This is a genomic window from Streptomyces celluloflavus (assembly GCA_000720995.1).
GTDB classification, from domain to species: Bacteria; Actinomycetota; Actinomycetes; order Streptomycetales; family Streptomycetaceae; genus Streptomyces; species Streptomyces celluloflavus.
In genome coordinates, this window is record JOEL01000005.1 from 1 (window position 1) to 230686 (window position 230686).

At 71.4% G+C, this 230686-nt stretch carries 186 protein-coding genes and 1 tRNA gene; 90 read left to right on the plus strand and 97 right to left on the minus strand.

What is annotated here, in order from left to right; all coding sequences use genetic code 11:
• Positions 1–10 precede the first annotated feature (10 nt).
• Positions 11–4591: an AMP-binding protein gene (locus tag IH09_RS06755; RefSeq protein ID WP_052855131.1), complete on the minus strand. Its 4581-nt coding sequence runs from the start codon at positions 4589–4591 to the stop codon at positions 11–13.
• Positions 4592–5397: 806 nt separating this feature from the next.
• On the opposite strand from IH09_RS06755, the gene IH09_RS06760 reads away from it, so the two are divergent.
• A complete protein-coding gene (locus tag IH09_RS06760) occupies positions 5398–8256 on the plus strand; it encodes a BREX system ATP-binding domain-containing protein (protein WP_052855134.1) in 2859 nt (952 codons plus the stop codon).
• 772 nt (positions 8257–9028) lie between these two features.
• On the plus strand, positions 9029–9901 hold the full coding sequence (locus IH09_RS06765) for a metallophosphoesterase (RefSeq protein ID WP_110952110.1): 873 nt from the start codon (positions 9029–9031) through the stop codon (positions 9899–9901).
• Between the two features lie 203 nt (positions 9902–10104).
• Here the strand turns inward: IH09_RS06765 and IH09_RS06770 are convergent, their stop codons facing one another.
• Positions 10105–10689, minus strand: a complete 585-nt coding sequence (locus IH09_RS06770) for a flavoprotein (RefSeq protein WP_052855136.1) — start codon at positions 10687–10689, stop codon at positions 10105–10107.
• 934 nt (positions 10690–11623) lie between these two features.
• Between IH09_RS06770 and IH09_RS06775 the strand changes: the two genes are divergently transcribed.
• The 4 genes from IH09_RS06775 (at position 11624) to IH09_RS06790 (ending at position 18567) form a co-directional block, all read left to right on the plus strand.
• The gene (locus IH09_RS06775; protein ID WP_110952111.1) at positions 11624–15013 is read left to right on the plus strand and encodes a non-ribosomal peptide synthetase; all 3390 of its coding nucleotides are present in this window, start codon (positions 11624–11626) and stop codon (positions 15011–15013) included.
• A complete protein-coding gene (locus tag IH09_RS06780) occupies positions 15010–16626 on the plus strand; it encodes a GMC family oxidoreductase (RefSeq protein WP_052855141.1) in 1617 nt (538 codons plus the stop codon). Before IH09_RS06775 ends, IH09_RS06780 begins: the two co-directional genes overlap by 4 nt.
• Before the next feature lie 2 nt (positions 16627–16628).
• Positions 16629–17363: a thioesterase II family protein gene (locus IH09_RS06785; protein WP_052855144.1), complete on the plus strand. Its 735-nt coding sequence runs from the start codon at positions 16629–16631 to the stop codon at positions 17361–17363.
• A gap of 61 nt (positions 17364–17424) precedes the next feature.
• The gene (locus IH09_RS06790) at positions 17425–18567 is read left to right on the plus strand and encodes an acyl-CoA dehydrogenase family protein (protein WP_052855147.1); all 1143 of its coding nucleotides are present in this window, start codon (positions 17425–17427) and stop codon (positions 18565–18567) included.
• A gap of 118 nt (positions 18568–18685) precedes the next feature.
• Here the strand turns inward: IH09_RS06790 and pdxR are convergent, their stop codons facing one another.
• Positions 18686–20074 (minus strand): MocR-like pyridoxine biosynthesis transcription factor PdxR, encoded by a 1389-nt coding sequence (pdxR, locus tag IH09_RS06795; RefSeq protein WP_318279396.1) that lies wholly within the window; start codon positions 20072–20074, stop codon positions 18686–18688.
• 91 nt (positions 20075–20165) lie between these two features.
• On the opposite strand from pdxR, the gene IH09_RS06800 reads away from it, so the two are divergent.
• Both IH09_RS06800 and IH09_RS06805 read left to right on the plus strand, forming a co-directional pair.
• A complete protein-coding gene (locus IH09_RS06800; protein ID WP_110952112.1) occupies positions 20166–21476 on the plus strand; it encodes an MFS transporter in 1311 nt (436 codons plus the stop codon).
• A 157-nt stretch (positions 21477–21633) separates the two neighbouring features.
• Complete coding sequence (locus IH09_RS06805) at positions 21634–22512, plus strand: NAD-dependent epimerase/dehydratase family protein (protein ID WP_240151045.1); 879 nt, start codon at positions 21634–21636, stop codon at positions 22510–22512.
• An 88-nt stretch (positions 22513–22600) separates the two neighbouring features.
• Here the strand turns inward: IH09_RS06805 and IH09_RS06810 are convergent, their stop codons facing one another.
• From IH09_RS06810 to IH09_RS06830, 5 genes are all read right to left on the minus strand, one after another.
• Complete coding sequence (locus IH09_RS06810; protein ID WP_052855152.1) at positions 22601–24139, minus strand: lyase family protein; 1539 nt, start codon at positions 24137–24139, stop codon at positions 22601–22603.
• Positions 24136–26103: an FAD/NAD(P)-binding protein gene (locus tag IH09_RS06815; RefSeq protein WP_052855327.1), complete on the minus strand. Its 1968-nt coding sequence runs from the start codon at positions 26101–26103 to the stop codon at positions 24136–24138. The genes IH09_RS06810 and IH09_RS06815 overlap by 4 nt, the downstream gene beginning before the upstream one ends.
• A gap of 164 nt (positions 26104–26267) precedes the next feature.
• Positions 26268–27818 carry an FAD-binding oxidoreductase gene (locus IH09_RS06820; protein WP_052855154.1) on the minus strand — a complete coding sequence of 517 codons (1551 nt, stop codon included), beginning with the start codon at positions 27816–27818 and terminating at the stop codon, positions 26268–26270.
• Positions 27815–29509 (minus strand): AMP-binding protein, encoded by a 1695-nt coding sequence (locus IH09_RS06825; protein ID WP_052855156.1) that lies wholly within the window; start codon positions 29507–29509, stop codon positions 27815–27817. Before IH09_RS06825 ends, IH09_RS06820 begins: the two co-directional genes overlap by 4 nt.
• Before the next feature lie 282 nt (positions 29510–29791).
• The gene (locus IH09_RS06830) at positions 29792–31345 is read right to left on the minus strand and encodes a class I adenylate-forming enzyme family protein (RefSeq protein ID WP_242641122.1); all 1554 of its coding nucleotides are present in this window, start codon (positions 31343–31345) and stop codon (positions 29792–29794) included.
• A gap of 444 nt (positions 31346–31789) precedes the next feature.
• Between IH09_RS06830 and paaA the strand changes: the two genes are divergently transcribed.
• From paaA to IH09_RS06855, 5 genes are read left to right on the plus strand one after another with little or no spacing between them, the layout of a single operon-like run.
• Complete coding sequence (gene paaA / locus IH09_RS39655; RefSeq protein WP_207309742.1) at positions 31790–32875, plus strand: 1,2-phenylacetyl-CoA epoxidase subunit PaaA; 1086 nt, start codon at positions 31790–31792, stop codon at positions 32873–32875.
• Positions 32872–33180 carry a 1,2-phenylacetyl-CoA epoxidase subunit PaaB gene (paaB, locus tag IH09_RS06840; RefSeq protein WP_052855159.1) on the plus strand — a complete coding sequence of 103 codons (309 nt, stop codon included), beginning with the start codon at positions 32872–32874 and terminating at the stop codon, positions 33178–33180. The genes paaA and paaB overlap by 4 nt, the downstream gene beginning before the upstream one ends.
• On the plus strand, positions 33177–33947 hold the full coding sequence (gene paaC / locus IH09_RS06845) for a 1,2-phenylacetyl-CoA epoxidase subunit PaaC (protein WP_052855161.1): 771 nt from the start codon (positions 33177–33179) through the stop codon (positions 33945–33947). Before paaB ends, paaC begins: the two co-directional genes overlap by 4 nt.
• Positions 33944–34477: a 1,2-phenylacetyl-CoA epoxidase subunit PaaD gene (gene paaD / locus IH09_RS06850; RefSeq protein WP_318279397.1), complete on the plus strand. Its 534-nt coding sequence runs from the start codon at positions 33944–33946 to the stop codon at positions 34475–34477. The genes paaC and paaD overlap by 4 nt, the downstream gene beginning before the upstream one ends.
• Positions 34477–35601, plus strand: a complete 1125-nt coding sequence (locus IH09_RS06855) for a 2Fe-2S iron-sulfur cluster-binding protein (RefSeq protein WP_052855163.1) — start codon at positions 34477–34479, stop codon at positions 35599–35601. Before paaD ends, IH09_RS06855 begins: the two co-directional genes overlap by 1 nt.
• 33 nt (positions 35602–35634) lie before the next feature.
• On the opposite strand, the gene IH09_RS06860 is transcribed toward IH09_RS06855, so the two are convergent.
• Together IH09_RS06860 and IH09_RS06865 are read right to left on the minus strand one after the other, a co-directional pair.
• Positions 35635–36459: a helix-turn-helix transcriptional regulator gene (locus IH09_RS06860; protein WP_052855165.1), complete on the minus strand. Its 825-nt coding sequence runs from the start codon at positions 36457–36459 to the stop codon at positions 35635–35637.
• Positions 36460–37423: 964 nt separating this feature from the next.
• Positions 37424–38734 carry a TolB family protein gene (locus IH09_RS06865; RefSeq protein WP_052855167.1) on the minus strand — a complete coding sequence of 437 codons (1311 nt, stop codon included), beginning with the start codon at positions 38732–38734 and terminating at the stop codon, positions 37424–37426.
• Positions 38735–39473: 739 nt separating this feature from the next.
• Between IH09_RS06865 and IH09_RS06870 the strand changes: the two genes are divergently transcribed.
• Positions 39474–40394 carry a GNAT family N-acetyltransferase gene (locus tag IH09_RS06870; protein WP_110952134.1) on the plus strand — a complete coding sequence of 307 codons (921 nt, stop codon included), beginning with the start codon at positions 39474–39476 and terminating at the stop codon, positions 40392–40394.
• A 221-nt stretch (positions 40395–40615) separates the two neighbouring features.
• Here the strand turns inward: IH09_RS06870 and IH09_RS06875 are convergent, their stop codons facing one another.
• Together IH09_RS06875 and IH09_RS39660 are read right to left on the minus strand one after the other, a co-directional pair.
• The gene (locus tag IH09_RS06875; protein WP_094790753.1) at positions 40616–42088 is read right to left on the minus strand and encodes an MFS transporter; all 1473 of its coding nucleotides are present in this window, start codon (positions 42086–42088) and stop codon (positions 40616–40618) included.
• A gap of 175 nt (positions 42089–42263) precedes the next feature.
• The gene (locus IH09_RS39660) at positions 42264–42395 is read right to left on the minus strand and encodes a hypothetical protein (protein ID WP_275126364.1); all 132 of its coding nucleotides are present in this window, start codon (positions 42393–42395) and stop codon (positions 42264–42266) included.
• A gap of 90 nt (positions 42396–42485) precedes the next feature.
• Here IH09_RS39660 and IH09_RS06880 point away from each other — a divergent pair, with 90 nt between their 5' ends.
• Together IH09_RS06880 and IH09_RS06885 are read left to right on the plus strand one after the other, a co-directional pair.
• Positions 42486–43085, plus strand: coding sequence for a helix-turn-helix domain-containing protein (locus IH09_RS06880; protein WP_052855170.1), 600 nt, complete (start codon positions 42486–42488; stop codon positions 43083–43085).
• A gap of 486 nt (positions 43086–43571) precedes the next feature.
• The gene (locus IH09_RS06885; protein WP_052855172.1) at positions 43572–45047 is read left to right on the plus strand and encodes an NAD(P)/FAD-dependent oxidoreductase; all 1476 of its coding nucleotides are present in this window, start codon (positions 43572–43574) and stop codon (positions 45045–45047) included.
• Positions 45048–45883: 836 nt separating this feature from the next.
• On the opposite strand, the gene IH09_RS38815 is transcribed toward IH09_RS06885, so the two are convergent.
• Together IH09_RS38815 and IH09_RS06890 are read right to left on the minus strand one after the other, a co-directional pair.
• Complete coding sequence (locus IH09_RS38815) at positions 45884–46387, minus strand: hypothetical protein (protein WP_190233222.1); 504 nt, start codon at positions 46385–46387, stop codon at positions 45884–45886.
• Positions 46388–46683: 296 nt separating this feature from the next.
• The gene (locus IH09_RS06890) at positions 46684–47553 is read right to left on the minus strand and encodes a DoxX family protein (RefSeq protein ID WP_052855174.1); all 870 of its coding nucleotides are present in this window, start codon (positions 47551–47553) and stop codon (positions 46684–46686) included.
• A gap of 529 nt (positions 47554–48082) precedes the next feature.
• On the opposite strand from IH09_RS06890, the gene IH09_RS06895 reads away from it, so the two are divergent.
• Together IH09_RS06895 and IH09_RS06900 are read left to right on the plus strand one after the other, a co-directional pair.
• Complete coding sequence (locus IH09_RS06895) at positions 48083–48919, plus strand: alpha/beta fold hydrolase (protein WP_052855175.1); 837 nt, start codon at positions 48083–48085, stop codon at positions 48917–48919.
• Positions 48912–49487, plus strand: a complete 576-nt coding sequence (locus IH09_RS06900; protein WP_052855177.1) for a TetR/AcrR family transcriptional regulator — start codon at positions 48912–48914, stop codon at positions 49485–49487. The genes IH09_RS06895 and IH09_RS06900 overlap by 8 nt, the downstream gene beginning before the upstream one ends.
• A gap of 99 nt (positions 49488–49586) precedes the next feature.
• Here the strand turns inward: IH09_RS06900 and IH09_RS06905 are convergent, their stop codons facing one another.
• Positions 49587–50015: a hypothetical protein gene (locus tag IH09_RS06905; protein WP_052855178.1), complete on the minus strand. Its 429-nt coding sequence runs from the start codon at positions 50013–50015 to the stop codon at positions 49587–49589.
• 123 nt (positions 50016–50138) lie between these two features.
• On the opposite strand from IH09_RS06905, the gene IH09_RS06910 reads away from it, so the two are divergent.
• Positions 50139–50735, plus strand: coding sequence for an AAA family ATPase (locus tag IH09_RS06910; protein WP_205380210.1), 597 nt, complete (start codon positions 50139–50141; stop codon positions 50733–50735).
• 162 nt (positions 50736–50897) lie between these two features.
• Here IH09_RS06910 and IH09_RS06915 read toward each other — a convergent pair whose 3' ends face one another.
• From IH09_RS06915 to IH09_RS06950, 8 genes are all read right to left on the minus strand, one after another.
• Positions 50898–52142, minus strand: coding sequence for an MFS transporter (locus IH09_RS06915; protein ID WP_052855183.1), 1245 nt, complete (start codon positions 52140–52142; stop codon positions 50898–50900).
• 91 nt (positions 52143–52233) lie between these two features.
• A complete protein-coding gene (locus tag IH09_RS06920; RefSeq protein WP_052855184.1) occupies positions 52234–53565 on the minus strand; it encodes an ATP-grasp domain-containing protein in 1332 nt (443 codons plus the stop codon).
• 497 nt (positions 53566–54062) lie between these two features.
• Positions 54063–55532 (minus strand): adenosylhomocysteinase, encoded by a 1470-nt coding sequence (ahcY, locus tag IH09_RS06925; protein ID WP_052855186.1) that lies wholly within the window; start codon positions 55530–55532, stop codon positions 54063–54065.
• Positions 55533–55860: 328 nt separating this feature from the next.
• The gene (locus IH09_RS06930) at positions 55861–56559 is read right to left on the minus strand and encodes an RraA family protein (protein ID WP_110952116.1); all 699 of its coding nucleotides are present in this window, start codon (positions 56557–56559) and stop codon (positions 55861–55863) included.
• A 10-nt stretch (positions 56560–56569) separates the two neighbouring features.
• Positions 56570–57796, minus strand: coding sequence for an aminotransferase-like domain-containing protein (locus IH09_RS06935; RefSeq protein ID WP_052855188.1), 1227 nt, complete (start codon positions 57794–57796; stop codon positions 56570–56572).
• The gene (locus IH09_RS06940) at positions 57786–58385 is read right to left on the minus strand and encodes a flavin reductase family protein (protein ID WP_165484808.1); all 600 of its coding nucleotides are present in this window, start codon (positions 58383–58385) and stop codon (positions 57786–57788) included. The genes IH09_RS06935 and IH09_RS06940 overlap by 11 nt, the downstream gene beginning before the upstream one ends.
• A 66-nt stretch (positions 58386–58451) precedes the next feature.
• Positions 58452–60017: a 4-hydroxyphenylacetate 3-hydroxylase N-terminal domain-containing protein gene (locus IH09_RS06945; protein WP_052855190.1), complete on the minus strand. Its 1566-nt coding sequence runs from the start codon at positions 60015–60017 to the stop codon at positions 58452–58454.
• A 75-nt stretch (positions 60018–60092) separates the two neighbouring features.
• Positions 60093–61640, minus strand: coding sequence for an FAD/NAD(P)-binding protein (locus IH09_RS06950; RefSeq protein ID WP_190233223.1), 1548 nt, complete (start codon positions 61638–61640; stop codon positions 60093–60095).
• Positions 61641–62548: 908 nt separating this feature from the next.
• Between IH09_RS06950 and IH09_RS06955 the strand changes: the two genes are divergently transcribed.
• The 6 genes from IH09_RS06955 to IH09_RS06980 all read left to right on the plus strand — a co-directional run bounded on the left by IH09_RS06955 (position 62549) and on the right by IH09_RS06980 (position 68563).
• Entirely contained in the window at positions 62549–64027 is a 1479-nt protein-coding gene (locus IH09_RS06955; RefSeq protein ID WP_052855194.1) for an aldehyde dehydrogenase, read from the plus strand.
• Between the two features lie 48 nt (positions 64028–64075).
• Complete coding sequence (locus IH09_RS06960; RefSeq protein WP_052855196.1) at positions 64076–64870, plus strand: 2-keto-4-pentenoate hydratase; 795 nt, start codon at positions 64076–64078, stop codon at positions 64868–64870.
• Positions 64871–64949: 79 nt separating this feature from the next.
• Positions 64950–65771, plus strand: coding sequence for a 2-keto-4-pentenoate hydratase (locus IH09_RS06965; RefSeq protein ID WP_110952118.1), 822 nt, complete (start codon positions 64950–64952; stop codon positions 65769–65771).
• Positions 65753–65962 carry a 2-hydroxymuconate tautomerase gene (locus IH09_RS06970; RefSeq protein WP_052855198.1) on the plus strand — a complete coding sequence of 70 codons (210 nt, stop codon included), beginning with the start codon at positions 65753–65755 and terminating at the stop codon, positions 65960–65962. Before IH09_RS06965 ends, IH09_RS06970 begins: the two co-directional genes overlap by 19 nt.
• Before the next feature lie 157 nt (positions 65963–66119).
• Positions 66120–67103, plus strand: coding sequence for a VOC family protein (locus IH09_RS06975; RefSeq protein ID WP_052855200.1), 984 nt, complete (start codon positions 66120–66122; stop codon positions 67101–67103).
• Between the two features lie 209 nt (positions 67104–67312).
• Entirely contained in the window at positions 67313–68563 is a 1251-nt protein-coding gene (locus IH09_RS06980) for an Nramp family divalent metal transporter (RefSeq protein WP_052855201.1), read from the plus strand.
• Between the two features lie 305 nt (positions 68564–68868).
• Here the strand turns inward: IH09_RS06980 and IH09_RS06990 are convergent, their stop codons facing one another.
• Positions 68869–69564 (minus strand): HAD family hydrolase, encoded by a 696-nt coding sequence (locus IH09_RS06990; RefSeq protein WP_318279398.1) that lies wholly within the window; start codon positions 69562–69564, stop codon positions 68869–68871.
• Positions 69561–71633: a transketolase gene (tkt, locus tag IH09_RS06995; RefSeq protein WP_240151046.1), complete on the minus strand. Its 2073-nt coding sequence runs from the start codon at positions 71631–71633 to the stop codon at positions 69561–69563. The genes IH09_RS06990 and tkt overlap by 4 nt, the downstream gene beginning before the upstream one ends.
• A 355-nt stretch (positions 71634–71988) precedes the next feature.
• On the opposite strand from tkt, the gene IH09_RS07000 reads away from it, so the two are divergent.
• From IH09_RS07000 to IH09_RS07030, 7 genes are all read left to right on the plus strand, one after another.
• Complete coding sequence (locus tag IH09_RS07000) at positions 71989–72717, plus strand: GntR family transcriptional regulator (RefSeq protein ID WP_052855205.1); 729 nt, start codon at positions 71989–71991, stop codon at positions 72715–72717.
• 67 nt (positions 72718–72784) lie between these two features.
• Positions 72785–73243 carry a PTS sugar transporter subunit IIA gene (locus IH09_RS07005; protein ID WP_052855206.1) on the plus strand — a complete coding sequence of 153 codons (459 nt, stop codon included), beginning with the start codon at positions 72785–72787 and terminating at the stop codon, positions 73241–73243.
• The gene (locus IH09_RS07010; protein ID WP_052855208.1) at positions 73240–73521 is read left to right on the plus strand and encodes a PTS sugar transporter subunit IIB; all 282 of its coding nucleotides are present in this window, start codon (positions 73240–73242) and stop codon (positions 73519–73521) included. The genes IH09_RS07005 and IH09_RS07010 overlap by 4 nt, the downstream gene beginning before the upstream one ends.
• Before the next feature lie 74 nt (positions 73522–73595).
• Entirely contained in the window at positions 73596–75020 is a 1425-nt protein-coding gene (locus tag IH09_RS07015; protein WP_052855211.1) for a PTS ascorbate transporter subunit IIC, read from the plus strand.
• 275 nt (positions 75021–75295) lie between these two features.
• A complete protein-coding gene (locus tag IH09_RS07020) occupies positions 75296–76156 on the plus strand; it encodes an endo alpha-1,4 polygalactosaminidase (RefSeq protein ID WP_052855213.1) in 861 nt (286 codons plus the stop codon).
• Between the two features lie 209 nt (positions 76157–76365).
• Entirely contained in the window at positions 76366–77919 is a 1554-nt protein-coding gene (locus IH09_RS07025; protein WP_052855216.1) for an MFS transporter, read from the plus strand.
• Between the two features lie 370 nt (positions 77920–78289).
• Positions 78290–79480 carry a serine hydrolase domain-containing protein gene (locus tag IH09_RS07030; RefSeq protein ID WP_094790732.1) on the plus strand — a complete coding sequence of 397 codons (1191 nt, stop codon included), beginning with the start codon at positions 78290–78292 and terminating at the stop codon, positions 79478–79480.
• 176 nt (positions 79481–79656) lie between these two features.
• Here IH09_RS07030 and IH09_RS07035 read toward each other — a convergent pair whose 3' ends face one another.
• Positions 79657–80616 carry a GNAT family N-acetyltransferase gene (locus IH09_RS07035; RefSeq protein WP_052855220.1) on the minus strand — a complete coding sequence of 320 codons (960 nt, stop codon included), beginning with the start codon at positions 80614–80616 and terminating at the stop codon, positions 79657–79659.
• A gap of 1326 nt (positions 80617–81942) precedes the next feature.
• Here IH09_RS07035 and IH09_RS07045 point away from each other — a divergent pair.
• Together IH09_RS07045 and IH09_RS07050 are read left to right on the plus strand one after the other, a co-directional pair.
• Positions 81943–82779 (plus strand): helix-turn-helix domain-containing protein, encoded by an 837-nt coding sequence (locus IH09_RS07045; RefSeq protein WP_172450388.1) that lies wholly within the window; start codon positions 81943–81945, stop codon positions 82777–82779.
• Positions 82776–82988, plus strand: a complete 213-nt coding sequence (locus IH09_RS07050; RefSeq protein WP_052855223.1) for a DUF397 domain-containing protein — start codon at positions 82776–82778, stop codon at positions 82986–82988. Before IH09_RS07045 ends, IH09_RS07050 begins: the two co-directional genes overlap by 4 nt.
• Positions 82989–83958: 970 nt before the next feature.
• Here IH09_RS07050 and IH09_RS07055 read toward each other — a convergent pair.
• A complete protein-coding gene (locus IH09_RS07055) occupies positions 83959–84549 on the minus strand; it encodes a DNA-binding protein (RefSeq protein WP_052855335.1) in 591 nt (196 codons plus the stop codon).
• 488 nt (positions 84550–85037) lie between these two features.
• On the opposite strand from IH09_RS07055, the gene IH09_RS07060 reads away from it, so the two are divergent.
• The 3 genes from IH09_RS07060 to IH09_RS07070 all read left to right on the plus strand — a co-directional run bounded on the left by IH09_RS07060 (position 85038) and on the right by IH09_RS07070 (position 86474).
• Entirely contained in the window at positions 85038–85283 is a 246-nt protein-coding gene (locus IH09_RS07060) for a hypothetical protein (RefSeq protein ID WP_052855224.1), read from the plus strand.
• Positions 85284–85723: 440 nt separating this feature from the next.
• Positions 85724–85966, plus strand: a complete 243-nt coding sequence (locus IH09_RS36690) for a transposase (RefSeq protein WP_446750522.1) — start codon at positions 85724–85726, stop codon at positions 85964–85966.
• Positions 85967–85976: 10 nt separating this feature from the next.
• Complete coding sequence (locus IH09_RS07070; RefSeq protein ID WP_110952120.1) at positions 85977–86474, plus strand: DinB family protein; 498 nt, start codon at positions 85977–85979, stop codon at positions 86472–86474.
• A gap of 255 nt (positions 86475–86729) precedes the next feature.
• On the opposite strand, the gene IH09_RS07075 is transcribed toward IH09_RS07070, so the two are convergent.
• Positions 86730–87602 carry a class I SAM-dependent methyltransferase gene (locus tag IH09_RS07075; protein ID WP_052855227.1) on the minus strand — a complete coding sequence of 291 codons (873 nt, stop codon included), beginning with the start codon at positions 87600–87602 and terminating at the stop codon, positions 86730–86732.
• 47 nt (positions 87603–87649) lie between these two features.
• Here IH09_RS07075 and IH09_RS07080 point away from each other — a divergent pair, with 47 nt between their 5' ends.
• From IH09_RS07080 to IH09_RS07095, 4 genes are all read left to right on the plus strand, one after another.
• Entirely contained in the window at positions 87650–88219 is a 570-nt protein-coding gene (locus IH09_RS07080; RefSeq protein WP_052855228.1) for a helix-turn-helix domain-containing protein, read from the plus strand.
• A 252-nt stretch (positions 88220–88471) separates the two neighbouring features.
• Positions 88472–89251, plus strand: a complete 780-nt coding sequence (locus IH09_RS07085) for a S1 family peptidase (RefSeq protein WP_052855229.1) — start codon at positions 88472–88474, stop codon at positions 89249–89251.
• A 1077-nt stretch (positions 89252–90328) separates the two neighbouring features.
• Positions 90329–92089 (plus strand): oleate hydratase, encoded by a 1761-nt coding sequence (locus IH09_RS07090; protein WP_052855230.1) that lies wholly within the window; start codon positions 90329–90331, stop codon positions 92087–92089.
• A gap of 181 nt (positions 92090–92270) precedes the next feature.
• Positions 92271–92957: a ribonuclease H family protein gene (locus IH09_RS07095; RefSeq protein WP_052855231.1), complete on the plus strand. Its 687-nt coding sequence runs from the start codon at positions 92271–92273 to the stop codon at positions 92955–92957.
• 99 nt (positions 92958–93056) lie between these two features.
• Here the strand turns inward: IH09_RS07095 and IH09_RS07100 are convergent, their stop codons facing one another.
• From IH09_RS07100 to IH09_RS07120, 5 genes are all read right to left on the minus strand, one after another.
• Entirely contained in the window at positions 93057–94745 is a 1689-nt protein-coding gene (locus IH09_RS07100) for a glycoside hydrolase family 13 protein (protein ID WP_110952121.1), read from the minus strand.
• 94 nt (positions 94746–94839) lie between these two features.
• Positions 94840–95745 carry a carbohydrate ABC transporter permease gene (locus IH09_RS07105; RefSeq protein ID WP_052855232.1) on the minus strand — a complete coding sequence of 302 codons (906 nt, stop codon included), beginning with the start codon at positions 95743–95745 and terminating at the stop codon, positions 94840–94842.
• Positions 95742–96914 (minus strand): carbohydrate ABC transporter permease, encoded by a 1173-nt coding sequence (locus IH09_RS07110; protein ID WP_240151047.1) that lies wholly within the window; start codon positions 96912–96914, stop codon positions 95742–95744. Before IH09_RS07110 ends, IH09_RS07105 begins: the two co-directional genes overlap by 4 nt.
• Positions 96911–98158 (minus strand): sugar ABC transporter substrate-binding protein, encoded by a 1248-nt coding sequence (locus IH09_RS07115; protein ID WP_110952122.1) that lies wholly within the window; start codon positions 98156–98158, stop codon positions 96911–96913. Before IH09_RS07115 ends, IH09_RS07110 begins: the two co-directional genes overlap by 4 nt.
• 227 nt (positions 98159–98385) lie before the next feature.
• Positions 98386–99399, minus strand: coding sequence for a LacI family DNA-binding transcriptional regulator (locus IH09_RS07120; RefSeq protein ID WP_240151048.1), 1014 nt, complete (start codon positions 99397–99399; stop codon positions 98386–98388).
• 203 nt (positions 99400–99602) lie between these two features.
• Between IH09_RS07120 and IH09_RS07125 the strand changes: the two genes are divergently transcribed.
• The gene (locus tag IH09_RS07125; protein WP_110952123.1) at positions 99603–101867 is read left to right on the plus strand and encodes an amylo-alpha-1,6-glucosidase; all 2265 of its coding nucleotides are present in this window, start codon (positions 99603–99605) and stop codon (positions 101865–101867) included.
• A 350-nt stretch (positions 101868–102217) separates the two neighbouring features.
• Positions 102218–103093 carry a S1 family peptidase gene (locus tag IH09_RS07130; RefSeq protein ID WP_052855234.1) on the plus strand — a complete coding sequence of 292 codons (876 nt, stop codon included), beginning with the start codon at positions 102218–102220 and terminating at the stop codon, positions 103091–103093.
• A 389-nt stretch (positions 103094–103482) separates the two neighbouring features.
• Here IH09_RS07130 and IH09_RS07135 read toward each other — a convergent pair whose 3' ends face one another.
• From IH09_RS07135 to IH09_RS07185, 11 genes are all read right to left on the minus strand, one after another.
• The gene (locus IH09_RS07135) at positions 103483–104586 is read right to left on the minus strand and encodes a radical SAM protein (RefSeq protein WP_052855235.1); all 1104 of its coding nucleotides are present in this window, start codon (positions 104584–104586) and stop codon (positions 103483–103485) included.
• A 60-nt stretch (positions 104587–104646) separates the two neighbouring features.
• Positions 104647–105186, minus strand: coding sequence for a CYTH domain-containing protein (locus tag IH09_RS07140; protein WP_052855236.1), 540 nt, complete (start codon positions 105184–105186; stop codon positions 104647–104649).
• Positions 105187–105313: 127 nt separating this feature from the next.
• Positions 105314–105829, minus strand: coding sequence for a hypothetical protein (locus tag IH09_RS38820; protein ID WP_190233224.1), 516 nt, complete (start codon positions 105827–105829; stop codon positions 105314–105316).
• The gene (locus IH09_RS38825; protein WP_190233235.1) at positions 105826–106191 is read right to left on the minus strand and encodes a hypothetical protein; all 366 of its coding nucleotides are present in this window, start codon (positions 106189–106191) and stop codon (positions 105826–105828) included. Before IH09_RS38825 ends, IH09_RS38820 begins: the two co-directional genes overlap by 4 nt.
• A gap of 131 nt (positions 106192–106322) precedes the next feature.
• Positions 106323–107552, minus strand: coding sequence for a helix-turn-helix domain-containing protein (locus IH09_RS07155; protein WP_052855239.1), 1230 nt, complete (start codon positions 107550–107552; stop codon positions 106323–106325).
• 869 nt (positions 107553–108421) lie between these two features.
• Positions 108422–109531 carry a methyltransferase domain-containing protein gene (locus IH09_RS07160; protein ID WP_052855240.1) on the minus strand — a complete coding sequence of 370 codons (1110 nt, stop codon included), beginning with the start codon at positions 109529–109531 and terminating at the stop codon, positions 108422–108424.
• On the minus strand, positions 109528–110529 hold the full coding sequence (locus IH09_RS07165) for an MvdC/MvdD family ATP grasp protein (protein ID WP_052855241.1): 1002 nt from the start codon (positions 110527–110529) through the stop codon (positions 109528–109530). Before IH09_RS07165 ends, IH09_RS07160 begins: the two co-directional genes overlap by 4 nt.
• A 6-nt stretch (positions 110530–110535) precedes the next feature.
• Positions 110536–110820 (minus strand): putative ATP-grasp-modified RiPP, encoded by a 285-nt coding sequence (tgmA, locus tag IH09_RS07170; RefSeq protein WP_052855242.1) that lies wholly within the window; start codon positions 110818–110820, stop codon positions 110536–110538.
• A gap of 268 nt (positions 110821–111088) precedes the next feature.
• Complete coding sequence (locus tag IH09_RS07175; protein WP_052855243.1) at positions 111089–111655, minus strand: hypothetical protein; 567 nt, start codon at positions 111653–111655, stop codon at positions 111089–111091.
• 80 nt (positions 111656–111735) lie between these two features.
• Entirely contained in the window at positions 111736–112119 is a 384-nt protein-coding gene (locus IH09_RS38830; protein WP_190233225.1) for a DUF6415 family natural product biosynthesis protein, read from the minus strand.
• A gap of 110 nt (positions 112120–112229) precedes the next feature.
• A complete protein-coding gene (locus tag IH09_RS07185; protein ID WP_052855245.1) occupies positions 112230–113411 on the minus strand; it encodes a helix-turn-helix domain-containing protein in 1182 nt (393 codons plus the stop codon).
• A 379-nt stretch (positions 113412–113790) separates the two neighbouring features.
• Here IH09_RS07185 and IH09_RS07190 point away from each other — a divergent pair, with 379 nt between their 5' ends.
• The 3 genes from IH09_RS07190 to IH09_RS07200 all read left to right on the plus strand — a co-directional run bounded on the left by IH09_RS07190 (position 113791) and on the right by IH09_RS07200 (position 115594).
• Positions 113791–114267, plus strand: coding sequence for a hypothetical protein (locus IH09_RS07190; protein WP_172450825.1), 477 nt, complete (start codon positions 113791–113793; stop codon positions 114265–114267).
• Between the two features lie 344 nt (positions 114268–114611).
• On the plus strand, positions 114612–114911 hold the full coding sequence (locus IH09_RS07195) for a hypothetical protein (RefSeq protein WP_190233226.1): 300 nt from the start codon (positions 114612–114614) through the stop codon (positions 114909–114911).
• Between the two features lie 86 nt (positions 114912–114997).
• Entirely contained in the window at positions 114998–115594 is a 597-nt protein-coding gene (locus tag IH09_RS07200; RefSeq protein ID WP_052855247.1) for an HD domain-containing protein, read from the plus strand.
• 211 nt (positions 115595–115805) lie between these two features.
• Here IH09_RS07200 and IH09_RS07205 read toward each other — a convergent pair whose 3' ends face one another.
• The 4 genes from IH09_RS07205 to IH09_RS38835 all read right to left on the minus strand — a co-directional run bounded on the left by IH09_RS07205 (position 115806) and on the right by IH09_RS38835 (position 118974).
• Positions 115806–116945, minus strand: coding sequence for a methyltransferase domain-containing protein (locus IH09_RS07205; protein WP_052855248.1), 1140 nt, complete (start codon positions 116943–116945; stop codon positions 115806–115808).
• Positions 116942–117844 carry a radical SAM protein gene (locus tag IH09_RS07210; RefSeq protein WP_052855249.1) on the minus strand — a complete coding sequence of 301 codons (903 nt, stop codon included), beginning with the start codon at positions 117842–117844 and terminating at the stop codon, positions 116942–116944. The genes IH09_RS07205 and IH09_RS07210 overlap by 4 nt, the downstream gene beginning before the upstream one ends.
• Positions 117845–118433: 589 nt before the next feature.
• Positions 118434–118703 (minus strand): hypothetical protein, encoded by a 270-nt coding sequence (locus IH09_RS07220; protein WP_052855251.1) that lies wholly within the window; start codon positions 118701–118703, stop codon positions 118434–118436.
• A 130-nt stretch (positions 118704–118833) separates the two neighbouring features.
• The gene (locus IH09_RS38835) at positions 118834–118974 is read right to left on the minus strand and encodes a hypothetical protein (RefSeq protein WP_190233227.1); all 141 of its coding nucleotides are present in this window, start codon (positions 118972–118974) and stop codon (positions 118834–118836) included.
• A 239-nt stretch (positions 118975–119213) separates the two neighbouring features.
• On the opposite strand from IH09_RS38835, the gene IH09_RS07225 reads away from it, so the two are divergent.
• Positions 119214–120101, plus strand: coding sequence for a helix-turn-helix domain-containing protein (locus tag IH09_RS07225; protein WP_052855252.1), 888 nt, complete (start codon positions 119214–119216; stop codon positions 120099–120101).
• Positions 120088–120297, plus strand: coding sequence for a DUF397 domain-containing protein (locus IH09_RS36700; RefSeq protein WP_110952125.1), 210 nt, complete (start codon positions 120088–120090; stop codon positions 120295–120297). Before IH09_RS07225 ends, IH09_RS36700 begins: the two co-directional genes overlap by 14 nt.
• Positions 120298–120656: 359 nt before the next feature.
• Here IH09_RS36700 and IH09_RS07230 read toward each other — a convergent pair whose 3' ends face one another.
• Positions 120657–120848, minus strand: a complete 192-nt coding sequence (locus IH09_RS07230; protein ID WP_052855253.1) for a hypothetical protein — start codon at positions 120846–120848, stop codon at positions 120657–120659.
• A 67-nt stretch (positions 120849–120915) separates the two neighbouring features.
• Between IH09_RS07230 and IH09_RS07235 the strand changes: the two genes are divergently transcribed.
• Positions 120916–121464, plus strand: coding sequence for an HFCD family protein (locus tag IH09_RS07235; RefSeq protein WP_052855254.1), 549 nt, complete (start codon positions 120916–120918; stop codon positions 121462–121464).
• A 364-nt stretch (positions 121465–121828) separates the two neighbouring features.
• Here the strand turns inward: IH09_RS07235 and IH09_RS36710 are convergent, their stop codons facing one another.
• A complete protein-coding gene (locus IH09_RS36710; RefSeq protein ID WP_094790709.1) occupies positions 121829–122035 on the minus strand; it encodes a DUF5988 family protein in 207 nt (68 codons plus the stop codon).
• Positions 122036–122508: 473 nt separating this feature from the next.
• Here IH09_RS36710 and IH09_RS07240 point away from each other — a divergent pair, with 473 nt between their 5' ends.
• The 4 genes from IH09_RS07240 to IH09_RS07255 all read left to right on the plus strand — a co-directional run bounded on the left by IH09_RS07240 (position 122509) and on the right by IH09_RS07255 (position 126144).
• Complete coding sequence (locus IH09_RS07240) at positions 122509–123657, plus strand: serine hydrolase (protein ID WP_110952126.1); 1149 nt, start codon at positions 122509–122511, stop codon at positions 123655–123657.
• Between the two features lie 104 nt (positions 123658–123761).
• On the plus strand, positions 123762–124145 hold the full coding sequence (locus IH09_RS07245) for a hypothetical protein (RefSeq protein ID WP_052855256.1): 384 nt from the start codon (positions 123762–123764) through the stop codon (positions 124143–124145).
• Between the two features lie 373 nt (positions 124146–124518).
• The gene (locus tag IH09_RS07250) at positions 124519–124950 is read left to right on the plus strand and encodes a hypothetical protein (RefSeq protein ID WP_052855257.1); all 432 of its coding nucleotides are present in this window, start codon (positions 124519–124521) and stop codon (positions 124948–124950) included.
• 453 nt (positions 124951–125403) lie between these two features.
• A complete protein-coding gene (locus IH09_RS07255; protein ID WP_052855258.1) occupies positions 125404–126144 on the plus strand; it encodes a GNAT family N-acetyltransferase in 741 nt (246 codons plus the stop codon).
• A 133-nt stretch (positions 126145–126277) separates the two neighbouring features.
• On the opposite strand, the gene IH09_RS07260 is transcribed toward IH09_RS07255, so the two are convergent.
• Both IH09_RS07260 and IH09_RS07265 read right to left on the minus strand, forming a co-directional pair.
• Positions 126278–127354: a GNAT family N-acetyltransferase gene (locus tag IH09_RS07260; protein WP_052855259.1), complete on the minus strand. Its 1077-nt coding sequence runs from the start codon at positions 127352–127354 to the stop codon at positions 126278–126280.
• A gap of 450 nt (positions 127355–127804) precedes the next feature.
• A tRNA-OTHER gene (locus IH09_RS07265) sits at positions 127805–127876 on the minus strand.
• A gap of 422 nt (positions 127877–128298) precedes the next feature.
• On the opposite strand from IH09_RS07265, the gene IH09_RS07270 reads away from it, so the two are divergent.
• The 3 genes from IH09_RS07270 to IH09_RS07280 all read left to right on the plus strand — a co-directional run bounded on the left by IH09_RS07270 (position 128299) and on the right by IH09_RS07280 (position 132873).
• Positions 128299–130602 carry a M20/M25/M40 family metallo-hydrolase gene (locus tag IH09_RS07270; protein WP_052855260.1) on the plus strand — a complete coding sequence of 768 codons (2304 nt, stop codon included), beginning with the start codon at positions 128299–128301 and terminating at the stop codon, positions 130600–130602.
• 515 nt (positions 130603–131117) lie between these two features.
• Complete coding sequence (locus tag IH09_RS07275) at positions 131118–132032, plus strand: VOC family protein (RefSeq protein ID WP_052855261.1); 915 nt, start codon at positions 131118–131120, stop codon at positions 132030–132032.
• 16 nt (positions 132033–132048) lie between these two features.
• Positions 132049–132873 (plus strand): SDR family oxidoreductase, encoded by an 825-nt coding sequence (locus IH09_RS07280; RefSeq protein ID WP_318279400.1) that lies wholly within the window; start codon positions 132049–132051, stop codon positions 132871–132873.
• An 8-nt stretch (positions 132874–132881) separates the two neighbouring features.
• Here the strand turns inward: IH09_RS07280 and mdlC are convergent, their stop codons facing one another.
• From mdlC to IH09_RS07315, 7 genes are read right to left on the minus strand one after another with little or no spacing between them, the layout of a single operon-like run.
• Positions 132882–134465, minus strand: coding sequence for a benzoylformate decarboxylase (mdlC, locus tag IH09_RS07285; RefSeq protein ID WP_052855263.1), 1584 nt, complete (start codon positions 134463–134465; stop codon positions 132882–132884).
• On the minus strand, positions 134462–136849 hold the full coding sequence (locus IH09_RS07290) for a molybdopterin cofactor-binding domain-containing protein (RefSeq protein WP_052855264.1): 2388 nt from the start codon (positions 136847–136849) through the stop codon (positions 134462–134464). Before IH09_RS07290 ends, mdlC begins: the two co-directional genes overlap by 4 nt.
• A complete protein-coding gene (locus IH09_RS07295; protein ID WP_052855265.1) occupies positions 136846–137310 on the minus strand; it encodes a (2Fe-2S)-binding protein in 465 nt (154 codons plus the stop codon). The genes IH09_RS07290 and IH09_RS07295 overlap by 4 nt, the downstream gene beginning before the upstream one ends.
• Positions 137307–138173, minus strand: a complete 867-nt coding sequence (locus IH09_RS07300) for an FAD binding domain-containing protein (RefSeq protein WP_052855266.1) — start codon at positions 138171–138173, stop codon at positions 137307–137309. The genes IH09_RS07295 and IH09_RS07300 overlap by 4 nt, the downstream gene beginning before the upstream one ends.
• A complete protein-coding gene (locus IH09_RS07305; protein WP_190233228.1) occupies positions 138170–138424 on the minus strand; it encodes a hypothetical protein in 255 nt (84 codons plus the stop codon). Before IH09_RS07305 ends, IH09_RS07300 begins: the two co-directional genes overlap by 4 nt.
• Positions 138399–138986, minus strand: a complete 588-nt coding sequence (locus IH09_RS07310) for an aromatic-ring-hydroxylating dioxygenase subunit beta (RefSeq protein ID WP_052855268.1) — start codon at positions 138984–138986, stop codon at positions 138399–138401. Before IH09_RS07310 ends, IH09_RS07305 begins: the two co-directional genes overlap by 26 nt.
• Positions 138983–140305, minus strand: coding sequence for a Rieske 2Fe-2S domain-containing protein (locus IH09_RS07315; RefSeq protein WP_190233229.1), 1323 nt, complete (start codon positions 140303–140305; stop codon positions 138983–138985). The genes IH09_RS07310 and IH09_RS07315 overlap by 4 nt, the downstream gene beginning before the upstream one ends.
• Before the next feature lie 867 nt (positions 140306–141172).
• Here IH09_RS07315 and IH09_RS07320 point away from each other — a divergent pair.
• The 4 genes from IH09_RS07320 to IH09_RS07335 all read left to right on the plus strand — a co-directional run bounded on the left by IH09_RS07320 (position 141173) and on the right by IH09_RS07335 (position 146696).
• Positions 141173–142423 (plus strand): cytochrome P450, encoded by a 1251-nt coding sequence (locus IH09_RS07320; protein WP_052855270.1) that lies wholly within the window; start codon positions 141173–141175, stop codon positions 142421–142423.
• A 32-nt stretch (positions 142424–142455) separates the two neighbouring features.
• The gene (locus IH09_RS07325; RefSeq protein ID WP_052855271.1) at positions 142456–143877 is read left to right on the plus strand and encodes an aldehyde dehydrogenase family protein; all 1422 of its coding nucleotides are present in this window, start codon (positions 142456–142458) and stop codon (positions 143875–143877) included.
• A gap of 102 nt (positions 143878–143979) precedes the next feature.
• Positions 143980–145356, plus strand: a complete 1377-nt coding sequence (locus tag IH09_RS07330; RefSeq protein ID WP_131124578.1) for an MFS transporter — start codon at positions 143980–143982, stop codon at positions 145354–145356.
• 557 nt (positions 145357–145913) lie between these two features.
• Complete coding sequence (locus IH09_RS07335) at positions 145914–146696, plus strand: SDR family NAD(P)-dependent oxidoreductase (protein WP_052855273.1); 783 nt, start codon at positions 145914–145916, stop codon at positions 146694–146696.
• 40 nt (positions 146697–146736) lie between these two features.
• Here the strand turns inward: IH09_RS07335 and IH09_RS07340 are convergent, their stop codons facing one another.
• Entirely contained in the window at positions 146737–147954 is a 1218-nt protein-coding gene (locus tag IH09_RS07340) for an FAD-dependent monooxygenase (protein WP_110952128.1), read from the minus strand.
• 283 nt (positions 147955–148237) lie between these two features.
• Between IH09_RS07340 and IH09_RS07345 the strand changes: the two genes are divergently transcribed.
• The 5 genes from IH09_RS07345 (at position 148238) to IH09_RS07365 (ending at position 158899) form a co-directional block, all read left to right on the plus strand.
• Positions 148238–149119: an SCO6745 family protein gene (locus IH09_RS07345; RefSeq protein WP_052855275.1), complete on the plus strand. Its 882-nt coding sequence runs from the start codon at positions 148238–148240 to the stop codon at positions 149117–149119.
• Positions 149120–149605: 486 nt separating this feature from the next.
• On the plus strand, positions 149606–150205 hold the full coding sequence (locus IH09_RS07350) for a cysteine dioxygenase (protein ID WP_052855276.1): 600 nt from the start codon (positions 149606–149608) through the stop codon (positions 150203–150205).
• Positions 150206–150279: 74 nt separating this feature from the next.
• Positions 150280–151986 carry a non-ribosomal peptide synthetase gene (locus IH09_RS07355; RefSeq protein ID WP_052855277.1) on the plus strand — a complete coding sequence of 569 codons (1707 nt, stop codon included), beginning with the start codon at positions 150280–150282 and terminating at the stop codon, positions 151984–151986.
• Positions 151983–158165, plus strand: a complete 6183-nt coding sequence (locus IH09_RS07360; RefSeq protein ID WP_052855278.1) for a condensation domain-containing protein — start codon at positions 151983–151985, stop codon at positions 158163–158165. Before IH09_RS07355 ends, IH09_RS07360 begins: the two co-directional genes overlap by 4 nt.
• Positions 158162–158899 carry a thioesterase II family protein gene (locus IH09_RS07365; RefSeq protein WP_052855279.1) on the plus strand — a complete coding sequence of 246 codons (738 nt, stop codon included), beginning with the start codon at positions 158162–158164 and terminating at the stop codon, positions 158897–158899. Before IH09_RS07360 ends, IH09_RS07365 begins: the two co-directional genes overlap by 4 nt.
• 21 nt (positions 158900–158920) lie before the next feature.
• Here IH09_RS07365 and IH09_RS07370 read toward each other — a convergent pair whose 3' ends face one another.
• Positions 158921–159463 (minus strand): class I SAM-dependent DNA methyltransferase, encoded by a 543-nt coding sequence (locus IH09_RS07370; RefSeq protein ID WP_052855280.1) that lies wholly within the window; start codon positions 159461–159463, stop codon positions 158921–158923.
• Between the two features lie 278 nt (positions 159464–159741).
• Between IH09_RS07370 and IH09_RS07375 the strand changes: the two genes are divergently transcribed.
• Together IH09_RS07375 and IH09_RS07380 are read left to right on the plus strand one after the other, a co-directional pair.
• Positions 159742–160491 carry a dienelactone hydrolase family protein gene (locus IH09_RS07375; protein ID WP_052855281.1) on the plus strand — a complete coding sequence of 250 codons (750 nt, stop codon included), beginning with the start codon at positions 159742–159744 and terminating at the stop codon, positions 160489–160491.
• A gap of 271 nt (positions 160492–160762) precedes the next feature.
• Complete coding sequence (locus tag IH09_RS07380; RefSeq protein WP_052855282.1) at positions 160763–161269, plus strand: NUDIX hydrolase; 507 nt, start codon at positions 160763–160765, stop codon at positions 161267–161269.
• A 131-nt stretch (positions 161270–161400) separates the two neighbouring features.
• Here IH09_RS07380 and IH09_RS07385 read toward each other — a convergent pair whose 3' ends face one another.
• From IH09_RS07385 to IH09_RS07395, 3 genes are all read right to left on the minus strand, one after another.
• Entirely contained in the window at positions 161401–161727 is a 327-nt protein-coding gene (locus tag IH09_RS07385) for a hypothetical protein (protein WP_240151049.1), read from the minus strand.
• Between the two features lie 398 nt (positions 161728–162125).
• Positions 162126–162788 carry an HAD family hydrolase gene (locus IH09_RS07390; RefSeq protein ID WP_052855283.1) on the minus strand — a complete coding sequence of 221 codons (663 nt, stop codon included), beginning with the start codon at positions 162786–162788 and terminating at the stop codon, positions 162126–162128.
• A 236-nt stretch (positions 162789–163024) separates the two neighbouring features.
• Complete coding sequence (locus IH09_RS07395; protein ID WP_052855284.1) at positions 163025–163957, minus strand: NADP-dependent oxidoreductase; 933 nt, start codon at positions 163955–163957, stop codon at positions 163025–163027.
• Between the two features lie 88 nt (positions 163958–164045).
• On the opposite strand from IH09_RS07395, the gene IH09_RS07400 reads away from it, so the two are divergent.
• Positions 164046–164426 (plus strand): winged helix-turn-helix transcriptional regulator, encoded by a 381-nt coding sequence (locus IH09_RS07400; RefSeq protein WP_052855285.1) that lies wholly within the window; start codon positions 164046–164048, stop codon positions 164424–164426.
• A 76-nt stretch (positions 164427–164502) separates the two neighbouring features.
• Here IH09_RS07400 and IH09_RS07405 read toward each other — a convergent pair whose 3' ends face one another.
• Both IH09_RS07405 and IH09_RS07410 read right to left on the minus strand, forming a co-directional pair.
• Positions 164503–165717, minus strand: a complete 1215-nt coding sequence (locus IH09_RS07405; protein WP_052855286.1) for an MFS transporter — start codon at positions 165715–165717, stop codon at positions 164503–164505.
• Between the two features lie 180 nt (positions 165718–165897).
• A complete protein-coding gene (locus tag IH09_RS07410) occupies positions 165898–166584 on the minus strand; it encodes a TetR/AcrR family transcriptional regulator (RefSeq protein ID WP_318279401.1) in 687 nt (228 codons plus the stop codon).
• 176 nt (positions 166585–166760) lie between these two features.
• On the opposite strand from IH09_RS07410, the gene IH09_RS07415 reads away from it, so the two are divergent.
• A complete protein-coding gene (locus tag IH09_RS07415; RefSeq protein WP_052855287.1) occupies positions 166761–168044 on the plus strand; it encodes an MFS transporter in 1284 nt (427 codons plus the stop codon).
• 343 nt (positions 168045–168387) lie between these two features.
• Here the strand turns inward: IH09_RS07415 and IH09_RS07420 are convergent, their stop codons facing one another.
• The gene (locus IH09_RS07420; protein WP_190233231.1) at positions 168388–169413 is read right to left on the minus strand and encodes a Gfo/Idh/MocA family protein; all 1026 of its coding nucleotides are present in this window, start codon (positions 169411–169413) and stop codon (positions 168388–168390) included.
• A 75-nt stretch (positions 169414–169488) separates the two neighbouring features.
• Here IH09_RS07420 and IH09_RS07425 point away from each other — a divergent pair, with 75 nt between their 5' ends.
• A complete protein-coding gene (locus IH09_RS07425; protein WP_052855289.1) occupies positions 169489–169743 on the plus strand; it encodes a hypothetical protein in 255 nt (84 codons plus the stop codon).
• Positions 169744–169764: 21 nt separating this feature from the next.
• Here the strand turns inward: IH09_RS07425 and IH09_RS07430 are convergent, their stop codons facing one another.
• The 14 genes from IH09_RS07430 to IH09_RS07490 all read right to left on the minus strand — a co-directional run bounded on the left by IH09_RS07430 (position 169765) and on the right by IH09_RS07490 (position 184886).
• Positions 169765–170703: an LLM class flavin-dependent oxidoreductase gene (locus IH09_RS07430; protein ID WP_318279402.1), complete on the minus strand. Its 939-nt coding sequence runs from the start codon at positions 170701–170703 to the stop codon at positions 169765–169767.
• 5 nt (positions 170704–170708) lie between these two features.
• Positions 170709–172292, minus strand: a complete 1584-nt coding sequence (locus IH09_RS07435; RefSeq protein ID WP_052855290.1) for an FAD-dependent monooxygenase — start codon at positions 172290–172292, stop codon at positions 170709–170711.
• An 85-nt stretch (positions 172293–172377) separates the two neighbouring features.
• The gene (locus IH09_RS07440; RefSeq protein WP_052855291.1) at positions 172378–173175 is read right to left on the minus strand and encodes an arylamine N-acetyltransferase family protein; all 798 of its coding nucleotides are present in this window, start codon (positions 173173–173175) and stop codon (positions 172378–172380) included.
• A 144-nt stretch (positions 173176–173319) separates the two neighbouring features.
• Entirely contained in the window at positions 173320–174336 is a 1017-nt protein-coding gene (locus IH09_RS07445) for a 3-oxoacyl-ACP synthase III family protein (RefSeq protein ID WP_052855292.1), read from the minus strand.
• A gap of 197 nt (positions 174337–174533) precedes the next feature.
• Positions 174534–174812, minus strand: coding sequence for a hypothetical protein (locus IH09_RS07450; protein WP_052855293.1), 279 nt, complete (start codon positions 174810–174812; stop codon positions 174534–174536).
• Between the two features lie 50 nt (positions 174813–174862).
• On the minus strand, positions 174863–175417 hold the full coding sequence (locus IH09_RS39670) for an NADPH-dependent FMN reductase (RefSeq protein WP_318279403.1): 555 nt from the start codon (positions 175415–175417) through the stop codon (positions 174863–174865).
• 38 nt (positions 175418–175455) lie between these two features.
• Positions 175456–176679 (minus strand): FAD-dependent oxidoreductase, encoded by a 1224-nt coding sequence (locus tag IH09_RS07455; protein WP_240151051.1) that lies wholly within the window; start codon positions 176677–176679, stop codon positions 175456–175458.
• Positions 176680–176759: 80 nt separating this feature from the next.
• On the minus strand, positions 176760–178148 hold the full coding sequence (locus IH09_RS07460) for a dihydroorotase (RefSeq protein WP_052855294.1): 1389 nt from the start codon (positions 178146–178148) through the stop codon (positions 176760–176762).
• Entirely contained in the window at positions 178136–179266 is a 1131-nt protein-coding gene (locus IH09_RS07465; RefSeq protein ID WP_172450379.1) for an acyl-CoA dehydrogenase family protein, read from the minus strand. Before IH09_RS07465 ends, IH09_RS07460 begins: the two co-directional genes overlap by 13 nt.
• Entirely contained in the window at positions 179236–180291 is a 1056-nt protein-coding gene (locus IH09_RS07470; protein ID WP_052855343.1) for a PrpF domain-containing protein, read from the minus strand. Before IH09_RS07470 ends, IH09_RS07465 begins: the two co-directional genes overlap by 31 nt.
• Positions 180288–182102 (minus strand): asparagine synthase (glutamine-hydrolyzing), encoded by a 1815-nt coding sequence (gene asnB, locus IH09_RS07475; protein ID WP_052855295.1) that lies wholly within the window; start codon positions 182100–182102, stop codon positions 180288–180290. The genes IH09_RS07470 and asnB overlap by 4 nt, the downstream gene beginning before the upstream one ends.
• A 33-nt stretch (positions 182103–182135) precedes the next feature.
• Positions 182136–183089, minus strand: a complete 954-nt coding sequence (locus IH09_RS07480; protein ID WP_240151052.1) for a PLP-dependent cysteine synthase family protein — start codon at positions 183087–183089, stop codon at positions 182136–182138.
• 124 nt (positions 183090–183213) lie between these two features.
• A complete protein-coding gene (locus IH09_RS07485) occupies positions 183214–184029 on the minus strand; it encodes an HpcH/HpaI aldolase family protein (RefSeq protein WP_318279404.1) in 816 nt (271 codons plus the stop codon).
• A complete protein-coding gene (locus tag IH09_RS07490) occupies positions 184026–184886 on the minus strand; it encodes a TauD/TfdA dioxygenase family protein (protein ID WP_052855297.1) in 861 nt (286 codons plus the stop codon). Before IH09_RS07490 ends, IH09_RS07485 begins: the two co-directional genes overlap by 4 nt.
• 349 nt (positions 184887–185235) lie before the next feature.
• On the opposite strand from IH09_RS07490, the gene IH09_RS07495 reads away from it, so the two are divergent.
• The 5 genes from IH09_RS07495 (at position 185236) to IH09_RS07515 (ending at position 189576) form a co-directional block, all read left to right on the plus strand.
• A complete protein-coding gene (locus IH09_RS07495; RefSeq protein ID WP_052855298.1) occupies positions 185236–185787 on the plus strand; it encodes an NADPH-dependent FMN reductase in 552 nt (183 codons plus the stop codon).
• Positions 185788–186165: 378 nt separating this feature from the next.
• Entirely contained in the window at positions 186166–186774 is a 609-nt protein-coding gene (epsC, locus tag IH09_RS07500; protein WP_052855299.1) for a serine O-acetyltransferase EpsC, read from the plus strand.
• A 128-nt stretch (positions 186775–186902) separates the two neighbouring features.
• A complete protein-coding gene (locus IH09_RS07505; RefSeq protein WP_052855300.1) occupies positions 186903–187853 on the plus strand; it encodes a PLP-dependent cysteine synthase family protein in 951 nt (316 codons plus the stop codon).
• Between the two features lie 140 nt (positions 187854–187993).
• Positions 187994–188617 carry a ScbR family autoregulator-binding transcription factor gene (locus IH09_RS07510; protein WP_052855301.1) on the plus strand — a complete coding sequence of 208 codons (624 nt, stop codon included), beginning with the start codon at positions 187994–187996 and terminating at the stop codon, positions 188615–188617.
• Entirely contained in the window at positions 188614–189576 is a 963-nt protein-coding gene (locus IH09_RS07515) for an NAD-dependent epimerase/dehydratase family protein (RefSeq protein ID WP_052855302.1), read from the plus strand. Before IH09_RS07510 ends, IH09_RS07515 begins: the two co-directional genes overlap by 4 nt.
• A 275-nt stretch (positions 189577–189851) precedes the next feature.
• On the opposite strand, the gene IH09_RS07520 is transcribed toward IH09_RS07515, so the two are convergent.
• Both IH09_RS07520 and IH09_RS07525 read right to left on the minus strand, forming a co-directional pair.
• The gene (locus IH09_RS07520; RefSeq protein ID WP_052855303.1) at positions 189852–190793 is read right to left on the minus strand and encodes a ScbA/BarX family gamma-butyrolactone biosynthesis protein; all 942 of its coding nucleotides are present in this window, start codon (positions 190791–190793) and stop codon (positions 189852–189854) included.
• 698 nt (positions 190794–191491) lie between these two features.
• The gene (locus IH09_RS07525) at positions 191492–192718 is read right to left on the minus strand and encodes an IS701 family transposase (RefSeq protein ID WP_052855304.1); all 1227 of its coding nucleotides are present in this window, start codon (positions 192716–192718) and stop codon (positions 191492–191494) included.
• A 377-nt stretch (positions 192719–193095) separates the two neighbouring features.
• Between IH09_RS07525 and IH09_RS07530 the strand changes: the two genes are divergently transcribed.
• The 5 genes from IH09_RS07530 (at position 193096) to IH09_RS07550 (ending at position 198570) form a co-directional block, all read left to right on the plus strand.
• On the plus strand, positions 193096–193719 hold the full coding sequence (locus IH09_RS07530; protein WP_052855305.1) for a ScbR family autoregulator-binding transcription factor: 624 nt from the start codon (positions 193096–193098) through the stop codon (positions 193717–193719).
• 279 nt (positions 193720–193998) lie between these two features.
• Complete coding sequence (locus IH09_RS07535) at positions 193999–194748, plus strand: (5-formylfuran-3-yl)methyl phosphate synthase (RefSeq protein WP_052855345.1); 750 nt, start codon at positions 193999–194001, stop codon at positions 194746–194748.
• 8 nt (positions 194749–194756) lie between these two features.
• Positions 194757–196154, plus strand: coding sequence for an aldehyde dehydrogenase family protein (locus IH09_RS07540; RefSeq protein WP_052855306.1), 1398 nt, complete (start codon positions 194757–194759; stop codon positions 196152–196154).
• A gap of 2 nt (positions 196155–196156) precedes the next feature.
• A complete protein-coding gene (locus tag IH09_RS07545) occupies positions 196157–197257 on the plus strand; it encodes an NAD(P)-dependent alcohol dehydrogenase (RefSeq protein ID WP_052855307.1) in 1101 nt (366 codons plus the stop codon).
• Positions 197258–197661: 404 nt separating this feature from the next.
• Complete coding sequence (locus IH09_RS07550) at positions 197662–198570, plus strand: class I SAM-dependent methyltransferase (RefSeq protein WP_052855308.1); 909 nt, start codon at positions 197662–197664, stop codon at positions 198568–198570.
• A 78-nt stretch (positions 198571–198648) separates the two neighbouring features.
• Here the strand turns inward: IH09_RS07550 and IH09_RS07555 are convergent, their stop codons facing one another.
• Complete coding sequence (locus IH09_RS07555) at positions 198649–199374, minus strand: DUF4328 domain-containing protein (RefSeq protein WP_240151053.1); 726 nt, start codon at positions 199372–199374, stop codon at positions 198649–198651.
• 1049 nt (positions 199375–200423) lie between these two features.
• Between IH09_RS07555 and IH09_RS07560 the strand changes: the two genes are divergently transcribed.
• Positions 200424–200624, plus strand: a complete 201-nt coding sequence (locus tag IH09_RS07560) for a hypothetical protein (RefSeq protein WP_052855309.1) — start codon at positions 200424–200426, stop codon at positions 200622–200624.
• A 619-nt stretch (positions 200625–201243) separates the two neighbouring features.
• On the opposite strand, the gene IH09_RS07565 is transcribed toward IH09_RS07560, so the two are convergent.
• Complete coding sequence (locus IH09_RS07565) at positions 201244–202164, minus strand: phosphotransferase family protein (RefSeq protein WP_190233232.1); 921 nt, start codon at positions 202162–202164, stop codon at positions 201244–201246.
• A gap of 883 nt (positions 202165–203047) precedes the next feature.
• Between IH09_RS07565 and IH09_RS07570 the strand changes: the two genes are divergently transcribed.
• The 5 genes from IH09_RS07570 to tpg all read left to right on the plus strand — a co-directional run bounded on the left by IH09_RS07570 (position 203048) and on the right by tpg (position 208823).
• Positions 203048–203923, plus strand: a complete 876-nt coding sequence (locus IH09_RS07570) for a dihydroorotate dehydrogenase electron transfer subunit (RefSeq protein ID WP_052855311.1) — start codon at positions 203048–203050, stop codon at positions 203921–203923.
• Positions 203920–204945 (plus strand): dihydroorotate dehydrogenase, encoded by a 1026-nt coding sequence (locus IH09_RS07575; RefSeq protein ID WP_110952131.1) that lies wholly within the window; start codon positions 203920–203922, stop codon positions 204943–204945. The genes IH09_RS07570 and IH09_RS07575 overlap by 4 nt, the downstream gene beginning before the upstream one ends.
• Before the next feature lie 713 nt (positions 204946–205658).
• Entirely contained in the window at positions 205659–207797 is a 2139-nt protein-coding gene (gene tap, locus IH09_RS07580; protein WP_052855312.1) for a telomere-associated protein Tap, read from the plus strand.
• Between the two features lie 3 nt (positions 207798–207800).
• Positions 207801–208262, plus strand: coding sequence for a hypothetical protein (locus tag IH09_RS07585; RefSeq protein ID WP_240151054.1), 462 nt, complete (start codon positions 207801–207803; stop codon positions 208260–208262).
• A 3-nt stretch (positions 208263–208265) separates the two neighbouring features.
• Positions 208266–208823: a telomere-protecting terminal protein Tpg gene (gene tpg / locus IH09_RS07590; RefSeq protein WP_052855313.1), complete on the plus strand. Its 558-nt coding sequence runs from the start codon at positions 208266–208268 to the stop codon at positions 208821–208823.
• Positions 208824–209325: 502 nt separating this feature from the next.
• On the opposite strand, the gene hemA is transcribed toward tpg, so the two are convergent.
• Entirely contained in the window at positions 209326–210537 is a 1212-nt protein-coding gene (hemA, locus tag IH09_RS07595) for a 5-aminolevulinate synthase (RefSeq protein WP_052855349.1), read from the minus strand.
• 384 nt (positions 210538–210921) lie between these two features.
• Here hemA and IH09_RS07600 point away from each other — a divergent pair, with 384 nt between their 5' ends.
• A complete protein-coding gene (locus tag IH09_RS07600; RefSeq protein ID WP_052855314.1) occupies positions 210922–212496 on the plus strand; it encodes a class I adenylate-forming enzyme family protein in 1575 nt (524 codons plus the stop codon).
• A complete protein-coding gene (locus IH09_RS07605; protein ID WP_052855315.1) occupies positions 212493–214031 on the plus strand; it encodes a long-chain-fatty-acid--CoA ligase in 1539 nt (512 codons plus the stop codon). Before IH09_RS07600 ends, IH09_RS07605 begins: the two co-directional genes overlap by 4 nt.
• A gap of 179 nt (positions 214032–214210) precedes the next feature.
• On the opposite strand, the gene pabB is transcribed toward IH09_RS07605, so the two are convergent.
• The 7 genes from pabB to IH09_RS38845 form a co-directional block, all read right to left on the minus strand.
• Complete coding sequence (gene pabB, locus IH09_RS07610; protein ID WP_052855316.1) at positions 214211–216289, minus strand: aminodeoxychorismate synthase component I; 2079 nt, start codon at positions 216287–216289, stop codon at positions 214211–214213.
• A gap of 27 nt (positions 216290–216316) precedes the next feature.
• On the minus strand, positions 216317–217339 hold the full coding sequence (locus IH09_RS07615; protein WP_052855317.1) for an AurF N-oxygenase family protein: 1023 nt from the start codon (positions 217337–217339) through the stop codon (positions 216317–216319).
• Between the two features lie 17 nt (positions 217340–217356).
• On the minus strand, positions 217357–217533 hold the full coding sequence (locus IH09_RS38840; RefSeq protein ID WP_172450376.1) for a hypothetical protein: 177 nt from the start codon (positions 217531–217533) through the stop codon (positions 217357–217359).
• 77 nt (positions 217534–217610) lie between these two features.
• Positions 217611–218441 carry an arylamine N-acetyltransferase family protein gene (locus tag IH09_RS07620; protein WP_052855318.1) on the minus strand — a complete coding sequence of 277 codons (831 nt, stop codon included), beginning with the start codon at positions 218439–218441 and terminating at the stop codon, positions 217611–217613.
• A 14-nt stretch (positions 218442–218455) separates the two neighbouring features.
• A complete protein-coding gene (locus tag IH09_RS07625; RefSeq protein ID WP_318279405.1) occupies positions 218456–219328 on the minus strand; it encodes a 4-hydroxybenzoate octaprenyltransferase in 873 nt (290 codons plus the stop codon).
• A gap of 34 nt (positions 219329–219362) precedes the next feature.
• Positions 219363–220535 (minus strand): cytochrome P450, encoded by a 1173-nt coding sequence (locus IH09_RS07630; protein WP_052855320.1) that lies wholly within the window; start codon positions 220533–220535, stop codon positions 219363–219365.
• Positions 220532–220762 (minus strand): hypothetical protein, encoded by a 231-nt coding sequence (locus tag IH09_RS38845; RefSeq protein WP_190233233.1) that lies wholly within the window; start codon positions 220760–220762, stop codon positions 220532–220534. The genes IH09_RS07630 and IH09_RS38845 overlap by 4 nt, the downstream gene beginning before the upstream one ends.
• A gap of 515 nt (positions 220763–221277) precedes the next feature.
• Between IH09_RS38845 and IH09_RS07635 the strand changes: the two genes are divergently transcribed.
• Positions 221278–222522 carry a cytochrome P450 gene (locus IH09_RS07635; RefSeq protein WP_205380214.1) on the plus strand — a complete coding sequence of 415 codons (1245 nt, stop codon included), beginning with the start codon at positions 221278–221280 and terminating at the stop codon, positions 222520–222522.
• 449 nt (positions 222523–222971) lie between these two features.
• Here the strand turns inward: IH09_RS07635 and IH09_RS07640 are convergent, their stop codons facing one another.
• Positions 222972–223802, minus strand: a complete 831-nt coding sequence (locus IH09_RS07640) for a methyltransferase domain-containing protein (protein ID WP_052855322.1) — start codon at positions 223800–223802, stop codon at positions 222972–222974.
• A gap of 189 nt (positions 223803–223991) precedes the next feature.
• Positions 223992–224903: an SAM-dependent methyltransferase gene (locus tag IH09_RS07645; protein WP_052855323.1), complete on the minus strand. Its 912-nt coding sequence runs from the start codon at positions 224901–224903 to the stop codon at positions 223992–223994.
• Between the two features lie 862 nt (positions 224904–225765).
• Here IH09_RS07645 and IH09_RS38850 point away from each other — a divergent pair.
• A complete protein-coding gene (locus IH09_RS38850; protein ID WP_190233234.1) occupies positions 225766–225957 on the plus strand; it encodes a hypothetical protein in 192 nt (63 codons plus the stop codon).
• Here IH09_RS38850 and IH09_RS07655 read toward each other — a convergent pair.
• Both IH09_RS07655 and IH09_RS07660 read right to left on the minus strand, forming a co-directional pair.
• Entirely contained in the window at positions 225954–226238 is a 285-nt protein-coding gene (locus IH09_RS07655) for a LuxR C-terminal-related transcriptional regulator (protein WP_052855350.1), read from the minus strand. The two genes, IH09_RS38850 and IH09_RS07655, sit on opposite strands and share 4 nt — an antisense overlap.
• 2026 nt (positions 226239–228264) lie before the next feature.
• Complete coding sequence (locus IH09_RS07660) at positions 228265–230664, minus strand: DEAD/DEAH box helicase (protein ID WP_052855325.1); 2400 nt, start codon at positions 230662–230664, stop codon at positions 228265–228267.
• Positions 230665–230686 lie beyond the last annotated feature (22 nt).

The following is a 230686-nucleotide window of genomic DNA, read 5'->3' on the forward strand; positions in this document are numbered from 1 at the left end:
GTGGTGATCGTCAGCCCCTGGCCGGCCAGCGCCGCGGCGAGCGCGCGGGCGTTGGCGGTGACCTGGTGGGCTCTCGTGGGGTGGGGGTGGTGTCGAGGGGGTGTTCGGGCCGGGTGTTCGGGTGCGGGGTGTGCTGGGGGTGCAGGCCGGGGGCTGGGTCTGTCGGCTGGTGGGGGTCGATCTGTCCGGTCTCCAGGAGTTGTTCCAGGTAGGCGGTGATCTGTTGCTCGGTCGGTGTGTGCGGTGCTTTCCCTGGGGGTGGGCGCCGTCGGCCGGCTGGGGGGAGGCCGGCCGGTGTGGTGTGCTGTGGCGTGGTGCTGCGGGGTGGTGGGGGTACCGGGTTCGGGGTGGCCGGTGGTGTGTGCGCGGGAGGCTGGTTGGTGCTCCGGGGCCGGTGGGGCTGGTGGGGGTCGGTGGGGGCTTTGCGGGCGCGGGGCGTCGGGTACGCGGTCGGCTGCGGGATGCCGCCACCTTCGCCGCTGCCGTCGTCGCTGGTGGTGCGGCCACGGCCACGGCCACGGTTGTCACCGGTGGTGCCGCCTTTGCGGCCACGGTCACGTTTACGGTCGTCATCGCTGGCGTTGTCGCCTTGAGGGGCGCTGTCGTTGTCGATGGCGTTGATGCCCTCGCGGCCCTGGCCCTGGCCCTGGCCCTGGCCACGGCCGCTGCCGCCGTTGTTGCGGTCGCTGCCGCCCTTGCTGCTGTTACTGCTCCTGCTGCTGTTGGTGCCGGTGCTGCCACCGTTACCGCTGCTGCCCCCACGGCCGTTGTCGCCGGTGCTGTCGCTGCTGTTGTCGCGGGTGGTGTCGTGGCGGATGTCGTGGGCGGTGGTGTCGGTGGTGTGGGCGGTGGTGTTGGTGGGGGTGTGTTCGTGTGGGTGGCGGGGGTGGGGGATTGGGGTGTTGTCGGGGTCGGTGTGCGGGGTGTCGGGATGGGGGTGTGGGTCGAGGCGGCCGAGGAGTTCCAGTGCGCCGTCGTCGCGTAGGCGTACCAGGTCGCCTGTGCGGCATATCGGCAGGTCCGGGGGGAAGGCGGTGGCCTGGGAGCAGCCGGTGGTCGGGTGCGGGTGGCCTGGGTGGCCGGCGGCGATTGCTGGGCCGGCGAGGTGTAGTTCGCCGGCGACTCCGGCCGGTACGGGGCGTTGCATGTGGTCCAGGACGCGGGCGGTCTGGTTCGCCAGTGGTTTTCCGATGGGGAGGGGGCCGGTGCGGGGGGTGTTTGCCGCGGTGATGCGGTGGTGGGTGGAGACGGCTGTGGCTTCGGCCAGCCCGTACAGGTGGTGGAGGGTGGGCCGGGTGTCGCCGTGGTGCTCGATCCAGTGGTGTACGGCTGCCGGGTCGAGGTGGCCGCCGCCGAGGAAGATGTGCCTGAGGTCGGGCAGGGGCGGTGCCGTCGCGTCCTGGGGGAGATCTTGTGCCAGTTGGGCGAAGGTTGCCGGGGTCAGGGACAGTACGGTGACGTGCCTGGCGGCGGTGAAGCGGCGCAGGGCGTGCGCGGTGCGTGCCGCCTGGGGCGGTACGACGGTCAGTGAGGCGCCGTTGGACAGGGCGTTCCAGATTTCCCACACGCCCGCCCCGAATGCGGGGGAGGGGGTGAGGGCCCAGGTCTCCTGCGGGCCGAAGCCGAACTCGCGGCGGGCCGCGGCGACCATGCTCTGCACGTTGGCATGGGTGAGGACCACGGCCTTGGCGGGGCCGGTGGAGCCCGACGCGTACAGGACGCAGGCCGCATCCGCCGCATCCGCCGCATCCGTCGTAACCGTGGTGTCTGCCGGATCCGCTGTAACCGTGGCGTTTGCTGCATCTGCTGTAACCATGGTGTTGGCCGGATCCGCTGTACGCGTGGTGTCCGTCGTGTCCGTGGTGCCCGCCGTACCTGCGACGCCCTCAGTACCCCCGGCGCCTGCCGCACCCGCACTGCCCGCCGAACCCTCCGTACCTGCCGTACCTGTGGCACCCGCGGTACCCGCCATACCCGCCGTACCTGGTGTACCTGTGGCGCCCGCTGTATCCGCCGCATCCACCGGTCCCGCGGCGCCCGCTGTACTTTTCGTCCCCGTGGCGTCTGTCGCACTCTCGGTTCCCCCGGCGCTTGCCGTATTCGTGGTTCCTGCGATGCGCGTGGCATGTTCGGTACCGGCAGTGCGCTCCGTATCCGCTGTCCCTGCGATGCTCGTGGCGCGCTTCGAACCTGCAGTGCTTCTGGTGCCTGCTGAACGCTCCGCGTCTGCCGTATCTGTGTAGTCCGCCGCGTCCTGCGTGCTTTCGGAGCTCGCGGCATGCTCGGTACCCGCAGCGCTCTTCGTATCCGCCGTCCTCGTGACGCGCTCCGAACCTGCAGTACTCCTGGCACCAGCCGAACCTCCCGCGCCTTCCGTACCTGCGATGCGCGCGGCATGCTCGGTACCCGCAATGCGCTCCGTATCCGCCGTCCCCGTGACCCCCGCGGCGCCCGCCGGACCCGGCTTACCCCTGGCGTCCGCCGCACCCGCGGCACCTGTTGCACCTTCCGTATCCCCGGCGCCCGCTGCATCCTCAGTGCCTTCGGAGCTCGCGGCACGCTCGGTACCCGCAGTGCCCTCCGTATCCGCCGTCCCCGCGACGTCCGCGACGTCCGCGGCGCCCTCCGAACCCGCCGCGCCCGCCGCGCCCGCAGCGCCGCCCACACCCCCGGCGCCCTCCGTCCCCGTAGCCCTCTCCGCCCCCACCGGCACAGGCACTGCCCCCGCCCCCACCGTCCCCACCGGCAGGTCCCCTGCCCCCACCCCCGGCAGGGACGCGGAAGCCAATACGTCAGCCGCCGCCGGCCGATTCGGCAACGGCGCCCCGCTCTCCTCCAGGTGCGGTAAGGGCGCGCCGGTGTGATCGAGGAGCAGTAAGGCCGGGGCCCAGGTAGGGGGGAGGTGGGGGCGGGTGTGGGGGGTGGTGACGATGGTGGTGGCCTGGGAGTGGGTCAGGAGGGTGGTGAGGTGGGCCGGGGGGTGGCCGGGGTCCAGGGGGATGTAGGCCGCGCCGGTTTTGAGGATGCCGATCAGGGCGGCGATGCGGTGGGCCGAGGGGGGCAGGAGGAGGGCGACGCGGCTGCCCGGTCCCACGCCCCGCTCGTGCAGTGCGGTGGCGGTGCGGGTGGCCAGTTCGTCGAGCTGGGCGTAGGTCAGGCGGGTGTGTTCGTCGGTGACCGCGGTGGCCTGGGGGGTGCGGGCCACCCAGCGTGCGAAGCCGGCGGTGAGGGGCTGCGCCGCGCCGCGGATCACGGGGGGCGGCACGGGCACCGCCGGGCCTGCGCTCAACGGGAGGTGGTCCAGGGGGAGTTCGGGGTGGGTGGTGAGGTGTGCCCACACTTCGCGCAGCTGGTGGGCGATGCGGGTGGCCGCGGCGGGGGAGACCGTGGTGCGGTCGTGGACGATGCGCAGCGCCGGGGCCTCGCCGGGCATGATCAGCACGGTCAGGGGGTGGCGGGGGTGGGTGTCGCAGGCCGCCGCGGTCTGCCGCAGCCCGGCCTCCACCAGGTCGGTCGGCGGCAGCGGGGCGCCGGGGAAGCAGACACTGCTCTCCAGCAGCGGTCCGGGGCCCGCGGCCCGGTGCACCCGCGCCCACGGCACACCGGGGTGTTCGGCGGCGGCCGCCACACGGGCCTGGACCTCGCACAGCCAGGACACCGCGGTGCGCGCCCCCTCCACTCGCCCGCGGACCGGCAGGGTCAGGGTCATCGGCCCCAGCACCGCCCGCGCACCGGGCAGCTGCGCGGGGCGGTGCGCGAGCGTCGCACCGCACAGGACATCCGCACGTCCGTGGTAGCGGCTCAGCAGCACCAGCCAGGCGCCCAGGACGAGCGTCTCGCGGGTGAGGCGGTGGGCGCGCAGCACCCGCGCCGCCCGCCCGCCGGGCCGCTCCAGCGGGCAGGCCACCACACCGTGGCCGCCCCCGTGGCCGGGCGGCGCCGGAGCACCGCCCCACGACAGCGGCGCGGGCGCGGTGAAACCGCCGAGCTCACCGGCCCAGAAAGCGGCGTCCTTGCGGGGGCTGTGCGCCGCCCACCAGGTGAGGTAGTCGCGGTAGGGGGGCGCCGGCGCCAGGCGCGGGGTGCGGCCGCACAGCAGCGCCCGGTAGGACTCGGCGAACTCCCCCAGCGCCACCGCGCACGACCAGCCGTCCGCGACCAGGTGCGAGAGCCGCCAGGCGAACGTCCACTGCCGCGCACCGCGCCGGATGAGCGTGGCACGCATCAACGGCGCCCGGCCCAGCGGGAATCCCTCAGGCCGCTCCCGGTCCAGCCGCTCTCGCAGCCGCGCGTCCTGCACCGTCTCACCGGTCGCCCGCCAGTCCAGGACCTCCAGCGGAAACCGGGCGCCGCGGTGGACCACCTGCCGCGCCCGGCCGTCCGCCCCCCGCGCAAAGGCGGTGCGCAGGGCCGGATGCCGGTCCGCGACGTACTGCCACGCCTGGGCGAACACATGCGGGTTGAGGGCGCCGGTGAAGGAGACCAGCACCTGCTCGGCCCCCACACCGGCCTGCGGCCGCCGCCCGTGCGCCGCCAGCAACGCCTGCTGGACGGGCGTGAGCGGATAACTGTCCTCGATGATCTCGGCCACGCCTGCTGCCGCCCCTTCCTGGCGTTCCTGCCCGGAGCGCGGAGATGCCCCGCCGCACAGGCCGACGACACCCGCCCCGCCGACGGCACCGGACCCGCCCCACCCCGCGCCGGGCCGGGTCGTGTCGTGCCGGTCCGGGCCGGGCTGTGCCGGGCCAACGGCGGGGCCCCGCCCACCGCTGTGCGGCCGGGCGGCTGTGCGGCCGGGCCGCCCGGTGCCCCGGCCGCCGCCAGGCCTTCGGGCCGGTCCGCGCATTCGTGACGGTGGCGCCCGGCTCATCCCGGCCTTCCGCCGAAGTTCGATCAGGCAACCACCGCAAGGTGCCGCCGACCGTACCTATGCGGGATTAGGAGGACTCAATACGGTGCCCCCGAAGAATCGACCGAAGCAACACTTCCAGGCCCCGGCCGAGCAGCGCATGCGGCGTGTTTCCCACCGGCCGCTTGTCTATGTGAAGCCTTCAGCTGCGCAGGTTTGGCGTGCTAGCGTCTGCGCGGTACGTGTACACCGTTCACCCATGCCTAGGGGTCGAATTGGATCTCAAGCACGTGACTCCCGCGCAGGAGCCGACCGACCCCCTAGTCGCGCACGGCACGCCGCCCGGCGCCGCACCGCTCGAAAAGACCGGGAACCCGCAGAAGCCCGGCGGCCGCGAAATCACCCGCCGGATACCGCAGCAGCGCACACCACCGATGGCGTGCCCCGCCACGACGGCACCCATCCTGCACGCAGGCGCGCCCGGCCAGGGGCGCGGACCGGTGACAACGCCTTGTCACCCAGTACCGGAACAGGGGGATACGAGAACGGTGCCCAAGGAACTGTACGGCCGCAGCGAAGAATCCCGCATCATTACCGAATTACTCGACTCCGCAACAGCCGGAGCAGGCGCCCCCGCGCTGGTGGAAGGCATTATCGGAACAGGCAAAACCTCCCTTCTGCGCTGGGCGGAAGAAGCCGCCAGACAACGCGGAATGCAGGTCCTGACCGCCACCGCGACCTCCACCGAACAGCACTTCCCGATGGGCGTCGTCCACCAGCTCCTCGACTGCCTCGACACCGCCGGACACCAACCCGGTCCAGCGCTCAAAGAGTTACCCGGGCAGGCTGGCCGGGAACACCCCGACTACCTGCAACTCACCGAATTGTTCAAGACCCTGAGCCGGGCAGCACAAAAAACCCCGCTCCTGCTGACCGTCGACTGCATTCAATGCGCGGACCCGCAGTCCCTGCTGTGGCTGGGATTCCTCAGCCGGCGCCTGGACAGCCTCCCCGTGGTCCTGCTCGCCAGCAAACGATGCGGCGAGATGGCCAGCGACCAGCACCTGCTCGTGGAGTTCATGGAAGGCATACGCCCCGACCGCCACCTGCGCATCGACGACCTGTGCCCCAGCGCCGCCCTCGACCTGGCCGCAGCCCTCGCCAGCCAGGACCCCGGCGCCCTGGACCTCCTCATCACCACCAGCGGCGGCAACCCCTACCTGCTGACCGAACAGATCCGCACCGTCCCCGCCCCCCACACCTCGGCCGCCGGCCCCACCGACCACGCCGAACACCCCCCGGCGGAACTGCCCATCCGGCTGCGCGCCGTCAAGGACCGCGTCCTGTGCTTCCTGGGCCGCCTGGACCGCCACGGCCCGCGCGCCGCCCGCGTCGCCCGCGCCGCCAGCGTCGTGGGCAGCGCCGTCAGCGCCGAACTCATCGCCGAACTCTGCTCCCTGCCCGTCGAAGAAGTCTCCGAATCCCTCGACCGGCTCAGCGAATCCGGCATCCTGCGCGGCACCGACCTCACCTTCCGCCACCCCGTCCTGGCCCGCCTGCTCTACCTGGACATCCCCCACGCCCAACGCGCCGAACTGCACCGCCTCACCGCCCGCGCCCTCCACCGCCGCGGCACCTCCCCCCAGGACATCACCCCCCACCTCCTGCACGCCGCACACCTGGACGAACCCTGGATGCCGCGCCTCCTCCTGGACGCCGCCGCCGCCCTCGTCCCCCACCAGGCACCCGCGGCCATGGAACTCCTCGACAAAGCCGCCGCACACGGCCTCCCCGCCCATCTCGCCCCCCGCACCGAAAAACTCCGCATCCAAGCCCTCATGGGCCTGGACCTGCCCGCCTCCGTAGCCGCCCAGTCCGCACGCGTCGAGAGCGCCACGCACCCCGGCGAACGCGCCACCGAAGCACTGCGCCTGGCCGATATCCTCCTGCGCCTGGACGAAGCCCGCCAAGCCCGCCAAGTCCTCGAACACGCCTACGACCAGATCCGATGTAGCGACGCGGCCACCGCCGCACGGCTACGCCGCCAGCTCACCCACATCCGCCTGCACGAAGGCACCTGCACCCTCTTCACACCCCGGCCCGACACCCAGAGCTCACCCGGCCACCCGGCACCGACCGGTGAGGAACGCCTCGAAGCCGCCCTCCTGCTGCGCACCGCCCAAGGCGACAGCGCCCCCGCCGTCACCCGCATCGCCCACACCCTCCTGGCCACCCCCCGCGCCCCCTACGGCTCACCCTCCTGGTACCACGCCCTCCTGGCACTGCTGTGGTCCGGCGGCTTCGACGACGCCCACCGCCACATCGACGCCGAGGTCCAGATCGCCCGCGCCCACGCCGTCCCCACCCGCCTCGCCGACGCCCTGGCCACCCGGAGCCTGATCCAGCTCCACCGCGGCCTGCTCGACGACGCCCGCGACGACGCCCGCCAGGCCCTGGCCCTCCTCCAGCGCATCCACGCCGACCGCCACCACACCGGCGCCCTCGCCCGCAGCGTCCTGATCGAAGTAGCCCTGGAGAAAAACCAGATCGCCGGCCTCGCCGACCTCCTCGCCACCGCCCTGCCCTTCCCCGCCACCACACCCACCTGGTGGCAACTGCACCTCATGCACAGCGCGGCACGCGCCCTGGGACGACTCGGCGAAACCCAGCGGGCCCTTGGCCTGATGGCCCACTGCGAGAAGGAACTGCGCCGCCGCAAGGTCACCAACCCGGCGATCCTCCCCTGGCGCTCGACCACCGCCATGCTGCACGCCGGCGTCGGCAACCTCCCCGACGCCCGCCGCCTCGCCCGCGAGGAAGCCGAACTCGCCCAGCGCTGGGCCGCCCCCTTCGCCCGGGGCCGCGCCCTGCTCGCACTGGCCTCGATCACCTCCCACAGCGACGCCCTGCGGCTCTCCACCAAAGCCGCCGAACTCCTCGACGCCCAGCAAGAACCCCTGCTCTACGCCCACTGCCTGCACATCGCCGGCCAGGCCCACCAGCAGGGCGGCAACACCATCCGAGCCCGCGAACTCCTGCACCGCGCCACCGAAGTGGGCGTCTCCCTGGGAGCCGACGGACTCGTCGAAGTCGTCCAGCGCGCACTGCGCAGCGCCGGCGGCCGCCCCGACCCCCGCAAGGACTCCACCGAAGCACTGCTGACCCCCACCGAGCGCCAGGTCGCCGAACTCGCCTCCCGCGGCATGAGCAACCGCAGCATCGCCCGGCTGCTCCAAGTCAGCCTGCGCAACGTCGAATCACACCTGACCCACTCCTACCGCAAACTGCGGATCAGCGGCCGCCACGGACTCACCAAATACTTCCCGGCCCAGGACAACACCCCCGCCCCCCTCATCCTGCACGGACACCAGGCCGTCTCCTACCTGCGCCAGCCCCAGAGCGCCTGACCACCCACACACCCACACCCACACCCGCACGCCACGGCAGCCGAACACCGCGACAGCGACGACCCGCCACCGGCAGACCCGAAGGAGAAAGACGGGAGGCGAAAGGCAGAAGGGTAAAGGTACGAAGGAGAGAGACGCGAAAGCGTAAGAGCAGCCGGCCGCACTACGTAAGCCGGCGAATCACCGAAGGCCGGAGGCGGGCAGTCACCCCGGATTTCCGTACGGGGGAGTACGTATCACCGCCGGGCCGTGCGGACCGGAACCTGTCCTCTGTCACCGGTGCGCCGTACCGCCCGCCGGAAAGAAGCGCGCTCCGTACGTACATCCCGGGGAAAGCGGCTCCATCGGCGCGCCCCGGAGAGTTACGCGATGTTCCCTCCCCGCGGGATACGGAGCCGCAGTCGCGGAAACACGAAAAGACGCGAACACAGCAACACAGCCACACAACAAAACGGGAATGGGGGAGCGCAGGAACGCGAGCAGACGGCGATACGGATAAACGGCAACACCGGGGAAGGGCGGCGGCTTTGCCGCCCTCCGCAGACGCCCGTTCGCACCGCCCGCCGAACACCGCCCAGCCCCAGACCAGCACAGAAACCCGGAACAGAATCCCGGAACAGAGACCGGAACAGGAAAGAGCCCGGAACCGAAATCAGGAACGAATTCAGGACCGGAATCAGGACCGGTACCGGGACCGGAATCGAAATCAGGACCAGGACCGGCGACCGGTGCGTTGCGCGCCGGCCGCCCTCGTCATGCCGTGGAGGTACGCGTGTCGTTGCTCGCCATCAGCGATCTGCATGTCCGGCACAGTGAGAACCGCGAGGTCGTCGAGGGACTGCGGCCCGCTTCCGACGACGACTGGCTGCTGATCGCCGGAGACGTCGGTGAACTGTCGTCCGACATCGAATGGGCGCTGAGGGCGCTGCGCGACCGGTTCGCGACCGTCGTGTGGACCCCCGGCAACCACGATCTGTGGACCCTGCCCGAGGACCCCGTCCAAGACCGCGGGGCGCTGCGCTACGCCTATCTGGTCAGCCTCTGCCGGAAGTTGGGTGTGATCACGCCCGAGGATCCGTATCCGATCTGGCACGGCCCCGACGGTCCGGTCGCCGTCGCGCCGCTGTTCGTGCTCTACGACTACACCTTCCGCCCGGAGGGGACCTTCACCGAGGAAGGGGCTCTGGCCGCGGCCCGCCGCGAAGGGGTGGTGTGCACCGACGAGTTCCTGCTGCACCCCGACCCCTACGCCAGCCGCGCCGACTGGTGCCGGGCGCGCCTGAAGTGCACCGAGGCACGGCTGGCCGCTCTCCCCGCCGACCTGCCCACCGTCCTGGTCAGCCACTATCCCCTGGTGCGCGAACCCACACGGGTCCTGCGCCACCCCGAATTCGCCCTGTGGTGCGGTACCGACGCCACCGCCGACTGGCACCGCCGCTTCCGGGCGCAGGCCGTGGTCTATGGGCATCTGCACATCCCGCGCGCCACCTGGCACGACGGGGTGCCGTTTCGGGAGGTGTCCCTGGGCTACCCGCGGGAATGGCGCCCCCGGCCGGGGCAGCAGGACGCCCTGACCATGGTGTGGCCGGACGACCGCGGCCCGGCGGCGCACACGCCCCGCCCCGTCTCCTCCCGCACCGCCTAGCCGCACCGGCCCCGCCACGACACTGCCCACCCCGCCCGGCCGCGCACCGGCCGTCCGCGGTGTGCACCCGCCGTCCGCAGTGTGCGGCGCCGGCCACCGGCCGGCCGCCGTCGGCGTGGCCGGGGGCGGGCCGGGGAGGGCCGGGGCCCGCGTTGCCCACGGCGCCCGGGATCAGGGCCGTGGGCGGGGCGGGACGGGGCCGGTCAGGTGCGCTGCGCGGACAGCAGTTCCCCCACCGTCTTGGCGACCTGCGCCGGGGAGGGCAGCGCCGGGTGGTTGTTGTAGGTGCGCGAGAGAATGTCGTAGCTGTCGTGCCAGACGGGTTCGGCGACATGCTGCCCGTCCGCGCGGATCTGGTCGATATTCCGCTGGACCGCGGGCTTGTTCCACATGTGGGCGCCCATGACCGGGAAGTAGACGACCGGGGAATCGGTGGAAAGTATCACCGTCGCAAGGCGGTTGGGCGCAGCGCCCGTAGCCGCGATGGCGAGCGTGTGCGCGGTGGCGGGGAGTACCACGAGAATGTCGTGGTCCGCCGCGAGACGGGAAGGTTTGTCGGTCGCCCAGTCGGCCGGGGATTCTCCGCTCACCACGCGTTCGGCGGAAAGGCCCACGGTGTGCGGCGGAATGAAGGTGGTCGCGGTGTCCGTCATTAACACCGTATACGTGCCGCCGAGTTGTTCACGCATCGCCGTGAGATACGCGGGCAGCGACGCCACGGCAACCGAACCGGTGGCGCCGACAAGTATGCGCTTGTCGGACACGGGCGGGGGAGTCTTCTCTACCATATGGCAATCATGCACACAGACTTCACCCGGTTCAATACCGGCAGCGTTCCCCTGGCCGCGCCCAACTGTTAGTGCACAGCCGGGAGTTCACGGTGTGCGCTGGTCATCGCCCTGATTCCGGAAAATACCGGGACAGCCCCGCGGCCCCCCCTTTTTTCCTCCCGGCGGCACCCGGCCCGCACCCCTGCCCACCACCGCATATGACGGCCCGTCAGCCGCCTTGTCTCGTCGCCGGTCCCGCCGCCCGCACGGTGCGGTGACAGCGCCCCGCCGCGGTGCGGGAATCCTTCGGTCAGCCCTACGGTGGCACCGTATTGAGGCGGTGGACATGCCCTCATATCTTCCCTTCGGAGGAAGCGAGGAAGCCGGCCCGCCGGCCGGGAGCCGCGGGCAGCCAGGCCCCGCGTGACGGTGAACGCCGGCCGCTGCGCCCCGGGGAGGGCTGCGCGGTGGCGCCGGCGCCCGGTCCCCGTCTCCGTGCGCCGAGCCCGCCGACCTACCAGGAAACGGAGTGGAGTGCTGTGGCGACAGCAGCCGAGCACCGCCCGCCCGCCGGGCGCGATCACCGGCCCCTAGAAGGCCGCGCACCCGCCGTCCCCACGCCACCCACCCCCCGGGCGGCCACCACGGCCCCCGCCCCGCCCCCGGCCCACCACACGGGCACCCGCGGGGGTATCCGTACGGGCATCGGTGGGGGTATCCGCAGGGACCTTGCGCCGCACCCCTGATGCCCCGGGCCGCCGCCCTCCCGCGGCGCCCGGCACGGCGGGCGAACCCCACCGTCCGCCGGCCACCGCGCCATTGTTCGCCCGCGCCACCGTCTGCCCACAGCGCCGACCAAGGCCCACCCTGCCGGGTGCGGCGTCCACGACGTCCGCGGCGATGACCGCAACGGCACGCCACGCCACGCACTGAAGAGAGGCACGGAAGCTTGATGGAAGATCTTCTTACCGAGTTGCGGAATCGTCGTGTCAATCTTCGCCTCGACGGCGAGCACCTCGATGTCCAGGCACCCGACGGCGCCCTCACACCGGAGCTGACCGCGGCCGTCACCGAGCACCACGACCAGCTGGTCGCTCTCCTCAAGGGCCGCCCGCACCCGCGCGATCTGCCGCCGCTGACCCCGCAGCCCGAACTGCGCCACGAGCCGTTCGCGCTCACCGACATCCAGCGCGCCTATCTGATCGGCCGTCACAAGGGCCTCGAACTGGGCGGCGTCTCCAGCCACTACTACCTGGAGTTCGACAGCCCGCACCTGGACATCGACCGGCTGACCGCGGCCCTCCAAAAGGTCGTCGACCGGCACGACATGCTCCGCGCGGTCATCGACTCCGACGGCAGCCAGCGCGTCCTGGACGACGTCCCGCCCTGCCGCATCGCGACCACCGACCTGCGCGGCAAGAGCGCCGACGAGCAGACGGCGGCCCTTGAGGAGATCCGCCGCGAACTCGCCGACCAGGTCCTGCCCACCGACCGCTGGCCCCTGTTCGACATCCGCGCCACCTTGCTGGACGAGGACCGCGTCCGCCTGCACCTGAGCCTGGACCTGCTCTTCGTCGACGTCCCCAGCCTCTTCCTCCTGCTCCACCAGTGGCGCCGCCACTACGACGACCCCGCCTGGTCGCCCGCCCCCCTGGACCTGTCCTTCCGCGACTACGTACTGGCCGAACAGGCCCTGGAGGACGACCCGGCGGCCACCAAGGCCGCCGACTACTGGCTCGCCCGAGTCGAGGACCTCCCGCCCGCCCCCGACCTCCCGCTCGCCACCGCCCCCGAACGGCTGGGCCGCCCCGACTTCACCCGCCACAGCAGGGTCCTGCCCCCGGCGCGCTGGGCCGCACTGCGCGCCGCGGCCGACCGGCGGGGCCTGCGGCCCTCGGCGCTGCTGCTCGCCGCGTACTGCGAGGTGCTGCGCACCTGGTCCAAGCGCCAGGACTTCACCGTGACGCTCACCCTCCTCAACCGGCTGCCGCTGCATCCCCAGGCCGGCCAGATCATGGGCGACTTCCTCGCCCCCAGCCTCTTCGCCGCCACCGGCCGCGCTGACGAAACGTTCGCTCAGCGCGCCGCCGGCGTCCAGCACCAGCTCCTGAGCGACCTGGCCCACTCGGCGTTCAGCGGCATCCGCGTACTGCGCGAACTCACCCGCCGCCAGGGCGACGGCCGCGCGGTGGCGATGCCCGTGGTCTTCTCCAGCACCCTCGAAGCCGACGCCAAAGACGCCAACGGCGACGCTCTGGGCGCCTTCGGCGACCTGGTGCACAGCGCCAGCCAGACCCCCCAGGTGTGGCTGGAGAACCAGATCTTCGAGGACAACGGCAAGCTCATCATCCACTGGAACGCGGTGGCCGGACTCTTCCCCGACGGCACGCTGGAGGCGATGTTCGACGCCTACCAGGTACTGCTGGACCAGCTGGCCGACGACGACACCGTCTGGGACCGCAGCCGCCAGATCGTGCCCCTCCCGGCCGCCCAGGCCGAGGAGCGCCGGCGCGCCAACGCGACCGCCACCGACCTTCCCCCGGCCCGTCTGCACGAACTCGTCGCCGCGGCCGCCGCCCGCCGCCCCGACGCGGTGGCCGTCATCGCGGACGGCACCGAGACCACCTACCGCCAGATCAGCGAGGAAGCCCACCGCCTGGCCCGCCGCCTGCGCGCGGCCTGCGGCGCCGAGCCCAACACCCTCATCGCGGTCTGCCTGCGGCCCGGCGCCGAACAGATCGCCGCCCTGCTGAGCGTCCTGCACGCGGGCGCCGCCTACGTCTCCATCGACCCGGACCTGCCCGAAGCACGACGCCACACCCTCCTGGAGCGCTGCCGGGCCCAGGCCGTGGTCACCGACCGGGAACTGCACGAAGCCCTCACCTGGCCGCCCGGCATCGCCGTCGTCACCGCCGAGCAGGACGCCACCCGCCGGTGCAGCCCCGACCCGCTGGAGAGCCGCCAGGGCCTCGACGACCTCGCCTACGTCATCTTCACCTCGGGCTCCACCGGCGAGCCCAAGGGCGTGATGATCTCCCACCGCAGCGCCGCCAACACCGTCCAGGACATCAACCGCCGCTTCGACGTCGACGACACGGACCGAGTCCTGGCCCTGGCCCCGGCCAACTTCGACCTGTCCGTCTACGACATCTTCGGCGTCCTGGGCGCCGGCGGCACCGTCGTGGTCCCCTCCGCCAAACAGTCCAACGACGTCGCCCACTGGACCGACCTCGTCGAACGCCACCACGTCACCATCTGGAACAGCGTCCCCGCACCCATGCGGATGTGGATCGAATCCCTCGACGAAACCCGCACACCGCACCCCGCAGGACCCCGCCTGGCCCTGCTCAGCGGCGACTGGATCCCCACCGACCTGCCCGGCCAGATCCGCGCCCACTTCCCCGACATGAAGGTCACCAGCCTCGGCGGCGCCACCGAAGGCTCCATCTGGTCGGTGTGCTACCCCATCGACACCGTCCCCGAGCACTGGTCGAGCATCCCCTACGGCAAGGCCCTGGCCAACCAGACCCTCCACGTCTACAACTCCTGGCTGGAGCCCTGCCCCATCGGCGTCACCGGCGAAATCCACATCGGCGGCACCGGCGTCGCCCAGGGCTACTGGGGCGACGAGGCCCGCACCGCGGAACGCTTCATCACCCACCCCGACACCCACGAACGCCTCTACAAGACCGGCGACCTGGGACGCTACCTGCCCGGCGGCGACATCGAAATCCTCGGCCGCGAGGACTTCCAGGTGAAGATCAACGGCTACCGCGTCGAACTCGGCGAGATCGAAGCCGCCCTCATCCGCCAGCCCGGCATCCGCCAGGCCATGGTGACCGCACCCGTCCACCCCCGCACCGGCCAGCGCCAGCTCGCCGCCTACTGCGTCACCGACCAGCCCCCCACCCCCGCCACCGACCCCGCCGCCCTGCGCGAAGCCCTCACCGGCCTGCTCCCCAGCTACATGGTGCCCAGCCACTACGTCCCCCTGACGCAGCTGCCCCTGACACCCAACGGGAAGATCGACCACAAGGCCCTGCCCACCCCCTGGAACGACAGCGCCGAAACCGACCACCGCACAGCACCCCGCAACGAGATCGAGGAGAAACTCCTCGCCCTGTGGTCCGAACGCCTGGGCCACACCGACTTCGGCATCGACGACGGCTTCTTCGACGTCGGCGGCGACTCCCTGCACGCCGTCGGCATCATCGGCCACCTGCGCACCGAATTCGGCATCAGCCCCGAAGCCGAACAAGAAGTCCTCGAAGGGCTCTTCACCAACGCGACCATCGCGACCTTCGCCGAGATCATCGCGTCGATCCAGGAGGCGCAGGCATGAGCGAGACCGCCACCGTATGGGACCACGTCATCGTCGGAGCCGGATCCGCCGGAGCGGTCACCGCCGCCCGCCTCGCCGCCACCGGAGCACACGTCCTGCTCCTGGAAGCCGGCAGCGACCAGCCCACCGACCCCGGCGCCAACCCACTGCGCGACGCGAGCAAACTCATCCTGGAGGGCTACAACTGGGACTACCGCGCCAACCTGCGCACCAGCACCCGCCTCGCGGACCTCCTGCGCACCGGCGCCCCCGACAACAGCCCCGAAACCGAAGCCCGGCGCACCCGCGCCCTGTGGTCCCGCTTCCCCTACCAGCTCGGCAAGGTCGTCGGCGGCTCCTCCGCCGTCAACGGCGCCCTCGCCATGCGCGGCCTGCCCCGCGACTTCGACGACTGGGTGGCACACGGCAACCCCGACTGGTCCTGGGAACAGGTCCTGCCCTTCTACAAAGCCATCGAGAACGACCCCGACTTCCCCGGCAGCCTCCACGGCGACAGCGGCCCCCTGCCCATCCGCCGCCCTGCGCCCGAGCAACTGCACGCACTGGACGCCGCGTTCTGGGCCGAATGCACCCGCCTGGGCGTCACCGACCTGCCCGACCTCAACAGCGGCCACCAAGACGGCGTCGGCACCGTCCCCTCCAACGCCCTGCACGGTGAGCGCGTGGACGCCGCCACCGTCTACCTCACCGGCCCCCGCACCCTGCCCAACCTGCAAATCCGCACCCACACCCGCGTCACCCGCGTCCTGTTCGAAGGCCACCGCGCCGTCGGCGTCGAACTCCTCGAAGACGGCCGCCCCACCACCGTCGCCGCCCGCAACGTCACCCTCAGCGCCGGCGCCATCGGCACCCCCGCCATCCTCCAGCGCTCCGGCGTCGCCAGCGCCGCCCTCTCCACCACGCTGGGCATCACCCCCGTGGCCGACCTGCCCGGCGTCGGCGAAAACCTCGCCGACCACCCCTCCGTCGTCATCTGGTCCCAGCCCAAACCCGGCGTCTGCACCCCCGGCCTGCCCTGGCGCCAGGTCGCCGCCCGCATGTCCAGCGGCTTCGACGACGACACCGACATCCAGATGGGCCTGCTCAACAACGTCGACAGCCAGACCATCCCCGGCTTCATCGACCGCCTGGGCTGGCCCATGGTCGTCGGCATCTCCGTCATGCTGCTGCGCCCCGCCTCCCACGGCCGCGTCTTCCTCGAAGACGCCGGCCCCCACAGCCGGCCCGTCATCGAACTCGGCCTGGGCACCGCCACCGACGACATCGAACGCCTCGCCCACGGCGTCCGCAAAGCCTGGCGCGTCCTGCGCTCCGACGGCATGGGAAGCCGCCTGGACCAGACCCAGTTCTGGACCGACGCCATGGTCGCCAACGACAAAATCCTGCGCAGCGGCGTCCGCAACATCATGAACCCCGGCTGGCACGCCGTCGGCTCCGCCCGCATGGGCCCGGCCACCGACCCCATGGCCGTCGTCGACCAGAACTGCCACGTCCACCACACCGAAAACCTCCGCGTCGTCGACGCCTCCGTCTTCCCCACCATCCCCAGCGCACCCACCAACCTGACCACCCTCATGCTGGCCGAACGCATCGCCAGCAGCACCAAGGAGTAACCGTGCCGCCCACCCCCAGCCCGCCGGTACGGCTCTACTGCTTCCCCCACGCCGGCGCCACCTCCTCCGTCTACCGCCCCTGGAAAACCCTCGCCCCACCCCACCTCCAGATCAAAGGCATCGACCCGCCCGGACGCGGCACCCGCACCCGCGAACCCCACATCGCCGACTACCGCACCCTGGTGGACTCCCTCGCCGACCACCTGGCAGCCGACCTGCGCCAGGCCCGCAAGAACACCCCCCACCTGCGCTACGCCACCTTCGGCCACAGCTTCGGCGCCACCCTGAGCCTGGCCGTCGGCGCCACCTTGGCCCGCACCGCCCGACAGGCCCCCGAACGCGCCATCCTCTCCGCGGCCCTGCCACCACCACTCCAGCCCCCCGACACCACCGCCGCCCTCACCGACGAGGAACTCCTGGCCAAAATCGCCGCCGACGGCGGCACCCCCCGCGAACTGCTCACCGACGGCGCCATGAGCCGCTACCTCGTCCGCCTCATGCGCGAGGACTACGCCGTGCGCCGCCAGTTCCCCCAGGACACCGCCCTGCACACCGACGTCCCCCTCACCCTGATCGCCGCCCGCCAGGACGCCTACGTCACACCCGACCAGATGTGGCAGTGGTCCCACCACAGCAGCGCCCCCAGCCGCCACGCCGAGATCCCCGGCGGACACTTCGCCGCACTCCAGCAACCCAAAGAGATCCTCACGATCGTGGGCGAGGACCTGTCCCGATGACCACCGCCCCGGCCGGCCCGCACACCCCGGCCGGGGCTCTCGCAGGAAAGGCAACGCCCACATGGGGAACACGCCCTACGAGGCATCACACGAAGACTTCCGCACCCTGTGCCGCGAATTCCTGGCCCGCGAAGCCGTCCCCTACCACGACCAGTGGGAGAAGGACGGCATCGTCAGCCGCGAACTGTGGCGCAAAGCCGGCAAGGCCGGCCTGCTGGGCACCGGCGTCCCCCTCGAATACGGCGGCGGCGGCGAAAGTGACTTCCGCTACCACGCCGTCCTCGCCGAAGAACTCATCCGCGCCCGCGTCACCGCACCCGGCTTCATCGCCCACAACGACGTCCTCGCCTCCTACCTCACCACCCGCACCACCCCCGAACAACGCGAACGCTGGCTGCCCGCACTGTGCGCCGGCGAACACATCGCCGCCATCGCCATGAGCGAACCCGACGCCGGCTCCAACGTCGCCGACATCCGCACCACCGCCGTACGCGACGGCGACAGCTACGTCCTCAACGGACAGAAGACCTTCATCACCAACGGCGAGAACTCCGACCTGATCCTCGTCGCGGTCAAAACCCAGCCCCAACGCGGCGCCCAGGGCATCAGCCTGCTGGTCGTCGAGCGCGGAACCCCCGGCTTCAGCCGCGGCAAACGCCTGGAAAAACTGGGCTGGACGGCCAGCGACACCTGCGAACTCTTCTTCGACGACTGCCGCGTACCCGCCGCCAACCTCATCGGCAAAGAGAACGCCGGCATGGCCTACCTGATGTCCGGCATGCCCAGAGAACGCCTCAGCATCGCCACCGTCGCCGTCGCCGCAGCCGAACGCATGCTCGCCGACACCCTCGAATACGCCCGCACCCGCCAGGCGTTCGGCCAGTCCATCGGCAGCTTCCAGCACAACCGCTTCCAACTCGCCACCATGGACACCGAAGTCACCATCGCCCGCGTCTTCCTCAACCACTGCATGAGCGAACTCAACGCCCGGCGCCTGAGCCTGGCCGACGCCGCCAAAGCCAAATGGTGGACCACCGAACTCCAGGTCGACGTCGCCAACCGCTGCCTCCAGCTCCACGGCGGCTACGGCTACCTCAAGGAAAGCCCCATCTCCCGCGAATGGGCCAACAGCCGCGTCCAGACCATCTACGGCGGCACCACCGAAATCATGAAAGAACTCATCGGCCGCACCCTGGGCCTGTAAAAACCGGGCCCGCAAAACCGGACCCACACCACCGCCACACCTCACCGCGGCCGGCAGCCGCCCCTGCCGGCCGCCCCCGCAACCCCGCCGCCTTCGCCGACCCCGCCGCCTTCGCCGCTCACAACGCGCGCAACGTGCCGAGCAGCGCATCCAGAGCGAGCCCATAGGCATGCGCCGGGGGAGTGGCGTAACCGACGACCAGACGCGGCGCATACCCGGCCGGCACAGGGCCCCGCAGATAGCTGCCCAGCGGATGGACACGCACCGACGCCGCCCGCAGCGCCGCGACCGCATCGGCCTCCGAAGGACCGGCGACCGGCAACTCCACGATGGCGTGCAGACCGGCCGCGATCCCCGTCAGACGGGCCCGCGGCAGACACTGCGCCACCCGCGCCGCCAACACATCACGCCGCTGCCGGTACGCCCGCCGCACCGTGCGCAGATGCCGGTCATAGGCACCCGAAGCGAGCATCGAGGCGAACGCCAGCTGATCCAGCGGCCCCGTCGTACGGTCCGCCAGCCGCTTCACCTCCGTCAGCGGCTCCAGCAACCCCGGCGGACACGCGATCCAGCCCAGCCGCACCCCCGGCCCCAACGACTTGCTCACCGACCCCACATAGACCACCCGCCCCGGATGACGGCCCTGAAGCGCACCCACCGGACGCTTGTCATAACGGAACTCACCGTCGTAATCGTCCTCGACGATCCACCCCCCACGCTCCTGCGCCCACCCCAGCAGCCGCGCCCGCCGGGCCGCACTCATACTCACCCCCAGCGGAAACTGATGCGCCGGCGTACACACCGCCGCACCCGCCCCCGAACCCTCCAGCGCCGCCACACTCATCCCCTCCGCATCGACCTCCGCATCCACCACCCCCAACCGCCTGCCCACCACCGTCAGATGATCGGCGAGCGCCGGATTCTCCATCCCCGCCTCCCGCACCCCCACCTGCGCGAACACCTCCGCAAGCAGCCCCAGAGCCTGCGTATAGCCCGAACACACCACCAGATGCCCCGGATCGACCCGCACCCCCCGCACCCGCCCCAGATAGCCCGACAGCGCCGCACGCAACTCGATACGGCCCCGCGGATCGCCATAACCCAACGCCGCCGCCGGCGCCTCCCGCAGCACATGACGCAGCGCCACCAGCCACGCCTGACGCGGAAAAACCGACACATCGGGCCGGCCCGGACCCAGATCATGGAGCGGCGCCGGCACCGCACCACCCACCGCCCGCACCGCACGCAACTCCGGCGAGGGCTGCGCGGCCACCCGCGTACCGGCCCGCCCGGCCGTCGTCAGCCAGCCCTCCGCCACCAGCTGCGCATACGCCTGACTGACCGTGCCCCGCGAAAGCCCCAGCTCCTCCGCCAGACTCCGCGTGGCCGGCAACCGCGAACCCGCCGCCAGCCGGCCCTCGACGATCGCCGCCCGCAGCGCCTCCTCCACCGCCCGCCCCCGCCGCCCCCGCGGAGCCATCTCGATGAAGAGGTCCAGCCCCGCCACTCTCGTCCCCGACATCGCCGTCCCTTTGGCCCAGTCTCGTACGCGGAATATGGCCCAGCCAATCGCACCAGGAAGCTTTTAGCCTGCACACATGACCACCGAGCGATCAAGACGCGGCGGCGCGGCGACAGCCCCTGCAGGGCGCACCGCCACGCCCGGGAGCGGAATACCGCGGTCACTGGTACTGCTGCTGGCGGCCGCCTGCGGGCTGATCGTCGCCAACAACTACTACGCCCAGCCCCTGCTGCCCGACCTCCAGGACACCTTCGGCGTCTCCTCCGCCGTCATCGGCCTGTGCGTGACACTCAACCAACTCGGCTACGCCGCCGGACTAATACTCGTGGTCCCACTGGGCGACCTCGTATCGCGACGCCGGCTGATCGTGCCGATGCTCGTCGCCGACGCGGTGATCCTCGCCGCCGCCGCCGCGGCGCCGGGCGCCTGGGCCCTGATCGCGGCCCTCACCCTCGCCGGCGTCACCGGCTCGGTCATCAACATCCTGATCCCCATGACCGCCACCCTCGCCGACGACACCCAGCGCGGCCGCGTCGTGGGCACCTTGATGACCGGCCTGCTGCTGGGCGTCCTGCTGGCCCGCACCGTCGCCGGCGCCCTGGACGAACTCGCCGGCTGGCGCCTGGTCTACGCCACCGCCGCCGTCCTCATCGCCGCCCTGACCCTCATCCTGTACCGGAAACTGCCCGACCTGCCCGTACCACCCGGCTCCAGCTACCCGCGGCTGCTCGCCTCGGTGGCCTCCCTCGTGCGCACCGAGCCGTTCCTGCGCCGGCGCATGGCCATCGGCGCGGCGGGCTTCGCCGCCTTCCAACTGCTGTGGACCGCCCTGCCGTTCATGCTCGCCAAGGAGCCCTACGGCTACTCCCCGGCCATCATCGGACTCTTCGGGCTGCTGGGAGCGGCCGGGGCACTGTGCGCCCAGCCCGCCGGCCGCCTCCAGGACCGGGGCCTGGCACACACCGCGACCGGCCTGCTGCTCACCGCCATCGTGGCCTCCTGGGCACTGCTGGCCGGCCACGAGATCCTGGCACTGGTCATCGCCGGGATCCTCCTGCTCGACGTGGGCGTACAGGGCGTCCACGTCCTGAACCAGGCCCGCATCTACGGCTACCGCCCGCAGATCCGCTCACGGGTCACCACCGCCTACATGTCCGCCTACTTCCTGGGCGGTTCGGCCGGCGGCGCCCTGGCGGTGACCCTCTACCCGTGGCTGGGCTGGCCGGGCGTCTGCGCCGTCGGCGGGGCGCTCGGCCTGGCGGCCATCGCCCTGTGGGCGACCGAACGCGTACGCACCGCCCCACCGGCCGAAACCGTCCCACCGACGGAACCGGCCGAACCGGCGGGCCGGGACACCCAGGAGGGGCCCGCCCCGCACCCCGGATGACGCCCGCCCCGCCCACCCGGGAGCGGAGAACTCCCGGACCCCCAACCGGAGTTACCGGCCACCCGCACCCCACGGACCGCCTGGATCCGATCACGCCACACGCCACACGCCACACGAACACGCCACACGAACACGCCACACTGAACGCGGAACACTGATGACCACCGATCTCGGGAGTATCGATCTCATGCGAATCTTCGTCGCCGGCGGCAGCGGGGCCATCGGCCGCCAGCTCGTGCCCATGCTGGTAGCGGACGGACACGAGGTGTGGGGCGCGTCCCGCACCACCGAGGGCGTGGCACGGCTGCGCGCCCAGGGGGCGCAGGGCCTGCTCCTCGACGTGTTCGACCGCGCCGCGGTGGCCGACGCGGTGTCCGAGGCCGGCCCGGACGTGATCATGCACCAGCTCACCTCGCTGTCCGGGGGAAGCCCCGCGGACAACGCACGCATCCGCACCGAAGGCACCCGCGCCCTCGTGGACGCCGCCCGGCGGGCCGGAGTGCGCCGGATCATCGCCCAGTCCATCTCCTGGGCGTACGAGAGCGGCACCACACCCGCCGACGAGCGCACCCCCCTCGACACCGGCGCCCCCGAGCCCCGGGCCACCACCATCGGCGGCATCACCGCGCTGGAGGAGGCCGTCGCCGAACTGGAGGAGCATGTCGTCCTGCGCTACGGCACCTTCTACGGACCGGGCACCTGGTACGCGCCCGGCGGCATGATGGCCGACAAGGTCGCCCAGGCGGGGCTGCCCGCCCACGACGGGGTGTCCTCGTTCGTGCACGTCCAGGACGCCGCGCGCGCCGCCCAGCTGGCGCTGCGGTGGCCCGGCGGCGCGGTCAACGTCGTCGACGACGACCCGGCCCCGGCACGCGAATGGGTGCCGGCCCTGGCCAAGGCGCTGGGCGCACCGGCCCCGCAGGCGGCGCCGGGCGGCGCGGGCTGGGAGCGCGGTGCCCGCAACGCGCGGGCACGGGAACTGGGCTGGGAGCCGGTGCACACCTCCTGGCGGACCGGCTTCTTCCAGCAGGACTGACCGGCTCGCGCACCGCGGACACCGGCGCCGGGGTGGCCGGTGTTCGCGGTGTCCGGTCGCACCGGGGCGGGCGCGTGCCCTGCGGCCGTCAGCGCCGCAGGGCGCGGTCGACGAGGTCGCCGGCGGCCCCGGTGTAGGCGGCCGGGTCACAGAGCCCGGCCAGCTCTCCGGCGCCGAGCACCCCCGCCAGTTCGGGCGCCGCGCCCAGGACCTCCTCCAGCGTCCGCTCCTCCTGCGCGGCGCGGGCGCAGGCACGGGCCAGCAGCTCCCGGGCCGCCGCCCTGCCCAGCAGGGGCGTCAGGGCGGCCGCCACCCGCTCCGAGACGATCTGACCGCCGGTCAGGGCGAGATTGGCGCGCATCCGCCGCGGGCGGACCGTCAGTCCCTCGGCAAGCTCGGCGGCGGTGTGCGCGGCGCCGCCCGTCAGCCGCAGGCATTCGCGCAGCGGCAGCCATTCGGCGTGCCAGGCACCGCCCGAGCGCTCGTCCTCGCCGGGCATCGTCTGCGTCAGCACCGAGGCGAGCGCCGGGACCTGGAGGGCGGCGGAGCGGATCATCGTGGCCAGGACCGGGTTGCGCTTGTGCGGCATCGCCGAGGAGGCCCCCCGGCCGCCGGCACCCGGCTCGGCGACCTCCGCCACCTCGGTACGGGTCAGCGACTGCACATCCACCGCCATCTTGCCGAGTGCACCGGCCGTAAAAGCCAGGGCCGCGCCCAGGTCGGCGATGGGGGTGCGCAGGGCGTGCCAGGGCAGGGTGGGCCGGGCCAGCCCGGTCTCGGCGGCGTAGGCGGCGGCGAGCCGGTCGGCATAATCCCCCGCATCCCAGCCACCCCCACCCGACCCATCCGAGTCGCCCGGCCCGCCTGCCCCGTCTGCCCTGCCCGATCCGCCCGGCCCGTCTGCCTCGTCCGATCCGCCTGGCCCGCCCGGTCCGCCGGTGCCGGCGGGGGAGTGTCCGCGGGCGTGGGCGAGATACCCGGCCAGCGTCCCGGCGGCCCCGCCCAGCGCGACGGGCAGCCCGCCCGCCAGCAGCCGCGCCAGCCGCGCGTCCGCGTCCAGCACCAGCGCCCGCCACCCCGCCGCCTTGAGCCCGAACGTGGTGGGCACGGCGTGCAGCGCCAGGGTGCGCCCGGCCATCGGGGTGTCGCGGTGCGCCGCGGCGAGCGCGCCCAACGCCGCCGCCACGCGCCCCAGATCGGCCCGGATCAGCGCCAGGGCACGGGCGGCGACCAGCATCGCACCGGTGTCGAAGATGTCCTGGCTGGTGGACCCGCGATGCACGTACCCGGCGGCGTCCGCATCCTGCCGGGCCACGCACGCGGTGAGCGCCGCCACCAGCGCCACCACGGGGTTGGCGGTCTCCCGCGCCGCGAGCGCCACCGCCCGCAGGTCCACCCGCTCCACCGACGCCGCGGCCGTGATCGCCGCGGCGGCCGCGCCCGGCACCGTGCCGAGCGCGGCCTGCGCACGCGCCAGCGCCGCCTCCGCGTCGAGCATCGCCTGAAGCCAGGCCAGGTCACCGACGGCCGCCTCCACCAAGGTCCCCGCCCGCACCGGGGACAGCAGACCGGCATCCGCCAGCGCACCGGGCACGCCCGCGGCATCACCACCGTGCAGGGCACTCATGAACTCACCTCGCTCAGACCGGTGTCCAGGCGCACACCGCCGGACACGGGGGACAGCGCCAGCACCGCACGGGCGATGGCATCGGAGTCGCCGAGCGTCACCGAGTCCACCCCGGGCCGTATCCCGGCGGCGGTGATCCAGTGGACGGCCTCGGTGGGCACGCCGTACGCGAAACGCCGCCCGCTCGCCCGCCCGTCCGCGTCCAGCAGCCGGTAGGGCCGCGCACCAACCGCCAGACCACCCGTCTCATACCCCGCGCCGTCGGCCGTGGGAATGCGGTACGGGGCACACCCGCCGGCGGCCAGCAGCCGACGCAGCAGCGGGTCGGTGGTACGGCGCACGTCCGGCTCCGGCAGCCGCGCCTCGATCAGCACATCCGCCGCCACCTGCGGGCCCGGCACCGACGAAGCGGCGACGAAGGCACGCCGGGCACGGTCCACCCGCACCCACGTCCCCGGGCCCAGCACCTCCAGGACACCCGCCTCGATCAGCGCGGCCATCTCCTCGATCCGCGAGACCGGCGGCCCGATCGACAAGAAAGCGTTCAACGGCGTGTACCAGCTCTGGAGATGCTCACGGTAGGAACGCCCCTCCAGACCGCCGTGGTCGACGACCAGCCGGATCTCGTTGCGCAGATCGCGCAGCGCGTCCAGCGCCGCCTTCAGCGGGCCGCTGACATTGCCCGCACGGGCGGCGGCGACATCCGCCCGCAGATGCCCCAGCAGCCAAGCCCGGAACGCCCCGCGGTCGGCGAAGCCCCCCGCCGGGCCGGGGCGGGCCAGCCGCTCCCAGTCCCAGCGCTCCCCGGGCGCGATGGCCCAGGCATCCAGCAGCCGGTCGCGCGCGGCGGCATCCGGCGCGTCCAAGAACTCCTCGGCGAACCGCCCGCACCACACGCCGCGCCCGCGGGCGGCCAGCAGCGCCGCGTAGTAGACGCACGACACCTCCGCGTCGATCAGCGGCCACAGATCGGTATCGAAGCGCAGCCGCTCACCCGCCTGGGCGCGCTTGCGCAACTGCGCGATGACCTCCGGGGTCAGCAACCGCGGCAGGTGACGGCCGTGCGCGCCCTTCTCGTTCTCCCCGCGCGCGTGGTACGGGATACCGCGCCGCGACCCGGCCAGCAGCCGCGGCTCACGGCCCGAGGCCCGGTAGACCACCCGCCCGCCACTACGGGTGAAGACGCCGCCGCGGCCGAGCGTGAACAGCGCCAGATGGTCGAAGAAGTTCAGGCCCAGACCGCGCAGCAGCACCGTCCGCTCCGGCCCGATCCACGACAGGTCCACGTCCGCGGGGTTGGCCGGCGGCACATAGCCAAGGCCCAACTCCCGCGCCGCCGAACCCAGTTCGGCCTCACCCGGGGCGAGCACCGCATCCAGATGCCCCTGGGCGAGCACCACCGCGTCCAGAGCGTCGAGCCGCGTCCCGTCGTCGAGGACCAGATGCTGCCCACCGCGCCGGTCCTCATCGAGAGCGACGGCGCGCCGCCGGTGCGCGACCACCCGCACACCACCGGGCGCGCCGGCCACGATCCGCCGGTAGGCGTCCTCCAGATAGTGGCCGTAAAAGGCACGGGTGGGGTAGTCATCGGGGGACAGCCGCCGGGCCTCGGCACGCACCGCCGCAGCCACACCGCCTGCCCCGCCGTCCGTCTCCAGGGCGGCCGCCCACTCGTACAGGCTGGGGCCCGGCTCGACCGGGCCGTCGATGCGGACCCCGGCGTCGGTGTAGACGGTGATCTGCGAGGCGACCGTGTTCATCAGCAGATGCCGGGACTGGGCGGTGCGCCACACCCGTCCGGCGCCGGGCGGGTACGGGTCGATGACATGCACGGTGAGCGGCCGGCCGGCGTGCTCCGCACGGGCGTTGGCACACAGCCGCTCCAGCACGGACAGTCCCCGGGGCCCCGCCCCGACGACGGCGACCCGAAGCCGCCCGCACCCCGCACGGCCACTCCCGGGCACACCGGCCGGGATGCGCCGGGCATCTGTTGACTGCGACAACGGCATGGAAGGTCACCTTCGGTATGTGGACGGGCGGCGGCCGCGCGAGCGGCCGGCCCGGTCCGGCCGGCCGCCGCTGCCGCCGCCCGGCCCGGGGTCGGAGCGGGATGCTGTGCGGACCGGGGTCAGAGCGGGATGCTGTGCGGGGAGCGGAAGAAGCCGTGCGGGTCGTACCGGCGCTTCACCGCGGAGAGCCGGGGAAGATTCTGCCCGTAGTAGGCATCCGCCCAGTCGGGCAGGTCGGGGTCGGGATAGTTGACGTAAGTGCGGCCGTTGGAGAAGGGGTCCATGGCGGCGAAACCGCCGCCGACCCAGCCGAGCGCGGCGGACAGCTCCTCCGGCTCGGGCTGCGGACTGCTCAGACCGACGGTGTAGACGGCGAAGAATTCGGCGTCGCGGTGCACATAGGCGGTGTCCTGCGCGCCGGGCGCGTTCGCGTTCTTGCCCAGGGACAGCAGCCCCAGCCACCGGTACTGGCCCGCCCGGCGCTCGGCGTCGAACGCGCCGAGCATGGCGGCCAGACCCGAGGCGGGCACCGGCCGGCCGAACATGCGGCTGCGGTGGCGCACCCAGGTGGTGCGCGGCAGCAGCGCCTCGGGGTTGCTGCCGGTCAGATGGCACTGCGCGGTGGAGGAGTCCGTGCAGCCGAACAGCCGCATCATGGCGTCCCGGTAGGGGCGTTCCTGGATGACGCGGGTGGTGGGCGGGGTACCGATCGCGGCGGTCAGCTCGGCCACCAGCGCCTCCAGCTCCGACTGCTCGCCGAAGTGGGCGCCGCCGACGATGACGGTCGGCTCGGCGCCGGGCCTGGCATCGTTGAGGAGGATCCCGGCCCGCGGCGCCAGGTCGGCGGGGGCGGCGGCCGCCCACTCCTGCCAGTGCGCAAGGACCCGGTCGGCCAGCGCCCAGGGCCAGGTCAGATCGAGGGTCACCACCCGCCGCTCGCGGGTCGGGGCGATCTCGAAGTCGGTGACCACACCGAAATTACCGCCGCCGCCCCCGCGCAGCGCCCACAGCAGATCACGGTGGTGCTCGCGCGAGGCGGTGACGATACGGCCGTCGGCGAGCACGACCTGGGCTGCGACCAGCCGGTCGCTGGCGGGCCCGTACTTGCGGAAATGCCAGCCCATACCGCCGCCGGTGACGAACCCGCCCGGCGCGACCGTCGGACAGAACCCGCCCGGCACACTCAGCCCCAGCGGCGCGAGCGCGGTGACGACATCGACGGCCTGCGCCGCCGGACCCAGGTGCACCGTGGACGCCGAGGGCCGCACCCGGTCCATCCGCGACAGGTCGATCACCAGCCCCTGGCCGGTCGACCAGCCGGTGAAACTGTGCCCGCCGCTGCGCACGGCGGTGGGCAGATCGTGGTCCTGGGCGAACAGCAGCGCCCCGCGCACATCACGGGCGCTCTCGCAGCGCACGACGGCCTGCGGGCGGACCGTGTCGAACTGGGCACTGGCCAGCTGCTTGGCCCGCTCGTAGCCGGCGTCGCCCGGCAGCACCACCTCACCTCGGACCACGGCCCGCAACTGCTCCCAGGGGATACCACCGGACCGCACCCGGCCCGCGGCCCCGGCAGGCCCGGTGGCGCCCGCGGCCCCGGTGGCCAGCAGGCCCGGCGCGGCCAGACCGGTGGCCGCCGCCGCGGTCAGCAGCGCTCTTCTCTTGATCATCCGTTTCCCCTCGTGTCCACGGCGCGCGCGGTGTGCGCCTGACGCAGCACCCCGCGCTGCACCTTCCCCGTGCTGCTGCACGGGAGTTCGGCGACGAATTCCACGATCCGCGGGTACTTGTACGGCGCGATCTCCGCCTTCACCCGGTCCTGGATCTCCCGCGCCAGCCGGTCGGCGGCCGCCGCCGAGGCGGGCGCGTGCCCTTCGGCGGGGACGACCACCGCCTTGACCACACTGCCGCGCTCGGCATCGGGCACCCCCACCACCGCACAGCCGGCGACCGACGGATGACGCAGCACGGCCTGTTCGACCTCGGGCGCGGCGACGTTGTAGCCCGCGGTCACGATCATGTCGTCGGCGCGGGCCTGATACCAGAAGTAGCCGTCACCGTCGCGGACGTAGATGTCGCCGGTGATGTTCCAGCCGTCCTGGACATAGTCACGCTGCCGGTCATCGGCCAGATAGCGGCAGCCGGTCGGCCCCCGGACGGCCAGCCGCCCCGCCACCCCGTCGGGCACCGGCCGCCCGCCGCCGTCGACGACACGGGCCGCGAACCCCGGCACCGGCCTGCCCGTCGCACCGGGCCGGATCTCCTCATCGGCCGACGCGATGAACACATGCAGCAACTCCGTCGCACCGATGCCGTCGATGACCCGCTGCCCGGTGGCGGCCTCGAAGGCCCGCCAGGTGTCCGCGGGCAGCGTCTCGCCCGCCGAGACACAGCGCCGCAGCGAGGACAGGTCATACCCCCCGATCTCGCGCAGCGCGGCCCGGTAGGCGGTGGGGGCGGTGAACAAGACCGTCGCCCGGTGCCGGCCGACCGCGGCGAACAGCTCACCCGGCGCGGCCTTCTCCAGCAGCAGCGACGCCGCCCCGGCCCGCAGCGGGAAGACCAGCAGCCCGCCCAGACCGAAGGTGAAGGCGAGCGGCGGACTACCGGTGAACAGATCCTCCGGCACCGGACGCAGCACCCGCGCGGCGAACGTGTCCGCGATGGCCAGCACATCCCGGTGGAAATGCATCGTCGCCTTGGGCTCACCACTGGTACCCGAAGTGAACGCGATCAGCGCGACATCATCGGCCGCGGTCGCCACCGCCCCGAAACCACCGGACTTGACGGCCGCCCGCCGCGCCAGCTCCGAGCCCTCACCCCCGTAGCCGACCACCCGCAGCCCGGCCACCTGGGCCCGCAGCAACTCGTCGGTATAGCGCTCCTCGCACAGCGCCAGATCGACACGGGCCTTGCCGGCCACCACCCGCAGCTCACCGGCGCGCAGCAGCGGCATCGTGGTCACCACCACCGCACCGGCCTTCAGCGCCGCCAGCCAACAGGCCGCCAGCCACGGCGCGTTGGGACCGCGCAGCAGCACACGGTTGCCCGGCACCAGCCCGAAATCCTCCACCAGCACCCGCGCGATCCGGTCCACCCGCTCCCGCAGCCCGGCATACGTCCACATCCGCCCCGCCGCGTCATACAGCGCCGGCCGCGCCCCGCCGAACCGGCCGATGGTGGCGTCCAGCAACTCCTCGGCGCAGTTCAGCCGCGCGGGGTAGCGCAGTTCGGGCAGACCGAAGACGAACTCGGGCCACTGGGACACGGGTGGCAGATGGTCCCGGGCGAAGGTGTCCCGGTGCGCGGACGGGGACAGCGGCGCCCCGCCCGCAGGGGTGGCGGCACTCAACGGCTCCATAACTCCTCCACGGCCAGGCGCACACGGACACGGCCCGTCCGGGCACCGCACACCCGGCGGCCCCGCCCGCCCACGAGAACGGTCCCGTACACGGCGCGGGCGCGGCCCGGTCCCACCATGGTGGCGGTGGCGGTGGCGTGGCCCAGGGGGACGGGCCGGCGGCGGGCGGCATCCCGGCCTCCACCAGACTCGCCTGGCGAAACCGCCGACGAAACGGCCGGGGCAGCGGACATGGCCGGGGCCGGGGGAGTGGCGGGCCCGCCCGGCGCCGCCCCGCGCCGCTCAGTCATGTCCGCCGTCCTCGGCCAGCAGCCGCACCAACTCCGCCCGCCGCACCTTCCAGGTGGCGGTACGCGGTACCCGGTCGAAGGGCAGCTGCCGCACCGCCTCCATGGCGGGCAGCCCCGCCACCGCCCGCTGCCACCGCACCGGATCCAGCGGCGCGTCATCGCGGGTGCAGGCCACCGGCACCGGCCGGCCGCCGCCCCACCCCACGATGACGATCTCCCGCAGCTCCGGCAGCCTGGCCATCAGCGTGTCCTCGACACGCAGACTGCTGTCGACGGCCTCGACCTGGTCGACCCCCCGGTCCAGCAGATGCAACCGCCCCAGCGCGTCCTTGAACCCCAGATCGCCCATGGCCCACCAGCCGTCGTGCAACTGCCGGCGAAAACGCTCGTCCTCCCCGAGATAGGTCAGCGCCCGGGTACGGCTCCTGACCTCGATATGACCGACCGTGCCCGACCGCACCGGCCGGCCCCCGTCATCGACGATCCGCATCCGCACGATGCCCGGCAGCGGCCAGCCCACACTGCGCCCGCCCCCCTCGGCCGCACCGCGCGCCGTGACCCAGCCGCCCGCCACCGGCCCGGTCTCCGACTGGCCGTAGAGCTGGAAGAACTTGGGGGACCGGCGCTCGGAGGCACCCAGCAGCGTCCGCACGGTGCGCGGGTGCAGCGCGTCGAAGGTCGCGTTGTAGTAGCGGACATTGGCCAGCGGGCCCCCCGCGGCCCCGGCCAGCACCTCCCAGTCGACGAACGTGTTCGGCTGCGTCTCGACGACACCCGGCCGGTGCCGGGCGAACAGCGGACCGATGACGGCCGGATCCGCGTCCACCGCCACCAGCAGCGGATTGCCGTACGCCAGACCGAGACTGAGCGCACTGTAGAACCGGGCGTGCACAAAGCTCACGCACAGCGCCACCGGCTCCCGCCGCCAGGTCCGCGACGCGACGACCTGCTGAAGACGCAGCCGCTGCCACAGCGCGTCCGGCGTCTGCACCACCAGCTTTGGCACCCCCGTGGTGCCCGAGGTGTGGCTGATGAACGCCGGCTCGTCCGGCCGCGCCCGGTACGTGCCCGCCAGCGACGCCACCGCCTGCGCGCCCAGCACCTGGGCCCCCGCGACCGCGGGACCCGCGCTCAGCAGCACCCGGCGGGCCGCCGAGGTATCGAGACCACGGGCTTCGAGATGCGGGGTGTCGATGAGCAGCCAGGGCCGCTCCAGCCGCTCCAGCAGCCGCGCCGCGGTCTGTCCGTCCAGCGTCGGCGAGAGCAGCGCGGGGACGGCGCCCACCCGCTGCACCGCGGCGGCCAGCAGCGCGATATCGAAGTTGTTCGTCTTGTAGAGCGCCACCCGGTCGCCGTGGCGCACCCCCGCCGACACCAGCCTGCCCGCGAGCTCGCGGACCAGACGCGCCAGCGCGCCGACCGTCCAGTGCGTCCCGCCCTCGGGCGCCACCTGGAGCGGTGTGTCCAGCACGACGGGCGCCGAGGCATGCGTCCGGGCCGCCTTGTCGAACATCACACCGATGTAGAACCCCTTGCCGCCGCTCACGTCGCCAACACCCCTTTCCGGTCAGCACCACTGGGCACCGAGTTTTTTCCGCCGACGGGGGCGGCCGGGGATTTCTGGCAGCTTGCTGACACGCTCCGGCCCCCACCTGACAGGTGGTTGCCAGCAGAGCGCCACCGCGGGAAGCGGCCTGGCTACGTTCGTCACCACACGGCCGAAGACCGCACCCGCAACACCCCGGCCAAGGCCACGCCCCTGGCCGCGGCCGCGGCCGCGGACCGCACCGTGACCGGCGGCCGTGACCCACGGCCGCACCCGGCCACCGCGATCCACGCCCACGGCCGGCGGTCACACCAGGCGGCACGAACCGGGCACCGCGGCACAGCAGCGACAGAACGGAGAGCACCGGTGGACAAGGACGAGCACCCGCTCGCACCGCCCGGCGCGGGCGAGCTGCTGGCCGAGGTGGAGGCGGCACACACCGCACTGCGCACCGCACACCGCACCACACCGCCCACCGCCACCGGCACCGGCGCCGCGGGAACACCCCACGGCCACGGCACCGCACCCGACGAAGCCGGCCTGCGGGCCCACTTCGAGAAGGTCATCGCCGACGACCGGAAAATCGAACCCCGCGACTGGATGCCCGACGCCTACCGACGCACCCTCGTGAGGCAGATCGCCCAGCACGCCCACTCCGAGATCGTCGGCATGCAGCCGGAAGCCAACTGGCTCACCCGCGCCCCCTCCCTGGCCCGCAAAACCATCCTCCTGGCCAAGGTCCAGGACGAGGCCGGCCACGGCCTCTACCTCTACGCGGCCGCCGAAACCCTCGGCGTCCACCGCGCCGACCTCCTCGACGCCCTGCACGAAGGCCGCCAGCGCTACCTCTCCTTCATCAACTACCCGACCCTGACCTGGGCCGACACCGGAGCCCTGGCCTGGCTCACGGACGGCGCCGCCATCGTCAACCAGGTCCCGCTGTGCCGCTCCTCCTACGGCCCCTACGCCCGCGCGATGGTCCGCGTCTGCAAGGAGGAGTCCTTCCACCACCGCCAGGGCTTCGACTCCCTGTGGGCCCTGACCCACGGCACCCCCGCACAGCGGCAGATGGCCCAGGAAGCGGTCGACCGCTGGTGGTACCCGGCCCTGGCCATGTTCGGCCCGCCGCACCACGCCTCCGTCCACTCCGAGCAGTCGATGGCCTGGCGCATCAAACGCTTCACCAACGACGAACTGCGCCAGCGCTTCGTCGACATCTGCGTCCCGCAGGCCGAACTCCTGGGCCTCACCCCGCCCGACGCCCACCTGCGCTGGAACGACGACCGCGGCCACTACGACTTCACCCCGCCCGACTTCGACGAACTCACCCGCGTCATCAAGGGCGACGGCCCCTGCAACCGCCAGCGCCTGGCCCACCGCCGCCGCGCCCACGACGAAGGCGCCTGGGTCCGCGAGGCCGCCGCCGCCCACGCCGCCAAACACCGCACCCCCCACCACGGCCCGCACCCGGCGGCCACCACCGCCCCGGCCACGGTGGACGAGGCCGCGGCGGACGAGGCCGCGGCATGACCGGCCCGCCCGCACCCGACGCACGCCGCGACTGGCCCCTGTGGGAGGTCTTCGTCCGCGCCCGCCGCGGCCTGGCCCACACCCACGCCGGCAGCCTGCACGCCCCCGACGCCCACCTGGCCCTGCACCACGCCCGCGACCTGTACACCCGGCGCGGCGAAGGCGTCTCCCTGTGGGTGGTGCCCGCCGCCGCCATCACCGCCACCAGCCCCGACGAGAAAGACCCCTTCTTCGACCCCGCCGCCGACAAGCCCTACCGCCACCCCGCCTTCTTCGCCCTGCCCGAAGGAGCCGAACACCTGTGACGGCACCCCGCACCACCCCCGCCACCGCACCCGCCTACCCCCTGCGCCTGGGCGACGACGCCCTGATCGCCGCCCAGCGCCTGCTCCAGTGGTGCGCCCGCGCCCCCCAGCTCGAAGAGGACGTGGCCCTCGCCAACATCTGCCTCGACCTGCTCGGCCAGGCCCGCGCCCTGCTCACCCACGCCGGCGAACTGGAGGGCCGGGGCCGCGACGAGGACACCCTGGCCTTCCTGCGCACCGAGCAGGAGTTCACCCACGTCCAGCTCGTCGAACTGGACAACGGCGACTTCGCCGTCTCGATGGCCAAACTCCTCTTCTTCACCACCTACCAGGAGCTGCTGTACGGGCGACTGGCCGCCTCCACCGACCCGGCCCTGGCCGCCCTCGCCGCCAAAGCCGTCAAGGAGAGCGCCTACCACACCGGCCACGCCGCCGCCTGGACGGTCCGCCTCGGCGACGGCACCGAGGAATCCCACCACCGCATGCAGCACGCCGTCGACACCATCTGGCCCTACACCCACGCCCTGTTCACCCCCGACGCCCTCGACCGGGCCGCCGCGGCGAACGGCACCGGCATCGATCCCGCCACCCTGCGCCCCCTGTGGCACGAGCGCATCACCCGCACCCTCAAAGAGGCCACCCTCACCGTCCCCGACGACGGCTGGGCACCCGGCGGCGGCCGCCAGGGCATCCACACCGAGGCATTCGGCTACCTGCTGACCGAAATGCAGGCCCTGCACCGCGCCCACCCCGGAGCCCGCTGGTGACCGCCCCCACCGGCCCCACCGCGCCCACGGGCACCGACGGGCGGGACGCGGCCCGGCTGCGGGAAGCCCTCGCCACCGTCCACGACCCGGAGATCCGCGTCCTGACCATCGAGGAACTGGGCATCCTGCGCCAGGTGGACATCACCCCCGACGGCCGGGCCCACATCACCATCACCCCCACCTACCTGGGCTGCCCCGCCATGGACACCATCCGCGCCGACATCCGCGCCGCGGCGCGGGCGGCCGGCTACCCCCAGGCGACGATCGACACCACCTGGTCACCACCGTGGACCACCCGCTGGATCGGCGCCGCCGCCCGCGACAAGCTCCGCGCGGCGGGCATCGCACCCCCCGCCCCCGCCCCGCCCCCCGGCGCCCGCCTCCTCCCCCTGGCCGCCACCGCACCCCGCTGCCCCCTGTGCGGCGCCGCCGACACCACCGAACTGACCCGCTTCGGCTCCACCGCCTGCAAAGCCCTGTGGCGCTGCGGGACCTGCGGCGAACCCTTCGACCACGTCAAGGAGCACTGATGACCGCCCCCACCGCCACCACCGGGGCGCCCGCCCGCCACGACTTCCACGCCCTGACGGTCACCGCAGCCACCCCGGCCGCCGACGACCACAGCGCGGTCGCCGTCACCTTCCACGTCCCCGCCCCGCTGCGCGCAACCTTCGCCTTCGCCCCCGGCCAGTACGTGACACTGCGCGCGCACCGCGAGGGCGCCGAGGTCCGCCGCGCCTACTCCCTGTGCTCCACCCCCCGCCAGCTCGACGCCGACGGCACCCTGCGGATCGGCGTACGCACCGTCGACGGCGGACGCCTGTCCCCCTACCTGGCCCGCGAACTCGCCCCGGGCGACACCCTGGACGTCCTCGCCCCCCAAGGGCACTTCACCACCCCGCTGGACCCCGGCCACCACCGCCGCCACTACGCGGCACTGGCGGCGGGCTCCGGCATCACCCCCGTACTGTCCCTGGCCGCCACCGCCCTGGCCACCGAACCCACCAGCACCTTCACCGTGGTGTACGCCAACCGCAGCGCGGCCTCGGCCATGTTCACCGAGGAACTCGCCGACCTCAAGGACCGCTACGGCCGGCGCCTGCACCTGCTGCGGCTCTTCTCCCGCGAGACCCACCACATCGGCCTGCCCCACCAGCGCCTCGACGCCCCCACCCTGCGCACCCTCCTGGCCGGACCACTGCCCGCCGCCGTCGTCGACACCTGGTTCCTGTGCGGCCCCCAGGCCATGGTCGGCGGCGCCCGCGACGTCCTGGCCGAACAGGGCGTGGCCGCCGCCACCATCCACGCCGAGCTCTTCCACACCCAGCCCGACACCCCGCCCGCACCCGCCGACGGCACCCGCGCCCCGCACCCGGGCGCCGAGCTGACCCTGCGCCACGGCGGACACACCAGCACCGTCCCCGTCGAGCCGGGCCAGACCCTCCTCGACGCGGGCCTCGCCCACCGCCCCGAGCTGCCGTTCTCCTGCCTGAACGGGGTGTGCGCGACCTGCCGGGCACGCGTGGTCGGCGGCCGCGCCGAGATGGCCAGCAACTGGACCCTGACCGAGGAAGAGATCGCCGACAACTACATCCTCACCTGCCAGGCATCCCCCCTCACCCCGACCGTGGACCTCGACTACGACGTCGTGTGACCCACCCCGCCGGGCCTGTATGAGAGGGCGCGCTCACCGCGCCGCCGCCAGCTGCCACTGCCCGGCCCGCAGCCCGGCCTGGAAACGCGACCGGGCCCGCAACAGCCGCATCACCACCGCCACATGCCGCCGGTAGGTACGCACCGAACAGCCCAGCTCCCGGGCGGCCGCCTCGTCCGTCCAGCCGGCGCCGAGCAGTTCGAGGACCTGGGCGAGCGTGGAGCCGTCCTCCCCGGCCGCCCGCAGCGCCGCGGCGTCCAGCTCCGCCAGGTGCCCGGCGTCGGGGGACTGCACCCACACCGCGTCGAACAACGCCTCCAGGGCCTTGACCACCAGCGGGTCGCCGACCACCGTCGGCGTCCCCCGCGCCCCCGGCTCGCAGAGCATCGCCACCGCCCCGTCGATCACCACCATCTCCGGCAGGCCCACGGACGCCGCCCGCGCGACGGCACCCGTCGCCGTATAGCGGCTCAGCAACTGCCGCTCGTCCTCCTCCAGCAGCAAGGAGCGCGGCACGATCAGCCGCAGCGGACCCCGCCCGCGTAACAGCGCCGCATACAGCGCCTCGACCTCCGGCGGCCGGACACCGCTCAGGTCCGGCGGCAGGCTGATCCGGCTCGCCACCGCCCGCCGCTGGACCTTCTGCACGAGCTGACGCACGGCCGCCTCCCCCTCCCCGGCCGCCGCCCGCCCCGCCACCGGCGCCCCCCACTCCGGTGCGGGAGCGTCCCGGCCGCCCAGCGACCGGGCGATCTCCCGCACCCGCCCCGCGTGGTAGAGCAGGGCCCGGACGGCGTCCTGCCCCTCGGCGGCCGGCGGTATCCGGGTGTGCGTCAGATGGGTGTTGGTCATCGTCATAACGGCTCTCCTCGGGCAGAAGTGGCGCACTGCTGACGGCGTGCCAAGTGAAGCGTGAGAAGACGAACGGGGCGGCGCCGCAACGCCACCCGGCGCCGGCGCCGGGCATCCGTGTCCCGCCCGCACCATGCGCATCCCGGCCGCCCGGTCCCGGACCGGCGGCGCAACACGATCAGCGGGCCCGGCACACCCCGGCCCGCGCCCCCGGGCGCTCCCGCCGCCCGGCGCACCCCGCAACCCGCCCCGGCCCCCGGCTCGGTCCCCGCCCCGGCCCCGGTCCCGGATTGCGTCCCGGCTCCGCCACCGGTCCCGGACCGGGCGTCACCGCCGGTCCGCCCGCGCTCCGCACCCCCGCCGGGCGCACCCGGAGCCCGCGCCCGGCGCCCGCCGGCCGCGCACCCGCGCACCCGCCACCGGAATCTCCGCCACCGATGTGTCTGCCACCGGCTCTGTCACCGACCCACACCATCTCGCCGAATCCCTCCCCCGTACCGCTGCCGCCGTCCACCGGCGCAACGAGAATCCGTACCGTCCCTCGGTGCTGCCGCCCGGCCGCGGGCAACACCCGCAGCCGCACGCCGTGCCGCCGCCGGCCGCGTCCGCGCACCGGTGCCCGCCGGCTGCCCGCGGATCGCCGCGGGCTCATCCGGCACCTGCACTCTGCCCGCTGCCGTGCTGTGACGGCAGTGACTCCTGAGCCAATTCCCGTACGGGCCCGGCACCGGCCGCACCGCCGCCACCGCACCTGCGGCACGCCGCCGGGCGCACCGCGTGCAAGACGCCGCCCCGCACCGGCCGCCAAGTGCCCGGACGGTGTTCTAGGAATGATGTGCCCCTCGCGAGCCGATGGCCAGTCAGGACACCGCAGGCATCGAGCACGGTTATTCACACACCGGCCGCAGCCACCACCGGCCCCCGCACACCAACCCGTCCGCGCACCGCCCCGCGAAAGCCCCGCGCCCGGTCAGTTGCTGCGCCACCCCACCGCCGAAACCGCGTTCTTCCAGGGCCCCTTCAGCTCCGTCGCACCGCCCGATCCCAGGTCGACCACGGCGATCTTCCCGTCGCGCGTCGCGTACGCGATGGTGTGCCCGCCGGGCGCCGCGAGCGCGGTGACATGGCCGCCGGCCGGGCGGGCGAGCGGCGAGCCCGCGCCGACGGCCAGGGGCAGGGTCCGCTGCTGCACGGTCTTGCCGGTCTTGCCGTCGAGGGTCGTCACCAGGTAGTCGTACGTGCCCTCGTCCGCCGACTTGGGCGCCGCGGTGGTCAGCCGGCAGGTGTCCGGCGCGAAGTACCACACGGACCCTTCCGCGGCGATACCGGTGGAGGTGAGGGCCTCGGCAGCTGTCTGCGGACTGTCGGCGTAGGCGCGGTAGTCGAGCGACGAGGCGGCCATCAGCAGCGGTGTGCCGGAGCGCCGGGCGGAGTTCGCCACCGGCGACGGCGTGGCCGCGGGGGACTGCTCGGGGTGGTAGTCCAGCAGGACACGGTCGCCGCAGGTGTCGGACGCGCTCCAGCGGGCCGACAGATTCGTCAGCTGCGGCGCCTTCGCGTCGACGCGCGCCAGGGTGGTGGTGTTCGCCTCGGCGGCCGATCCGATCGACTCCGCCCGGTCCTGCCCGACCCGGTCGAAGACGAGCCGGGTGGCGCCGGCCCAGTGCGCGCACGTCATCTCGGACGTCGCCCGCGCATCGTGGTACGTGGGCGGGGAAGCGAGGTTGCGCAGGTCCCGGCGCCCCTCGCGCCACGCGGAGACCGGACGGCCCGACACCCGGGACCCCGTGCCCGCGGTGTCGAACACGAACACCCCGCGCTGCACCGTGAAGGCCACCCGCTTCCCGTCGGGGGACCACACCGAGCACGGGGAGCCCTGCGGCATACCGGGATCGGCGGCGGCCTCGGGGACGGCATCCGCGGCAAGGCGGCCCGGGAGGGCGGCGCCCGTGCGCAGGTCCTTGACGTACAGGGAGTTGGCCGACACATAGGCCAGATGAGCGCCGTCGGGGGAGAGGGAGACCGAAGTGAGCGGCAGGATCTGCGCGCCCTCGCTGAGCAGGGGCTCGGCCGCGCCCCGCGTCACCTGCCAGACCGTCGAGGAGCCGTCCGCCGCCGTCCCGGCCACATAGACCGTGCCGGTCACCTGCGGGGCGGCCAGGTCGGGCGGTGTGGGACCGGAGGAGCAGGCGCTCACGGCGAGCAGGGCCGCCGCGGCACAGGCGGCTCGTACGGTACGGGCGCTACGTATCACGGTGGTCGGCTCCGATCGGGTCTGCACAAGGTGCGCCTTAAATCCAGCGGGACTATAACCGGGCGCCGCCATCCCCGGACTTCCCGTGCACCGACCGCACTTGAGGCCCGCCGGCCCCTCTCTCGGGCGGTGGCCGGCGGCGTGCTTGTGGCGGCGGGCGCCCCGGTGGGAAGGTCGTCCGGATCCCGGCGCCGGCACCCCCGCGCGCCCGCCCCGCCGTGCGCCGCCGCACAACAACGGACACGTCCGATATCAGGTGCGGCCGCAGACCACCGAGCACGGCGCGAGCCGTGCGGGCGGCCGCCGGCGACGCCCGCGCCGCCCCTCCGCGCGCCGGGCGGAGGAGTTCCCCGGCCCGCGTCATGGGGTCCCCGGACCGGGTCAGCGGCGTCCCTTTTCCCCGGGATACGGCCGCCATCCAGCCATTCGGCAGGCCATTTCGCCGGGCGGGCGCACCGGTGCCGGCCGTGGCCGTCAGGGCGGTGGCGGGGTGCGGCGCGACCGACGGGCCGGGCGAACGGGCCCGGAGCGCCGCAACAGGCAGCGGGTCAACAGCCCGGCGGGGGCCGGTCACTGTGCCACCACACCCTCATAAAGAAACGGAAAGCTACGGAAAGGAACAGAAAGAAATCGGTCAGAGGCTCTCTTGGCGGGTGACCATGGCCGTGATGGAGTTGATCCGCGCAGCCGCAAGAACGCCGGTCGGTATGTCGGCGACCGGCGCATGTCCGGCGACCTGAACCCCACCGAAGGGACGCACCCGCACATGACTCTCCCAGGCGAGACCCCACAGCCGCACACCGCAGCCGGCCCCGGCCCGGCCCCCTCTCCCGGGCCCGGCGGCATCACCGTCGGCGTCGCCACCGCACAGGAATGGCAGCAGATCACGAGCTGGGCCAACCACGAGGGCTGGGACATCGGCCACCACGACTTCGCCGTCTTCCACGCCACCGACCCCGGCGGCTTCTTCGTCGGCCGCCTCGACGGCCGCCCGGTCGCGGCACTCTCGGTCGTCAACTACTCCGACGACTACGCCTTCATGGGCAACTACCTGGTGGACCCCGCCCACCGGGGCAAGGGCTACGGCCTCGCGACCTGGGAGGTGGCCATTCCGCACGCCGGCTCCCGCGTCATCGGCCTGGACGGTATGCCCGTCCAGGAGGCCAACTACAAGAAGTTCGGCTTCGTCTCCCAGTACCGCACCATCCGCTACGCCGGCCCCCTCACCGGCCGCCCGGCCGCCACCGCGCCCCCGGGCACCGAACTCCTCACCCCCCACCACCTCGACGCCGTCGCCGCGTACGACCGCACCTACTTCCCCACCCCCCGCCGCGCCTTCCTGGAGCGCTGGCTGACCGCTCCCGGCCACACCGCCCACGTCCGCTTCCAGGGCGGGCGCCTGACCGGCTACGGCGTCATCCGGCCCTCGCCCGGCGGCCACCGCATCGGCCCGCTCTACGCCGACACCCCCCGGGACGCCGAGGCCCTCTTCGACGCCCTCACCGCCCCGCTGGCCCCCGGCGCCCCGCTCTGCCTCGACGCCCCCGAACCCCAGCAGGCGGCAGCCTCCCTGGCCGCCTCCCGCGGCCTGGCCCACCAGTTCCACACCGTGCGCATGTACCGCGGCCCGGCCCCCGCCGCCGGCCCGGAGCGGGCGTTCGCCCTCACGGAACTGGCCATGGGATAGACGAACCAGCCAGGGGATAGACGGTGTTCACCCACCGTGCCGATGCGCCGTGGCGGCCCGGCGCGGGGTCCGGCGCAGCCCCCGTAACCGAGGAGCGCCGCACCGGGCGCGCCGCGGACGGGCGCCACGTCGACCGCACGCCCCGGTAAACGGCGGGTGGCCCCGCACCCGTCCGGGCGGGGGCCACACCGGCCCGGTCTCAAGCGAACGGCCCGCCGCACTCAGCTCTCTGACGCTACGTCAACTCCACCGGCGGTGGCGGTGTGGCGACGGATGAGCGCCGTCGCCGCCAGTGCGGCGAGGAGGTAGGCGACGCAGGCGGCGCCGTAGGCCCACTGGTAGCCGACGATCACGTCGGCCTGCGTCGCCGCGACCGCCATCAGCGTGGCCAGGCCGACCGTGGGGCCCAGTTCCATCGCGGTGTTCATGACGCCGCCCGCGAGACCGGCCTGGTGCGCGGGCACGTCCGAGGTGGACAGGACGGCCGATCCGGAGAAGACGAGGGACAGGCCGACCGGCAGCAGGATCAGCCCCGGCAGCAGGACCAGCGCGAAGGAGGTGTCGCGGCCGGCGCCGGCCAGCAGCGCGAGTCCGGCGGCGCCGACGACCAGGCCCCCCACCATCGCCCGCAGCGGCCCGAACCGGCCGACCACCGGTGCCGCCGCGCGGTTCGTCGCGATCAGCGCGAGCGTGAACGGGACGAACGCCCCCGTCGTCGCCAGCGTCGACCAGCCCCGCTGCTGCTGGAGGTAGAGCGAGAGCAGGAAGGTCACCAGGCCCACCCCGGACGCCGCGAGCAGCATCCCGAAGAGCCCCGCGAAACGCCGCGGTTCGCGGACGAACCCCGGCGGGAGCAGCGCGTGCCGGACCCGGCGCTCGACCACGAGGAACGCGCCGAGCAGCACCACACCGACGACGAGCGGAACGGACACGGCGGCGGAGGTCCACGGGCGGTCGCCACTGGCGATCAGGCCGTAACTGCCGACCGAGATGCCGAGCGTGGCCAGCACGGCGCCGACGGGATCGAGACCGGGCCGCTCCCGGGACGAGCCGGGAATCCCCCCGGGCATCAGCGACCGGGTCAGCGCCAGCGCGAGGACCGCGACCAGCACGGGCACCGCGAACATCCACCGCCAGGACACCCACGACGTGATCACCCCCGAGATCAGGGTGCCCAGCACCGAGCCGAGCACCGACAGCCCGCCCCAGGTGGCCATCGCCCGGTCGAACGCGGCCGGCGCGGGGAACACCGCCCGCAGCACCGCCAGCGCAGCCGGCGCCGTCAGCGCCGCCCCGGCCCCCTGCGCGAAGCGCATCGCCACCAGCAGGGCGACGTCGGGCGCGAGGGCGGCGGCCGTGGAGGCGACCGCGAAGATCGCCAGCCCCGTCACGAACATCCGCCGCCCGCCGTAGCGGTCCGCGAGCCGCCCGCCGAACAGCAGCAGCCCGCTGTACGGCAGCCCGTACGCCGCGGTGATCAGCAGCAGCCCCGACGGCTCGATGCCGAACTCCCGCCCGATGGCCGGCAGCGGTACCGCGATCAGCGTGACCGTGAAGATCAGCGTCGCCTGGACGACACCGAGCACCGTGAACGCGACACCGGCCCGGGGCCACCCGCCACCACCGGGCTCCCGGCTCCGGCTGCGGGCGGGCGGCGGCTGCTCGGTGACCCTGTCTCCGGGAGATGAGGGCATGGTGAGGATCTCCTTGTCGCCTTGGTCAGGACACATCTGGCCCCGCGCCCGGCCCGACGGCCGGGATACGCCGGAGCGGGCCGCCCGGACGCGGCCGCAGGCCGCCGGAAGAGCCGCTCCGCTCCGCCGCGCTACCGCGCCCGGACCGGTCCCGGGGCGCCCGGGAAGGGTCCCGTCACCTCGCGGCCAGGACCCAACGGCCGCCGGATGCCCGGCCGTTGGCGACCCTCGCGCGGACCGTCCAGGTCGGCGGGGTGTCGCGCGGCACCACAGGGCGCTTGAGCGCCGCGCCGTCCGCGGTGCCCACGGCGATCACCTCCGCCGACAGAGTGCGACGAACGTGCGGAACAGACAATTTTTGTTGCCGTTTCGGCGACGGGATTGTGTACTGGGCGCCGTGGAGCCTCAATCCGCCATCGCCCGAGCACTCACCGAGGTCGGCCCCCGCCTCAGACGCCTGCGCACCGAACGGGGCGTGACCCTGGCGGCGCTGTCCGCGGCCACCGGCATCTCCAAGAGCACCCTCTCCCGCCTGGAGTCCGGCCAGCGCCGCCCCAACCTGGAACTCCTCCTGCCCATCGTCCAGGCCCACCGCGTCCCCCTGGACGAACTGATCGGCGCCCTGGAGGCCGGGGACCCCCGCGCCCGCCTCGCCCCCAAACACGGCCACGGCAAGACCGTGCTGCCCCTGACCCGGCAGCCCGGCCCGCTGCAGACCTTCAAAATGGTCATCTCCGCCTCCCGCAAGACACCGGAGCTCTGCCACCACGAGGGCTACAAGTGGCTCTACGTCCTCTCCGGGCGCCTGCGCCTGGTCCTGGCCGACGACGACCTGGTGCTGAACCCGGGCGAGGCCGCCGAGTTCGAGGCCCGGCTGCCGCACTGGTTCGGCAGCACCGGCGAGGGCCCCGTCGAGCTCCTCAGCGTCTTCGGCCGCCAGGGCGAACGCATGCACGTACGCGCCCAGCCCCGCCCCCGCGTAAAGCCCCGCCCCTGACCCGCCGTCAGCCGCCCGCCGGCCCGGCCGCCCTGCGCCGGGCCGCCGCGCGGCGAGCACCCCGGGCGCCGCCACCGCACCGAACCCGCCCCCGGAGAACCCCCGAAACACCCCGAACACCCCCCGAAGAACCCCCGGAGAACGCCGGAGAACCCCCGGAGAATTCACCCCGCCACCTCACCTTTTACACTCCTGGTAAGGGGCGGATCACGCTCCGGGATAGGCGATGTAGATCATTCTGTCCGCGTTCCCGCCGCCCCCGTTTCCCGCTGTGGACCGGAACTCCCCGCAGGCCGCCGAACGCCCCGGAATCCCTGTTCTCCCAGGCCATACGGGACTTGTTGCTGTTTCAGGGAATCCGTTGCCAGTGAACGCAACCCTATGCAACTCTCTCCACCCTGCTGAACCTTCCAGAAATGTCAGACGTGTGTCGCGAATACCAAGTCGGTGTCGCGCGGTAATGACCTCGGAAGAATGGGATGCAAAATGAATTCCAATGGGGGGCCGGAAGGCCGAAGATTCGATGTCCTCGTCGTCGGAAACGGAGCGTTGGGGCTTTCGCTGGCCCTGACCCTGACACGGCGGGGACAACGCGTGGCACTGCTGGGGGAGTCGCATCGCCCCTGGGCGGGATCGACGGCGGCCGGTGCCATGCTCGGCTGCTTCGGCGAGGTCACCACCTCCCTGGTGGCCAGTGACCACGGCAGGACCAAACTGGAGCTCGGCATCGAGGCCACCCGGATGTGGCCCCAGTGGCTGGCCGAACTCGACGAGGAGACCGGCGGCGGCGACAGCATCAAGACGGCCGACGGCACCACCCTCATCCTCAACACCATCGGCATCCCCGAGATCGACGACGCCAACTTCGCCGCCATCCGCGCCGAACTCGTCCGCTACGCCGAACCGTTCCACGACGTGGACCCGGCCGACCTCGACTGGGTGGACAGCGAACCCCTCTCCCGCCCGCTGAAGGCGTTCCACATCCCCGGCGAGCACGCCGTGAACCCCGTCGCCCTCATGGCGCGGCTGGAATCCGCGTTCACCACGGCAGGCGGCACGGTCATCACCGAACTCGCGACCGCGGTCGTCCACGACCGCGACCGGGTCACCGGCGTCACCCTGGCGAACGGCGACGGCATCAGCGCCGGCCAGGTGGTGCTGGCCGCCGGCGCCCGCACCCAGGTACTGCTGGACACCCTGCCCGTCGGCCCGCGCATCCCCAAACTGGTCAGCGGCTACGGCGTCTCGGCCCTCGTCAAGACCGTGGACGGCACCTCGCCGAGCAGCGTCATCCGCACCCCCAACCGCTCGTTCGCCTGCGGACTGCACGTCCTGCCCAGGAGCCAGGGCGAGGTCTACCTCGGCGCCACCAACGTCATCTCCTCCGAACCGCGCGACATCGCCGAGATGCGGGACCTGGTCTTCCTGCTCCAGTGCGCCCACCGCCAGGTCCGGCGCAACCTCTGGGACAGCCACGTCGCCAAGGTCCAGGTCGGAAACCGGCCGGTCTCCGTGGACGGCTTCCCCCTGCTGGGCGACGGGGGCATGGACGGCCTGTGGATCATGACCGGAACGTACCGGGACGGCCTGCACCTCTCGCCGCTGCTGGCCCAGGAGATGACGGCCCGGATCCTGGGCGAGGCACCCCGCGCCGCACTGGCCCCCTTCACCCCCGTACGGCCGCCCCTCCAGGCGTGGAGCCGCGAACGCATCGTGGAGGACGTCGTCCACCACACGATCGCGATCGGCTACGAACAGGACTGGAAAATCCCCGTCGAGTGGGACGGATGGATCGAGAACGACCTGCGCCCGGCCACCCTGAGCTGGGCCGAGGAGATCGACCCGGAGTTCACGCCCCCGCCGGAGCTGCTCTTCCTCTCCCGGCAGATCCCTGATCTGGCCAAGATCCTCCGGGAGTACTACGCGGCGAGCCGCGAAGGGGCCGGCGCGGCAGCGCGATAGCAAACCGTCCCACCCGGGCGGGCCGTCCCACCGACAGCCCGACGGCCCGCCCCGCAGCCCCCGGCAACCCCACACTCAGCCTCCGCACCAGGCACACCACGCCCCACCGCCTCCCGCCGGGCGACCCTCCCCATCTCACCGCCGCCCCGATACTCCAAAAGCGCCGCACCCTTGCAACCGGAAACCCGCACCCGGGAATTCTCGATATCCCGCACAAGAAAGGCGCCGCCCCACCGGAAAAACCGCACTCATCCACCCACCCACCCGGCCCGCGCGCAACGCCCTTTCCTCCCGCCGACCGAAACCGGCCACCCGCACTCCGCACCACTCACGGACAAGCCGCCCAACGGCACCATCAATCCGCGCAGTTGCCATACGGGAACGTTTTCGAGCCGCTCCTTTCCGTCGGCTGCTCCTCGGCTGTTCCTTTCGCCGGCTGCTCCTGCCGGCAGCCGGTCCCATTGCCACGCCTGGCCAATTCACCACGCGGCCCGGCCGCTTTCACCTGCCCGCTCCCGGCGGCCGATCGCCGCCGGGAACGGCGGCAGCCCGATACGACGACAACCCGATACCGACAGCGGCCCGATACTGACAGCAGCCTGATACGGACGGCAGCGCGGAACGGGACCCGGACACAACCGGCGGCCGGGGCACAACCGGGACCGGGACACAACCGGGACCGGGACACACCGAGCGGCCGGGACCGGGACATAACCAGCGCTCGGGCCCGGCCACTTCGCGCGCCCGCAGCCGCCAACCGCCGCCCGGCCGCCACCAGCCCCGCGCCAGCCGCGACCGGCCCCGTGCCGGCCGCCATCAGCCCCGTGCCGCCCGGCTCAGCCGCCGAACATCCGGCGGCAGGCACGCAGCAACTCCCCGCCGACCCGTCCGGACGCCATCCGGCACACCACCCCGGCCTCCGCCGACGCCCGCAGCCACGGCCGAGCGGGCACACCATGACGGCCCTGCCGCGCCTTACGCACCGGCTCCCGCGACCGGACCGCCACCCGGGCACGGGGTGGCCGCACCCGCCGAGGCGGCCGCTCCCGCCGGTGCGCCGGCGCGGCACGTACCGGCCCGGCCGCCCGCGCCGTGCCCGCCCCCGCGTGCGCCGGCCTCCCCGTCAGACCGCGCACCGTCACCAACTGCTCCCGGGGCTGTTCCTGGCGCTGTTCTCGATGCGGCGCCACCGTGGGGGAGGGCCACACCGGCGCGACCGTACGTCCGTCAGGGGCCAGGACGGGCGCGCGCACCGGTCCGCCGGCCGGTACGGACACACAGCCGGCGGTGGTGATGAGCAGGACCGCCGCGACGGCAGGAAGAAGAAGAGGAGGGCGCACCCGCCTACCGTGCCGCACCCACGGCGGCCGTCCCCGCGACGCGCTGGCGCGCCACGCGGACGAAGGACGGCGGCGAATCCATTGGCGGCATCCCGCCCCGGACCACGCGGCCGCCGCCGACGGGTGACCACCCGCCCTCGGCGGCCGGGGCTCCGGCGGACGGCACCGCCGTCGGCGGCGCCGGTACCCACCCGCCGACGCCGCCCGAACCACGCACCGCCCGCCCACCCGACCCTCGCCCAGGACTGGCAACTCACCGCCACAGCAAGGCAGTTCACCGATTCCCGGCAACCGCGTCAGCCCTCTTCCGCCTCCGCCTCCGCCGGGCTGGGACGCCACCGTGCCTCTCCTGCCCGGTGTGCGCCGGGCAGCCGGCGGCGCCGGGCGGGGGTGGCGGGGGGAGTGCGGCCGGTGCCGGGCATCCGCTGTACGTGGTGGTGTACCGCGAACCGCAGTCCGCATCCGCGGCACCACCAGGCGCCGGCGCCGGCGTCGCCCGCCGGTCCCGCCGGGCGCCGGCGCTCCACAGCCGGTGCGCCGCAGTCCGGGCAGGCCGTGGGCCCGTACGAGCAGTGGGGCTCGGCCAACGGCTCCGGTTCCGCGTGCGGTTGCGGCGCCGGGGACAGGTCCGAGGGGGCCGCCGCCTGCGCGCCGGTGGCCGTGGTGTGGCCCGCGGCCACCGAGACCAGGGCCCCGGCCGAGAGCAGGATCAGGTTCTTGATGACGAACTCGCCCGTGGCGGTCAGTTGCAGCGGATCGGCGTTCTGGAAGGCGAGGTGCGGGGCGAAGACCAGGAGGGAGAAGGTGCCGGCCATATGGGCGGCGAAGAGCGGCAGCAGCTGGGGCAGGTACCGGTTGAGGGCGAACAGCGTGCCGATGAGGATCTCGACACCGCCCAGCGCGGGGACGAACCACCCCGGGGCCGGGAACGGCAGCGCGGCCCTGACCAGAACACCGGCCGGGCTGGTGCCGAGGAGCTTGAGCACCCCGAACCACACATACACCGTCGCCAGGGCGAGCCGGAGCGCCGTCAGCGTGCGCGGGAACGAGGGACGCCACGCCCGGCCGGACCAGATGTCCCCAAGCGCCGGGCGGGCGGGGTGCGGGGCCGTCCCGTCGGTCCGCGTCGTACCGGCGGGACTTCCCGGACGTCGGGAGAGGCTCATGGTCAGTTGCCCTTCTGTCGGAGCACGCCGACAGGGCACGGGTGCCGGCCCGGCGGAAGTACCGGGCAGCACGGCGCCGGCTCCTCGGCGCTGCGCCGTGGGCCGGACGCGGGGCCGCTGATGCGGCGCCGGCGGAGTTGATCGCTGTCACACGGCGCCGACGGGCGGCTGCGGCCGGTGGCTCGACTGCGAGCGACGGTCACCGTGCGGGCCTCGAAGACGAACGGAGGGGGCCCGCCGGCATTCACGCTGGGTGGTGAAGACGGAAACCTTCCGGAAACACCCATATGCCGCTATCGACGTACATTGAGGCAGTAAAACGACCTCCTGTTCATATTGCAGCACCTGGTGCGGATGTCAACTCGACTGCGGGGGTCCGGCGTTCTCGCCCGGCTCCGGCCCCCGTCGCGGTCACCGTGGGTGAACGGACGATGGGGGAGCGGGGAGGGGAAGCGGGCCGCCTTGACGCATCAAGCTAATGGCATTAGCTTCATGGCTACAGACGTTAACTCTTCGGGGACGGGACGGCATGACGCACTTCTTGACGGCCAACGGCGGACAGCTCGCCTACGACGTGACGGGCGAGGGCCCGCTGATCGTGCTGGCCCACGGCATGGGCGACAACCGGTCGGCCTACGACGCGGTGGCCACCCGCCTCGCGGCGGCCGGGTTCCGGGTCGCCGCCATGGACCAGCGGGGACACGGCGAGTCCAGCACCGGCTGGCCCTCCTACACCCGCACCGACGCCGCGGCCGATCTGCTCGCCCTCATCCGGCACTTGGGCGGCCCCGCCGTCCTCGTGGGCCACTCGTTCGCCGGCGGCGCCGCCACCATCGCCGCGGCCCAGGAACCCGAACTCGTCAGCGCCCTCGTCGAGATCAGCCCGTTCACCCGCGCCCAGAAGATCGACCTGGGCGCCCTGGCCTCCCACCCCCGCTACCGCAAGGGCATGGCCCTCCTGATGGGCGCCGGCATGCTGCGCAGCGTCGGACTGTGGCAGCGCTACCTCGACCACGCCCACCCGGGCCCCCGGCCCGCCGGCCACGCCGACCGCATCGCCGCCCTCGACGCCGACCTGCGCCGGCCGGGCCGGATGGCCGTCGTCGCCAAGATGGGCATGTCCGCACCCACCGACGCGGGCGCCAGGCTCGCCGACGTCCGGTGCCCCGCCCTGGTCATCGAAGGCACCCTCGACCCCGACTGGCCCGACCCCCGGGCCGAGGGCGAGGCCATCGTGGCGCAACTGCCCGAAGGACTCGGCCGGCTCCACATGATCGAGGGCGCGGGCCACTACGCACACGCCCAGTTCCCCGCCGACGTCACCACCGCCATCCTCGCCTTCCTCCAGGCCGGCGTCCGTGGCTAGGGCCGCGCTCTCCGCGGACGCCGTGGTCGGCATCGCACTGCAACTCCTCGACGAGAAAGGCCCCGACGCCCTGACCCTGTCGGCGGTGGCCGGCCGGGCGGGCGTGGCCACCCCCTCCCTCTACAAGCACGTACGCAACCTCGCCGAACTGCGCGACCTCATGTCGGCGCGGATCATGAACGACATCGCCGACCAGGTCGGCCAGGCCGTGCTCGGCCACTCCGCCGACGAGGCGATCCGCGCCCTCATGACGGCCTGGCGCCACTACGCCCGCCACCACCCGCACCGCTACGCCGCACTCCTGCACCGCCCCGAACCACGGACGGCCCAGGCCGGCCAGCGGCTGCTCGACATCCTCTTCGCCACCCTGCGGGCCTACGGCATGACGGACTCCGCGGCCATCCACGCGGTCCGCTGCCTGCGCGCGGTCCTCCACGGCTTCGCGGCCCTCGAAGCCCAAGGCGCCTTCCAGCTCCCCGAGGAACTGGACGAGAGCTACGAACTGCTGACGCACATGGTCATCACCGGACTGCACACCCCCACCGGCTCCCCGCCGCCACCGGCCTGAGGCCGGCCGCGGCGGGGGAGCGGCCCGCACGCCGCGACCGACACCGACGCCCCGGCCGGCCCCGACCGCTCAGGGGCGCCGCACCGCGGTGACGGACGCTCACCCACCGCACACCGGCACCGCCGTCAGCCGGCGCACCGCATACGCGACGGGCACGGCCACCAGCGTCAGCACCGCCGGCGCGGCCAGCGCGGTCAGTGCGGGGTTGACCCAGGCCGGGACGATCTCCACGCCGCTGCACACCGTGCTGAGCGGAAAGTGGCCCGACGACCGGGGATGGGCCCTGACACCCATCCGGGCCAGGCAGGTCTTGTCCCCGTACAACCCGGGCGAGTACCACGCGTCCGCATAACCGAAGACCAGAACGGCGGCGCCCAGCGCCGCCACGGACACCAGCCCCAGGGGCCGGGGACTCGCCAGCCGCGGCGCGCACCGCTGCCGGATCCTGCGTACGGCGTGCGCGACCAGCCCGGACACGGCCGCGATCAGCACCAGCGCGCCCGGCGGGCCGAAGAAGACGAGAAACATGAGGCATCGTCGCACGCCCCCGCCCGCCACCACCGCCGCTGCTGGCCGCGCCCGCCAACGCCGTTGCTGCCGGCCGCGACCGGCGCCCCGGGGCCGCCGGCGGCGGTGCGATACGGTCGGGCCGTGACCAGGACAGAGTGGGACGTACTTCTTCTCGGCGGAGCCTCCGGCATAGGAAAGAGCCGGGCGGCCGCACAACTGGCCCGGGAAACAGGGGCGTTCATCGTCGAGTTCGACGACGTGGTCAGCGCCGTCCAGAACATCACCAGCGCCGCACAACACCCCGGCCTGCACCACTTCGACACCGTCCCCGACCCCGGCCGCCTCGACCCCGAGCGGGTGGTGGAGCTGCAGATCGCCACCGCCAACGCCCTGGAACCCGCCCTGCTCGGCGTCGTCCGCAACCGCCTGACCGTCGACGTGGCGGCGGTGGTCGAGGGTGACTACCTCACCCCGGCCGCCGCGCTGCGGGCGAGGAAGGAGGGCGCCGCCGCGGGCCGCACCGTGCGGGCGGTCTTCCTCCACGAGGACGACGCCGCCCAGATCACCGCCAACTACACCGACCGCGAACCGGAGCACGGTACGCAGCGCCGACGAGCGGACATCAGCGCCCGGTACTCCCGCTGGCTCGCCCAGCAGGCCGCGCTCCACGCCCTGCCCGTCGTCGACTGCCGCCCCTGGCACACCCTCACCCACCGGCTACGGCAGGCCGCCCACTGACCGATCCGCCCCCCGGACCGGTACGGCCCTCAGCCGGGCCGCCCGACGCCCGCCGCCCCGCACGGTTCGTACACCCGGATCTCGTGATCTTCGAATCGCGCTGAGGGAAACGGGACGTACGAGAGAGATGACCTCCCTCCGCGGGCGGCGGCAGGACGCGGATCAGCCGACCGGGGCCTCCTCCCGCTGCGGCCGGTGCGGCTGGTGCGGCTCCTCGGGGCACCAGGTCCGGGTGCTGGACCGGGCCCCGAGCAGCAGCCCGAACGCGGCGCCCACGGTCAGACCCGCCACCAGCCACGGGGTGCCGGGCGCGCCCTTGGCGGACAGCGCCACGCCGATCTGCGGTGCGGCGATGAACCCGATGTTGGCGCCGGCCGAGTAGAGGCTGATGTTGCGGCCGGCCACCGCCCGGTCGGACAGATGGCTGACATAGCTGAGCAGCGCGGGAAAGACGATCATCTCGCCCCCGGTCCACAGCAGGGTGACCAGCGCCAGCACGAAACCGTTGGCGGTCAGGCCCATGAGCGTGAAACCGGCGGCGGCCAGACCGAACCCGATCAGCAGCGACCTCGCGTGCGACATCCCCGACATCGCCTTGTTCAGCGGCACTTCGAAGAGCACGATCGCCACCGCGTTGACGACGAACACCGCACTGGCCCAGTACGCGGGCAGCCCCAGCCCCTCGATGACATAGACGCTCAGCAGGATCGGCGGCAGCGCATACGCCACGTGCACCGGCAGGGCCAGGCAGAAGATGGTCCAAAACCGCGTCTCGCCGTGCGCGGTGGACGAGACCAGCCGCACCCGCTCACCGGCCCGGCCCCGCTCGGGCGCGCCCGACGGCTGGCGCGCCCACAGGACGGCCGCCGCGACCAGCACGCACACCGCGTTGACGTAGAACAGCGCCAGCGGGGCCACGGCGAACAGCAGCCCGCCGACGGCCGGCCCCACGCCCATGCCCAGGTTGATCGCCAGCCGGTTGCAGGAGAAGGCGATCTTCCGTTCCTCCGCCGGCGAGCTGGCGACGACCTGCGAGTACGCCGCGGGCGTGTAGATCTCGTACGCCACACCCCACAGCAGGGCCGCGGCCACCAGCGGCACCACCCCCGACAGCAGCGGGACGACGGTCAGGACGGCCGCGTAGACGACCGACCCCGCCACCATCACCAGGGTCGGCCGGATACGGCCGAGGAACACGCTGGCCGAGAGGTCGGCGAGCAGCGCCCCCACGCCGAACGCGCCGACCACCACGCCCACTTCGGCCGCGCCGTAGCGGTGCTGCCCCAGCAGATACGCGGCGAGGAACGGGAAGGCCATCGTGCCCGCCCGGAACACCAGCGTCACCACGAACAGGGTCCGCAGATCGCGGTTGAGGCCGCGGACGGTGCGCAGAGTGCTCAGGAACATGTCCGGCGGCTTCCCGTCGCCGCGCCGTGCGGGGCGTTGCCGGACCGCGCGCGCGAGCGCGGGCCCGGCCGGCGGGTGGCGGGGCGGGCCGTCATGACCCGGCCTCCTCGGGCACCGCCCCGGAGCCCGCCTGGGTCACGGTGAAGAGCTGCTCGGTGCGGGCGGCGGCCAGTTCGTCGACCGCGGCCCGGAAGGCGTGCGGGTCCGGCTGGTCGCCCCCCTGCCCGCCGCGGAAGCACTCCAGCACTCCGTCGCGGGCCAGATAGGAGGTCAGGGGCCGGGACCAGTCGCCGGCCTCGGCCGTTGTGTAGAGGCCCACTTCCTGGTCGCTGAGGTCCTTGACCGGGTGGACCTCGGCGACGGTGCCCTCGGGTGCCTTGAGGAAGGCGGTCGCGCCGATGCCCCGCGCCTGGGTGGGGAACTTTGGCAGCCCCTCCAGGGTGCCCCGGTAGGAGGCGATGTGGACGTCGTAGGGGCTGAAGCCGTAGACCCGGTCGATCAGGTCCATGATCCCGTCGCCGCCGGGGCGGGGGGCGACCTCCACCACGCTCAGCTCGTCCCCGTTGACCAGGACCTCGACATGGGCCAGACCGTGGTCGATGAGCAGCGCGGCACACGCCTCCAGCGCCACCTGGCGCAGCGCCTGGTTGCCGGAGTCGGCGCTGGGGACCAGCTGGCCCTTCTCGGTGAAGTACGGGGCGCCGGCCTTGGACTTGTCCGTCACGGCCACCACTGCGCGCTCGCCCTCGTGGTTGGCGACCTCCACGGAGACCTCATGGGTGGCGGCGAAGAACTCCTCGGCCTGGTAGCGGCCGTCGGCGAAATCGTAGGTGGGGGCTATCTCCAGCAGCGATTCGCGGCAGTAGTCGAAGGCCGCGGGCAGTTCGCCGGGGCCGTTCACCTTGATGGTGCCGACGTTTCCGGCGAAGTCCCGCGGTTTGAGCACCAGCGGGTAGGTCAGCTCGGCGGCCGCGTCCCGCAGTTCGGGCAGGGTGCTGAAGAGCCGGTGCCGGGCGCAGGGCACCCCGGCCTCCTCGAACGCCACCTTCATCGTGTGCTTGTCCCGGGACCGGGCCAGGCACTCGTCGGAGAGTGTCGGCAGGCCGTAGTGGCGGGCGAGGGCGACCGAGACGTGCACCGTCATCTCGATGACGGGGACCACCGCGTCCGGCGTCAGGCCCGTCTCCCGCTCGAACGCCTCGACCGCGGCGAGGGCTTCGGCGGCGTCGTAGTAGTCGGCCCTGAGCACATGGTCGAAGAACCGGTTGGCGCTGTCCGACGCCGGCGCCTGGCTCATCCCGATCACCGGCCCCGGATAGGTGCGCAGCGCCGAGACGATGGCCCGCTCGCGTAAGAGGATGTCGGCGCCGAGCAGGAGCAGATAGCGGTTGCCGTTGGCGTGAGCGCGGGCAAGGTTGAACATGGACGTTCCTTCGGTCAGCTGGTGCGGCCACTGCTGCCGTCGACGACACACGAGGGGTGGGCTGCATATGCCGACAGCTACGGCGTGCGGCAGGGCCGGGGGCAACTCGGTGATACGGGCGCACAGGTGACGCCGTCTAAGGCGGACACCCGCCCGCGCGCCGGAAGTCGGCCACGGCGGGCGACGCCACTGCGGACGGATCCGTGCAGACAGGCCGACGGCAGGGTCTCACCGTGCGAGGTGTGCGCCGGCACGTGAATCGCCGGTCGCACAATTCGATGCGAAAGATCGCCGCTTCGGCGATATCTCCCCGTTGGGCAATTGTCTACAGCTACCTGGAATTCCCCCGTTTCGCCGCTGTGTGCGTTCTTCGTACTTTAACAGAGCAGCCCCCCGTAAGGGGGATGTGTCGAACAATGAATGCCCAATTCCCGGACATGCCGGGAACGGGGCATTCGGTACGGCGTCGGTACCTCACCTACGGTCGGACAAGGGGCTCAGTAACGGTAGTGATCCGGCTTGAACGGCCCCTTCACATCGACACCGATGTAATCGGCCTGCACCTTGGTGAGGGTGGTGAGCGTGGCGTCGAGCGCGGGCAGGTGCAGCCGGGCGACCTTCTCGTCGAGGTGCTTGGGCAGCGTGTAGACCTCGGCCGCGTACTCCCCGGTCTTGGTGTGCAGCTCGATCTGGGCGATCGTCTGGTTGGAGAACGAGCACGACATCACGAAGCTCGGGTGCCCGGTGGCGTTGCCCAGGTTGAGCAGCCGGCCCTCGCTCAGCACGATGAGCGACTTCCCCTCGGGGAACGTCCAGGTGTGCACCTGTGGCTTGATTTCGACCTTCTTGATGCCGGGAATCTTGGCGAGACCGGCCATGTCGATCTCGTTGTCGAAGTGCCCGACGTTGCCGACGACCGCATTGTGCTTCATCTTGGCCATCTGGTCGGCCATGATGATGTCGCGGTTGCCGGTCGTGGTGATGAAGATGTCGCCCGTCGAGAGCACCTCGTCGAGCGCCATCACGCGCAGTCCGTCCATCGCGGCCTGCAGCGCGCAGATCGGGTCGACCTCGGTGACGACCACCCGGGCGCCCTGGCCGCGCAGCGACTCCACGGCCCCCTTGCCGACATCGCCGTACCCGCAGATCACCGCGAGCTTGCCGGCGATCATCACGTCCGTGGCCCGGTTGATGCCGTCGACCAGCGAGTGCCGGATGCCGTACTTGTTGTCGAACTTGCTCTTCGTCACGGAGTCGTTGACATTGATGCCGGTGAAGAGCAGCTCGCCGTCCCGGGCCAGCTGGTAGAGCCGGTTGACGCCGTTGGTGGTCTCCTCGGTGACGCCGACGATCGCCTTGGCCATCTCGGTGTACTTCGAGGGGTTGTCGGCCAGCGAACGGCGCAGCGTGTCCAGGAGGATCCGGTACTCCTCCGCGTCGTCCTCACCGGGGGAGGGCACCGCGCCCGCGGCCTCGTGCTGGACACCCAGGTGCACCAGCAGCGTCGCGTCACCGCCGTCGTCGACGATGGAGTGCGGTCCCGATCCGTCCGGCCAGGTGAGCGTCTGCTCCAGGCACCACCAGTACTCCTCCAGGTTCTCGCCCTTCCAGGCGAACACCGCGCTGCCCTGCGGATTGTCCTGGGTGCCCTCGGGGCCCACGACCACCGCGGCGGCGGCCTGGTCCTGGGTGGAGAAGATGTTGCAGCTGGCCCAGCGGACGTCCGCGCCGAGCGCCGCCAGCGTCTCGATGAGCACGGCGGTCTGCACGGTCATGTGCAGCGAGCCCGCGATCCGCTTGCCGGCCAGCGGCTGCTGCGGACCGAACTCCTTGCGCAGCGCCATCAGTCCGGGCATCTCGTGCTCGGCGAGCGTCATCTCCTTACGGCCGAGCGTGGCGAGCGCGAGATCGGCGACCTTGAAGCCGTCTACCGACCCTGCGCTGTCAGCGGTCAGGCTAACCGTCATGTCATCTCCTCAAGCATGGTTGAAGCGGCAGCGGGCGAGGGGTGCTCCCGATCCGCATACGGCGGCCGGGCGGGCTGCTGCGCGCCGGTGGACGGGCGGATGTGCGGATGCCGGCGGCCGCGACAGAGCGACACCCCGATGTTGCTTGTGCCGTGCATCCGCTCCCCGCCGACATCCCGGTTGACCTGCGGTCAGGTCCCTCCGCCCCGCAGCACGTTACATCCCGGCAAGCGCCAGCGGCACGTGATACCAGCCGACTTGGCCGGATGCCGAGCCCCGCGCGCGGGGCGCCGGCGGACGCGGTGACCGGGGGGTGAACAGCGTGTGATCACAGATATCCGAACTCGGCCAGCAACTGGTTGAGCGTCGCCCCGTCATTGATCTTGTCGCGGATGACGCTCTCCTTCGCCAGGAGCTGCCGCGTCGCCGCCAGCACCTCGTCCGCGAGCGCGGGCGGCACCACACCGACACCGTTCTCCTCGGCCACGATGATGTCGCCCGGCTCGATGACCGCACCGTCGATCACGATGGGCACATTGACCCGCACGGGCCGGCCGGCGGCCGGGGCGGCCGCCGGGCAGCGCCGGGGCATGGTGGTCCGGTACCAGATGGGGAAGTCGAGATCGCGCAGTTCGTCGACATCGCGGACGGCACCGTCGACCACGGCCCCGGCGATCCCCGCCATCTGCGACAGCGTCGCCATCAGCCCGCCCCACATCGCCATCCGGGTGTTCCCGTGGCAGGCCAGCACGATGACGTCACCGGGCTGCGCCGTCGGCAGCACCGGCAGGATGTCGACCAGATCGTCCTCGGGCAGGTCGATGGTCAGCGCCGGACCGATGACCCGGTGCTCCCGCTTGACCGACCGCAGACCGCCGATCGCACCGACGCGCTCCTGGGCGTCGGCGACCAGACAGCTCGGGCTGTACTCCGCCCGCAGCACCTCGTGGAACGCCTCGATCACGTCCCTGGGCGGCCGGACGAGCTCGTTGTAGACGGTTTGCACCTCGTGCACCTCTCGATTCATCGTGCCGTGCCTACCGTGCGCCGCGCAGGCCGGCCGCTTGCGCGAGCACCCCCGCGAGCTTGCGCACCCCTTCGGATATCTTCTCGTCGGGCACGCGGCTGAACGCCAGGCGCAGTTCGTTGCCGCCCCGGGCGTCCGGATAGAACGCCCGCCCCGGTACGTAGGTGACCTTCTCGGCCAGCGCACGGGCCTGGAGCGCCACGGTGTCCACGTGGCCGGGCGCGGTGACCCAGCTGAAGAAGCCGCCGCCGGGCCGGGTGAAGCGCATCTCCTCGGGCAGGTGGGCGCCGAGCGCGGCCGTCATGAGGTCGCGCCGCGCGCGGTAGAACGTCCGCGAGAAGGCGATGCCCTGGTCGAACCGCCCCGAGCGCCCGTAGTCCTCCAGCAGCAACTGCCCCAGCGCGCCGGTGCACTGGTCGGTGTTCTGCTTGGCCCGCACCAGCTGCGCGATCAGCGGGGCCGGCGCCGCGATCCAGCCCATCCGTATCCCGGGGGTGAACGTCTTGGCGAAGGTGCCCACCTGGGCCACCACATCCGGCGCCAGCGCCCACAGGCTCGGCCGCAGCTCACCGTCGAACCCCAGCTCGCGGTAGGCGACGTCCTCGACGATGAGCATCCCGTACCGGCGGGCGAGCGCGACCAGTTCCCGGCGCCGCTCGACGGACAGGCTCAGACCGGTCGGGTTCTGGTGGTCGGGTATGACGTACACCAGCTTGGGCGCCGCTCCGGGGCGCTCGCGCAGCAGCCACTCCAGCGCGGGCACGTCCAGCCCCTCGGAGTCGACCGGTACGGCGTCGACCTGCGCCTGTGCCCGCTGGAACCCGACGAGGGCGCCGAAGAAGGTGGGGCCCTCCACCACGACCCGGTCACCGGCGTCCAGCAGGCACCGGGTGATGAGCCCCAGGCCCTCCATTCCGCCGCTGGTGATCATGAGTTCGCCGTCCCCGGGCCGGACGCCCTCCTGGGCGCCGAGCCGGCCCGCGAACCAGTCCCGCAGTCCGGGCAGCCCCGCGGTGGGGCCGTACTGGAGCGCGGCGGGGTCGCCGATCACCCGCGGGAAACTCTCCGCCAGCGCCGCCCGCGGAAAGGTGTCCGGATGCGGGAACCCGCCGGAGAGGGCGATGGCGTCCGTGCTGCCGGCCTGGTCGAGGATGGCGGTGATCTCGTCACCGGTGTCACCGGCGACGTGCCGGGCGAACAACTGCTCCCACGACCTGGAACCGAGGTCAACGGGCATAGGTAGGCCGTCCCATCTGTCCACCGTTCAAGGCGTCCTCCGCACGGCTCGGAGCGGAAGGCCCGTCCTGGCAAGAAATGTCTAATATGTACATTTTTTTACCGTAGCGCACCAAGGGAGACCCCGAAGCGTTCCAGAGCCCGTCGACCGCCCCGATGTACACGGTGTGGTCACCCGCCAGATGGGACTGACGCACCGTGCACGTCAGCTGCACCAGCGAATCCGCCACCAGCGGAAGCCGGTCACGCCACACGAAACGGACCAGATCGGGCCGTTGCGCACCCCCCGCGAAATGCTCCGAGAGCGACTTCTGGTCCGCGCTGAGAACGGAGATCCCGTAGCGGCCGCTCTCGGCTATCCGCCGGTGCGTGGTCGCCGCGTTGGAGACCGAGATGAGCACCAGCGCAGGGCGCAGCGACACCGAGGTGAACGCGTTCGCGGTCATGCCGTGCGCATCGAGATCGTCCTGCTCGCCCGTCGCGGTGGTCACCACGGTGACCCCGCTGGCGAACTGCCCCATCGCCTCGCGCAGGTGCGTGGGGTCCACGTCGTCGCGGGTATCGGTGTCGGCACCGCCGCTGCTTGCCATCACTGGAATTCCTCCATGCCGTGGCCGGCACCGGGGCCGCGCCCGGCGACCGGTACCGGCCCTAGATCAGCGGCCCCGGACGAACGACAGCTCATCGGGGTTGAACAGGTCCGGCCGCGTCCATCCGTCGAGGTCGTACTCGTCCATGCACTGGTCCACGAACCCCTTGAGCGCATCCGCCTCACCGGAGCTCTGGTACGCCCACAGGGTCTGGAACCGGACGGACTCGTGATCACCGCCGTAGTTGCGCTCGTAGAGCTCGTGCCGCCCGCCGAACTCGGTGCCGACGGCGTCCCACAGCAGCTTCAGCAGCTTGACCCGGTCGATCGCCTGGATCCCGTGCGAACCCCGCAGATACTTGTCCAGATAGGGACGCACATCCGGGTTCTTCCAGTCGTTGGCGTGCGAGTTGAGGTAGATCAGCCCGCTGCCGAGCGTCTGCTGCAGGATCTCCTTGATCCGCGGATAGCCGATACCCATGAACGTGCGGTACGCCATCCCGTAGCGGACGTTGGGCTGCACGGCGTCGCCCACCCAGGCGACCGGCGACTTGGCCATCGCATCCGACAGGCCCCAGAACAGGTCGCGCCAGTTCAGGATCTCGCCGATCTGCGCCTGCACACCACGGAACGTCGACGTGCCCGTCATCTCCACGGCCTTCATGGCGCACCCGGCGATGAAGTCGAGCTTCACCGCGAGGCGGGTGCAGCCGTGGAAGGTGAAGCGGTCCAGGAAACCCGACCCGTTCGCGAAGGAGTTGGCCGCCTCCGCGTCGTACATGAAGACGTTCTCCCACGGGATGAGCACCCGGTCCAGCACCATGATCGCGTCGTTCTCGTCCAGCCTGCTCGACAGCGGATAGTCGAACGGGGTCCCCATGACGGCCGCCGCCATCTCGTAGGACGCCCGGCAGAACAGCTTCAGCCCCGGGGTGTCCATCGGCACGGTGAACACCACACCGAACCGCTTGTCCCGCAGCGGCAGCCCGTAGTGCGCGATGAAGTTGGCGTTGGTCAGCGCGGACCCGGTGGCGACCACCTTCGCACCCGAGACGATGAGACCGGCGTCGGTCTCCTCCTCGACGTGCACACACACATCCGCGGTCTGATCGGCCGGCTGGTCCCGGTCGATCGGCGGGTGGACGATCGCGTGGTTGAAGTACAGCACCCGCTCCTGGGCCCGCTTGTGCCACAGCAGCGCGTTGTCCTTGAACTCCCCGTAGAAGTCCGCGTTGGCGCCCAAAGTTCCCAGGAACGACGCCTTGTAGTCCGGGCTCCGGCCCATCCAGCCGTAGACCAGCCGCTGCCACCCCACGATGGCGTCGCGCGCGGTGATCAGGTCCTCGGCCGAGCGCGCCGTCTTGAAGAAGGGATGGGTGAACCCGCCGTTGCCGGTATCGGTCGGCACCCGCAGCACACCCTCGGCCTCCGGCGCGTGCAGCGCGTCGTAGAGCCGGGCGATGGAGCGGGCGCTGTTGCGGAAACCGGGGTGCGTGGTGACGTCCTCGACGCGCTCGCCGTAGAGATAGATCTCCCGGCCGTCACGCAGCGAGTCCAGATACTCCTCGCCGGTCATCGGACGGACGTCGTTGCGGGTGCTGGGCTGCTCCGGCAACGAGGTCGTTGCGCTCATGGATCTCCTTCGGGAGGTGGACGGGCCCCGCGGCCGCCGGCCGCCAGGTCGCTCCGTCCTCGGTGTCACGAGTGGTCAGGCGTCCTGCAGGGCGTCGTCCTCGAACCGGCACGACGCGGCTTGCACGGCGTCGTCGCGGATCGCGCCGGCGATGTCGTAGGCGCGGTCCACGATGGAGGGCAGGCCGAAGGTGAAGAACAGGCTGCCCGACGCCAGATCGCCGAGCGCGTACAGCCTGCGGTCGGTCATGCCGTTCACCACCAGCCGGCTGGTCGCACGCTCCACCCGCACGCCGCCGCGCGGATGCCGTTCGGCGAGGTGCGCCCCGACCATGGCGGCGACCAGCGGCTCGGCGCTGGGCGACTGGAGGCGGGGCGAGGAGTTCACGGCGTTGACCAGGATGTCGGCCCGGTGGGCGGGCCCGTCGCCGTCGGTGCGGGCGGTGAATCCGCCGCCGGCCGCCGGCTCGATGTGCCGCAGGCCCGGGACGATCTCCAGCTGCCCGCTGTCGATGAGGCCGAGCAGCGCGGCGGCCGAGGCCGGGGGCATCGGGCAGCACAGGCTCATCACCGCGCGGTGGTGCGCGCGCAGCAACTGGTCCTTCTCGTGCTCGGGCAGCCGCGGCCACACATCGGGCCCGGTGGCCGGCACCGCGTGCTGGAGGATGCGCAACGCCTGGCTGGGGGAGTCCACTTCGGCCAGATGCCTGCGCAGCCGCCGCACCGGATCCCCGTCGGTGAACGCCGCGATCTCCGCGGAGACCGAGCCGAGGTCCTCGCCCGCCGCCGCGAACTCCGCGCGCATCGTGGCGACCACCTCCTCCAGCGTCACCGTCTCACCGCGCGCCGCCGCCTCGCGGAACCGCTGGGGGGTGAAGTGCCGCAGCGTGTACGGCAGGGGGCGCTGGCGCACCAGCGGCAGGACACCGGTGCGCGAGAGCAGCAGCATGCGGCCGCGGTGTCCGCGGGCGGCCAGGGAGAGCACCACATCCACTCCGGTCAGCCCGCTGCCGACCACCCCGACCCGCTGCTGGGGGTCGATCCCCGCCAGCGAGTGCATCAGCGGGTAGGGATCCGCGATGAACCCCGCGGAGCCCGTCAGGGAGTAGGGGTCGCCGGGTAACCCGCGACCCACGCATAAGACGGCGTGGTCGACCCGCACCCGCCTGCCGTGCTCGGTCCCCAGCACCACTCCGCCGCCCGCCGGGGTCATCCGGGCCACCCGCTCGCGCACCACCTCGGTGCGCCAGCCGCGCTGCTCCAGCCGGCGCAGCGCCTCGTGCGCCGAATGCTCCAGATAGCTGCCGAAGACGGCGCGCGGCACGAAGCGGGTGCCGATGAACGGATCCGCGAAGTCCCGGCCGGCGCCGGCCGCCGCATCGCGCTCGGCCAGCCACCGCTGGAAGAGGGTGTGGTCGCCGAACCGGACGGACATGCCCTCCGGCGCGATGTTCACCCGCACCGTCTCCAGGTCCGGTTGGTAGGGCCGGCCGCGCCACAAATGGCGCGACGGTTCGAAGACGGTGACGCTGCCCGGCGGGGTGTCGGTCTCGGCGAGCGCGTCGAGCAGACAGACGGCGGACGCCCCGCCCCCCACCACGCCTATATCGACAGTACGGCTCATATCGCTTGAGCCCATGATTGGCACGTCCCCCTAGTTATGAGCCATAGGCCGATCGCAAAGGGAGCAGCGTGATCCGACACCCGAAAGCGGGTGGAAAGTGGTCCGGGGATCAAACGGAAGACGATCGTCCACCGTCCTGGCCGGGCGAGACCGGCCAGACGACTGCATATGAGGTGAGCATCACGCGCACGAAATGCATGCGCAACATTCGAGCAAGACTCAGCACCCCCGCTGTGAAAGCGGCTTGAGACTACCTCTGCGCAAGGGGCCGGTCAACGCGGTGAAGCGGGATATGGCCGCCCCGGAGCCCGCCTGTGCGGGACTATTCGGCCGGTGTGAATGACGATGGACAGTTAGAGGTTGTTTGTGAACTCCACATGACCTGCTGGCGCTACCGGCTGTTCACGGGTCGATACATCGAACGCTTCGACGGTACCCCCTGTCCGCCGCCCGATCAATCGCTTCCCCGGTTGAATGGTGCGCAACCACCGTTATACGAAGCGTAGTTGGGCGATTACCCATGTGGATCTTGACTCGTCGGGTCCCGTATGGGGAGGATTGGCGAGGCCATGCACCTGACGAGCTCCGAATAGACCGACCGGCCACGGCACACGGCAACGAGCCGAAGCCGGCCGGACCGAAGATTCGACCGAAGAGCCGACCGAAGGAATAGACGGACAGCGGTGCGGTGTTACACCGCAAATTCATCCGTCGGCGTATCCGAGAACAGACGAGTCGCTGATCATTGATACGGGCACCGCGCGGCAGCAAGCGGGCACCGAAAATGGGGGGTGCGATGTCATGAACGAGAGTCCGGGCGCATTACCAATACGACGTCGTCATGATGTCGAGCACCTGGGGAACCCCCGCACCGTCGCCGGGTTCCCGCCCCGGGGGGAATCCCCCCGATGACACAAGGTACCGAGACGGCCGGAAAAGACCGCCAGGTCCGCCACCTCATCGGCGGCCGGGCCGCCGACTCCACGGGCGACGAGACCTTCGAGACCAGGAACCCGCACGACAACTCGGTGATCGGCACGGTCACCCGGGGCACCGCCGCCGACGCCGAACGGGCGATCACCTCGGCGCGCAAGGCGTTCGACGAGGGCCCGTGGCCCAAGATGACACCACGCGAGAGGCGCACCGTCCTGCACGACGTGGCCGACGCCGTGGACGCCCACCGCGAGGAACTCGCCCAGCTGGAGACCGCCGACAGCGGCAAACTCCTCCACCAGGCACTGCACGGCGAGATGCCACGGGTGGCCCAGAACCTCCGCTTCTTCGCCGACTACGCCGCCATGGCCGGCAACGAGGCGTACCCGGACGGCGCGACCCTCAGCTACACCCTCTACCCGCCCGCCGGCGTCGTCTCCGCGATCAGCCCGTGGAACGCCCCGCTGATGCTGGCCACCTGGAAGGTCGCCCCGGCGCTGGCGTTCGGCAACACGGTGGTGCTCAAGCCCGCACCGCAGACGCCGCTCACCGCCACCCGGTTCGGCGAACTGGCCACCGCCGCCGGCCTGCCCGACGGCGTCCTCAACATCGTCCACGGCTTCGGCGGTGACGAAGTGGCCGGCCCGCTGACCGGCGACCCGCGCGTGGACCGCATCACCTTCACCGGCTCCAGCGCCACCGGGGCCCGGATCATGGCGTCCGCCGCCGCCCACCTGACCCCGGTCTCCGCCGAGATGGGCGGCAAATCGGCCAACATCGTCTTCGACGACGCCGATCTGGACGTCGCGGTACCCGAATCGATCAGAGCGATCTTCGCCGGCTCCGGCCAGATGTGCTTCGCCGGATCGCGGCTCTTCGTCCAGCGCGGAATCCTCCCCGCATTCCTGGAACGCTTCACCGCGGAAGCCGAACGCATCACCGTCGGCGACCCGAAGAACCAGGAAACCGCCATGGGCCCGCTCATCGAACAGCGGCACCTGGACAAGGTGCACGGCTACGTCGAACTCGCCCGCAGCGAAGGCGGCTCGGTCCTCACCGGCGGCTCGCCCCTGACCACCGGCGGCCTGGAACGCGGTTTCTACTACCCGCCCACCATCATCACCGGGCTGGCCAACGAATCCCGCACCGCCCAGGAAGAGATCTTCGGCCCGGTGGAAACGGTCATTCCCTTCGACACCGAGCAGGAAGCCCTGCACCTGGCGAATTCCAGCCCGTACGGACTGGGCGGAATCCTGTTCACCACCGATCTCGACCGGGCCCACCGGATGGCAGCCGCCTGGCAGGCGGGCACGGTATGGGTGAACTGTTTCTTCGAGCGCGATCTGCGCCTGCCGTTCGGCGGCCAGGGCATCAGCGGAATCGGCCGGGAAGGCGGACAGCACTCCCGCGAGTTCTTCACCGAACCCCGCGCCGTGATGCTCCGCCTTCGCTGACACAGTGCCGAAACCGGTGCCGACGACCGTATTCGTGGAAGAGACCGCATGAACCCAGAAGTCCTGCGAGAAACGGCCACCAACCTGATCGGCGCCTACCGGACCGGAAAAGCAATCCGGTCGATCAGGCAGCACGACACCGAACCGGCACTGCCGGACGCATACGAAATCCAGCGGGAACAACTGAACCGCTGGAGCGCGGACGGCGAAAGCATCCGGGGATTCAAAGTGGGCCTGGCCTCCGTCCCCGCACAGAAAGCCCTGGACGCGACCCAGCCCATTCTCGGCCGGCTGACCGGCCGAATGATCCACCCCGAACACCAGCCCCTCGACACAAAAGAATTCATCCGGCCCCGCATCGAACCGGCACTGGCCTTCGTCCTCCGCGATGCGCTGCGCGGACCGGGCGTCAACGCGGCGGACGCGATCCGCGCGGTGGACTTCGTCCTGCCCGCCCTGGAGATCAGCGATTCACGCATCCAGGACGGGCCCGCCAACGCCGCCGAAATGGCCGCGGACAACGCCGGCTGCGGCGGCGTGGTCCTGGGCGGCCACCCGGTGCACCTGCCGGCGGCCGACCTGCGCCTGTGCGGCTGCGTGCTGTACCGCAACGGGGAGGTCGCCGCGACCGGCGCCGGCGGCATGGCACTGGGCTCGCCCCTCAACGCACTGGTCTGGGCGGCGAACGCCGCACCCGCCCACGGCACACCGGGATCCGCCCTCGAACCCGGACACCTGGTGATCGTCCCCTCCCTCACCACGGCCGTCACCGCGGAGCCCGGCGACACCGTGACCACCACCATCGCGGGAGTGGGCAGCGTGACGGCCGTGCTGTCGCGTTGACCCGCACACCCACCCCGCACCCCGCCCGCCCGGCCCGTTCCCGTCCCTTCCGTCCCTGCCCGAGGAGGCGGCACCACCCATGACCGAGGCACTGGAAATCCGCTCCGGCGACGTCCGGCGCGCCGCCGAGGTCCTCCTGGAGGCCGAACGCTCGGTCACCGCCCGCGGACCCATCACCGCACAGTGGCCCGACCTCGACCTGCACACCGCCTACACCGTGCAGTACGAGGCCCTGCAACAGCGCCTGCACCGCGGCGAAACCCTCATCGGCGTGAAACTCGGCCTCACCTCACGCGCCAAGCAGATCCGGATGGGCATCGACTCGCCCTCACTGGCCTGGCTGACCGACGCCATGGTGCTGCCCGCCGGCGTCCCCCTGCCCCGCGAAAAGCTCATCCACCCCCGGGCCGAACCGGAGATCGTCTTCGTCATGGGGGAGCGGCTGGCCGGCCCCGGCGTCACCGCCGCGACCGCGCTCGCCGCCGTCGAGTGCGTCTACGGCGGCGTCGAAATCATCGACAGCCGCTACCGCGACTTCAAGTTCACCCTCGCCGACGCGGTCGCCGACAACAGCTCCTCCGGACTCTTCGTCCTCGGCCCCGTCGGCCGCTCCCCGGACGGTATGGACCTGTTGCACGAGGCGTGCCTGCTGGAAGTCGACGGGCAGATCACCGACTCCGCCACCGGCGCCGCCGTACAGGGCCACCCCGCCGAGGCACTCGCCCTCGCCGCCAACTCCCTGGGCGCCCGCGGACTGGCCATCGAAGCCGGCGCCGTCGTCCTGACCGGCGGCATGACCGACGCCGTCCACGTCCGGCCGGGCGCACGCGTCGCGGCGCACTTCTCCACCCTCGGCACCGTCACCATCGCGGGAGGCACAGCATGCCGTTCATCGACGTGACCCTCGGCACCGGCCGCACCCCCGAACAGGTCCGCGCCCTGATCCACGAACTCACCCAGGCCGCACACCGCACCGTCGGCGCACCCCTGTCCAGCATCCGGGTCGTCATCCGCGAGGTCGAGCCCGCGCACTGGGCGGCGGGCGACGTGACCACCGAAGAACGCAACGCCCGGCCGGCATCGGAGCACTAGAGACACCGCCGAAGCAGCACCCGCCCGCACCGACCGCGACGCCCCCGGGCGCCGCGGCCGACCGGCCTGCCACGACACACCCGGGGCCCGTCCTGCCGTCGCCGGCCACCGGGCCGGCCCACCCACCGCTCGCATCGCGCGAGGAAGGCACAGACACATGACCGAGGAACGCTACCGCCACGAGATCGCCCACCTCGCCCGCGTGGAGCTGCACACGCCGAACCCGGACGGCACGCTCTGGTTCTTCAAGGACCTGCTGGGCATGTACGAGACCAAGCGCGAGGGCCAGTCGGTCTACCTGCGCGGCTACGAGGACCCGTACCAGTGGAGCCTGAAGGTCACCGAGGGCCCCGAGGCCCGCATGGACCACGCCGCGCTGCGCACCTCCTCCCCGGAGGCCCTGGAGCGCCGCATCGCGTCCCTGCGCGAGGGGAACCTGGACGGCGCGTGGAGCGACGGCGAGTTCGGCTACGGCAAGACGTATGAGTTCGACACCCCCGACGGCCACAAGATGGCCCTGCTGTGGGAGGTCGAGAAGTACCAGGCCCCGCCCCAGCTGCAGAGCAAGATCCTCAGCCGGGCGTCGAAGAAGCCGCTGCAGGGCCTGCCGGTCAAGCGGATCGACCATCTCAACCTGCTGGCCCGCGAGGTGACACCGGTCAAGGAGTCCTTCGAACGGCACCTGGGCATGAAGACCCACGAACGGGTCGTCGACGGCGACATCGAGACCGGCGCCTGGATGAGCAGCTCCCTCCTCAGCCACGACGTCGCGGTCATGCGTGACGCCCGCGGCGCCCGCGGCCGCCTGCACCACGTCGCCTTCTACTACGGCGTCCAGCAGCACACCATCGACGCGGCCGAGATGTTCCGCGATTACGGCATCCCCATCGAGGCGGGACCGGACCGCCACGGCATCACCCAGAGCTCCTTCCTGTACGTCTTCGAACCGGGCGGCAACCGGATCGAGCTCTTCGGCGACCCGGGATTCCTCGTGCTCGAACCCGACTTCGAGACCCGCACCTGGACCATGGACCAGATAGACACCGGAACCGCCATCGGCGGCACCAACCTGCCCGCGGAGACCTACTTCACCTACGGCACACCGCCCATCGAGCCGATCCCGGACATCGTCCGCCGGTAGCGGCCACCACCGCACCCGCCACCCGTACGCGGGGCCGCCGCCCACCGGCCCCGCGACCGGCCGCACCCGGACCGGGCCGCCGCACCACGGCCGGACGCCCGCCCGGCCGCGCACCCGCGCCCGCCCACCCGCCCACCCGCGCAGCACCCCGGCACGCCGTCCCGCACGACCGGGACGGCCGAGCGCCGCCGGCCAGGAAGGCACCGCCCGTGACCACACCCGCCGTTGAGCCCCGCATCGCCCCCCTGGAGGCGAAGCGTGCCCGCCGGGCGTTCTACGGCCCCGCCTTCGTCGCCGCGGTGGCCTACGTGGACCCCGGGAACTTCGCGACGAACTTCCAGGCGGGCGCCAAGTTCGGCTACCTGCTGGTGTGGGTGCTCGTGGCCGCGAACCTGGTCGCGGTGTTCGTCCAGTACCTCTCCGCCAAGATCGGCCTGGCCGCGGGGGAGGACCTGCCGACCCTGTGCCGCCGCACCTTCCCCCGCTCGGTGACCCGGGTCCTCTGGGTCCAGGCCGAACTCGTCGCCATGGCCACCGACCTGGCCGAGTTCGTCGGCGCCGCCGTCGGCCTCAACCTCCTGTTCGGCGTACCGCTCTTCCCCGCCGGACTGGCCACCGCCGCCGTCAGCTTCGCCGTCCTTGCCCTCCAGCGCCGCGGCTACCGCCCCTTCGAACTCGTCACGACCTTCCTGCTGACCCTGGTCGCCTTCGGCTTCCTCTACCAACTGTGCGCCGTCGGCGGGCAGTCGGCCACCGGCCTCGCGGCCGGCATGGTGCCCCGCCTCGCCGGAACCGAATCCCTCACCCTGTCCGTCGGCATCATCGGCGCCACGGTCATGCCCCACGTGATCTACCTGCACTCCGCGCTCACCGCCCAGCGCACCACCCCCAAAAGCCCCACCGCCCAGCGGGCCGCGCTGCGCGGCCTGCGCACCGACTGCGCCACCGGACTCGGCCTGGCCGGCCTGATCAACCTCGCCATGCTCTGCGTCGCCGTCGCCCTCTTCCACCGCTCCGGAAGCGACTACGACGGAACCCTCCAGGCCGCCCACGACGGCCTCGGCCACACCGTCGGCGGCCTGGCCGCCCTGGCCTTCGCCGTCGCACTGCTCGCCGCCGGCCTGTCGTCCTCCGGCGTGGGCACCTACGCCGGGCAGATCGTCATGCAGGGCTTCATCCGCCGCCGCATCCCCCTGCTGCTGCGCCGTGGCCTGACCATGGCGCCCGCCCTCATCGTGCTGGGCACCGGCGTCTCCCCGGACTCCGCCCTGATCCTCTCCCAGGTCGTCCTGTCCTTCGGGATCCCCTTCGCCCTTGTCCCGCTCGTGGTGCTCACCCGCCGCCGCGACGTGATGGGAAACCTCGCCAACAAGCCCCTCACCACCGGGGCCGGCGTGATCGTGGCCATCTTGATCTCCGGCCTCAACCTCTATCTGCTCGGCCAGATCTTCACCGGCTGATCCGGCTGATCCGGCTGATCCGGCTGGTCCGACTGACGTCCCGTTTCCCGGGGAGCGCGCCCGGTGCGCCGCGCGGCCGTCACCCGCGCCTCCCGGCGGCCGGAACGCGGAAGGTCCCCGTACTCACCAAGTACGGGGACCTTCCTTGTGGAGCGCCCGGCAGGCCTTGCACCTGCATCTCCCGCCGGCAGGCGGACATCTTTCCTTGGACCACAGACGCGTGACTCCCGCGACGTGCGCCGGAGTGACGTACATGATCATACAGGGTCCGACGGGCACCGGTGCCCACCCCGGGCCGCGGCCCGTCAGGGGGAGCGGACCAGGTCGTCGAGGGCGCTCACCACACCGCGGTCGGCATCTTGCAGCCAGTGCGCCGGAGTCGGCCCGCCGCAGTAGCCGACCACCGGCATCCGCGCCGCGAGCGCGGCCCGCACACCCGCCGGACTGTCCTCGACCACCAGGCATTCCCCAGGACCGCGGCCACAGCGCTCGGCGGCGTACCGGAAGAGGTCGGGGGCGGGCTTGCCGCGCGGCACGTCGTCCGCGCTGAACACCCGGCCCGCGAACCGCTCCCACAGCCCCACCGCGGTCAGCGAGTGCCGGATACGCGCATGGCTGCCGCTGGACGCCACGCAGTACGCGAGCCCGCGGTCCTCCAAAGCGCCGAGCAGCCGCCGCACGCCGGGCATGGTGCGCGGCGCGGCCGCGAAGGCGTCCCGTACCCGCGTGCGGTACCGCGCCAGCCACTCCTGGCCCACCTCCACCGTGGCGTGCGCGCGCACCTCGGACAGCAGAAAGGACTCCGTGGTGCCGAGGAAACGCTCGCGCACCTCCCCGGCGGTCAGGTGCCAGCCCACCTCGGCCGCCATGGCGGCGACCACCGCGGGCCCGGTCCGCTCCGTGTCGACGAGCACCCCGTCGCAGTCGAGGACGACCAGCGACACGCCCGCCAGCACATCCCGCCCGCACCCCGAACTGGCCTGCCCAGCACCGGAGTTCACTGCCGGGCCGTCGCGGCGAGGGAGTCCTCGGCCGCCCGCAGCACGGCCGCCTCGGTCATGCCCGTCTCCCGCAGCGCGTCACCGGCGGGGGCGGAGAGGCCGAACGTGTCGACGGTGACGGTCCGGCCCGACTCGCCGAGCAGATCGTGCCAGCCGAAGGAGGCGGCGGCCTCGATCACGACCCGGGCCCGCACCGAGGGCGGCAGCACCGCCTCCCGGTAGGAAACGTCCTGCCGCAGGAACCACTCCTTGCAGGGGACGGAGACCACCCGCGCCGTCACCCCCCGCCCGGCCAGCGTCCGCTGCGCGGCCAGCGCCAGCGCGACCTCACTGCCACTGGCCAGCAAGAGCACGTCCGGCCGCCCATCGCATTCCCCCACGACGTAGGCACCGCGCGCCACTCCGGCCCGCACCGCTTCCGCCGCCATGGGCAGTACCGGCAGCGGCTGCCGGGCCAGCGCGAGCCCGACCGGGCCCGTCGCGTCCAGCGCGGCCAGCCACGCCGCCGCCGTCTCCCGGGCGTCCGCGGGCCGCACCACGGCCAGGCCCGGCATCGCCCGCAGCGCGGCCAGCTGCTCGACCGGCTGGTGCGTGGGCCCGTCCGCGCCGAGCGCCACCGAGTCGTGCGACCACACATGCACCACGGGCAGGCCCATCAGCGCGGCCAGGCGCAGCGCGGGCCGCTGGTAGTCGCTGAAGACCAGGAACGTGCCGCCGAACGGACGGTCGTAGCCGACCAGCGCGATGCCGTTCATCGCCGCGGCCATGGCGTGCTCCCGCACCCCCCAGTGGATGTTGCGCCCCAACGGCCCGCCCGGCGCCGCGGGCAGGAAGGAACCACCGCCCTTGATCGTCGTACGGTTGCTGTCCCCGAGGTCGGCCGAGCCGCCCCACAGCTGGGGCAGCCGGGCGGCCAGCGCCTGGATGACCTGTCCGGAGGCATCGCGCGGAGCAATCGACTCGCCCGCCTCGAACACCGGCAGGACATCGGCCACCTCCGCGCCGCGGACCCGGGCGACGGCGTCGGCCCGCTCCTTGACGGCGGCGGGCAGCTCCCGCTCCCAGGCGGCCAGCGCCGCGTCCCACTCCCGGTGCAGCGCCGCCCCCCGCTCCCGGGCGGCCCGGGTGTGGGCGAGGACCTCCGGCGCGACGGCGAACGTCTCGCCCGCGTCGAGGCCGAGCGCCTGCTTGGTGAGCCGGACCTCCGCCGCGCCCAGCGGCGCGCCGTGCGCGGCGGGGGTGTTGACGGCGTGCGGGGCGGGCCACGCCAGCTGGGAGGTGAGGACGATCAGGCTCGGCCGGTCCCGCTCCCGGCGGGCGGCATCCAGCGCGGCGTCCAGCGCGGCCGTGTCGATGTCGCCGTCCGCGCCCAGGCCCACCGTCCGTACCGACCAGCCCTGCGCCGCGAACCGCGCACCGGTCTCCTCACGGGTGGACAGATCGCAGCTCCCCTCGATCTGGATGCCGTTGTCGTCCCAGACGACCACGAGGTTGCCCAGCTCATGGCGGCCGGCCAGGGCCCCCGCCTCGTAGGAGAGGCCCTCCTGGAGGTCGCCGTCCGAGCACAGCACCCACACCGTCCGCGGCGGCAGCGGCAGTTCACCGCCGCCCGCCCGCTGCCGGGCCTCGTCGCGCCGCAGCGCCATGGCCATACCGACAGCGGTGGCCACCCCCTGGCCCAGCGGCCCCGTCGTCATCTCCACGCCCGCGGTGTGCCGGTACTCGGGATGCCCGGGGGTCCGGGAACCCAGGCGCCGGAAGTTCCGCAGATCCTCAAGGGACAGGTCGTAGCCGGTCAGGAAGAGCTGGGTGTACAGCAGGATGCTCGCGTGGCCGCAGGACAGCACGAACCGGTCACGCCCCTCCCAGGACGGATCGGCCGGATCGTGGCGCAGATGGCGCTGGAAGAGCCGGTGCGCCACCGGAGCCAGCGCGAGCGCCGTGCCCGGATGACCGGAACCCGCGGCTTCGACGGCGTCCAGGGCGAGTCCCCGAGCGGTGGCGATGGCCCGCCGGTCGGCCCGGCCCAGGGCGCCGGCCGGGGCGGAGCGGTGCGATGCGGTGGACAAGTCAGACTCCTTGGGAAGTAGAGGTAAGGACGTCATGACGACTCTTGGCAACGTAACCCCACCGGAACCCGCAGACCGCGGACGATGGTCCCGAGATCCGCCCCCACCCGCGATTGACGCCTTTGGTCCCCCGCCCAAGAGGCTGAAGGTCCCGAGAACGAGGGGGCATCCGACTCATCCAAGGCCGCGTTCCGGTGGGCGAAGCTGGAGGCGGAGCACCCGAGGACGTGGCGCCCGGACCATGACAGGAGCCTGTGATGACCCCCGTTCAGCGACGGCCAGAGGTAGCGTCAGCCGGAAATTCATCATGACGTCCTGATGTAGAGCGCGTCAGACACGAACCGGGGAGAACGCGATGGCCGGACACAAGTACGCACAGGTACGCGACCACCTGCTGCGCCGCGTCAGCGACCTGCCGGTGGGCACCCAACTGCCCCCGGAGACCAAACTCTGCGAGGAGTACGAGGTCAGCCGCATCACGGTCCGCCGCGCCGTCGACGAACTCGTCGGAGACGGCCACCTCATCCGCGAACACGGGCGCGGCACCTTCGTCAGCCGCCCCCGCTACGCGATGCGCCACCGCGAACGCTTCGTCAACGAGGTCACCGGCTTCTACACCCAGCTGACCCGCCAGGGCCACACGGTGACCTCCGAAGTCCTCGTACAGGAACGGGTACGCGCCGGAGCACGCATCGCCGCCCGGCTGCACACCAGCCCCGCCGCCGACGTCGTCCACCTCCAGCGGCTGCGCCGCGTCAACGGCGAAGTCCACCACCTCGCCGACTCCTACGTCGCCGTGGAGCGCTTCCCCGACCTGCTCACCGTGGACTTCACCGACCACTCCCTCTACGCGTACCTGCGCGCCCACCACGACATCCTGCTCGCCCGCAACGAGATCGTCGTCAGCCTCCACCAGAGCGACGACCGCGAAGCCGGCCTGCTGGGCGTCGCCGCGGGCACCACCCTGCTCCTGGCGGTCTCGACCGTCTACGACCCGCACCGCAAACCGCTCGTCCACGGCACCTCCACCTTCCCGCCGAGCACGGGCGAACTCTCCTTCGACATCACGGCCGAGGAGGACTGACCCCCAGCAGGACCGGCCCCAACAGGGCCACCCGCCCACCCGCCCCGCACCCCGCAAAGGAGGGATCATGCGACTGAGCACCCTGCTCACGCCCGACCGCATCGCCTTCAGCGACGAGCTCATGGAATGGCCCGACGCGGTACGGCGCGTCGCACAGCCCCTGCTCGACACCGGCGACATCACCGCCGGCTACGTCGAGGCGATGACCGAATCCATCGCCGCCGGCGGCACCTACATCGACCTCGGCTTCGGCATCGCGCTGGCCCACGCCCGGCCGGAGAGCGGAGCCGTCCGGCCGGCCCTGGCCATGCTCCGCCTGACGGAGCCCGCCCCGCTGCTGGGGCAGCCCGAACACTCCGTGGACCTCTACTTCTGTCTCGCGGCGCCGGACGCCCATGTCCACACCGAGGCCATGGGATCGCTGGCCCGCCTCCTGTCCGACCCCGACACCCGCCACGCGCTGCGCGCCGCCGCCTGCGCGGCGGACGTCACCGCACTCATCACCCGATTCGAGGAGAACCGATGAAGATCATGGCCATGTGCAGCACCGGACTCGGCAGCAGCTTCATGCTCCGCATGAACATCGAGGACGTCGTCAAGGAACTCGGCCTCCGAGACGTCCAGGTCGAGCACTCCGACCTCAGCTCCGCCAGCCCCACCAGCGCCGACGCCTTCTTCGTCGCCAAAGACCTGGAAGACGCCGCGCAGGGCCTCGGCGACGTCACCGTGATGGACAGCCTCATCGACAAGGACGAACTGCGCGCCAAGGTCAAGGCGCTGGCCGAGCGCCACGCCCTGGTGTAACCCCCTTCCGCGGCCCGGCCGCACACCTCTACCCGGAGCCGTCCTTGCTCCGCAGCGCCGAGGAGGCGTGATCAGTGAACGGATTTCTCAAGTCGCTGCTCGATGTGTTCAAGGAGCCATCGGTCGTCATCGGGCTGATCGCGCTGCTCGGTCTGCTGCTCCAGCGCAAGTCCCTCTCCGACACGGTGAAGGGCACCGTCAAGGCGTTCGTCGGGTTCCTCGTCCTCGCCGCCGGGGCCGCCGTGGTCTCCGGCGCGCTCACACCGTTCGGCGACATGTTCCAGCACGCCTTCGGGGTGCAGGGCGTGGTGCCGAACAACGAGGCCATCGTCGGCGAGGTCCTGACGGAGTTCGGTTCGCAGGCGGCACTGATCTTCTTCTTCGGCATGGTCGTGAACGTGCTCCTCGCCCGCTTCACCCGGCTGAAGTTCATCTACCTCTCCGGCCATGTCGCCCTCTACCTGGCCGCGATGATCGCCGTCATCCTGATGGCCAACGGCTTCGCCACCTGGGAAGCCGTGCTCTGGGGATCGCTCGCACAAGGACTGATCACCACCCTCTCCCCGGCGCTGGTCCAGCCGTGGGTGCGCCGGGTCACCGGACGCGATGAGGTGGCGCTCGGCCACACCGGCGGAGTCGGCATCTGGTTCGGCGGCCTGGTCGGCAAGGTCCTCGGCGATGCCCGCAAGTCCAAGTCCACCGAGGACCTCAAGATCCCCCAGGGGCTCGGCTTCCTGCGCGACACCACCGTCGTCATCGCCACCTCGATGGGCGTCATCTACCTCCTCGTCACCCTGATCGCGGGCGCCGGCTACGTCGAGAGCCACCTCAGCGGGGGCCAGTGGTACCTGATCTGGGCCGTCATGCAGGCGGGCAAGTTCGCCGCCGGTGTGTTCGTGATCCTCGCCGGTGTCCGGGCCGTACTCGCCGAGATCCTCCCCGCGTTCAAGGGCATATCCGAGAAGCTGGTCCCCGCCGCGAAGCCCGCCCTCGACGTGCCGATCCTGTTCACCTTCGCGCCGAACGCCGTCCTCATCGGCTTCCTCGCCAGCTTCGTCGGCGGCCTGCTCGGCATGGGCCTGCTGGTCGGCCTGGGCACCACCATCATCATCCCGGGCGTGGTCGCGCACTTCATGACCGGTGCCGCGGCCGGTGTGGTGGGCAACGCCACCGGCGGCCGGCGCGGCGCGGTGCTCGGTGCCTTCGCCAACGGACTGCTGATCACCTTCCTCCCGCTCCTGGTGCTGCCCTTCCTGGGCAACGTGGGAATGAAGAACTCCACCTTCTCCGACGCCGACTTCGGTGTGGCGGGCTTCCTCGTCGGCGGCGCCGCCCAATGGGGCAAGTTCGCGGTGATCGGCCTCGTCCTGGTGTCGCTGGCCGCGGTCGTCGCCGGATCCGCCCTCGCCGGCCGGCGCCGGCCGGCCACCGCGTCCGACGCGGGTGACGAGGACGGTGCCGACGCCGGCCAGGACCGGGAGAACACCCTGACGAAGTGAGGTGACCGAGCCCGGGGTTCACACGATCCCGGCAGAAAGGGTCCGGGCCGGCGAGGCCGCCCGGACCCTTCGCACGTCTCCCGAGGCACCGGTACCGCCCGGCGCCCGGCCCGGCGACCCGCCGCGCGGAAAGGCGTGCGCGCGGGCCGGGCCGGACCCCGCGTTCCGGGACGCCGACGGAGAGCCGGGAGAGGGACGGGGGAGGGGCCGGCGCCACCGCGGCGGACGACAAGATGGCAGCCACAAGCCACCCTCCCCGCACGCGAAAGTCCACCATGACCCCCCTGTTCCGCCGCCGCGGAATCCGGCACGCGCTCCTCGCCGCCGTCCTGGCCCTCCTGCTCACCAGCTGCTCGACGAACGCCCCCGCCGGGGACCGCCGCGACGCGGCCCCCGCGCACACCGGTGCGGGCCCCATCCGCCCGCCGGCCGCCCACGCGCCTTTCGACTACCAGTTGGGCGGCGCCTACCCTCCGCCGGACGGCGTCCGGGCCCTCTCCCGTGACCGCTCGGCCGACCCCGCCCCCGGCCTGTACAACATCTGCTACGTCAACGCCTTCCAGACCCAGCCCGGCGACGCCGTCGACTGGTGGCGCGCGCACCACCCCGGCCTGCTGCTGCGCGATGCACGCGGCGGCCTCGTCATCGACGAGGACTGGGACGAACCGCTGCTCGACATCTCCACCCCCGGCACCCGCGAAGCCCTCCTCGACATCGTCGGACCCTGGATCGACGGCTGCGCGAAAGCCGGGTTCGACGCCGTCGAACCCGACAATCTCGACTCCTACGAACGGTCGGACGGCCGGCTCACGGCGGACGACGCGGCGGCCTTCGCCACACTGCTGGCCCGCCGCGCCCACGACCGGGGGCTGGCCATCGCCCAGAAGAACACCACCGCCCTCCTCGACCGGCGCCGCCACATCGGGTTCGACTTCGCCGTCGTCGAGGAGTGCGCCCGCTACCGGGAATGCCCCGCCTTCGCCGACGCCTACGACGGCAAGGTCTTCGACATCGAGTACACGGCGAAGGACTTCGACGGCGCGTGCCGCCGGTGGGGCGAGCGCCTCTCCCTGACCCTGCGCGACCGCGACGTACGCCCCGCCGCCGAGCCCGGACACGTCTCCCGGCGCTGCTGACGAGAAGGCCGGGCACCGCACACCGCCGGGCCCCGCACACCGCCGGGCGCCGCGGACGGGCGGACAGGTGGTGGCGCACCCCCGCTGTCGCGGCGCCCGCCGCCGGGCCTTGCGGGCGGGTCCCCTCAATTCGGGAGGTAGTATGAACTTATTGAGACATGACTGTCTCATTCAAGTCAGCTACGTTTCGAATTCAGATTGGGTGTCTCATGTTTTCGCGCAGTGCCCGGCCGCGCACCGGACAGGCGCAGCAGCGGGATCCGCGCCGCTGGATCGTCCTCGCCATCCTTTCCGGCAGCCTCCTGCTGCTCGCGATGGACACCACGATCCTCAACGTGGCCTTCCCGTCCCTGGTCTCCGACCTGCGGCCCGGATCCGTCGAACAGCTGTGGATCATCGACATCTACGCACTGGTCCTCTCCGGACTGCTGGTGACGGCCGGCGCGCTCGGCGACCGCCTGGGGCGCAAACGCCTGCTCATGATCGGCTTCGTGATCTTCGCGTTCGCCTCGCTCGCGGCCGTCTTCGCCACCCAGGCATGGCACGTCATCGCGGCCCGCGCGCTGCTCGGCGTCGGCGGGGCGACGATCATGCCCTCGACGCTGTCGATCCTGCGGCACACCTTCACCGACGCACGGGAGCGGGCCTTCGCCTACGCCGTCTGGACGGCCGTCTTCGGCGGCGGCCTGGCACTGGGCCCCGTGGTCGGCGGCCTGCTCGTACAGGACTTCGGCTGGCAGTCGGCGTTCTTGCTGAACCTGCCGGTGGCCGCGCTGGCCATCGCGCTCGGCTCGTGGTTCCTGCCCGAGTCCCGCTCGCCGCGCGGCGGACGCTGGGACTGGTGGGGCGTGGGGCAGTCGATCGTCGGCATGCTCGCCCTCGCGGGCGGTATCAAGCAGCTCGGCAAGAGCGGCTTCGCCGACCCGCTGCCGTGGGCACTGCTGCTCCTGTCCGCCGTCGCCCTGACGGTGTTCGTACGCCGCCAGCTCCGGCTGGAGACCCCGCTGCTCCAGGTGCGCCTGTTCACGAACCGCTCCTTCAGCATCGCCGCCGTCGCCATCTTCCTGGGCATGGTCGGCCTGGGCGCGGTGCTGTTCCTGGTCACGCAGTGGTTCCAGTACGCCGAGGGCTACAGCCCCCTCGAAGCGGGCATCCGGGTGCTGCCGGCACCGCTGGGCCTGATGATCACGGCGGTGCTCGCACCCTCGCTGATGCAGCGCTTCCCGATCCGGCACGTCCTCGGCCTGGGCCTGGTCGCGATGGCGGCGGGCCTGGCCCTGCCGTGGACCGTCGAGCGCTTCGGCGAGGTCGGCTACCCGGCCCTGGCCGCCTCGCTCGCCATCCTCGGCCTGGGCGTCGGACTCGCCATGACCGTGGCGTCGGTGACGCTGCTGGCAGCCACCCCGGCCCACGAGACCGGCGGCGCCGCCGCCATCGAGGAGACCTGCTACGAGCTGGGCGCCGCACTCGGCGTCGCCATGCTCGGCAGCCTCGCCGTCGGCCTCTACCGGACGCACCTGCCCGCCCTCGACCTGAACGGACCCGAGCTGAACGCGGTACGCGACTCCGTCGGCGAGGCCGCACACGTGGCACAGACCCTGGGCGGACCGTTCGGCCAGTCCCTCCTGGACACGGTCTCCCGCGCCTACACCACGGCCGTCACCCCGACGTTCGTCGTCGCCGCCGTCCTGGCCCTGACCGCCGCCGCGGTGGTGTGGCGCTGGATCCCGAGAAACCTGCGCCCCACGGAGAACACCCACTGACGGCCAGCCGGACGAGCACCGGCAACCGGACGCCCCCGCCTCCACGACTCGGAGACGGGGGCGTCCGTGCGTCGCAACCCGCGGCCTTCCCCGACCTGCGCCTTGCCGGAACTCCGGCTACCGACCCGCGCGTTCGCACGCGAGGACCATCACCCGGGGCTGTAGGGATGGGCCCGCGGCCGGGCAACTGGCGCACCATCCACGCCCGTTCGGACCCGGCCGCCCCATCGAGAGGCGGCCTCGACCTGGCCGATCCTGACCGTCCTGCCGCTTTCCGCCCAGCAGCGGCACCGGATCAACCCTGCGCCCCTCCCCGCGGTCATCTCCACCGATGACGGATGGCGATCAACGCGACCAAGGGAGCGACCACATGGCAGCACGACGACGGCGGATGCGTCAGGGCGGAGCAGTCCTCGCGACGGCGGCGGTGGCGGCGATGACCGCCACGGCCTTCACCGCCCCGGCGCAGGCGCAGACGCGCGGTGGCGCGCACGACGCCACCCGGCGGGCGATGGACGCGGTCGTGGCGGGCGGCGTCCCCGGCGTCACCGGCCAGGCCAGTGACCGCCGCGGTGTCTGGAAGGGCGCGTCGGGCGTGGGCAACCTGAAGACGGGCGCGCCGCGCGGGGCCGACGACCGCTTCCGTATCGCCAGCATCACCAAGACCTTCGTGGCCACCGTCCTGCTCCAACAGGAGGCCGAGGGCGAACTGAACCTCGACGACACCGTGGAGAAATGGCTCCCCGGCCTCGTACGCGGCAACGGCAACGACGGCCGGAAGATCAGCGTGCGCCAGCTCCTCAACCACACCAGCGGCCTCTTCGACTACACCAACGACCCCGACTACCAAGCCACGTACATGGTCAGCGACGGCTTCCTCAAGCACCGCTTCGAGACGCGCACCCCGCAGACCGCGGTACAGGTCGCCATGAGCCACCGGCCGGACTTCGCACCCGGCGCCAAGCACGCGTACTCCAACACCAACTACGTCCTGGCCGGGCTGATCATCGAGGCGGCCGGCGGCAACTCGTACGCACACGAGGTCCGGCAACGCATCATCAAACCGCTGGGCCTGCGCGCCACCACCGTGCCCGGCAACACCTCCCGCATGCCGCAGCCCAGCAGCCGCGCGTACTCCAAACTGTTCGTGGACACACCCGCCGGAAAGATCTACGACGTCACCCTCCAGAACGCCTCCCAGTCCTGGGCCGACGGCGACATCATCTCCAGCGCGGCCGACCTGAACCGCTTCTTCGGCGCCCTGCTGGGCGGCAAGATACTGCCCCCCGAGCAGCTCAAGGAGATGAAGACGACCGTCCCGGACCCCGACGACCCCGCTGGCGGCGGCTACGGCCTCGGCCTGATCGCCGCCAACACCAGCTGCGGCGTCAGACTCTGGGGCCACAGCGGCGGCTGGCTCGGCTCCATCTCCAACGCCGTGACCACCGAGGACGGCCGCCACTCACTGGCGTACAACGCCAACGGCGACTGGACGGCGGACGGGATGGCACAGGTCACGGAGGCGGAATTCTGCGGCGACGGCAAGCCGGGGAAGGGCTGAGTGCGGGGCCCGGCCGCCCCGGGACCACCGGGGGTTTCCCAGGGCAGCCGGGCCCGCCGGACACCGATCGCGCACCCGCCGAGGGCGAGCCGCGCGAGCGGTACGGGGCGGCGATTCGGGGCGGCGGTTCGAGGCGGCGCGGGAGACGGTGGCGCGACGACCCGAACGACCGGCCCTCAGCCCGCGGTCTCGGTCCCGGTCTTGATGAGCGGCGCGTCCTGTGTGAACTTCCGGAACCCGACGCCGTAGTACAGCCCGCGCGCCTGGGGATGCCCCGGCGCACCCAGGCACGCGACCGTCATATGGGTTGCCCCGGCCGCCCGCGCCAGGTGCATCCCGTGCAGAAGCATCGCCCTCGCCAGCCCGCGGCGCCGGTAGTCCGGATGCGTCCCGACCGGCTCGAACTCGGCGGTCCTGTTCGCTTCGTCGAGCCACATGATCGTCGAGGACGCCATCGTTCCGTTCGGCGCCTCCACCAGGATGTGCAGGTCGCCGCGGTACGGCGCCGTCCGCCGGACGCCTTGGTAGCTCTCGGCCGTGTACGTCGAGGGAGCCCAGGCATCCAGATGGGCCTGAACCGCGGCCTGCGGCCCGGCCTCGTCGGCGGTGCGGAATCGGAATCCGTCCGGCAGTACCGGCTGCTCCACGTCGATGAGGTCCCGCTCGTTGAGCTGGGTCCAGGACCCGGCGCTGCCGAGCGAGGCCGGATCGGTCTCATAGCCGTGCGCCGCCCACCGCTTCAGGGCGAACTCATCGACGCCGCTCGGCACCACCGCACGCTCGACGCCCGCCGCCACACCGTCGTACCAGCCGATCACCTCGTCAACCAGCCCGGCGTGGTCGGGATGGACCTGATACGCCAGATACGCGCCGGTGACGTCCTTCACCGACCCGTCGCTCCGCCTCACCCGGCGCGGAAGAAAGACCCAGCCCCACGCCACCAGCTCCCCACCGGAGAACCACAGCCGGCGCCGCCAGCTCGCGCCCTCACCGGCGTGCCCCTTACCCCAGTTCCAGGCCAGCTCACCGAACGACGCATCGCTGTTCACCAGGTCTGGGCGGACGGCGGTGACACGCTGCGCCAGACCCTGCATCAACTGCACATCCGCGGCGGTCACCAGCTCGAAGTTCGCCATGGTGCGCCACTGTGCCAGACCTCGCCAAGCCGTCCAACCGATATCCGGGGCCGCCGATCGCGGCGGTCACAGCGCAACGGGTGAAGCGCCTCGACGTGGGGACCTCCGCCGCGCTCTCGTCGCCGGTCATCGCCGGTCATCTCGTGGACGGCCGGCCGCCTTGAGGCTGAGCGCCCGCGCTGCGGCCAACGAGCTCTTCCAGGGGGCCCGAAGAGCTCCCTGCGGCAGCACGCCCCCGTTCTTATCGGCAGGGAGACCGGCCGCATGACCGGCCGGGGGTATCCGCCCCTGCCGGGATTCCGAATCAAAGCGGGGGAGCCCCGAATTCGGCGACGTCCGGCAGGGGCGGAGTCTTATCGGCGGCCGGCGAGCACCAGGGCGATCACGCCGAAGCAGCACAGGAGGACCGCGGAAACGAACGCGGCCCATCCGAACCTGCGGCCCCTCCGCACCGGCAACGGCGGCCGTCCCGGCGGCTCGTGCCGACGCGCGCCCTGCGGAATGTGCACCACACCCGACGCCTGATCCAGCGCTCCGCCGTACGGCGTCCACCACCCCTCGGGACTGCCCTCGTACGGAGTGCCCGCGAACGGATCGGCGGAAGGCTCGGGCGGTTCCGCGGCGGGCCCGTGCGCCGTCACAGCGTCCGCCCCAGGGGACCGAGCCGACGCCGGCTCTCGCAGTCCGCCCGGACGCGCTCGCGCAACTCGGCAAGGGTCGCGCTGTCGCGGTCATCCGCCCGATTCGGCGGAGCCTTGAACCAGCAGCTCGGGTCGGGACAGCCCTCTGGACCGAAGTCGGGGGGCAGTTCCACGTGTTCGCGACTCTCGCCATTCCCCTCCGGTCGGGGGGCACGCCTATGCGGATGCTCCCCGATGAGCTCGTCGTACCGCCGAACACCACGGGCATCACCTCGTGCCCACGCGGCGGCCCGGCCCCGTACGGCCGCGTAGCAGATGCGGCAGCCGTGCATGGGGGCAGGACCGACGCCTGGGAGGCGCACTGCCGGGGACCTGTGGTCACTCATCGGCCGGCCGCCTCTGCAGTCCGGTGTCAACTACGGGCAGAGCGCGGCGTGTTGGTGTGGTGTATCCGGTGCGCGGGGCCCATTCCGGAACCAGTCGCCAGAACCCACCGGCGTCTATGAGCGCATTCAATCGGTTGGTCTGGGAGTCGAGTTGTCCGCTGCGTGGTTCGGGGGGAGTGTGCTTCTGGGACAAGGTCCGCTCCTCTCCGTAGCGCTTCCACTACCGGGTGGAGTTAGGGTGGCCCAGAGGCTGAGCTCAATCAACGTGGCTGAGCAGCCAGATAAGTTGGGGGTACCTGTTGAACCGGAAAGAGCTGAACCCGGACAGCTCTCCGCAGGCAGCGTTCGGTGCACGTTTACGCAGGTTGCGGGAGGCGTGCGGCTGGAAGCAAGAAGACCTTTCCAAGCTGATGGGGTTCTCCAGCGGGCACGTTTCGGCGGTCGAAACTGGTCGAAAGATGCCATCTTTGCGTTTCTCGCGCAGTGCTGACGTGGCGTTCGGCCTGACGGGCACGGCAGATACGTTCGAACGTGCGTACCTTGAGATCCGGCATGGTGCGCTGTTGGAGGGCTTCCCGGAGTACGTCGGGTATGAGGCTCGGGCTGAAGAAGTCCGGCTGTTTGAAGTGGGTCTGATTCCCGGCCCGCTTCAGACGCGCGAGTACGCGGCGGCCATCGAGGCGGGTCACGTCCGACGAGGTTCCATCACAGCCGAACAGGCGGCGGAGCGAGTCGAGTTCCTGATAGAGCGGCAAGCCGCGCTCGCGCGGTCACAGCCGCCCCTGGTGTTTGCGGTACTGGACGAGAGCTGCATTCGCCGACCGATCGGGGGCCCCGAAGGCATGGAAAGGCAGTTGTGCCGACTGCTTGAGTTCGCAGAGCAGCCGAACACATCGCTGCAAGTTGCCCCTTACGCCATGGGAGAGCAACGCCCGTTCAACCGGTCGGTGAATCTTCTGACGCTGACGGACCGGGCCGTGATGGCGTACGTCGAGTCGCAGACGCAGGGCTACTTGGAGCGTGAGATCACTTCCGTACGTCCGTTGGTGAGGGCATACCATCAACTACAGACAGAAGCTCTGTCGCAGGCGGAGTCTGTGGCCATGATCAACCAGATTCGAAAGGGCACCCCGTGACGTCCGAATCCCCTTCCCTCCGTTGGGTCAAGTCGAGCTACAGCGGCAGCGGCGGTACCTGTGTCGAGTGGTCACCGATCACCACCGCCGTGACCGGCGCTGTCCCCGTCCGCGACAGCAAGGACCCGCACGGCCCCGTGCTCAGGATCGCCCCGGCCGCCTGGTCCACGTTCGTCGGCAGCGTCAAGACGGGCGAACTGTCTGCGTAGCCGCTACTCGTCCCCTCCGGCTTCCCGACGGACGGGACGAGGGACGAGAAGAGCCCCGCCGCCCACGAACAGGACGACGGGGCTCCGCCTTTGGGCTTCCATGTGTGGTGACGGGACAGACGTGCAGAACGGTTGGTAGAGAGCGTTCGGTGAACAGGGATGGGCGGTGCCCACCGCAGGCCGTGACCGCTGGCAACCCGTGGACTTCGACGGACTGATCCTCTCAGCCCGCCCAAATAGCAACTGAATGAAAACGGCCACCCCACCCGGTAAAGTCCCAGCTCAGGAAGTGTTGTCCCCGCGCCTGCGGGGATGGTCCCGCGAGCGCGTCGCGAACGTCGTCGACCCAATCGTCGGCCCCGCGCCTGCGATCGCTCCAGAGCCACCGTTCCGGAGTGATGAGCCACCGCAGATACAGGCACGGCAGTTTTCAATGCCCAACGCGTGAGCAGCGGGCGGGCCAGAACCATCGCCGTTGCCTGGCTGCGCCGCGCGCCCTACCGGCCAAGGAACCATGCGACGGCGGAGAGCGCGGATACGACGGCGGCGAGGACGGTTCCGGGGAGCGCACCGGGGATGCTTCGCACAGTCAAGTGCAGCCCCCGCTAGCGGAGTTCGAGTTCGGGAGTGCTGGCTTCGTTTCCTTCGCTCTGCATGGGTTCATCGCCCCGTGACGGGAAGGACGACAGCAACGGGGCTCGGCGTGAACTTCGTGAATCTTGCGGGCTCTCCGTGAAAATCCGTGAATCAGGACCTTCTCTGCCCGCTGTGCCCGCATTCCGGCGCATGAGGGCGCGCCGCTTGCTCCCGGGGCGGGAGGTGCCCCCTTCCCGTTCCGCTGCCCGCCCGGGGGCCGACAGCCGCGCCGCCTGGCACCGGCTCGCAGGCACCGGCTCGCAGGCGTCGGCTCGTAGGCGCCGGTTCGCAGCCCTGCGCGGGATACGGCCGTCAGGGGAGAGGCACGGCGGACTCACTCCGTAGCGACGCGCGCCGGCTCCGCCTTTTCCCACAGCTCTTCGATGTGCTCGGCGAAACGGTCGAACATGCCCCCGGATTCGCGGCGGTGGAGATGCAAGAGGGGTGAATCATGGCCGACCAGGCGCGCGAGGTGAGGCGTGACGAGGGCGTCGTCGTCGAAGCGGAAGACGGACAGGCTTACGTGGTTCGCCGCATCCAGCGGAGCGGAAAACCTTGTCTCCAGCCCTTGGAGCGGTCCGAGCCGGTCCAGGTTCTCAAGGGTGATCTTGATCCGGGTGGAGACCGACAACGCCACGTTCTCAATCGTTTCACGCTGGTGAGTGATCTCGCAGCCCGGGTCTCCCAGCAGAAACCGCACGCGGCAGCCGCTCTCGACTTTTCGGCGGAGAGTGTCGGCGAAACGTGGCACCTGGGACCAGAAGAAGTAGTTCGTGTACCCCGCGAGAAAGATGTCCGTGCCGGCCGAATCGATCAATTCGGCCCACACCGGAGACGGGCAGGCGGACCGATAGGGGTAGCTGCGCACCAACTCGCGGTCATTCCCGGTCTTTATGCGTTCCTGCACGGCTTTTGGCCACAACATCTCTTCGTCCACTCCCAGCGCACTCGCGGTCGTCGCGCGGTTCTCTGCGTGCGGTGTCAGGCCGGCGTCCTCAAGCCATCGTTGCACCTGCTTCATGGATATACCCCCACCCGGTGTGCGAGCTGGCGGGGTGAGAGGCGCGCGTCCTTCATTGCAGACCGTAAGGCGGTGTTCAAGCCAACCCCCTGAGCTAGCCCTTTTGGGACTTCTGCGACCTTACCGGCCGACGTCCCAACTGTCCGTTCCCAGGCGGAGATACGTCCGCCAGGGTGCGTCACGATCAGTTGCACGAAACGAGCCAGCGGCGGCAGGAGCGGCGGGTGACCGCCTGACCGGTTCGGTCCTCTCGCTCCGAAAGATCAGAGACAATGTCGGCCGTCGTAGACCTGACGGGGCGCCCGCCGCCCGGCCCGGACCTGTGCAGCGTCTGCCGCGTGAAAGGGCGTCAGCAGTGAGCGGGCGATCCCACCGTATGACGGAGGTAACCCATGCTGACGGAAGAGCCGCAGAACAAAGAGGACTGGCGGCAGATCACCAAGGACGCCCAGGAGGCGCGCGACGTTCTCGCCGCCGCACTCCGGGACGCCGGTATCACCCTGCCGTCCCTCACCACCGACATCGCGACCAGCGCCGGCCGGACGACCGCGCTCGTGGACCTCGGCCGGTGCAGCGTCGAGACGGCGCACCGTCTGGCGAGCGCCCTGCGGGAGGTGTCCCGGCGTGGCGCCCCCTAGAAATCCGGCATCCGACGGGGACAGTGCACGCCCCCCGGCGCGCGGCCCCGCGGCCGCGCCCCGGCGGGCGACCATCTACGCCTCCGTTTTCGGCAAAGCCGACGACGTTCCCGTCCAATCCCTCGTCTACGACCAGGACTTCGGCATACCCGCCGTCGCGGTCGCCGTGCAGGGATCGGACATTCTCCTTGAACGTCCCTCCGGGTGGCGGTGGCGCCGGAAGTACACACGTCTCAGGCTGGCGACCGTCCGCGAAAAGCGGCAGTTCGCCGCGGTACGGAAACTCCACAAGCAGGCAAGCGCGCACGCGAAACCGCGCTGACCCTTTACTGATCGTTTTTTCAGAATGGGTTGAGCCGTATGCATCGCGCTCGGCGATCTTGGTCGGCAGGGCGTCCGGAGTGCGTACTGATCTTGTTCCTGACGACCTGTGGGAGCGGGTGGTTCCGTTGGTACCACCCGCTCCCGAACGGCGCCGCCGCTACCCCGGGCGGCTGCGTGTTCCCGACCGGGCAGCCCTGGCCGGCATCATGTACGCGCTACGGACCGGTGTCGCCTGGCGCGACGTCCCTGCCGAGAGCGTGGACTGCTCCGGAGTTACGGCCTGGCGTCGGCTGCGGGACTGGACGGAGACCGACGACCGGCCTCGCCTGCACGGGCCGGATGTCAGTGGGGCCGCATAGGGTCCGGCCCATGGCTGACACCGAACTGACGACGCTGCTCGGCGTCCTGAACAGCAAGCGCGAGCACGTCCTGGGCATCCTGGAGGGCCTGGACGAGGAGGCGCTGCGGCGCCCGGTTCTACCGTCCGGCTGGACATGCCTCGGACTGGTGCACCATCTCGCTCTGGACGACGAGAAGTTCTGGTTCCGCGCGGTCGCCGCGGGGGAGCAAGCGGTGATCGAAGAGATCCTCAGGTCCGGGGAGAACGCGTGGCAGCCCGCCCCGGAGAAAACAGCCGAGGAGGTCTTCGCTCTCTACCGCAAGGAAGCGGAGCTCGCCGACACCTTCCTTGCCGGCGCCGACCTGGAGGCGGCCCCGAGCTGGTGGCCGGACTTCTTCGGTAACTGGCGCCTCGACAACCTGCGCGAGGTCATCCTGCACGTGATCACCGAGACCGCCACCCACGCCGGCCACTTGGACGCCGTGCGCGAACTCATCGACGGCAGGCAGAGGTTGGTTCTCACTTGACGGGAGAGCCACTCCGCTGCGCCGACCAAGATCGTCGAACGCGAGGTCCAGAACTCAACTCATACTGAAACGATCAGTTACCTAGTCGCCTCACGGCCGACCGGCCGATCGGAATCCCGGCCGCGAGGTCCCTTTCTCCCCGGGGGAGGCAGGGGGAAAGGGGGAGGGGCGTCCGGCTGGTGGTGCGAAAAGCAGCCAGCCGGACGGCACCGAAAAGAGGAAGAGAAGGCCGCTTGTGGCTGACAGTCGAGCCCGTCAGCCCGTCACCGCCGGCCGCCGGGCCAGCCAGACCGTCCGCTCGGTGCGGACGGTGAGATCGCCGCGACGCAGCACGCTCTCCGGTCCGTCGTCGTCGATGAGCAGGTCGAGTACGGAGAGGTCGTCGGTGCTCAGCAGGCCGTCGAGACCGGCGCGCATGCTGCTCAGTACGGTCTGGGCGTAACGGCTGGCGGACCGGGGGAGCGGGGGTTCCAGCGCTATGGTGACCGGCCGTTCGGCCTCGATGGCGAAACCGGCGCGGGACAGGTGCGGTCCCCAGTCGGCGCCCAGATGCGGAAGTGTCCCGGCCTGCCGGTGAGTCAGCGTGGCGCGGCAGCGCGCTTCGAGCCCCGGGCGGCCGATGCCGAGATCGTCGGGCAGGAAACGGGGGAGGCCGTCCAGCTCGGCCACGGCCAGGAGCCCGCCGGGGCGCAGCGCGGTGAACACCTCGCGCAGTGCGCGATCGGGATCGGCCAGGTGGTGCAGGGACGCCGACGCCCACACCACGTCCATACCGTCGATGGCCGGCCACGCCGCGTCCAGATCCGCTTCGACGGTGCGCACCCGGTCCGCCACGCCGAGGTCGCGGGCCCGGTCCCGGAGGTGGTGCAGCAACTGCGGGGAGGCGTCCACGGCGAGCGCCTCGGCTTCCTCGAAGTGCCGGAGCAGGGTGAAGGTGCCGGCGCCGGTGCCGCAGCCCAGGTCGAGGATCCGCCGCACGGGCACATCCCCGGTCAGGTCCGCCAGCCAGGCGGCCGCCTCGGACAGGTGCGCGTGCAGGACTTCCGCGTCGAGGTCGAGCAGCGCGGCCATGTGCGGTTCGCCGGGTTCGGATGCGCTGTGGTGATGCCGGTGTGATTGATGTGCCATGCCTCGACCCTACGAGGCGCTTGCGTCCATCGCATAGCATCTTGCGTATGACGCAAGAAGATGGGGATCTCGACGCACTGGTACGCAAGCGGATCAGGGGACTGCGGACGGCCATGGGCTGGTCACTCGACGAACTGGCCACCCGCTGCCACCTCAGCCCGTCCACCCTGAGCCGCATCGAGACGGGCCACCGGCGGATCGGCCTGGACCAGCTGACCTCGATCGCGCGGGCCCTGGGCGCCACGCTGGACCAGCTGGTGGAGTCCGCCACCGACGACGACGTGGTCATTCGGCCCCGGCACGACGCGGCGCGGGGGCTCACCATATGGCGGCTCGGCCGCGAGCCCGGCGCCACCGTGGCCAAGATACGTGTCACCAAGCCGGCGCCGACCGGGGGCGCGGGGCTGCGGGCCCATCCCGGCAAGGAATGGTTCACCGTCTTGTCCGGAACCCTCGTCCTGCTGCTCGGCGACCGGAGAATTCTCGTCGAGGCCGGCCAGGCCGCGGAGTTCTCCACCATGATCCCGCACGCCATGGGCGCCCACGGCGGCCCGGCGGAGATCCTGGGCATCTTCGACCACGACGGACAGCGCACCCATCTCCGCTCGGCCCACTGAACCGCCCGGCCCGGCCCACTGAACCGCCCGGCCCGGCCCACCGAACCGCCCGCCACCAGTCGCCGGTTACCCGCAGTCCGCCCCGCTCCGCGCTCCGGCCGGAGTGACGGCGGGCAGGACCGGCCAGAAGACCGCACCGGGACGCGGCGGCGGAATCACCAGGTCAGGGAACCCCGCCCCGCATCCCCACGTCATGATCCACAGCAAGGACACGCGGCCACCGGGCCGCGCGCTGCGCCCTGAGGGGATCACATGTTCACGTTCAACCGGCGTACCGCAGCTTCCGCACTGACCGCCTGCGTGCTCGCCACGGCCGGCCTCGCGGCCACCACGGCACCGGCCGCCGCCATCCACCGCGGACAGAACACCACCGTGGCGGACCATCCCTACGCCATGCTCATCGAGACGCCGGAGGGCAAGCAGTACTGCGGCGGCACCCTCGTGGCCCCCACCAAGGTGCTCACCGCCGCGCACTGCATCAAGGACGCCGCCGCGCCCCGCGACCTGCTGGTCATAGGCGGGCGCACCGACACGGGCAGCACCAAGGGGACGGTCCGGCACGTCGCCTCGGTCAAGGTCCACCCGAAGTTCGTCCAGAGCACGCTCACTTACGACGCCGCGGTCATCACCCTCTCCGCGCCGATGCCGTACGCCCCGCTGCCGGTGGCGGGCCCGAAGGACTCGGCCCTCTACACCTTCGGGAAGACCGCGAAGACCGTGGGCTGGGGCATGACCGCCCCGAACACCCCCGGAACGCGGCTGAAGTCGGCCGTGCTCACCCTGGCGCCGCTCAAGAGCTGTGAACCCTTCACCGACCCCGGCGAGTCCGACGCGCAGAAGGTGTGCGGAGTCTCCGCCGCCGGCGCCCACGACAGCACCTGCCCGGGTGACTCCGGCGGCCCCCTGGTCGCCGGCGGAAAGGTGATCGGCGTCGTCTCCACCGGCAACAAGTACTGCGACGACCAGTACCCGGTCTCCGTCTACACCCGGGCCAGCGTGATCGCCGCGGGACTGGGCCTCCCCGTCACGTAGCAGCAGAGGCGGCCGGTCCCCGGCGACCCGCCGGGATTGGCCGCGGCCCGTACGCCGAGGGCTGCCGCCCCCTCGCCGCGGGCATCCGGGCGCGGCCGGCGCCGGTGGACCTGATGAGCACGGCGCCGCTCGCGCCCTCACTGACGCAGCGCTTACCGACGGCCGGCCGGACGAGAACCGGCAGCCCGACGCCCCCGCCTCCACACCACGGAGGCGGGGGCGTCCGCGTCCCGGATCTCCCGCGCCGTCCCTCCTGCCTCACGCGACGTCATACGGACCTGACCACCACCCCCGTGGCCGTCGACCCGCTGCCGTTGCCGCTGCCGCGGCGGTCGGCCCGGCGAAGGCCCGGCATTGCCTCCCAACGGCCGGGCGTTCCTTACCGGCCCGAAACGCCGTGCATATGGCTCGACTTGCGGGCGCTTCGCATCCGAGGTTTTTCGTTGCGTACTCACGCGCCGTGCGGTGAAGCGGGCGCTGAGGACCGTATCGCCTGCTTCCGGGTATTTGAAAGATGCTTTACGGTCGAAGGGGAGTACCATTCGCAAGGAATTAACTCGTTGCCGGGCGGGCATGGCAGGAGGCCAGGCCGCTGCGGGCTTCAGGAGGCCACGATGGCTGATGCCGCGCAGGTAATGGCGCTGGGTATCAAGAAATTCCGGTGCCGGACCGGCCTCTCCCATGGCATTCGGATCCCGCGACTGCGGCGGCGCACCCCGTCTTTAACTGGCCTTTAGCGGACTTCCCGTACCGACCGGAGAGTTCTGCGCGAGCCTGCCGGTAGCCGGCACTGTTCCCACGGGGAGAGCCAATCAACGGGTTCGTGCACAGCGCCGACCGGCGACGCCGGGCGATACCGGGCAATGCCGGGTGACGCCGGAAAATTCACGAGAGTATCCAGGCGGGGTTCCCCACATGTTCCCCACGCCATTGTCCTGCACATAACACGGCAGTTCGGCACCGCCGAGGTGCTGTTCCAGCGGAAATGAAAAGCCGTTCCGTAGCGGTGAGTGGCGCTACGTCCACGAAGAGCGGCGACCGGCCGCGCCAGCCAACCAGGTGAAAGGTCCGAGAACGATGTACTACAGCAGTGGCAACTACGAAGCGTTTGCGCGGCCGCGTAAACCCGAGGGTGTCGACGACAAGACCGCCTGGTTCGTCGGGTCGGGCCTGGCCGCACTGGCCGGCGCCGCTTTCCTGATCCGCGACGGACACATGCCGGGCAACAAGATCACGATCCTGGAGCGGCTGGAGATCTCGGGCGGCGCCCTGGACGGCATCGACGACCCCGACAAGGGCTTCATCATCCGCGGCGGCCGCGAGATGGAGGACCACTTCGAATGCCTGTGGGACCTCTACCGGTCGATTCCCTCGCTGGAGGTCGAGGGCGCGAGCGTACTGGACGAGTTCTACTGGCTGGACAAGGACGACCCGAACTACTCGCTCCAGCGCGCCACCGTCAAACGCGGCGAGGACGCGCACACCGGCGGCCTGTTCGCCCTGAGCGAGAAGGCCCAGAAGGAGATCGTCAAGGTCTTCCTCGCCTCGCGGGAGGAGATGGAGGGCAAGCGCATCTACGAGGTGTTCGGCAAGGACTTCTTCGCGAGCAACTTCTGGATGTACTGGCGCACCATGTTCGCCTTCGAGGAGTGGCACTCCGCCCTGGAGATGAAGCTCTACCTGCACCGCTTCATCCACCACATCGGCGGCCTGCCCGACTTCTCCGCGCTCAAATTCACCAAGTACAACCAGTACGAGTCCCTCGTACTGCCGCTGCGCACCTGGCTGCTCGACCACGGCGTGGTGTTCCAGTTCTCGACCGAGGTCACCGACGTCGACTTCGACATCAGCCCCGGCCGCAAGCAGGCCACCCGCATCCACTGGGAACGGGACGGGGCCAAGGGCGGCGTCGACCTCGGGCCCGACGACCTGCTGTTCATGACCATCGGCTCACTCACCGAGAATTCCCACAGCGGCGACCACCGCACCCCCGCCGTACTGGACGAGGGACCCGCCCCGGCCTGGGACCTGTGGCGCAGCATCGCGGCGAAGGACCCCTCGTTCGGCCACCCCGACGTGTTCGGCTCGCACATCCCCGAGACCAAATGGGAATCGGCCACCGTCACCACACTCGACAAGCGCATTCCGGGATACATCCAGAAGATCTGCAAGCGTGACCCGTTCAGCGGCAAGGTCGTCACCGGCGGCATCGTCACCGTCAAGGACTCCAGCTGGCTGATGAGCTGGACGGTCAACCGGCAGCCGCACTTCAAGCAGCAGCCCAAGGACCAGATCGTCGCCTGGGTCTACGCCCTGTTCGTCGAAAAGCCCGGCGACTACGTGAAGAAGCCGATGCAGGAATGCACCGGCGAGGAGATCACCCAGGAATGGCTCTACCACCTGGGCGTGCCGGTCAAGGAGATTCCCGAAATCGCCGCGACCGGCGCGAAGACGGTGCCGGTGATGATGCCCTACGTCACCTCGTTCTTCATGCCGCGGAAGGCCGGTGACCGTCCCGACGTCGTACCCGCCGGATCGGTGAACTTCGCGTTCATCGGCCAGTTCGCCGAATCGGGCCGCGACTGCATCTTCACCACCGAATACTCGGTACGTACGCCCATGGAGGCCGTCTACACCCTGCTCGGCATCGAACGCGGCGTCCCGGAGGTGTTCAACTCCACCTACGACGTCCGCAAACTCCTCGCCGCGACCAGCCGTCTGCGCGACGGGGAGGAAATCCATCTGCCCGGACCGCCGCTGCTGCGCAAACTGCTGCTGAAGAAGATCGACGACACCGAGATCGACGACCTCTTCAGGGAGTACCAACTCCTCCAGTAGCCCGTTCATAACCCTTCCGTGGCGCACGGCGCCGGGAATTGCGTGCGTGGCCGCGGTCATGGTTCCGCGGCCACGAACGAAGATCCCGGTGCCGTGGCCGACGGGCCGGTACGACGCCCGCCCCGGCGGACGGGCCGTGCGCGGTTCGCCGCCATCCGGCGGGCACTGGCATGATCGGGGGATGTCTGATCGCATCATCGCCGCCTGCGACGGCGCGTCCAAGGGAAACCCGGGCCGAGCCGGCTGGGCCTGGGTCGCCGCCGACGCCGAGGGACGCCCGCAGCGTTGGGAGGCGGGCCCGCTGGGCACGGCGACCAACAACGTCGCCGAGCTGACCGCCCTGGCCGAATTGCTGGCGGCCACCGACCCGGCGGCCCGCCTCGAAGTCCGGATGGACAGCCAGTACGCGATGAACGCGGTGACCAAGTGGATCGCCGGGTGGAAACGCAACGGCTGGCTGACCGCGGCCAAGAAACCCGTCGCCAACCGCGAACTCGTGGTCCGTATCGACGCCCTGCTGGCGGGCCGCGAGGTGGAGTTCCGCTACGTGCCGGCGCACCGCGTCGACGGCGACCCGCTCAACGCGATCGCCGACCGGGCGGCCGGCGACGCCGCCGTGACCCAGCAGCCCGCAGGCACCTCCCACGGCACCCCGGCGATCCCCGAACCGCGCCCCGAGTCGCAGGAGAAGTCCGCCGCCGGGAAGCGGAAACCGGACAGGAAGCCGGGCCGCACACGGCCGGGCGGCGCCACCATCAAGGCCAAGTTCCCCGGCCGGTGCGGTGGCTGCTCCAGCCCCTACGAGGCGGGAGTCCAGGTGGCCAAAGGCACCCAGGGATGGGGCCACCCGGAGTGCCGCGACAACTGACACCGCACCCGCCCCACCGCGGGCCGGCACCCGGAACCCGCCGCCACCCGGCCGGAGGAAGGCCGCCGGTCCGGGTGCCGCGCGCCGGACCACCGGCCGCTAAACGAGCCACCAAGCGGCCGAATCCGTCGGCTGCTTCCCGACGGGCGGCTCCGGGTCGGAGGACAGCAGCAGCACCGCCGCCTCGGGAACCGGGACGGGAGCCGGACCGCAGTTGACCGTGCACAGCAGACGCCCCCGGCGGAAGGACAGCACACCGTCCGCGGCGTCCGGCGCGCCGGTCCAGGTGAGGTCCGAGTCCCGCAGACCGGGCAGCGCCGAACGCAGCGCGAGGGCGGCCCGGTACAGATGCAGCGTGGAATCGCCCCGGTGCTCCTGCCCGGCGGCCCCGTAGGCGGCGAACCAGTCCGGCTGCGGAAGCCAGGGGGCGGCGCCGGTGGTGAAGCCGTACGAGGACTCGGCCCCGCTCCACGGGAGCGGGACGCGGCAGCCGTCCCGGCCCCGCCGGGCACCGCCCGAGCGGTGGAACATGGGGTCCTGCAGGACCTCGGCCGGCAGGTCGACCACCTCCGGCAGACCCAGCTCCTCGCCCTGGTACAGATAGACGGAGCCGGGCAGCGCCAGCATCATCAGCAGCGCCGCACGGGCCCGGCGCTCGCCGAGCGCGGTGTCGCCGGGGCGGCCACCGGGCTCACCACCCGCGTAACGCGTCACCGCGCGCGGCATGTCGTGGTTGTTGAGAACCCAGCTCACCCCGGAGCCGGAGGCCGCGATCGCCGCCAGACCACGGCCGATGACATCGCGGAAGGCCACCGCGTCCCAGTCGGTGCGCAGGAACTCGAAGAAGAAACTCTGATGGAGTTCGTCGGGACGCTGATAGCGGGCGAGCTCGCGCGGATCGAGGACACCGATCTCGCCGACCAGGACCCGGGCACGCCCGTCCCGCCGCTCGTACGCATCGGTCAGCGCACGCCAGCGGCGCCACACGTCGTGGACCTCGGGGCGGTTCCAGGCGGCGGAGTTGACCGGATCGCCGGTGCTCTCGTCGAGGGCCGCGTGCGGGTCGTCGGGCAGGCCGTCCTGCTTGTGCAGACCGTGGGCGACATCGATGCGGAACCCGTCCACGCCCAGGTCCAGCCAGAACCGCAGCACCGAGTCGAAGTAGTCGCCGACGCGCGCATCGGCCCAGTTGAAGTCGGCCTGCTCGGGGGCGAAGGAGTGCAGATACCACTGACCGGGGGTGCCGTCGGCGGCCGTGGTGCGCGCCCAGGAGGAGCCGCCGAAGATGGAGCGCCAGTTGTTGGGGGGCTCCGCGCCGTCGCGGCCGCGGCCGTCGGCGAAGTGGAAGAGGGCACGCTCACGGCTGCCCGGGGCGGCGGCGAGGGCCGCCGCGAACCAGGGGTGCTCGGTGGAGCAGTGGTTGGGGACGATGTCCACGACGATGCGCAGCCCCAGACCGTGGGCGCGGTCGATGACACGGCGCATCAGGTCCAGATCGCCGAAGCGCGGGTCCACGCCGTGGTAGTCGGCGACGTCGTAGCCGTGGTCGTGCTGGGGCGAAGGGTAGAACGGGCTCAGCCAGACGGCGTCCACCCCGAGCCGGCGCAGATAGGGGAGGCGTTCGAGGACACCGCCCAGATCGCCGGTGCCGGTGCCGGTGGAGTCGCGGAAGCTGCGGACGTAGATCTGGTAGACCACCGCCGTACGCCACCAGGGCGCCAGCTCAACAGGCACAGAGGCAGGGGCGGGGGCAGCGACGGCGGCGTCGTCGGCCGCGGTGAGGGTCATACGGTGCGGGTGACCTTCCGGGAAAGGGCGTTGCGGGACATCGGGACAAGGCGGGGTGGCGGGACCGAAAGCCCCGCCACCCGGGCCGGGGTGCTCACTCCTTGAGCGCCCCCGCGTTGCCGCCCCGTACGAAGTGGCGCTGGAAGACGAAGAAGACGACGGCGACCGGAATGGTGGCCAGCAGCGCCGCGGTCAGCTTGAGCGGGTACTGCGTGCCCGCGCCCAGACCGCCGGAGACGAACTGCGCGAGACCGGTGGTCAAGGTGGCGTGCTCGGAGGACTGCGTGGTGACCACGAAATGGGTGAACTCGTTCCACGAACCCTGGAAGGACAGGATCGTCAGGGTGATCAGCGCCGGCTTCGCCATGGGCAGGACCACCGACCAGTAGGTCCGCAGCACCCCGGCCCCGTCGACCCGGGCCGCCTCCTCGATCTCGCGCGGCACCGACTCGAAGAACTGCTTCATGATGAAGATCCCGACCGCGTCCACCAGCAGCGGCACGATCATCGCCGTATAGGTGTCGTAGATACCGAGGTACTGGACCACCAGGAACTTGGGGATCATCAGCACCACACCGGGCACGGACATCACCGAGAGCAGCAGCACGGTCAGCAGCCCGCGCCCGCGAAACCGCAGGCGGGCCAGGGCATAGCCGGCCAGCGAGTCGAAGAAGACGCGCCCCGCCGTGACCACCACCGCGACGAGGACGGAATTGCCCAGCCAGGTCGGGAACGGCACCCCCTCCCCGCCCCCGCCGAACAACTGGCGGTAGGTGGCCAGCGAGAACGGGTTCGGCCACAGCGCGAGCGGCGAGGCGGCCGCCTGCGCGTCGGTCTTGAACGTCGTCACCACCTGGAGGACGAACGGCATCAGATAGACGAGCGCCACCAGCGCCATCACCAGCGTCCCGGCCAGCCGCAGCCTCGCGTACCGCTCCCGCCGTACCGAGCGGGCGGCGGGGCCCGCGTGCACCGGGTTCTTCGCAGCGGGAGAAGTCATCGCGCCGACCTCCCCCGACGCAGCCGCCGCCGGCCGTCACGCTCGCGCAGCGCCAGGCGCTGGACACCGGTCATCAGCAGGATGATCGCCAGCAGCACGAAGGAGATCGCCGCCCCCGTCCCGTACTGCGCGTCCTTGAAACTCAGGCTGTAGGAGAGGAACGCCGGGGTCAGCGTCGTGTTCGCGGGCTGCCCCTGGCTCATCACATACACCTGGTCGAAGACCTGCCAGGTGCCGATCAGACCGAGCGTGAGCACCAGGAACAGAACGGGCCGCAGCGCCGGGAGGATGACATGACGCAGCGTCTGCCAGCGGCCCGCACCATCGATCCGGGCCGACTCCAGCTGCGCCTCCGGGATGTCCTGGAGCGCGGCCAGGAACATCAGCATGAAGGTCCCGGACGTCGTCCACACCACCAGGAAGATGATCGTGCACATCGCCACGGAGGGACCCGAGAGCCACTCCCACCACGAGAGCCCCAGCACACCGTGACCGGCCAGCGCCGCCGGCGGCGAACCCGGATCGACCAGACCGAACCAGCCCAGCACCACCCACACCAGCCCCCGCGCGTCCGTGAACCAGCTGGGCCCCTGCAGACCCACCCACTTCAGCAGGCCGTTGACCGCACCGCTGCTCTGGAAGAGAAAGAGGAAGACGGTGGAGACGGCGATGGAGCTGGTGACGGAAGGAAAGTAGAACGCCGTACGGAAGACGCCCTTGCCCCGCAGCCGGCGCCGGTTGACGGCCAGCGCCAGACCCAGCGCCAGCACCGTCTGGAGGGGGACGACCAGCAGCACGTAGTAGAGGTTGTTGCGCAGCGACGTCATGAAGAGCGTCCGGGTCAGACCGCCGTCGGCGAACAGGTGCCGGTAGTTGTCCAGCCCGACGAAGTCGGCCGCGCCCGAGAACGGGTTCGACTGACCGTCCCAGTTCAGCAGGCTCACCCACAGCGCCATGCCGACGGGCAGCGCCAGGAACAGCCCGAGCACCAGGACCATCGGGCTGACGAAGACCCAGCCCCACAGCCCCTGCTTACCCGCGCGGCGCGCCTCCCGGGCCCGGCCCGGACCGCGCCGCGCGGCGGCACCCCGGCCCGACCCGGAACCGGACTCCGGCTCGGTCCCGGGCCCGGACGTGCTCCCGGGCCCGGACGTGGTCGTGGTGCTCATCGCCCGCTACCGCCCAGGACGCTCTCACCGTTCTTCTGCAGATCGGCCAGCAGCTTCGCCGGGTCGCTGCTCGCGAGCTGCGCCAGGGAGGTGTTGAACTGGGCCATCACCTGCCGCATACCGGGCGCGTTCACCGGCAGCTGGGCGGCCGCGGTGCCGTCCGCCCAGGCCGCCGAGTCCGGGTTCTGCTGCTTGTACGTCTCCAGCAGCGTCTTCTTCGACGGCATCACGCCGACCGTCTTGGCGAACTTCAGCTGGTTGCCGTCACTGGTCAGCTCGCTGACCAGGTCCACCGCGGCGGCCTGGTGCTTGCTCTTGGCGGCGATGCCCCAGCAGTTGGTGAACGCCATCGTGCCCTTGCCGCCGGGGCCCGCGGGCAGCGGGACGACCTTGTACGCGGTGTCGGGGAAGTCCTTGCGCATCGCACCGGCCAGCCAGTTGCCCTCGATGGTCATCGCGGCCTTGCCCTTGCCGAACGCCTCACCGCCCCACCCGGAATCCAGGTCCTTCGGGAACTTGAGCACACCCTCCGTAAGGAGCTTCTTGACGTACGTCAGGGCCGCGACGTTGGCCTTGTCACCGGCGGTCATCTTCTTCTGGTCGGGGCTGGTCAGCCAGGAGCCGGACTGCTTGAAGAAGGCGCCGAGCTGGTTGTAGTCGGCGTTGACGGACAGACCGGTGACCCCGTCCTTGGTGAGCTTCTTGGCCACCGCTTCGAGGTCGTCCCAGGTCTTGGGGTGGTCGGCGTCGGTGAGCCCGGCCTTCTTCCACAGCGCGGTGTTGACGGCCAGCCCCAGCGTCGACTGGTCCTTGGGCGCGCAGTACAGCGTGTCGTCGTAGGTGAAGGCCCGGGTCAGCGCGGGACTGTAGGCGTCGCGGTCCTTGAGCTTGCCGCCGTACGCGTACAGCGAGCCGCCCTTGGCGTACGTCGAGAACTGGTCGGCCGACGTGTAGAACACGTCCGGCGGGTTGCTGCCCGCGAAGGACTGGCCGAGCTGCTGGTCGATGTTCTGCGCGATGTCCACCGTGACGGAGTTGCCCGTGGCCTTCGCCCACGCGGCGGCCGCCGCCTTGACCGCGCTGGTCTCGGCGTTGCCGGAGGTGGCTATGAGCATCTTGAGCTGCTGCTTGCCCGAGCTGTCCTGAGCCGGGCCCTCGCTCTTGTCGAACCCCGACGAGCAGGCCGTGGCCAGCAGGGAGAGCGACAGTCCGCAGACGGCGAGGGGGAGTGTGGTGCGACGCATGATCGTTCCTTTGCGCTGGTGCGAGTGCGGTGGTACGGGTGTGGGGGACCCCGGGGGTACCGGGGCCCGGACGGATCGGGGACGGGGAAGTGCGCTCCAGGGGAGAGGAGACGCGGTGCAGAGGAGAGAAGGTGCGGGAAAGACCGGTGCTGCTGGTGAGTTGGCAGGAGAGATCCCGTGAATGGGGGAGATGTCACGCGGTGCGTGCCGGTCGGGCGGCGCTCACGTCACCCCTGAGCGACGGCTTCCGGCGGCCGTGAGCTGTCCCGGGCCACCAGCCGGGGCGCCAGCAGCCGGTGCCGATAGGGGTGCCGGGGCTCGGTGATCCGGGCAAGGAGCATCCGTACGCACTCCTTGGCGGCCTGCTCCAGGGGCTGTTCCACGGAGGTCAGGGCCGGATCGAGGAGGGCTGCGATGGGCGAGTCGTCGAACCCGGTGACCGCCACATCGGCGCCGGGCCGCAGCCCGCGCTCGCGCAGCACGTCGTAGCAGCCGAGCGCCAGGGTGTCGCTCAGGGCCACGACCGCGGTCACCTCGCGGTCCAGCAGCACCCGGGCGGCCTGCCGCGCCTCCTCGGTGGAGTTCGCGGTGGCGGCGCGCAGCCCGCGCACCGGCAGCCCGTGACGCTCCATCGTGCGGCGCCAGCCCTCGGCCCGGTCCTCGCCGGTGCCGCTCCCGCGGGGCCAGCCGAGCAGACCGATCCGCCGGTGCCCCGCCGCGGCCAGATGCTCCGTCGCCGCCTCGGTACCCGCCGCACCGTCCACGTCCACCCAGTCCCCGTAGCTCTGCTCGCCCCAGGACCGGCCGAAGGCGGCGAACGGCACGGACTTGCCGTGCAGCCAGCGGTGGCGGGGGTCGGCCTCACTGGTGTGGGCCAGGACGAACGCGTCGACGGCCTGCTCCCGCAGCAGCTGGTCGTAGCGCTCGATCTCCTGCTCATGGCTGTCGACGGGGAAGACCAGCAGCCGGTGCCCGGCCGCGTCGGCGGCATCCGCCAGCGCGTGCAGGAACCGGTCGTGCACCGCGTTGGACCGACCGGCCGCGCTGTGCTCCAGGGCATGGCCGATGGTCCGCGACTCCCGGCGCCGCAGCGAGCGGGCGGCGGCGTGCGGCCGGTAGCCGAGCTCCTCGATGGCAGCCGTCACCCGGGCCAGGGTCTCCGGCCGGAGCAGCTCCGGACTGTTGAGCGCGTTGGAGACCGTCTGCCTGCCGACCTGGGCACGACGGGCGACATCAGCCATCGTCGCGGGCCGCGATCCGGGCCGGGAAACCCCGCCGGGGGGGACGTCATCGTCCATTTCAACGCCATCCGATGTGTCGGGTACGGTGTCGATCCAAGGGGATTGGATCGATCCAATCGCCTATTGGATCGATCCAACCGCTCAATCGCCGCCGACTGTACACGCCGTCCCCGGAAACGAAGAAGGCCGAAGGTCCCGCCCAGATGACGCAGCAGACGCAGACCTCTCAGCAGCCGCAGACCTCGCCGCAGCCGCAGAACGTGCGGCAGACACCCGACCGCCCGCACGACTGCCCGCCGTCCGACCCCGCCCCGGAGCCCGCCGGCCAGCCCTACGTCCACGACGCCGTCCTCGCGATGTGGGCACCGTCCTTCGTGGCCTCACGCCCCGACGGCGACCTCGGCGCGGACGTCGACGGCTTCTACCATGGCGACCGGCGCTGCCTGAGCTCCCTGCGGGTCACCGTCGACGGCGTGCACCTCGCCGCGACGAACGCTGCCACCGAGTCCGCGAACCGCGCCGCGTTCGATGCCGTACTGCGTGGCGTGGCACAGCGGACCCCCGACCCGGCGGTGACCCTGCGCCGGGAACGCACGGTCCTCCCCGGCCGTTTCACCGAGACCGTACGTCTGACCAACTACGGTTCCCTGCCCGCCCGGTTGACGGTCCGCATCGAAGCGGAGAGCGACTTCGCCGCCATGGAGGCCGTCAAGGCGGGCGCCGCGGCGGCGCCCGTCGCGCCGGCCGCCGACGCGGGCCGCCTGGTGTGGACCTCGGGCACCGAACGGATGACCCTGTCGGCCCACACCACCGCCACCGATGCGCACACGGCCGTCTCGGTCTCGGGCACCCGCGGCACGTTCGCCTACGACGTCCCGCTCGCCCCCGGCGAGAGCTGGCACTGCGAGCTGACCGGCCGGGCCGACGCCGACTCCGCCACCCCCTTCCTGCCGGTGACCGAGGACGCCCGGCCCTGGCGCGACCTCCAACTCACCTGCGCCGACGCCGACTTCAGCCGCCTGCTGGCCCGCTCCGAGCAGGACCTCGCCCGCCTGCTGCTCGCCGACCCGCAGGCCCCCGGCGACCTCTTCGCCGGCGCGGGCGCCCCCTGGTATCTCACCCTCTTCGGCCGCGACTCCCTGTGGACCGCCCGGATGCTGCTGCCACTGGGCACCGGCCTCGCGGCGGGCACCCTGCGCGCCCTGGCCCGCCGCCAGGGCCGCGCCACGGTACCCGCCACCGAGGAGCAGCCCGGCAAGATCCTGCACGAAGTACGCGCCGAGACCCGTGAGCTGGCGGACGGCAAGCGGCTGCCGGCGCAGTACTACGGCACCATCGACGCCACCCCCCTGTGGATCTCGCTGCTGCACGACGCCTGGCGCTGGGGCATGCCGCGCGAGGAGGTCGCCGCACTGCTGCCGAACCTCGAAGCGGCCCTCAACTGGCTGGTGGAGTACGGCGATCCGGACGGCGACGGCCTCCTGGAGTACGTCGACTCCACCGGCACGGGCCTGGCCAACCAGGGCTGGAAGGACTCCGGCGACTCGGTCCGCTTCCGCGACGGCTCCCTGGCCACCGCCCCGATCGCGCTGTGCGAGGTGCAGGCGTACGCGTACGAGGCGGCGACGGCCGGCGCCGCCCTGCTCGACGCCTTCGGGCGCCCGGGGGCCGACCGCTACCGGACCTGGGCCGCACGGGTGCGCGAGGCGTTCCGGGCCGGCTTCTGGGTGCCCGACGAGCACGGCCCGTACACGGCCATCGCACTCGACGCCGACAAGCGCCCCGTCGACGCCGTCACCTCGGGCATGGGCCATCTGCTGGGCACCGGCCTGCTCGACGCCGAGGAGGAGCGGCTGCTCGCCGACCGGCTGCTCGCCCCCGAGATGGCCGACGCCTACGGGCTGCGCACCTACGCATCCGACAACGGCGGCTACAACCCCGTCGGTTACCACGTCGGCAGCGTGTGGCCGCACGACACGGCCATCGCCGTACACGGCCTGGCCCGCGCCGGATACCCCGAGCACGCCCGCCGCCTCGCCGAGAACCTGATCGCGGCCGGGCCCGCGTTCGACTCCCGCCTCCCCGAACTGTTCGCCGGCACCCCCCGCTCCGCCTCCTCCCGCCCGGCCCCCTACCCCGCCTCGTGCCGCCCGCAGGCATGGGCCGCCGCCGCGTCGGTGACCCTGCTCCAGGCCCTGCTCGGCATCGAGGCGGACGTGCCCGCCGGACGCCTGACGGTCCGCCCGGTCACCGGCGGACTGCTGCCGCTGACCGTCTCGGGCCTGAACGTGGCCGGCCAGCCGCTGTCCCTCTCGGTCGACGCGGACGGTGTGGTGAGCACGCGTACGTCGGCGCCGCTGGAGGTGGTTACGCAGGCCCCGGCACTCGGCGATCAGGGGAACTCTGCCACCGAGGCCACTGCCATCGAGGTTCCTGCCACCGAGGCTCCCGCCCCCGGCGCCGCCTGAGCGACGGCCCCTCAGCAGGCACGAGGCACGCCGTCATTCACACCCCGCCAATCGGCGTGCCTCGTGCCGTATGTCCGCCCGTCCGCCCGTCTGTCCGTCCGTCCGCTCCGCCACAGCACCTCACCCGGCCCGGAGCCGACCGCTCACACCTGTCCCACCAGGGCTGTTACACAACCGACGGGATGCCCGTACGCACCGGGCACGCGACGGGGATCAGCCGGGAGAACGCCGAGCCCAGGATGCGGGACCGGAAGGGGCGGCGGGGTGCCGTCCCCCGCACCAGCCCGCCGGGCCGCGCCCGGCGGCGGACGAAAGCGAGTGCGCTCTTGCGCGAGTCAACAAGCCGACGGATGGTCGCCGCCCTTGCGAGCGCCGGTGCGTTCGGCATCGTGTTCACCACCGCGCCCACCGCCTCGGCGGTAGTGGGCGGAGCACCGGTCGCGGACGGCGAGCGGCCCTTCGTCGTGCAGATCCAAGAGCAGGGTGACGACGGGAAATGGTCGCACTACTGCGGCGCGGCGCTCATCGACAGCCGGGTCGTCGCCACGGCGGCGCACTGCTCCAGGTTCATCCAGCAGGGCAAGGTCAAGGCCCGGCTCGTCATCGGGCGGGCCGACTCGACCACCTCCGGCGGGACGGTGGTGACCAGTGACCACTTCTCCGTCTACAGCCACCCCGACTTCTCGACCCTGACCAACACGGACCTGGGCCTCCTCGTCCTCGACAGCCCCGTCGACCAGCCGAGCGCGGCCCTGCCCCCGTTGCGGACGGCGTTGCAGCCGGGACGTCCGCTGCGCCTCGACGGCTGGGGGCGCACCGACCTCAACGATGAGAAGAAGCCCTCGCGGCTGCAGGAAGCGACGCTTCCGGTCAACGCGTTCGACACCGAAGGCGGCACCTGGGACAAGGAGTTCATCTGCGCGGGCACCGCGGACAAGTACGCCGCGCCCGGCGACAGCGGAGGGCCACTGTTCGACCCGAACACCCCGTCCACTTCGGACAAGGCCGCCAAGGCTGTGGTGTACGGCCTGGTGACCGGCTCGACCAACACCTGCACGGGACTCTTCACGAACCTGGCAGACCCGGCCATCTGGAAGCCGTTCCGCGAGCCACTCGCCTCCCACGGCCTCTCGCACGTCATCCCGTCCGAGCCCCCGGCCCAACCCCCGACCCCGCCGAACCGGCCCGGAACGGCCCACCATGCGCTCGCGGAAGCTTCCGGGTGATCTGGTTCTGGATGGGGTTTGGGTAATAGGCGGGGGTCGGTAGGGGGCGGGTCGTCCGTATCGGCTCTCTCGCGGCCTACGGTGGCCCCGACGCCTCAACTCTGGTGCGTCGGGGCCGCTATGGGGCCATTGCGCCGCGTCGCACATGGCGCCCCCGCCGAAGCCGGGGTCGCTCTGTGTCGAGAGAGCCGCGCCGCTCCCACGGGGGAGCACGAGCGGCGCGGCAGCCAGGGAGCAAGCAGCTCGATCGCGAGGGCGCCGAGTGTCCTCTTCGGGTCAGCAGATGGTGCGGATGTAGGCGAGCTGTTCCTCGCAGGTCAACTTCTCGCCCGCGGTGGCGAGGCCGAAGTATCGGCGGTGCAGGTTCAGGTCACGGATGCGAGCGGCGGTCATCCTGCCGTGGTTCTTACCGCGTACAGCTTCGCGAGCCGAGCTGCTTCGTCGTCCCGGAAGGCGGTCACTTCCCGGCATCGCTGGCTCATGACGAATTCGCCGAGCGTGACGCACAGGTCCATGCGTTGGATGCACACGCCGACCATGAACGGGCCGTCGGTGGCGCGGTACATGCGGATCCCGTAGTACCCCTCTTGGCAGTCGTCGGGGTTGTTGAACCGGCAGTCGGTGCACGTCTCCGGCAGGCGCACGGGGCGGATGCTCTTCGCGTACAGCGTCCGTCCGTCCGGCAGGCGGTAGTGCACCCGCTGATCCGATGCTCCGGCTGTGATGATGCGCCGGACCGGTGTTGCGCCGAGGTGGTTTACGACTTCCTGCATGGCGGCGAGCGACGCGCCGCCGTCCTCCAGCGATACGAGCATCCGCACCACGACGGTCCGGCCGTGCTGCTCGATGATGCGGAGTACGCGTTCAACGTGGTTGTGGTCGGGGATGACGATGTTCGCGGACACTTTGACCCCGTGGGCGGTCGCCGTCTCGATCGTGGCATCGAGGGCGGCGAGCTTGCGTGCTGCGAGCTTGGGGGAGGCGAGGCGTGGGCCCTGGACCGCGGCGAGTTCTTCGGGCGTGGTCCCGAACACCGACAGGTTGATGCGGTCGAGGCCGGCCGTGGCGGCGTCGGGGATGACGGCCGCGCCGTTCTCGCCGTTCGAGGTGAGTCCGACGGTCAGGCCGAGGCGTCGCGCGATGCGGATCAGGCCGGGTAGCTCGGGGTGGAGCGTGGGTTCTCCGCCGGTGAAGTGGACTTCGTTGGTGGGCAGGCTGCCGCGGACCGCGGCGAGTGCCAGGGCGAAATCCGTGTTGGCGGGTATGCGGGCCGGCAGGAAGTTGGTCCCGTTGGTCTTGAGGTAGATCGAGACGCGACCGGACCGGCCGGGAGTGCCGGTGAACTCTCCGGCAGAGCGCCCCGCGTTGTCGGTGGCAACGGGGGTGCCCTCGTTGTGGCAGAACGAGCAGGCGAGCCCGCACGCGTCGATGATCTTGACGCGTAGGGTGCGGTCCGGCCTGACCTCGACAGGTAAGTTCCTGAGATCGTGCATGGTGCCCCCTCTCCGTCCCGGCCGGGGCATGGGCCCCGGCCGGGAGTAACGGACGCCGGCTTACTCGAACCGCAGGTCGGAAATGGAGTCCAGATCGATGCCGTACAGCCCGTAGACCTTCGTGGTGTTGATGGACGTCAGACGCTCGCGGTCGATCCCGAGCGCGGCGGCCGCGTCCCAGACCTGCGCCTCGCTGTCTGCCTCGATCTCCAGATACGGCGGGATACGGGGCCACTCGTCGAGTTCCAGGCGCACGCTGCCGAGCGTGTAGGAGGTGCGTCGGTTCTCCTGGTAGCTGCGCGGCGTCAGGCCGACCAGGCCGAGGAGTGCGTTTGCTTCCTCGAATGAGTCGACGGTGACCTCGGTCTCGTGGGTGCCGTCGATCGCGTCCGTTGAAATCTGCTTGACGCACAGGGTGATGCCGGCGCCGGTGTCGCGCAGTCGTACCCACCGCCCGGGAAGGGCCGGCACGGTGTCGTACACGTACCGGCGCATGAGGCGGGGCTCGCCCTGCTGGGTGCCGCCGGCGTCGGTGATGAGCCGCGCGGTCTTCACGGGGTCGATGTCCAGGGCTTTCGCCTCGTATTCAATGCCTGCCATGAGTCTCCGATCGGTGAGTTTTGCTGTCATGTGAACGACCGCCCGGCGCGTGGGGAGGCGGCGCCCGTGGTTCAGCCCGGATTGATCTCCAAGGGGCCGGACGGGTGATGCACCCTCCCATGACGGATCATCGGACGGCGTGCCGCCCTCGCCGTCTCGGCGGCTGGCGGCCCGCCCCCACCGGGACACAGGGGAAACACCCGGCGGGGGCGGGGGTCTGCGGAGCCCGTTGGACAGGCAGGGGGTAGACGCGGACGGAGTACCGGGCGTCGTAGTCGGTAACGGCGAGTACGTAGGCGTTACCCGCGCACAGGGTGCGCAGCGCGTGGTCGTACTGGTGGTCGTCACCGGCCCATACGAGCAGGTAGTGGTCAGGTCGGGGGGTGCCGGCCGCGGTGGGAACGAGGGGAGCCCCGCGGAGGTAGGGCGCGGGCTCGGGGGCGAGCAGATGTGCGAGGCGTTGTGCCTCCGCGCGCAGCCACCGTGCGGCGAGGCGCGGTGTAGCGGCGCGATAGGTGGCGAGTAACACCTCACGGCGGCCGCTCAGATTGCGGGCGGTCGCCTCGCAGCGGTAGGCAACGCGGTGCCGAGTGGGGGCGTGGACTGAGGGAGACGGCGGGAAGGTCACAACGGCCGCACTCACCGCTGACGCTCCTTGGCCTGCTCCCTGCTCTTGATGAGCTGTTCAAGCTGGATGTGGTACAGCTCGACTTGGCCCGGCGTCAGGACGAGCAGCGACTCGGATGTGCCGCCGTCCTCGTGGTGAATCTGTACGGGCAGGGCGGCCTGCTGTGCTCGGTGGTCGTAGATGAAATCCCGTTTGAGCGGCTGCACATGGGTGACGGGAACGGACGCGGGGCGTAGCGTCGTGCCGTCCTTCGGAGCCGTCCAGTCCTCGCCCCCGCCCGGCGGGCGCAGGTGGTACGACGCCGTGTTGCTGTCGGGGAGGGCGACGACGACTCCAACCCTTCCCCCCCTTGGTGAGGTCGAGGGCGAGGTCGCCAAGGCGGGGATGGAATGGGGCGCTGACGGTGAACGCGTCGCGCTGCTTGGGATGTTGCTTCGCGGTCTGTTCGGCCATGCTCCGAAGCTAGGAGCAAGGCAACAGCTCAATATGAGCCCGAGGAATACGGCCCTTATCCGTCGAGGTGAAAGCGGTCTGACATACGGCGCAACTTCTCGCGTGTGCTAGCCCGTTCTGCGTAGACGATGCTTCGCAGGGTTGACCGTGCGATGGGGTGGTTGCGGATCAGTTGGGGTGCGATGCCCTCGGCGGTTTCCAACTCCTTAAGCGCGTTGTCGCGATTGCCGTCCCAGAGCCACGCGCGGGCAAGGTCCATGTGGTGATGACCTTGGCGTGAGTTGGGGAGGGATCCGACGAGGTCCGGGGAGGTGCGGCGGCTTATGGACAAGGCTTTGGATTGCTCGTGCATTTCAAGGGCAACGCTGATGGCGTGGATCTGGACGTTGCCCGCGGAGAATGTGAGCGAGTGTCGGTCATGCACCGGCGGGCCGGCGAACTCGTCGAGCCGAGCGGCGGCCATCCTTGCGTGATCGATGCGGTCCTCGGCCTCGGTGCTGCGCCCGCCTCGCGCGGCCGACACTGCCGCGCGTAGTTGCAGGGAGCCCCATGCGCGGACTGCTAGTGGTTCTCCCCGTTCGTAATCCTGCTGCACGCCGCGAAGGGCCTTGTCGGAGAGATCGACGGCGTCGGCCCAATCCGCGGTTGCCCACATGTCCCAGACCCGCATCCAGTCGGCCACGGCCGGCATGACAGGGTCGCCGGACAGGCGGGCCGACCATGCGGCACGTTCGCATGACATGGCGACCAGCTCGGGGTGCCCGAGGGCGTGCGCGGCTGTGTGCGCGAACTTGCAGCACACGGCATAGATGGCGTACGCCTCTTCCCGGTCGTGGCCGGTGGATGCCTCGGCGAGTGCTCGGGCTTCCCGAAAGAGGTCAGGCAGGATGTGCACGATTGCTACGTTGGCCGCGGCGTCGCGCAGACGGTGCAGCCGCGTGGTTTCCTGCCAGAGTTGACGGGCGGGCCGGGGAGTGCCGTCGAACACCGGGGCGAGGTCGTAGCGGCGCAGCTCGCGCACGATGGATGACGCGGCAATCTGCCACTGATTCTCGCTCGGTGAGCTGTTGTACGGCCTGCCGATCAAGTCGTTGGGGTGCACGTGGAGCTCGGAAGCGATCAGGTTGAGCAGTCCGACGCGGTCGAGTTCGATGTGTCCGCGTTCCATCTTGGACACCCACCCCTGAGTCTTGCCCAGAGCGGTAGCAAGGTCCGCCTGCGGCATCCCGAGGCGGAGCCGCGCACGCCGGACACGGCGGCCGATCTCTTCGGCTTCTTCCAACATCAGCGGGCCCCCTCGTGGCGAGGCATCTGTGCTCTATCCGTCGGGCTCATACTCCAGACGGTACCCAGAACGAGCGGCGCCTGTGGAGGGCAACCGGCTATCACCACGACGAAAGCGCCTCCGCCGCCGGATCAAGGCCGGAATGCCTGAGTCAGCGAAGTTGCTGAAACCCGTGGTCGGCGGCGGTAAAGTCCCTGGTCACGTAGGCTCCTCCCCGCGCACGCGGGGGTGACCCCGCCGTCAGCGGGGACACCCGCAGCGGGACCGCCTCCTCCCCGCACACGCGGGGGTGATCCCGAGCCGGTGGGCGGCACCGAGTCCGGCCGGCTCTCCTCCCCGCGTGCGCGGGGGAACGACGAAAGCGCCCCCGCCCCGGCATGGAGCCGGGGCGGGGGCGTGATGTTCAGTGTGCTGCGGTGGCCTGCCAAAGTGTGACGGCGAGTGCGGCGAGGCTGACCAGGGCAGCGAGGCTCGGGAGGGGCCAGCGGACCCGTTCGAGGCCGTCGAGGCGTGCGTCGGTCTGGTCGCTGCGCTGTACGAGCGGGGCGAGGTCTCCGTCGGTCTTGGCGAATCCGACCTTGACGGAGCGTCGAAGCGTTTCAGTTCGAGGGCAACGGCGGACGGGTCAGGCTCGGTCACTCGGCGCCCTGGTCGTGGTCGAGGGCACGCAGGTCGTCGTCGGGGCGCGGGCCGTCCGTACCGGTCTTCTCGCGGCCTGCGGGACTGCGGCGGCCCCGACGCTTCAGCTCTGTAGCGTCGGGGCCGCTATGGGGCCACCGTGCCACGTCGCACACGGCGCCCCGCCGGGAGAGATCGGACGCGGCCCCGGCACCCAGCGGAGTACCGGGGCCGTTGCCGTTCTGACCGGTTCAGGGAGTGAGGCTCCAGCCCTGTCCGTCGGGAGCGTCGAGCCAGACGCGCTGCGTGTCCTCGCTGATCGTGACCCCGTAGCGATCGGGACAGGGTTCGTGGGCGCCGAGGAATGTGTCGTATTCGCGTTCGAGCTCTGTCCATAGGGCGCGAGGGCCGGCCTCGGCCACGGTGCCATCGGCCCGAAGGCTTGCGATGGAGCCGTCGGGAGTCCAGACGCGCGCGCCGGTGGGCTTCCTGTTGTCGTCGAGGTCGTACTGCCACGTGAGGTGTGGCACGGCGATGCTCAGAAGAAACCTGAAGTCGTTGTTCGCGATGGCGGCGGCGGGCACGTGCGTGGGGCGGCCGTCGCCGGTCGGAAGAGCGGGTCGCATTGCCGGTTGCCCGTCGCTGAGACCGCGGCGCAGTGGCATGAAGAACGCGCCACCGGGGAGGAAGGCGCCTTCCGCGGTGCGTTCGCCGGTGCGGCGGATACGGGCGAGTGCATTGCCGAGGGGAGCGAGGATGAGCCCGTCCTCGGTGAGTTGCCGTACCAGTGCGAGGGGTACGGCCGGGAGTTGGCATGTGGCGATGATGCGGTCGTACGGGGCCTTGCCGGGCCATCCAAAGCTTCCGTCACCGGTGACGACGAGCGGGTTGTGACCGGTGGCGGCGAGCCGCTCACGGGCGGGCTGGGTGATCTCGGCCGAGACGTCGATGGTCACGATGTTCTCGTCGCCGAGCCGGTGCGCGAGCAGGGCGGCGTTATAGCCGGTGCCGGCGCCCACTTCGAGGACGCGCATTCCGTCGTCGACCTGCAACGCTTCCAGCATGGCCGCCATCATCGAGGGCTGCGAACTGCTCGACGTGGCGGTCCCGTCGGTGCGGTGCGTGACGAGAGGCCGGTTCTCGTGCACGGCGCTGAGCCACTGCTCGCGCGTCTCGGGATCGTCTCCGCTGATCTTCCGGCCGGTGTGGTCGTAGAAGTAGGGCACGCACGTGTGACGGGCGACGTTCTCGAAGGCGTCGCGCCATGCGGGGTCGGTCAGGTCGCCGGCGTCGACGAGGATCTGTACGAGCGTGGCGCGTCGCTGCGCCGCTTCCTGGTCGAGATCGGTCTCGGTGGTCACGTAGTGCTGCCTTTCTCCAAGAGGTTGGCGAGGGCGTGCGTGATGGCGTCACGGGTCTGGTCGATCCATGCCCACTGGCCGCCGGGATTGACGTCGACGAGATAGTGCGTGCCGCGGCTGTCGACGATGAAGTCGAGGGCGGCGAATACGAGGTCGAGGCGCCACATCATCGCCTCGATTCCCTGTTGGACTTCGCGGGGGAGCAGAGCGGCGCTGTAGCGGAGGCTGCTGGAGTCGGTGCGCCAGTCGAGGCGGGCAGCACCGTCCGGGGCGTGGATGGCGACAGGGAACGTCCGCCCGTTGACGACGGCTACCCGGACCTCGTACGCCTTATCGGTGATCTCGCGTTGGAACAGGTGGGCGGTCAGTCCGATACGGGGGTCGTTCCACTGCTCCGGCGGGACGCGGCGGGTGTAGAGCTGTCCGCGGGTATTGGCCTCGGTGTGGACGATGCCGCCGAGAACCTTGGTGATGATGCGCCCGCCGCAGCGTTCGGCGAAGGGAGGCACGTCGGCGGGATTGCTCGTGATCAGTGTCTCGGGGACGTGCAGGCCGGCCTCGGCCGCGGCGGCGAGCTGCCTTGGCTTGGTGCAGTCGGCGTTGCGCTCGGGGCGGTTGACCCACAGGACGCCGGGGAGGGAGCCGAGCACGCCCGAGACTGCGCGTTTGGCCTGCGAGGCAGCGAATGCTTGCTCGGGCCCGCTCATGGTGTCGGGGAAGGCGAACGGTGTGGGCTTCCGCCACCAGACGGCGCGGAGTTCCGAGAGGTTCACCCCCCGCGCGGTGTCGTGCATGGTGCCCCTCCATCGGCCGTCGGCCCCGAGCTCGGCGGACAGCGTGGAGCGGGTGGGGAAGTCGGCGAGGTCGGTGCGCCAGAAGGGTATGCGGCGTGCGTTGAGCTCGCGCAGTACGTAGTCGGCGGTCGGGTCCAAGGCGAAGGTGACGACGAGCACGCGCGGCGCCTGGCCGCGCGTGCTCTCACCGAACGGTGTGGTCATGGGGCGTCAGTCGTCGTTCTGGTCCTCGTCCACGCCGCCGATGGAGTCCCGGCCGTCGGACTCCGTGTTGCAGATGGTGTTCTTCATGTGCGCCGGTGTGTCGAGGCAGACCTCGCCGTCGATGACGGAGAGCTGCGAGGCGGGGTCGACGGTGAACGTCTGAGACGGGATGGCCACGGGTGCCACGTTGGCCAGTGCGTCGAGACCGAACGGCCGGGTCGCGAGCGGGCCGGCCGGTTCGGGGTTGATCGCGCGGCTCCGAGTCGGGAGTCGGTCAGTGAGTACGGACACAGGTTCTCCTCGAACTGGTTGCTTCGGTGCAGGGGCCTTCCCCGCACCGACATGCGGTGGTGCACCCGTCCGGCCGAAACTCCCCAGGACCGTCCGGACGGGCGTTCCTGCCCTACCTCTCCGCCGGGAAGGAGCGTGGGGAGATGACACCGGCGGAACGGTAAGAGCTCTTGGGGGCGGCTGCGCCGGACAAGTGCTGTTCGAGTCGGTCAAGGGCGTCAGCGAAAGCCGTCAAGTCGTCACAGCGGGTCGCGTCGGTGACCACAGGTCACCGGTAACCGTCGGCGTCAGGAGGCCCAAGAAGATAGCGCTCGGCGCATGCCCGATGCGTGCAGCCGAGGTGTCGGCCCTCTCCGCCGGGGCGGGTGGGGATGGCGACCGTGACACCTTCCTCGGGCCAGACCGGGGCCGGGCACACAGCGCAGCGACAGGCCGGCGGGCCGAACTCCAGCGTGATGACTCCCAGTTCGCTGCCCAGGACGATGGCGCGGCTGACGAAGTCGCCGTACCACGGTGCCGGGCACACCCACCGTGGGCCGGGCCCTCGTCTGCGGTCGGCGTGCGGCAGGGGCAGCATCTCCCCGGCCGGGTGCACGGTGATGTATCGGCTGATGCGCGCCCAGTCCCACGCAGTGGCGGCGACATCGACAGGGTCCGTGAGCCAGATGCAGCGGTCGCTGTCCAAGTCGAGGATATGCGCGGCGTGGTTGAGGCCGAGTCGCGTGGCTTCGGCGGACAGCCGCGCGGGGGCCGACACCGCCGCCCACGGCCGGCCGACAGCGACCGCCGTGACGTCGTCGCCGGGCGGCGGCGACCAGGTGATCAGCTCAGGCACGGCCCGCCCCCGCGATGCCGATGGCCAGGACGAAGGTCAATACGGCCAGCCACGTCAGGTAGGTGAGGGCACGGCGCCGGTCACGCGTCACGGCTGATCTCCTGGTGCCGCTCCAGCAGCCATTGACAATCGCGGGCGAGCTGTCGCACCTGAACGTGCGCGGACAGTACTCCATCCCCGAGACCCTGTTGCACCTGACGTTCGATGCCGCGCAGATGGGCCTTCTGCCGGTACCACTCGCCACTTCGGGGACGGAGGTGGTCGGATTCAGCTGCGACATATGGAAGTAGTAGCGCAATGTGTCCGGCCAAAATCGTTTCCAGTTCAGCCAGTTCGCTGAGATCGAGCCTTCCGTCGGCCCTGCTCAGCACCTTGGGCGTAGTGGTGTCGATAGTGGTCAGATCAAGGGGGATCGCTTCTGTGGCCTGTTGCTCTCTCGGTTCGGACCTGGCTGGGGTTGGCATGAGGCGGCTCCTCGGTGGGGGCGGTGTAGCTCGCCCCGCCAGAGTCGCAACATGCGAAAGCCCCGACTATCAAGGGCTTTTGATAGTCGGGGCCTGAACGTGACTGGTCGTCACATGCCGAGCCAGTGGGCGAAGTTCGAGAAGGAATCGGGAACGCTGCGGTAGTGCGAGGTCAGATCCTCCATGGTCTGACGCACCACAGGCGAATACCGGGTCTGCTGCGGCGCCGCCTGGCGAGCCTTCTTCAGCGTGGTGTAAGCAGCTTCCGCCTTGCCCGACCACATTTGAGCGCGAGCCAGGTCGGCATAGTGATGTCCGACGCGGGAGGGCGGCAACGTGTCGAGCCGCACGTCGCGGGCAGCTGCCACCGCTTCCCCGTACTGGTCCATTTCTGTGAATGCCGCTACCCGGTGAAGCTGGACGTTGGCGGGGCCGAAGGAACACCACAGGACCCGTTCAACCGCGCCGGTACGGTCAGCGATCCTCTGAGCTTCTGAGAGGTGACCTTCCACGTCGTTTGCTCGGCTGTCCCGTGCGGCGAGGATGGCCGCACCCAGGTGCAGTTGACCGGTCACCACGTCGCGAGCCAGGCCGGGCTCGGCCTGCTTGACCTCGGTCAACCCCACCTTCAGCAGCCGGTTGCCGGTCTTGTATTGGGCGGCACGCAGGTACGCCAGCCCGCGCAGGTACTGGCGCAACGATCCCAAAACGGCGTCCGAGGCGCGTTCGGCAGCCCACTCGACGCGGTCCAGGGACGTGGTTGCCAGATCGACGTAGCCGAGCTTCGTGGCTACGTCATAGCTCGTGCGGTACAGGCTGGCGAGCGTGCGCCACATGTCGTCGGACGGAGCCAGGTGCGCTGCTGTCGTTGCCTCGTGAATGAGCGCCGGGAGTGCTGCCGCGGCACGCTTCAGGTTGGTCTTCCGGATTGCCGCGCACAAGCCCTCGGCGTCAGCCGCGATGTCCGCCAGTTGCCGCGGACGGATGTCCGGGTCGGCGCCCAGGTCGTACACATCCAGAGCCTCGCGGATGGGTTGAATGAGCGAATCGATCTGGTCGGCTTGTAGTTCGTCTACATACGGCTGCCCAGTGAGATCGGTGGTGGGCACGGACAGGGCGCGCGCCACTGCTCCAATGAACGCGGGCGTTGCTGGGGCTGCCCCCTGCTCAACTTTGCTGATCAAGGAACAGGAAACATGGGCCTTTTCCGCTAGACCCTGTTGCGTCAGGTGGCGTAGTACGCGAAGACGCGCGACACGCGCGCCCGTGTGCTCGGCAGGATGTACGGGCATACTGGGCTCCGTTCTGACTCGACACCAGAACGGTACCCCTCGGCTGGGCTCGGGAGTATGGCGATCGGCCCCCGCTGTTTCCGGCGGGGGCCGTCTTGATGCACATGACGAAACCGTCCCCGTCCGCGGCATATAGCCGCAGGCGGGGGCGCGTTGGTCAGTGGGCGGCAGCGGCCTGCCAGCGTGTGACGACGAGGGCGGCGAGGCTAACAGGGGCGGCGAGGCTCGGAAGGGGCCAATGGGCCCGTTCGAGTCCGTCAAGGCGCTGTTCATGGTCGGCGAGGCGTGCGTCGGCCTGGTCTCTGCGCAGTACAACAGCGCAAGGGAGCCGTCGATCATCTGCACGGCGTGTTTTGTAGCCACAGAGATGGAGCGGGTTGTGCGACTGGGAATCACCGGACACCGTGGGCTTTCTGCCGCTGTCGAACGGCTGATCCGCGATGCCCTCGAAGCCGAGTTGCAGAAGTGCGACATGGCGGAGTTGTGCGGGGTGTCCTGCATTGCCGATGGTCCCGATGCCTGGTTCGCCGAGGCCGTCCTCGCCCGTGGCGGCAGGATCGAGGTAGTGGTACCGGCCGAGCAGTATCGTGACGGTTTGCCCACGTCCCATCATGCTGCATATGACACGCTGCTCGAACGGGCAGCCGAGACACATCACACGGGAATCTGTGAGTCGACCTCGCAGGCGCATATGGCGGGTAGCGAAATCCTTGTCGGCCTTATCGACTCGCTCGTCGCGGTCTGGGACGGTGAACCGGCGCGTGGGTACGGAGGTACAGCCGACGTTGTGGGGTACGCGCGTCGGATGGGTGTTCCTGTGCGTGTGGTGTGGCCGGAGGGTGCCACACGGTCATAGGCATCGTGCGTTGAACCGGTGGAGCTTGCCGAAGGCCGCGTCTGGCGGCGGTAAAGTGCCTGGTCACGTAGTCTCCTCCCCGCGTATGCGGGGGTGGCCCCCACACCGACGCCAAGGGCTACGTGATCGCGTCCTCCTCCCCGCGTATGCGGGGGTGGCCCCGACCCACGTGTTGTCCTTGACCCTCTCCTTGGCTCCTCCCCGCGTATGCGGGGGTGACCCGAAAGTTCTGGCCCGTTCCCCGCGACCACGGGGGATACGGCAGAAGCCCCCGCCCAACGGCTCATAGCGGGAGCGGAGGCTTGGGTGTTCAGCGGGCGGCAGTGGCCTGCCAGAGCGTGACGATGAGGGGCGAGGCTGACCAGGGCGCGGAGGCCGCGAACCTCAACTACTGGGCCTACTGGCTGGGCGCCCTTCAAGAGCCACAGGCAGATGACGGCTTCATGACCGACCGCGCGCTGACCGGCTGGGATCCGGTGACGCTCCTGCGGGGCCTGGCCCGGGGATTCCACCAATCGCCCGGCTACGTCGACCTGTACACATATTCCCTGTGGGCGCTCCTGACAGCGCACCCGTGGCTGCCGCAGGCGGCACCCACAATTGCGCAGACGCTCGCCGACCGGGCCGCCCGTATCCGTCGATGACGGCCTGATCTCCCCACGGTCCCGGCGCGAACTGGGCGCCGTGCACTACGTTCTACGCGATCACCAGCACTGAAGCCGGAGGCACCATGGCGGACGAGACGATCAACGCGCGGGGCACGGCGGGATACCTGCTGGAGATGGGGATGCTCAAGCGGGCCAAGCGCTCCGGCTGGTGGATCGCCGGGGTCAAGGACCCGGAAAGCATTGCGGAGCACTCTTTCCGGGTGGGTGTCGTAGGCGCGGTGCTGGCCATGATGGAGGGCGCAGACCCGGCAAAGGTTGCGCTGATGTGCCTGTTCCACGACACGCAGGAAACCCGCGTCAGCGACATTCCGCACGTTGGGCGGCGCTACCTCGACGCGGCGTCGAACGAGAAGGTCACCGCCGATCAGGTTTCTGCCGCCCACCCTGCTGTTGCCTCCGGAGTTCAGCGCGTCGTCGACGAGTACGAGAACGGCACCAGCTTGGAGGTCGTTGTCGCCCACGATGCCGACAAACTCGAATGCCTGGTGCAAGCGGTCGAGTACCGCGAGCAGGGATACACGAACGTACAGAACTGGATCGACACCAGCATGAACAGCCTCAAGACGGCGTCAGCACAGACGCTCGCGCAGGCGGCGCTGAACATGTCGTCGCTGGAGTGGCAGCAGACGTACCTCTCCTCCCCGCGTATGCGGGGGTGACCCGGAAGTACCGGCCCGTTCCCCGCGACCCGCGCAGGCGGTGGAGATCGGACTGCGGTACAAGTCGGGGCGGATTGTTGAGCGCGCACGAGCCGTTCGCCGAGAATACGTCTCAGCCACCCCACCGAAAGTGCCGTGAGGGGCGAGGCCGGGCCGAGGAGCATGCGGCGCCCTCGCGGGAGATCCCCGCGGGGGCGCCGCTGCGTGTCGGTCAGATCAGTTCCGCGTGCCATTTTCCGCGGGCGAGGACGGTGCGGCCGTCGGGCGTGATGAAGACGCGGGCGCCTCGTACGGGTAGTTCGCCGTGGGTGAGCCAGTACGTGCGTACCTCGTCGAGTACGTCCCACAGGCGTCGTGGGCCACCCTGGTGCACGGTGGGCCGGTCATTGCCGACCGCGGTGGCGCGGGCCCATGAGCCGTCGGCGTGGACCATGATCGCAGTGCGCTGGTCCCCGTCTTCGTCGTAGCGGTGGACGATGCCGGGAGCGGTGACGCCGAGCATGGAATCGAGGTCCCATGCCTGCTCGACGTCCACGACCGGGAACGGCCCCGTGGTGACGTCCTCGCCGTCCTGGTGCGCTGCCGCGGCGAGCAGGGCGTCGAGGCCGGGCGGGTAGTCCTCGCTCTGCCGGACGGCCATGAACCCGGCCCGGTCCCACTGCACACGGCCCGTCGCGCCGCCGTCCGTGTCCTTCTCCGCGGTGACGAGCAGGGACGTGCCGGCGAGGGTTGTCACCAGTCGGCCACCGTGGCACAGGGCGTCGAGCCAACTCGGCGGGATGGTGCGGACGGAGACCATGGACACGATGCGGTCAACGGACCCCGGTTCGACGGGCAGGGGGCCGGTCGCGTCGACGGTCTCGACTCGGGGGTGCAGGCCGATCCCGCCGAGGCGGTCCCGTGCGGCCTCCACCAGGTAGGGGTCAACGTCCAGACTGGTCACCTGCTTCGGGTGGGCCAGATAGCGGGCGGCGAGGGCGGTTCCGTACCCCGACCCCGTGCCGATGTACAGCAAGGTGCCGGCGGGGTCGAGGTAGGCGTGCCGGTGCATGCTGACGACGAGGCTCGGCAGGGTGGCCGAGGATGTCGGCCGGCCCCGCGGGCGGTCGTCGGCTTCGGCGTGGTCGGCGTGCAGGGGGCCGACGCGGGTCACGAGGGACTTGTCGGCGTAGGCGGCCGGCAGCCACTCGTCGTCGTTCCGCGGGGCGCGCAGGGTGTAGGCGTCGCCGTCGCGTTCCCACCACCGGGGGATGAAGAGGTGCCGGGGCGTCTCGGCGATGAGGGGGTGCCACCGTGACGAGCGGTGTGCGACCGCGTGGGCGAGTGCTTCGGCGTGGTGCTGCCAGTTCACGCGGTGGCCTCCAGGGTGGTGGAGACGGGGTAGGAGGGGAGGCAGGCCGGCGTCGAGGCGGGGTCACAGTCGCTGGAGTCGTCCGGCGTGCATGCGGCGCGCGGCATGGGAATGCCGGCGGTCATCTCGTCCCATCGGTCACTGTTCAGAATGTCGGTGAGCCGTTGCTGCCGGACGTTACCGGCGATCAGGAAGCGCGACAGGATGCAGCCCGACACGTTCCCGTCCGGATCGACGGATACGCGGTGGCGGAAGCAGTGGCCGCACAGGTCGGCGGTGGTGGGCCCACCGGCGGCGGGGTCCGCGGCGCGTCCGATGGGCCGGGCCCTGTCGATGCTGATCACGCGGACGCCGAGGGCGCGCAGTTCGGCTTCGGCTTCCTTGACGCGCTGCCCTTCGTGTACCTCGACGATGCCGACGCGGAGGGGGATGCCGCGGTCGAGGGCGGCGATGATGTTTGCGCGGGTGCGGGCGTGGCTGCCCTTGTTCTTGGTGACCTTCTCGTGGTCCTCGGCCTGGTCGGAGTAGTAGGAGGTGGCCAGGGTGACGCCGGGGCGGGAGAGGGCGGCCCAGACGGCGGGGCGGATGTGCGTCAGGTTGCTGTAGACCTCGACGCGCAGGCCAAGGCCGAGGGCGTGCGCGATGTAGTGCGGAAGGTGGGGCGACAGGGTCGGCTCGCCGCCGATCATTTGCACGGCGGGGATGGCGAGGGCTGCCACGTCGACGATGACCTGCTGCCAGTCCTTGCGGGTCATGTCGCCAGGGCCCGCCTTTGGGCCCGAGTTGGTGCAGCAGTGGTTGCAGGTGAGCTGGCAGGTTCCGGTGATCTCCAGCTCGATGGAGCGGATACCGGCCGGGGCGCTGATCTGTTTGCCGGTCTCGGGGGCGACGACGGTCATGTGTACCTCTCCTGTGTTCAGCGGGCGCGACCCTGTCCCTGCGGTCGCACGGGTTGGTGCACCGCCCCGCGCCCGGGGGAACCGTGATCGGCACGGGGCGGCAGTCATCGGATGGTGCGTCGGTGGCGCCCGGCCCCCGCCGGGGGAGGGGAATGACACCCGGCGGGGGCCGGATTCCTCTGGGTGGGGTGGCTTGTCGGCAGGGGGGACGCGGTGATGGCGTACCGGGCGTCGTAGTCGGTGACGGTGAGGAGGAAGGCGTCGCCGGCGGCGAGGGCGCACTGTGTTCGCGCGTATGCGTCGGCGTCGCGGGCCCAGGCGCGGAGGCCGCCGGCGGGCCGTGGGACGGCGGACGTTGTCCGGAAGAGGGGCGCATTCCGCAGCGCTGGGGTGGTGGGGTCTGGATCGAGTAGGCCGGCGAGACGGTCTGCCTCGGCCCGGAGCCATCGAGCGGCGAGGCGCGCTGTGGTGGCCCGGTAGGCGGCGAGGAGGATTTCGCGGGTGCTGAAGAGGGTGGTGGCGGTCGTCTCGCACCGGTAGGCGTGGGTGGGTTGCGTGGGGGTACGCATGGTGGCCGGTGGGGTGAGGCTCAGCATGCGCGGCCCCCTGTGTGGAGCCGGGGGCGGAGCCGCGGCGCGTTCAGTCCGCCGTGCTCGGCGGCGAAAGCGCGCGTGATGCCGATCCTCATGGAGCAGCCAAGGATGTACGCGTTGCCGTCGGCGAACTGGAGCCGCCTGCGGGTCCCGTGGATCGCGCGCACATCGACGATGCGGTGCAGGTTGCCGCCGACCTCGATGATGTCGTTGATGCGGACCTCGCTGCCGAGGACGGTGATCGCGCGGGTGATCGTGTGCGTCATGTGTGTTTCTCCGGAGGAGCCGCGTCCCGGTCGCAGGCAGTCGGGCAGGGGGATACCTCGACGAGCGACCGGGGCAGGGGCGGGGGTGGCCATGCAGTACGGCCGGGACCGGGCAGGGCCGCGGGTGAAGTCACTTGGGGGAATCGCCGCGCAGTATCGCGAGGTGCTTGTCGATCTCCGCATTCAACGCCTCTTGCTTGCAGGCAAGATCGTCTGAGTTTGGCTGCTCGCTTGGAGTGGTCTGCTTGGGCGGGTCCTGCTGAGTCGACATACGTACGCCCCTCTGTAGCCGAACCGACGTATAGCCAAGGCCACTTGTGTGTAGCTGAGTTGCTACGTGCGGTGACCCGAGATTCAGAGTGCCCACCGAGTCCTTGCCATGCAAGACTTCATTGCGGTGTTCCGTTAGGAAGTCATCGAACTGGTGACTTGTATTGCATGACGGGTGCCCGATTGCTTTCATCGCGAGTGACGGAAGTCCGTCATACTGAGCTGTAGAAGGGGTGGAGCATGGTGGAAGGGCCGACCGGATCGACAGTGCCGCGCCGCCAACTCGGACGTAACTTAAGGGACTTGCGCAACCGCGCGCGGCTGACGGTTCGTGCTGCGGCGAAGAAACTGGAGTGGTCCGAGGCGAAGATGTGGCGCATCGAAACGGGGCAGACCCCGTTGCGCAGCCTCGATGTTCAGGCGATGTGTCTGGTCTACGGCGCGCCTACAGACCTCACCGAGGCACTCATGGGCCTGGCCAAGGAGACCAAAGCGCGTGGCTGGTGGCACGCCTACGGCGACGTGATCCCGGAAGGGTTCGACGTGTATGTCGGACTTGAGGAAGCGGCGGCGAACCTCTCGTGGTACGAGAGTGACGTCGTGCCGGGACTGCTCCAGACCGAGAACTATGCGCGCGTGATCACCCGTACCCACATCCAGGGGATCAGTGACGAGGACCTCGAAGGACGTGTGCACCTACGTATCGAGCGTCAGACGCTACTGACCAGAGTCACTGATCCGCCAACGTTGCGCGTCGCGCTGAGCGAAGCGGTGCTGCGACGCCCCATAGGAGGGCGAGAGGTGATGATCGAGCAGCTCGCGCACCTCGTTTACGTGTCCGAGTTGCCGAACGTGACGATTCGCGTCGTGCCCTTCGCTGCCGGTACGCACGCGGGGGTCGTCACCGGACCGTTTGAGATTCTGCGGTTCCCGGTGAACGGCGACGGGGTCGACACTGAGCCGCCGACGGTCTACGCGGACGGATATACGGGGGGCTTGTACTTGGACAAGCCGAGGGAAGTCGAGCAGTACGACGCGGCCTTTCAAGGAATTTGGGAAACAGCACTCGATGATCAGGCGTCACGGCGTCTGATCTCTGAGGTGGCAGGGAGCCATGAACAGGGTTGATCTTCAAAGCGCAGAGTGGTTCAAGTCGAGCTACAGCAACGGAAACGGCAGCTGTGTCGAGGTGGCCAACCTCGGTGACGCAGTCGCCATGCGAGACACAAAGCAGCATGGGATGGGGCCGGTTCTGACCAACACTGCCGAAGGATGGCGGGCGTTCATCGCAGGTGTGGTCAACGGTGAGTTCGGCGAGCTGTAAGCACTGTCTGCAAGCATCGGTACCTAGACCAGGACGGCCTCCGTATCGGACTTCTTCCGACGTACCGGGGCGCTCTCTTCAGCTATGCCGGTGAGTTTGCAGAAAGCGCCCTGGCCCTCGATATCGGGGGCCAGGGCGCTGTTCAGTGTGCGGCAGCGGCCTGCCAAAGTGCGACGACGAGGGTGGCGAGGCTCGGGAGGGGCCAGCGGGCCTGTTCGAGGCCGTCGAGGCGTGCGTCGGTCTGGTCGCTGCGCTGTACGAGCAGGGTGAGGTTGCCGTCGGTCTTCGCGAATCCGACCTCGGCGGAGCGCGTCGGAGGCGTCCCAGTTCGAGGGCAACGGCGGACGGGTCAGGCTCGGTCACTCGGTGCCCCAGGCGTGGTCGCAGGCAACGAGGATCGGCGCCACGAGGCCATCCAAGCGGTGATCAGGCATGGAGTTCTGTCCCGTCAGGGTCGTGACGTCGATATTCAGGACATGGGCGACCGCCGACACAAAGTCGTCGGATACCGGGCGGGCACCGCACTCCATCTGATTCACCACGGCCGACATGTCCTGTGGCTTGGTCGCCCTCAAATCCGATCCGATCGGGCGTGATTTTGTATGGTCGGATGGGGCCATGACCTCACGCGTGCTCTACCTGTTCGGTGCTGCTGCCCCGCCCGTCCATGATGTCTCCGACGTCATTTCGACGGCGCAGGACCGTGGGTACACCGTGTGCCTTGGCCTCACTCCGACCGCCGCCGACTGGCTCGCCCCACATATCACCGGTCTGGAACGGCAGACGGGGTATCCGGTTCGCTCCCAGTACAAAAAGCCCGGCACCGCGGACGTCTGGCCGCGCGCCGACGTCATCGCGTTCGCCCCGGCGACGTTCAACAGTCTCAATGCCTGGGCCCTGGGAATCACCTCGACTTTCGTCGTCGGGGTCGTCGCCGAGGGGATCGGCAAGGGCATCCCGATGGTGACCATGCCATGCGTAAACGCCGCTTACGCCGTGCATCCCCAGCTTGACCTCAGCGTCACGACGCTACGAAGCGTCGGCGTGCGCGTTTTGTATGGCCCCGGAGGGTTCGTGCCCAACCCTCCGGGCCAGGGCCTCCCGTCGGCGTACCCGTGGGAACTCCTACTTGATGCTGTCGACCAGCAGGCCACACCCACCCTGTGACCTGTTTGGCTATCGGTGCGGCCCTAGAATTCCGGCAGTCCCGGGGCGTGCGTTCTGGTGAGATGGCGCCACAAGCTAAAGCAGCGAATGTTGTTGTAACCCGTGGTGGGCGGCGGTAAAGCCCCTGGTCACGTACTCTCCTCCCCGCGTACGTGGGGGTGACCCCAAGTCCGGGCGTGGCCGCCAGTCGATGACGCCCTCCTCCCCGCGTACGTGGGGGTGACCCCATCGAGGACGGCGCCCAGGAGCGCCGCAACCTCTCCTCCCCGCGTACGCGGGGGAACGACGAAAGCGCCCCGCCCCGCGCGTGCTGCCGTCGGCGGAACGACACCTGCCCCGCCGCCCCGCAAGGTCCGAGCGGCGTCTACCCCGGGAGTTCCGTGCGCTCCCACCATTCGTAGACGGGCAATTGGCCCTCGGGGGTCTCCTGGTGGCGTTTCGTGGCCCGGAAATGCTCGTACCCACCACGGAACGGGATCTTCACGTCGAGCCCTGGTGCGGTGACGGAAACGATCCGGTCAGGAAGATCTTCGGGGCCGCCTTCAAGAACTGCTCTCGTCTCCTTCGTCATGGCGAAAGTGTCCCCGGGCGGTGATCCCGCTCTTCACATGACGCGCCGAAGAGCCCGCCGGTTCGACGGGCCGGCGGGCGCGACCCGCATACGGTTCGTCCTTCGCGGCCAGGTCAGCCCCGCCTGACGAACGCGGCCGCCTCTCCCTGCCCGCAGGCAATCCACCGACGCACCGTCACCACACCTCCGGGCAAGCCGCGCCCCGGCATCCGGTCGTCCGGATATGCAGGCGAATGCGTGGCGTTCGAACATCCTCGAAACGGTTGTGGTCCGACGAGCCGGAGGAGAAGTATTCAGGGGGAGGAGACGTACCAGGGGGAGAGGTGGGCACCCGGCCGTCAGAGCAGCAAGCCCAAGACCAGGCCCTAGTCCAAGACCAAGGACAAGACCTAGTCCAAGCCCAAGCCCAAGACCACGGCCGTGTCTGACCCGGTGACAAGCGCCGTGCACGGCACGGGACAGGGGGATTTCGGATGTATGCGTCATTTCGCCATGGGTTAGCCCTCGTTATGGGGTGGGCCGTTCTTGTGGCGGTCCTTTTCGGCTCGGCCGGCTTCGCGCGCGCCGCTGTGCCAGGGGTCGCGGCGGTGGAGGTACCGGCCGGTGTGACCGCGGGGGTGGCGGTCTTCGATCGGCAGACCGGTACGTTCACCGAGCAGCTCAATGCGGATATGCAGTTCCGTTCGGCCTCGGTCGTCAAGCTCCTGATCGCGCTGGACCATCTGTGGGACCGCGACCCCGGCAGTCTGCCGGCGGCCGACCGCGCCCGGCTCGACTCGATGCTGCGCAGCAGTGACGACGACGCGGCCTCCTTCTACTGGTCGCAGAACGGGGGCGGTGCGCTCGTCGACCGGATGGTCTCGCGGCTGCACCTGACCGACACCGCCGGACCACCGGCCGGCTACCCGGGATACTGGGGCTACACCGCGCTGTCGGCGGCCGACACCGTACGGATCTACCGCTACCTCCTGGACAGGGCCCCGGCAGCCGTCCGCGACCTGGTCATGGGCGACCTCCGGGCCTCCACCCGCTGCGGCAAGGACGGCTTCGACCAGCGCTTCGGCATCCCTGCGTCGTTCCAGCAGCCCTGGGCCGTCAAACAGGGCTGGTCCGGCTTCGGCAACTCCGGCGACTGCACCAACACCACCAATACGACCGCCAACACCACCACCGCGCCGGTGAAGTCCGTGAGTCCCACCGGTGTGGACCTCACGCAGAAGGCGCTGCACACCACCGGCACGGTCGGGGCCGGCGACCGGGCGATCGTCGCCGTCTTCACCCTCCAGCCGCAGAGCACCACCTTCGGCGCCGCGTACACCAACCTGGACCGGCTGGTGCGGTCCCTGAACGTACCCGGCGCCACCCGTCCGGCCGGCGCCTGGTTCAGCACCTGGGGATCCGGCGTCCGCGTCCGGTCGGACACGACCACCACCTCGACGGTGCTCACCGCACTTCCGGCGGGAGTGGAGGCGCAGGTCGCCTGCCAGAAACAGGGCGAGACGGTGACCGAGGGCCCGTACACCAACGACTGGTGGGCCTACCTGCCCCTGTACGGCGGCTACATCACCAACATCTATATGAAGAGCCCGGACAACAAACTCCCGGGCGTGCCCACCTGCTGAGCCGTCGGTCGGAGTGACGGGAGTGGTACCGGGCAAACACATCATCGGCGAGACCGACCTCGTCGAGAACTGCTGACGGCCCTAAAAGGAAGAGGAGTCGAACCATGCGAAAGATTCCAGTCACCGTTGCCGTGCTCGGCGCAACAGCCCTGATGGCGCTCGGCGCAGCCGGACCGGCCGCGGCCGGCGGGCCCCGGGAGGCGCAGATTCAGGCGAGCCCGTGCTGGTGGAACGGGGACCGGTTCTGGTGCAACAACAGAAGTGGTGCGCCGGTCTTCTCCGACATCCATGGAAGCCGCATCGTCGGCTACATGTATACGAACCCGTCGTGGTTCGGCTGCCGTTCGGAGGGCGATCCGACCGGGGGCGGCGGTCCGCACCCGAATCGGTGGGTGATAACGACGGCCGACAACGGTGCCGCGGGCGTGATGAAGGACAGCGACATCATCAGCGAGACCGACTCGCTGCCCGCTTGCGGAATCTCCTGACCGTGCGCGCGCTCACGGGCTGGCTGCCGCCGGTGACATCGACGGCGGCGGACCGTCCCGGTTGCCGGCCCGCCGACCTGAGCGGCGGCGCCATTGCGGACCGCCGCGGCGTTGCCGGGCGCCGTCGGCTTCGGCTCCCGGCAACGCCCGTACGCACCACGGCACTTGACCCTTGCGTGACGTGATCGAAATCGAACGGGGCGGGGTGACGATTACGCACCGGGAGCGGGACGCGCACCCGCGTTCCGTCCCGTCCCGCTCCGCCTCGTGAAGATCACGGCCGCACCCATGACCGCCCCGTGACGCTGCCGCACGACGGCAGCGGACCTCGGCCCCCGGAACAGATCGGACCCCGGAACAGAAAGGAAACAGCATGCACCTTCACCGAAAGCTCGCACCGCTCGCGGCCACCGCCCTGGCCGCCGCCGCCCTGGCCCTGCTCCCGCCCGCGGCGGCCCACGCAACGGCCCGCCCCGCCGCCGCGGAGGGGGCCAACGCCGCGCCGGCCTGCTCGGACGCCGGGTTCACCAGGACGAGCCCTTACGGCAAGACCTTCGAGGTGTACTGGTGCGACAACGTCGCACCGACCCCGGTACACGCCGATGAGGGCGACGGTTCGACCATCGTGGGAACGCTGAAGACGAGCCACAGCTGGTTCGCCTGCCGGATCGACAACGGCCCCGACAACGGGAGTTCCGTCCACCCGCACCGGTGGCTGATGACCGAGGCGGACGATACGCACGCGTGGGGAATGGTCCCCGACAAGCACATCTACAGCGAAACCGATCCCGTACCGAGCTGCTGACGGCCAAGACCGGCCGGTGACAAGGGCGTCACTCCGGGCCCCGTCACCATCGACCAGCGATTGCCGACCGGCCGGCCCGCCCCGGCAAGGCGCCCCGGAGCCCTGTGGCGCGGACCGCGGGCCTCGCCGCCCCTGGACTCCTGGGCGGCGAGGCCCGCCGTACCGGATGCGGCCCGGCGTCGGCCGCTACCGGGCGGGATCGTCCCGCACCACGTTCCCGCCCGGCCCGCGATCAGTCGGACCCACCGGACCCACCGGACCCACCGGACCCACCGGACCAGGCGTCCGCACCGGCACCGGGCGCCCGGTAATTCGAGGGCGCAAAACTCATGATTCACGTACGGTCGTAGTAGAGGTGATAGGTCTTCCCGGTTGTGTTGCTGACCGCGCCGGCGCGACCTCGAACCCGAGCGTCACCACCCCCTTTGGCCGTACCGAGCGGAAGGCGCCGCCTTGTTCTCCCCCGTGTTCACCGACCTCTGGCTCTCTCCCTACGCTCAAGGAGAGATCCTCCACAGTGACGACGCGTTCGTCCTCACCGTGAACCCCGACCTGGACGAGGACACCCCCGTCATGGTGCTGGAGACGCTCGACGGGAAGGTCTCCGTCGCCCTGACGCCCGAGATGGCCGCCGCGGCCGGTCTCAAGCCGGGGGAGGACCTGAACGAGGAGTCGTTCCGCCGGCATCTCGGACAAGCGGGGATCGCGCTGCACGGGGCCGACTACCTCTTCACCTTCCTGGGCGAGGAAAGAGACGCGCTGCTGCGGGAGGCGACGGGTGACGGCATCCGGCAGCTGACCGCGCGGGACGCGGAGGTCTTCGCCGCCTTCGAAGCTTCGGCGTCGGAACAGGACCGGGACAGCGCGTACGTGGAACTGGACCACTGGCTGGTGTACGGAGCCTTCGAGGACGGGCGCCTCGTCTGCGCCGCGAGCATGTACCCGTGGAACGACTCGACCGTCGCGGACCTCGGCGTGCTGACCCTGCCGCCCGCCCGGGGGAAGGGACACGCCCGCCGCGTCGTCCGCGCCATCTGCCGCCATGCCGCCGGGCAGGGTTATGAGTCCCAGTACCGGTGCCAGCTCGACAACCATGCTTCCACGGCACTGGCCAAGTCGGCCGGACTGACGTTGTTCGCGAAGTGGGATGCCGTGTTCGTCGAGCCCGAGGACTCCGAGGACTCCGAGGACTGAGCCGGGCGGTTGGGCCGACCGCGGCCACCTGCCCTCCGGGCACGGTGGCCGCGGCGGCATCATCCGAGAGACCTCCCCGGCTCCCGGCTCCCGCACCGCGGCCCCGCCCGTCGGCAGCTCAAGTGACCGCCGGCTAGAAGGACTTGATCAGGCTGACCGAGCGCCGGACCGTGCGGAAGCCGAGGCGTTCGTAGAGGCCGACGGCTCCGGTGAGGCTCTCGGAGTCGACGTCGAGGAGTGCCTTGTCGAAGCCCGCGTCCCGGTATGTGTGCAGGACCCGGGTGAGGAGGGCGCGGGCGAGCCCCCGGCCCCGCCACTCGGGGCGCACGCCCACGGTGCCCACGTAGCCGAAGGAGTAGCCCTGCGCCTCCCAGTCCTCCTTGGTGACCGAGCTGGTGACGAGCGCGACGACCTGGTCGACCCCGTTCGCGTCGGGAGCGACCGCGACGAGTGAGAGGTCGGGCCGGAAGTCCTCCAGTGTTTCGCCCTCCGCCCACTCCCTGGCGGTGCTGGGCTGGGACCCCCAGTGGTCGCGGAACGCGGCGTTGCACGCCAGCCGTGCCGGCTCCGTCCACCGCTGCCCATAGCTCTCCAGCCGCACCGCGGGGTCGAGCGGAATCTCGGGAATCGGGTCGGCGAGGTCGCGTTCGAGCTCCAGCCACCACCGCGCCGTCTCGTATCCGTGGGCGTGCAGCAGGTGGATGGTCGCGGTGGTGCTCTCCTCTGCGCCGGAGACCAGCCAGCCGGGGAGCGTCTCTTCGCAGGCCGCGAGGTGTTGCCGCCCGCGGGCTTCCTGCCAGGCGAGGAGCGCCGTACCGATGCCCTCGCCGCGCCGCTGCGGATGCACGCAGCCGTCGAGCGAGACCTGCACCAGAGTCTCCCGCACCTCGTCCAGGGTCGCGGCACCGTAGGCGACGGCGCGACCGGACGGGTCGAGCGCGAGCATCATGTCGCGATCCGGCGTGAAGTTCGGTGCGTTGAATGCCAGCTCGATCTCTTGGCGGGTGATGCTGCTCGTGGGGTGATCGACCGCACCCGCGGCACGCATCAGTTCATGGAGGATCGGGATGTCGGCGTGACCGGCCGTGCGCCAGTGCAGATCGGCGCCGGCCGTGGGAAGCGGGAGCTCGCGCGGTGCGCTGATCCGCTCGCTGAGTGGGGCGAGCTGAGCCGGCTCGGCCGCGGCCGAGCCGAAAACGGCCTCCGACATGGAAGGTCTCCTTTGAGTAACGATCGATGTTGTAACGATCATAGTTGATTCATTAGATCGAGGTCGGGGAATTTCTGCGGCGACAGTCCGGCGTGCGGCGTCCCGCATCCCGTATCCGGCGTCCCGCATCCCGCCGACGCCAAGGGCGCCAAGGGCCTCAAGGGTGGCGCCATCCAGGCCCACGGCGATACGGCGGAAGATGTGGCCGCGCATCCCGAACGCGCGGCGGGCCGGCTCCCCGAACGGGTCGGACGCCCGCCCGTCGAGCCAACCGGAGGTGCGGAGTGAGCGCCGCCATGCCCCGTGCAATGACCGCCCCATGGCGGACCTTCAGCGGCGGCTGGAGCGGTGAAGGGGCGGTGGGAGCGGCGTAGGGGGCGGTGGGAGCGGCGAAAGGGCGGCTGAAATGGCGAAGGTCCCCGCACTCGCTGAGTGCGGGGACCTTCTTCGTGGAGCGCCCGGCAGGCCTTGCACCTGCATTTCCCGCCGGCAGGCGGACGTCTTTCCTTGGACCACAGACGCGTGACTCCCGTGCTGTGCACCGAAGTTGTACATGATCATACAGGACCCGGAGGGCGCCGGTGTCCACCCGCGGCCTGGGCGGACAGCCCCAGCTTCAACCCCGGGCCGGGTCCGGTTCGGCGAGGCGTCGGAGCTCCGGGCGCGGCCGCTGCCGGGTGCCGGTCGCGCGCAGCCAAATTGCTGGACTTCCGTAGCCAGCCCCTGATAGATCTGCTGGCCAAGTCGGTCCGCAGGTCTGCCGAGACCGGTTCGGACGCTTCCCCCTCTCCGCATCCTCTCCGGGACGCTCTCGGACACCGACCGGCTCCGACCGTGCGACCACGCCGGTGAACGCCACACCGCCGGGCCGCGGATCACCGCCGTCACGGCGGTCCGGCGCGCACCGGCGCTGCCCCGTCCCACCGCCGCTATGAGGTGCACCCGTGCAGGTCCTGACCACGATGCGCAGACGGATACCGGCCCTGGCCGTTCTCCTGCTGCTGTTGTTCACCGGTATCGCGACCATGCTGCCGCTGCATACCGCCGAACCCCGGCCGGCCTCCGCCGCCACCGGCGACTTCTCGGCGGCCCGCGCGCTCGCCCGGCTCGACGGCATCGCGAAGGTCCCGCACCCGGCGGGTTCGGCCGCCCAGGCGGACGTACGCAAGTACCTCGTCGGTGAGCTGCGGAAGCTGGGGCTGCGGCCCGAGAGCCGGACCCGGGTCGTCCCCTCCCACGACGACAGCCCGGCCCTCCTCGGGTCCGTCGCCAACATCCACACCACGATCCCCGGCAAGGAATCCACCGGCCGGGTCCTCCTCGTCGCCCACTACGACTCCGTGCCGATCGCCCCGGGCGCCGCCGACGACGGCTCCGGCGTCGCCACGATCCTCGAACTCGCCCGCGTCCTCAAGGCCGGACCCCAGCACCGCAACGACATCGAACTCCTCTTCACCGACGGCGAGGAGCAAGGGCTGCTCGGCGCGAAGGCGTTCGCCGAGGCGGAGGCCGGTACGCACCGGGCCGCCGACCCCGAGCGGACCGTCGTGGTGAACCTGGAGAGCCGGGGCCCCTCCGGGCCCGCCGTGATGTTCCAGATGGCGGGCACCGGTCTCACCCCCGCCGTACGGGCCTCCGGCGCGCTCACCACGTCGTTCTCCGCTGCGTTTTACGATCACCTGCCCAACGACACCGACCTGACCGCCCTCGGCGAGGCCGGTATGCGAGGCATCAACTTCGCCTTCATGGACGGCTCCGGGCACTACCACACCGGTCACGACAGCATCGACCGGCTCGATGCCGCGAGCGTGCAGGACATGGGAGAGGCGGCACTCGGCGCGGTCCGCCAGCTCGGCGGGGCGGACCTCGCCGAGAGCGGCTCGGACGCCACGTACTTCTCCCTGTTCGGCACGGTTGTGTCGTATCCGGCATGGCTGAACCTGCCGCTCGCCGTGGCGGCTGCGCTGGGCGTGGCCCTGCTGCTGTGGTGCGGCCGACGCCGCGGACTGTCCCCGGGCGGGGCCGGGCGGGCGGCCGCGACCTTCCCGCTCACGCTGATCGGCGCGGCGGCGATCGGCCTGGCCGGGTGGTGGGTACTGAGCCTGGTCCGGCCGGACTTCGTGCTCGGCGAGGGCAGCGTCTACCACCTCGGCCGGTACGCGTGGGGCGAGGTGCTGCTGCTCCTGGTACTGCTCGTCGCCTGGTACCGCTGGGCCCGTCGCACGGCGTCACCGCTGGACATCGTGGTGGGGGTGCTCGGCTGGTTCGCGCTGCTCGCGGTGGTCTGCGCGGTGCTGCTGCCCGGGGGCGCCTACCTCTTCACCTGGCCGGCGCTGATCGGACTGGCCGTCGTCGCCGTGACGCTGCGGCTCACGCCCGCCGACTCCCCATGGCGGGCGGTGGCCGCAGCGGTGACCGCGGTACCGGCCGTGCCGCTCCTCCTGCCGGTCGTCCTCCTGCTGCTGCCCGCCCTGGGACTGACGCGCACCGCCGCCCCGCTGCTCCTCGCCGCGCTGCTCACCGCCGTACTGCTCAGCCTCCTGGAACCGCTTCCCGCGCGCCGGAAGATCACCGCCGGGATGCTCGCGGTGGCGGTGGCAGGCGCGGGCACCCTGGTCGTGGGCACCGCCCTCGACGACTACAGCGCCGACGAACCCCGGCCGGTCAGCCTCGGATACGCCCTGGAGACGGACACGGGCAAGGCCACCTGGGTCAGCTCCGGCGACACCTCCCAGCCCGCCGTCGGCAAGCTGCTCACCGGCGAGCCGGCGCACTACGACGACCGCATCCCCGACCTGGGCGGCGAAGCGCTCGCGAACGGACCGGCCAAGGCCGCCACCCTGGACGCCCCGCGCACCGAGAACACCTCGACCACCGAGGCCGACGGCGTACGCACCATCCGGGTCCGCATCAAGGCCCCCGTCGGCGCCCACACCCTCGCCGTCTACGCCGGCACCCACGCCCACCGGATCCTCGACGCCACCGTCGAAGGCGCCGAGCTCACCGGCGGACCCCAGGACCCGCAGGACGACTGGGGCTGGAGCTTCAGCTACGCCGCCCCGCCCGCCGACGGCCTCGACCTCGTCATCCGCACCCGCGGCAAGGGCCCCCTGCCGCTCCGCGTGGTATCCACCGCGGTCGGCCTGCCCGACGGCGTCGGCGCACCCGCCCTGACCGCGGACCAGAGCTGGGCGAGCTGGCCCTCGGTCGCCGGTCAGACCTTCGTCGTACGGACCTTCCGGCTCTGACGGCACGAGGCGAAAGCCGGGCCATGCGGATCCGTCCGTGCCGGCGGCGGTCGGCTCGCCGTACGCCGGCCCCGGCACCGTCTCCCGCCACCTGGGCATCCCGCCCGAGCGGGACCGGCGACCCGTCTCCGCGTCGGCACGCGCGTCCCGTACCGGCGGACCGGTCGCGTCGACGGCGTCCTGACCGGCGGCACTTGGCACTGACGGGCCGTCAGCCACGCCCCGTACACGCCCTGTCGACGGGAGCCGGGGCGGAGCCGCGCCGCGCAGCGTCCCGCACCCACACCGCCCCGGATGCGCCACCGGACACCTTCCGGGCCGGGTCGGACCCGCGGTTCCGGGGTCTCCGTGGCTATCGCTCTCCGCGGGTGGGGCGGCCGTTTCGGGTGGGTATTCGAGAATGGGCGGGGCGCCGCCGGTGCGGAGAAAGGCGGAATTTAGGCGGCCCTTTTCGCCGGGGCCGCGGGTATCGTCTTGCGGGAACCGCCGAATAGGAGACTGGGGGCGGAGTTCTGATGATTACCCATGTCCGGAGTGTGGCGCTCGGTGTGCCCGACATCGGCGCCGCGCGGGAATTCTTCGAGAAGCACTGGCAATTGGACCTCGTCGGCGCCGACTCGGACCGGGTGTTCCTGGGCGCCGGGTGCCAGGACGGTCACGTACTGCGCCTGCGGGCCACCGCCGAGCCCCGGGTGGACCTGCTGTGCCTGGCCGCGGCCACCGACGCCGATGTGGACGAGATCGCCGAACGGGTGGCGGCGCACCCGCTCGGCCGCCTCCTCAGTACGCCCGCCACCAGCACCGATGCGGGTGGGGGATACCGGTTCCGGTTCCTCGACTGCGAAGGGCGCACCGTCGAGGTGTCCTCCGGGGTGGCGGCGCGGGCGTTCCGGGCCGTCGAACCGGGCGAGAGCAGACCCACCGGTATCAGCCACGTGGTGCTCAACACCGCGGACCTGCCGGCCGCATTGGCGTTCTACCAATCGGTTTTCGGTCTCAAGGTGAGCGACTGGGTGGAGGACATCATGGTATTCCTCCGCGCCGGGACGACCCATCACCTGCTCGCGTTCACCCGCGCACCGCACGTTTCACTGAATCACGTCGCATTCGAATTGCGGGGAATCGACGAATTCATGCGGGCGACCGGTGACATGGTGCGGAAGGGGTACGCACCACTGTGGGGACCCGGCCGCCACGGGGTCGGTGCGAACACTTTCACCTACTTCCAGGAACCGACATCGAGCTTCGTCGCGGAATACACCACAGGAATGCTGCGGATCGATCCCGACCACGAGTGGACGCCCCGCGTCTACCCGGGCAACGCGCAGACCAGCGACACCTGGGGAGTGGCGTCGCCGCGCGACGACGCGGTGTCGGCCCAGCTGCGGGGCTGCCCGGACACGGGCCTGTGGCAGCCGCCGCCGGTGTGAGGGGGAGGACCGGCCGATGGAGCAACCAGTGGGCGGAGAGGGCGGTATGGCCGTAGACGGTGGGCGGCGGGCGGCACGGGAACCGGTCGCCGTGGTGACGGGCGGCGCCTCCGGGATCGGCCGCGCCGTCGTGGCCGACCTGGCGGCGCACGGCTACCGCATCGCGGTACTCGACCGCGACCTCCCCGAGGACCACGGCATCCCCGAGGACCGCGACGGCGACCGGGTGCGGTGGGTGGCCGGCGACGTCCGCGACCCCGACGCGCACGACCGGGTGGTCGACCTCGCACACTCCCGCTTCGGAGGGCTGGACCTGTTCGTCGGCAACGCCGGGGTGCACGACGGCGGGATCGGGGTGCGCGACCTCGACGGCGCCGCGCTCGCCGAAGTGGCCCGGCACGTCCTCGACGTGGACGTCGTCGGCTATCTGCTCGGCGCACGGGCCGCCGCCGGGCCGCTCACCGACAGCGGGGGATCGATGGTCTTCACCCTGTCCGACGCGTCCTACCTCGTACGCGGCAACGGCGCGGGCATCGCCTACGCCGCGGCCAAGCACGCCGCACTGGGGGTGGTGCGCCACCTGGCCGCCGACCTCGCGCCCGCGGTCCGGGTCAACGCCGTCGCCCCGGGCGGCGTCGTGACCGGGCTGCGCACCACGGACGGCCGCCACGTGTTCGCCGGCGCCGACGAGATCACCGCGGCGGTACGGGAGCTCAACCCCCTGGGCGTGGTGCTGCGCCCCGAGCAGATCGCGCCGCTCTACCGGCTCCTGGCGTCCCCCGCGGCGGCCGGAATGACCGGCGAGGTGCTGCGGCCCGACGGCGGCCTGAGCGTGCGGTAGGGCCCGGCTCACCCGTCCACCACCACCTCCAGCACATACGGGCCCGAGGCGGTGAGCGCGGTACGCAGCGCGGGGACCAGCGCGGCCGGGTCGTCGACCCGGCCGCCCGCGCACCCCTGGGCGGTGGCGAGCGCGGCGAAGTCCAGCCCGTCGAGCGCCGTGCCCACCGGCTTCGCCATGCCGAACCGCTCGGCGAAGGCGTCCACCGTGGCGTACCGGCCGTTGTTCACCACGATGACGGTGACCGGCAGGCGCAGCCGGGCGGCCGACCACAGCGCCTGGATGGCGTACATGGCGGAGCCGTCCCCCACGACGGCCACCACCCGCGTCCCCGGCCTGCCCAGCGCGATACCGACCGCCGCGGGAACTCCGTGCCCCAGCGCACCGCTCGCGGTGGTGTAGAAGGTCTCGGGCCCCAGGTTGGGCAGGTGCTCGCACATCACCGGCCGGGTGCCGGGGGCCTCCTCGACCAGGACGCACCCCGCGGGGCGCTCCCCGGCCAGGGCGTGCACCAGGTGCGCCTGGGTGATCCCGTTCGCGGCGGGCGTGGGCGGCCCGGGGCGGCGGCGGGCCGGCGGCGGGGTGCGCGGCCCCTTGGGCGGGTGGGCGCCGAGCATCCGCAGCGCGGGCGCCAGGCTGGTGATGACGGCGGTGCCGCTCGGGCACCAGGACGCCTGCTCGGGATCGTCGGTGAGCAGGTAGAGGTCGGCCCCGGGCGGGAGGTGCGGGCCGCTGCCCGGGACGTGGTAGGTGAACACCGGCGCGCCCACCGACAGCACCAGGTCGTGCCCCGTCAGTGTGCGCACGATGTCCTCGCGCACCGGCGGCAGGAACCCGGCGAACAGCGGGTGCAGTTCGGGGAAGGCGCAGCGGTGCGACATCGGCTCCGCCCAGACCGGCGCCCGGTGCGCCTCGGCCAGCGCCACCAGATCGGGCACGGCCCCCTCGCGGTCGACCCCCGACCCCGCGATCAGCACGGGCGAGGCGGCGCGTGCCAGCGCCTCGCCGGCGCGGGCGAGCAGCGCGGGGTCCGCGGCGACGGTGGTACTCGCCCGCCGGATGGCGACGGGTGCGGCCGGGCGGTCCCAGTCGTCGCTCGGGACGGAGACGAGTACGGGCCCGGCGGGCGGCGCGGTCGCCAGGTGCCGGGCGCGGGCGATGGCCGCCGGGACGTCCTCGGCGCGGGCCGGCTCGCGGCTGAGCTTGACGTACGGGCGCGGCAGCACGGTCGCGTCCTCCGACAGGAGGTAGGGGTGGCCCTCCAGCAGCGAGCGCGCCTGCTGGCCCGCGACGACCACCAGCGGGGTGCGGTTGCGGCGCGCGGTGAACAGGGCGCCCATCGCGTGGCCCACCCCGGCCGCCGAGTGCAGGTTGACCAGCACGGGGCGGTGGGTGGCCTGCGCGTACCCGTCCGCCATCGCCACCACCACCGACTCCTGGAGGCCCAGCACGTACCGGAAGTCGTCGGGGAAGTCGCGCAGCATGGGCAGTTCCAGCGAGCCGGGGTTGCCGAAGACGGTGGTCATGCCCTCCGCGCGCAGCAGGCCGAACACCGCCTCGCGTACCGTCTCCGTCTCGTGCGACCGGGTCATCGGATACCGCCTTCCGCCGTGATGCCCGCCGCCCGCAGCGCCGCGCGTACGCGCGAGGGGGTGAGCGGGAGCGAGGTGAGGGTGTGTGCGATCTCGGGGACCGCGGCGGCGACCGCGCACGCGACCGCCGCGGGCGGCAGGATCGCGCCGCCCTCGCCGAGTCCCTTGAAACCGCCGGGAATGACCGTGCTGGGGGTGCACAGGTGCTCGACGACGAGGTCCTCGGGGATGTCCTGGGCCGCGGGGAGGGTGTACTCGCGGAACGACCGGGTCACGGGCAGGCCCGCACCGTCCACCCTGGCCTCCTCGGTGAGCGCCTGTCCCAGCCCCTGGGCGATCCCCCCGGTGATCTGCCCGTGCGCGATCAGCGGGTTGACCAGTACACCGCTGTCGTGCACGGCCCAGTAGCCCGTCACCTCGACGCGGCCGGTTCCCAGATCGACCGCGACCTCGGCGGCGTGCGCGCCGTGGGCGAAGGTGAGCTGCGGCGGGTCGAAGTCCACCGACTCCTCCAGCCGGATCCGGTCGGTGCGGTGCGCCCTTCCCCATCCCCGGTAGCCGCGGTGGGCGGTCTCGCGCCAGGTGATCCGCGCACCGCCGGCGCCGTGGAAGGCCGCCTCCGGGGACGAGGGGTCCGCGGTCGCGGCGATCCGCAAGGTCACCTGCTCGGGTTCGGCCTTCAGGAACCCGGCGGCCAGCGCCCGCATCCGGCCGGCGAGTTGCCGCGCGGCGATGACCAGCGCGCCGCCCGCGAGCGTCAGCGCCCGGCTGGCCTGCGCGGACAGGTCGGAGTGCGGGGCGGTGTCGGTGTCCCCGAGTTCGACCCGCACCCAGTCCAGGGGCACCCCCAGCCCCTCCGCCGCGATCTGCGCCAGGCTGGTCTCGATGCCCTGGCCGACCGCGATCACCCCGGAGTGCACGGTGACGGTCCCGTCGTGGTTGATCCGCAGCCGTACGCCCTCCCAGCCGCTCCACGCGATCCCGAACGCCTCCAGCAGCGCCGTGGGCGCGAACGCGCTGATCTCCACCGCGGCCACGACGGCGGTGGCCCGGCGCACCCACGGCGGGTCGTCCGGCGGGGGCGGCCGTTCGGCCAGCGCGGCGGCCCGGCGCAGTACGGCGCCGTAGTCACCGCTGTCATAGGTCAGCCCGGTGTGCGTGGTGTGCGGCAGATCCTGCGGCCGGATCAGATTGCGCAGCCGCAACTCCACGGGGGACAGGCCGAGTTCGCGGGCGGCCTCGTCGACGAGCCGTTCGCGGATGAACGCCGCCTCCTGCATGCCGTAGCCGCGGTAGGCGCCGGTGGGGACGCGGGTCGTGTACACCCCGCGGACGGTGGCCGCCGCGGCGTCCGCGTGGTACGGGCCCTGGAGGGTCAGGGCGGTCACCTGATGCGGCCCGGCGCCCGCCTGGGTCGCGTATGCGCCCAGGTCCGCGAGGAGGTCCGCGTCGAAGGCGAGGAACCGGCCCTCGCCGCTGACGGCGAGACGGGCGGTGGCCTGCTGGGCCCGGCCCTGGTAGGCGCCGGTGAAGTTCTCCGCGCGGGACTCCACCCAGCGCACCGCGCCGCCCAGCGCGACCGCCGCCGCGCACACCATCGCCTCGTCCGGGTAGAGGAAGACCTTGCTGCCGAACGAACCGCCCACATCGGGCGCGATGACCCGTACCTGGTCCGCCCGCAGCCCCAGTACGGCGCACAGGTCCTGGCGCATCGCGTGCGGGGACTGGCTGCTGGCGTGCACGGTCAGCAGCCCGGTGCCCGCCTCGTACGCGGCCAGCACACCCCGCGGCTCCAGGGGGGAGTGGTGCACCCGCGGCAGGGTGAACTCGCGCTCCACGACCACCGCCGCGCGCGCGAGGGCCGCGGCGATCTCCTCGGCGGGGGAGCCGAAGCGGATGCGGCCCGCCTCGTTGCCCGCCGCGCCCGGCACGACGGGCGGAGCGTGCTCGGCCAGTGCGTCGGCGACCGTGGGCACCGGCGGCAGCGGGGCGAGGTCGAGCCGCACGGCTTCGGCCAGGTCCAGGGCCGCGGTGGGCGTGCGGGCGACGACGATACCCAGCGGCTGCCCGGCGTAGCGGGCGGTGTGCACGGCGACGGGGATGCTCTCCTGCGGCTGGCCGGGCAGCCGCCAGACGGTGGGGATCGCCGCCGTGCGCCCGGCGAGGTCGTCGGGGCCCAGCACCAGGGCGCAGCGCGGATCGCGCCGGGCGGCGGTGGCGTCGAAGCCGGCAACGGCGGCGTGCGCGAGCGGACTCCGTACGAACGCCGCGTGCAGCACGTCCGCCGCGCGCAGATCGGCGAGGAAGCGGCCGCCGCCGCGCACCAGCCGCTCGTGGTGGCGGGGCGGCACGGGCCGGCCGATGTGGCGGTGCTCCCCGGTCACCGGCCGGCCCCCGCGTCACCGGCGCTGCGGCGCACCGCGGCGCGGATGCCGACGTAGCCGGTGCACCGGCACAAGTGCCCCGCCAGCACGCCCTCTTCGCCGCCGCCTCGGCCGGCGGCGTGCGCCATCCGCACCAGCAGACCGGGGGTGCAGAATCCGCACTGGAGCCCGTGCTCCTCGATGAGGGCGCGCTGCTCCCGCGTCAGGCCGCCACCGCCCGCGAGGCCCTCGACCGTGGTGACCTCCCGGCCGTCGGCCTGCACCGCGAGCACCAGGCAGGAGCAGACCGGCTCACCGTCGAGCAGCACCACACAGGCGCCGCAGTCACCGCTGCCGCAGCCGATGTGCGTACCGGTCAACCGCAGCGCGGTACGCAGGTGTTCGGCCAGGGTGGTGTGGTGCTCGCTTTCCTCGGTGCGCACGACACCGTTGACCCGCACCGTGACCGTCCGCGCGCTCATCGCCCCTCCCGGCCGGCCCGCGCCGCCAGCGCCCGCACCAGCAACACCCCGGCCACCTCGGCCCGGTACTCCCGGTCCTCGGGCCCGGTACTCCCGGGCCTCGTCGCCTCCGCGACGACCGAGGCGACCAGACCCGGATGCGGCCCGGCGACGGCCCGGCCCACCAGCGCGGCCTCCACGCCCGGCAGGCGGACGGGGACCGGGCCGCACCCGGCCACCACCACCCGCGCGGCCCGGACGAGACCGCCGTCGGCCCGCAGCCCCAGGCACACACCGGCGACGGGATAGCCAGTACTGCCGCGCGTGCACAGCTCGCTGAACTCGTAGGTGAAGGGGCCGGTACGGGGGAAGACGATCTCGGTCACCACCTCGTCGGGCGCGCGGACGGTGGTCCCCGCACCGGTGGCGAACCGGCCCGCGGGGACCGACCGCACCCCGCGCGCCGAGCGCAGCACCACCTGCGCGCCGAGCGCGAGTGCGACCGCCGGCAGCTCGGCGGCCGGGGCCGCATGGCACAGCGAACCGCCCAGCGTGGACCGCACCCGGATATGCGGGTGGGCGACCGCGGCGGCGGCGGACGCCAGCACCGGCAGCGCGGCGGCCAGCCCCCGGTGCCGTTCCACCTCGCGCAGCCTGGTCATCGCGCCGATCCTGACCCGGTCGGCGCCGATGCCGATCCCCGCGAGACCGGCGACCCCGTTCAGGTCCACGACCACGTCCGGCCGCACCTGACGGCTGGTCAGCAGCGGGACCAGGCTCTGCCCGCCCGCCAGCAGCGCCACCGTCCGCCCGGGGGCGTCCAGCGCGCCCAGGGCGCCGTCGAGGGTCGTGGGCGCGGTGTAGTCGAACGCCACCGCGCTCATCGGCGCACCTCCTCCTGCACGGCGGCGCGCACCAGGGCGGTGGCCGCCGACGGGGTCAGGGCGCACAACGCGTCCAGGACCGTGGCGTCGAGCAGCGCCCGGTGCCCCGTGCGCTCGGACACCAGCAGCAGCCGCAGGCCGTTGCCGGTCGGGTGCAGCAGGACGGCGACCGACGCCGACTCGCACGAGACCCTGCACAGCGGCACGTCCTCCCGGTGCCCGGCTTCAGAAGATGACGGAGAGTTGTTCATGGGTGGCGACCTCCACATCGAGCAGGACACGCCGGCGCAGCAGCACCCAGCGCCCGTGGCGCTCGCGGAGCAGATCGTGGCGCGCGGCGCTGACGAGCACGGTATGCCCGGCCCCCCGGCCGGCGGTGACCAACACGTTGGCGTCGGCACGCACCACCCCGGCGGCGGGCGCGTCGAACACCCGCACCGAGCCCAGGAAGTGGCGCGTCGTGGTGCCGGGCCGGTCCGACCACGCCTGGAGCAGACCGGCCCGGCCGAACTTCAGCTCCAGCACCCGCTTGGTCGCCTCGAACAGCACGGCGGAGCGGCTGTGCCGTTCCAGCGCGGGGTCCTCCCGCAGCAGCGGCACCGGGATCTCGTAGCGGAACGCGGGATCGAGCAGGTCCAGCCAGCGCCGGTGCTCGCCCTCGTCCAGCGCGGCGCCCTCCTCCGTGAGCACGGCGGTGATCTCCGCATCGAGGCGGGCGAGACGGGCACCGCGGCCGGGAAACGGGCCGTCGGCCAGACCCTCGGGGGAGGTGGCGGGCCGCGCCGGGGGGTGCGGATCGCTCCGGTCGGTCATGGCAGCTCACCCACCAGTGCGGACCAACGCCGGTAGAAGGCCCGCTGGTTGTGCTCGCTGAGGGTGGCGACCTCGGCCCGCGCGGGGCCCGGGAAATCCCGCGCCGGCGTTCCCAGGCCGGCACCGAGGGTCAGGTCCACGGGCCCGCCCCGCCCCGGCGCCGAGCGGGCCAGCGCGTCATCGATCCGGGCGAAGTTCTCGAAGTCGTCCATCTCGAACAGGATCCCGCCCGCCGACTGGGTCCGGGCCTGGAAGCGGTAGGAGCGCCGCCGCCACTGCGGGTCCATCGCGGTGGGCACGAGCGTCCAGTACAGGCACTCCGTCTCCCGGGCGCTGACCGGCACATGGGAGCGGACCACCAGATAGCGCGTCAGCGGATCGCTCTCCTCGCCCACCGCGCGGTCGTGCGCGACGCTGAGGAAGACGGTGTTGGGGAACACCACCCCGTGCGCGACCTCGCAGTGCGAGGTGAACCGCACCTGCTCCGGGGTCTGCGCCGCGGCCAGTTCGGCCCACCGCTCGGGCGGATAGCCGGGGAACTGCGGCGCGGCGAGATCCCGGTCCTCCAGGGAGCTCCCGCTGTCGATGACATAGCCCGCGCGCACGCTGTGCCCCGCCGGGGTGGCGATGTTGACCGCGGTCAGGTCGGTGCCCGCGCGCCCCCGGGTGCCGTTGGCCAGCGTGTCACCGTAGATCCCCTGGTCGAGCGCGATCTGGTGGGTGGTCCGCATGTGGTAGCCGTCGCCCGCGAAGTTGTCCGTGGGGATCTTCCAGTTGCCCTGGGCGCGCACCCGCTGCGGCGGGCCGCAGACCTCCCATTCCCCGCCCCCGCAGTCGAGGAGGGCGTCGAGGTACCAGGCGATCTCGCCGAGATACTCCTCCAGATCGGGGGCGTGCGGATCCCAGGTGGCGAACAGGAATCCCCGCCGGCTCGTCACCCGCGTGGCGGGCAGGCCGTGCCCGGCGTGGTCGAAGTCCGGCGGGTAGCCCGACCGGAGCGCGGGCACCCCGACCAGCCTGCCGTCGTTGGCGAAGGTCCACCCGTGGTAACTGCACCGCAGATGCGCGGTGTTGCCCAGACTCGCACGGCACAGACGGGTGCCCCGATGGGTGCACGAATTGTGCAGTGCGCGTACCTCACCGTCCTCCCCGCGTATGACGACGACCTCGTCCCGGCCGAGCATCCGCACGACGTAATCGCCTGGTTCACGCACCTCGCCGGCAAACCCGAGAAATTGCCAGGACGGATGGAAAACACGATCGAACTCGATATCGAGAACGCTGTTGTCGATAAATGCGCGACGGTCGATCGTGTGCACTGAACTATCGACTCCGAATGGCAAAGATCCCTCCCTGAGGGCAGTTTCACGGCAGCACAAACCGCGCCATGCATTCTGAGACCACCATCACCGGAAGCCGCAGCGCGCGACAGCATGTGAGGACACGGCAGACACGCGGGCCCCACCGGGCAACCACGTAGGGAAAAACCACTGCCGGACGAGGAAACCGGGTCCCGCCAGACCATGAAGTCCGCTCGTCGGTGGACCAGCCGCGGTGTACGCCGTGACAGTGGCGCACACCGATGATCGCGGCTGGTGGCAATACCACGCTACGCACGGCGACTTCGGCGCGCAAGGCCCGCAGCACACGTCGCCAATGCCCACGGCCGGCCGTCCGCCACCCACCCGCGCCGCCCGCAACGGCCGGGCAGCCGGCCCGTTCCACCAGGTCAGCAGGCATCCCCGCCAAGACCCCACGCGTGCGCAGGCGCCCCCCGGCCGCAGCCGGCCGACCCGCGTACACGAAACGGCAACAACCTGTAATTCAGCCAGAAAAACAAGCCCTACGGTGGCAATATCCAGCCCCCGTTCACCACGGCCGGCACCCCGCCGCGAAATTCCGGCAGCGCACCCGGCAGCGTCCCCGGCATCACCGCCAGGCGCCCCCACACCCCGTTCACACCGCGCGAGGCCACGTCCGAAAGCCCGCCCCACCTGGCCGAAAAAAATGGCCGCATCGGTATCCACATTCCCGTCCGGAACCCAGAATGGAAAACTGATGCAGCCTGGAGATCTTGAGGTGCCGCCGAAAGCCACCTTACGATGACACCGAGAGAGCCACGGATTCTCACTCCGACAACATCGGCTGTCCCCGCACCTCCCAACGACTTCACGGGAGTCCCTGCCATGTCACTCGATCTCGTCTCCGTCGAAGACTTCTCCCACAACCAGTTCCAGTACATCGAGGACCCGTTCTCCTTCTACGCACTGATGCGCGAACGCAGCCCCGCCCACCTGTCCGGAACGATCTACGGCGGCACCTGGCTGATGTTCCGCTACGCCGACTGCGCACGCCTGATGCGCGACGAGCGGCTGTCCAACGCCCGCTCCGCCGTCCCGCTGCGCTTCCTCCCCGCCGAACAGCGCGAGGAGTTCGCGGACATGCTCGACATCTACGCCCGCTGGCTGGCGTTCCACGACGGCAGGGAACACACCCGCAACCGCCGCCAGGCCAACAAGGGCTACGTACCGTTCACCGACGAGTACCTCGAACCCCGCATCCAGGGCCTCGTCGACCAACTGCTCGACCAGGTCGACCCCACCGGCTTCGACCTCATGTCGCAGTTCGCCTTCCCGCTCCCCGCGATGGTGATCGCCGACGTCCTCGGCGTCCCCGTCGAAGCACACGCCGAACTCAACCGCTGGACCGACGACATCGCCCACCTCTTCGGCTCGACCTCCGTCTCGGTGGAGCACCTGCGCCGCACCAGGGAGAGCACCCGGCAACTCGCCGCATTCCTCGCCTCCGAGGACAACGCACGCCGCTCGCGCGCCGAGGGCGGACTGCTGCACCAGCTGCGGGAGGCCGAGGTACGCGGCCGCCGCTTCTCCGAGCGCGACGTGGTCGCACAGGCGGCACTGCTGCTGTTCGCGGGCGTGGCCTCCATCCGCTACCTCATCGGCAACAGCGTGCGCGCCCTGACCGCCGTCCCCGCCACCGAGCGGGAACTGCTGCTGCACCCCGCCACGGCGGGCCCCGCCGTCGAAGAACTCCTGCGCCTGTGCACCCCGGTCTCCTTCGTCGGACGCGTCGCGGGCGAGGACTTCGAGTACACCGCCTCCGACGGCACCGTCGTCCCCCTGCGCAAGGGACAGCCCCTGCTGCTGTACGTGGCGTCGGCCAACCGCGACCCCGCCGTCTTCGACCGCCCCGACGAACTGGTCCTGGACCGGCCGCTGCCCAACCGGCACCTCACCTTCGGCACCGGCCGGCACCTGTGCTTCGGCGACCCGCTCGTACGCCAGACCACCCGCATCGCACTGAGCAGCCTCTACCGCAGGTGGCCGGAGCTGCACGTGCCACCGCAGGAGAACAACTGGAACAACAACCTCGGCTTCCACGGCATCACCTCGCTCCAGGTCACCGGCGACGCCTGACCACCCGGACCGGACACAAGGGGAACACCACAGTGACAGCACCCACTGTTCGCAATGTCATCAACGGCGAGCGGGTCGCATCCGCCCCCGGCACCGAGCACCTCGACATCCTCGACCCGTGTACCGGCGAAGCCCATCTGAGCGTGCCCTGTACCGGGGCCGAGGACGTCGACCGCGCCATGAGCGCGGCGACCTCGGCCTTCGACACGTGGTCCCGCACCACCCCCGGCGCACGCCAGGCCGCGCTGCTGGAACTCGCCGACGCCGTCGCCGCGCAGGCCGCCGCGTTCGGCGAGGCCGAACTCCGCGACACCGGAAGCCGGGACGCCGCCGGCGAGATCGACGGCGTCGTCGACGAACTGCGCTTCTTCGCCGGCACCGCGCGGCTGCTCGACGGCGTGGCCGGCGGCGAGTACGCACCGGAACACACCTCCTACACCCGGCGCGAACCCGTGGGAGTCTGCGCGCAGATCGCCCCGTGGAACTTCCCGCTGCTGATGGCCGTACTGAAGTCCGCCTCGCCGATCGCCGCCGGCAACACCGTCGTGCTCAAGCCCGCGCAGACCACCCCCTCCTCGGCGCTCCTGCTGGCCGACCTCGCCGCGCAGATCCTGCCGCCCGGCGTCCTCAACGTGGTCTGCGGCGGTCCCGCCACCGGACGGCTCATGGTCGAACACCCGGCGCCCGCCGCGGTCTCACTGACCGGCTCGGTCGCCGCCGGGGTGGACGTGGCCACCCGCGCCGCCGCCACCCTCAAGCGCACCCACCTCGAACTCGGCGGCAAGACCCCGGTCCTCGTCTGCGCCGACGCCGACCTCGCCGACGCCGCGCGCACCATCGTCACCGGAGCACTCGCCAACGCCGGGCAGGACTGCACCGCCGCCAGCCGGGTCCTGGTCGCCGACGCGGTGCACGACGCGCTGCTGGATGCGCTCGTGACCGAGGCATCCGCCCGCCGCCCCGGCCCGCCCTCGGAGCCCGACGCCGCCTACGGACCGCTGAACAACCCCGAACACCTGGCACGCGTACAGGCGAACATCGGCGCGCTCCCGCCGCACGCACAGGTCGTCACCGGCGGCCACCAGGTGGGTGAACGGGGGTTCTTCTACGCCCCCACCGTCATCGCCGGTGTGCGCGAGGACGACGCCATCACCCGCACGGAGATCTTCGGCCCCGTGATCACCGTCGAGCGGTGCACCGATGAGGCCGACGCCCTGCGCCGCGCCAACTCCTCACCGTACGGCCTCGCTTCGGCCGTGTGGACCACCGATCACCGCAGGGCGATGCGGCTTTCGAGGGACCTGGACTTCGGTACCGTATGGGTGAACACCCATCTGCAGTTCCCCTCGGAACTGCCGCACGGCGGCTTCCGCCAGTCCGGCGGCGGCAAAGACCTCTCACGGTACGGTTTCGAGGCGTACACGCGGATCAAGCATGTGACGCACCGCCTGTAGCGCGCCGCCGCACAGGAACACCAAGGACTACGAGAGCGGCCGGCGCGGCACCGGACCGGTTGCGGACTCCGGCCGGCCGCAGAGCTTCACGGGTTGGAGATCATGGAGCGTTCCCCCGGCGTTTTCGCGCCGCAGTGGCGGCTCACCAGCATCGGCATCGCCGTCGCCATCAGCCTTTTCGCGTTCGAGGGCATCGCGGTCGCCACCGCGATGCCCGCGGTGGTGCGCGATCTCGACGGGCTCGCCTTCTTCGGCTGGCCCTACAGCGCCTTCCTGGTCATGAACCTGGTGGGCCTCGGCGTGGCGGGCCAGTGGTGCGACCGCGTCGGGCAGCGCACACCGCTGCTCACCGGCATCGGCGTGTTCACCCTCGGCCTGCTGACCGCGGGATCCGCCGGGCACATGGCGGTGTTCGTCCTGGGCCGGGGCGCGCAGGGCATCGGCGTCGGGCTGGCCTCGGTCGCGGTGTTCCAGCTCGTGGCCACCGCCTATCCCGCCCACCTGCGCCCCAAGGCGCTGGCCATCATCTCCGCGGCCTACGTCCTGCCGGCGCTGATCGGACCGGTCGTCTCGGGCACCATCACCGCGCACCTCGGCTGGCGCTGGGTGTTCCTCGGCCTGGTACCGCTGGTCCTGGCCGGCGGACTGACACTGCTCCCCGTCCTGCGCACCTCGACCGCACCGGGCCGCACCAGCGCGGGCGGGTCCCGCAAGCCCCTGTTCGCGCTGCTCGCCGGAATCGGCGTCGTCGTGCTCCAGTCGGGCGGCAACGCCGTGGTCGCCGGGCGGACGACGCTGGCCGTACTCCTGCTGGGAGCGGGGCTGCTGGCGCTGGTTGCCGGACTGCGGGAACTGCTGCCCCAGGGCTCGACGCGGCTGCGCCGGGGCGTGCCCTCCGTGGTCGCGGTGCGCGGCCTGCTGGCGGGGTCGTTCTACGCCGTGGAGTCCGTCGTACCGCTGACCCTCGTCACGCTCCACGGTTTCGGGACCGCGGCCTCCGGCCTGCCCCTGCTGGCGGGCGCCCTCGGCTGGTGGGCGGGGGCGCAGGCGCAGGGCAGGATCACCACGGTGGCCAGGCCCTTGCTGCTGCGGTGGGGCCTCGCCGCCCTGGCCTGCTGCTTCGTGGGCATGGCGGCCCTGTGCCTGCCGGGGGCGCCGGGGTGGCCGGTGTACCTGCTGTGGATCGTGGGCGGACTGGGCATGGGCGTATGCGTCCCCACCACCGGCGTCCTCGTCCTCGACCAGTCCGCCGAGGACGAGACGGGCACCAACTCGTCGGCCCTCCAGATCAGCGATGTGACCGCCGCCGGGCTGGGCACCAGCGGCGCCGGGGTGCTCGTGGGCGCCACCGCCGCCGGGAACCTGGCGTTCGGCGCCGGGATGGCGGTACTGGGCCTGCTGGCCATGGCCGTCTGCGCCGCCGCGGCGGTGGGCGCCTCCCGTACGGCCCCGGCGGAGGAGTGCGCCGCCGTGGGCTGACCCCGGCCCGTGAACACGACGCACTCCCTGCTCCATCCCGCTCGCCGGCCGCCGGTATGACCCGCACGCCAACTCCGAGGGCATACCGGCGACTTCACCCCGAACCAGGAGACAGGACTGCCGTCAGGAACTCACGGAGTGCCTCCCATGACGACCGTACGGAACGACGAGGTGCGGGCCGGCGCGCGGCTGCCGCCGCCGGACGCCGCCTTCCCCTCGCCCCCGGTGACCGGATCGCCCTCGCCGGGCGCGACGGGGCCGGCGACACCGCGCTCCCGCGCCCGGCGACGGCCGGCGAACCGCGCCCCGCCGGCGGGAACATCAACGCAACGGGACCCGCCGGGTACTTCGCACAGGACCTGCGCGGAGCCGGCCGGGACCAGACCGCCACCGGCCGGGCCCGCACCCTCCCCGACGGGACGGCGGACCCGTGGGGCGACGACTGCGCCGCCCCGGTCTCCCCGGCTTGACCCACGCCGCACCGGCCCCCCTTCCCGCCCGCACCACGACCGGCCCTCCCGGTCTTCCCGGACCGGCCCTACGTTCAAGGGAGCACCATGCCCGACCTGACAGGCCGCACCGCACTGGTCACCGGTTCCTCACGCGGGATCGGCCGCGGTATCGCCGAACGGCTGGCGGCGAACGGTGCGCGCGTGGCCGTCCACTACGGACACGACGAACAGGCCGCCACGTCGACCGTGGCGCACATCCGCGAACGCGGCGGAGCGGCGTTCGCCGTCGGCGCCGACCTCTCGACGGTCGCCGGGGTGGACGAACTCCTCGCCGAGGCCGGCGCCCGGTTCGCCGACGGCGGCCGGGACCGGCTCGATGTGCTGGTCAACAACGCGGGCTTCAGCACGACATTCTTCGAGGCCACCACGCCCGAGATCTTCGACCGGCTGTTCGCGGTGAACGCCCGCGCCCCCTTCTTCCTGGTGCAGCGCGCGCTGCCGCTGCTCGCCGACGGCGGCAGGGTGGTGTCGGTCTCCTCCGCGGCGGTCCGCGTCGCGGTGCCGGACGTCGCCTACACGATGGCCAAGGCCGCGGTGGAGGCGATGAACCGGACGCTGGCGCACCTGCTGGGCGAGCGCGGCATCACGGTGAACACCGTGGCCCCCGGCGCCGTGGACACCGATCTGACCGCCGAGGCTCGGCGGGAGCAGCCGGAGGCCAGGCAGGTCATGATCGACATGACCGCGCTCGGCCGGATCGGCACCCCCGCCGATGTCGCCGACGTCGTCGCGTTCCTCGCCTCGGACGACGCGAGGTGGGTCACCGGGCAGCTCATCGAGGTCAGCGGCGGCCTGTTCCTGGGGCTGCCCCCGGAGCTCGCGCACTGACCCCGCCCACCCCAGCGACGAAGCGGAGGGGCCTGTGGTCCTAGTGGGACTCGCCGAGCCAGCTCGCGTCCGACGGCGCGTCACAGCCGACGAAGGTGTTCACGAACGCCGCGACGGCCTGCTCGTCGGCGGCGGTTTGGGCCAAGTCGTCGAGGAATTCGGCGCCGAAAGGGCGCAACTCGGCTTGTTCGCAGGTGTAGTTGAAGGTATCGAGGCGCTGCGCGTCGCGGGCCGCGGCGTAGCCCGCCAGCGCCTCGTCGAGTCCGACGGAGCCCGAGAGGGCGGCGTCGAGGGCGTCGGCGAGCACCTCGGCGTCGGCGAAGGCGTCGGAAATCCCCTGCGCCGAGACGGGATCCTTGTGGTGGCCGGCGTCCCCGGCCAGGACCCACCCCGGGCCGTACGCCTGCCTGCGGGCATTGCGCACGGCCGCGGCCTGCGGCTGCGAGACCAAGTCCGCGCCCGCCAGGGCCCGTTCGACCTCCGGCACCTCCCGCAGCGCGGACACGTAGAACTCCGCCAGTGCCGACCGCCCCGGACCGGGGGCCTCCTCGGGCGGGAAGACCAGCGACACCACGGTGAGACCGTCGTTCGTCGGCCACAGGGAGATACCGCGCCTGCCGCGGAACACCACCCGCACCCCCCGTTCCGCGACCCCCGACCAGTAGCCGTAGAGGCTGCGCGCGAGCACCCCCCGGTCCTCCACCACCGGGGACTTCACCAGACGGGCGACCGTCGAATTGCGGCCGTCGGCCCCGACGACCACCCGCGCGCGCAGAGCGGCGGGCCCGTCCGGTCCGGTTCCCCGCACCCCCGTGACCTGGCCGTCGGCGACGAGGAGGCCGGTGACCGCGAAGCGCTCCCGCAGCCGCGCCCCCTGGGCGCGGGCCTCGGCCACCAGCAGTGCGTCCAGCGCGGTCCGCCGGGGTGCGTAGGTCGCGGCCTGTGTCCCCGCGGCCATCGGTCCGCCCGCCAGTACATGGCCCTCGAAATCGAGCGAGGCGCTGACGATAGGCGGGCATCCCGTTTTCTCCAGTGCCGGGAGAAGACCCCATGCGCGGAGCTGCTGAACACCCGGCCATCTAATCCAATGAGTGGATACCGTGTCGCTTCCCGCGGCGTTTCGGTCAACCATTTCCACCGCATAGCCACGCTGGGCCAACAGCATTCCCAGTGAAGCACCGGCGCATCGCGCGCCCACGATTACCACGTCGTAAAGATCATTTCCCGTGCCCATTTCGCCGGGGTTCACAAAACACATCCACTTCTCTGCGGCGACGGCCCACACCTCGGTATTTGTGCAGCTCACAGGCGGTCAAGAGGCGCGTGGCAATCGCATCGCAGGGGCCTAGATCCGGATTATCGGCCGGTTTCGTCATGCGGCTGAATCACGGCGGCTGAATCACGCCCATGAAGCAAGCCAGTGTTCGATCATAGTTACCCGCCTGCTCGCACATTACGCGCATCGCATCGATTCTTGTCAAAGCCGCCGAACCCTTCAATGGGCGTTGACACCCTTCGACGGACCGCCCTAGCATAAAATCATGATCAGTGATTCGATCCCCTTAATCGCCTCGCGATGTCATCAGGCGGGGGACCCCGTACATTTGCTCTGCTATTTCGCGCCCGAGGCCGATGAGGAGTTCACCTCCGCGGGACTCGAGCCGGGGCACATGGGGTACTTCGCCGGCCGCGTCGCCGCCCTGGGCCGCACCTCGTCCGCCGCGGTGGCGGCCCTGCTCTACAACTTCAACCCCGCCCTCATCGCCCGCTACCTGCCCGCGGCATGGGACCTGGCCGCACCCGAGCGCGTGACCGAGGCCCGCCTGACCGCCGTGGACCGCGCACTGCGCCGCGTCCTGGGCGACGAGGCGGTCAAGAGCCCGGAGGTCGCCGAGGCGGCCGGGCTCGCCCGAGTTGCCGCCGAGGCATGCGCCCCCGAGGGCCGGCCCCTGTACGCCGCGCACGCCGAACTGCCCTGGCCCCAGGAACCCCACCTGGCGCTCTGGCACGCCCTCACCCTGCTGCGCGAGCACCGGGGCGACGGCCACATCGCCGCGCTGGTCGGCCACGGCGTCGGCGCCATAGCGGCGCTGGTCACCGATTGCGCCACCGGGAAAAGCCTCTTCAGCGCCCAGCAGGTCCGCGAGCACCGCGACTGGTCCGAAGCGGACTGGGACGCCGAGGTGACCGCCCTCACCGCAGCGGGCCTGCTGGACGCCGCCGGACGGCTGACCGAGGCGGGCACCCGGCTGCGCTCCCGGATCGAGGACGCGACGGATGCCGCCGCGGCCCCTCCCTACCGCGCCCTGGGAGCCGAACGCGCCGAACGGCTCATCGCCCTGTGCGAGCCGCTGCGCGACGTCGTCGCCGCCTCCGGGGAACTGCCGCACAACGACACGGCGGACCGGCCCGCCCAGGGGTGAGCCGCGCACCCACCACCGCCCCGCGCACCGGTGGATCCCGCCGGCCCCGGTGCAGACCGGAAGGAGAAACCCGCGCCGCCCGCCAGGCGCCCCTCCCACACCCCCGCCCGCCGCCGACGAGCCCGGCAACCGTGCGGTGAGCGCCCGCGTGGGCGCACGCCCCGTCCCCGTCCCGCCGCGGGCGCCGTGTCCGGACCGCCATCCGGACCCGCGCCGCCCCACGCGGGACGGGGAGCCGGGCCCCGTCCCGACCGCCGTGCACACGCCGAAGACCGCAGCAGACCCGCCACGCCGCGACCACACCGCGGAGCACCTCGCCGATCCCTCCTCCGCCGGGCGCGCGACCGGTGAACGCCCGCGCGCGGTCCGCCCGCCCCGCCGCGGGCGAACGGAGACGCTCCGGCGGACCGGGGCGCGCCGCCACCGCCGGCGCGCCCACCCGCGCTCCCGCACCTCGCCATACGACTACCCCAGTGGAAGTGACCCATGGACGTCACGGCACTCATCGATGCGGTCTCACGGATCAAGAACAAGGCAGACGAGCTCACCCGCGAAGAGACCATCGATCAGCTCTCCGGCGCGCTCGCGGAGTTCACCACCTCGACGCCGAACCAGCACTTCGCCGAGGAGTACCACCCGAGCGGGAACTACACGCGGCTGCTGCTGAACTCCCCCCAGGACGCCTACCAGGTCGTCCTCGTGTTCTGGGGCCCAGGCAAGGGGAGCCCCATACATGACCACGACGACACCATCGGCGCGGTCAGCGCGCTCACCGGCGAGACGCGGGAGATCAAGTACGTCGTCACCCGGCACGAGGGGGAGTGGGTCCGGCTCACCGAGGCCGGCGAGTTCACCATCGCACCCGGCCGGATCACCCCGATCCTGCCCGAGGACGACAAACAACTGCACCTGATGGTCAACGAGAAGGCGCACTGGGCGGCCACCGTCCACGTCTACCTCACCGCGATCCACCGCTACCGGCAGTACGAGGCAGCGCCGGGCGGCGCCTTCCGCACGGCCGAAACCCGGCTGTGGTTCGACGCGTGGGGCGTCGGACGCCAGATGCCCACGAGCGCCCGTTCCTGATCCCGCCGGCCCGCCCCGGCCACCGGAGCACGCCACGCCCCCGTGCGCGCCCGGTCCCACAGAAAAGGGTAGCGATGCACTTGCTGAACGCCGTGGCCCGCCAAGTACGCCGGGCACCGGACGCCGTGGCGCTGACCGACCACCGGGGCACCCGGCTGACCTACGCCGAACTCGACTCCCGCGCCCGCGCGGCGGCGGGCGCCCTGAGGGCCCTCGGCATCGGACCCGGGGACCGCGTCGGGCTCGTACTGCCCCGCACCACGGACCTGTTCGTCCTCGAACTCGCCGTACTGCTCGCGGGCGCCTGCTTCACACCGCTGGACGCGGCCCAGCCACCGGACCGGCTCCGCACGCTGCTGACCCGCGCCTCGGTGGCGCTGCTGATCACCGACGACCAGGAACTGGCCGAAGCCGCCGGCGTCCCCGCCCGCCGCCCCGAGGCACTGCCCACCCCCGGCGCCCCCGCCCCCCGCGACCCCGGCGCCCGGCCCGACGACCCCGCCTACTGCCTGTTCACCTCCGGATCGACGGGCACCCCCGTGGGCACCCTCATCAGCCGCGCCGCGATGGACGTCTACGTGGCCGCGTACGCCCGGCTGGTCGGCGCCTCACCACGCGAGCGCGGAGCGCAGCTCGGCTCGCCCGGCTTCGACGTCACCATCGACGAACTCTGGCCCTTCCTGAGCACCGGCGCATCCGTGCACATCGCCTCCGACACCGACCGCTCCGCACCCCGCGCACTCGCCGACTGGCTGCGCGCCCACCGGATCACCCAGACCTACATCCCCCCGCTGCTGCTGGAGTCGGTATTCCACCTCGACGGCGCGGACCTGGGCGACGTACGGCTCATCCGCACCGGCGGCGAACGCCTCGCCGCCTACCCGCCACCGGACTTCCCCAGCCGCGTCCTCAACGAGTACGGGCCCACCGAGACCGTCGCCGGCGCGGTCTTCTGCGACGTCTCCGCCTGGCCCGACCGCACCATCCTGCCGCCGATCGGGAAACCGCTGCCGCACATCAGGGCGAGCGTCCGCGACCCGGAGGGAGAGCCCGTCACCCCGGGCACACCGGGCGAGCTCTACCTGGGCGGCCCGACCGTCGGCATCGGCTACCTCGGCGACGACGCGCGCACCGCACGCAAATTCGTCGAGGTGGACGGGGAGCGCTGCTTCCGCACCGGCGACCTGGTCCGCGAACTGCCCTCCGGCGACCTGGAGTTCCTGCGACGCCTCGACGACCAGGTGCAACTCCTGGGCAAACGCGTCGAGTTGGGCGAGGTGGAGAGCGCCGCCGCCACCCACCCCGCGGTCCGGCGGGCGGCGGTGACCGCCCCGACCGACGACGCGGGCCGCGCGGAGCGCCTGGTGTGCTTCGTGGAATGGCACCCCCGGCACACCGACGCCCACGCCGCCGCCCTGCGCACCCACCTGAGCGCACTGCTGCCCGCCTACATGGTGCCCACCGAGATCCACACCGCCGACCGGCTCCCCACCACCCCCTCGGGCAAGATCGACCGCAGGGCGCTCCTGCGCTCCCGCCGCCGTCCGCCGCACCCGGCACCGACCCCGCAGGCACTGGTACAGGTGTGGGAGCACGTACTGGGCGTCACCGGCCTGACCGTCCACTCCGACTTCTTCCTGCACGGCGGCGACTCCACCCGCGCGGTGACCGCGGTCACCGAGATCGGCCGACGGCTGGGCCTGCACGTCACCGCACGCGACGTGTTCGTCCACCCCACCCCCGCCGAACTGGCCAAGCGGCTGACGGAGGAGACCCGGTGAGCGCGAGCCCCGTCCTCGACATGGTCACCACCACGGCGACCGCCCACCCCGAAGCGACGGCCATCACCCAGGGCGAACGGTCCCTGACCTACCGCGAACTGGCCGCGGCCATCCCCCCCTTCGCCGACGCGCTCGCCGCCGCCGGCGCGTCCCCGGGCACCCACGTCCTGCTCGTCCTGGACAACCGGCCCGAGTTCGCCGTCGCCTACTTCGCCACCGCCGAGGCGGGCTGCACGGTCGAGGCCATCGACCCGGACCAGCCACCGCAGGCACTGCGACGCAGACTGGCCGACAGCCGCCCCGCGGTGGTCGTCACCACCGAGGGACACCCCGTGGCCACGCTCACCGACCGCCCCGTCCTCACCGTCGACACCCCCCGCACCCCGCCCCCGGCGGACACCCCCCGCCGGCCGGCCCGCGCGAACGGCCCCTGGGTGACCGCGCTCTCCTCCGGCAGCACCGGCGAACCCAAACGCATCCTCCGCACCCAGGCCCACCAGGTCGCCGAGGCGGACCACCTCACCACCACGGCGGGCATCACCGCCGCCGACGTCCTGCTCTGCCCGGTGCCGCTGCACCACGCACTCGGCCAGTTCTGCTGCCTGCTGGCCGCGGTCCGCTCCGGCGCCACACTCGTGCTCCCCGACCGCAGCGCGGGCACCTCCTCCGTGGACGCCGTCCGCCACGCGCTGGCCCGCCACCCCGTCACCCTCCTGATCGCCGTACCCCAGCTCTTCGACGCCCTCGCCGACCTGCCCCCCACCACACCGGCCGAACTCGGCACGGTCCGCCTGTGCCTGTCCGGAAGCAACTTCCTCGACCCGGCCGTGGCACGGCGCTTCACCACCCGCCACGGCCTCCCCGTACGCCAGACCTACGGCAGCACGGAAGCCGGCAGCGTCTGCTGGGACGTCGGCACCGAGCCCTCACCCGGCACCGTCGGCACACCACTGGACGGCACCCGCGTCCAGATCACCGACGAACACGGCACCCCCCTGCCACCGGGCGCGACCGGCGAGATCGTGGTATCCGGCCCCGCCGTGGTCAACGACCCCGGAACCGGCCACCACCGAACCGGCGACCTCGGCACCCTCGACACACAGGGCCGGCTCACCGTCATCGGACGCTCCCGCGTACTGATCGACACCGGCGGACACAAAGTCAACCCCGTCGAAGTCGAACGGATACTGACCGACCACCCCCTGGTCGCCGACGCCGGAGTGACCGGCATCCCCCTGCCCGGCCGAGGCGCACTCCTGGTCGCCGCGGTACGACTGCACGACGGCGCACACGCGGAGCCGGCCGACCTCCTCACCCACTGCGCACACCACCTGCCCTCCCACGCGGTACCCCAGCGGGTACGCCTGGTGACCGAGGTACCCCGCACCCCCCTGGGCAAAGTCCGCCGCGCGGAACTCGCCGCCCAACTCGCCGACGAACCAAGCGACATGGAGACCGGGACGCGCGAGCGGCTCACCGCCCTCCCCCCGGACCGACGCCGCACCGAAGTCACCCGCCACCTGCGCCGCAAGGTGGCCGAAGTGGTCGGCACCACACCCGCGGCGGTGGACCCCGACGCCCCGCCCCGCGCGGCCGGCGTGGACTCCCTGGCCGCACTGCGCCTGCGCCTGACCCTCCACCGGGAACTGGGCACCAGACTCCCACTGCCCGCCATCCTGGGCCCCCGCACCCTGACGGAACTGGCCGGCGAACTCACCGCACACCTCGACGGACCCCCAGACGACACCGACCCCCCACCCCACGGACCGGCCGAGGGCCGCTTCCCCCTCGCCCCCAACCAACTGTCGCTCTGGCACGCCGAACACCTCGACCTGAGCGGATCGGCCTACGTCGTCGCCTTCGCCGCGACCCTCACCGGCGACTGCGACCTCGCCGCACTGCGACGGGCCTTCACCACCCTCGCCCACCGCCACCCGGCCCTGCGCACCACCTTCCCCGTACACGACGGCATCCCCGTACAACAGGTCGCCGCCGACGCACAGCTGGACTTCGCGACCGTAGCGGTACCACCGGACTGGCACCGCACCCACCGCCAGGACCTGATCCGCTCGGCCTTCGCACCCTTCGACCTGACCGCCCGGCCACCCCTGCGCATCCGGCTCCACACCGGACCGCCCGACGGCCCGGTCATGGTGGTCTCCCAGCACCACCTCATCACCGACCACTGGTCCACGCTCACCATGCTGCGGGAACTGGCACTGCTCTACGCGGCCGAGTCCACCGGCACCGAGGCGTACCTCCCCGCACCCGCACACGGCTACGCCGACTACGCGGCATGGGCCCTCGCACGGACCCGCACCCCCCTCGGCGCTGCCGAACTCGACCACTGGGTACGCCACCTGACACCCCCGCCCCCACCCGCGGACCTCCCCACCGACCGGCCCCGCCCGGCGGTCCGCGGACAACGTGGCGCAACCCTGCGCAGGGACCTGCCACCGGCCCGCGCCGCCGCCGTCCGCGCATACGCCCACGCCACCGGAACCACCCCGTTCGCCGTCCTGCTGGCGGTCCTGCACGTACTGCTGCACACCTACACCGCCCGCGCCGACAGCGCCGTAGGAGTGAACACCGCCAACCGCGAACGCCCCGAATTCGCCGACGTACTCGGCTACTTCACCAACCCCGTCGTCCACCGGGTCCACCTCACCCCGCACCAGTCGTTCGCCGCCCTGCTCGCCACGGTCACCGAAACACTCCTGGCCGGGCTCGAACACAGCGGCGTCACCTTCGAAAGCCTCCTGGGCCCCGTCGGCGTCCCCCGCGACCGCGGCCGCGCCCCGCTGGTGGAGGTCGGCTTCGGACAGAACACCGCGCACGACCCCGCCCTGGGCACCGTCGGCGAGCTGCTCTCCGCCGACCGCGACGGCGTACGAGTCCCCCTGGGCCCGCTGACCCTGGAAACGGTCGCCCTGCACCGCACCGGGGCCGTCTACGACCTGGCCGGCGCGGTCTTCGAAGGCGACGACTCGATCTCCCTCGTCTGGGAGTATGCCGCGGACCTGTTCACCGAGGCCGCGGTGAGCCGCTGGGCGGCCCGCTTCGACGACCTGACCGACACCCTGCTCGCCGCCCCCGACACCCACCTGGGCACCCTCTCCGCCCCCGCCCCACCCACGACCGGGCCCACCGCAACACGCCCGGACGCGCCGGTCACCGACCGCGTACGGCGATGGGCCGCGGCACACCCCACGGCGCCGGCGGTCATCGACGGCACCGGCACGGAGACCTACGGCGACCTCGACCGGGCCGCCGACCGAGCGGCGGCCGCACTCCTCACCCACCCCGGCCTCAACCCCGCGGCCCTCGTGGCCGTACGGGCCGAACGGCCCGCCGACCTGGCCGCCGCCTGCCTGGGAGCACTCCGCGCCGGCCTGCTCTGCGCCCCCCTCACCACCCAGGACGACGCCGTACCCGCCGAACTGTCCGAGCTGGGAGCCGCCGCCCTGCTGGACATGACCGGGTCCGCGGACCCCCCGGACACACCCGTCGTACGCGTCGAGGCCACACCAGCACCCCCCGCAACACGCCCCACCGACCCCCACGCGCCCGCACTGGTGGTACGCACCAGCGGCACCACCGGGCCCCGACGCCCCATGGTGCTCACACACCAGGCACTCGCACGCGCCGTACGCGACGACGAACGGGGCGAGGTACTGATCGCCCGCGGCACGGCCGACCGGCTCGCCCTCGACCTGCTCATTACCCTCGCCGCGGGCAACACCGCGGTACCCCTGCCCCCCGCCACCCGGCTGGAACACCTGGCACACGGCCGCCAGGCCGCCTCCGTCACCCTCACCCCCACCGAACTGGCCACCCTCCTCACCCGCCTGGACGAGAACGGCGCCACCCCCGCGCTACGGACCCTGGTCGTCAGCGGTGAGACCCTCGGCCCCGACCTCGTCCACCGATGGCGCTCCCACGCACCCGGCGGCCGCCTCGTGCACACCTACGGCGGCATCGAATGGGGACTCGCCGCAGCCCAGGAGGACGTGCCCGCCGCCCCCACCGAACACACCGCACCACCGGCCACCGGCACCGTGCCCGTGGGCAGCCCCCCGGCCGGCTCACTGCTGTGCGTGGTGGACCCGTGGGGCCGCGTCTGCCCGCCCGGCGTACCCGGGGAGATCTGCGTCGCCACCACGGAGGCAGCCACCCCCCTCGGCACCCCGCCGCAACACCCCGCACTCGTGCATCCGCTGGCAGCCGACACCCGGATCCGGCGGACGGGAGACGCGGGCCTGCTCCTCCCCGACGGGCGACTCGTCGTCCTCGGCCGCCTCACGGAGATCCACTCCGAACACGGCTACCACCACGCCCCCGCACGCATCGAGCACCTGCTGCGCACCCATCCCGCCGTACGGGCAGCCGCAGCCCCGGGCGGAGGCGCGGGCGGACCCACCGCGCTGGTCGAGACGGACGGCACCGTGACCGAGACCGAGCTGATGGACCGGCTGCGCCACGAACTGCCCGCCCACCTGCTCCCCGCACAACTACGGTGCGAGACCACGCTGCCGACGACACCGGACGGCAAGACCTCACGGATCCCCCCACCACCGGCCACCACCCCCGCCACCCCCGCCACGCCCGAACCCGCCCAGGACATGACCGAGACCGAGGCCGCACTGGCGGGCATCTGGCGCGAACTCCTCGGCGTCGCCCACATCGGCCTGGACGACGACTACTACGCCCTGGGCGGCGACTCCGTGCAGGCCGTACGCATCGCCACGAAGGCCGCAGAGAAGGGCCTGCAGGTCACCCGGCGGCATCTGTTCACCCACCCGACCATCCGGTCGCTGGCCCGCGTCACCACCTCCGCCACCAGGGCGGCCACGGTGGGCGAGAGCTTCGCCCGGCGCCGGGCCATCCCGCTCACCCCCATTCAACGCTGGTTCTTCGAGCGGCAGTTGCCCGACCCGGGACACTGGAACCAGTCGACCGCACTGCGCGTACCCCGCGCACTGCCCTCCGAGGCGCTGCTGGCCGCCGTCCAGGCCGTGGCCGACCACCACGCCGTACTGCGCCACCGCTTCCGCCGGCGCGCGGCGGACTGGGAGCAGGTCAGCGACCCGACCGCACAGACCGTGGCGATCGAGGAGGCGACCGCCCACGGCGACGACGCCCTCGCCGCCGCGACCGACCGGGCCAGACGAGGCGTCGACCTCACCGCCGGCCCACTGCTGCGCGCCACGCTGATCCACGACGGGACCGACCGGCGCCTGCTGGTCCTGACCGCACACCACCTCGTGATGGACATCCTGTCCTGGGGCGTGCTGCTCGACGACCTGCGCACCGCCTGCGCCCACCGCACCACCGAAGACCCCGTCCCACTGCCCCCGGTGCCCGTCACCTACCACCAGTGGGCGCGGTCCCTGCGCGAGCACGCCGACGACCTCGCCCAACGCACCCCCCTCCCCGCACCCGACGACACCACCACAGCCCTACCCGGCCCGCCGCCCACGACGTACGAGAGCGCCACCCGCGTCGACGAGCGCACCCTCGGCCCGGCACCCACCCACGCCCTCCTCACCGGACTGCGGGGGAGGGGCGCCCACCCCGCCGACGCGGTACTGGCGGCCGCGGCCGGCGCGGCAGCTGCCGCCCTCGGCCGCCCCGCGGTCCGCATCGCGATGGAACTGCACGGCCGCGACGAGGAGATGGCCGACGGCGCGGACCTGTCGCGGACCGTGGGCTGGTTCACAGCCCTGGCACCCGTACTGGTCGACGCCCCACCGGACACCGCCCCGCACGAGAGGCTCCAGGCCGCACAGGCGGCCCGGTCGCGCGCCGGCCTCACCCACGGCCTGCTGCGCTACGGCACCTCGGACACCACCGCCCGCGCCCGGCACACGGAAGCGGACCACCCCTGGGTGAGCGTCAACTACCTCGGCAGGCTCGGATCGCTGTTCGCCGGCACGGCGGAGTGCGGCGACGGCCACCTCACCGAAGTCCCGCTGCCGGACCGCGGCGACCGGGGCCCGGACAACCCCCGGCCGTTCCACTGGGAGTTCAGCGCCTACACCAAGGGCGACGAGCTGACCCTGCGACTGGCGCACGCGGACGACCGGGACCGGGCGGCACGCCTGCTGGACGCCGCCTGCGACCACCTCCGCGCCCTCGCCGCCGCCCTGGACACCGCACAGCGGGAGGAGTCGCGATGAGCGCGCACTGGCTGGTGGACCTCGTACCCGCCGAGCGGCCGAAACGGGTGGCGTACCTCTTCCCGCACGCGGGCGCGGGCGTCAGCGCGGTGCTGGCACTGGGCCGGGCCCTGGCACCCGACCCGCACCCGGTGGCCATCCGGCTGCCCGGGAGGGAAGCACTGCTCGACGAACCCCCGGTCGCCGACCTCCCGGCACTGGCCCGGCAGTTGGCCGACGCCATCCGCACCCACGCGGACGGAGCGCAGATCATCCTCTACGGCCACTCCTCGGGGTCGGTACTGGCCTACGAGACGGCCCGCGCACTGGAACCGCGGACCGCCGTCCTGCTGGCGGCCTCGGCACAACAGGCACCGGGCACCTCCGTCCGCACGGCCGCCGGGTGCTGGGACCGCCCCGACGACGAGTTCTTCGCCCAGGTCGTCGCGGACGGCTACCTGCCCGCCGACCTGCTCGACGCCCCCGACATCCTGGAGATGGTGGCCCCGGCGCTGCGCGCGGACTACCGGGCCACCCACGAACACCTCACAGGAGCGGCAGGCTGGACCCCCGTGGCCTCCCCGATCCTCACCATCCGTGGCACCCAGGACCACACCGTCGCCGAGGAGGACATCGCGGCCTGGTCGGCGCTGACCACACGCGGCCACACGACCGCGCAGATCACCGCGGGCCACAACCTGCTGCGCGATTGCCCGGCGGAACTGGCCGACGTCCTGCGCCACGCGCTGCCCTGACCGCCGGCCGGCGGCGCGCGGTCAGGGTTTGCGGTGCACCGAGACGGCGTAGTCCCCGTCGGCGAAAGGGGCCCGGGACCAGGTCGCGTACCGGGCTTCCAGGGCGAGCCCCGCCGCCCGGCAGTGCGCGTCGTAGTCGGCCAGTGTGTAACCGCGGTCCAGGGAGAACCCCGCGACGAGGCGGCCGCCCGGCCGGACATGGCCCGCCACCCCGGCGACCAGGGCCGCCTCCGTACCCGGCGCGGTGAACAGGGGGACATTGCCCGCCATCACCACGACGTCGAACAACAAACCCAGGTCGAGACCGGCCAGATCGTGCCGGTGCCAGCGGATCTGCGGTGCCCGGCGCCGGGCGGTGGCGAGCATCGCCTCGTCGACGTCCACGCCCACCACGGCGATCTCGTGGCGGGCCAGCTCGATGGCCACCCGGCCGGTGCCGCAGCCCGCGTCGAGGACGGTGGCGGGCGCGAACGAGCGCACCAGCGCCGCCTCACCGTGGACATCCCCTCCTTCGGCGGCGATGCGGTCGAACCGGGCCTGGTACTCGTCACCGTTCCACGTCATGCGATCACCGTGACACACGCCCCGCTCCGGCGGCAGGCCGACGTCCGGTACCCGATGTCCGATACCCGGCCTCCGGTACCCGCGGACTCCTCCCCGCCACGGGGCGCCGGCCGGCCGCCGGCAGTACCGTCTTTTTCCGGACCGAGGCCCCCACCACGAGGCGAGCCCGAGTGCCACGGTGGCCACTGCGCGGCATGACTTCTCGCCTACATTGGCGACCGACCACGAAGTACGAAGCACGAAGTACGCATCACGAAGCAATGGAAGGAAGATCCGCCATGCCCACCAAAACGCTGCAGATTCCCACCGCGGACGGCCAGGCCGACGCTTTCGCCGTCTTCCCCGACGGCGGCGAGCGGCACCCGGGAGTGCTGCTGTACCCGGACGCCTTGGGCATCCGGCCCGTACTGAAGGAGATGGCCCGCCAACTGGCCGAGCACGGGTACTACGTGCTCGTCCCCAACATCTTCTACCGGCACGGCCCGGCACCGGTGGTCGAACTTCCCGAGTACATCGGAGAAGAGGCCCGGCCCACGGTCATCGCCCAGCTGATGCCCATGATCCAGGCGCACACCGCCGAACGCGCCCTGCGCGACGCCGACGCCTACCTCACGTTCCTCACCGCCCAGCCCGAGGTCAGTGCCGGACCGGTCGCCACGATCGGCTACTGCATGGGCGCCGTCTCGGCGATGCGCACCGCAACGGCCCACCCCGACAAGGTGGCCGCCGTCGCCGGATTCCACCCCGGCCCCCTGGTCACCGACGCACCCGACAGCCCGCACCACCGCGTCCCCGAACTCACCGCCCAGGTCCACCTCGGCCTCGCCGAAGGCGATATGTCACCCGAGGCCCTCACCGAACTCAACCGGGCCCTGGACACCGCAGGCGTCGGCTACACCACCGAGATCTACCCCGGCACCGTCCACGGCTTCACCATGTCCGACACCGAAGCCTTCAACCCCGCCGCACTGCAACACCACTGGGACTGCCTGCTCCCCCTCCTCGACCGCACCCTGGCCAACCGCTGAGGCTCCGGCCCGCACCCCACACCTGACGTACCCGGCCCGGAGCCCCCGGCCCGCCCGCCGGCCGCACAGCGGCGGCCGGGGCCCGGTGATCGTGGTCCTACGCGCTCCGCCGCCGCAGCCCGTCCGCCGCGCTCGCGCAGCATCCGCATCGCATCCGCATCATGGTTGTGGGGGAGGGGCGCGCGGCGCCGCCCCTTCCGACCAGGGGAAAGCCCTGCCGGTGGTGCGAAACCCAACGGCCCCTCGGCGTCGCCCCGATTACGCTGCCAGCATGTCTGATGAGGGAAGTTATCGCCGCGAATCCGCTCGCGTGCTGTTGATCGACGAGCTGGACCGCCTGCTCCTGCTGAAGTTCCACGTCGATCCGGACGCTCCCGAGAGCGGTCACGGATGGTGCACGCCCGGCGGTGGTGTCGAGGACGGGGAGACCCTGGCCCAGGCGGCAGCCCGCGAGCTGCGCGAAGAGACGGGCCTGTCCGTGGAGCCGGAGGCCCTGGGGGCAGCAGTCGCAATGACCTCTGGATACGCGGATGTCGGATGGGCTGAAGGGCTCTTCCGGGACGTCTTTTTTCATCTTCGCGTCACGACCCACCAGGTTGATGTGACCGGCCTGGAAGCGAATGAGCGCAAGTACCACGCCGGATACCGCTGGTGGCCCCTCGCCGACCTGGCAGCCACTGATGAGACCGTCCATCCCCTCGGCCTGGCCACGCTGGCGGCCGATCTCGTGGCCGGGCACACCCCTGCTGATCCGATCCAACTGCCCTGGCACCACTGAGGGCCGCCCGGGGCATGTCCCTCGGCCGGGGCTTCCCGAAGCTCCTAGCGGGTACTTCTGTGATCGGTCTGAGAGAGCCCCGTCCGGAGATGGCCCGGACGGGGCTGATCACCACCACGCCCGGGATGGGGTCATTCGTCAGCGAACGCGCTGCCGGCCAGAACAGCGACCAGCCCCGCCCGCTCGCCGCGCAAGCAGCGTACGGACGGGGCGATACGAGTAGTCAGTTGTCCTCGGGCGGGATGATGAAGCCGCGTAGGGCCTGCCTGGGGCTTCCCGGGCGGCTCCGGGTCGGCCTCGCGGAACTTCGCCACGAAAGCGGCGAGGACATCAGCGGTGATGTCCTCGCGGATCGCGGGATCGGCACCGTCGTACACCCGCCACGCGCCCGCCGCGTTCTCCGGATCCTCCGGGGCGACCACTCCCGGGATGCCGAGCCGCCGGAGCGTGGCGTCCACCTGCCGAGCTTGATCCGCGTTCATGCCATCACCCTTCCGCCGTGCGTTCCCGGAGCCTGGCTACCGCCACCGCCGTGCGTGGCACAGCTCCCGGGGTTGATCGGTCCGCAGCCGCCGGGCTTCGGGGTGTGGGAGCGGTTGGCCCCTACTGCCACCAGAGCGTCGGTCGGACCGGTCCACAGTTCGTGGTCGACCTGGTGCCCGGCTTCCTCGATCAGGGCCACCGTAGCCCGAGCAGGCGTGCCAGTACGCGCTCCTCGCCCTCGACCAGCTGGACATCACCTGGTACGCCACGGGCATGGAACGGATCCGGGACGTGCGGCGAGCACTTGCCCCACATCAGCAGAAGCAGTGCGTGCAGGACCTCGATGAGCGCCTGTACGGATGGGCGACGACCGTCAGCGCTCTTGCCCGTTGAACTTCCGGATGCCCGACGGCAGTTCCGCAAGGGACTCGACACGGAACGTCGGCAGGTCTCGCGCGTCGGCGGTCCTCCACTGAATTGTCGCCCACGGACCCCGGTGCACCAGAGCCGTCCGCATGCCCGCGGCCACGGCCGGCCGCAGGTCATTGTCGACGCGGTCACCGACGTACAAGATCTCCCGAATATCGAAGGGCACTGCATCGGCAACCCGTTGGAAGAAGAGGGGGTCCGGCTTACTGACGCCCCAGTCGTCGGATGTGCCGATCAAGTCGACATCGTCCGCGAACAAACTGCGCAGAATCCTGCCGGCGCGAACGGTCTGGTTCCCTGCAATACCAAGCCACAACCCATCGCTACGCAGCTCCGAGAGCGCCGGCCGGACGTCCGGGTACAGGTCTGACTCATTGAAGTGCTCAGGCTTCCCCGCCTGGGCACGTGCCTCCCGCTGCGCGTCCAGGTCGAAACCCGGTTGGAACTCCTGGAATACCTCTCGATAGTCCCGCCCCTGCGCGATCACCGCTCCGAACATCGCCGCGAACGTGTGCCGCGGAACACCGAGCCAGTCGGCCCACGTTCCGTACTCCCGAGTCTCATCGACCAGACACTCACCGACATCGAAGATCACCGCGCGAATCATGCGAACACCCTACTGACCGGCGTGATTCTGGCTTCGTTCACTTCTGGGGACAGCGTGTGTCGACGGGTTCCGTCCTGTCTCCACGAGGCTGGTCGTTCGCAGGACGGTGGCCTGCGTGGACCGAGTTGGATGAGACAGATCGGCCCGGTTCGCCGAGACGAAAGGCCGGAGCCGACCCGTGGGGACTGAGCGGACCTCTCGGTGGGGCCTCACTCACGCGAGGCCCCACGACGGGATCAGATGGTGAGGACGAGCTTGCCCTGGAGGTGGCCGCCGTCGAGCAGCCGGTGCGCGTCGGCGACGCGCTCGAAGGGGAACGTCTCCTGCACGTGGATCCGGAGCCTGCCCTGTTCGACGAGTTCGACGAGCCCTCGCAGGGCGACCGGATCGGGGTCGACCGCGATGCCGCTGAAGCGCATGCCGGCCGCCGTGTACTTGGCGGCGAGGGCCGAATCCCCCTCGGCGACCGCCGTCACCAGGTGACCGCCTGGGCGGAGTACGTCGAGCGACCGCTCGACGGTGTCGCCGCCGATCGTGTCGAGCACGACGTCGATGTCGCGGACCGCCTCGGTGAAGTCGACCGCCGTGTAGTCGATCACCTCGTCCGCGCCGAACTCCTCGACGAACTTCCGCTTGCCCCCGCTGGCAGTCGCGATCACGTGCGCACCGAGCGCTTTCGCGATCTGGATCGCGACGTGGCCGACCCCGCCACCACCGCCGTGGATCAGGACGCGGTCGCCCTCGGTCACGCCGGCGAGGTCGACGAGCCCCTGCCACGCCGTCAGCCCGACGACCGGCAGGGCCGCCGCCTCGACGTGCGAGAGCGACGCAGGCTTGCGTGCCAGGTGCAACGCCGGCGCAGAGACGACCTCGGCGTAAGCGTTCCCCGCCCGCGGGAACAGTGGCATCCCGAACACCTCGTCGCCGGGCCTGAACCGATACGTCAGCGACCCCTCCTCGACCACGCCGCTGATGTCCCAGCCGAGGATGAACGGCGGCCGGCCGAGCAACGGGGGGAACTCGCCGGCGCGCAGGAGCGCCTCCAGCGGGTTCAGCCCGATCGCCTTGACGCGGACGAGAACCTCGGTGGGGAGGGGCTGGGGCTCGGGCGCGTCCACGATGGTGAGCACCTCGGGACCGCCGAACGCCTGCTGGGTGATGACTCGCATGACTCTCCTGGCTCTGGAGGGGGAGAGAACCCAGGCTATGAATCCGATAGGAACCGGCAGGTACCTTCGGCGCAGGTACCTTTGGCGCATGAGCGGTTTCCGTCCCGGCGATCCCTTTCTCGCCGACTGTCCGGCGCGGCTGGCGGTCGAGGTGATCGCCGACAAGTGGACGGTGGTCGTGCTCTACGGCCTCAGCGAGGGCCCGGTGCGCCACGGCGAGCTGATCGAGCTGATCGGTGGCATCTCCCGCAAGATGCTCACCCAGACGCTCCGACGGCTAGAGGCGCACGGACTCATCCGCCGCCACGCCTACGCCGAGGCGCCGCCCCGCGTCGAGTACGAGCTCACCTCGCTCGGGGCCACGCTGATCGAGCCGATCCACATGCTGACCGAGTGGGCCAGGGCGAACGGCGACGCAGTGCTCGATGCGCTCGACGCCGGCCCTGTGCCGGTCGCCCATAGCGACTGAGACCCCGCCAGGGACCGCCCCTTCAGATGCACCCCAGCCGGTACGGCCATCCGGCACCCCAGGTGGCGCGGGCCGGTCAGCGGTGGTGGGGGAGAGGGGGAGCGAGCGCGGCACCGGTGTCCTCTCCCTTCGGACGCGCCGTCGCCTCGGGCCGCGCCACGGCGGGTTCGGGCAGGGTGTGGAAGAGCAGCCAGCTCAGTACCGGCATCAGGATGAGAGGTGCCAGGGCGGTCCGCAGGGACGTCGCGTCGGCGAGGCCGCCGATCATCGGGCTCGTCAGACCGCCGATGCTGACCGTCAGGCCGAGCGTGATCCCGCTGGCGGTGCCGACCCGCGAGGGCAGGTAGTCCTGGCCGAGGGTGACCTGGAGCGAGAAGGGCACATACAGGCCGACCGAGGTCAGGGCCAGGAACAGATACAGGGCCGGGCCCGGTACGAACACCACGCCCGCGACCGCCGCGATGGTGATCAGGTACGACCAGCGGCAGATCGCCACCCGGCTCCACCGGTTGGCCAGCGCCCCGCCCAGCACCGAGCCGACCGCGCCGCCGAGGTAGAGCACGACCAGGGCCGTGGTGCCCGCGGCCGTGCCGCCGCCCATGCGCTGCCCGGCGTACAGCGAGATGAAGGTGCTCAGACCGACGAAGACGATCGACCGGAACACCACGGCCAGCGACAGCCGCACGAAGGACGCGGTGTCGCCGCGCCCCGCCGGCACCGCCGTACCCGCCCCGGTGGACCGCTTCCGTTCCAGGGCACGCAGCACGGGCAGACACAGCGCGGTGCCGGCGAGCGCCGGCAGCACCAGCAGCGGCGTCCAGCGCAGCCCTCCGGTGGCCACGACGACGGCGACCATGAGCGGTGCCAGCGCGAAGCCGACATTGCCGCCCGTGGAGAACCATCCCATGGCGCTGTGACTGCCCTGGCTGGCGAGCCGGGCGACCCGGGCGGACTCGGGGTGGTAGGCGGCCACACCGATTCCCGAGACCGCGACGAACACCAGGGTGAGCCCGTAGGAGCCGCTCAGCCCGCTCAGGGCGATGCCCACACCGCCCAGCAGCGTGCTGACCGGCAGCAGCCAGGGCATCGCCCACCGGTCGGTGAGCGCGCCGAACACCGGCTGCGCCACCGATGACAGCAGCGAGGCGGCCAGCACGATGCCCGAGACGGCGGCGTAGGTATAGGCGCGCTCGGCGACGAAGAACGGCACCAGGGCCGCCACAGCGCCCTGATAGATGTCTATGCAGGCATGGCCGACGGACAGCAGGGTGATCGATGTATTCCTTCGCACCCCGCCATGGTCCGAGCCCGGCTCGCGCTTTCGATAAACCGCCAAAACATAACGGAAATCCGCCACGATCCGGTCGCCCCGTTTCGCCCTGCGCCCAGTGGCTGGCGCCCGGCACATCATCGGCATGCGCCAACTAGCCAACTCGCCATCCACACCGACGACTTGACGAAGCCTTAGGGACTACCCGGCCCGCCCCCGTGCGTCGGTGTGCCCGGATTCCGTTCCGTACAGGCGCAGGAAGGTGTGCACTCCGCTCGTCACGATGGCGGCCGTCTCGGATTCCGGCATCGGGATGGCGCCGTAGAACGTGCGCTGATTGAGGTCCGTGATCGTCAGCAGATTGAAGTGGTTCGCGGCGCTGTCGGCGTCGTCGAAGGTGAGCAGGCCGCGGTCGGCGATGCGTTGGAGATACGGCGCGAGCCGGAGGTGGCCGGACGGCGGGCCGGCCGCTTTCCAGTCTTCCAGCAGCGCGGGCGGAATCCGCGTGACCTCCGCCTCGATCGTCCGGACCAGTGCGAAGTGGTCCGGGAAATCCGTCACCGCCGCCGCCCGCTCGATGCCGAAGGCGACGAGGTCGTCCCGCAGGTTCACGATCTTCCGCAGATGCCGTTCCATGATCTCCGCGACGGCCGCGGACACCTGGTGCGCGCCTTCCAGGGCCACCGAGTGGAACAGGTGCTCCTTGTCGTCGAAGTGGTTGTAGATCGTCCGCTTGGAGACACCGGCCTCGACGGCGATGGCGTCGACGCTGGCGCGGGAGTAGCCCTCGCGCCCGAAGACGACACGGGCCGCCTGTGCGATCGCCCTGCGCTTCTCCGGCATCCCGCGCCGTTGTTCGGGCATCCCGTCCCGCACGCTCTGCCTCACTGTCTCCCTTTCCGCCATCGCCCGGCGCCGCCCGCCTCGGGGGACCGGGCGCCGCGGCGGGCTGTGCGTCTCCGGACCTGGGTCCCCGGCCCCAACTTACACCAAACGGTTTACCAGTTGCCCTGCACGGTGTAGTTTCATCTCCGCTCCGGCCGGCACACCTCAAGGAGGCACCGATGACACATGTGGCCAGCGACGACGCGTCCACCACCCCGAACTCCCCGCATTCCGCGCGCAGTTCACCACCCCCCGGCACCACATCCCCGGCCCCGCCCCGCGCGCGCCGGCACCCCTACGGGGTACCCGCGCTCTTACTCGGCCTGCTGGCCACGCCCTCCGCCCTGAGCGCCAACAGCGTCACGACAACACTCCCGGACATCGGCGCGGACCTCGGCGTGCCGGTGAGCTCGGCGACGTGGATCGCCACCACCTTCGGCCTGCTGATGGCCGTGTGCACCCCGCTGATGGCCACGCTGCTCAAACGCCGCGGGGTACGAACCGTCGTACTGGTCTGCGCCGCCATAGTGGCCGCCGGCACCCTCCTGGTCGTCGTGGCCCCGTCGATGCCGCTGCTGATCCTCGGCCGCGGCGCCCAGGCCATCGGCGGCAGCGGACTGGTCACCACGGCCATCAACCTCGCGGGCACCCCCCGCCGCATGGGCGTGGTGACCGCCGGCAGCGGCATCCTCGGCGCCCTCGGCCCCCTCGCGGGCTCCCTGCTCACCGAGCACGTGTCCTGGCGCGCGGCGCTGTCACTGTCCGCCCTCGCCCTGCTGGCCGTACCCGGCGTCATACGCACCGCGCCGGCGCTCCCCACCCAGGACCCGCGCACCCCCTTCGACACCGTCGGCGCCGTCGTCCTGATGGCACTGGTCAGCGCGCTGGTGTTCATCCCCCGCTTCCCCCTCCCGGCGCTCGTCTGCGCCGCGGTCATCGCCGCGGTTCTGGTGCTGCGCGTCCGCACCCGCCCGGACGGCTTCGTCCCCGTGGCCGTCCTGCGCACCCCGGTCTTCCTGAGCGCGAGCGCCGTCGTGTGCGCCCTGTCGACCTCGTACTTCTCACTGCTCTACATCGTCCCGCGGGTCCTGAAGGACAGCGAGGGCTGGGATGCCGGGCTCGTCGGCACGGGAACCCTCCTCGCGCTGCTGATCGGCTCGGCCGCGTCCTGGCTCCTGGCGGCGTACTCCACGCGCATGAGCCGCGCCGCGGTCCTCGCCGTCCTCCTCACCCTCGGCGTACTCGCCCCCGTCACGGCGGCCGTCGCACCCTGGGCGGCGCTGATGCTCGTCGCAGCCGGCGTATCGGTCTTCGTCAGCTCCTCGGGCCAGGCGACGCTCTCGGTGTACGCCGCCCACTCCGTCCCGGAAAGCCAACGCCCCACTTCCATCGGCCTGTTCACCCTCTGCTACCAACTCGGCGGCGCCTTCGGCCCCGCCCTGGCCGCCCTCCTCGTCACCTGACTCCGCCCACCCCACAACGGGCCGCCGGCCGGTGGGCGGAGACCCGTTGTGGGGGTGGGCGCACCACGGACCGGCCCGGCCGCGTACGGGACGAACCCGGAGGCGGGAGCCGTGACCGGGTACGGGACCGCAGACCGGCTCGGGCGAACGCCGGCCGCCAGGGGCCCACGGCGCAGGCGCGGCACGGCCTGTCCCAGCCATCGCAAGAGGCGCCTCCGTGCGCCGAAGACGTATCCCGTCACGTACGCGACGCACCCCGCAACCGCGCACAGCGGCCGCGCCGCCCCGCGTTCCGGCGGCCGGGCCGCACGCAGCCGGCCCGGCCAGTGGTCCAGCCGTACGGTCAGCCGTCCAGCCGCACGGGCACTTCCTTGGCGGCGGACGCGAAGAGCGCCTCGATGACGCGGGCCTGCTCCACGGCATCCGCGCGGCCGTACGGGAAAGGCGTGCCGTTGGCGATCGCCGTCGACAGCGCGTCGAACTGGATGCGGGAGACCGCGTACTGCTCACCGCAGCGGTAGGCGCCCTCCGGGTCCACGTCCACGTACTCGCTGACCGGGTCCAGATGCGGCGGCGGGCCCTGCCGCTGCACCTCGATGCGGGTGACGTCGCGGCAGAACCACGGGTCCTGGAAGACCAGGCGTCCGGTGGTGCCGACGACCTCCAGGGTGTCGCCCCGGCACACCTCCTGACCCACCTCGAACTGGGCCAGCACGTCGCCCGGCATCCGCAGCGTGGCCGCGAAGTGGTGGTCGCAGGCGCCCTCCCGGCGGACCTCCTCGGCGTAGACGCGCTCCGGTGCCCCGCCGAACAGCCGGATCGCGGTCAGCGCGAAGGAGCCCAGGTCCAGCAGACCGCCGCCGCCGCGCTCGGGAAAGCGGCGGAAGTAGTCCGCCGGCAGACTGGCGGTGCAGGCGGCGTAGATATGGCGCAGCTCGCCGATATGGCCCTCCTCCACAAGCTTCTTGGCCAGCAGGAACTGCGGATGGTGACGGGGCATCACCCCCTCGATGCACTGCCGGCCCGCGGCCTCGGCCGCGTCGAAGACCCGCTCGGTGTCGGCGGTGCCGAGCGCGAACGGCTTCTCCACCAGCACATGCTTACCGGCCTCCAGCGCCCTGACCGCCCACTCGGCATGGTCGACCGGGTCCAGGGCGACGAAGACGGCCTCCACTTCGTCGTCCTCCAGCAGCTCCGCGTAGCTGCCGTAGGACCGGGCGACGGCGTGGGTCCGGGCGTAGGCGCGGGCCGTCTCCGCGTCGTCCTGCGCGACGGCGACGAACTCGGTCGTGGTGGAGGCCGCCTTGGCCTTCATCGCGACGTCCGCGTAGCCGCCGGTGACCAGCAGCCCCCAGCTCACCTCTCTCATGAACACGGTCCTTTCCGGGCCCGGAGGCCCTCGCACAGTCGGGGTTCAGGGGTTCCGGCTCCGGGGAGCCGGTCGATGCCGTCCCGGAAGCGGAGCTTGGCGGCCGCGCCGGTCCGCGCGACCCCGGGCCCGCCGAGGATCAGGGCGCCGGGACGGCCGGGGGAGAGCTCGGGCCACCGGGGCGCGTACGCGCTGCGGGGCCCCGCAGCGCGCGAAGGACGCCACGAGGCCGGTGAAGGTGTCCGGCACCCGCCGCTGCGGCGGACCGTCGCCGAACTCCCGGACGGCGGCGCGCAGTTCGCCGTCGTCGGCGGGCGGGCCGGAACGTGACGGGAGAGGCGGCACCGGCCGTCATCGGGCGGCCACCCCCTCGTCGAGCAGCAGGGAACGGATCTGCGCGAACAGGTCGTACTGCCGGCGGGTGTCCGCGCCGAACGGCACCAGTACGAGGGTCCCGGCGCCCGCGTCCGCGTACTCCCGCAGGCGCTCCGCCACCTGCCGCGGGCCGCCGCCGAGGGCGAGCGCGGCGGCCCGCTCGCGGTCCAGCCCCTGTGCCTTGACGAGATAGTCGACGACCGGCCCGGCCGCCGCGGCGGACGGCCGCTCGGTCGCCCGGACAAAGGTCACAAGGCCGGTGCGGGGGACCGGCACGCCGCGCTCGGCGGCCAGTTCGGCCAACCGCGCCGCGCCCGCCGCCAGCTGCTCCGGCGTCTTCAGCGCCGCCAGCCAGCCCTGGCCGTATGCCGCGGCGCGGCGCAGGGACGCCTCGGCCCCGCCGCCGATCCAGACCTCCGGCACCGGAGCGGACGGCGCCAGCGCCACCCGCGCCCCCCGGGGCGCACCGGCCAGTGCGGTGGGCCGCCCGGCGAGCAGATCCGGCAGCGCCCGGAGGAACCGGTCGGTGCGCCGGCCGCGCTCCTTCGGGGAGAAACCGGCCGCCGCCCACTCCCCGGCCTCACCCGACCCCACGGCCACGCCCAGCAGGACGCGGCCGCCGGAGAGGTGCTGCAGCGTGGCGATCTGTTTCGCCGCCCAGGCCGGCGCCCGCAGAGCCGGCAGCATGACGCCGTAGCCCACGCGGATCCGCCGGGTCGCGGCCGCCGCCGTCGCGAGCACCATCGAGCTGTCCAGGACGGGGAAGCCCGACGCCAGCCGGTCACCCGTCCACATCGAGTCCAGGCCCGCCTCCTCCGCGTGCCGGGCGAGCCGCGCGATGTCGACGGCCCCGTCGTGACTTTCTTCGCCGGGCTCGAAGTTGACCGGCAGCTGCACACCTATGTGGAGCGTCACGAGACTCACCGGCTCCGGTGGAGTGCGACGCCCAGCTCCTGCTCCAGGCGGTCCAGATCCTTCTCGTGGCCATGGGCCGCCAGGTGGCCGTCCGGACGTACGAGGTGGTACCCGGGGCGGTGGCAGCCGGTGGCGGCCGCCGCGTCCCGCGGCGACATCGACACGACACGCACCCGCTGCCGCAGCGCCGCGATGTGCTCGACCTGGGCGATCCAAGCGGTGTCGTGCGCGGGTTCACTGACGGCGACCGTCCAGGCGAGCGGGTCGGCGCCGGGGCCCGAAATCCCGTACGCGAGCGCCAGTTTGCGGGGGAGGAGACCACCCGGCCGCACACCCCCGGGGAGCTTGCCCAGACCCCGGCAGGCGGCCGGACCCGACGGCGACTGCGCGGCGCGCCGGGGGGTGTACGACTGGCGGCGCCCGGCCAGGACGGGGGCGTAGAGGCGGGCCGCCGCGCCGGTGCGGTCGGCGAGCCGGAAGCCGGCGTCGCGGGCCCACACCTTGGCCCGGCCGCTGACCATCCAGGCCCGGGTGTGCAGGTCGGTGTCGCGCACGGTGCGCCGGGTGGCCTCGGCGCGCTCCGGCCCGTACGTGGCCAGCAGCGAGGACGGCGACACGCCCTTGAGCACCGAGGCCAGCTTCCAGCCGAGGTTGTTCGCGTCCTGCAGACCATTGTTCATGCCCTGGCCGCCGGCCGGGCTGTGCACATGGGCGGCGTCGCCGATCAGGAACACCCGGCCCAGCTGGAAGTCGGCGGCCAGCCGGGCGTGCACCCGGAAGACCGTGGTCCACACCGGCTCGGTGATGCGGATGCCGCGCGGGCCGCGCTCGTCCACGATCTCCTGCATCATCTCGACGCCCGCCGAGCTCGAACCGCGCGGCAGCACCGACAGGAAACGGAAGACGCCGTCCGGCTGCGGCACCACCGCCAGCGTGCCGCCGGCTCCCTGGTAGTAGAGGATCTCCTCGGGCGACAGATCGCCGTCCACCCTCGCGTCGACCAGCGCGAACTCCAGCCCGTAGGTGGACCCCTGGAAGCCGATGCCCAGCTGCCCGCGCACCGCGCTGCCCGCCCCGTCGGCACCGACGACGAACGGCGCGAAAGCCCGCTCGACCACACCGTCCGCCGTCTCCAGGACGGCCCGCACGCCGGAGGTGGCCTCGATCCTGCCGGAGTGGTCCACACCCTCCAGGGCCAGCAGGCGGACGCCACGCTCCACCTTGCCGCCCAGGGACTCCAGCTTCTCGGTGAGGATGCGCTCCGTCTCGTACTGCGGCAGCACACGCGGCGCGTGCTCGGCGGGCAGCCGGAACGAGGCGAGGTGGTTGCGGTCCGAGAAATAGCTCAGCGTGCGCACCGTGCCCGACACCCCGAGCACCTCGTCCCGCAGCCCCCGGTCCTCCAGGATGTCGAAGGCCCGCGGATAGACCGACAGCGCCCTGGGGACCCGCATCGGCTCGGGCAGCGCGTCGACGATCCGGACCCGGACCCCGCGGTCGAGCAGCTCGCAGGCGAGGAGCAGACCGGACGGCCCCGCCCCGACGACGAGTACATCGAAAACCACATCGGATGGTGTGCTGCTCTTCATCGCCTTCAACCTTCTGACTTCTCTTCGCGGACGGCGGACGCCGGGCGGGGCGCGGGCAAGGGCTCGAAGGATGCGCGGGCGCCGCTCAGGAAGCGGCGCCCGCCGGCATCGGGGGCAGCGCGGGCAACCGGTCCAGCTCGATGCCGAACCACCGCTTGACGGCGGCGGGGAACGCCTCGTCGTCGAGCACCTCCTTGATCCGCCGGCCGTCCTCGTAACGGGTCAGCGTGCGGTCCAGCAGGGAGGCACGGCCCTCCGGCCGCACCAGCGAGGCCCAGATGGTGCCGCCGGTGACCGGCGAGTCCGCAGAGGTGCAAAACCACCACATCGTCGGAACGAAGTCGCCGATCTCGCGCACCCGGGTCTCCAGCCGGACCCGGTGGACCCCGTCGTGCACGATCTCCACATCGCCGTCGGGCGTATCGACGATGCGGTACTCGCCGTTCTCGTCCTTCTGCGGCGAACGCTCGGCGAACCGCAGCGGACGCCAGCTCGCCCAGCGGAAGCCGACGTCGACGAGCCAGCACTCGCCGTCGATCTCCACCCGCAGCATCATGTGCCCGAAGAAGGCGCCCACCAGCGGCTCCTTGCCGTTGTGCAGGCTGCGCCCCGCCAGCAGGCTCACCCGGTAGCCGAGCGCCGTCAGCAGCGCGGCGAACGAGGTGTTGAGCTCATAGCAGCCGCCTCCCCGGCGCCGGTCGACGATCTTCTCCACCGCGCCCTCGCCGATCCTGATCGGTACGTCGAGGTTGAAGTCGAACGTCTCGAAGGGGACGGACTTCAAGTGCCGTTCCTGCAAGTACGCCAGGGCCGCCAGGTCTGCCTTCGCGGGGCGCTCGGCCCCGATCCGCTCCAGGTAGGCGTCCACGTTCACTGAGGTCATCTCTCCCGTGCTCCCTACTGTGCTTGTGCCGCTCTCGCGCTCCGGGTGCCCTTCCGCGCCCTCTCGCGCCGTCAAGTCCGGCCGGTCCGCGGTGCTTTCACCGGCCGGCCGGTGCCGCCGAGGCTGCGCCCCGGGCGGCCGGGCTCACCAATCGATCAGGACGAACCCGAACGTGAACCCGCCGCCGAACGCGGTGAGGAGGACCTTCCCGCCCTCCCGCAGGGCCCCCGCCCGCGCCGCATCGTCCAGCGTGATCGGAATCGACGCCGCGCCGGTGTTCCCGTAACCGGCCACCGTGGTGTGCATCCGGGCCCGGGGGAAGGCCAGATCCTGCTCCAGCGTCCGCAGCATCATGCCGTTCCCCTGGTGCGGCACGATGTGCGCGATGTCCTCCCTGGACACCCCGGCCTCGTCGAGGAAGTCGGACAGCAGACCCGGCAGCTTCGAACGGACGATGTCCACGACACCACGGCCGTCCATGGCGAAATAGTGCAGCCGGTCGTCCACGGTGGCGTGCGAGGTGCCCAGCCGGGTACCGCCCGCCGGGACCTTCACCAGGTCCAGGCCCTCGCTGAAGTTCAGCAGCCGGGTGGCCAGCACCCGCCCCGGACCATGGCCCGGCCCGATGACGACGGCCCCCGCCCCGTCACCGAGGAGCACCCGGGTCCGGCGGTCGGCGGGGTCGGTGTACCGGCTGTACATGTCGGCACCGATGACCAGCGCGTAGCCGCCACCGGCGGCCGCCACCCGGTGGGCCGTGGCGAGCGCGTAAGTGAAGCCGCTGCACACGGCGTTGAGATCGAAGGCGGCCGCGGTCGGGGGAGCGTCGAGCTGGTGCGCCACATGCGCCGCCGTGGCCGGCTGCGGGGAGTCGGGCGTGGACGTCGCGACGATGATCTGCGAGAGCTGCGCGGCGCTCACCCCCGCATCCTCCAGCGCCCGGCGCGCCGCCATCACCGCCATATCGGAGGTGGCCTCGTCGTTCTTCGCGAAACGCCGTTCGCGGATACCTGTCTTGCGCGTGATCCACGCATCGTCCACGCCGGCCGGCGCGCCGATCTCGTCATTGCTCATCACGTAGGAGGGCAGATACGAACCGGTGCCCAGGACTGCCGTGGCCGTCGTACTCGGACCTGCCTGTCGGTGGGAGTCATCGCTCATGTTCGGCTCCTTGGTTCTGCGGGCCGGCGGGACAGCGCGCCGGCGTTCCGGGCGGCTGCGCACACCGTGCCGCGCTGCGGCGGATGCCCGCGGGGTACGGGATACGTGCGGGGGAGGTACGCGATCTCGGTGCACGGATACGGGGCATACCGCGCCCGCACCACCGGCACCTGCGGTCTTGTGCGGTATCGCGGTGATCAGGACCGGCCCAGGACGCGGGCGACGGTCTCCTGGTCGAAGTTGACGGCGCTGCACCAGCCGCCGGTGGCCAGCTCGAACCAGATGTCGCTGACGATCACGCCCCGGGGGTTCTCGCCCTCGACGACCTCATCACCCTTGGCCCAGCCCACCGCGTCGTGGCCGGTGGTTCCGTCGGGCAGGAAGAGCTGCTGGACGGGGCTGTCCAGGGAGGGGCCGGAGCGGACGTTGGAGTCGCGCCAGATGGGGCCGAGGGAGAACGTCTTGGCGGTCGGCATGGAGTGCTCCGTCGTGGTCGTGGGTGGAGTCGCCGGCGGTGTCCGGCAGGTCACACGGCCGCCGGGACCGGGGACAAGGTGAGGACCTGGCCGAGCATGGCGAGCAGCCGCTCGCCCTGGCCGCCCGGCGGATCGCCCGGCAGCAGGGAGCCGGCGTGCGGGACGACGACGCCCAGCGGGGTGGGCCAGGCGCGCAGCGCGTGGCTGATCGTGCGCAGCGTGGCCAGAGTGGAGGCGGTGCCCTGGGTACCGGCACCGACCGCGACGCAGCCGACGGTACGGCCGTCCAGGAACGGCCGGGGGCCGTCCAGATCGTTGACATAGTCCAAGGCGTTCTTCAGCAAGCCGGAGACCGTGCCGTGGTAAGTGGGGGAGACCAGGACGACGCCGTCGGCGCGGCCGAGTTCGTCGAGGAAGTCCCGCAGACCCGGATGGGTACCGGACAGACCGGGGCGGTAGAACGGGAAGTCGATCTCACCACCGGTGAAGGTCCGGGTGGTGGCTCCTTTTTCCTGGAGTTGCTCGGCGCACCACAGAGCGGTGCGGTCCGACGTCGATCCGACGCGGAGTGAACCGCTGATCAGCACGGTGTGTGAGGTAGGCACGGGTCCGGCGACCTTCCTTACGGAGTGGGCTACGGGTCCTATTCGACGGTGAGCAGAGCGGAGTCGGCGGCGCTCAGACGGATGTCCTGCGGAGTCCAGGCGACGACATCGAGGGCCGCTTCGTCCTTGCGGCCGTGGGATTTCATGAAGTCGTTGCGCGCGCGCTCCTCGGCCTGACTGGCGCCCTGGTCGAGCGAGCCCTGGCGGCGCGAATGGAGCACGACCGCCGAGACCCGCCCGATGCGCTCGCGCTCGTACGCCTTCAGCGCGGCGGGCACCTCGTCCGGGCCCGGATGGGCGCGCAGCGCGGCGGCCAGGACCACCGAGTCCTCCAGAGCCGTGTTCGCGCCCTGGCCCAGCGCCGGGACCATCGGATGGGCGGCGTCGCCGAGCAGCGCCACCCGGCCGTCCACCCAGTACGGGGCCGGGTCGCGGTCGTGGATGTCGGTGACGGCGACATCGTCCGGATCGGCCTCGCGGATCAGGCCGGCGAAGGGGGCGTGCCAGTCGGCGAGCCGCTCCAGCAGTGTGCGCAGCGCCGTCTCGCGGCCCATGGCGGGCCATTCCCCGGCCTCGGCGGTGATCTTCGCGGCCCAGTACAGGGTGCCGCCCCCGACCGGGGCGACGAAGAGCTGGATACCCCGGCCGCCGGCGACGAACGGCTGGGGGTAGAGCGCGGAGCCGGCCGTGCGGCCGCGCACGGACGTGTAACCGCGGTACCGCGGCGGGCCGTCGCCCAGCATGCGCTGCCGCACGGCGGACCTGATGCCGTCGGCCGCGATGAGGAAACCGGCGGTACGGGTGCTCCCGTCCGACAGCCGCACGCACACCGACGCGTCGTCCGCGGTGTAATCCTCGACCGCGGTGTTCAGCAGCACCGTCACCCCGGCGGCGGCCGCCTCGTCGAACAGCGCGTTCTGCAGGGCCGTGCGCAGGATGGGGATCTGGGGTGCGCCGAGCCGCGTGCCCACCTCGCCGATCGGCTCCTTGGAGAGCACGGCGCCGGTGGAGTCCATCAGCAGCCGCACCGCGTCGTCCGGGGTGACCCAGCCATCGGTGCGCACGCGCTCGCCGAGACGGGCGCCGAGGGCCCCGGCCGCCCGCACACCGTTCGCGTACAGCATCAGACCCGAGCCGACATCGTTGATACCCGGGGCCCGCTCGACGACCGTGACCTCGGTTCCGGCGCCCGCCAGGGCGACCGCGGCGGCGAGCCCGCCGATGCCGCCGCCTGCGACGACGGCGCTGCGCTTGGGGGACATCTGGTGCTCCTTGCGGGAAGGGGAGTGGAGATCAGGGGCCGGTGCAGGAGATCCGTACGGCGACCGGCGCGGGCCCGCGGTCAGCGGGGCCCGGTGGCGGACAGCCGACGCCCGTCATAGGAGCCGAAGGTCTGCGTCGCCGCGTCCCAGACCGTCTGTCCGGCGCGCAGGGTGCGCTCGATACGGCCGGTCATCGTCCAGCCCTCGTACGCGGACCAGCCGCACTTGGCCCGAACACCGCGGGCGGAGAACATCCACGTGGCGTCGGGATCGAAGAACACCAGATCCGCATCGGCGCCCGGCTCTAGGCGGCCCTTGCCCGGCAGCCCGAACAGATCGGCGGGGCCGCTGCCCAGGTACCGCACGAGGCGGGCGGCGGCCGTGTCCACGTCCTCCTCGGGCCGGCGCCGCCGCATACCGGTCCACACCGCGACCGCCAGCTCCTGCACGCCCGGCAGGCCGGGCGGGGACGCCTGGACCGTGCGGGACTTCTCCTCGACGGTGTGCGGAGCGTGGTCGGAGCCGATCGTGGCCGGCTGGCCCGCGTACACCGCCTCCCACAGCCGGTCCTGGTCCGCCTGCCGGCGGATGGAGGGCGACAGGCGGGTGCGGGCGCCCAGCCGCCGGGTGTCCTCATCGGTGAACGACAGGTGGTGGCCGGTGACTTCGAAAGTGACCGGCAGCCCGGCGGCCTGCGCCGCACACATCAGATCGGCCTCCTCCGCGCTGGACAGGTGCAGGATGTGGGCCCTGGTGCCGTGCCGGCGCACCAGCTCGATGACCTTGGCCACCGCGGCGATGCCGCCGCTGCGCGGCCTGCGGGCCTCGTACTCGCGGTAGCTGCCCGGCTCGCCCCACCATTCGTCCAGGAGGGAGAAGAGCCCGCCGTCCTCGGCGTGCAGCATCAGCTGCACCCCGCCCTCGGCGGCGGCCGCGAACGCCTCCTCCAGCACGGCCGGATCGCGCACCACCGTCGGCGCGGTGTGATGCCCGGCCATGAAGAGCTTGGCGCTGGTGGCGACGGAACGGTCCAAGGTGGCCAGCAACTTCGGGTTCTGCGGGTCCACCCCGATGTGCAAGACGTGGTCGGTCAGCGAGTGGCCCTTGACCAGATCCGCCTTCTCGGCCACGGCATGCGCGGTCAGCGTCGGCGGCACGGTGTTGGGCATGTCCATCACCGTGGTGAAGCCGCCGGTGACCGCGGCCCGGGTGCCGTGCTCCCAGTCCTCCTTGTGCGTCAGACCGGGGGTGCGGAAGTGGACGTGGGAGTCGATGAGACCCGGCAGGACGTAGTGGTCGCCGGCGTCCAGGCGGGGCACGGACGGGGCGGCGGTGTCCTCGTCCGCGACGGCGGTGATGCGCCCGCCGGAGACCAGGACGTGGCCCGCGCGGACCCCCTGCGGGGTGACCAGCTTGCGCGCGCAGACCACCAGCTCCGGCTCGGGCGCGGGGGAGTTCAGCTCTGCCATGTCAGGGCCACCAGCTCTCGGGCGAGGTCGTTCGTCGGTCCCATCAGCGCCACCGCGCGGGCGTCGGCCAGCAGCAGGTTCAGCCGCGAACTGGTCACATAGCCGGCCGAGCCGAGCATGCGGGCCACCCCGAGGCAGATCTCCTCGGCCGCCGTGGACGCGTAGAGCTTGCTGTGCAGCGTGGTCGTGCCGGGGTCGGCCGAGACGCGGGCACCGGCCCGCTCGACGATGGCGCGCGCCGACTCCAGGCGGGTCGCCAGGTCCACCAGGCGGTGGCGGACCGTCGGACGCTCGGTCAGGCCACGCCGCTCGGCGTGGTCGACGGCGAGGTCGAAGGCGGCCTGGGCGGCGCCGACGGCCACGGCGCCCAGCGTCGCACCCGAGGTGCGGACCCCGGCGATGATCTCCGGCGCCCGGCCCTCGGGGCCCAGCCGGTTCCCGTCGGGCACCACGCACCGCTCCATCGAGACGAAGCCGGTGGCCGAGCCGCGCATCCCGGCCAGGTCCAGGCTCAGGTCCGGCACCACGCCCGAGGTGTCGGCAGTGACCAGGAAGAACGTCTGCCCGGCCGCCCCGTACGTGCGGCGCGCCCCCTCATCGGGCCGCCCGGTCTGCACGAGGACGAGATAGAGGTCGGCTATGGAGACGCCGGTGGTGAAGGATTTGGCGCCGTTCAGCTCCCAGCCGCCGTCCGCGCGGCGGGTGCCGGTGCTGCTGAGGTTCTGCTTCGCCGCACCCGCACCCGTCTCGCTCCAGGCCGACGCGGCCAGATAGGTGCCGTCGGCCAGCAGCGGCAGCAGGTCCGACTTCTGCTGCTCGGTGCCCCACTCGGCGATGCGGCTGCTCACCGCGAAATGCTGGAAGGCGATGATGGCCACCGACGGGTTGACGGTCGCCAACTCCTCGACGACACGGTTGATTTCGCGGCCGTCGCCGCCCGCGCCGCCGTACCCGGCCGGGACGGCCGTGGCCGGCAGTCCCGACTTGCGGAAGTCGGTGAGGGCCTCGTGGTCGGGCTCACCGCTGCGCGCGGTCCGCTCCGCCGACTCGCGCAGCTTCGCCCGCAGGTCCGGGGTGAGACATGGCCTCACACGGAGGCCGCTGACAGTGCCAGGCATTGGGCAATCTCCTCGAATTGCAGATGGGCGAGCGGTTCGAGCACGAAGGAGCCCTGGTGGGTGACGTGCTTACGGCCGACCCCGACCCAGGTGAGCGAGGGCTGTCCGCCGATCTCGTGGGTGGCGACGGTGACCACCGTCCGGCCGCCGGGGGTGGTGATGCCCAGCGGCCCGTCGACGTGGCCCGCCTCCTCGGCGATCCGCCACGCGACGGTGCCGGGGATACGGGTCGCCGCCCCCAGGCAGACCGCCCCGGTCAGCGCGATCGTCGGGTGCCAGCCGGGCACCGAGACCGCCCGCGCCGCGATACGGCCGGATGCCTCCGGGAGGATCGCCGCGATCTTGGGGAAGGCGCCATCGGGGGACCAGCCGAGCCGGCCGGCCGCGGCCACGCGCAGCCGCGCCATCCGCGCGAACAGCTCGTCCCCGGCGGCGAACAGCTCGGTGTGGTCCCGTATCCCCAGCTCCCGTGCGTCGACGAACGTGTAGGGGTTGCCGGTGGAGACCAGCGAGACGGTGCGCGAGACGCCGTCCGACACCAGCTCGGTGCACGGCTCCGCGGTCAGCAGGAGCTCCGGCAGCGGTATGCCGACGGGCTGGACGAAGTAGACGGTGAACCGCACCTCGTTGAGGCCGGTCTCCTCCAACTCGCACACCACGCTGTCGCCGTTGTTCAGGACATTGACCCGCACCCGGCCGCCCGGCGTCAGCGCCGGCAGCATCCCGGCCCGCTCGGCCGAGACGACGGCGGAGAGGATCGAGTGCCCGCACGAGCCGCGGAAGTCGAAACGGTCGGGGCCGTCGGGCAGCGCCTGGACGAACCGGTAGTCGAGATCGAACAGCGGATGTGCGGACGGCCGCACCAGCGCGATCTTCAGAACATGGGAGCCGCCGGCCTCGGAGAGATAGCGCCGCACCTCGGTCAGCTCCCGGCGCAGCGCTCCCTCGTCCGCCGACAGCCGGCGCGCGTCGAGCACGACCGTCGGGCACGGGCTCCCCGTCGCGTACGCAAGATGTCCGATCACGCCGCTACCGCCGTGGGTTCGGACCGGCGCGCCGGCCTGCGGAACAGCTCCCGCCACACCTCGTGCACCAGCAGCGCCCACAGGGTCAGGGACGTGGTGTCGTCGGGCGTGTCGGCCTGCGCGGCGAAGAGCGCGGCGACCGCGGCCGCATCGAGCTGGCCGCCGTCCTTCAGCCGCGCGGCGGCGAGCATGTCCCGGGCGTACTCCCACAGCCGGGTACCGGGCGCCAGCATGGCCGTGACGGGCAGGGTGAAGGGCTGCTTGGGACGGTTGAGCACCGTATCGGGCACCAGCCCGGAGGCGGCCGCGTACAGCGTCCGCTTCACGCCCCCGCCCCGGATGCGCAGCGCGTCGGGCAGGCCCCGGCCCGGGGCGATGATGCTGCGCTGGCAGAACGGCAGCCGGGCCTCGACGGAGCTGGCCATGCTCAGGTGGTCCACCCGGCGCAGGTGGTAGGCGGGCAGCCGGTGGCCCAGCTCGAACGCGCTGATCCGCTCCAGGACCGTCCCCGCACCCTCGCGCAGCCGCTCCAGGACGTCGGCGGGGAGGGGCGGCACATCCTCGACGAACGCGCGGTAGGCATCGGTGTAGAGGCCGTGGCGGCGGTGGGCGGGGAGGACGCCCAGCGCGTCCAGGTAGTCCCCGTACCACGCCTGGCCGGACCCGGCGGCCCCGGCGGCCGCGCGCATCCGTCCGTAGCCGCCGAAGACCTCGTCGGCGGCGTCGCCGGTCAGCGCGACCTTGAAGCCCGCGTCGCGGACGGCGGCGAAGAGCGCGTGGGTGCTCAGCGTGATGGGGTCGGCGTTCGGCTGGCCCAGATGCCAGACGACGTCCTCCAGCAGACCGGGGAAGCCGGCCGGGTCGATCTCGACCTGGTGGTGCGTGGTGCCCGCGCGCTCGGCCGCCTCGCGGGCGAAGTGCCGCTCATCGAAGGGCCAGTCGCCGCCGTAGGCGATGTTGAAGGAGTGCACCGGCCCGTGCTCGGCGGCCAGGGAGGTCACCAGGCTGGAGTCCAGGCCGCCGGAGGTGATGACGGCGACCGGCACATCGGCGACGAGCAGCCGGCCGACCTCCTCACGCAGCCGCTCGCGCACCAGGGCGCCGGCCTCCTCGGCGCCGGTGAAGCCGTGGTCCTCGGGCTGCTGGGGGCGGTGCACGGTGCGCGGGGTCTCGCCGAGCTCGCAGGTCATGGTGGTGGACGGCGGCAGGACCCGGACACCGTCGAAGAACGTCTGCTCGCCGAAGGGCGTCTTGGTGGCCAGATAGGCGTCCAGCCCGGCGTCCCAGATGCCGTCGGACATCCCGCCGAAGCCGAGCAGCGCCGACAGCTCGGAGGAGAAGTGCAGCGAGCGGCCGGCCGCGTCCCAGCGGTAGTACAGCGGCTTCATGCCGATGTGGTCGGTGGCCAGCAGCAGCCGGGGCCGTTCGCCGCGCAGGTCCACCACGGCGACGGCGTACATCCCGTCGAGGTGGTCGACGAAGCCGGCACCGTACTCGGCGTACAGGGCCGGGAGGACGCCGCCGTCACAGCGATCGGGGAAGACGTGCCCCAGCCCCCGCAGGCGGGCGCGGAGCGCGTCGTGGTTGTAGATCTCGCCGTTGAAGACGACCCGGATGCGGCCGCCGTCACTCTCGTACGGCTGCTGCCCGCCGTCCAGGTCGACGATGGCGAGGCGGTTGCTGCCGATGCCCCAGCCGGCACCCCGGGCCGAACCGCTGGCGTCCGGGCCTCCGTGCCGTTGCAGCGCGGAGGCTGTTCTGAGGTCGTTGGGGGAGGCTGTCGCGTTGAAGTAGCCGAAGATGCGGCACATATGGGCTATCCGTTCCGGTGACAAACGTGGGTTTCACTCGGTCGACAGCGACAGATACCGTTCGCCGGTGTCGGGGAAGACGGTGACGATCGTCGAGCCCGCCCAGCGCTCCCGCCGGGCCAGCAGGCGCGCGGCGTACGCGGCGGCGCCCGAGGAGATGCCGGTCAGCAGACCGGTGGCGCGGTTGACCTCGCGGGTGGTGCCGGCGGCGGCCTCGTCCGGGACGGCGATGGCCTCGTCGATCAGATCGAGGTCCATGATCTCGGAGACGTAGCCGGCACCGATGCCGGGAATGCCGTGCGGCCCCGGCGCCCCGCCGTTGAGGATCGCGGCACGGGCCGGCTCGACCGCCACCACGTGCACGTCCCGGCGCTCCTTGAGGTAGCGGGCCACACCGGTGAGCGTGCCGCCGGTGCCCACGCCGCACACCAGCACGTCGACCTGCCCGCCGGTGGCCGCCCAGATCTCGGGCCCGGTCGTCTCGTAGTGGGCACGCAGATTCTCCGGGTTCTCGTCCTGGTGGGCGAGCCAGGAACCGGGGATGCTGCGCTGGAGCTCCTCGGCGTGACGCCAGGCGGCCGGCAGCCCGTCCTCGTGCGGGACGAGGACGACCTCGGCGCCGAACTCCCGCAGGATCTGACGGCGTTCCTCGGTGGCGTTGTCAGGCATCACGATGATGCAGCGGTGGCCGCGCCGGGCGCTGAGCGCGGCCAGGGAGATGCCGGTGCTGCCGGAGGAGCACTCGATGACCGTGCCGCCCCGCGCGGGCAGCGCCCCGCAGACCTCCGCCTGGCGCATCATGTACAGCGCCGGGCGGTCCTTGACGTTCAGCAGCGGGTTGAACATCTCCAGCTTGGCCAGCAGCCGGACGGAGTCCGGGAGGTGCGCGAGCCGGATCTCCATGAGCGGAGTGTTGCCGACCAGTTCTTCGATCGACCGGACGATCCGGCCGGCGGCGGGGGCGATGGGGGCGGTCGCTGTTTTCAAAGGTCCCACTTTCGTCGAATTCCTCGCGTCCGTCGCGGCGTTGTGGCGTCGCGGCGGCCGGGGCACTGGAAGGCCGGGGCCGGGGGAGTGCCCCGGGGCGGGGCGGCGCGGGCCGCCGTGCCGCTCAGGCCCGGACGGCCCCGCCCCGGGCGGCACCGAGGTGGTCGGCCGCGATCTGCTGGAGGTGGGTGATGTCGCTGGAGACCGTGGCGAAGGTGAAGTTCTCGCCCAGGCGCTCGGCCGCGGCGTCACCGGTCAGGCAATGGATGCCGCAGGCGATGCCCGCGCGCTCGGCCGCCTCGCTCACCCGCCGCAGCGCGTCCTCCAGGTCCTTCGCCACATCCGGGTCCCCGAAGTAGCGGGCGCCCAGGGCCACGGACAGATCGGCGGGACCGACGTAGACCGCGTCCAGCTCCGGCGTGGCACAGATCGCCTCCAGGTTCTCCAGCGCCGCGGCCGTCTCGATCATCACGATGCAGGCGACGGCCTCGTCGACCTCGTCCGGCACCGACCCCAGCCGCACCTCGCCGCGGACCGGACCGCCCAGGCTGCGGGTGCCCTTGGGCTGGTGGCGGCAGGCGCGGGCGGCGACGGCGGCCTCCTCGGCGGTGCCGACCATCGGCACGATCACACCGCGGGCCCCGGTGTCCAGGGCCATGCCGATGGCGATCGGGTCGACGGAGGGGACCCGCAGGACGCCCGCGGAGCGCTGCCGGGAGTCCACCGCCAGCAGCGCCGACTGCCAGCCCGCCTGGTGCAGGATGCCGTGCTGGCCGTCGATGCCGATGTAGTCGTAGCCCAGGCCCGCGATGCGCTCGGTGCCCGTGGGGTTGTCGCAGGCGATCCAGTAGCCGACCATCCGCTCGCGGCGGCGCAGCCGCGCGGTGAACGCGGCGGGTCCCTGGGGCTGTCGGCCCGTGCCGGGCGCGGTGGCGCTCACTCGCCCTCCTCGATGACGTAGCTGGACTTGCCGTCCAGGCCGACCGGCACGTCGCCGGTGATGGAGACGCGGTGCAGGACGCGCTGGTGGCTGTCGTAGTCGTCGACGCCGTAGTGCTGGGCGCTGCGGTTGTCGAAGATCAGGACGTCCCCGGGGCGCCAGGTCCAGCGGGCGGTGTTCTCCGGGCGGAGCACATACGCCTGGAGGACGTCGATGAGGGGCCGGGACTCGCGCAGCTCCATACCGACCAGGCGCTGGGCGAAGCCGCCCAGGAGAAGACTGGGCTCACCGGACTCGGGGTGGACGCGCACGACCGGGTGCGCGGTCTCGAACCGCTTGGCCAGGAACGCCTTGCGCACCTGCTCGCCGCGCTCGGTACCCAGGCGGGGCTGCTCGGCGTGGTTGGTGTGCACTGCCCACAACCTGTCGGCGATCTCCCGCAGTTCGGCCGGGAGATCCTTGTACCCGGCGGCGGCGTTGGCGACCAGCGTGTCCCCGCCGTACGGGGGCAGGGTGACACTGCGCAGAGTGGTGCCCAGGGACGGGGCCCGGGTGAAGCTGATGTCGACGTGCCAGTGGTTGGCGCGCTGATCCGCGCCGTCGACCGGGATGACCTGCACCGCGCCGTCGACCGTGCGCATCATCGGGTGCTTCTGCGTCAGCGGCCCGAAGCGGCCGGCGAAGGCCAACTGGTCCGCGTCGTCGATGTCCTGGTCCCGGAAGAAGAGCACCTTGTGCTCCAGGAAAGCCTCGTGGATCTGGGACCACACCGAGTCCGGCAACTCGCTGCTCAGGTCGGCGCCGAGCACCTCGGCACCGATCCTGCCGCCGGTCTTGCGTATATCGAAGTGGGACACCGTGCATTCCTTTCCTGGCACGCCGGGCCCAAGGCATCCCGCGCCATTCGGCGTCAGGGATCCCTCGTTACGCCCGCGTTGGCGGAAATCCGGGATATGCGTGCACTGCCTCGCTGGAGCGCGGACCGGCAGGCCGCTGAGATGGAGGGAAGCCAAGCACGGGCGGTTCGGCCGTGGCAAGGAGATCCGGCCACGGCCGCGGCGACTTCAGGAACTTGCCACATCTGTCACAGCACTCCGCCAAGTCCCCGAAATCGCAAGCACCCTGGAGCCCGTTGTTGTCCGGGAATACCCCGGCGTGATTGGCTCCGCGAGTCTGTGCGGAGCACGCTAGGAAAGGGTTGAAGAAATGGCCAGGATTGCCCTGATCTCCGGTAGCCTGCGCGCGGAGTCCTCGAACTCCGCGGTGGTCGCCACGATCCGGAAGATCATCGAGGGGCGGGCCGGCGGCCACGAGGCCACCGTCGTGCCGCTGCACGACTTCCCGCCGTTCGACCAGGACGTGGAGCGCGCGGGCCACCCCGCGCCCCTGGAGTCCGCCCGCGGCCAGGTGTCCGGTGCCGACGCCCTGATCGTCTGTTCCCCCGCCTACAACGGCTACCCCCCGGGCGTGCTGAAGAACGCGCTGGACTGGCTCTCCCGCCCCGGCGGCGAGAGCCCGCTGACCGACCTGCCGACGGCGGTCCTGAGCGCCTCCCCGGGCCAGGCCGGCGGCGCGAACGTACAGCCGCACGTGCGCCGGATACTCGCCAACTGCGGTGCCGCCGCCGTGGAGTGCGACGAGGTCGCCGTGGGCGACGCGATCAGCCTGCGCACCTCCGAGGGCCTCATCGAGGACCCCGCCACCGTGAGCAGGCTGGAGAAGCTGGTCGACGCGGTCCTCGCGGCGGCGGCGCGCTGACACCGTCCCGCCGAACCACCACCGCACGCCGCCGCGTCTCCTTCGGCGCCCTGTCCACCGACGCGGCCCCCGACGGCCCGCGCGGCCGCTGCCCGGCGGTCCGCCACACGTCCTGGCCGGCCGCGAAAACGGCCGCACCGGGCCTGTTCACCGCACTGCCGGTGCCGTCCCCGACAGCCACCCGGCTGCTGCCGGCCGGCGGTGCACCCCTCGGGCGCCCGCCCTTCGTCCGGCCGGAGCCGCACCTGCCCCGCCCCCCGCACCTGCCCACGGCGCGCGAGGGCGCCGGGCGGGAGCCCAGCACGGACGGCGGCCACGACCCGGGCGACGCGGACACACCACATGCCACGGCCATCCGTAGCAGGAGGAGTTGAAGCCATGCACACCGTCCCCGGACTGCTGCGCACGATGCGCGAGGACCTCGACGTGGTCATCGAGCGCGACCCGTCCATCAGCACCCGCCGCGAGGGCGTCCTGCACCCCGCGCTGCCCGCCCTGTGGGCCCACCGCGTCGCCCACCGCCTGCACCGCCGCGGCCGCCGCATGAGCGCCCGGGTCATCGCCTACTTCGCCCGCCGCCACACCGGCGTGGAGATCCACCCCGGCGCGCGGATCGGTCGCCGCGTCTTCATCGACCACGGCTCGTCGGTCGTCATCGGCGAGACGGCGGTGGTCGGCGACGACGTCACCCTCTTCCACCAGGTCACGCTCGGTGCCGTCGGCTGGTGGAACGACAACCACCGCGCCCCGGGCGAGCGGCGGCACCCCGTCGTCGGCAACGGCGTCGTCCTGGGGGCCAACGCGACGGTGCTGGGGCCGGTGACCATCGGTGACGGCGCGCTGATCGGCTCGATGGCCACGGTGACCAAGGACATCCCGCCCGGCAGCCGGGTCTACGCACCCGCGTCCGTGGTCAAGAGCGTGGGCGGCTCCGCCGGGCCGGCCGGCGACCCCGTACGGCTCCTCGCCTCGACCGGCTCGTGGTGATCCCCCCGCCCCGCTGAGCCGAGCCACCGCCCCCGCCCCGGCACCCCGGCCGGGCGCACCGCCTCGCCCCGCCGTCCTCCCCGCCTCTTCCGTCGCGCAGTACGCGTACAACTGACAGGAGTTCACTCATGGTTGCTCGTACCGCCGAGTGCCGGATCGCGGACGGTCTGGAGGACTTGATCGGCAACACCCCCCTGGTGCGGCTGCATCTGGAGGGCGCCCACCCGGACGTGGAGGTGCTGGCCAAGCTGGAGTCGGTCAACCCCTTCTCCAGCAGCAAGGACCGCTCGGCCCTGCACATGATGCGGGGCGCGGAGGCGCGCGGCGAACTCGTCCCCGGCGGCACGGTCGTGGAGTCCACCTCCGGCAACACCGGCGTCGCGCTGGCCGCCCTCGCCGCCGCCCGCGGCTACCGCTGCGTCATCGTCCTGCCCGACAACGCCATGCCCGAACGGATCGGGCTGCTGCGCGCGCTGGGCACCGAGGTCGTCCAGACCCCCAGCGAGGACGGCTTCCAGGGCGCCATCGACAAGGCCGAGGAGATCAACGCCCGCACGGCCGGCTCGTGGTACGCCCGCCAGCACGAGAACGACGACAACGTGCTGGCCCACTACGAGACGACGGGCCCGGAGATCTGGGCCGACACCGCCGGGACCGTGGACGTCCTGGTCGCCGGCGTCGGCACCGGCGGCACCCTCACCGGCACCGCCCGCTACCTCAAGGAGCGCAACCCCGCCCTGGAGGCGGTGGCCGTCGAGCCGGAGTCCTCGCCCGTTCTCTCCCGCGGCTACGGCGGACTGCACCGCATCCCCGGCCTGAACGGCGGCTTCGTCGCCGCCACCACCGACCGCACGCTCATCGACCACGTCTTCACCTGCAGCGACGAGGACGCCGTCCGGGCCGCCAAGTCCCTGGCCGCCCGGCAGGGCCTGTTCGTCGGGGTCTCCTCGGGCGCAGCGGTCCACGGCGCCGCCCGGCTGGCCCGCCTGCCCCAGTACGCGGGGCGGACGATCGTGACCGTCCTGCCCGACACCGGCGAGCGCTACGTCAGCCTCTGGAACGAGGGGGCCGCCCCGTGACCGCGCCGCTCCCGCACCGCGGCGCCTTCCACGCCAACGCCTGTTCGGCCGCCCCGCGAACGCGGGTACCGGCGAAGGCCGTTCCGGACATAACATAGAGGTCATTCTTTTTGTACTATTCAGAGATCGAGGACCAGCACGTGGCACGCCAAAGGCAGGAACGGGCAGTCCGGACACGCGATGCACTCATCCAGGCAGCCGCCGAGACTTTCGACGAGAACGGCTTCTCCGGGGCGGGTATCAACAGGATCCTCGAACGCGCCGGAGTCACACCGGGGGCCATGTACTTCCACTTCAAATCGAAGGAGGACCTGGCCAGAGCGGTCATCGTGGAGCAGGCGGCCGCGCTGCGTCTGCCCGAACAGCCCAGCGGCATCCAGCAGTTGGTGAACCTGACCCTCTACCTCGCCGGAGAAATGCAGCGCAATGTGCGCTTCCGGGCCGGTGTGCGGCTGGCGGTCGATCAAACCGAAGGCGGGGTACAGGACTTCACGGTGTACGAATGGTGGGGCGAGAAATTCCGGCAGGAGCTCCTCGCCGCCCGCGCCCGGGACGAACTCCTGGAGGACGTCGACGAGGCGGAGTGCGCACGGGTCCTGGTGGCCGCCTACACCGGGACCCAGCTGATGTCCCAGCTCTCCACCGGCCGGGCGGATCTTCCCCAGCAGATCGTCGCGATGTGGCGCTACCTGCTGCCCGGCATCGCCCGCCCGCGGACGGTCTCCCGGGTGACGGTCGATGCCGCCCTCAGCGTGGCCGCATGACCACGTGGCAGGTGGCGCTCACCGGCGCCACCGGCTTCATCGGGTCGGCGGTCCTGAAGACACTGCTCGAAACACCCCGGGCGGGCAGGGACATCACCGTGCGGGCACTGGCCCGCACACCACCCACGGGCCCAGCCGTACCGGGCCTGGAATGGATCCTCGGCGACCTGACCGCCGCGGAGTCCTTACCCGCGCTGGTCGCCGGGTCGGACGTACTGATCCACCTGGCGTCGTACATCGGCGGCGACGAGGACCGCTGCACGCAGGTCAACGTCCACGGCTGCGCGGCACTCATGGCCGAGGCGAGGCGCGCCGGGGTGCAACGGATCATCCATCTGTCCACGGCGGCGGTATACGGGATGGGGCCCCACCGGGGGATCGCGGTGAACGAGGTGGCGCCCGCACCGGTTTCGCCTTCCAGCAGGACCCGGTGGGAAGGCGAAGGAAAGGCTCTGGCCGCCGGTGGGACCGTCCTGCGGCCCGGCCTGGTTCTGGGGAGAGGCGACCGGTGGGTGGTGCCCGCCTACGCGGAATTGCTGGAGAGGGTTCCGGCGCGCTGGGACGACGGGCGCGGCCTCCTGTCGCTCGTGGACGTCGGTGACCTGGCGCGGCTGATCACGGCCCTCGCGTATCTGACGGAGCCGCCCCGCGGGATTTTCCATGCCGGCCATCCGGTTCCGGTCAGCAACGGCGAGCTGCTGGCGGCGCTGGCCGCACACAAGGTGCTGCCGTCGCCCGGCAGGGAGAACTGGTCCTGGCAGACCTGCCTCGAACAACTGCGGAAACACCCGGGCAAGATGAGCGAGCGCCAGTTCTCGCTGCTCGCACGCGATCACTGGTACCGCAGCGATTCGATCTGGGAGGCGGCCGGCTGCCCCGCGGGCCCCGGCGCGCTCTCCCGGCTCGGGGAAGCCGCCGAATGGTACCGGGCCCACCTCGCCACGCCACCCGCCCGCTGAGGCCGCACGGCAGGCCGTCCGGGACGCACCCGGCGACGCGAGCGACTCACGTCAGGGCTCCGGTGCGCACCCGCACCGGAGCCCTGACCGTTGCCGTTCCGCCGTCGTGGCACCGGAAGACGACGGGAAGTCCGCCACAAGCGCCGCACCGCCGATCACGCACGAGCGGACGGGCGGCGGGACACGGACAGCAGGCATGCCTGATCCCTGCCGCCAACGGGGTGAGCCCCGCCGCCCCGACGGCCGCTCAGCCATCGCGGGCGCCCGCCGGCCCCTCAGGTCCGCACGGAGTGCTCGGCCGTGATCAGGGCCGAGAAGACCTCTCGGCCGAACTGACGGGCGACCACCTGCACCGCGAGACGCCCCATCAGCTCGTTGCCGAGGGCGGATGTCTCGATCCAGCACGGGGCGTCGAGTTCCGCATAGTGCGAGAAGGCGCAGTCCATTCCCGTGAGCACCACATCGTGCGGATGGGCGACCGCGTGCGTCGCCTGGCGTGCGGCCTCCAGCAGGAGCATGCCCGGCGCGTGATCGACCGGATGGTCGAAGAGGACCGGGTGGGCCAGGTCGACGCGGAGTTGGGACACCTGCGCCGTGTTCGTCGGAGAGAGGACGACATCCCGGAACCGGCTGCGCTGCACTTGTTTCGGGGATATCGGCGGGGCCAGCGGAATGGTCCGCGACATCGCGGCCTCAAGATCGGCGTACTCCCCGCGAAGGCGCTGATAGATGGCCGGAGGCTGGTTGGTGAACCGCGCATGGGCCACCCCCATGCAGGCGCCGTCGCGCATCAGGCGCACCTGCATCGTCATGGCGGCGAGCCTGCTGCCGCGGCGCCGTACATCGGAGCAGGAGACGTCCAGCTCGATGGTGGCCGGCCCTTCGTCGGCGGACAGCGCGTCGGGGTGGAGGGCGCAGGCGAAGTGATCCCAGATCTGCCGGTGCCCCTGCGGCACGCCGTAGGCGCCGTGGCACAGTAACGGGATCGCCTGGCGCACCGATTCGGCAGCGAGCAGGGGGTCGCGGGCCCCCGCCACCGGTACGTAGAAACTGTGCTGCTCCGGCCATGAGGCCGTGACGACGAAGTGATCCTCGGCTTCTTGACGCCAGCCGGTGAGCAGGACCTCGTCGGGCGCCGTCTTGTGCACCAGTTCCCGGGGCACCCGGCTGAACAGAGCGGTGCCGGACGCAGCGTCACGGCGTGCGGAATCGGACATGCCCTTGCTTCCCCCTTAGGCAAATCACTCGCGGCGCGCCCTCGGCCCCCGTGGGCGAGTGACCTGACCGCCGCGCCAATAACATAGAGGGTGTTCTTTTTGTTTGTCGAGAAGGTGGCAGCACCGCCTCTGGCGGAGCCGAAGTGCGAACGTGTGGCGCGCAGTTGGGCGGAACGGCACCTCGCGGGCATTCATGCTGCTGGGCGGGGTGTTCAGGGACCTTCGGCGGACCTGGGCCCCTCCCGGCTCGCACGAAACACCGGATGACAGGGGAACGCAGCCGTCCGCGATCCGAGGCGGACACCGGTCCGCGAAGAGCCGATCCGCCCCGGAGTCGCCCGTTCCGGCGGCTTCCGTCCCGAACCCGTCCGGCGATCAGCGGGACATGGGCCGTCGACCCCGTCGGCCCGACGCCCCTTCGAGGCCGGCCGCGATGGCGAGGAGCCGCGGCGCGCGACCTGCTGCGGGCCGATGGTCACCGCCAACGGCCCCCATCCCGAGCCGGGTTGACCACGTGGTGACCCCGGGCAGGTGTGCGGCCCGGACCTGCCGACGGCAACGCCGGGCCCGATCCGGCCCACCGCGTACGCCTCCGCACCGAGGCCGCCACCAAGTGAGCGTCGGCCGCGTGGCCGGGTGGGAGCGGGCCGGGGAGACCGCCACCGGGTGACGCCTCGGCGCCCTCATGGCTGGGGAGTTCAGGCGGAGCGCAGGCCGGACGCCTGGGCGTGCGGGGGCAGAAGCGTCGAACCGGCGAGGCGGTGGTAGGCGTACGCGGCGGAGAGCAGTGTCATGTGGTGGTGCCAGCCGGGGAAGGACCGGCCCTCGAAGTCGAGGAGACCGAAATGGGTCCCGAGATCGTGCAGGGTGGTTGCCGTCACGGTGGGCAGGCCGGTGAGGGGGAGCAGTTCGTCCATACGCCGGTTCGTCATGTTGGTGACCCACATACGGGAGAGCTGCGCCCCGGCGGGCCGCAGTTCGGTGAACAGCCGGTAGATGTGCTGGCGGCTCCCCGTGCACGGACCGGCCTGCGGCAGCCGGGCCAGGCCGCTCAGAATCCTGACGGGCCGGGTCGCTCCGTCGTGGGTGCTCACGGTGGCGGTGTGCGGGTGGCGGCCGCTGCCGCTGAGGCTGAGCAGCTGACGGGCGCCGAGCGGGGCGGCCGGCCCCGGTCCGCCGGGCTGCCGGCCTGCGGAGCGGGCGCAGGACAGGACGGGGAGGGAGTTGGGGACGGTGAGGAGGAAGTCCCGCCCGCGCTGGCTCAGCCCGAGCATCAGCGCCGCCGTATCCGTGCATTCACTCATATCCGCCACCAGCGGCGGCAGAGTCGTACGGGTGCGCGAAGCCAGTGAATCGGCCAGATCCAGGATGTGCGACCACACCTGACGGTCGTGGGCGGCGGCGTCCGGGATCCGGGCGCGCAGGCGCCGTTGCGGATCCTGGCGCCACTGGTCGGGAAGCAGGAGACGCCAGTCGACCGGAAGCTCCATTCCGCCGGTCGACAGGAACGCCCCGACGCCCACCTGGCAGTTGAGGGTGCGCCCGGATTCCTGCACGAATCTGCGGTGCACGCCGACGGAGTGCTCGCCGCGCTTGGGCAGGAGCGCCAGACCGATCGTCCATGCCTGGCCCTGCGCGCGTTGTTCGACCCACCGCAGGAGTTCCTGCCGGGCGGGTTTCCAGTTCCAGGGGCTGGCGTTGATGAACTGGTGCAGCGACTGTGAGGCCGTGGGCGAGGTGGAGATGGTGGCGGCCAGGCGGCGCACCGACTTCTTGCCCGGTGTGCTCAACAGTCCCTGCATGTAGGCGAGGGCCCAGCGGCGCTGGTCGGCCCGCGGCAGGTGCCCGAAGAGTTCCTCGACGAATGTGGCGGCAGGTACCTGGCCGTGAGGCGCCGGCAGTTGACCCGAAGCATGCGCAGCCATCGTGTGCGTTCCCTCCCCCTGGTGCCGGTCGGCGGTACGACCGGCCCGTCCAAGACTCCAGAAAATAATAGAGAACAATCTCTTTGTTTTCTGCTCCCGGGCCCCGGTGACTCCTACTTCGGCAGGTCATATGCCCCGCACACACCGCTGATCGGCCGAAACGCGACACTTCGTCAAGTCGGAGTTGTCACCCGGTCACACAGCGAGCACGCTGGCCGTCTCACCAGCCGGAATGACCGAAGGAGAACTGTTTTGGTGAATGCACGACGGGTGCGCCGACCCGCCCCGCCGTCCGCAGTGACCACCGTTTGCGACCTCCCCGCCGCGCAGGCGAGCCGTCCGAGGAACGGCCTTGCCCCGCACTTCGGAGCGCAGCCGTGGTGAGGCAGGAGCGGGCGGCCCGCACACGCGCCGCCCTGGTGCGGGCCGCAGCCGAGGAAATCGACCGCAGGGGCTACGACGGCACCTCGCTGAACAAGGTCATCAACGCGGCCGGTATCTCCATGGGCGCACTGACCTTTCACTTCTCCACCAAGAGCGAACTCGCCGACGAGGTCCAGTCGCAGGGATCCCACGCCGCCCGCACCGTGGCGGACCACGTCACGGCGGAATCCGGGCCGGCCCTACAGGCCGTCATCGACCTGACCCTCGAACTCGCCCGGCTCCTGGAAGAAGACCCCGTCGTCCGCTCGGCGGCCCGGCTCGCCCGCGAACGGCCCGGCAGCCCCGCATGGTCAGCCGCCTGGCTGCCGGCCGTCCACAGCCTGCTCGCACAGGCCCAGCGGGACGGCCAGCTCCATCCGGCCGTACTGCCCGAGACCATCGCCGCACTCGTCGTCCATCTGGTCGCCGGCACCGAGACCTACGCACGGGCACGTTCGGTCGCCACCGATACCGCGCGCGCCAGCGCCGTCGTACAACTGGGCAGGATCTGGCAGCTCGCCCTGTCCGGCATCAGCCCGCGCGAGCCGTCCGACGGGCCCCCCACACCTCGCAGCTGACCCCGGCAGCACGCACCGCAAGACGGCGCCCCTTCCGCAAACCGTGCCGTCGCCACGGCTCAGGCCGGCCCGACGCCGTGCAGCCTGTCCACCCCCGCACATGGCCGAATCTCCCCGGCGTGGACGGCGCACCGGGCACACCGTGACAGTGCCGTTCGGCCTCCGCGCGCCCTACCGGCGGCCACGGGCAGCGGCAAGGATGTGCGGACCGCAAGTGATCCAGACGACTCCGCACACCTGCGCCTCGGCCGGGTGGACATGCGGTGGAAGGGGTCCACCTTGTTGCTTCTCATCTCCCCGGACGGCGTCGAAGAGGCCCTCGACTGCGCGAAGGCGGCGGAACACCTCGACATCGTCGACGTCAAGAAACCCGACGAAGGCTCACTCGGCGCCAACTTCCCCTGGGTCATCAGGGAGATCCGTGACGCGGTCCCGGCGGACAAACCGGTATCCGCCACCGTGGGAGACGTACCGTACAAGCCCGGCACGGTGGCCCAGGCGGCGCTCGGCGCAGCCGTCTCCGGAGCCACGTACATCAAGGTCGGCCTCTACGGATGCACGACGCCCGACCAGGCCATCGACGTCATGCGAGGCGTCGTCCGGGCGGTGAAGGACTACCGGCCCGACGCATTCGTCGTCGCCTCGGGCTACGCCGACGCCCACCGGATCGGCTGCGTCAACCCGCTCGCCCTGCCCGGCATCGCGCTCCGCTCCGGCTCCGACGCGGCCATGCTCGACACCGCGGTCAAGGACGGGACACGGCTCTTCGACCACGTTCCGCCCGACGTCTGCGCGGAGTTCGTCCGGCTGGCCCACGAGGCCGACCTGCTCGCCGCCCTCGCGGGCAGCGTCAAGGTGGCAGACCTCGGCGAACTGACCCGCATCGGCACCGACATCGTCGGAGTACGCGGCGCGGTCTGCGAGGGCGGCGACCGCACCACCGGAAGGATCCAGCCACACCTGGTAGCCGCCTTCCGGGCGGAGATGGACCGCCACGCCCGGGAATACGCGGCCGCCGCCGCGAACTGACCGCCGGCATGCCGACACCCCGGCCCCGCCGCGCCCCCGGGACCCGCCACCTCGCCGTCCTCGACCCGGCGACGGGCGAGGCATTCGACGAGGCCCCCGACCAGCAGCCACCCGAACTGGACGCCGTCATCGACCGTGCCCACCAGGCATGGCGCGGCTGGCGGGCCGACCCCGCCGCCCGCACCACCGCGCTGCGCGCGGCGGCCGACGCCGTGGAGGCGGCCGGGACCGACCTCGCCCCCCTGCTCACCCGGGAACAGGGCAAACCCCTGGCCGAGTCGTACGCGGAGGTCGCCCGCACGGCGGCCCGCCTGCGCTACTTCGCCGAGCTGGACCCCGCGCCCCGGCCGGTCACGGACGGCCGGCCGGTACACAGCGAGCTCCGCTGGCGAGCGCTCGGGCCCGTCGCCGCGATCGTCCCGTGGAACTTTCCCCTCCAGCTCGCATCGGCGAAGTTCGCGCCCGCGCTCGCCGCGGGCAACACGATGGTGCTCAAGCCCTCCCCGTTCACCCCCCTCGCCACCCGGCTGCTGGGGACCGTCCTGGCCACCGCCCTCCCCGAGGACGTCCTGACGATCGTCACCGGCCGCGAACCCCTCGGCGCCCGCCTCGCCGCCCACCCCGGAATCCGCCACGTGACCTTCACCGGTTCGATCCCCACCGGACGGGCCGTCGCCAAGGCCGCGGCGGCCTCGCTCGCCCGGGTCACCCTGGAACTGGGCGGCAACGACGCCGCCATCCTGCTGGAGGACGTGGACGTGGAACGGATCGCCGACCGGCTGTTCTGGGCGGCGTTCCGCAACTGCGGACAGGTCTGCATGGCCGTCAAACGCGTCTACGCCCCGGCCCGGCTCCACTCCCACGTGGTCGAGGCCCTCGCGCAGCGCGCGAAGACCGCCGTCGTCGGAGCCGGACTCGACCCGCGCTCGCAACTGGGACCGGTCAACAACGCCCCCCAACTGGCCCGGGTCGAGCACTACACCGCCCAGGCCCTCGCGGACGGCGCACGAGCCGCGGCCGGCGGCCACCGGCCGGCGGGGCCCGGCTACTTCTTCGCCCCGACGATCCTGACCGATGTCCCGCCCGACAGCCCGGTGGTGACGCAGGAGCAATTCGGCCCGGTCCTGCCGGTCCTGCCCTACCGGACCCTCGACGAGGCCCTCGACGCGGCCAACGGCACCGGCTTCGGACTGGGCGGCTCGGTATGGGGGACCGACCTCGACCGGGCCGAGGCGGTGGCCGGCCGGCTGGAGTGCGGGACGGCATGGATCAACCACCACGCCGAACTCTCCCTCGCCCAGCCCTTCGCGGGCATCAAAGAGAGCGGCGTCGGCGTAGCGGGCGGACCCTGGGGCCTCTACCAGAACCTCAGTCCGTTCGTCGTCCACCGCCCTCAGGAGGCATGACGATGCGGTTCGGCGCGGCGGTACTGCGCTCCTACGAGAGCCGGTTCGCCATCGAGGAGGTGACCTTGAACGGGGGGCCGGCCGACGGCGAGATCCTGGTCGAGATCGCGGGCTGCGGAATGTGCCGGACCGATCTCGCGGTCCGGCACTCGGCGGGCCGCTCACCGCTGCCGGCGGTACTCGGCCACGAAGGGGCCGGCACCGTGGTCGAGACGGGCGGCCCGGCCACCGGCCTGAACGCCGGCGACCACGTCGTGCTGAGCTTCGACTCCTGCGGACACTGCCGCAACTGCCTGGGCGCGGCCCCCGCCCACTGCGACTCCTTCGCCGCGCTCAACCTCTTCGGCGGGCGCGAGGAGAACGCGGCACGGTTCACCGACGCGGCCGGCGGCGCACTGGCTCCCCGGTGGTTCGGCCAGTCCTCGTTCGCCCGGTACGCGATGGTCCCCGCCCGCAACGCCGTACGGGTCGACCCCGCACTCCCCGTCGAACTGCTCGGACCGCTCGGCTGCGGCTTCCTCACCGGCGCCGGCGCGGTCTTCCACTCCTTCGCCGCCGGCCCCGGCGACACCCTCGCGGTCTTCGGCGCGGGAGCGGTGGGCCTGGCCGCGGTGATGGCGGCCACCGCCGCCGGCGCGATGACCGTGGCCGTCGACCGGCACCCCGAACGGCTGGCCCTCGCCGAGCGGTTCGGCGCGATCCCGCTGCACGCCGCCTCGTCCGGCCTGCCCGACCGCATCCGGCACCTGACCGACGGCGGCGCACAGTACGCACTGGACACCACCGGCTCCGCCCCACTGATCAACGACGCGCTGCAGGCCCTGCGCCCGGCCGGCCACCTCGGCCTGGTGGCACGGCTCCACACCACGCTGCCGCTCCAACCGGGGGCACTGGACCGGGGCCGGAAGATCTCCCACATCTGCGAGGGCGACGCCGTACCGGGACTGCTGATTCCGCGGCTGACCGGTCTCTGGCAGGCCGGACGGTTCCCCTTCGACCAGCTGATCCGCACGTACCCGCTCGCCGACATCAACGAGGCCGAACGCGACTGCGACGCGGGCCGCGTGGTCAAACCCGTCCTGATTCCGGAGGGGAGGGGATGATGAATGAGGCGTTCAAGGTCGTTGGCTGTCCGACGGGCTTTGACGGGCTCCGGCCGGCTCCGGTCGTCCGCCTGCCGCCTGCCGCCTGCCGCCTGCCGCCTGCCGACCGCCTCCGGCGACCGGCCGCGGGCACCGTACCGCCGTGGTCGGACCCGCGGCGAACCGGCCCATGCCGAGGCGGCCGGACCGATGAACCGGAGTGTCGCGGGGCCGCAGGGCCGCGGGGCCGCGCACCATCGGATACGCCCCGCGGAACGGTCCGCCCGAAGCCGTAGCGCCGCGCGCCCACTTCACCGCACGGATCCACCGTTCCTATTCCTCCATCCCTATTCCTCCATCCGTATTCCTCCGTTCGTATCCCTCGCTGCTCGCAGTCTTTGCTCGCATCCCGCCAAGGAGGACACATGGTCGGTACAGCGCATCGGAACACCGGTGTGGAAGGTGTGGAAGGGGGTGTCGGCCTGACCGCTCTCCTGGTCGCCGCGGCACGGGCGATCGAGACCCACCGCCACGACAGCCTGGCCCAGGACATCTACGCGGAGCACTTCGTGCGCGCCGCCCCGGCGTCCGCGGGCTGGCCGGTGCGCATGCAACAGGTCCTGGACGGGGACGCGAGCCCGCTGTGGGGGCGATTCGCCCGGTACTTCGGCCTGCGGACGAGGGTCCTCGACGACTTTCTCCTCCGGTCGGCGCACGCGGAGGGCGCTCGCCAAGTGGTCCTGCTCGGGGCGGGGCTGGACGCGCGGGCGTTCCGCCTCGACTGGCCTCCCGGCTGCGTGATCTTCGAGATCGACAGGGAAGAAGTGCTGGCGTTCAAGCACAAGGTGCTCGGCGCACTGTCGGCCACCCCGAACGCGGCGCGCGTACCGATCCCGGTCGATCTGCGCGCCGACTGGGTCACCGCGCTGACCGACGCCGGCTTCGATGCGGCCGCACCGAGCGTCTGGCTGGCCGAGGGGCTGCTGCTCTACCTGCCGCCCGCCGCCGAGACGTACCTCATCGACACGGTGGACCGGCTGAGCACGGAGGGAAGCGCCCTGGCATTCGAGGTCAAGCTCGACAAGGACCTGCTGGAATGCCGCGACAGCCCGCTCTACACCTCGACGAAACAGCAGACCGGCATCGACCTGATCGCGCTGTTCGACCGCGAACCGCGCCCCGACTCCGTGGGCCATCTGGTGGGCAAGGGCTGGTCCACCTCGGTCCACACCCCCTTCGACTTCACCCGCCGGCACGGCCGCGGCCCACTGCCCGAACAGAACGACGCGCTGGCGGGCAACCGGTGGGTATTCGCGAACAAGCCCCGGGCGTAAGGCCGCCGTCGGGCGGTCCGGCATGCCCGAGCCGGCGTAGCCGCTGGGCGTCGCGGCGTTTGAAAAAGGACCGTGCCGCTAAAGGGCGGGCAGGTTCGGCACGAACGGAGGTGCGCTCGGGCCGCGCAGGGCCTTCTCGTGCTGCATCTGCGTGAGGCGGCGTACGAAGAGGATTGCGAGGATCGCGGCCACGATGTCGAGGGCGTCGGTGACCAGCACCGAGCCGAGGGCGCGCTGGATCTCTTCCGGAGTCGTGGCGCGGGCGTACTGACGGCCGGCTGCCCACCCGATGAACTCGGTCATCAGCCACAGCGCCCACCACCAGTTGAGCAGCTTTGCGCCGCGCTGGTTCTCGTCCGCGCTGGCGTTCCAGGTGTCGAGGGCGATCCGGCGCGGGAACCACAGGTTGACCACCGGGCAGATCCAGCCCCAGATCGTCCAGCCGCGCTTCTTCGCGTGGTACTCGGGGGCGAACACCTCGGCGTTGACCCGCACCCGGTGGAACCAGACGAGGAACACCACGCCGGTCGCGATCAGCGCTGCGCTCTGCACGATCCCGGCCAGCCGGTACCGCATGTCGACGCTGTCGATCTCCTGGCCGGTGACGGAGTCAAAGTCGGATATCAGCCGGTTCACCATGTCGAGCGACTGGTAATCGGCCCACACCGCGAACATGTCGGTGACGACGACTACGGCCAACAGAATCGAGACGGCCTTCGCGAGTCCGACAGGAGAGCGGAGAACGGCCCGCGGAACGGGCTGGTACCGGTTGGGCGGCGGCGGTGCGACGGGCATGTTGGACATGCGGAAATCCCCCACGGGTTCTTGGTCAATGGTGCTTGCTGCGCATCGGGCCGCCTCTCCCCGGAGTGGCCCGCGCGCAACCGGAACTTATGTGATCCACATTCGTCGCGTCCAACGCAAAAACCATGGAAAACGCCCGGGTCGGCCCAACTCTTGTGGCGGCTTTGCGAACTCACCCTGGAAAAGGGCAGTTGCCCCATGTCCTTCAGGGGCGAGTAGCCCAGGGGAGTCGGCAACGACGCCGCTACCGAGCAGTTCCGGCGCCAGGCCCGGCCGTGACCGGGAACTGCCCTGGCTATTCCCGGCGACGGTGGAGGCGGTCGCGGTGTCGGTGTCCTTTTCCGGTCGCAGGCGCCGACCGGCGAACGCCGCCTCGCCACCCGTCCCGCGGCTCCCGTTGACCGCCTACTGCTACATACGGGTTCCAGATCACATTAGGAGTCCCAGCCTGGAGTCCGCTTTGTGGCGGAATTTCGGTGGCGGGTAGCGCCGACAAATATGAAGCCCTGTCAGACGCCTTCTGGCAGGGCTTCTGCGTGCTGTGACGGCAACGTCAGCGGACCAGCGCCGCGGCGGTCGACGGCTCTGCCCCAGGAGCAGGGTGGTGGTCGAGTGCCGCAGGTCGTGGAAGCGAATGTGGCGGGGTCCAGCCTGGTCGAGGAAGTTGCGGAAGCGGCGGGTGAGGCCGGCCGGGTCGAGAGGTCTGCCAGTCGGGGCGTTGAAGACGAGGCCGCTGTCTCTCCAGGCTGCCCCTGCGGTCTCGCATGCGGCGCCTGCGTCGGAATCGTCGGCAGGACGTCCGCGCCGTCGCCTTCACCGGGCAGCAGCCCGTCGTCCACACGATCAACCACCTCACCCGGAACCTGTCCACCCCGGGCATCGCCTGCACCGGTAAGCCACCCGTGACAACACCCGTCCCCGGCATGGCAACGATTCATTCCGTCGGCGCATTCATGGGGCGTCACTGATCGACATGTGCGCTCCTGTCCGGCGTGCGAGGCTGGGCGAAGCCCAATCTCTCCGATCTCTCCCCTGAGGGGTGACCTCCCATGGGCATGAAGGACAAAGCGCAGCGGGCACGCGAACAGGCCGAGTCGAAGCTGCGCGAGGAGAGGAAGAAAGCCTCGCAGCGCTCGGGCCGCACCGGCAGCAAGAGCGAGGCCAACGACAAGGCGTGGCAGGAGAAGCTCCGCCAGCAGCAGGCCGAGCAGGACCGGCGGGACACCTTCGACGAGAACTTCGAAGTCTGAGCGTGCCCGCCGAAAGGACCACGCTCTACGGCGCGGCCCTACCCGGAGCTGCCCGGAGCCGATTCCCCCCACAGCTTCGCCGACTCGCTCCCGCAGTCCAGGCCAATTCGCCAACGGCGTCTTGCATCTCGCATCTGTCGGAGCGGGGGCGGGGCGTTTCGCCTCGTGGCTACGGGCGTATCCACCGGTAGCCACCCGGGCGACCACGCGTATCCACCCGCGTTGGCAGAAGGCCGCCCCCACCTCCGCCCCGCACCCGGACCGGTGGGCGTCACGCCCGCTGTCACACGCGCGGCGAACCTGTGAGGTCTGTGCGCCTCACAGCTCCTTTCCCCAGACTTTCTGCACGGCGTCCAGCAGCTGTCCAGCAGCCCACGGCCCGCGCCGATGTGCCGCAGCCCGTAGGCGAGGCCGGCCCGGGGCCCGCAGCGCATATGGCAATGCCGACGGCCCGGCCGCCCGGCAGCGTGATGTTCCCGTACCGGTGGTGGACCAGGTCGGCGCCTTGAAAACGGCCACCCTTCACTCAGGGACGAGACGGGCCTGCTCACGTCGGCTGCCCGCGCGATCCTCACCTCGGAGGGGCAACACGGATAACGCTCGACGTGCGTCGGCTCGCTCACGAATGACTACCGAGCCAATCCCTGACCTGCTGCGCGTACTGCGGCGCCCACTGCGGGGACCAGCGCAGGAAGTACACGTGCATGGACAGCGCGTGCAGCATGCGCGCAACGTCGACGCGTTGCTCCCAGTCGTCCGGCAGCGGGCACGCGGCGGCGTAGGCATCGAGGAAGGCGCGACGACCCGTCGGGAACGCGTCGAAGATGTGCTCGTCGAGCTTGCCGAAATCACGGAACCGGTCCCGGTAGCCGGCGTGCTCGAAGTCCAGGACGCAGGTGATCCGTCCGTGACGCACCAGGAAGTTCGGCAGCCAGAGGTCTCCGTGAGTCAGTGCCGGGACGCTCGCCGACTCGTCCAGCCGCGACAACGCCAGCGCCGTCGCGGCGCGAAGGGCGCCACTGTCGCCGAGCAAGTCGGCCTGCCCCCGGCTGAGGAGCGTATCCACCTCCGACTTGACCGAGCTCCGCAGCGTCGTGGCGCCGACGCTCCCCGGAACCTCTCCGAACCCGGCCCCCGCGATGCCGTGCAGTCGCCCGACGATGTCCCCGAGGTCGCGGCACAGCACCTCGCGCCGGTCATCGTCCACGGACTCCCACACGTCAGCCGCCGCAGCGCCCTCCTGGAACTCCTGGACGAGCACGGGCCCGTCCACGGCCGGAGCGTGCGGCACCAGGCATCGGTACCGCACCACCGGGATGCCGTGCTCGGCTGCCACGCGCGTGCTCGTCATAAGGCGCCTCAAGTGCTCCGGATCGCGGTTGCGCTGCGGCACCTTGACCAGCAGCCGGCCCTCGTCGGTATCGGCGACCCAGTGCCTGCTGCTGTAGCCCGCGGAGAGATGACGCAGCGACAGGACACGCACGCCGGGACACGCCTGCTCCAGGACGCGCCGGATCGCGGGTTCGGTATCGGTCGGCATGAGCATTCCTACTCGTTGGCGTCGAAAAGGCGTCCCACGCCTGCGTCGGCGCGGCGCCGACGGAACCTACATCAGGGCAACGGCCCTTCGGTGCGCGTTCAGCCAAGTGGGGAACGAAGAGCACGCCTGGCTGTTTTGAGGCGCCGACCGCAGTTCCGTGAAGCCCCGGGGCAGGCGAGGGAACGGCGGATCGCGCGGGCCGGCCCCGGCTACCGACGGCCCCGACGGTCGCGGACCGTGCCCCGCAGGTGCCGGGGGTGCAATCCCTGGAACCGCCTTGACATCACCCGTGCCGGAGGACCCGCCGGCTTCCTCGCCCCAAAACCGGTGCAGTCATCGACGCTCTGCACGAACGACCAGCCGGAAGCGGCCCGCCGCAGATCTCCGTTGGCATCGACGGCCAGTCCCTTGGTGTGGCGAAGCGTCTCCGACGCGACATCGCACGCCTCAGCCCGGCCACGGAGGAACTACGGCGTGACCCCGACATCAGGATCCGGTGCCCCAATCGCCCCGCTCTCGTCCATGGCGAGACGGCCCGCGACACGGCCCCGGACAGCTTCCGGGGGAGAAGCCCGCTGAGCCGGCCCGCAGCCGAAGACGGAGCTCGCCGCCTCGCGGGGCCACGCCTCCGCCCGGCAGCGGCATCCCGATCAGCGTGCCGCGGCCGGGATGAACGGGATGCCACAGCCGGACCGGACGCCGTCAGCGACGCCCGCTGACGCCGCGATACCCGACCAGCCTCGCACCGCCCCGCCGCCACCCCCCACCTCCAGCGACGGGCGGGGCCTTCGGCCGTGGAAGAGGGGACCTTTGGACAAGGAGAGGCGCAGACGGGGCGAGGAGCATGGAAACGCGCCACCCACCCCGGACGGAGTACCACCACGTGCCCCCTACACAGACCGCCGCCGTGATCCGGCGGATCGAACCCGTCGGCGCCTACCACCGGCTCACCCTCGACGCCCCCGCCGCAGCCACCGCCGACGTCCGCCCCGGCCACTTCGGAGCCCTCGCCATCGGCGGCCCCACCTCCGCCACCCTGCTGCGCCGCGCCTTCTCCATCCACCGGGCGGACCCCACCGCGGGCACGGTCGAGTTCATCTTCGCCGAGCACGGCGCCGGCACCCGCGCCCTCGCCCGGCACCATCCGGGCGACACCGTCGACCTCATCGCCCCACTCGGCACACCCTTCCCGCTGGACGGCGGACCACAGCGGGCCGTCCTGGTCGGCGGCGGATACGGCAGCGCCCCGATGGCGACCCTCGCCGAAGCCATCCTCACCCGCGGCGGACAGGTCGCCTTCGTCCTCGGCGCCGCCACCGCCGACCGGCTGTTCGGCGTCGCCGAGGCCCGTGCCCTGTCCCCGCACGTCCACGTGGTCACCGACGACGGCTCCGCGGGGGAGCGCGGCCGGGTCACCGGGCCGCTGCCCGCCGCGATGGCCGCGATCGACGCCACCGACGTGCACTCCTGCGGCCCCATGCCGATGCTGAAAGCCGTCACCACCCTCGCCGCCGCCGCGGGCGCCCGCAGCCACACCGCCGTCGAGGAGGCCATGGCCTGCGGCACCGGCCTCTGCATGAGCTGCGTTCTGCCGGTCACCGGCCCCGACGGCGTGACCCGCTTCCTGCGTTCCTGCACCTCCGGGCCGGTGTTCGACGGCACCACCGTCCGCTGGGACGACACGGGCACCCTGCCCGCCGACCTCGAAGGCGCCGCCGCGATGACCCCGTACACCCCGAAGGAGACAGACCCGGCATGAGCCCCCGGCACCCGACCGCACACAGGGACCCCATCGACCCGGCCGACATCGACATGTCGGCACCACTCGGCGCCCGGCTCACCCTCCCCAACCCCGTCCTCACCGCCTCCGGCTGCGCCGGGTACGGCCGTGAACTGCACCGCTTCACCCCGCTCCACGAACTGGGCGCCCTCACCACCAAGACCGTGATGCCGTACGCCCGCTCCGGCCGGGCCACCCCGCGGATGACCGAGACCCCGAGCGGCATGCTCAACTCCATCGGCCTCCAGGGCTCAGGCATCGACCACCTCGTCACCGACGAACTGCCCTGGCTCGCCGAGCACGGCGCCCGGGTACTGGTCTCGATCGCGGGGGAGCGCACGGAGGAGTTCGCCGAAACAGCCGCCCGGCTGGCCGGACAGCCCGGGGTGGTCGGCATCGAGGCCAACATCTCCTGCCCCAACGTCGCCGACCGCGGCCTCGTCTTCGCCTGCGACCCCGACGCCTCCTTCGCGGCAGTCCGCGCCGTCAAAGCGGCGGCCGGGCCGGACCTGCCCGTCTACGCCAAACTCACCCCGGACGTCACCCGCATCACCGACATCGCGGCCGCCTGCACCGAGGCCGGGGCGGACGGACTCTCGATGATCAACACCGTGCTCGGCATGGCCATCGACACACACACCTTCCGCCCCTCGCTCGCCGGCATCACCGGCGGCCTCTCCGGACCCGCGATCCGCCCGGTCGCGGTCCGCTGCGTATACCAGGTATACGCAGCGATGCGGAGCGGCACACTCCGGCCGGTCCCGCTGCTCGGCATGGGCGGCATCGCCTCCGCACGGGACGCGCTCGAATTCATCCTCGCCGGCGCCTCCGGAATCGCCCTCGGAACCGCCCTGTTCCGCGATCCCTCGCTGCCCCTGAAGGTCCGTGACGACCTCCGAGAGACACTCGCCCGGCACGCCATCCGCTCGCTCGCGGACGCGGTGGGGCTCGCCCATCACCAGCCCGAGGACGACTCCCGGCCACGCAGGACACCGGCATGACGCCCTGCCCGCACCGCCCCGGGGACCTGTTGAGCCGACAGGGAGCGCGGCGGCAGAGCCACACCGGGCCGTTGCCCCGATTGCAGCGCACCAGGGCATCACGAACCTGACCGACCGGACAGCGCAGGCATACGGGATCGCTCCGCACCATGCGGATGACGACCCTGATGCGGCCGTGGAGGCCGATGCCACGCAGGGCTGGCCGCTGCAGTCGACGGTCACCGTGCGCCGCAGCACGTCGTCCTCGGCGTCGTAGAAGGCGTGCCCGATCTCCAGGCGGGCCCGCTCGGTGCAGATGCCGAAGTCCTGCGCCTCCTGGTCGTTCACCTGCCGGGCCCGTGTGCCGGTGACCACCTGCACCGTGCCAGGAGGTGCGCCCGGCGCCGGCTCGACAACGCCGCCCAGCCGTGCCCGCGCCGGCCCGTCCCGCGTCTCGTCTTCCTCCTCCACGGTCACCACCGTGCCGAGCACGCCCCGGCCGCGAGGCCGCCTTGCCGGAGACCGGCCAGCGGCTGCCCCACCCTATGAGCCTCACATGGTGTCTTCGCAGGTAGAGGCGGTGCGATACGTGCCTGTCAACCACGTGCCAGGGCCTGCGGATGCCGCCCTGAACCGTCCATTTCCCGCCCGGCAAAAGAATCCGAACGGGTTAAAAAATAGGTTAAACATTAGGGTAAGCGATGTTAAGGTGACGGCGCGAAAGGAGTCCGCCCATGCCATCCGAGGAAGAGCTGTTCGCGAACATCGACGCGTTGCTGGAGGAGGGGCCGCAGCTTCCGCCCCCGGCGGAGCGCGCCCGGCTGCGTGAGGCCGCCGGCATCACCCAGGCCCGCCTCGCGCAGGCCCTGAAGTCGACCGTGCAGACGGTGAAGAACTACGAAAACGGCCGCTCCGAGCCGAAGTCACCGCGCCTGGAGGCATACCAGCGGCTGCTGGACGGATGGGCCGCGAAGTACCCCGCCCACGGAGCTTCCACCGCCCAGGCCCCCGCCCCGGCCGCCGCGCCGCAGCCCGCTCCGGCGCCGCAGATGTCCACCAGCCCGGCCGCGCCCGAGGCCACCGAGGCACAGACCATCGAGGCGCAGACCACCGCCCCGGCCCCGGCCGTCCAAGCCGCGCCCGAGCGTTTCGCCCGCCCGGCGGCGACATCGCACCGCCCGGCGAAGAAGCCTGCGAAGCCCGCGACCGACCCGCGGTTCCCGCACGGCCCGCTCGCCGTGCTGGACGGCGACGGCTCCGCGTACGGCGTCGACGGCACCGTGCTGGACTGCCCGGCCACCACCGTGCCCCAGCTGGTGGAGTGGACCCTCAAGGAGTCCGGCCTCGGTGCCGCGAAGCTCAACCGGTACGGCAAGGACAGCGACCCGCTGATCGTGCTCACCGCGGCCGCCGCGGTGAACCTCGGTCTGCCGGAGCGCCTGGAGGGCCACGAGCAGCGCCGTTCGCTGCGCCTGCCCGAGGACCACCCGGTGGTCAAGCAGGTGGCGAAGGCGAAGTGGCAGCTGACGCAGCGCGGGTTCGGACCGTGGGCGCGGATCTATCGCAAGGCACAGGGCCGCGAGCGGCAGTGCGTGCAACTGGCGATCCTGTCCTGGGACGCCCTCGACGAGCGGTCCTGGCCCGGCGTCCGTGAGATGGAGTCGGCCGAAGTCGCCCGCGTCCTCGGGGTGTACGCCCAGCGGGTCATCACCCCGCGCGGCTCCACCGCCGTCTCGGGCCTGGAGCTGATGACGGCACTGCGCCCGCCGACGAAGGCCGTACAGGACCCCGAGACCGGGAACTGGGTGTCCGGCCACAACGCCGGCAGCCTCGGCACGGAGCCGATGGACCCGGCACCGCCGGAGGCCACCCCGGAGCACCCCGTCGTCGTGAACTCCGGCTGGAGCGGCGGGTTCCTCAACGAAGAGGCATACCAGTGGGTGCGGCCGGTGGAGACGCTGTCCGATGAGGAGTGCATGCTGCCCTTCGCGGTCGGCCTGGACCTCAACACGGCGTTCCTCGCGGCCGCGGCCCGCCTGGTCGTCGGCCTGAGCGCGCCCGACCATTTCCACACCCCGAAGTTCAACCCGAAGATCCCCGGGAGCTGGCTGGCCGACCTCAGCCACATCGAGCCGGACCCGCGCCTGCCCAGCCCGTTCACGCCGGACGGCACCCGGCCGACCGGCCCGGCCTGGTACCAGACGCACACCCTCGCCTACGCCCAGGAGCTCGGGCACGACGTGCACCCGATCGAGGCGTACCTGCGCCGCGAGACCGGCGCCTACCTCGACCCGTGGCACGACCGGCTCAAAACGGCGTACGTCGACACCCTCGCCGACCTCGGCGTCACCAAGGACCTGGACGACCGCGCCTTCCTCACCGCGATGGAACAGCACAAGCAGCAGGACCCGGCCCTGGCCGCCGTCCTGTCCGCGATCAAGGCCACGGTGAAGGGCGGCATCGGCAAGCTCCGCGAACGCCCCCAGGGCAGGCACTACAAGGAGGGCGAGACGTGGCCGGCCCTCCAGCGGCCGACGTGGCGCCCCGACATCCGGGCCGCCGTCATCAGCAAGGCCCGGGTCAACATGCACCGCAAGCTCAACAACATGGCGAAGATGACGGGCCGGTACCCGCTCGCCGTGCTCTCCGACTGCGTCGTCTACCCCTCGCCGGGCCCCAGCCCGCTCGACTTCCTCCCGTACGCCGCATCCGGCAAGCCGCAGCCCGGCGGGTTCCGCCTCGGACCCACGCCCGGCCTGGCGAAGCCGGAGGGTGTCCAGTCGATGCTGTGGGCGGTTGACCTGATGGAGAAGGGCCTCAACCCGGCCCGCCACATCAAGGGCGGAGACGCCGTCCTCGACGAGGGCGAGTAGGCCATGACCGACACCGACACCGGCACCGGCACGCCCGCACCGGAGCAAACACCCAAGGAGCCGCACCCGATGAACACCACCGACACCACAGCCTCCCCGCGGTGGCCCGTCCCCTCCGCCCCACCCGTCCACGAGCCGGCCTTGTTCGCGCAGGCCATGCGTGACATGCGCCTGACCTGGCGCGCCCGCGGCGTCCTGGCCGAACTCGCCACCGGCTACCACCCCGGGCAGGAGCCGACGGTCAGCGAGCTGACCTACCTCACCCGTGACGAGCGCCTGGCCGCCGAGGGCCGCGACGCCTTCCGCAAAGCCGTCGGCGAGTTGCGCAGTCTCGGCTACCTCACGCCCGACACCACCACGGCCACGGGCGTGGGCGAGCGCCTCGTCGTCGACCTCGCCCCCGCCGCTGACGCCCACCTGATCCGCCACCCGTACGGCCACGGTGCGCACCCGGACGGGAGCTGACCGATGGGGGAGATCGAGGACGCCATCGAGCGCGCTGACCAGGAGTCGTTCACCCGGGAGCCGCCCAAGACCCTCAAAGGCCAAATCACTTACCTGATGAAGCAGCTCAAGACAACCAAGGCGGTCGCCCGGGAACTCGGAGTCAGCCAGCGGTCGGTGGAGCGCTACCTCAAGGGCGAGCGCAAGCACCCGCCCAAGGACATCGCCGACCGCATCAACTCGTCCGTGCGGTCCCGCTGGCAGCCGCAAGTCCGCAAACGCCGACGGAAGCAGGCCACCGCCACCGGCGGGATCACGGTGGAGACCCGGGCCCGGTTCGGCTACACCGCGCCGGTGGGCACGACCGACGACGGCCGGTTCCGGCGACTCACCGTGCACCTCCCCCCGGCGTACGCGCAGCGCCTGTTCGACGCCCGCGAAACCGGCGCCGGCGACCAGGAGATGCGCGGAATCATCGCCGAAGGATTTAAAGAGGTGTATTTCCAGGACGGCGGCGGCCGCGCTATAGGACTGTCGGACGTGGCAATCAACGACATTGATTACCTGGACCTGGATTACTGAACAGCAGCGAATGTGCGACCGCCGAATTCCCGGCCACCGACCGCGACAAGAGTCCGCCGAACCCGGCGACGACACCAGCCACTTCACCACCGTGGCCGGCATCAACCGCACCCTCGCCCCGCGGGACGCGGAGCCGACCGACGACGACCCCCTGCCCGAGCCGGTACTCACCGCGGCGATCCTCAACACCCCGCACTTCAGCACGCCGCGCCAAGAACCGCGCCCGGCTCGCACGGGCCCGCCACGAACGGCTGGAGCGCCACACCGAACTCGCCCCGGCCGCCGCGCAGTTCGGCAGGGGGAGCGGCCCAAGATCCCAGGGCCTACACACACACCAGTGCGATGTCGCGGCTCAGAACCCCGGGGCATCGCACTCAAGTGCGGGTAAGGGCATCCGTGACCGGATCACAGCCCGGAACACCGACCCGAAGCCCTGCATCCGGACGAAGCCGCCCACGAGATCCTTGAACGCCTCGCCTCATATCTGAACAGAATTCCTGACTCAGGAGACCAGGGCGGCCTCCGACCAGACCTGCGACCAGACCTGGTCCAGGGCGTCGACGAATCCGCGAACGTCGTCGGCGGTGTGCACGGCTCCGGGGGCGACCCGCAGGATCTCCTCGCCGACCCGCACGCTCGGCGCGTTGATCGCCTGCACATAGATCCCGTGCCGGTCGAGCAGCAGCGCGGACATCCGCTTGCACGCGTCCTCGTCCCGCACCAGGACGGACACGATGTGCGTCTGGTCCGAGATGAAGGGGATGCCGCGCTCGTTGAGCAGCCGATGCATCAGCTGCGCGTTCGACCACAGCTGGTCCCGCTCGGCCCCGGAGGACCGCAGATGCCGTACCGCGGCCAGGGCGCCGGCGGCCACGGCGGGCGGCAGCGCGGTGGTGAAGATGAAGGAGCGGGAGAACATGCGCACCGCCTCGATGACCTCGGCGGGGCCGGCAATGTAGCCGCCGGTGGTGCCGAAGCCCTTGGCCAGGGTGCCCATGACGACGGTGAAGTCGTCGGCGATGCCCTCCCGGGCCGCGATACCGGCGCCCTCCGGGCCGTACATGCCCACCGCGTGCACCTCGTCGAGGTACGTCATCGCCCCGTAGCGCTTGGCGATATCGGCGATCTCGGGCAGCGGCGCGATATCGCCGTTCATCGAGTACACGGACTCGGTCACGATGAGCTTGGGGACGTCCGGGTCGGCCGCCGCCACCAGCTCTTCCAGGTGGGCGAAGTCGTTGTGACGGAAGATCTGCTTCCGGGCGCGGCTGTGGCGCAGACCGTCGATGACGGACGCGTGGTTGAGGGCATCGGAGAAGACGACACATCCCTCCATGCGGCCGGCGATGACGGACAGCGCACCGTCGTTGGCGGTGTAGCCGGAGGTGAACAGCAGGGCGTCGTCCTTGCCGTGTAATTCGGCGAGCTCCCGCTCCAGCAGCACGTGGTAGTGGTTGGTGCCACCGATGTTCCGCGAGCCGCCGGCGCCGGCCCCGTACTTGTCGACCGCCTCCTTCATGGCTTCGAGCACCGCGGGATGCTGACCCATGCCGAGGTAGTCGTTGCTGCACCAGACGCTGATGCTGTCCGGCCCGGCCCCGTGCCCGCCGGTGCGCACACTGGCCGCGGGAAAGTTCCCGGCGAGCCGTCCGATCTCAAGGAAATCCCTCTTTCCCCCGTCGGAATTCTCGATGAGGCGCGCAAAGAGGTCCATATACTGGATCGTCACGTCTACTCGCTTCGTTCAGGCTTCCTGAGGCCACATGCAAATGCAGGCGACTGTGAATACGCGACTAACCCGCACACCTGCGGCTGGCTTCTGCTCGCCCCGGAACGAACGCGGCACTGGTGAAATCGCGCGGGGAATCACATGGCGTCGCCGTCCCCAGTTCAGAGGAAGGGCATGGAAGTAACGTCTGCATATCGTCGATCGCGGTTGACGCCCAACTTACCCAAGGTCAGCAGGTATTGAAGTCACCAAAGCGTGAACTTTAGTAATTTTCCCAATGATTTGACGGGCACTCGGAACCTGTTGCCAAGCCCTCACGGCCATGTGATCCTGCACCAACCGGCAAACCGGCCGCAAAGTGGAGTGCCGATGTCTTCGAACGAGAATTACGCCCGTCGGATCCTTGAGGCGTTGGCGTCCGTTCCCGACCGAATCGCCCTCTGGCGGGAGGACGAGAAGATCACCGCGGGCCAGCTCTCCCGGGCGGTTCTCACAGCGGCCGACGTCCTGCGCCGGCACTTCACGCAACACCACCGCTCCCCGGGCACGGCGGACAAAAACCCGGTGGTGGCGGTGCTGACCGTCACCAACAGCCCGGCGACCATCATCCTGCGCTACGCCGCCAACCTCGCCGGCGCCACCATGGTCCACCTGCACTCCACGAACGCGGTGGACCCCACCGACCAACTGGCCGCCGCCGCCCGCCAGGAGATCCTCAGCAGGACCGGGGCGACCGTCCTCGCCGTCGACAAGGAGAACGCCGACACGGCCCGCGAACTGTGCAGCCGGCTGTCCGAACCACCGCGTCTCGCCGCACTCGACGCCCTCGGCCCCGACGTGCTGGACCTCTCGGCGGGCAACCCGGACGCCTTCGTCCTCGACGAGACCGAGGCCGACCCCGACCAGCCGGCCGTGGTGCTCTGCACCAGCGGCACCGGCGGCAGCCCCAAGGCCGTCGCGATGTCCTACCGCGTCCGCAGCCTCCACCTCCAGGTGAACCTGGGCCTCCAGTCCCCGGAACCCCTCGTCTACCTGTCGACCCTGCCCGTGAGCAACTCCAGCGGCTCCGTCGTCGACGTCACCCTCGCCTCGGGCGGAACGGTCATCCTGCACGACGGATTTGAGGCGGGCGAAGTACTGCGGGCCGTGGACCGCCACCGCGTCTCCACCCTCGCACTCACCCCGCCGCAGCTGTACATGCTGATCGACCACCCCGACACCGCCACCACCGACCGGTCGAGCATCAGGACCCTCACCTACGTCGGCTCTCCCGCGGCCCCCGCCCGGCTCGCCGAGGCGGTCGAGGTCTTCGGACCGGTGCTGCTCCAGCTCTACGGGACCACGGAGGCCAGCCCCATCAGCATCCTGACCCCGCAGGACCACTTCGACCCGGAGCTGCGCCGGACCGTCGGCCGTCCGGCCACGGAGGTACGCATCCGCGACCTGGACGACGGCCGTGACCTCCCGCCCGGCGAGATCGGCGAGGTCTGCGTACGGAGCCCCTCCACCATGCTCGGCTACTGGGGCGAACCGGAGCTGACTGCCGAGACCGTCCGCGACGGCTGGGTGCACACCGGCGACCTCGGCTCCCTCGACGAGAAGGGCTTCCTGCGCCTGCACGGCCGCACGGGCGAGGTGATGAAGACCAACGGCATCAAGGTCCACCCCACCGACGTGGAGAACGCGCTGCTGACCCACCCGGAGATCGCCCAGGCCGCGGTGTACTGCGTGGTCGACGACGATCGCGTGGAGCACATCCACGCCGCCGTCGTGGCACGGCCGGGCGGCACCGCCGACCCCGACGCACTGATCGGCCACGTCGCCGCCGAGCTGTCCCCGAAGCACGTACCGGCCGTGGTGACGTTCCACGACGCGCTGCCCCTCACCGGTACCGGCAAGCCCGACAAACGGGCGCTGGCCGCACGGCGCAGCGGTGCGGCATGACACTGACCGCCGCGTCCGTACTGGCGGAGTCCGCCGAGCGGCGCCCCGACCACCCCGCGCTCGTCCACGGCTCCGAACGGATCACCTACGCCGAACTCTGGCACGCCACCCGCCGGTACGCGACGGTGCTGCGGGACCACGATGTGCGCCCCGGCGACCGGATCGCCCTGCTGCTGCCGAACACACCGCACTTCCCGATGGCGTACTACGGCGTGCTGGCGCTCGGCGCCGTGGCGGTTCCGGTGCACGGCCTGCTGCGCGCCGACGAGATCGTCCACGTGCTGGCCGACTCCCAGGCGAAGGCCCTGGTATGCGCGGCGCCGATGCTGACCGAGGGGGCCAAGGCGGCCGAGACGGCCGGAGTCCCGCTGCTCACCGTCATGCTGGCGGACGACGACGGCCCGCCCCGTCTCGACGCGCTCGCCGAACGGGCGGAGCCCCTGGACCGCCTGGTACCGCGCGAGCCCCAGGACCTGGCCCTGGTGCTGTACACCTCGGGCACCACCGGCCGGCCCAAAGGCGCGATGATCACCCAGCTCAATCTGGTGATGAACGTCAGCACCACCATGCGCTCGCCCTTCGACCTCGGCCCCGACGACGTGCTGCTCGGCTGCCTGCCGCTCTTCCACACCTTCGGCCAGACCTGCGGCATGAGCGCCTGCTTCCTGGCCGGCGGCACCCTGGTCCTCATGAACCGCTTCGACGGCCCCGGCGCACTCGACCTCATGGTCACCGAGGGCTGCACCGTGTTCATGGGCGTCCCGACCATGTACCTGGCCCTCCTCGAAGCCGCCGGCAACGACGACCGCCGCCCCGCCCTCGACCGCGCCTTCTCCGGCGGTTCGGCGCTGCCGGTCAAGGTGCTGAACGACTTCCAGGAGGTCTACGGCTGCCCGATCTACGAGGGATACGGCCTCACGGAGACCTCACCGGTGGTGGCGTACAACCAGAAGGCGTGGCCACGCAAACCCGGCACCGTCGGACACACCATCTGGGGCGTGGAAGCGGAGATCGCCGCCGCCGACATCGAGGACCGCATCGAACTGCTGCCGGCCGGGGAGACCGGGGAGATCGTCATACGCGGCCACAACGTCATGGCCGGCTACCTCAACCAGCCGGAAGCCACCGCGGCCGCCCTGGTGGACGGCTGGTTCCGCTCGGGCGATCTGGGAACGAAGGACGCCGACGGCTGCCTGACCATCGTCGACCGCAAAAAGGACATGGTGCTGCGCGGCGGCTACAACGTCTATCCGCGCGAGGTCGAGGACGTACTGATGCACCACCCGGCCATCGCCCAGGTGGCCGTCATCGGCATCCCCGACGACAAGTACGGCGAAGAGGTGTGCGCCGTGGTACGGACACGGCCGGGCACGGACCTCGCCGCCCTGGCCCCGGACATCGTGGCCTGGAGCAGACAGCGGCTCGCCGCCCACAAGTACCCGCGCCTGGTGGAATTCGTCGACGACTTCCCCCTCGGACCGAGCGGCAAAATACTGAAGCGGGAACTCACCGCCCGCCTCACCGCCCGCCGCTGACCCGGCGCACGCCCCTACGACCGGGCACGGGCGCCCTCCCCGGCCCGGACCCGGAAGCAGGTCCGACCGCTCCGCCGAAGCACCGCGCGCCCGCGACGGCGACACCACCCACCTGGCCGAGAAGCACGACGGCCACGGCTCCGGGAACGCACGGAGCCACACCGACACCTGCGAAACCGTCACGCCTCCTTCGGCAGCGCGCGCAGAGTCGTCTGCGCCTTGAGGAGCATCTCCTCGTACTCGGCCTCCGGATCGGAACCGAGGACGATGGCACCCCCCGCGCCGATGGTCAGTTCACCGCCGTGACGGACAGCGGTGCGGATGGTGATGCTCAGATCCGCCGTGCCCGTATAGCCGACGAACCCGATGGCACCGGAGTAGACACCACGGGCCTCACCCTCCAACTCGTCGATGATCTCCATGGTGCGCAGCTTCGGCGCCCCCGTCATGGACCCGCCGGGGAAACAGGCCCGGACCGCGTCCACGGCGGAACTGCCCTCGCGCAAAGTGCCGGTGACGGTGGAGACGAGCTGGTGCACGGTGGCATAGGACTCCACCGCCATCAGCGAGGGAACGGTGACGGTGCCGATCTCGCATATCTGCCCGAGGTCGTTGCGGAGCAGGTCCACGATCATCAGGTTCTCGGCACGCGACTTGGGATCCGTACGCAGGGCGCGGCGCGTGGCCTCGTCGGTGTCCGGATCCGGGTGCCGGGGCGCCGTGCCCTTGATCGGCTTCGCCTCCACCGTGCGGGTGGCGTCCACCTTGAGGAACCGCTCGGGCGACGAGCTGAACACCGCGAGATCGCCCAGCCGCAGCAGCGCCGCGTAGGGCGCGGGGTTGAGCCGCCGCAGGCGCCGGTAGTAGGCGAGGTCGTCAGCCGGCGCGGGCAGATGCAGATTGGTGGTGAGGCAGATCTCGTAGCTCACCCCCTCGCGCAGCCTGCGGTCGCACTCCCGGATGTCCGCCAGATACTGCGCGCGCGGGCGGGCCAGCCACGCCGCGGCATCGTGCTGCTCGGCGAGCGGCGGGGCGGTGGCATCCGCGTGCGCGGCGGGGAGTTCGGCCAGGACGGGGACGACCGTCCTGATCCACTTCTGCGCGGCGTCGGCGTCCCGCTGCTCGCAGACGGCGACGACATACGTACGGTCCTCGGCGTGATCCACGGCGATGAAGCGGTCGGCCTGCAGCCACACGGCGTCCGGCGCCTTCGACGGGTGGGCGCGCCGGGCACCGAGGTCGGCCTTCAGCTCGTAGCCGAAATAGCCGACGTAACCGCCGGTGAAGTCGAAGGGCAGCTCCCCGGCGCCCTCGACCACGCGGCCGGTACGGCGGTCGAGCGCGTCGAAGACGCTGCCGTCCTCCCGGCGCGAGGTGCCGTCGGGGTGGTCCACGACGGTGTGCCCGTCCTCGACGCGGTAGGCCAGCATCTCCGCGCCCGGCTCATCGGCGGCTCCGAAGAACGAGAAGCGGGCCAGACCGGGTTCCACATGCGAACTGTCGAGCCAGAAGGCCCGGGTGCTCGTCCCGTACAGCGCCAGGTACGCGGCCTCCGCGTCCACGGCCCGGTCCAGGACGTCGTACTCCGCGCGCAGCCGCGGCCCTGACGCCTCCGGCGCCGCGACCGGTACGGGCCCGGCGCCGGCCCGGCCCGCGTACGGACCCGTGCCGCTGCCGCGGCCCGCCGGCGCCAGGTCCCGGAAGTTGGCCACGAGACGGGCGCCATGCTCCGTGCATATCGACTCCGGGTGGAACTGCACGCCCCACCAGGGCCGTTCGCGATGGGCCAGGCCCATGATCACGCCGTCCTCGGCGCGCGCGGTGACCTCCAGATGCGCGGGCACGGGTTCGGCGACGCTCAGGGAGTGGTAGCGCACGGCGGTGAAATCCTGCGGGATACCGGCGAAGAGACCCGTACCGCTGTGCCGGATCGTGGACAGGTAGCCGTGCCGGGGCTCCGGCGCGGGCACGACCTGCGCGCCCGCCAGCAGACCCACACCCTGGTGCCCCAGGCACACCCCCAGGACCGGCAGCCCGGAGTTCTCCAGAACGTCGCGGGAGCGGCCGAAGTCGCGGGGGAGCGCCGGATGGCCGGGGCCCGGGGAGATGACCGCCGCGTCGAAGCCGTGCGGATCGAACCGGTCCCAGTCCTCGACGTCGTTGCGTACGACGACGGGAGCGACGCCGAGCACCTTCGCCAGCAACTGATGCAGGTTGTAGGTGTAGGAGTCGTAGTTGTCGACGAGCAGGACGCGCATGGGTCAGCACCTTGGGTGGGGTAGTGGTCAGGAGGTTCGGGACGACACCGTTGACCAGTCGAAGGGGAGGGTGTCCAGGACGTCCAGCTCCTGGCAGAGCTGCCGCAACCCGCTGAAGTCCTGGAGGAGCCGCTTACCGCCGGAGGCGCCGCCGACATCCCGCAGCATCTCCTCGCCCCCCTCCACGCCGAGCAGGTCCAGGATCCTCGCCCAGGTCGTGAAGTCGTGCGTGGCGAAGGCTTCCATCCCGTCGGCCAGCGCAGCGAGGAAGTAGTCGCGCTGCCCGGCGGAGAAGTGCTGCCACGCCTCCTGGGCGAGGGTGTCCGCGATCGAGGCGTGGCAGTACTCGTCACGCTGGTGCAGGACCGCCGTCATACGGTTCACCGGCTGGATCCCGTGGTTCTCGGCGACGAGGTCCAGGTGGGCGTTGACCGAGATCTCCGCGACCGTGGTGAACGCGAGCGAGACCAGGGCCCGCTCCTCGTCCGTCCCGGCCGTGGCGAGCCGGTGCGCCTGCCTGCGCGCCTTGTACGCCAAGGGCAGCGCCGACTCCGGCATCCGCCAGCCGCGCTTGCGGCGCGTCACGGCACTGGCGTTGAGGTGCATCAGCGTGTGGTACTGCTCGTCGACCATGGCCTGGGTGACCGCGATCGTCATGGCCTCGCTGTCGATACCCGTGTCGAAGACGTCCTGCGTGACCAGGGCGAAACCCGGGTTCACCACATACTGCTCGATGTCCATGATGTTCTTGTTGAACGAGATCCAGCCCCAGGCGAGAACGCGCGCCTTCATCGCGTCGTCGAGCGCGAGATAGGTGGGGTGCTCGCGGAACGGCAGCAGGCTCTCGGGGAAGTCCGGCCGGTCCAGCTCGAAGAGGTCGTCCAGGTTCGGCTCCTCCTGCTTGACCGTGGCACGCCGGTGCCAGTTGCCGGCGAGCCTGCTCAGGACGGCGTTCTCCACCGCATCGTGCGGATCGTGCTCCGGAGACGACCGCAGCCGCCGCGCCACGGTGAACGCACCGGGATCAGCTTCGTTGGGTATGTCATTCATGGCGACCTCGGTCCAGGTCAGAGCCGCCCGGCGCGCCTGGCGCCGGCCTTGGGCCTGCGGAATTCGATTTCCACGCCGAGCCCGCGGTGCGGCGGCACCACACCGGCCCGGGTCTCGGCGAGGGCGTTCTCGATGGACAGGTGCCGCACCGCCGGCCGGGCGCGCCGAAGACTCAGCCGGCGGTCGAAGGGCAAGCGGGGGCGGCACGGACGGAAGCGGCCAAAAAGCGCGAAGTCCGCGGAACAGCGGCTGTCCGGCAGCGAAGTACGCATCACGGACCGTCCAGGAATTTCCGGAGCGCCTGGACATCGCCCGGTTCCAAGGTGATCCCGAAGATCTCCTCGGGAGCGGAAAGCAACTCGTCCTTGTCGAGTTCCCGGAAGGCCGCCGCCCTCCCGGGACGCAGCTCCGCCAGAGTGCTGCCGGCGAGGAGATGCCTCACCTCGGGCCGGGTGCGCTGCAGGACCATCCGATGGTTGAACGGCGAGCGCGGATGCGTGAGGCAGAAGTGGTTGAGGATCTCGAAATCCGAGGGATGGCGCACGTCCAAGGTGAAGCCGTAGAGCTCGGCCGGCCCCTCCGGCCCCAGGAACCGCAGGACATGTTCACCGGACGGCTCCCGTACGAGATCGAACGACCAGTCGCCGTCCAGCCGCGCGCTCTCCGCGAGCCGGATCGGCTCGTGCAGCCCGTGGGCACCGAAACTCACGTCGTAAAGCCAGCGTTCACCATCGAGCTCCACACACAGAGCCACGTGCAGCGCCGGCCCCACCTTGTTCCCGGTCCGGATCCGCGTCCGGCCCGCGAACGCCGTGAACGTGAACCCGATACGGTCGAGCACGGCCGCCGCCAGCACGACCTGCTCCAGACACCAGCCGCCGCGGCCCTGCCGCACGATCTTGTCCTGAACACTGTCCAGGTCGAGCGGTACCACCGTGCGGCCGAACAGCGCGTCCAGGTTGTCGAAGGCGATCGCGTCGACATGGGCGGCGTGCAGACCGCGCAGCGTGGAGAGATCCGCGGCCACATCACCCCGGTAACCCACCCGGGCCAGATAGGCGTCCAGATCGACGCCGCCGCCCTGCCACACCGAATCCGTCATACGCCGCTCACCCTTCATGTGAACTGCCCGGCGACCATGCCCGCGAGAACGAGCCAGCCGAAATAGGTGTTGGAGACGAAGGCGTCCCAGCACGATTTCGGGTCGTTCAGGTCCACACGCACCAGCAGAGAGGACAGATAGATTCCCGCGAGCGCGACAACCAGGTAGAACGCCCACCCCATCGACACCAGCGCACCCGCCCACAGCACGCCCCCGACACTGATCGCGGCGAAGAGCGCCAGCCACGCCTTGGTGGCCTTGCCGAACAGCAGAGCAGAAGACTTGACCCCGATCTGACGGTCGTACTCCTTGTCCTGATGGGAGTAGATCGTGTCGTGAATCACGGTCCAGAAGGCCCCACCGGCATACAGGCCGCACACCGCGAGCGGATAGCCGGCGCTCCCGGTCGCCGCCGTCCAGCCGATCAGCGCGTAGACGCTCATCACCAGCGCCAGGAACGCCGAGGGCCAGAAGAAAATGCGCTTCATATACGGGTACGCGACGATCAGCGGATACGAGGCCGCAGCGACCAAGGCCGTCTCCACGTTCACCACCGCCAGGACCAGCAGCGCGACCACGGCCTGTGCGACCGCGAACAGCAGCGCGTTCTTGACGCTGACCGTCCCCGAGGCGACAGGACGCGACACGGTGCGGGCGACCCGGGCGTCGACGTCCCTGTCGATCACGTCGTTGACCGCGCAGGCAGCGCCGCGCACCAGCACCGCAGCGACGGCGAGGAGCACCACCACCAGCGGGTCCGGCCGCCGCCCGGAGGACAGGGCGACGGCCCACAGCCCCGGAAGCAGGTAGAGCACGTACCCCGTGGGCCTGTCCAGTCGCATCAACAACAGATACGCGCGGACCGAAGCGGGGCTCTTCGTGACCACGCCGGCAGATATTTCGTGCAGCATCAGGACCCCATCACCATGTCACCGGAAGCTGGACCAACCCGCCGATCAGCGTGGTGAGGCGCAGCCTCAGCTCGTCCACACCGACAGCCAGACGCAGGGTCGGGAATCGCGCGACGAGCTGGGTGAGCACCACCTGCAGCTGCATCCGGGCCAGCGTCGCGCCGACGCAGTGGTACGCACCGTGCCCGAACGCGAGACTGCCCGTCGCATCGCGAGTGACATCGATGCGGTCGGGGCCGGCGAAGACCGTCTCGTCGTGGTTGGCCGCGATGATGTTCAGCAACACGAAGTCGCCGGCCCGGATGGTGACCCCGTCGATCTCGAAGTCCGTCAGCGCGTAACGGGGCATGCCGCCATTGTGCGGATTCGGCATCGACATCCGCAGGGTCTCCTCGACCGCACCGGGGATGAGCCCCGGGTCGCGCAGCAACGCCTGCCACTGCTCGGGATTGGCCAGCAACAGCGACACACAGGTGCCGATCCGGGCCACCGTGGTCTCATAACCACCGAACAACAACAGCGCCGTCAGCCCGATGACCTCGTTGTCCTTGATCCCCTCGGTCGCACAGATCCTGGAGATCGCATCATCGCCCGGGTTCCGCCGCTTGTCAGCGACAAGCTGCCCGCAATAGGCGAACAACTCGGCCAGCCCCCGCTTGGACCTGACCGGGTCTCCGACGCCGGCGGCGTCCTGGGTCCAGCCGCCGAACCGGTCCTTGTCCTCCTGCGGCACACCCAGCCACTCGCACATCACCTGGATCGGCAACGACAGCGCCAGCGCCTCGCGCAGATCCACCGGAGGCGTCCGGCCGGCCACCGTGTCCAGGAGCTGCCGGGACACCTCTTCCACGTAGGGCCGCAGCGCCAGCATCCGCTCGGGGGAGAAGTGCGGCTCCAACAGCGCCCGCAACCGGGCGTGGTCGGTGGCGAAGTCGCCCAGCAGGCCGGCGAGAATCGCGGAACCGCTGTCCTTCGCCGCGGCCTGCGGATCAGGATTCGAGCGGCTGAGCCGGTCGTCGTCGAGCAACCGCCGCACCCAGGCATGACCGGTGACAAGCCACGCCTCGTCGCCCTCGGCGGTACGGACCCGATGGACCGCGCCCTGGGACTGGAGCGTGCGCAGTGCCGGTGCGAGGTGCAGCACATTCGTCTGCTCGAAAGGCAGTTGAGTCGGGGTACTCACTGACGGCCTCCGCCGGAATCGAGGTTCGGACCACCGTGTCGAAGACGGTCGCGACGTACTGGGGACGGAAAGCCGCCCAGCGGCAGGTTGACCGGGTTCCGGGTCAGGGGCACGCAGCGGGCCCGCTCCCAGCGCTCGAACTCGCCGCGGATGACGGGTAATTCCGTGGCCGTCTTCGGCGACATGAAGGCGCGGGGCCCGGCCGACGAGGTGCCGAGTGCGCTCATAGGGCTTCTCCTCCGGTCACGACGCCTTCCCTGTTACCGGTCAGAAGCTACGCGCATGGGGTTCGCGAATTGCACCACAGGAAATCACTGTGTGGCATTACCGGAATTTTTGCGATCATTCTGGCTGCCATCCTGGTGGGCAGCCCTGAGCGTGTCAACGATGCGGCGTGCGCATCTTCCGGTTTAGGGAAAACCCCAAAGAGGACGGCACAGGGCCGGATTTGGGCTACGCTGCGGATTGGTGGCCGCTGGGCGGCACCCAAGGTCGTGCTTCGAGTCCGGCTGTCGAGCCGGCGTCCAACGGCGGATAACACTTTCCGAGAAGGACGCGGTTTCCACCGACTGGCGTGGACGCTCTGTTCGGCGACGCAAGCCAGACGTTCCGGCGCGGACGCCGTGGCACGGAACGGAGTGAAACGAGTAGCGGTGAGCGGTTCTGCCGGCCGAGCAATATCACACAACGTCACTGATTATTGCCGAGAACGGCTCACGATAGCTTGAGAGGTGGAATGGCCATGTCTGTTGATTCCGGGCAATTGCAGGAGGACAGGTCGTTCGATCCATATGGCGCGCATCGCGACGACCCGTATTCCTTTCTGACCGGCATCGGAGAGAAAGAACCCGTTTTCTACGCCCCTTTGCTCGACGCCTGGTGCGTCACCCGCCGCGAGGACATCATTGCCGTACTGCGCGACGACCAGAGCTTCTCGGCGCGCGACCACAATCCCCGCCCCTCGGTCGCGCTGCCCGAGGACGTGACACGCATGCTGCGCACCTGGCGCGGAGCCGATGCGCTGGCCGTCGGCTCGCTCGACCCGCCCGAGCACACCAGGATCAAGGAAGTGCTCAACGTCGGGTTCACACCGGCCAGGGTCAGAGCATTCGAACCCACGATCCGCACGATCGCCACCGACCTCGTCGAGCGGGTGGCGGTCGCGGAGGAGTTCGACTTCATCAAGGAGTTCGCGGTTCCGTACTCCCTCGAGGTGATCGGCCGACGCCTCGGGATTCCGGACGAGTACCTCGACCGCTGCCGCACATGGTCCGAGCAACGCATCGAACTCATGATGGTGCGAGGCCACACCGATTTCGACCGGCTGCGTGAATACGCCCGCGGCCTGATGGAGTTCGGAGCATTCGCCCGGTCACTCGTGCAGGAACGGCTGGCCTCACCGCAGGACGACCTGATCAGCGAACTGCTCCACGAGGGCAAGGCCGGCCGCACGCTCACCGCCGACGAGGCTTCCGTCATGATCCCCACACTGATCTTCGCGGGACACATGACCTGCGCCGAGGCGCTCGGCACCATCCTCTTCCAGCAGTTCCAGGCCCCCGGAGGCTGGACCGCGGTGGCCGACGGGACGATCGCCACACGGGACCTCGTCGAAGAGGGGCTGCGGTTCGACAGCCCGCTGGCGGGCATGTACCGGACCGCGGTCAGCGACGTAGTGGTCGGCGACGTCCCCCTGGCCGCGGGAAGCCGACTGCTTCTGCTGTACGGAGCGGCCGGCCGGGACAGCAACTCCTCCGCATGTCCGGCCGCGTTCAGGCCAGGCAGCGGGTCCGCCTCGCATCTCGCGTTCGGGCACGGCATCCACTTCTGCCTCGGAGCCGGATTCGCCCGCTCGGAACTGGAGATCGCGATACAGGCCCTCGCCACCAGGATGCCGGGTCTGACACTGGCACCGGGGCCGCTGCCGCATCACCGGCCGGTGTTCCCGCTCCGGGCATTGACCGAGTTGCGGGTGCGGCAGCGGTGACACGGAGACCAGGTCGTTTCTGACGGCCCGTGTACGGTGCCGTCCGCGCTTGTCCCGCTGCTCGTTCCGCTCGGCGATGGCCGCCTTGCTGCCGCGGCGCCGCAGGCGGGCACGGTTGTCGCGGCCGGAGCGAACCGTGCCGCCGTGCAGGCGGCACGGCCGGCCCGGACCCCGCCGTCGAACGTGCGGGCCTGCCGGGGCCGGCAGGGGGCCCGGAACAGCACGCCGTCTCACCACGTTGGGGTGGTGTACCCGCGCGGGTACACCACCCCAACGTGCTGGAGACGGGCGAAGCTCGCGGCGCCGGCCGCTCTCCCGCGCGCACGGAGCAGGCCGGGTGCGGCAGAACCGGGAGCCTCGCTCGTCGTGCTTCGCTTCCCGCACAGGTGGGCTTCTCCGAGCCGGCCGAGCGGCGGCCGGCTGAAGATGCCCGGGAACGGCGCTCGAGGTCAGGCGCGGACCGCGGTCAGGAAGAGATAGCCGCTCTCCGGGACGGACCCGAACTCGCGCATGAAGTGGAGGAGTGAGGCGGCCTGTTCCTCGCCGACCAGTTCGGCCAGCTTGTCGCGGACGGTCTCCACGGCGTCGGCCATCAGCCCAAGAGTGCGGATGACGTTGTCGGTGATGTCGGTGATCTCCACGTCGACGAAACCGTTGTCGGCCAGCGCCTTGCGGTACTCGTCCACAGTGCCCAAGGAGCGCACCCCGTAGTGCTCGACGACATGGTCCAGGACCACGCGTCCCTCAGGAGTGATCGGGTCGCGCTGGATGACGTCGGCGATGGCGAGGCGGCCCCCGGGGCGCAGGACACGGGCGGCCTCGGAGATCACCTGGCCCCGGTCGGGCATGTGCCACATCGACTCGAACGCCCAGGCCGCGTCGAACGAGCCGTCGGGGAAGGGCATGTCCATCGCGTCCCCGAACTGGAACGTGGCCCGGTCGGCGAGCCCGGCCTCGGCCGCGAGCTTGGTGGCATCCGCCACCTGGATCCGGCTGACGGTGATGCCCACCACGTCCACGTCGGAAGTGCGGACGAGCCGCTGTGCGGGGTAGCCGATGCCGCAGCCGATGTCCAGGACCCGCTGGCCGGGCTGCGCGGCGAGACCCGAGATCATCAGGTCGGTCAGGCGGTCCGTGGCCTCTTCGACGGAGCTGTCGTCGGCGTCGTTCTCCCAGTAGCCGTAGTGGATGTTGGGGCCCCACGCGGAACCGTAGATCCGGCCGAACCCGTCATACACGTTGAGGACATCGCTGTGAGCGGGAGACTGATCGAGCGTCATGAAAAACTCCGTATCGTTGTGAAGGCGGCGGAAAGCCGCGACTCGCAGCCCTACCGGCCGGCGAAAACCCTGGTCGACCGCGATGGAACTCGGCGGTTACCTCGAAGGCGGGCGGAAACCCGCTGCGCTGGGCTGGGCAACCCCAGCCCAGCGCCTGCCTGATTTTCCGCGTCTCTGCCCGCCCCTTGCTTACTTCAGCTCGAAGCGCAAGAAACCCAGCCGCGCGCCCCCGGCCTGCCACTCGGCGCCAAGTGCCCGGTTCGCCAGCAGAGATATCCTCAGCTGCCTGCGATCAACCGGCGAGAGACCGCTGTCGCTGTCCAGTACCGCCTCCGTCCAGGCGACACTCTCCTCCCAGAACGGTGCGGTCGCCGCCGTGGCGTCGACGTCATCGACCAATTCGAAACCCGCGGCCTCTGCGGCCTTCACGTAGTCGAGCACCGTGGCAGGTTTCGTGTAAAAGTACTCGGCCCACACATCGGCCCCGTGCGGGCGCGTGATGAATAGTTCTTCGATGCACACACTCGCGCCCGGACGAAGCACGCGTGCCAGCCGCTCGAACCACAGCGGACGGTCGAAATATCCGCTGCTCTCGATCGCTACCGCTGCGTCGTAGGGGCCGCTGTCCAGGGGCAGTTGCTTCGCATCGCTGACCAGTGCGCGAACCCTCCCGCCCACGCCGCATTCCCGCGCGAACCCCTCGACCACCGGCGCGTGCTCCGGCGCGTTGGTGACCGCCGTGACGTCGGCGCCGTACTCCTCCGCCCAGAAGAGCGAGCCCCCGCCGAGACCGCAGCCGACATCCAGGACCCTGCCCGACAGCCGCTGCTCGGCGTCCCAGATCTTGGCCGCATACCGCAGCAGATCCTCTTGATGACGCCGTATGCTGCCGCGAATATCGTTCGGTGTCACATCGTCAGCACGCGGCGGCGCTTCGAAGGAAGGGTAATAACCTACGTGATAGTGAATCCTGGGACCAGGCCCGTACTTGCGGACAAGTTTGGCTGTCTTGTCGTCGTAGTACTGACCGACTATTTTCACCTCATCCTGAGGGTCCAGCGCTGCTTGAGGTGAACTTGAAAGCTCATCCAGATTCGACACGGGTCACTCCTCCAGAGCTCGGATGCTGACAACGTTGGCGAATGGCCTGCTTCGAACGTCAGGCTGCGCTCGCCACCATTTCGGCGAGGATTCCTGGTTCAGCAAGGATCACCGGACGGATTCCATGCTCATCAACTGTGCCGGCACCTTTCGCACATACGAGAGTCACCCGGCACCGAGGACAATCAGCCGATCCGTGAAGCCGCACTAATGACCCGGAATCCCTGAGTGGTACCGAAATCGAGTGGCGACTATTGGACACCATCCTGAAGGGCTGCTCTGGGCGTGTCAACGATGCGGCATGCGCCTTCTCCGGTTTAGGGAAAACCCCAAAGAGGGCGGTGCAGGAGCGGATTTGGACTACCCTCTGGATTGGTAGCCGCTGGACGGCACCCAAGGTCGTGCTTCAAGTCCGGCTGTTAAGCCGGCATCCAACGGCGGATAAGACTCCCCGAGAAGGACGCGGTTTCCACCGACCGGTATGGACGCCCTGTCCGGCGACGCGAGCCAGACGTTCCGGCGCGGACGCCGTGGCGCGGAACGGAGCGGCGGACGGACCGTAACCGATCGGGACCAAACGATTCCCGTCGCCGACGACACCGGCAAGGATGCGGTCGGGGAGAGCACGCGGCACCGAGCCGCGCCGGCCGTCGTCCCGGCCTGCCCGAACCGGCCGCGGCCACCACGCGGTTCTCCCCGGCGTCGCCGGCACACGAGGCCGCCGGCCGGACCGGCGTCACGCCTGGCGGCCGGTCCGAACCCGCCCGAAAGGCCGGCTACGACCGCTCACCACACCCAGTGAGGAGCACTGTTGAGTGAACTGGCCGCCGGGGTACTCCGGCGACGGACCTCCCGCCGGACCATGGCAAGCACGGTGCCGGCCGGCGGCATCGCACCGGTGTCGGTGCGGTCGACGACCCCCACACCCACCGCCGACATCGACGCCACGCCGCGACAGATCACCGAACTCACCGCCGCAGCCTGGCGGACGGCGCGGACGCAGCCGGTCGGACACAAGCGTGCGGAATACGGTCTCACCAACTCCCGGCACTAATCCATGGCTTCCGGGGCTATACGCGGGGGCCATGTGTCTGTCCGCAGAATCTGGAGGACGAACGCCCTCGAAACCAGCGCGACACGATTCGGCGCTTGGAGTTTGTCGGACATGACACGGACGTGGTAATCGATGGTCTTCGAACTCAGGTGCAGCTCTCGCGAGAGCCGCCCGCTGGACAGGCCGGCCGCAACACCCTCCAGGATCCTGACCTGGATCGAACTGGGAACCCAGTCATCGAGCGGCTCGGACACTTCGCGGCATTTCTGATCAATAGCCATGGCACCCATCCATTCCGTGCAGCCCGGCCGGGCCGTGTGCTTCGGACGATCCGATCGTTGGTCGATGTCCAGTGGGCGAGGAGCGGGCCGTCGTTGCCGACCGGACACCGAAGCGGGGGGGGCGGTCGCGTGATCACCGGCAGGTGACCGACCCGAACGCGTACCACTACCGCGCAGAGACTCCATGGATGGACCCGCGTGAGCGTTTTGGCCTGTGAAAGGCGTCCACAACCGTCTGCGGGAAGTGGGCTGCCGAGGATACCTGGCGAAGGTCTCCACCGCCCTGCTCGCCCATGCCGATGCCGAGAAGGCCCTCGACATCGCCACCGTCCGCTCGCGCTCGCCATCACGCATGGCCGGCACGGTGACGCACCCGCATTTCGCGAGGCCGCGATAGTGGTCCCCGGCCGATCAGCCGGCCCGGGACCACACCGGACACGGTCCTCAGCGGCAATGCGTGCTCGTCCCGGGCGACCCGCGACCACCTGCGGCGGCGCGGTGTCCGGGCCGTGAGCCCGCAGCCGGCCGGCCGAACAGCCCCAGCGCAAGCGTCTCGGCAGCCGTGGCGGCAGACCGCCGGCCTTCGACCGCGACGCCTACAAGCAGCGCACCACCGTCGAGGGCCGCGTCGACAAGCCCAAGCGGTGGCACGGCATGGTCGCCGGCTGTGACAAGACCTCCACCGTCAACCTCGCCGCCATCCCCATCCGGTCCACGCGGCGATCCGGGAGAAACGGCCCAGCGGTCACGCGGGCGCGACACCCGCGCGAACTCAGCGACGAAGCGGGCGCCGGAGGAGGGCGGGGCGAGCCCGCGGGACCGGCTCAACCCGCTCGTTCTCCATGCAGCTCGTCTCGGCGAGGGCGGCCACCACCCGCTCGGCCTCAGGGAGTCGCGCGCGGATTCGTTGAAGCCGCCGACGGCGTAGTGGTGCTACAAGCCCGCCCTCCTCGCCGAGCGGGAGGCCGGCCGGGCCCTGGGCCCTGGCCCCGCAGTGGGCCTGCGCGCGGCGCTCCCACTCGGAGCGGATGACAGAGGGAGCGGAACTGTGGTGAGTAGGGAGCATTGTGGAGGGCTACTCCAATCGAGATGTCGCGCCTGCAGGTGGTGCGGTCATGCGGTGCGATTGACGATGCGGTCGATCGTGGTGCGTGCTGTATCAGGTGATGTCAGGGCACGCGATTCGGTGGGCGAGGCGACGTCTGTACTCATCACTTTTCTTCTCCAGCCGCGCGAGTGGAGCACATTCCATTAACTTAGGTAAGCATCAAGCAATCATCGCTGTGACGAACAGCGTGTGCTGACGCCCCTTCACCTCCTGCCCGCTTCGCCGTGAAGTGAAATCCCGATGAACAGAGGTGCGAGCAGTGCCTGGCTGTCCGGCATCATCGCAGGTAATCCAGGCTCCCTCCTGAAATTCGACCGGTTACCGGAATCATCCCTACCGGAATCATCCTCACTGGTATGTGAGTCTCTGTGACCTCTTGCAGTCGTGTCAACGACTTGTGATCAGCTGGCCGAATCCATGCCCAGCAACCGGTCGTGCGGGCGCAGAATCGGCTGATGCTGAATTCCTGACCGAGGTCATGACTTGACCCACCTTGGGTGCTTTAGGGCCCATGTGACTTTCCATCCAGGATTCGCCGGGACGCCAGGGCGGGCGGTGTGGACAGTCCACCTTGGTAACGCGCGCTACCGGCCGCCTTCCGTCGCCATGGCGTATGCGTGTGAGGCGCGGGTCATTTGGGCGGGAAGCGGGCTGACGGTAACCGCATTCGGGCACCTATCGCGCTTGAGAAGCAGGTTCTCTCTCCCGGCCGTGGCCGGAATTGTATGCCTGACACCCCTTCATACACTGATGGGTTCTGCCGCCGACCTACGCCGACTCAGCAACGTCGCACTCAGCCACACCCACCTCAAGGCCCTACGAGCAGTACCGCTGCAGAGTACGAGCCGGCGATCGACGGCGACCGACGCGGATCGGCGCTGACCACCTGCCAGCCCGCTTCCTGACCGCTCGCGGTCATCACACTGCCCCTTCCGCCGCCGCCCACTCCAGCCCGAGCACGGCGAGCGCCTGGAGCTTGTCGGTGGTCAGCTTGGCCCGGCGACTGCGGCTGTTGCTCAGGAACACCCCGAGCTTGACCTCCGACCCGTCCGGCAACGCCTCTACGTGGCCCCTGGGGACCGTCACAGACCCGGTGCGGGTCTTGTACTGCTCCAGGGCCGCCACGCCCTTCTCGAACGCGCTCGCGGCCGCCTTGGGGGCCTTGGCGGGCTCCGCCCGCTCCGGGGGCAGCGGCACGACGCCGACCGCCTCCAAGAGCTCACGCTGCCTCTCCATCAGCCCCACCCAGACCGTGTGCTGACGCTGCTTCGCCAGCCACTTCCCGACGTCCATTCCGTGCACGGTGACCCCGGGCAGGACGTCGCAGTGGTCCTCCTCATCGGTCAGCAGCTCCCGCAGCGCGGCGTAGTGCCGCTGCCACTCCGCCGGCCACGCGGGGTCCCAGTGCTCATCCACGGCCGCCAGCGCCGTCTTCCACTCCGGATGCCCGTCCAGGGCTCCCGGCCGCCGCAGGTTGGACAGCCACTGCCCGATCGGCCGGTCCAGCATCGTCGCGGTCCGGGGCGCGCACAGCGTCCAGTGCTGCTCGTAGTACGCCTTCGCGGCCTCCAGGTTCTCCTGGAACCGCTCATCCACCGGTGACCACACCATGCCCAACTGCTCAAGCCTGCACGCGCGTTGGCTGTTCATCTGCCCGGCCCCGAACGCCCGCCGCTGCTCCGCCACCCACTGCCCGAGCGGATAGGAGCCCTCCTTGTGCCCGTACGGAACACGGGCATGAAGCTCACGCGCGGTGAACTTCTTGAGCGACGCCCAGCCGCGAGCCCAGTCCTGCTTCTCCGTGTCGATCACGTTGAAGGAAATCCAGTCCGCGACCGTCACCGGGTCACGCGGAGCCGCAAAACGAAGCAGGAGACGGGATTCTTCCTCTCCGCCCTCGGGCTTTGCACCGATGCACTCGGACGGCTGCGCCACGTCCTTCTGCGGCTCCTGCGGAATGGCCAGCAATTCCACGGCCTCTTCGTCGTGCGCGCGCAGACCTTCCAATACCTTCACCAAAGGCCGGTACGATCCCGAGGTGAACATATCCTCCGGCTGCTCATCGGGCCGGAGAAATACCGGCACGATCAGAGAAGCGAGTTTCCCTTGTCCCGGCTTTTGGCGCAGCGCCCGGCCGATGGCCTGGACGATGTCGTGCGGGGCGCCCTTGGGGTCCAGCAGGGCCACGGAGTCCACCGCGCGGATGTCGACGCCCTCGCCCAGGACACGGCAGTTCGAGAGGACCGCCCGCCGGGCGGTGGAGCCGAACGTGCCCAGCACCTCCCGCCGGCGCTCCGCGACGTGCTCGCCGCACAGCCAGTCCGCCCACACCTCGGCCGGGTACTTCTCGGGCTGGTCGGCGTGCAGCCGCTTCGCGACCCGCTCCAGGCCCTCCGCGTACGCCGCGGCCTCTATGGTCCGGTGGTGGAAGGTGATGCACGTCTGGAGCTGGTGCTGCTCCATGGTGTGCAGAAGCGCCGCCTGGAGCGCCCCGAGCCGCTGCCCGCGCACCTCCTCACTGTGCCGCTCCTCGCCCATGAGGCGCTCCGGAGTGACGATGGGGTCCTGGAGCTCCAGGACGATGATCTGGTACCGCGCCAGCAGGCCCCGCGAGATGGCAGACGCCAGCGACAGCTTGTAGAGCACCGGCCCGAACACGGCCTCATCGTCCATCGAAGCCGCCATCTCCTTCGGCAGCGCCTCCCGAACCCCCTCCGCGACCCCCCAGTTCGGCCGCTCCTGCCAGATCCGCGGCGTCGCCGTCAGGTACAGCCGGCGGTACGCCGGGATGACGTGCTGGTTGTGGATGCCGGCCCACGCCTTACCCATCGAACCCGAAGTGCGGTGGGCCTCATCCACCACGGCGAGGTCCAGCGGGGCGAGCTGCTGCCCGTAGGCGCCCTCGAAAGCCTCAGCAAGCACCCCCAGCGACGCGTACGTCCCGAAGATGGTCACGGGCCCCTCACCGTGCCACAACGCCAGCTGCACCGGGTTGGTGGTGGAGCGCACCTTCAGGCTCCACAGGTCCGGGTCGTCGCTGAGGCTGCACACCGCGACCGCCGGCCCCGTGTGCCCGGCCCCGCGCCACGCCTGGACGGTCTGCGTCAGGAGATCCAGCGTCGGCACCAGAACGAGAACGCGCCCCTTGGGCACAATCCTTTTCGCGGAGGCCGCAGCGATGATGGTTTTCCCTGTTCCGCACGCGGCATGCACCTGCCCGCGCAGACCATCGGCAGGAATGCCGCTCGGAGGGATATCGAGGCCGCGCACAATGGCAGCCACGGCCTCGATCTGATGGTCACGCAGTTTCACGGCCATTCCCGTGTTCTCCTTTTCGCGG

What these genes read in the sequence shown, in the direction of transcription:
- IH09_RS06770 (WP_052855136.1), bottom strand. Translation starts at nt 10,689, where the DNA reads ATGGTAGAGAAGACTCCCCCGCCCGTGTCCGACAAGCGCATACTTGTC.
- IH09_RS06775 (WP_110952111.1), top strand. Translation starts at nt 11,624, where the DNA reads ATGGAAGATCTTCTTACCGAGTTGCGGAATCGTCGTGTCAATCTTCGC.
- IH09_RS06780 (WP_052855141.1), top strand. Translation starts at nt 15,010, where the DNA reads ATGAGCGAGACCGCCACCGTATGGGACCACGTCATCGTCGGAGCCGGA.
- IH09_RS06790 (WP_052855147.1), top strand. Translation starts at nt 17,425, where the DNA reads ATGGGGAACACGCCCTACGAGGCATCACACGAAGACTTCCGCACCCTG.
- IH09_RS06800 (WP_110952112.1), top strand. Translation starts at nt 20,166, where the DNA reads ATGACCACCGAGCGATCAAGACGCGGCGGCGCGGCGACAGCCCCTGCA.
- IH09_RS06805 (WP_240151045.1), top strand. Translation starts at nt 21,634, where the DNA reads ATGACCACCGATCTCGGGAGTATCGATCTCATGCGAATCTTCGTCGCC.
- IH09_RS06810 (WP_052855152.1), bottom strand. Translation starts at nt 24,139, where the DNA reads ATGAGTGCCCTGCACGGTGGTGATGCCGCGGGCGTGCCCGGTGCGCTG.
- IH09_RS06820 (WP_052855154.1), bottom strand. Translation starts at nt 27,818, where the DNA reads ATGATCAAGAGAAGAGCGCTGCTGACCGCGGCGGCGGCCACCGGTCTG.
- IH09_RS06825 (WP_052855156.1), bottom strand. Translation starts at nt 29,509, where the DNA reads ATGGAGCCGTTGAGTGCCGCCACCCCTGCGGGCGGGGCGCCGCTGTCC.
- paaB (WP_052855159.1), top strand. Translation starts at nt 32,872, where the DNA reads ATGACCGGCCCGCCCGCACCCGACGCACGCCGCGACTGGCCCCTGTGG.
- IH09_RS06855 (WP_052855163.1), top strand. Translation starts at nt 34,477, where the DNA reads ATGACCGCCCCCACCGCCACCACCGGGGCGCCCGCCCGCCACGACTTC.
- IH09_RS06860 (WP_052855165.1), bottom strand. Translation starts at nt 36,459, where the DNA reads ATGACGATGACCAACACCCATCTGACGCACACCCGGATACCGCCGGCC.
- IH09_RS06870 (WP_110952134.1), top strand. Translation starts at nt 39,474, where the DNA reads ATGACTCTCCCAGGCGAGACCCCACAGCCGCACACCGCAGCCGGCCCC.
- IH09_RS06875 (WP_094790753.1), bottom strand. Translation starts at nt 42,088, where the DNA reads ATGCCCTCATCTCCCGGAGACAGGGTCACCGAGCAGCCGCCGCCCGCC.
- IH09_RS06885 (WP_052855172.1), top strand. Translation starts at nt 43,572, where the DNA reads ATGAATTCCAATGGGGGGCCGGAAGGCCGAAGATTCGATGTCCTCGTC.
- IH09_RS06890 (WP_052855174.1), bottom strand. Translation starts at nt 47,553, where the DNA reads ATGAGCCTCTCCCGACGTCCGGGAAGTCCCGCCGGTACGACGCGGACC.
- IH09_RS06895 (WP_052855175.1), top strand. Translation starts at nt 48,083, where the DNA reads ATGACGCACTTCTTGACGGCCAACGGCGGACAGCTCGCCTACGACGTG.
- IH09_RS06905 (WP_052855178.1), bottom strand. Translation starts at nt 50,015, where the DNA reads ATGTTTCTCGTCTTCTTCGGCCCGCCGGGCGCGCTGGTGCTGATCGCG.
- IH09_RS06915 (WP_052855183.1), bottom strand. Translation starts at nt 52,142, where the DNA reads ATGTTCCTGAGCACTCTGCGCACCGTCCGCGGCCTCAACCGCGATCTG.
- IH09_RS06920 (WP_052855184.1), bottom strand. Translation starts at nt 53,565, where the DNA reads ATGTTCAACCTTGCCCGCGCTCACGCCAACGGCAACCGCTATCTGCTC.
- ahcY (WP_052855186.1), bottom strand. Translation starts at nt 55,532, where the DNA reads ATGACGGTTAGCCTGACCGCTGACAGCGCAGGGTCGGTAGACGGCTTC.
- IH09_RS06930 (WP_110952116.1), bottom strand. Translation starts at nt 56,559, where the DNA reads ATGAATCGAGAGGTGCACGAGGTGCAAACCGTCTACAACGAGCTCGTC.
- IH09_RS06935 (WP_052855188.1), bottom strand. Translation starts at nt 57,796, where the DNA reads ATGCCCGTTGACCTCGGTTCCAGGTCGTGGGAGCAGTTGTTCGCCCGG.
- IH09_RS06940 (WP_165484808.1), bottom strand. Translation starts at nt 58,385, where the DNA reads ATGGCAAGCAGCGGCGGTGCCGACACCGATACCCGCGACGACGTGGAC.
- IH09_RS06945 (WP_052855190.1), bottom strand. Translation starts at nt 60,017, where the DNA reads ATGAGCGCAACGACCTCGTTGCCGGAGCAGCCCAGCACCCGCAACGAC.
- IH09_RS06950 (WP_190233223.1), bottom strand. Translation starts at nt 61,640, where the DNA reads ATGAGCCGTACTGTCGATATAGGCGTGGTGGGGGGCGGGGCGTCCGCC.
- IH09_RS06955 (WP_052855194.1), top strand. Translation starts at nt 62,549, where the DNA reads ATGACACAAGGTACCGAGACGGCCGGAAAAGACCGCCAGGTCCGCCAC.
- IH09_RS06960 (WP_052855196.1), top strand. Translation starts at nt 64,076, where the DNA reads ATGAACCCAGAAGTCCTGCGAGAAACGGCCACCAACCTGATCGGCGCC.
- IH09_RS06965 (WP_110952118.1), top strand. Translation starts at nt 64,950, where the DNA reads ATGACCGAGGCACTGGAAATCCGCTCCGGCGACGTCCGGCGCGCCGCC.
- IH09_RS06970 (WP_052855198.1), top strand. Translation starts at nt 65,753, where the DNA reads ATGCCGTTCATCGACGTGACCCTCGGCACCGGCCGCACCCCCGAACAG.
- IH09_RS06975 (WP_052855200.1), top strand. Translation starts at nt 66,120, where the DNA reads ATGACCGAGGAACGCTACCGCCACGAGATCGCCCACCTCGCCCGCGTG.
- IH09_RS07000 (WP_052855205.1), top strand. Translation starts at nt 71,989, where the DNA reads ATGGCCGGACACAAGTACGCACAGGTACGCGACCACCTGCTGCGCCGC.
- IH09_RS07005 (WP_052855206.1), top strand. Translation starts at nt 72,785, where the DNA reads ATGCGACTGAGCACCCTGCTCACGCCCGACCGCATCGCCTTCAGCGAC.
- IH09_RS07010 (WP_052855208.1), top strand. Translation starts at nt 73,240, where the DNA reads ATGAAGATCATGGCCATGTGCAGCACCGGACTCGGCAGCAGCTTCATG.
- IH09_RS07020 (WP_052855213.1), top strand. Translation starts at nt 75,296, where the DNA reads ATGACCCCCCTGTTCCGCCGCCGCGGAATCCGGCACGCGCTCCTCGCC.
- IH09_RS07025 (WP_052855216.1), top strand. Translation starts at nt 76,366, where the DNA reads ATGTTTTCGCGCAGTGCCCGGCCGCGCACCGGACAGGCGCAGCAGCGG.
- IH09_RS07030 (WP_094790732.1), top strand. Translation starts at nt 78,290, where the DNA reads ATGGCAGCACGACGACGGCGGATGCGTCAGGGCGGAGCAGTCCTCGCG.
- IH09_RS07035 (WP_052855220.1), bottom strand. Translation starts at nt 80,616, where the DNA reads ATGGCGAACTTCGAGCTGGTGACCGCCGCGGATGTGCAGTTGATGCAG.
- IH09_RS07055 (WP_052855335.1), bottom strand. Translation starts at nt 84,549, where the DNA reads ATGTTGTGGCCAAAAGCCGTGCAGGAACGCATAAAGACCGGGAATGAC.
- IH09_RS07060 (WP_052855224.1), top strand. Translation starts at nt 85,038, where the DNA reads ATGCTGACGGAAGAGCCGCAGAACAAAGAGGACTGGCGGCAGATCACC.
- IH09_RS07070 (WP_110952120.1), top strand. Translation starts at nt 85,977, where the DNA reads ATGGCTGACACCGAACTGACGACGCTGCTCGGCGTCCTGAACAGCAAG.
- IH09_RS07075 (WP_052855227.1), bottom strand. Translation starts at nt 87,602, where the DNA reads ATGGCACATCAATCACACCGGCATCACCACAGCGCATCCGAACCCGGC.
- IH09_RS07080 (WP_052855228.1), top strand. Translation starts at nt 87,650, where the DNA reads ATGACGCAAGAAGATGGGGATCTCGACGCACTGGTACGCAAGCGGATC.
- IH09_RS07085 (WP_052855229.1), top strand. Translation starts at nt 88,472, where the DNA reads ATGTTCACGTTCAACCGGCGTACCGCAGCTTCCGCACTGACCGCCTGC.
- IH09_RS07090 (WP_052855230.1), top strand. Translation starts at nt 90,329, where the DNA reads ATGTACTACAGCAGTGGCAACTACGAAGCGTTTGCGCGGCCGCGTAAA.
- IH09_RS07095 (WP_052855231.1), top strand. Translation starts at nt 92,271, where the DNA reads ATGTCTGATCGCATCATCGCCGCCTGCGACGGCGCGTCCAAGGGAAAC.
- IH09_RS07100 (WP_110952121.1), bottom strand. Translation starts at nt 94,745, where the DNA reads ATGACCCTCACCGCGGCCGACGACGCCGCCGTCGCTGCCCCCGCCCCT.
- IH09_RS07105 (WP_052855232.1), bottom strand. Translation starts at nt 95,745, where the DNA reads ATGACTTCTCCCGCTGCGAAGAACCCGGTGCACGCGGGCCCCGCCGCC.
- IH09_RS07110 (WP_240151047.1), bottom strand. Translation starts at nt 96,914, where the DNA reads ATGAGCACCACGACCACGTCCGGGCCCGGGAGCACGTCCGGGCCCGGG.
- IH09_RS07115 (WP_110952122.1), bottom strand. Translation starts at nt 98,158, where the DNA reads ATGCGTCGCACCACACTCCCCCTCGCCGTCTGCGGACTGTCGCTCTCC.
- IH09_RS07120 (WP_240151048.1), bottom strand. Translation starts at nt 99,399, where the DNA reads ATGGCTGATGTCGCCCGTCGTGCCCAGGTCGGCAGGCAGACGGTCTCC.
- IH09_RS07125 (WP_110952123.1), top strand. Translation starts at nt 99,603, where the DNA reads ATGACGCAGCAGACGCAGACCTCTCAGCAGCCGCAGACCTCGCCGCAG.
- IH09_RS07130 (WP_052855234.1), top strand. Translation starts at nt 102,218, where the DNA reads ATGGTCGCCGCCCTTGCGAGCGCCGGTGCGTTCGGCATCGTGTTCACC.
- IH09_RS07135 (WP_052855235.1), bottom strand. Translation starts at nt 104,586, where the DNA reads ATGCACGATCTCAGGAACTTACCTGTCGAGGTCAGGCCGGACCGCACC.
- IH09_RS07140 (WP_052855236.1), bottom strand. Translation starts at nt 105,186, where the DNA reads ATGGCAGGCATTGAATACGAGGCGAAAGCCCTGGACATCGACCCCGTG.
- IH09_RS07155 (WP_052855239.1), bottom strand. Translation starts at nt 107,552, where the DNA reads ATGTTGGAAGAAGCCGAAGAGATCGGCCGCCGTGTCCGGCGTGCGCGG.
- IH09_RS07165 (WP_052855241.1), bottom strand. Translation starts at nt 110,529, where the DNA reads ATGACCACACCGTTCGGTGAGAGCACGCGCGGCCAGGCGCCGCGCGTG.
- IH09_RS38830 (WP_190233225.1), bottom strand. Translation starts at nt 112,119, where the DNA reads ATGCCAACCCCAGCCAGGTCCGAACCGAGAGAGCAACAGGCCACAGAA.
- IH09_RS07185 (WP_052855245.1), bottom strand. Translation starts at nt 113,411, where the DNA reads ATGCCCGTACATCCTGCCGAGCACACGGGCGCGCGTGTCGCGCGTCTT.
- IH09_RS07195 (WP_190233226.1), top strand. Translation starts at nt 114,612, where the DNA reads ATGAGGGGCGAGGCTGACCAGGGCGCGGAGGCCGCGAACCTCAACTAC.
- IH09_RS07200 (WP_052855247.1), top strand. Translation starts at nt 114,998, where the DNA reads ATGGCGGACGAGACGATCAACGCGCGGGGCACGGCGGGATACCTGCTG.
- IH09_RS07210 (WP_052855249.1), bottom strand. Translation starts at nt 117,844, where the DNA reads ATGACCGTCGTCGCCCCCGAGACCGGCAAACAGATCAGCGCCCCGGCC.
- IH09_RS07220 (WP_052855251.1), bottom strand. Translation starts at nt 118,703, where the DNA reads ATGACGCACACGATCACCCGCGCGATCACCGTCCTCGGCAGCGAGGTC.
- IH09_RS38835 (WP_190233227.1), bottom strand. Translation starts at nt 118,974, where the DNA reads ATGTCGACTCAGCAGGACCCGCCCAAGCAGACCACTCCAAGCGAGCAG.
- IH09_RS07225 (WP_052855252.1), top strand. Translation starts at nt 119,214, where the DNA reads ATGGTGGAAGGGCCGACCGGATCGACAGTGCCGCGCCGCCAACTCGGA.
- IH09_RS36700 (WP_110952125.1), top strand. Translation starts at nt 120,088, where the DNA reads ATGAACAGGGTTGATCTTCAAAGCGCAGAGTGGTTCAAGTCGAGCTAC.
- IH09_RS07230 (WP_052855253.1), bottom strand. Translation starts at nt 120,848, where the DNA reads ATGTCGGCCGTGGTGAATCAGATGGAGTGCGGTGCCCGCCCGGTATCC.
- IH09_RS07235 (WP_052855254.1), top strand. Translation starts at nt 120,916, where the DNA reads ATGACCTCACGCGTGCTCTACCTGTTCGGTGCTGCTGCCCCGCCCGTC.
- IH09_RS36710 (WP_094790709.1), bottom strand. Translation starts at nt 122,035, where the DNA reads ATGACGAAGGAGACGAGAGCAGTTCTTGAAGGCGGCCCCGAAGATCTT.
- IH09_RS07240 (WP_110952126.1), top strand. Translation starts at nt 122,509, where the DNA reads ATGTATGCGTCATTTCGCCATGGGTTAGCCCTCGTTATGGGGTGGGCC.
- IH09_RS07245 (WP_052855256.1), top strand. Translation starts at nt 123,762, where the DNA reads ATGCGAAAGATTCCAGTCACCGTTGCCGTGCTCGGCGCAACAGCCCTG.
- IH09_RS07250 (WP_052855257.1), top strand. Translation starts at nt 124,519, where the DNA reads ATGCACCTTCACCGAAAGCTCGCACCGCTCGCGGCCACCGCCCTGGCC.
- IH09_RS07260 (WP_052855259.1), bottom strand. Translation starts at nt 127,354, where the DNA reads ATGTCGGAGGCCGTTTTCGGCTCGGCCGCGGCCGAGCCGGCTCAGCTC.
- IH09_RS07275 (WP_052855261.1), top strand. Translation starts at nt 131,118, where the DNA reads ATGATTACCCATGTCCGGAGTGTGGCGCTCGGTGTGCCCGACATCGGC.
- IH09_RS07280 (WP_318279400.1), top strand. Translation starts at nt 132,049, where the DNA reads ATGGAGCAACCAGTGGGCGGAGAGGGCGGTATGGCCGTAGACGGTGGG.
- mdlC (WP_052855263.1), bottom strand. Translation starts at nt 134,465, where the DNA reads ATGACCCGGTCGCACGAGACGGAGACGGTACGCGAGGCGGTGTTCGGC.
- IH09_RS07295 (WP_052855265.1), bottom strand. Translation starts at nt 137,310, where the DNA reads ATGAGCGCGCGGACGGTCACGGTGCGGGTCAACGGTGTCGTGCGCACC.
- IH09_RS07300 (WP_052855266.1), bottom strand. Translation starts at nt 138,173, where the DNA reads ATGAGCGCGGTGGCGTTCGACTACACCGCGCCCACGACCCTCGACGGC.
- IH09_RS07305 (WP_190233228.1), bottom strand. Translation starts at nt 138,424, where the DNA reads ATGAACAACTCTCCGTCATCTTCTGAAGCCGGGCACCGGGAGGACGTG.
- IH09_RS07310 (WP_052855268.1), bottom strand. Translation starts at nt 138,986, where the DNA reads ATGACCGACCGGAGCGATCCGCACCCCCCGGCGCGGCCCGCCACCTCC.
- IH09_RS07320 (WP_052855270.1), top strand. Translation starts at nt 141,173, where the DNA reads ATGTCACTCGATCTCGTCTCCGTCGAAGACTTCTCCCACAACCAGTTC.
- IH09_RS07330 (WP_131124578.1), top strand. Translation starts at nt 143,980, where the DNA reads ATGGAGCGTTCCCCCGGCGTTTTCGCGCCGCAGTGGCGGCTCACCAGC.
- IH09_RS07335 (WP_052855273.1), top strand. Translation starts at nt 145,914, where the DNA reads ATGCCCGACCTGACAGGCCGCACCGCACTGGTCACCGGTTCCTCACGC.
- IH09_RS07340 (WP_110952128.1), bottom strand. Translation starts at nt 147,954, where the DNA reads ATGTGTTTTGTGAACCCCGGCGAAATGGGCACGGGAAATGATCTTTAC.
- IH09_RS07345 (WP_052855275.1), top strand. Translation starts at nt 148,238, where the DNA reads ATGATCAGTGATTCGATCCCCTTAATCGCCTCGCGATGTCATCAGGCG.
- IH09_RS07350 (WP_052855276.1), top strand. Translation starts at nt 149,606, where the DNA reads ATGGACGTCACGGCACTCATCGATGCGGTCTCACGGATCAAGAACAAG.
- IH09_RS07355 (WP_052855277.1), top strand. Translation starts at nt 150,280, where the DNA reads ATGCACTTGCTGAACGCCGTGGCCCGCCAAGTACGCCGGGCACCGGAC.
- IH09_RS07365 (WP_052855279.1), top strand. Translation starts at nt 158,162, where the DNA reads ATGAGCGCGCACTGGCTGGTGGACCTCGTACCCGCCGAGCGGCCGAAA.
- IH09_RS07370 (WP_052855280.1), bottom strand. Translation starts at nt 159,463, where the DNA reads ATGACGTGGAACGGTGACGAGTACCAGGCCCGGTTCGACCGCATCGCC.
- IH09_RS07375 (WP_052855281.1), top strand. Translation starts at nt 159,742, where the DNA reads ATGCCCACCAAAACGCTGCAGATTCCCACCGCGGACGGCCAGGCCGAC.
- IH09_RS07380 (WP_052855282.1), top strand. Translation starts at nt 160,763, where the DNA reads ATGTCTGATGAGGGAAGTTATCGCCGCGAATCCGCTCGCGTGCTGTTG.
- IH09_RS07390 (WP_052855283.1), bottom strand. Translation starts at nt 162,788, where the DNA reads ATGATTCGCGCGGTGATCTTCGATGTCGGTGAGTGTCTGGTCGATGAG.
- IH09_RS07395 (WP_052855284.1), bottom strand. Translation starts at nt 163,957, where the DNA reads ATGCGAGTCATCACCCAGCAGGCGTTCGGCGGTCCCGAGGTGCTCACC.
- IH09_RS07400 (WP_052855285.1), top strand. Translation starts at nt 164,046, where the DNA reads ATGAGCGGTTTCCGTCCCGGCGATCCCTTTCTCGCCGACTGTCCGGCG.
- IH09_RS07415 (WP_052855287.1), top strand. Translation starts at nt 166,761, where the DNA reads ATGACACATGTGGCCAGCGACGACGCGTCCACCACCCCGAACTCCCCG.
- IH09_RS07420 (WP_190233231.1), bottom strand. Translation starts at nt 169,413, where the DNA reads ATGAGAGAGGTGAGCTGGGGGCTGCTGGTCACCGGCGGCTACGCGGAC.
- IH09_RS07425 (WP_052855289.1), top strand. Translation starts at nt 169,489, where the DNA reads ATGCCGTCCCGGAAGCGGAGCTTGGCGGCCGCGCCGGTCCGCGCGACC.
- IH09_RS07435 (WP_052855290.1), bottom strand. Translation starts at nt 172,292, where the DNA reads ATGAAGAGCAGCACACCATCCGATGTGGTTTTCGATGTACTCGTCGTC.
- IH09_RS07440 (WP_052855291.1), bottom strand. Translation starts at nt 173,175, where the DNA reads ATGACCTCAGTGAACGTGGACGCCTACCTGGAGCGGATCGGGGCCGAG.
- IH09_RS07445 (WP_052855292.1), bottom strand. Translation starts at nt 174,336, where the DNA reads ATGAGCGATGACTCCCACCGACAGGCAGGTCCGAGTACGACGGCCACG.
- IH09_RS07450 (WP_052855293.1), bottom strand. Translation starts at nt 174,812, where the DNA reads ATGCCGACCGCCAAGACGTTCTCCCTCGGCCCCATCTGGCGCGACTCC.
- IH09_RS07455 (WP_240151051.1), bottom strand. Translation starts at nt 176,679, where the DNA reads ATGTCCCCCAAGCGCAGCGCCGTCGTCGCAGGCGGCGGCATCGGCGGG.
- IH09_RS07460 (WP_052855294.1), bottom strand. Translation starts at nt 178,148, where the DNA reads ATGGCAGAGCTGAACTCCCCCGCGCCCGAGCCGGAGCTGGTGGTCTGC.
- IH09_RS07465 (WP_172450379.1), bottom strand. Translation starts at nt 179,266, where the DNA reads ATGCCTGGCACTGTCAGCGGCCTCCGTGTGAGGCCATGTCTCACCCCG.
- asnB (WP_052855295.1), bottom strand. Translation starts at nt 182,102, where the DNA reads ATGTGCCGCATCTTCGGCTACTTCAACGCGACAGCCTCCCCCAACGAC.
- IH09_RS07495 (WP_052855298.1), top strand. Translation starts at nt 185,236, where the DNA reads ATGGCCAGGATTGCCCTGATCTCCGGTAGCCTGCGCGCGGAGTCCTCG.
- epsC (WP_052855299.1), top strand. Translation starts at nt 186,166, where the DNA reads ATGCACACCGTCCCCGGACTGCTGCGCACGATGCGCGAGGACCTCGAC.
- IH09_RS07505 (WP_052855300.1), top strand. Translation starts at nt 186,903, where the DNA reads ATGGTTGCTCGTACCGCCGAGTGCCGGATCGCGGACGGTCTGGAGGAC.
- IH09_RS07515 (WP_052855302.1), top strand. Translation starts at nt 188,614, where the DNA reads ATGACCACGTGGCAGGTGGCGCTCACCGGCGCCACCGGCTTCATCGGG.
- IH09_RS07520 (WP_052855303.1), bottom strand. Translation starts at nt 190,793, where the DNA reads ATGTCCGATTCCGCACGCCGTGACGCTGCGTCCGGCACCGCTCTGTTC.
- IH09_RS07525 (WP_052855304.1), bottom strand. Translation starts at nt 192,718, where the DNA reads ATGGCTGCGCATGCTTCGGGTCAACTGCCGGCGCCTCACGGCCAGGTA.
- IH09_RS07540 (WP_052855306.1), top strand. Translation starts at nt 194,757, where the DNA reads ATGCCGACACCCCGGCCCCGCCGCGCCCCCGGGACCCGCCACCTCGCC.
- IH09_RS07545 (WP_052855307.1), top strand. Translation starts at nt 196,157, where the DNA reads ATGCGGTTCGGCGCGGCGGTACTGCGCTCCTACGAGAGCCGGTTCGCC.
- IH09_RS07550 (WP_052855308.1), top strand. Translation starts at nt 197,662, where the DNA reads ATGGTCGGTACAGCGCATCGGAACACCGGTGTGGAAGGTGTGGAAGGG.
- IH09_RS07555 (WP_240151053.1), bottom strand. Translation starts at nt 199,374, where the DNA reads ATGTCCAACATGCCCGTCGCACCGCCGCCGCCCAACCGGTACCAGCCC.
- IH09_RS07560 (WP_052855309.1), top strand. Translation starts at nt 200,424, where the DNA reads ATGGGCATGAAGGACAAAGCGCAGCGGGCACGCGAACAGGCCGAGTCG.
- IH09_RS07565 (WP_190233232.1), bottom strand. Translation starts at nt 202,164, where the DNA reads ATGCCGACCGATACCGAACCCGCGATCCGGCGCGTCCTGGAGCAGGCG.
- IH09_RS07575 (WP_110952131.1), top strand. Translation starts at nt 203,920, where the DNA reads ATGAGCCCCCGGCACCCGACCGCACACAGGGACCCCATCGACCCGGCC.
- tap (WP_052855312.1), top strand. Translation starts at nt 205,659, where the DNA reads ATGCCATCCGAGGAAGAGCTGTTCGCGAACATCGACGCGTTGCTGGAG.
- IH09_RS07585 (WP_240151054.1), top strand. Translation starts at nt 207,801, where the DNA reads ATGACCGACACCGACACCGGCACCGGCACGCCCGCACCGGAGCAAACA.
- tpg (WP_052855313.1), top strand. Translation starts at nt 208,266, where the DNA reads ATGGGGGAGATCGAGGACGCCATCGAGCGCGCTGACCAGGAGTCGTTC.
- hemA (WP_052855349.1), bottom strand. Translation starts at nt 210,537, where the DNA reads ATGGACCTCTTTGCGCGCCTCATCGAGAATTCCGACGGGGGAAAGAGG.
- IH09_RS07600 (WP_052855314.1), top strand. Translation starts at nt 210,922, where the DNA reads ATGTCTTCGAACGAGAATTACGCCCGTCGGATCCTTGAGGCGTTGGCG.
- IH09_RS07605 (WP_052855315.1), top strand. Translation starts at nt 212,493, where the DNA reads ATGACACTGACCGCCGCGTCCGTACTGGCGGAGTCCGCCGAGCGGCGC.
- pabB (WP_052855316.1), bottom strand. Translation starts at nt 216,289, where the DNA reads ATGCGCGTCCTGCTCGTCGACAACTACGACTCCTACACCTACAACCTG.
- IH09_RS07615 (WP_052855317.1), bottom strand. Translation starts at nt 217,339, where the DNA reads ATGAATGACATACCCAACGAAGCTGATCCCGGTGCGTTCACCGTGGCG.
- IH09_RS07620 (WP_052855318.1), bottom strand. Translation starts at nt 218,441, where the DNA reads ATGACGGATTCGGTGTGGCAGGGCGGCGGCGTCGATCTGGACGCCTAT.
- IH09_RS38845 (WP_190233233.1), bottom strand. Translation starts at nt 220,762, where the DNA reads ATGAGCGCACTCGGCACCTCGTCGGCCGGGCCCCGCGCCTTCATGTCG.
- IH09_RS07635 (WP_205380214.1), top strand. Translation starts at nt 221,278, where the DNA reads ATGTCTGTTGATTCCGGGCAATTGCAGGAGGACAGGTCGTTCGATCCA.
- IH09_RS07640 (WP_052855322.1), bottom strand. Translation starts at nt 223,802, where the DNA reads ATGACGCTCGATCAGTCTCCCGCTCACAGCGATGTCCTCAACGTGTAT.
- IH09_RS38850 (WP_190233234.1), top strand. Translation starts at nt 225,766, where the DNA reads ATGGCAAGCACGGTGCCGGCCGGCGGCATCGCACCGGTGTCGGTGCGG.
- IH09_RS07655 (WP_052855350.1), bottom strand. Translation starts at nt 226,238, where the DNA reads ATGGCTATTGATCAGAAATGCCGCGAAGTGTCCGAGCCGCTCGATGAC.
- IH09_RS07660 (WP_052855325.1), bottom strand. Translation starts at nt 230,664, where the DNA reads ATGGCCGTGAAACTGCGTGACCATCAGATCGAGGCCGTGGCTGCCATT.